The following is a 220,222-nucleotide window of genomic DNA, read 5'->3' as shown; positions in this document are numbered from 1 at the left end:
TCTTCTGGGTCTACGGCCCGCTGATCGGCGCCGGCGACGTCTACCCCTTCGAAGCCTTCCTCCCCCGCCTCGCCTTGGCGGCGCTCCCCGTCATCGTCTTCTTCGTCACCGTCGCCTTGATCGGCCTGCGCCGGGCGAAGCGCGACAAGGCTCTCGTCGCCGAGGCCGCCGCCCCCGACCCCTCGGCCCAGGCCAGCGCCGAGGAGGAGGCCGCGCTCCGCGAGAAGCTGACCGCCGCGCTGGCCGCGCTGAAGCAGGCGACCGGCGGCAAGGGCGGCTATCTCTACGACCTGCCCTGGTACGTCTTCATCGGCCCGCCCGGCAGCGGCAAGACCACGGCGATCGCCCAGTCCGGCCTCGAATTCCCCCTCGCCGAGGGTCGCGTCGCCGGCGTCGGCGGCACCCGCAACTGCGACTGGTGGCTGACCGACCGCGCCGTCCTCATCGACACCGCCGGCCGCTACACCACGCAGGACAGCGACGCCGCCGCCGACAGGGCCGGCTGGGACCGCTTCCTCGCCATGCTCCGCCGCAACCGCCCGCGCCAGCCGCTGAACGGCGTGCTGGTCTGCTTCGGCGTCGACATGCTGAGCAAGCTCGACGTGCAGGGCCGGCAGGACCATGCCCGCGCCGTCCGCAAGCGCATCAAGGAGCTGGAGGAGAAGCTCGGCCAGCGCCTGCCGGTTTACCTGCTGGTCAGCAAGGCGGACCTGCTTTCCGGCTTCACCGAATTCTTCGACGACCTCGACAAGGAGACGCGCGCCCAGGTCTGGGGCGTGACCTTCCCGCTCGAGTCCGGCCCCGAAGGCACCGCCGGCAAATTCGCGGCCGAGTTCGGCGCGCTGATGACCCGCCTCCAGGCCCGCCTGCTGGAGCGCCTGCAGGCCGAACGCGGCCCCTCGCAGCGCGCCGCCATCATGGCCTTCCCCGGCCAGGTCGCCTCGCTGGCCGAGCCGGTCGGCGGCTTCGTCCAGGCGGCCTTCGGCGGCACGCGGCTCGACCCGGCGCCGATGCTGCGCGGCGTCTACTTCGCCTCAGGCACCCAGGAAGGCACGCCGATCGACCGTCTGACCGGCGCCCTCAGCCGCGCCTTCGGCCTCGACCCGCGCCGCCCGGTCGGCGTGCTCGGCCAGCGCGGCCGCAGCTTCTTCCTCGGCCGGCTGCTGAGGGAGGTGGTCTTCAGCGAGGCCCGCCTCGCCGCCCGCGACCGCGGGGCCGAGCGCCGCCGCCGCATGGTCGCCATCGCCGCCTGGTCCCTCGCCGCGGTGGTCACGCTCGGCGGCCTCACCTGGTCCTACGGCGCCTATACCGCTGAGCAACTCCGCGCCGCCGCCCTCGAGGAGGCGCTCGCCAAGGCCGAGGGCGCCGGCCGCACCGTCCGCTTCGACCCGGTGCTCGACGCCAACCTCGCCGCCGTCCTCCCCTATCTGGACTCCGCGAAACCCCTGTCCGCCGCCGCCCGCACCCCCGGCGGCGGCCTGGGCCTCTCGCAGGAAGCCGAGCTGGCGACGGGCGCCGAAGCCGCCTACCGCCGCACGCTGGACCGGGTGATGCTCCCCCGCCTGCTCGCCGGGCTGGAGGCGCAGATCCGCGCCAACCTCCAGCGCCCCGACTTCCTCTACGAGGCGACGCGCGTCTACCTGATGCTCGGCCGCCAGGGCCCACTCGACCGGCCGCTGGTCCGCGAATGGCTACTCGCCGACTGGCTCCGCAGCTTCCCAGGCGCCACCGGCGCGCCGCAGCGCGATGCGCTGCTCGGCCATCTCGACGCCCTGCTGGCGATGGACTTCTCCGCCTATCCGCTGGACGGCGCGCTGGTCGATGGCGCCCGCCGCGTGTTCTCCCGCCTGCCGATGGCCGAGCGGGTCTATTCCCGCCTCCGTCCCCTGGGCCAGCAACTGCGTCCCTGGACGCCCGCCGAGGCGGTCGGTCCTGCCGGCCAGCGCTTCTTCACCCGCGCCTCCGGCCGCCCGCTGACCGAGGGCGTCCCCGGCCTCTACACCGTGGACGGGCTCTACAAGGGGCTCATGCCCGCCCTCGGCGACGCCGTGCGCGCCGCCGCCGGCGAGGCCTGGGTGCTCGGCTCCGAGGCCCAGGCCTCCGGCGCCGAGGACCCGGCGCGTCTCGAAGCGGCCGTGCTCGGCCTCCATGCCGAGGAGTATGCCCGCACCTGGCAGGCGATGCTGGACGACCTCGTCCTGCCCCCCTTCCGCAACCTGACCGACGCGGCCGAGGGGCTGAACGTGCTCGGCGCGCCCACTTCGCCCATCCGCGACCTGCTGCGGTCAGCGGCCCGCCAGCTCTCCCCCGGCACGCCACCCGAGGGCTGGACGGCCCCCGGCCGCGGCGCCGAGGCCCAGCGCGTCCAGGCCGCGCAGGGCCAGGCTGCGGCCCCCACCGGCGCGGAGCCCGTCGCCCAGGTGGTGGAGACCCGGTTCCAGGCGCTGCGCACCGCCGCCGGCCAGCCGCTTGATGGCGTGTTGGTCATCGTCAACGAGCTCTATGTCCAGGTCGCCCGCCTCGCCTCCTCCCCGCCGGGGACAGTGGTACCGGCGCCGACGGCCGGGCTCGACCCCGGCCAGCGCCTGCTCGCCGAGGCCGCCCGCCAGCCGCAGCCGCTGGCCCGCTGGCTGACCGCCCTCGGCCAGTCGACCGCCGCCCAGCGCAGCGGCGGCGCCAAGGCGGCCATCGCCGCGGCCGGCGGCCAGGCGCTCGGCCCGGTCTGCCGCGCGTTGGCCGACCCGCGCGGCATCCCCTTCCCCTTCCGCCGCGACTCGGCGCAGGACATGCCGGTCGATGACTTCGCCCGGCTCTTCGGTCCTGGCGGCGCGCTCGACCAGTTCTTCGCCCAGTGGATCCGCCCCTATGTCGACACCACCCAGCGCCCCTGGCGGCTGGTGGCGACCGCGGGCCTCGCCCCGCCGGTCACCCAGGCCGATGTGCTGCAGTTCGAGCGCGCCCAGGCCATCCGCGACGCCTTCTTCCCCGGCGGCGCGATGATGGGCGGCCTCCGCTTCGAGCTGGTCCCCCAGGGCCTCGACCCGAACGCCCAGGGAGCCATCCTCGAAGTCGACGGCACCCGCTATGAAATGCCGCGCGGGGGCATCGGCCGGGCCATCCCTCTCGGCTGGCCGAGCCGCGGCAACCTCACCCTGAATTTCGAGCCGGCCTCCTCCGCCGGTCCGCTCGCCTTCGACAGCGGCTGGTCCGCCTTCAAGCTGGTCGCCGGCCGGCAATCGACCCTGCAAGCCACCGGGCAGGCTGCCAGGCTGCGGGCAACGGTGACCCAGGGCGACCGCTCGGCGGTATTCGAGCTGCGGACCGGCAGCACGATCCACCCCTTCGGCCTGCGCGAGCTGCAGGAATTCCGATGCCCACAGCTCGCACCGTGACCGGCCTCCATGGCAAGCTGCCCGCGCATGGGGATTTCGTGCGCCGCGCGCTGCCGCCCAGTTTCTGCGAGCCCTGGGATGCCTGGCTGCAAGCCGGCATGACCGCCGCGCGCGACAGCCTCGGCGATGGCTTCGACGCCGCCTGGGTGAATGCCCCTGCCTGGCGCTTTGCCCTCCCCGCCGGCGCCTGCGGGCCGGAGGCGGTCGCCGGCGTCATGGCCTGCTCGATCGACGGCGTCGGCCGCCGCTTCCCCCTTACCCTCGCCGCCACCGCCCCCGGCGTGCCCCACGGGCAGGTGCTCTGGCCCGCCCCCTGGTTCGCCACGCTGGAAGGCCTGCTCCGCCACGCCCAGGCCGAGGCGCTGACGGCCGATGCGCTCGCCGCCCTTCTCCCCGCACCGGGCGAGGCCGACCCCGCCGAGGCACCGGAGCCCGGCTGGTGGACGGCCGGCGAGCCCGGCCTGGTCTGGCCGCTCCCCGCCCTGCCAGAGCCTGCGGAATTCGTCCTGCTGCTGGATGCCCGGCCATGAGCCCCTCGATCGAGCCCGGACTCGTCTCCGATTCGGCGACCCACCCGGGCGCCGTGCGCAAGCGGAACGAGGACAGCCTGGTCCATCGCCCCGATCTCGGCCTCTGGGCCGTGGCGGACGGCGCCGGCGGCCACGGTGCCGGGGACGTCGCCAGCCAGGCCGTCGCCGCCGCGCTCGATGCCATCCCCCCTGGCCTCTCCGCCGCCGAGATGCTCGCTCAGGCACGCCTCCGCCTTGCCGGCGTCCACGCCGAATTGCAGGCCCAGGCCGCAGCCCTCGGCGAGACCCGCATCATCGCCACGACGGTCGTGCTGCTGATCGCCCGCCACGGCCATTTCGCCTGCCTCTGGGCTGGCGACAGCCGCGCCTACCTGCTGCGCGACGGCCTTCTGCAACGCGTCACCCGCGACCATTCGCTGGTGCAGGAGATGGTCGACCAGGGCACGCTGACCGAGGCGGAAGCGGAGGCGCATCCGCAGGCCAATGTCATCCTCCGCGCCGTCGGCGCCACGGGCGAGCTGGTGCTCGACAAGGTGAGCGGCCGCATCGCCCCCGGCGACCTGCTGCTGCTGTGCAGCGACGGTTTGTTCAAGGCGATACCGGAAGGGGAACTCGCAGGGCTTCTCGTGCAGGGCGCCAACGCCACTGCCATCATCGACTTCGCCGTCGCTCGCGGCGCCCGCGACAACGTCAGCGTCGTGCTCCTGCGCGCGCCCTGACCCAAGGGTTCCAAGGGCCCTTCGACCCTTGCCGTGAGAGTTCGAGAGGGGCGTAGCCCCTTTCGTCAGGCCGGCTCCTCGGCCGCCATCGCCAACCGCGCCGCATGCGCCGCCGCGATATGCGACCTCGCCGCCGCCTCCGCCGCTTCGGCATCCCCCGCCGCGATGGCGGCCACGATCCGCGCATGCTCCTCCCGCGCCGCCGCCGCCCGCCCGGGATGCGCGAGCGTCGTCGGCCCGAGCAGCAGCAACGCATCGCCGATCGGCGCCAGCGCCCGCAGCAGGTAGCGGTTATGCGCCGCCTGGTGCAGCGCCCGGTGGAAGCGCCGGTTGTGCTCGGCGATGGCCTCCGCCGGCAGCGCTGCTTCCGCCGTCACAAGCGCCTGCAGCAGCAGGATGTCCGGCCGCCCCGCCTGCCGCGCCGCGAGCCGCGCGGCCGTACCCTCCAGCGCCTCGCGCATGCCGTAGAGCTCGGCCACCTCGGCATGGTCGTATTGCGCGACGCAGAGCCCGCCGCCCGGCCCATGCGCGATCAGCCCCTCGGCCTGCATCCGGCGGATGGCCTCGCGCACCGGCGTCCGGCTCATCCCCAGCCGCTCGGCCAGCTCCAACTCCAGCACGCGCTGCCCGGGGCGGAGGCCGCCATTCCGCAGCCCCTCGCGGAAACGGTCATAAGCCTGGTCGGCGAGGCTTCCGGCGGCGCGCGGCATGGCCCTTCCATACCGGCATTGACCGGCCGGCGCGAGGGGCGGAGCATCGCTCCATGCGCACCCTCCCCGCCTGGCGGTCTCTGCTCTACGTTCCCACGACGCGCGAGAGCTTCGTGGCGAAGGCCCATACCCGTGGCGCGGACGCCATCATCCTCGACCTCGAGGATGCCGTGGCTCCCGCCGAGAAGCCCGCCGCACGCGCCGCGCTCGCCGCCGCCATCCCGCAGGTAACGCAGGGCGGCGCCGCCGCCTGCGTCCGCATCAACCGCCCCCTCCGCATGGCGACCCTCGACATCGACGCCGCCATCGCCGCCGGCGCCGATGCACTGGTGCTGACCAAGCTGATGGGCCCCGACCACCTCCGCCTGCTTTCCGAGCTGATCGCCGAGAGCGAGGCCGCGCATGGCGTGCCGGTCGGCCGCACCCGCTGCATCGGCCTGGTCGAGACCGCCGACGCCCTCTCCTCGCTCGAGGCCATCGCCCGCGCCGACCCGCGCCTGGTCGCGCTGGGCGCCGGCGGCGAGGACCTGGCGACCGACCTCGGCGCCGAGCCCTCGCCCGACGCGCTCTATCTGCCGAAGATGATGACGCTGCTCGCCGCCCGCGCCGCCGGCATCCTGCCGCTCGGCTTCATCGGCACCGTCGCCGGCCTCTCCGACCCGGAGGGCTACCGTGCGATGCTCCGCCGCTCCCGCAAGCTCGGCTTCGCCTGCGCCAGCTGCGTCCATCCCTCGCAGGTGCCGATGATCAACGAGGAATACGGCGACAGCGCCGAGGCGATTGACCGCGCCCGCCGCATGGTCAAGGCCTTCGAGACCAGCGTCGCCCGCGGCATCGGCGCCGTCACCTTCGAGGGCGCGATGATCGACGAGCCAGTGGTGGAGCGGGCGCGGCGCCTGCTGGCCCGCGCCCGGCCCGCCTAGGCCACCGCCACCGCTTTTCGCTGACCGGAGGCCACCACCACCAGCAGCAGCCCCGCCAGCGCCAGCGCCGCCCCGGCGATCGCCACCGTCCCATAGCCGAAGCCGAGCGAGATCACCCCACCCCCGACGGCGGCCCCCAGCGCGTTGCCGAGGTTGAAGGCGCCGATATTGACGGAGGAGGCGAGGCCCGGCGCATCGGCCGCCGCCTGCATCACCCGCATCTGCACCGGCGGCACGATGGCGAAGGTGGCGACGCCCCAAAGCAGCAGCCCAACCGCCGCGCCGACATGGCTGGTGAGCAGCAGCGGCAGCAGCGCCATCACCGCCGCCAGCGCGCCGAGGAAGATCTTCGTCGCCCCATCCAGCGACCAATCCGCCAGCCGGCCGCCGAGCCCGTTGCCGATGGTGAAGCCGATGCCGATCAGCACCAGCGCGAGCGTCACGAAGCCCGCCGACGCCCCGGTCAGCGTAGTCAGGGCCGGCGCGACATAGGTGTAGAGGGTGAACATCGCCGCCGACCCCATCACCGTCGTCGCCATCGCCAGCAGCACCGCCGGCCGCAGCAGCACGGCGAGCTCCCGCCGGACATCCGGCATCCGCCCCGCATCGCCGCGCGGCAGGGCGAGGAACAGCGCGCCCATCGCCAGGATGCCAAGCCCCGCCGTCGCCGCGAAGGACATGCGCCAGCCGATCGCCTGGCCGAGCCAGGCCGCCGCCGGCACGCCGCCGACATTGGCGATGGTCAGCCCCATGAACATCGTGGCGACGGCGCTCGCCTGCCGCTCCTTCGGTACCACGCTCGCCGCGACGGTCGCGCCGAGGCCGAAGAAGGCGCCATGGTTCATGCTGGTGACGACGCGCGCTGCCAGCAGCGTCCAGTAATCCGGCGCGATGGCTGAAAGCAGGTTGCCGATGGTGAAGATGCCCATCAGCAGCATCAGCGCATTGCGCCGCCGCAGCCGGCCGAGTGCCAGCGTCATCGCCGGCGCGCCGAGCATCACGCCCACTGCATAGGCGCTGACCAGCAGTCCCGCCGTCGGGATGGAGACGCCGACGCCGGTGGCGATGGTGGGCAGCAGCCCCATCGGGGCGAACTCCGTGGTGCCGATGCCGAAGGCACCGACGGCGAGCGCCAGCAGCGGCCAGGTCGAGGCGCGCGGAATCCTGTCCGGCGGCGCGGCGCCGGCATCGAGTACGGGCATGGGGGAGGCTCCTTCAGCGTTGCTTGAAGGATGGTGCAGTGCAGCAGCCAGGATAACCCACCCCGCAATCCCATCAGCCGTGAATGCGTTTCACAAATGCCGCATCATCGGCACCTCAACGCATAGGCATGGCCATATGGACAACCGGATTGGCGAGCTGCAGGTCTTCCTGCGCGTGGTGGAGACCGGCAGCTTCTCCGAAGCCGCCCGCCAGCTGCTGATGACGCCCTCCACCGTCAGCAAGCTGATCGCCCGGATGGAGGCTCGGCTCGGCGTGAAGGTGGTCGAGCGCTCCACCCGCCACCTCCTGCTCACCGAGGAAGGGCGCCTGCTGCACGAGCGGGGCGGAGCGTTGCTTGCCGACCTCGACGCCTTCGAGCGGGAACTGGCGCAGGGTGCCGGGCAGCCTGAAGGCACGATTCGGGTGAATGCCTCCGTCACCTTCGGCACCCTCGCCCTCGAGCCGCTGCTGCCCGCCTTCTGGCAAGCCTATCCGCGGATCGTCGTCGACCTCTCGCTGTCGGACGAAATCGTCGACCTCTACCTCGACCGCACCGATGTCGCCATCCGCATCGGGCCGCTGCCCGATTCAAGCCTGGTCGCCCGCCGCATCGGCGTGGCGCGGCGGAAGATCGTCGCCTCGCCCGCTTATCTCGCCCGCCACGGCACACCGCGGAGCCTCGCCGAGTTGGGCGCGCACAACTGTCTCGCCTTCAACTTCCGCCGCAGCGCCCCGGTCTGGCCGATTCGCGAGGGCGGCCGCATCCAGGACAGGCTGGTGACCGGCACCGTGCTCGCCAACAATGGCGAGACGGTTCGTCGCCTCGCGGTCGCCGGCGTCGGCCTCGCCCGCCTCGCCGATTTCCATGTCCGCGAGGATCTGGCGGCGGGCCGGCTGGTCGAGCTCTTCCCCGATGCCGGCGACGAGGAGGAGCTTCACGCCCTCCACCTCGGCGGCCCGCTGCTGCCTCAGCGGGTCCGCGTCTTTCTGGACTTCATGCTGCCCCGGATGCAGGCCTTCCTTCGGGACGAACGTTAGTCCGCGTACTGCCCCGCCGCCTGGATGATCGGCCGCCACTTGGCGATATCCGCCTGCCAGAAGGCCCGGTGCGCCTCCGGCGTCGCCCGCTCCTGCGCGACCGGCGTGGTGCCGAGCTCGGCGAAGCGCGCCACCAGCTTCTCGTCGCGCAGCGCCACCTGCAGCGCCTGCGACAGCCGCTGCACCACGGGCGCCGGCGTGCCCTTCGGCGCATAGAGCCCGTGCCACACGCTCACCTGGAAGGCCGGCAGCCCCGCCTCGGCCGAGGTCGGCACATTCGGCAGCGCCGGGATGCGGCTCTCGGTGGTGACCGAGAAGACGCGCAGCGCACCGGCATTGATCTGCTCGGTGGTGTTGGTCGTCTGGTCGCACATGAGGTCGATGCGGCCTGCCAGGATCTCCTGCATCGCCGGCCCGGTGCCGCGGAAGGGCACCGTCGTCATCGGCGCATCGACCGCCTTCATCAGCAGCAGCCCGCAGAGATGGCTCGCCGCCCCGATCCCGGCATTGGCGTAGTTCAGGTTCTCCCGATCCCGCCGGATCACCGTGATCGCTTCCTGCAGCGTCGTCGCCGGGAAATCCTTCTTGGCGACCAGCGTCATCGGCACCTCGGTAACGAGGCCGACCGGCTCAAAGGCGCCCACCGGGTCATAGCCGAGCCGCCGGTAGAGCGAAGGCGTCGTCGCCATGCCGATGTGATGAAGCAGCAGCGTATAGCCATCCGGTCGCGCCTGGGCCACGCGCTGCGAACCGATGGTGCCGCCCGCCCCGCCGGCATTCTCCACCACCACCGTCTGGCCAAGTTCGCGCCCCATCGTCTCGGCGACAAGGCGGGAGACGGTGTCCGTCGGCCCGCCGGCGGCGAAGGGGACGATGATGGTGAGGGTGCGGCTGGGGAATTGCTGCGCCACGGCGGGACCAGCGGCAAGCATCGAGAGCGCCAGCAGGGCGCGACGGGCGAGGCGGTTCATCAAGATCTCCCAGTACGATGTCGTTTCATTTTGCCGCTTAGATGAACAGGGCTTCATCATGCAAGCCACGATCATGAAACCGGCTTCAGGTCCATCAACTCAGGGAACCGTCTCGCGTTCCGTCCGACCGGCGAACCGCCGTTCAGGCATCCATTTTCAGCGCGGCGATGAAGGCGCTCTGCGGAATCTCGACCTTGCCGAATTGCCGCATGCGCTTCTTGCCCTCCTTCTGCTTGTCGAGGAGCTTCCGCTTGCGGCTGATGTCGCCGCCGTAGCACTTGGCCGTCACGTCCTTCGACATCGCCGAGATGGTCTCGCGCGCGATCACCCGACCGCCGATCGCCGCCTGGATCGGGATCTTGAAGAGCTGGCGCGGGATCAGCTCCTTCAGCCGCTCGCAGATCTGCCGGCCGCGCCGGTCGGCCTGGCTGCGATGCGCCATGAAGGACAGCGCATCAACCGGCTCGGCATTCACCAAGATGGAGATCTTCACCAGGTCGCCCGCCTCGTAGCCGTCGACCTGGTAGTCGAAGCTGGCATAGCCGCGGCTGAGCGACTTGAGCCGGTCATAGAAGTCGAAGACCACCTCGTTCAGCGGCAGCCGGTAGACCGCCATGGCGCGGGTGCCGACATAGGTCAGCTCCACCTGCCGGCCGCGGCGCTCGTTGCAGAGCGTCAGCACGGGGCCGAGATACTCGTCCGGCACCATGATGGTCGCCTTGATCCACGGCTCCTCGATCTCCTCGATGAGCGAGGGGTCCGGCATGTCGGCCGGATTGTGCAGGTCCTCCGTCACACCGTTCGTCCGGCGAAGCTTGTAGACGACGGAGGGTGCGGTCGCGATCAGGTCGAGGTCGAACTCGCGCGACAGCCGCTCCTGCACGATCTCCAGATGCAGCAGGCCGAGGAAGCCGCAGCGATAGCCCAAGCCCAGCGCGGCGCTGGTCTCCATCTCGTAGTGGAAGCTGCTGTCGTTCAGCCGCAGCTTGCCGACGCTCTCGCGCAGCTTCTCGAAGTCGTCGGCATCCACCGGGTAGAGCCCGCACCACACCACCGGGATGCTCGGCTTGAAGCCGGGCAGCGCTTCCTCGGCCGGATTGCGGTCATCGGTGATGGTATCGCCGACATTGGTGTCGGCCACCGTCTTGATGGCCGCCGTCACGTAGCCCATCTCGCCGGGCCCGAGGCTGTCGGCCGCCACCATCTTCGGCGTGAAGACGCCGACCTGCTCCACCGTGTGAACCGCGCCGTTCGACATCATGCGGATGCGCTGGCCCTTCCGCAGGTGCCCGTCCCTCACCCGCACCAGCACGACCACGCCGAGATAGGCGTCGTACCAGCTGTCGACCAGCAGCGCGGTCAGCGTCTTCGAGGCATCGCCGGTGGGCGGCGGCAGGCGGGTGACGATCGCCTCCAGCACGCCCTCGATGTTGAGGCCCGTCTTGGCGCTGATCTCGACCGCGTCCGAGGCGTCGATGCCGATCACGTCCTCGATCTGCTGCTTCACCCGCTCCGGCTCGGCCGCCGGCAGGTCGATCTTGTTCAGCACCGGCACGATCTCGTGGTTGGCGTCGATCGCCTGGTAGACATTGGCGAGCGTCTGCGCCTCCACCCCCTGCGAGGCATCGACCACCAGCAGCGAGCCCTCGCAGGCGGCGAGGCTCCGGCTCACCTCATAGGCGAAGTCGACATGACCGGGTGTGTCCATCAGGTTGAGGATGTAGGTTTCCCCATCCTTCGCCTGATAGGCCAGCCGCACCGTCTGCGCCTTGATGGTGATGCCCCGCTCCCGTTCCAGCTCCATGTTGTCGAGAAGCTGTTCCTTCATCTCCCGCGCGGTCACGGTGCCGGTCGACTGGATCAGCCGGTCGGCGAGCGTCGATTTCCCGTGGTCGATATGGGCGATGATGGAGAAGTTGCGGATGCGGGCGAGCGGAGTGTCGGGCATGGGATTCCGGCGGCTGGGTCACGGATGCCCGGCCTCTTGGAGTTGCAGATAAGGCAGGAGCCGGCCAAGTCAAAGCACTGGATTGGCCGGCCCCGGGTTCAGCCGCGGAGCACCGCCCCCGTCGCCTTGCCCACCGCCGCCACGATCTTTGCCGCCGCCGCCTCGATCCCGGCATCGGTCAGCGTCGCCTCGCGCGGCTGCAGCACGGCCTGGATGGCGAGGCTCACCTTCCCCTCCGGCAGCTTCTCCCCGGCATAGCGGTCGAAAAGCACCACCTCGGCGATGAGCGCCTTGTCCGCCCCCCGCGCCGCCCGCAGCACCGCCTCGGCCGAAACCCCGGCATCGACGAGGAAGGCGAAGTCCCGCCGCACCGGCTGGAAGGCCGGCAGGTCGGGCGCGCCCTTCTTCCGCCGCTTGGGCTCGGGCACCGCATCAAGGAACACCTCGAAGGCGACGGCCGGCCCCGTCAGGTCGAGCGCCGCGGCCACGCGCGGATGCACCTCCCCGAAGGTGGCGAGCACCGTCTTCGGCCCCTGCCGCAGCACCCCGCTCCGCCCCGGATGATAGAAGCCCGGCGCATCGGTGGTCACGCTGACGGCCGCCATCGGCACCCCAAGCGCCGCCAGCACCGCCAGCGCATCGCCCTTGGCATCCATGGCATCGACGGCGCGCGTGGCCTCCGCCCAGTGCCGCGGTGTATGCCCCGTCCGCACACCGGCTGCCACCTGCAACTGCCCCTCGGGCGAGGGGTCGCGATAGGCCGCACCCAGCTCCGCCAGCGCCGCATCCGGGTAGCCCCGCGCCGCGTTTCGTGCCGCCGCCTGCAGCAAGCTGGCGACCGGCGTCGGGCGCATCTGGTCCAGATCGGCCGCGATCGGGTTCTCCAGCCGCAGCGCCGCCGGCGTTTCCCCGAACAGCGCCGCGACCTTCGCCTCGAGGAAGCCGAAGCCGACGCAATCCAGCATCCCCCGCGCCGCCAGCACCCGCCGTGCCAGCACCGCCCGCGCCTGCTTCGGGCTCAGCGCCGGCGGCGGCACGATCCCCGCGACCGGCAGCGAGACCGGGGGGATCCGGTCGAGCCCGCGGATGCGCAGCACCTCCTCGACGAGATCGGCCTCCGGCTCGACCGCCGCGCAGCCCTCGGCCGCAGCGCGGGCGCGCTCCGGTGCCAGCCCCGGCGCCTGATCCAGCCCACCGGCCCCGGCGATATCGTTGCGCCAGGACGGCACCGCGACCGTCAACCGCTCCGCATCCCGCGCCTCGATGGTGAAGCCCAAACGCTCAAGGATGCCGACCGCCTCATCCGGCGCGACCTCCGCCCCGCCGAGCCCCGCCAGCCGCTCGAAGCGCAGCGAGGCGCTCCGCCGCCAGCCCGGCTCCGCCCCGGCCGGGGCGACCTCGCTCGCCTCCCCGCCGCAGAGCTCAATCATCAGCGCCGTCGCCAGGTCTAGCGCCGCCGGCGGCAACGCTTGGTCGATGCCCCGCTCGAACCGCGCCCGCGCATCCGTGCGGATGTCGTGCCGCCGCCCGGAGAGCGCGATCCGCACCGGGTCGAAGACCGCGCATTCGATGAAGCACTCGGTCGTCCCCTCGTCGCAGCCCGAATGCGCCCCGCCGATGATCCCGCCGAGCGATTCCGGCCCCGCCTCATCGGCGATGACGCCATCCTCCGCCGTCAGCGCATAGCTCTTGCCGTTGAGCGCCGCGAGCTCCTCGCCCTCCCGCGCCATCCGCAAGGTGAGCGTCCCGCCGCGGACCTTCGCCACGTCGAAGACATGCAGCGGCCGCCCGAGCCCGTAGGTGAAGAGGTTCGTCACATCGACCAGCGCATTGATCGGCCGCTGCCCGATCGCCACCAGCCAATCCTGCAGCCACTTGGGCGAGGGCCCGTTCCGCAGGCCCCGGATTCCTCGCCCCAGCACCCACTGGCAGGCGCGCGGATCGGCGATCTCCCAGCGCAGCGGCGCCGGGTAGGCCGCCGCGACGCGCGCCGGCACCAGCGGCTTCAGCCGCCCAAGCCCCGCCGCCGCCAGGTCCCGCGCCACGCCATGGACCGAAAGCGCATCCCCCCGGTTCGGCGTGACGCTGATCTCGATGATCGGGTCGTCCATGCCGGCCCAGCGCACATAGCTCCCACCGAGCGGCGCATCCTCCGGCAGGTCGACGATCCCCGAATGGTCGTCCCCGAGCCCCATCTCCCGCGCCGAGAGCATCATCGCTTCCGAGGCGACGCCCCGGATCTCGCCCTTCTTCAAGGTGATCCCCGTGCCCGGGATGAAGGCCCCCGGCAGCGCGACCACACCCTTCATCCCCGCCCGCGCATTCGGCGCGCCGCAGACGACGGAGAGCAGCTTGCCGTCCCCCGCATCCACCTTCAGCGCCCGCAGCCGGTCGGCATTCGGATGCTGCTCCGCCTCGACGACATGCGCGATGCGGAAGGAGGCGAGCGCCGCCCCGCGATCCTCCACCCCCTCGACCTCGAGCCCGATGGTGTTGAGCGTCGCCAGGATATCGGCCAGCGGCGCCTCGGTCTCGAGATGCGCGCGCAGCCAGGACAGGGTGAACTTCATCTCACACGCCCTCTGTGAGGGATGGGGGCGAGAGCGGGTCAGCCGCGTAGTGCCGCAGCCAGCGCAGGTCGCTCTCGTAGAAGGGGCGGAGGTCCGGCATGCCATGCTTCAGCATGGTGATCCGTTCGATCCCCATCCCGAAGGCGAAGCCCTGCCACTCCCGCGCATCGATGCCACAATTGGCCAGCACCCGCGGATGCACCATCCCGCTCCCCAGGATCTCCAGCCAGTCGCCGCCCTTGCCGAGTTCACCGGTCTTCCGGTTCCACCCGATATCCACCTCCATCGAGGGCTCGGTAAAGGGGAAGTAGGAGGCCCGGAACCGCACCGGCAGATCGCCGATGCCGAAGAAGGCGCGCAGGAAATCGATCAGGCAGCCCTTCAGGTGCCCGAGCGTGATCCCCCGGTCGATCACCAGCCCCTCCACCTGATGGAACATCGGGCTGTGCGTCGCATCATGATCCGCCCGCCAGGTCCGCCCCGGCACGATGACGCGGATCGGCGGCTCCTGGCCCAGCATGGTCCGCGCCTGCACCGGCGAGGTATGCGTCCGCAGCACCGGCCGCCGCCCATCCGCCCCCGCCGGCAGGTAGAAGGTGTCGTGGTCCTGCCGCGCCGGATGATGGTCCGGGATGTTGAGCGCCGAGAAATTCAGCCAGTCGCTCTCGATATCCGGCCCCTCGGCAACCCGGAACCCCATGGCGCCGAAGATCGCCGTCAGCTCCTCGATGGTCCGGCTGATCGGATGGATGCCGCCCAGCTCGGCCCCGCCCGGCGCATGCGCCCGCGGCGGCAGGCTCACATCCATCCGCTCGGAGGCCAGCCTTGCCTCCAGCGCCGCCGCCTCCAGCGCGGTGCGCCGCGCCTCGATCGCCGCCTCCAGCTCCGCCTTCAGCCGGTTGAGCGCTGCCCCGCGCTCGCGCCGGTCCTCGGCCGGCACCCCGCCGAGCCCCTTCAGCAGCCCGGTCAGCCTCCCGCTCTTGCCGAGCGTGCCGACCCGCACGGCATCCCAGGCGCGGAGGTCGGCGGCGGCGGCGAGGGCCGAGGCGGTCTCGCCCCGGAGGGCGTCGAGGTCATCGCTCATGCATCAGGTCCCGGACAGGCAAAAGGCCGCACCCTGCCGGGAGCGGCCCCTTGCGCAACTCTATCCCCGCGAGGGGAAGGAAATCAGACCGCCGGCGTCGCCGCCGGGGCCGGACGCGCAGCGCGGGCCTTCTCGACCAGCGCCGCGAAGCTCGTCGGATCGTCGAAGGCGATCGCCGCCATGACCTTGCGGTCCAGGTCGATCCCCGCCGCCTTGATGCCGGCGATGAACTGGGAATAGGTCAGCCCATGCTCCCGGACGGCGGCGTTGATCCGCTGGATCCACAGGCCGCGGAAGTCGCGCTTCTTGTTGCGGCGGTCGCGATAGGCGTATTGCAGCGCCTTCTCGACCCGCTCCAGCGCGGGACGGAAATTCGTGGACGACCGGCCGACATAGCCCTTGGCGAGCTTGAGGACCTTCTTGTGACGGGCGTGCGCAGTGACGCCCCGCTTGACGCGTGCCATGGCTCAGACCCCCTTACCGGACCAGCCCATAGGGCGCCCATTGCAACACCGTCAGACCGTCCTGGTGCCGCAGCACCTGGGTCCCGGTGTTCTGCCGCTTCACCTTGGAGGAGCGGTTGCGGAGCATGTGCCGCTTCTTGCCAGGGCCCGCGAGCACCTTGCCCGTGGCCGTCACCTTGAAGCGCTTCTTCACAGAAGACTTCGTCTTCATCTTGGGCATTTGGACCTCCTTGTCCGGTCGGGATGCGCGCCCGAGGGCGCACGAAGCCGCGGCCGGGCATGCCCACCAAGCCCGTCGCGCGGAGAGGGGCGGCGTATAGCGGCGCCACGCCCCGGATGCAAGCGCCGCCCGCCTGCCCTATAACCCCGCCATGTCGGATACCATCCTGATCGGCCGGGGCGAGCACCCCTGCACCCTCCTCCTCTCCCGCGCGAACCGCCACGGGCTGGTCGCGGGCGCGACGGGCACTGGCAAGACCGTCACCCTGCAGACGCTCGCCGAAGGCTTCTCCCGCGCCGGCGTCCCCGTCTTCTGCGCCGACATCAAGGGCGACCTCGCCGGCCTCTCCCAGCCCGGCCGACCCAACCCGAAGCTGGAGCAGCGCGCCCACGACCTCGGCGAGGCCGACTTCGCCTACGAGCCCTCGCCCGCCATCCTCTGGGACGTCTTCGGCCAGCAGGGCCATCCCCTCCGCGCCACCGTCGCCGAGATGGGCCCCCTGCTGCTGGCCCGCATGCTGGAGCTGAACGAGACGCAGGAGGGCGTGCTCACCATCGCCTTCAAGCTGGCCGATGACGAGGGCCTGCTGCTGCTCGACTTCAAGGACCTCCGTGCCATCCTGACACATGTGGCGGAGCGCGCCAGCGAGCTCGGCGCCACCTACGGCAATGTCAGCAAGGCGACGATCGGCACCATCCAGCGCCGCCTGCTGATGCTGGAGCAGGCCGGTGGCGAGCAGTTCTTCGGCGAGCCCGCCCTCTCGCTCGCCGACCTCATGCTCCTCACCCCCGACGGCCGCGGCGCCATCAACGTCCTCGCCGCCGACAAGCTGATCGCCTCCCCCCGCCTCTACGCAACCTTCCTGCTCTGGCTGCTCTCCGAACTCTTCGAGGAGCTGCCCGAGGCCGGCGACCTGCCGAAGCCCAAGCTCGTCTTCTTCTTCGACGAGGCCCACCTCCTCTTCCGCGACGCCCCGAAGGCCCTCATCGAGAAGGTGGAGACCGTCGTCCGCCTGATCCGCTCCAAGGGGGTGGGCATCTACTTCGTGACGCAGAACCCGCTCGACCTGCCGGCCACTGTCCTCGGCCAGCTCGGCAACCGCGTGCAGCACGCGCTCCGCGCCTTCACCCCCGCCGAGCAGAAGGCCGTCCGCGCCGCCGCCGAGACCTTCCGCCCCAACCCGAAGCTCCGCGTCGAGGACGCCATCACCCATCTCGGCGTCGGCGAGGCCCTGGTCTCCACCCTCCGGGAGGACGGCACGCCGAGCCCGGTGGAGCAGGCCCGCATCCTGCCCCCCCGCGGCCGCATCGGCGCCATCACCCCGGAGGAGCGTGCCGCGGTGCTGAGGGCGAGCCCGCTGGCCGGCCGCTACGACGAAGCGGTCGACCGGGACTCCGCCTATGAGCGGCTGCAAGGCCGCGCCACCGCCGCCGCCTCGGCCGGCCCCTGGCGCAGCGGTCCTGCCCCGACCCGTGACAGCAACCCCTGGGGCGGCGCCACCTCCCTGCCCCCCTTGCCGGCCCCCACCCGCGCCCGCAACAGCCGCATCCCGCAAATTCCGCCCCGGCAGCAGGGCGGCGGCATGGGCGAGATCCTCGGCGACATCCTCACCGGCCGCGGCGGCAAGCGCGAGGGCGTCGCCGAATCCATGGCGAAATCCGCCGCCCGCAGCATCGGCAGCTCGGTCGGCCGCCAGATCAGCCAGGCCGTGTTGCGCGGCGTGCTGGGCTCCATCCTGAAACGGTAGGGTTGGAACCGACGGCTTCACGGGGCATATCTCCCCCGTGATGGTTCCCTTCCGCAAGATGCACGGCCTCGGCAACGACTTCGTCGTACTCGATGCCCGCGCCCACCCGTTGCCGGTGACGCCCGCACGCGCCGCCGCCATCGCCGACCGCCGGTGGGGCATCGGCTGCGACCAGGTCATCGTCCTGGAGCCCGGCACCGACGGCGCCGATGTCTTCATGCGCATCCGCAACCCGGACGGCTCCGAGGCCGGCGCCTGCGGCAATGCCACCCGCTGCATTGCCTCGCTGATCGCCGGGGAAACCGCCGCCGACCACATCACCATCCGGACCATCAGCGGCGACCTTCTGGCCGAACGCCTCGGCGATCTCTGGCGCGTCGATATGGGCCCCGCCCGCCTCGGCTGGCAGGACGTGCCCCTCGCCCGCGCGATGGACACCCTCCGTTTGCCGTTCGAGGACGCCGCCGCCTGCTCCATGGGCAACCCCCATGCGACGCTCTTCGTCCCCGACCTCGATGCCGTCCCGGTCGCAACCCTCGGCCCCCTGTTGGAGCACGACCCGCTCTTCCCCGACCGCGCCAATATCGGCTTCGTCCAGGTCATCAACCCGGAGCATATCCGCCTCACCGTCTGGGAACGCGGCGCCGGGCTGACGCTCGCCTGCGGCTCCGGCGCCTGCGCCGCCCTGGTGAACGCCGCCCGCCGCGGCCTCACCGGCCGGGCCGCCACCGTCACCCTCCCCGGCGGCGACCTCCACATCGAATGGCGCACCGACGGCCATGTGCTGATGACCGGCCCCGTCGCCACCGCCTTCACCGGCACCATCGACCTCGACGCGCTCCCGCTGTGACCCTCGAACTCCTCACCTTCGGCTGCCGCCTCAACACCTACGAGTCGGAAGCGATGCGCGACCTCGCCGGCAAGGCTGGCCAGCAAGGCATCATCGTCAACACCTGCGCCGTCACCGCCGAGGCCGAGCGCCAGGCCCGCCAGGCCATTCGTCGCGCCGCCCGCGAGAACCCCGGCACGCCCATCATCGTCACCGGCTGCGCCGCCCAGATCGCGCCCGACAAGTGGGCCACCCTCCCCGGCGTCACCCGCGTCATCGGCAATGCGGACAAGCTGAAGCCTGAAGCCTGGTCCCTCGATGCCCCGCCCGCGCCGGTGACGGACATCATGGCCGCGACCGAGACGGCGGCCCATCTGGTGACGGAATTCGCTGGCCGCGCCCGCGCCTTTGTCCAGGTGCAGCAGGGCTGCGACCACCGCTGCACCTTCTGCGTCATTCCCTACGGCCGAGGCCCCTCCCGCTCCGTCCCCATCGGTGCCATCGTCGAGCAGGTCCGTGCCCTCGTCGCCCATGGCTACAAGGAAGTCGTCCTCACCGGCGTCGACATCACCAGCTACGGCCCCGACCTCCCCGGCCAGCCCCGCCTCGGCCAGATGGTCCGCCGCCTGCTTGCCCTCGTCCCCGAGCTCCCCCGCCTCCGCCTGTCCTCCCTCGACCCGGCGGGAATGGATGACGACCTCTGGCGCCTCATCGCCGAGGAGCCGCGGCTGATGCCGCATCTCCACCTCTCGCTCCAGCACGGCGCCGACCTCATCCTGAAGCGCATGAAGCGCCGCCACCTGCGGGCCGATGCTCTGGCGCTTGCCCGCCGCGCCCGGGCGCTGCGCCCCGGCCTCGCTCTCGGCGCCGATCTCATCGCCGGCTTCCCCACCGAGACCGACGAGCATTTCGCTGAAATGCTCGACCTCGTCGCGCAGATGGAACTCGCCTTCCTGCACGTCTTTCCCTATTCCGAACGCCCCGGCACCCCGGCCGCCCGCATGCCCGCCCTGCCCATGCCGGTACGGAAGGCGCGGGCCGCCCACCTCCGCGCTGCGGGGGCGGCGGGCGCGGCCCGGTTCTACGCGGCGCGGCTTGGCGAGGAGGAAGCGGTGCTGTTCGAGCGTGAGGATCGCGGCCACACCGCGCATTTCGCCCCCATCCGCCTGGCAAGCGGCCAGGCCGAGCCCGGCACGCTGCGCCGCCTGCGCGTCACCGGCGCCGAAGCCGGCGGCCTTCTCGCCGAGGCCGCCTGACCATGGCGCTGAAGGACTGGCTCGGCCGCATCCGCGCCAAGCCGCAGCCGGGTGAGACGGAGGCCCCGCTTTCCACCGCGCCTGGCCAGCTGCCGGAGCCGGAGCCGCCGCTGGGCGCGCCGACCCTGCCCTCGGCCGCGACGCCAGGCCTCCCCGCCTCGCCCATCCCGGTCCCGCCCCCCTTCACCGCCCCCTCCCCCCTTGCCCGCCTCGGCGCCGCGCCCGAACCCGCCGTGCCGTTCGAGGTCGCCCTCACCCCCGAGGAGGAAGCCGCGCTGCGCGAGGCCGGCTTCGAAGCCGAGCCCGAGGCCGAGGTGCAGCCGCTCCCCGCCTCGCTTCCCACTCCTCCTCTTCCGGTTGACGAGCCGGAGGAAGCCGCCCGCACCGGCTGGTTCTCCCGCCTCCGCGCCGGCCTTTCCCGCTCCACCGCCCGCCTTACCGACAGCGTCACCACCCTCTTCCGCAAGCGCCGCCTCGACAACGAGGCCCTGGAGGAGCTGGAGGAGACGCTCATCACTGCCGATCTCGGCGTCGCCGCCAGCCGCCGCATCGTCGAGGGCTTCCGCCGCACCCGCTTCGGCAAGGAGGTCACCGACGAGGAGGTGAAGGCCGCGCTCGCCGAGGAGATCGCCACCATCCTCGGCCCTGTCGCTCAGCCCCTGGTGCTCGACCCCCTGCGCGCGCCGCATGTCGTGCTGGTGGTCGGCGTCAACGGCACCGGCAAGACGACGACCATCGCCAAGCTCGGCCAGCAATATCGCGAGCAGGGCCTCTCCTGCGCCTTCGTCGCCGGCGACACCTTCCGCGCCGCCGCCGTCGAGCAGTTGCAGATCTGGGGCGAGCGCACCGGCGCGCGTGTCTTCAAGCCCGCGAAGGAAGGGGCGGATGCCGCCGGCCTCGCCTTCGACGCACTGACCGCCGCCCGCGCCGAAGGCACCCAGGTCCTGCTGGTTGACACGGCCGGCCGCCTGCACAACAAGACGGCGCTGATGGAGGAGCTGCGCAAGGTCATCCGCGTGATGAAGCGCGTCGACCCTGAGGCGCCGCATTCCGTCCTCCTCGTCCTCGACGCCACCACCGGCCAGAACGCCGTGCAGCAGGTGAAGGTCTTCAAGGAGATGGTCGCCGTCACCGGCCTCGCCGTCACCAAGCTGGACGGCAGCGCCAAGGGCGGCGTCGTCGTGGCACTTGCCCAGGAATTCGGCCTGCCCGTGCATGTGGTGGGCGTCGGCGAGAAGGCGGCCGACCTCCGTCCCTTCACCGCTCGCGACTATGCGAGAGGGTTGGTCGGCCTGCCATGATCTCCCGGCGCCTCCTGCCGCTGCTCTTGCTGGGCTCCCCGGCCGCAGCCCAGGACGCGCCTCCCGCCAGCTTCGTCGAGCTGCTTCCCGCCGAGGGCCGCGCCCCGGTCCGGCTGAACGCCATGCAGGTCGTCCGCGTCGCCAGGCTCGACGGCGCGACCATCCTCGACACCACCGCCTTCGTCCAGCAGCGCAGCAGCGAGGGGCTGGATGCCGTCATCCGCCGTCTGCAGGCCGCCGGCCTCCGCCTCGTCCCGCTAACCGACCTCAATGGCGCCCGCACCTACCTGGCGCTCGACCGCATCGTCCTGGTCCGCCCCTCGGAGGAACGCCACGCAGCGGGCGCCCGCGCCGCCATCGTCGTCGCCGGGCTGCGCTTTGCCACCGATGTCGCGGTGCGGGAGACCGTGGCCGATGTCATGGCGGCGATCGGTGCGGCGCATTGATTGAGGGTGCATCGAAGGCAGTGCCTCCGATCCCCTCAAACTCCCCCGCCAAAGGCCGAAGGGCTTTTAAAATCCTTGCGCTAACCTATTGGATTCCAAAGGCCCTTCGGCCTTTGGTGGGGAGAGCGCGAGAGGGGCACCGCCCCTCTCGTCCCCAACGGAAGGAAATCATCCATGCCCACCGAAACCCGCTGGGACCGCATGACCGGCCCCGAATTGAAGGCGCTGGCCGCCCGCGATGCCCTCGTCATCCTCCCCATCGGCAGCCTCGAGCAGCATGGCCCCCACCTTCCGGTCTGGACCGACAGCGCCTGCGCTCATGAATTCGCCCTCCGCGCCGCCGCCGCCGTGGCCGAGGACCTCCCCGTCGCCGTCCTCCCCCCGGTCTGGCTCGGCCTTTCGGAGCACCACCTGCCCTTCGGCGGTACCATCACGCTCGACCACGCCACCTTCCAGGCCGTGCTCCGCTGCGTCGTCCGCTCGCTGGTCGCCGACGGCTTCCGCCGCCTGCTGATCGTCAACGGCCATGGCGGCAACATCGACCCGCTGGCCGTCGCCGGCCGCGAGCTGGCGGTGGAATTCGGCATCCCCATCGTCACCACCACCTGGCCCCAGGTGGCCGCGAAGGAGATCGCCGGTATACTGACGACGCAGCCCGGCGTGCAGCATGCCTGCGAGGGCGAGACCAGCCTTTGGCTCGCATTGGATGCCGCCCAGGTCCGCCAGGAGAAAATCGTCGAGAGCCTTTCCAACCCGCCGCCGAACCCGCCCACCGGCTTTGTCCGCTTCTACTCCTTCGAGGAACGCGCCCCGCGCACCGGCGTCCGCGGCGACCCACGCGCCGCGACCGCCGAGAAGGGCGAGGCCATCTTCGCCGCCGTCACCCGTGCGTTGGCCGCCGCCATGCGCGACCCGGTGCTCTGGACCACCCCCGACCCGGTCTGGGACGCCGGCCGCGGCCTCAAGCCTCAGTAGGCGAAGGGCACCCTGAGCCTCGCCCCCGGCGCCGGCCGGTAGAGCTTGTCCTCCAGCAGGCTCGGCGAGCCTTCCTCGGCCAGCCCACGCCCCGGCAGGTTGCGGTAGAGCAGGCTGGGGCCCAGCGTCGTCCGCGGGTCCGGCAGGGGCGCCTGCCGCTCCACCATGCGATTCGGCACCGGCGCTAGGTTGCCGGGCTGCGGCTGGCGCGGCGGCAACGGCAGCGCCGCATGTTTCGCGAGGTTGAGCGGGGGCGGCTTCCGCAGCGCCGGCCTCCTCGGCTGCGGCCGTGCCGGTGCCGCCCGCTCCGGCAACCGGACCTCCGGCCCGGGCGAAAGCACCGTCGCCTCCTCCGCCAAGGCCGGTCCGGTGAGCAGCAGCAGCGTGAGCAGTACCCGCCTCATAGCCCGTCTCCCGGCAGGGGCCGTGTCCCCCGCACATCCTCGGGTGGGTTCATCGCAGGCAGGCCGAGTGGACGGCCCGCCGCCTCCCGCCACTGCCTCAAAGCCCAGTGAACAGAGGGAAAGGCAATCTCCCCCCAGGGAATCTCCTCCCAGCCGAACAGCCGCACATCGAGGCTCTCCGGCCCCGGCGCGAAGCCCGGCTCTGCCAGCCCCGCGCGGAAGATCACCTGCACCTGCCCGATCCGGGCGATGGAATAGATGGCGAGCACGCCCTCGATGGCGATGCGCGCCTGAGCCTCTTCCCAGGCCTCGCGCCGGGCGCCTTCCTCGACCGTCTCGGCCATTTCCATGTAGCCGGCCGGCAGGGTCCAGAAGCCGCGCCGGGGCTCGATCGCCCTCCGGCAGAGCAGCACCCGCTCCCCGACCCCGACGACGCTGCCGACGACGATCTTGGGGTTCTCATAGGCAATGAAACCGCAATCGGCACAGGTCAGCCGCTCGCGGTCTTCACCTTCCGGGACGGTGCGGACAAAGCTCGCCATGAGGAGAGGATGGGCGGCCCCTCCGGTCAGTGCAAGCTCCGATGGGCACGCTCAGACGCGCAGGTCGAGCAGGGAACCGCGTGGCGGCGGGCGGCTCGGCGCCGTGGGCACCGCCTCCAGCGTCCGCTGGGACGGCTGGACATCGGCGGCCGGGCCATTTTGCCCCGGGCTGATGCCTCGGACCGGCTGGGCCGGCCTGGTCTGTGCCACCTGCGTCGTGAAGGCGGCCAGCGCATTGGTGCTGATCATGCGCCGGATCATGCCTTCGAGGTCTGAATCGCCGGTAAAGGCGGGAGCACGATGGCGGCGGTCGCGGGGCGGGATGCGCATGCCGCAGCATGGCGCCCGCCGCCGTTAACCGTCCAGTAAGCTTTGGTCACACTCGCTGGAAGCTTAGGCAGCAGTCTCCAAGGCCGCCACCCCCGGCAAGGTCTTTCCCTCAAGCCATTCGAGGAAGGCACCACCCGCGGCCGACACATAGGTCATCCGCTCCTCGACGCCCGCATGCTTGAGCGCCGCGACGGTATCCCCGCCGCCGGCGATCGACTTCAGCCCCATCGACTGCGTCAGCCCCGCCACCGACTGCGCGACCGCGACCGTCGCCGCGTCGAAGGGCGGCGTCTCGAAGGCGCCGAGCGGCCCGTTCCACACCAGGGTCGAGGCCTGGCGCAGCCGCGCCTCGATCGCCGCCACCGTATCCGGCCCCACATCCAGCGCCATCATCTCGGCCGGCACGGCATCGACGCCGACTTCCCGCGTCGGGACATTCGCCGCGAAGGCCGCCGCCACCATCAGGTCGCTCGGCAGGATGATCTCGCAATTCGCCGTCCGGGCGGTCTCCAGGATTGCCCGCGCCGTGTCGTACATCCCTGCCTCCTGCAAGGACTTGCCCATGGCATGCCCCTGCGCACCGAGGAAGGTGTTCGCCATCGCCCCACCGATGACCAGCACGTCCACCCGCTTCACCATGTTGCCGAGCAGGTCGAGCTTGGTGCTGACCTTCGCCCCGCCGACGATGGCGACGACCGGCCGCGCCGGGTTGCCGAGCGCCGCATCCAGCGCCTCCAGCTCCGCCTGCATCAGCCGCCCTGCATAGGAGGGCAGCAGCCGCGCCACGCCCTCGGTGCTGGCATGTGCCCGGTGCGCCGCCGAGAAGGCATCGTTGACATAGACATCCGCGAGCTTCGCCAGCGCCGCCGCCATCGCCGGGTCGTTGGCTTCCTCGCCCGCGTGGTAGCGGGTGTTCTCGAGCAGCAGCACCTCGCCATCCTGCAGCCGGGCGGCGGCGGCCTCGGCCTCCGGCCCGATGCAGTCGTCGACGAAGGCAACCGGCCGGCTCAGCGCCTGCGCCAGCGCCTCCTGCATCGGCTTCAGCGACATCTCCGGCACGCGCTTGCCCTTGGGCCGGTCGAAATGGCTGCACAGGATGACCCGCCCGCCCTTCTCCGCCAGCTCCTGGACGGTCGGCGCCAGCCGCTCGATCCGGGTGCGGTCGGTGATGACGCCATCCCTCATCGGCAGGTTCAGGTCGGCGCGCAGCAGGATGCGGCGGCCCTTGGGGTCGAGGTCGTCGAGAGTGCGGAAGCGGGCCATCCGGTGGGTCCTCATGCGGCGCCCGCCGACTGGGCGGGCGCCGTGTTGTCCAGGCTCAGAGGCTGCCGAGCAGCGCGGCAGTGTCCGACATGCGGTTGGAGAAGCCCCACTCGTTGTCGTACCAGCTCATCACCCGCACCAGCGCGCCGTCGACCACCTGGGTCTGCGTCGCGTCGAAGGTCGAGGAATGGCTGTCGTGGTTGAAGTCGATGGAGACCAGCGGCGCGGTGTTGTAGCCGAGGATACCCTTCAGCTCGCCCTCGGCGGCTTCCTTCATCACCTGGTTCACCATCTCCTTGGTGACGCCCTCGGTCTTGAGGTTCACGTCGAGCGAGATGAGCGAGACATTCGGCGTCGGGATGCGGATGGCGGTGCCGTCCAGCTTGCCCTTCAGCTCCGGCAGCACGAGGCCGACCGCCTTCGCCGCACCCGTCGAGGTCGGGATGGCGGAGACGGCCGCGGCGCGCGCCCGGTGCAGGTCCTTGTGCAATGTGTCGACCGTGTTCTGGTCGCCCGTATAGGCGTGGATCGTCACCATGTAGCCGCGCTGGATGCCGAACTTCTCGTGCAGCACCTTCGCCACCGGCGCGAGGCAGTTGGTGGTGCAGGACGCGTTCGAGACGATCTGGTGGCTCGGCTTCAGGATCTTGTGGTTCACGCCATAGACGATGGTCGCCTGCGCGCTGTCGTCGGCATGCGCTTCGGCCCAGGTGACGGGGGCGGAGACCAGCACCTTCCGCGCGCCGGACTGCAGCAGCAGCGCCGCCTTGTCGGAGTTGGTGAAGATGCCGGTGCACTCGGCCGCGACGTCGATGCCCTGCCAGGGCAGCTTGGTCGGGTCACGCTCGGCCGTCACCTTGATCGGCGCATAGGTCCGGCCATTGGCCGAGATGATCATCGAGTTGCCCTCGACCTGCACCTCGCCCGGGAAGCGCCCATGCACGCTGTCGTAGCGGAAGAGGTGCGCATTGGCCTCGACCGAGCCGAGGTCATTGATGGCGACGCATTCCACATCGTCGCGCCCGCTCTCGATCATCGCGCGCAGCACCAGGCGACCGATGCGCCCGAACCCGTTGATCCCGACCTTCACGGCCATCATCGTCTTCCTTCTCTTGGAGCCCGACCAAGGGGCTCGACAACACGCTCAACCGATACGCTTCTTCACCGCCGCCGTCACCGCCTCGGCCGTGATGCCGAAGTGGCGGTACAGATCCTCCACCGGGCCCGAGGCGCCGAAGCCCTCCATGCCGATGAAGAGTCCCTCCGGCCCCAGCCAACGCTCCCAGCCGAAGCCGATCGCCGCCTCGATCCCGACGCGGAGGGCGCTTCCCAGCACCCCCTCCCGGTATCCTGCATCCTGCGCGGCGAACAACTCCCAGCAGGGCAGCGAGACGACGGCCGTTGCGATACCATCGGCCTCCAGCGCCGCCCGGGCAACCAGGGCGATGGACACTTCCGAGCCAGTGGCGATCAAGGTTGCGCGCCGCGGCCCGGAACCCTCCTCGACGACATACCCGCCCCGCGCACAGCGGTTCTCCCCCGCCTCGGTCCGGTATGGCGTCAGCCCCTGCCGCGACAGCGCCAGCACGCTCGGCCCGTCCGACCGCTTCACTGCCAGCTCCCAGCACTCGGCGGTCTCCATTGCATCGCCGGGGCGGAAGACGAAGAGGTGCGGGATGGCGCGCAACCCCGCCAGCGTCTCCACCGGCTGGTGCGTCGGCCCGTCCTCGCCGAGGCCGATGCTGTCATGCGTCAGCACATGGATGACGCGCTGGCGCATCAGCGCCGCCAGCCGGATCGACGGCCGCATGTAGTCGGCGAAGACCAGGAAGGCACCGGAATAGGGGATGATGCCGCCATGCAGCGCCATGCCGTTCATCGCCGCGGCCATGCCGTGCTCGCGCACGCCGTAATGCACGTAGCGCCCGTTGAAATCCCCCGGCTTCACCGAAGGGATGCCCTTCACATTGGTGTTGTTCGACCCCGTCAGGTCCGCCGAGCCACCGACCATCTCCGGAATCGAGGGCACCAGCGCCTCGAGCGCCCGCTGCCCCGCGATCCGTGTCGCGAGCTTCGGCTTCTCCTCCGCGGTCTTCACCCGCAGCGCCGCCAGCGCCTCGTGCCAGGCTTCCGGCAGCTTGCCGGCGATGGCGCGCTCGAAATCGGCCTTCATCGGGTGCTTGGCCAGCCGCTTCAGCCAGGTCCGCCGTGTCCCCGCCGAGCGGCGTCCCACCGCCTCCCAGCGCTCCCGCAGCCCCTCCGGCACCTCGAAGGGCGGGTGGTTCCAGCCCAGCGCCGACTTCGCCGCCGCGGCTTCCTCGGGCCCGAGCGGGCTGCCATGGCTCGCCGCAGTCCCCGCCTTCTTCGGCGCGGAGAAGCCGATGATGGTCTTGCAGGCGATCAGCACCGGCTTCGGCGTCCTGACGGCCCAGGCCAGCGCCGCCGCCACCTCCGCCGTGTCGTGCCCGTCGACCCGCCGCACCGCCCATCCATAGGACTGGAAACGCTTCAGGGTGTCGTCGGTGAAGGAGAGGTCGGTCGGGCCGTCGATGGTGACCTTGTTGTCGTCCCAGAGCAGCGTCAGCTTGTCGAGGTTGAGATGCCCGGCGAGCGAGGCCGCCTCATGGCTGACCCCTTCCTGCAGGCAGCCATCGCCGCAGATCGCCCAGGTGCGGTGGTCGACCAGCGACTTGCCGAAGCGCGCCGCCAGGATCCGCTCCGCCAGCGCCATGCCGACGGCATTGCCGATGCCCTGGCCGAGCGGCCCGGTCGTCGTCTCGATCCCCGGCGCCTCGCCGAACTCCGGGTGCCCCGCCGCCGGCGAATGCAGCTGGCGGAAATGCTTGATGTCGTCGATCGTCATCCCCGGCTGCCCGGTGAGATGCAGGATCGAGTAGAGCAGCATCGAGCCATGCCCGGCGCTGAGCACGAAGCGGTCGCGGTCCGGCCAACGCGGGTCGGCGGCGTCGAACTTCACGAACTGGCTGAACAGCACCGTCGCCACATCCGCCATGCCGAGGGGCATGCCGGGATGGCCCGATTTCGACTTCTCGACGGCATCGATCGCCAGCGCCCGGATCGCATCCGCCATCCGCCGCTCCTCCGTCGCCGGCCGAGCGAGGATCTCGGCCTGCAAGGCGAGCGCCGGGTTCGGCTTGGCATCGGGCTGGGAATCGGGTTCGAGGCTGGCCAAGGCAGCGGTCCTCCTGGGTTGTCGGCCCTATAGGCCGCGGTGCGGTGGCCGGCAACCCAGCCCCTGGATGCGGTCACGGCGGCGCGATAGCCTGCCAGCATGGACACCGCCCCCCAGCGCGAGGAACTCCCCCCCGCCCCTCCCGGCCCGCCCGAGGGCGAGCAGCATTTCACTGCCTCCGAGACCGTCCGCGACCTGGTCATCGGCACGGCGGACGGGCTGACGGTGCCCTTCGCCCTCGCCGCCGGCCTCTCCGGCGCCATCGCCGCCAATCCGCTGATCGTGACGGCCGGCCTCGCCGAGATCGCCGCCGGCTGCGTCGCCATGGGCCTCGGCGGCTACCTCGCCGCCCGCACCGACGCCCAGCATTTCGAGGCCGAGCGCAGCCGCGAAGAGCAGGAGATCCGCGACTACCCCGACCGCGAGCGTTGGGAGGTTTCCGTCATCCTCCACCGCTACGGCCTGCGGGGCGAGACCCTGCGCCAGGCGACGGAGGCCATCGCCGCCGACCGCCGCCGCTGGGTCGACTTCATGATGCGCTTCGAGCTGGACCTCGCGGAGCCCACCCCCGGCCGCGCCGCCCGCTCGGCCGCGACCATCGGCGGCGCCTATGCGGTGGGCGGGATGATCCCGCTCTCGCCCTACATCCTCATGGCGGAAACCCGCCCGGCCCTGATGGTCTCCGCCACGATTACCGGCATCGCCTTGCTCGGCTTCGGCTGGCTGAAGGCCCGGGCCACCGGCCTCCCCCCGCTGCGCGGCGCGCTGCAGACCTTCGGCATCGGCGGCCTGGCGGCCACGGTCGCCTACCTCATCGCCCAGTGGGTCGGCGGCTGAGGATCCGCTGGACGGCAGCCCCAACCCTCAGCTATAGGATTATTTGCCGAAGACGAAACCGCACCCGAACTCCCGCCTCAATCCTTGAAATTCTCAAACCCCGCCGCAGGCCCCTGCGAAAACAAGAGCTTGCCGGCTCACCCCTTCAATAGTTGAGCCGTTCAGACCGGCCGGTTCGCCCGCGCCACCACCGCCTCGAACAGTACCTGGCATCCCGCCTCCGCCTCGCTCGGCTCGATGCTTTCCGCCTCGTTGTGGGAGAGCCCGTCCTTGCAGGGGGTGAAGATCATCGCCGTCGGCACGCTCCGCGCCACATAGACCGCGTCATGCCCGGCGCCCGAGACGATTTCCCGCGCCGGCAGGCCGAGCCGCGCCGCTGCCTGCCGCACCAGATCGACGCAGCCCGGATCGAAGGGTTGCGCCGGCAGCCGGAACAGCTCCTCCAGCTTCAGGGGCGTCCCGCAATCGCGCGCGATGAACCCAGCCTCGCGCGGGAATTGCGCCGCCAGCCGCTCGATCTCGCCGAAATCCGGGTGGCGGAACTCGACGCTGAACCGCACCTCGCCGGGCACCACGTTGCGGCTGTTCGGCAGCACATGCAGCTGCCCGACCGTGCCGCGCCCGTCCTCGCCGCGGGCCCGCATCATGCGGTCGACAAGGTCGATGATCCGGGCGGCGCAGACCAGCGCATCCCGCCGCGCGGAGGGCGGCGTCGTCCCGGCATGCGCGTCCTGCCCGGTGACCACCGCGTCGTACCAGACCTGCGCCTGTGCCCCGGTGACGATGCCGATCTGCTTGCCTTCCTTCTCGAGGATCGGCCCCTGCTCGATATGCAACTCGAAATAGGCATCCGCCGGGAACGGGGCTGCCGCCACCTCGCCCTTGTAGCCGATCGCCGTCAGCGCCTCCTCGACCGAGACGCCCTCGACGTCGCGCAGCCCATAGACCTTCTCCAGCGGATAGACGCCCGCCCAGGCGCCGCTGCCCATCAGCGAATAGCCGAAGCGGCTGCCCTCCTCATCGGTCCAGTTGACCAGCTCGACTGGCGCCTCGGTCTGGATGTTGAGGTCATTGAGCGAACGCATCACCTCCAGCCCCGCGATGACGCCGAGCGCGCCGTCGAATTTCCCGCCCGAGGGCTGGCTGTCGAGATGGCTGCCCATCAGCACCGGCAGCCGCGTCGAGTCGCGCCCCTCGCGCCTGGCGAACATGTTGCCGATCGCATCGACGCGCACAGTGAGGCCCAGCGCCTCGCACCAGCCGCGGAACCGCTCCCGCCCCTGCCGGTCCACCTCGGTGAGCGTCAGCCGCCTGACGCCGCCCTTCGGCGTCGCGCCGATCTCGGCCATCGCCATCAGGCTGTCCCACAGCCGCTTGCCGTCGACCCGCTGATTCGTCCCGCTCATCGTCACGATCCCCTGCTGCCCGCGCCATAGGCCGCGGGGGCGTCGCGGGCAAGCGCCCTACTCCAGCCGCAGCACCGCGCCCGATTCGTGCAGCAGGTAGGCGCGCGGCCCGTCGATGACCACCCGCGCCACGGTGTTCGGCGGCCCGGCCCGGTCGGCGCAGCGCACCGCGCCGGCAAGCGGCATGGCATCGCCCAGCGCCGGCAGGCGCCCGGCGCCGAGGAAGCCGCGCGCCTCAGTTGCCGGGCGCGGCCGCAGATCGGCGTAGTCCACCCCTTGCGGGCAATCCTCGTAGAAGGGGTTGGTGAAGGCATCCCGGCCGAAGACCACCCTCTCCGCCTGCCGCGCCGCCAGCCAGGCGCGATCCGCCGGGCTGCAGCGCGGGCAGTCGATGCCGGCGACCCGCCAGGTGCGCTGCCAGCCCGGGGGCGTCTCCGCATGGGCGCAGGCCGCCAGCAGCAGGCCCGCCGCGATGAGCCACCGCATCGCCGTCAGGCCGGCCGATTGATGACGGAGGCGAAGCTGCCGGCCCGCATCGGGATGATCGCACGCGCCGTCTGCAGCGGCTGGTAGCGGCCGTAGGAGAGAATGCGTGGCTGCCAGTAGCTGTTCGTGAACTTCACGGTGGCGACGCCAGTCGAGCTTTGCGAGCCGATCCATTCCGTCGCGCTGACCACGATGCCGACATGCGTCGCACGGCTGGTGCCCGCCGGGGCGAAGAAGACCAGGTCGCCCGGCGCCCCCGGCGGGTCGACGGCCGGGAAGCGCCCGCCCGTCCGCAGGTCGTCCGCCGTCACCCGCGCCAGGGTGTTGGTGCCATAGGCCTTGTTGAAGACGTGGATGACGAAGCCGGAGCAGTCGAAGCCCTCGGTCGTCGAGCCGCCCCAGGTATAGGGCTTGCCGGCGGCGGCGACACGCGCGGCCTCGGCTTCGCGGAGGATCAGGCTCTGCGCGTCCGACAGGGTCGGGGTCGGCGTGTCGGGCATCGGGGGCTTGCCTCGTCGCGGGTGTGGCTGATCGTTACCATACCGGCCAAAGCCCCGGCGTCGCCAGTTCCAACAGGTTGCCGTCCGGGTCCCGGAAATAGATGCTGGTGCTGCCGCGAGGCCACCGCGTCCGTCCCTCGATGGCGACGCCATGCGCCGCCAGCCGGGCCTCCCAGTCCGGCAGCGCCTCCGCCGTGACGGCCAGCGCCGCATGGACGCCGCCGATGCCGTCATGCGGCGGGATGGTGCCGCCGGGCAGGTGCACCGTCGCCGTCGTGCTGCCGCGCAGGAAGACCAGCAACGCGCTGCGCCCTCCGACCGGATAGGCGGTCAGCCGCTCATCCGCGAACATGGGCGAGAGGCCGAGCACACCCTCATAGAAGCCGCGCGCCTGCGCCATGTCGGCGGCATAGAGCGCGGTCTCGAGCAATCCGGCAAGCGGCGGGGCATCGGTCATGCCGCATCCTCCCGCCCGGCAACGCCCCTCGCAAGCCGGGATGCGGCACACGACATGCGGGTGATGATGCGGCGCCTGCTCCTTCTCGGTCTGCTCGGCGCGGCGTGGCCAGCCGCCGCGCAGCAGCTTCCACCCGCCCCGGCGACACTCGCCGAGCGGCAACGCCAGCTCGATGCATGGTGGGCCCGGCAGCGCGAGAAGGAAGCGACCGACCGCGCCGTCAACGGCCCACGCGAGGCCCGGCGCAACCTGACGCGCGACCAGTTCGAGTTCTGGAACCGGCAGAACGACCGGCGGCGCGGCATCCCCCTGCCGCCCTTCTGATCCGCCGCGTCAGAGCGCGAGGCGCAGCGCCCGCCGGTACCGGGCGAAGCAGGCAGCGCCGCATTCCAGCCGCATCAGCGCGCCTTCCGCCATGGCCGTCGCATAGCGCGGATCCTCGGCGACGAGCGGCCGGATCGCCTCGGCATTCCAGGCCAGGGAGTGCTTCACGTCGAGGATGGCGTGCAAGTCGAAGTAGTGCCGGTCGCCCGCCGGGACCTTCAGCCGCTTGAGCCCCTTGGCGACCATCGCCGAGCGGCCCGGCGCGGTCTGCTCGATCACCCCGAGCGCCCCGACCGAATGATAGGCATAGCGGCGGTTCGCCGCGAGCCCGGCCATGACGTTCGCCAGCGCCAGCGCCTCCCACACCGTCGACTCGATCCGGGGCTCGAGGCCGAGCCGATGGGCGAGCACGTCGAGCAGCGGGCCATGCATGCCCTTCGGATTGCCGCGGCCCATCTCGTCCCAGTAGTTGCGCGCGATCTCGAGCTTCGGCTGCTGCGGCATCCGTATCTGGGTCAGCGCGGCCAGGTCCTCGAAGCCCGCCTCCCCGGCGACCTCCTGGGTCAGGAACCAGCGCATCTCATTCATGGAGGCCCGCTCGGCGAGCCAGGGGAAGAGCGGGTCGCCCTGGCCGGGGCCGGTGCGGTCCAGCTCCTCGAACCAGGCGATGAAGCCGTCGGGATCGGTCGGGGCCTCGGCGGCGCGGGCGACGACGGCGGCGCGGCGCGCCTCAAGGAACCCCATCTCCTCGCGCTCCAGCGCGGCAAGCTCTTCCCGGTCCTGTTCCCAATCACCGCCGGGAAGCGACGGAGTGAAGCGGCGGCGGTTCAGGTCGGCGAGCCGGCGTTGCAGGCGGTCCTGCGCGGCATCCTCGGGCATGTTCGTCGGGTACAGGCTGCCTTCTGGCATCGTTCAACTCCCTGGCTTCGTAACGGTGAGGACGACTGCGGCAATGCGGTCAGCCCGGTCGTAGGCGCCGCCCTCCAATTCCTCGCCGAAGACATCTGGATCGGATTCGCGATAGCGCCAGGCGAGGCCGGCCCCGGCGAGGCGCTGCGTCGCCGCCTCCAGGAAGGCATCCTGCCCCTCGACGATGGCAACGCCGGTGTAGAGGACGAGCGTGCCGCCCGGCGCCAGGCGCCCGAGGGCTGCATCGAGGATGGCAACGGAAAGCCCCTCGCCCAGCGCACCGCCGCCATGCCGGTAGGCCCGCCGTGCGTGGTCGAGCAGATAGGGCGGGTTGGAGACGATGAGATCGAACGGCCCCCCGACGCCGGTCAACAGGTCGCTGTGCAGGGCCGTTGCCCCGGCGGCACCGGCCAGGGCGGCATTGACCCGCGCCAGGCGGAGTGCGGCATCGTTGATGTCGAGCATCACCACCTCCGCCGCCGGACAGGCCTTGGCGACGACGATCCCACCCGGGCCTGCGCCGCAGCCGATATCGGCCGCGCGCCTGACGGGGGCACTGCGGGCGGCGAGCTCCGCCTGGATGGCCGCGGCAAAGCGATAGGTATCAGGGCCGAAGAACACCGCATCGGCGGCGCTGGTGGGGAAGGCGGAATGCAGGAACAGCTCGCCGGCAAGGCTCGAGAGCCGCACCAAGCTGCGCCAGAGCGCCTCGCCGGCCTCGGGCACCGCCACTTCGGCGCGGCGCATCAGCTCGAACAGGCCAGGCGGCATCACCTCAGCCGGGAAGGACCGGCTCCAGCCGAAGACGCCACGGAGGTCCTCCGCGACAGCATTGCCTGGCCGGCGGTTGACCCGGGCATGGGTCGCCGGCGTCGGCGTGACGAAATTATAGCCCGTGTCTCGTACCGCCTCGGCAAGGGCGAGAAGCGACGCGTCGGACGGGCCGAGGGGGGAGAGAAATGCCATTCGGGCAAACCGAACGGCTGCAGTGGCAGCAGGTTCCGCCCGTGCCGCAGCGCGGGCGCTGCCCCGCGCCCGGTCGGGGCCCTCAGGCCTGCATCAGCACCCTGACATGGGCCGCCGTGCTGGCGGCCAGCGCATCGAGGTCATAGCCGCCCTCCAGCAGGCTGACGACGCGCCCGCCGCAGCGCCGCCCGGCGAGGCCGCAGAGCGCCTCCGTGACCCAGGCGAAATCCGTCTCCCGCAGGCGGAGTTGCGCCAGCGGGTCCCGCGCATGGGCATCGAAGCCGGCCGAGATCACCAGCAGGTCCGGCTGGAACCCTTCGATCGCCGGCAACAGCGCCTGCCAGGCCTCGCGGAACTCAGCCCCGTCGGCGCCCGGCCGCAGCGGCACGTTGAAGATGTTGCCCACCCCCCGCTCCCGCCGGTCGCCCGTGCCGGGGTAGAGCGGCCATTGATGCGAGGAGGCGTAGAGGATCGTCCCGTCCGCCTCGACGCAGGCCTGGCTGCCATTGCCGTGGTGGACGTCGAAATCGATGATGGCAACGCGCGCCGCCCCATGCGCCACCTGGGCATGGCGCGCGGCGATGACGGCGTTCGCGAAGAAGCAGAAGCCCATTGGCCGCGCCGGTTCGGCATGGTGGCCGGGCGGGCGCGTTGCGCAGAAGGCGCGGCGCACCTCGCCCCGCATCACCGCATCCACGGCGGCGACGGCGGCGCCCGCGGCACGCAGCGCCGCCTCGGCGCTGCCGGCGCTCATCACCGTATCCGCATCGAGGGCGACGCTCTCCCCCTCCGCCGGGCGGATGGACAGGATGGCGTCGACATAGTTGCGCGGATGGGCGCGCTCCAGCTGCTCGACCGTCGCCTCCGGCGCCTCGGCGCGGATGAGGTCGCAGAACTCCTCCGCCTCCAGCCCCGCGAGCACGGCGCGCAGCCTATCAGGACATTCCGGATGGTAGTCGCCCGGATCGTGGCGGAGGCAGGCGCGGTGGGTGAGCAGCAGAACGCTCATGCCGCCTCCCGCTTGCGCAACACGAAGCGCCAAACGCCACCCGCCTCCTTGGCCTCCTCCAGCCCGTGCCCGGTCTCGGCGCAGAAGGCGGGGAAGTCCTTCGCCGCCGCCGGGTCGGTGGCGAGCACCACCAACCGTCCCCCCGGCGGGAGGGAACGCAGCGCCTTGTTGGCCTTCAGCACCGGCAGGGGACAGGAGAGCCCCTGCACATCAAGCAGCGTTTCCGACATGCTGGGGAGGACAGCACCCAGGCCGTTCCATGACAAGCGCCATGCCCTTCCGCCTCGGCATCGACCTTGGCGGCACCAAGACGGAGATCGTGGCGCTCGACGCCGCGGGCGCCATCCGCCTCCGCCGGCGCGCGCCGACGCCGTCCGGCTATGCCGGCGTCATCAATCTGATCGGCAGGCTGGTGGAGGCGTCGGAGGCGGAGCTCGGCGGCCAGGGCTCGGTTGGCCTCGGCATCCCCGGCAGCCTCTCGCCGGCGACGGGGCTGGTGCGCGGGGCGAATTCCACCTGGCTGAACGGCGGGCGGCTGGATGCCGACATCGCGGCACGGCTCGGCCGCCTGGTGCGGCTCTCGAACGACGCCAACTGCCTCGCCATGAGCGAGGCGGCGGATGGGGCGGGGGCCGGGCATCGCCGGGTCTTCGCCGTCATCCTCGGCACCGGGGTCGGTGCGGGTATCACCACGGACGGGCGGATCGAGGAGGGGCGCAACCGCATCGCCGGGGAATGGGGGCACAACCCGCTGCCGTGGATGACGCCGGACGAGTATCCCGGCCCTGCCTGCTGGTGCGGGCGGCGGGGCTGCATCGAGACCTTCCTCTGCGGCCCGGCGCTCGCCGCCGATGCCGACGGGGCGGGCGCGCGCGACGCCGGCGGGCTGCCGGGCCGGGCCGAAGCGGGCGATGCGGCGGCGGCCGGGGCACTTGTCCGCCACGCCGACCGGCTGGCGCGGGCGCTCGCGCATGTCATCAACCTGCTGGATCCGGATTGCATCATCCTCGCCGGCGGCCTCTCCAACATGGCGCATCTCTATGACGAGGTCCCCCGGCGCTGGCGGAACTTCGTCTTCTCCGACGTGGTGGCGACGCCCCTGCTCAAGGCGCGGCATGGCGACAGTTCCGGCGTGCTCGGCGCGGCTAGGCTCTGGGATGCGGGCTGAGCTGCACGCCGGCGCGGTCTATGCCGCGGCGATGTTCGGCCTCGGCGCCCTGCTCGGCCCGCTGCGCGAGCTGGTCCTGACGCCCCGCCTCGGCGCCACCGCCGCCGCGGCGCTGGAGGCGGTGCCGATGCTGCTCGGCATGGCGATCCTGGCACCCCGTCTTGCCCGCCGCCTGGAGGTGCCGCCCGTGCTGCCGGCGCGGCTCGGCATGGGCGGCGCCGGCCTCGCCCTGCTGGTCCTGGCCGAGACCGCGCTCGACTGGCTGGTCCGGGGCCAGGGCCTCTGGCTCGAGCGGATGCGGAGCCCGGCGGGTTGGATCGGCTTCGGGCTGCTCGCTGCCTTCGCCCTGATGCCGGCATTGCGTCGCGGCTGATGCCCTGCCTCTGCCGCGACTGCTTCCGCGAGGTGCCCGAGGCGCGCGGCACCTGTGCCGCCTGCGGCTCCCGCCGCCTGGTGCGGCACCCGGAGCTGTTCACGCTGACCGTCGCCCATGTCGATTGCGACGCCTTCTATGCCAGCATCGAGAAGCGGGACCGGCCGGAGCTGCTGGCCCTGCCGGTGATCGTCGGCGGCGGCCGGCGGGGCGTCGTCTCGGCTGCCTGCTACATCGCCCGCACCCGCGGCGTGCGCAGCGCCATGCCGATGTTCAAGGCGCTGGCGCTCTGCCCGGACGCCGTGGTCATCAAGCCGGACATGGCGAAATACGCCGCCGCCGCGCGGCAGATCCGCGGGCTGATGGAGAGGCTGACGCCGCTCGTCCAGCCGCTCTCGATCGACGAGGCGGTGCTCGACCTGCGCGGCACGGCGGCGCTGCACCGCGCCCCGCCCGCCGCCGTGCTCGCCCGCTTCGCCCGTGCGGTGGAGATGCAGGTGGGCGTCACCGTCTCCATCGGCCTCGCCGCCAACCGGCTGATGGGCAAGCTGGCGGCGGAGCGGGACAAGCCGCGCGGCTTTGCGGTCATCGGTGGGGCGGAGGCGGCGGACTGGCTGGCGCCGCAGCCGGTGACGCTGCTGCCGGGCGTCGGGCCGGCGCTGGCGCGGAAGCTTGAGTCGGCAGGCTTCACCCGGCTCGGGCAGCTGGCCACGCTCAACCCGCTCGAGGCGGCACGGCGCTTCGGGGAGGACGGGCCTGGCCTCGCCGCCCGCGCCCGGGGCGAGGACAAGCGCCCGGTCAATCCGGAGCGCGAGACCAAGAGCATCAGCGCCGAGACCACCTTCGACCGCGACCTGGCCGCCGTCGCCGAGCTGGAGGCGCCGCTCTGGCGCATGTGCGAGAAGCTGGCGCGGCGGCTGCGCGAAAAGGAACTGGCAGCGGCCGGGGTCGTGCTCAAGCTGAAGACGGCCGGCTTCGCGCTGCGGACGCGCAATGCCCGGCTGCCCTCCCCGACCCGGCTGCCGGAGACGCTCTTCGCCGCCGCCCGGCCGCTGCTGCTGCGCGAGGCGGATGGCACCGCCTTCCGCCTCATCGGCATCGGCGCGCAGCCCCTGGCGCCGGCGGCCGGCGCCGACCGGGGCGACCTCGCCGACCCGGAGGCGCCGAAGCGGGCGGCTCGCTGGCAGGCGGTGGAGGCGCTGCGGGCCCGCTTCGGCGAAGCGGCGGTGATGCAGGGGCGCGGGCTGAAGCCGCGGGCGTGACGTGGGGCCCGGGCTGCGCTACAGCGCGCCCATGTTCCCCATTCCTTCCGCCATCCCCCGTGCGGCGCTCGTCACCGGTGGCGCCAAGCGCCTTGGCCGGGCGATCGCGCTTGGCCTCGCCGAGGCCGGCTTCGACATCGCCGTCCACTATGCCGGCAGCGCCGAGGCGGCGGCGGAGACGGCTGAAGCGATCCGCGGCCTCGGCCGGCGGGCGGTGACGCTCCGGGCCGATTTGGCGGTGGAGGCGGAGACGGCGGCGTTGCTGCCCGATGCGACGGCGGCGCTCGGCCCGGTCGGCGTGCTGGTCAACAATGCCAGCACCTTCGAGCGGGACGAATGGGAGGATGCGACGCGCGAGAGCTGGGACCGGCACCTGGAGCCCAATCTTCGCGCCCCCTTCCTGCTCGCCCAGGGCCTCGCCCGAGCGCTGCCCGCCGGGGCGGAGGGGCTGGTGCTCAACATGCTGGACCAGCGGGTCTGGTCGCTGACGCCGCATTTCACCAGCTATACCGTCTCCAAGGCCGCGCTCTGGACGCTGACCCAGACCCTGGCGCTGGCGCTCGCCCCGCGCATCAGGGTCAACGGCATCGGGCCCGGCCCCGCCCTGCCGAGCCCGCGCCAAAGCGAGGAGCAGTTCCGGCGCCAGTGCCAGTCGGTCCCGCTTCGCCATGGGACGAGTCCGGAGGAGATTGCGCGGGCGGCGCTTGCGATCCTCGCCCTGCCCTCGATGACCGGACAGATGATTGCTCTCGATGGCGGGCAGCACCTGCAATGGGCGCCGAGCTCCGAAGCAGGGGCCCTCGAGGAATGAACGCCCCCGATGCAGCTCGGCGGCTGCGCCTGGTCTTTGTGCGCGGCCTAACCCTGCAAGCGCGACTCGGCATCTATCCGCATGAGAAGGCGCGTCCGCAGCGCGTCATCGTCGGGGTGGAGTTGGCGGTCGAGGACGAATCGGCGCCGGCCTCGGTGGGGCCGGACGACCTGCGGCGGGTGGTGAACTACGAAAGCGTCGTCAAGGCCGCCCGCGCCGCGGCCGAGGATGGCCACACGCTGCTGGTCGAGACGCTGGCCGAGCGGATCGCCGCCGCGGCGCTGGCCGATCCGCGCGTCGCCTCGGCGCGCGTCACGATCGAGAAACCGGATGCCTTCCCGGATGCCGCAAGCGTTGGGGTCACGATCGAGCGGCTCCGTTACCAGCCGTAACAGATCTGCAACCTCCCAACGGTTCCCTCCGAAAGTCATCCACCGACGAATTTGACACCAGGGATGGTGAAGGGGCCTGTCAACCCCAACATAGGCCTTGACCCATCGGACCTGGCGACCAAAACATAAACCCGTTGAAAATCAACATGTTATGGATGTGCACAAAATTCGCGCAAACCCATATGACTGGCGGATGACAGCCATTTACGGCCCGATTCCCGGACCGCATCCACAGAGTTTTCCACAGGATCGGTGGAGAAACCCCGGTTGCCTCACGGCAGGCGGCGCCGCCCGGCCTTGCCCATGACCGAAGCCGCCACCACACCCGACGAGGCTCCGGCAGAGGCCGAAGCCGCCCCGGCGATGCAGGGCGTGCGGGTGATCGAGGCGGCACTCGCCACCCTGCCCCTCTCGCCCGGCGTCTACCGGATGCTCGATGGCAAGGGGGATGCCCTCTATGTGGGCAAGGCGCGGGCGTTGAAGAAGCGCGTCGTCGCCTATACCCAGGTTGCCCGGCTGCCCGAGCGGCTGCGGCGGATGGTGCACGAGACGCGCAGCCTGGAGGTGATCACCACCGCCTCCGAGGCGGAGGCGCTGCTGCTCGAGGCCAACCTCATCAAGAAGTTGCGGCCGCGGTACAACATCGTCCTGAGAGACGATAAATCCTATCCCTGGCTGGTGCTTACCGAAGACCATCCCTACCCGCAGATCACCAAGCATCGCGGCGAGCGGCGGAAGGGCGCGAGCTATTGGGGGCCCTTCGCCTCGGCCTGGGCGGTGAACCAGACGCTGACCGCGTTGCAGCGCGTCTTCCTGCTGCGTTCCTGCCGGGACACCGTCTTCGACAGCCGCGACCGGCCCTGCCTCCTTTTCCAGATCCGCCGCTGCTCGGCGCCCTGCGTCGACCGCATCTCGAAGGAGGACTATGCGGAGCTGGTGCGGGATGCGAAGCAGTTCCTCTCCGGCGAGACGCCTTCCATCCAGAAGACCCTGGCGCGCGAGATGGAGGAGGCAGCGGAGCGGCTGGAGTTTGAGCGGGCGGCTGCCATCCGCGACCGCATCCGCGGCCTGACGCATGTGCAGGGGCGGGACCGGATCAACATGGAGGGCATCGGCGATGCCGATGTCGTGGCGCTGCACCAGTTGGCCGGGCAGACCTGCGTGCAGGTCTTCTTCTTCCGGGGCGGCCGCAACAACGGCAACCGCCCCTATTTCCTCTCCAAGGGCGAGCAGGGGCCGGAGGAGGTCATCGGCGCCTTCCTCGGCCAACTCTATGACGACCTGCCGCCGCCGCCGCTCGTCCTGCTGAGCCACGAGCCGGCGGAGCGGGCGCTGATCGCCGAGGCGCTCTCCATCAAGGCCGGGCGGAAGGTGGAGCTGCACCGGCCGCAGCGGGGCGACAAGCGCGCCGCCGTCGAGCATGCGGAGACCAATGCCCGCGAGGCGCTGGAGCGCCGCATGGCGGAAGGCACCGCGCAGCAGACCCTGCTGCAGGGCGTGGCCCAACTCTTCGACCTGCCCGCCATGCCGGAGCGGATCGAGGTCTATGACAACTCCCACATCCAGGGCGCGCATGCCTATGGGGTGATGATCGCGGCAGGGCCGTCGGGCTTCCTCAAACAGGCCTACCGCAAATTCGCGATTCGCGGACCGGTGAAGCCGGGCGACGATTTCGGCATGATGCGCGAGGTCTTCGAGCGCCGCTTCGGCCGGGCGCTGAAGGAGGACCCGGAGCGCGAGAGCGGCACCTGGCCCGACCTGGTGCTGATCGACGGCGGCCTCGGCCAGCTCAGCGCGGCGCGGGAGATCATGGCGGAGCTCGGCGCGCATGACATCCCGCTGGTGGCCGTCGCCAAGGGACCGGACCGGGATGCCGGGCGGGAGTGGTTCCACCGCACGGGGCACGACCCCTTCCAGCTCCCGCCGCGGGACCCGGTGCTCTACTACCTGCAAAGGCTGCGGGACGAGGCGCACCGCTTCGCCATCACCACCCACCGGGCGGGGCGGTCGAAGGCGCTCACCACCTCGGAACTCGACGAGATTCCAGGCGTCGGCAGCGCGTTGAAGCGCAAGCTGCTCAACCATTTCGGCTCGGCCCGTGGGGTGCGGAACGCGGCGCTGGAGGACCTTGAGAATGCGCCCGGGATTGGCCCGACGGTGGCACGGAAGATCCATGGCCATTTCCATCCCGCCGGAGGGTAAGGAATGGATGAAGAGCGTGACTGGACGGAGGCCCGCGGCTCCGCCATGACTGCGCCGACATGCCGACCGACCTGCCCAACCTGCTGACGCTGTCGCGCATCGCGGCGATCCCGCTGCTGGTGCTGCTGGTGGCCCTGCGCACGCCCTGGGGTGATGTCGGTGCCTGCCTGGTCTTCTCGCTGGCCGCCATCACTGACTACTTCGACGGCAAGATCGCCCGGCAGCGGAAGAGCATCTCCGGCTTCGGCCGCATGCTGGACCCGATCGCCGACAAGCTGCTGGTCGGCGCGGCGCTGATGCTGCTGGCTGGGCTCGACCGGCTGCCGGGGCTGTCGCTCTACCCGGCCATCCTCATCATGCTGCGGGAGATCCTGGTCTCCGGCCTGCGCGAGTATCTCGCCGAGCTGCGGATCGGCCTGCCGGTGACGCGGCTCGCCAAGTGGAAGACCGGCTTCCAGATGGGCGCGCTCGGCACGCTGATCGCCGGCGAGACCGGGGCCGCCGTGCTGCACCTCTCCTTCCTGCCCGTCGCGCTGATCGGCGAGGCGATGCTGTGGACGGCTGCGGCGCTGACGCTGGTCACCGGCTGGGACTACCTGCTCGCCGGGCTGCGCAACGCCGGAACGACCGCGCCGCAGAAGCCGTCCGATCGCCATGCGGAACCCGCCATACGGCCCTGACGCTCTTTCGCTTGAGGCACGGCCGGCGGCAGCGCATGGTGCAGCCGAATCCCGGCCGGGCGCCTGGGCGGACCACAGGAGTTGACGATGATTCGGATTGGCGGATCGGTGGCGGCACTCGGCCTGGCCGCGCTGCTCGGGGGCTGCGGCTGGGCGGAGCGGGCCAGCTACAAGGCGGTGAATGGCGTGACCAATGCAGGCGCCGCCATCGGCATGCCCTGGGGCCGCATGGAGGAGCCCCCGCCGGAGCAGAGCGATACCATCGCCCGCATCGCCGGCGATCCGCCGCAGGTGGCCCTGCTCCAGCCGGAAGCGGGCAATGTCTGGCCGGCGCAGGAAGGCCCGCGCGCGACCCTGGCAAACCCGGATGCGGCGATGCGCAACATCCCCACCTACCGCCCCGGCGAGCTCGACCGCATGTCGGCCCCGGCCGGCCGCTCCTCCTGGCAGCCGACCGACCCGCCGCCGGTGCGCGACATGCCGCCCGGCCTCAGCGGCAGTTCCTCCCCGCCGCCGCCGCCGGTCCGGCAGATCGATCCGCCGCGCGCCACCGTCTATCCGCCGCCGCCCGGCGCTAACTCGCCGCCGCCGCGCCGGCTCGACGGGCGGGTGATCCAGACCCCGGCCGGCCCCGTCACCAGCACCGGCGGCACCGACCGGGTGCAAGGCTACGTCACCCCCGGCGGCGGCGTGGGCACGCTGCACAACGACGGCAACACCACCACCCTCATCGGCCCCAACGGTCAGATCCAGACCATGCCGACGCCGCGCTGAGGCCGGGCGGTGCGGATTCTCTACTTTGCCTGGGTGAAGCAGCGCGTCGGCGTGGCGGAGGAGGAGCTATCCCCGCCGCCCGAGGTGCGGGACGTAGCCGGGCTGATCGACTGGCTCGCGGTGCGCAGCCCCGGCCATGCCGAGGCCTTCGCCAACCGCAAGACCATCCGCGCCGCGGTCAACCAGGACTTCGCCGGGCCCGACCATCCGGTGGCGGTGGGCGACGAGGTCGCCTTCTTCCCACCGGTGACCGGCGGATGACGCCGCGCATCGCCGTCCAGGAGGCGCCCTTCGACCTTGCCGCCGAAACCGCGCGGCTGACGGCGGGGCGGCAGGATGTCGGCGGGCTGGCCAGCTTCGTCGGCCTGTGCCGGGCGGATGACGGGCTGGCGGCGATGGTGCTGGAGCATTATCCAGGCATGACCGAGCGGGCCATCGCCCGCATCGCCGAGGAGGCTGCCGACCGCTGGCCGCTGCTCGGGCTGACGGTGATCCACCGGGTCGGGCGCCTGGAACCGGGGGCGCCGATCGTGCTGGTGCTGACCGCCTCTGCCCATCGCACCGCGGCGCTTGAGAGCTGCGCCTTCCTTATCGACTGGCTGAAGACGGGCGCGCCTTTCTGGAAGCGCGAGGAATTCGAGGGCGGCGCGGAGCGCTGGGTCGAGGCCAAGGCAGCGGACGATGCCGCCGCCGCCCGCTGGAAGCCGGCTTGACCCTCGGCCCCCTCGCCCGCGTCGAGCTGGCCTGCCACGATCTGGTGCGGCAGCGGGACTTCTACGGCCGGGTGCTCGGACTGCCGGTGATCGGGTCGGGCTCCTGCTTCGGGCTGGGGCCGGTGGCGCTGGTGCTGCGGCCGCGGGGCGACGTGCTCTTCCCGGCCGCCGCCGCGCCGGGCGAGCCGGTGGTGGTGCTCGCCTTCCCGGTCGAGGATGCGGAGCTGGATCGCTGGCACCGGCGCATGCTCACCCTCCGCATCGCCGTGCTGGATGCGCCGGGGCCGTCCGGGGCGCCGCCGCGGGTGATGCGGGTCGCCGACCCGGAGGGAAACCTGATCGAGCTTTTCGTGGCGGCGTGAGGCTGCTGGCCGGCGCGCTGCTGCTGACCTGGCCGGCGTTGCTGAACGGGTACCCGCTGGTCTTCAGCGATACCGGAGCCTTCCTCGCCCTCACCATCGAGGGCTGGCCGGTCTGGGACAAGCCGCCGGCCTACGGGCTGGCGCTGCACGCCTTCCACTGGCGGCTGAGCCTCTGGGGTCCGTTGCTGGCGCAGGGGCTGCTGCTCTCCTGGCTGCTGGCGCGGGTGCAGCGGGCGTTGCTCGGGCGGGAGGAGCATTTGCTGCTCTGCGCCGGGCTGGCGGCGGGCAGCGCGGCGCCCTGGTTCGGCGCGCTCCTGATGTCGGACCTGCTGGCGCCGGTGCTGGTGCTGGCCATGGCGCTGCTCGGCTTCGTGGCGATGGGCCGTGGCGAGCGGATCGCGGTGCAGGCGCTCGCGGCCTTCGCCATGGTGGCGCATCCGTCGCATCTGCCGCTCGGTCTCGCGCTGCTGGGGGTGGTGCTGATGCTGCGGGGGAAGGCCGGGCGCTGCCTGCTGCCGGCCGGGCTGGCGGCGGGGCTGCTGGTCGCGGGCAACTGGGCGATGCATGGGCGCCCTGCCCTCTCGCCACACGGCGCCGTCTTCCCGCTCGCCAGGCTGGTGGCGGACGGCCCGGCGGCGCGGACCATCGCGGCGCGCTGCCCGGAGGCGGGATGGGTGCTCTGTCGCTGGGCGGGGCGGCTGCCCGGCGATTCCGACGAATTCCTGTGGTCGGGCGTGGGGCCGGTCTGGACCGCGCCAGGCGGACCGATCGGGCTGGCGCCGGAGGCCGCCGTCATCCTCGCCGAGACGCTGCGGCGGGAGCCGCTCGGCGTGCTGCGGGCGGCGCTGGCGAATGGATGGCGGCAGCTGCTGCGCAACCGCGTCGGGGATGTGCTAGGGCCGGAAAACCTCGCCGGGTCGGTCGGCAAGGAGCTGGCGCTCGGCTTCCCGGAGGCGGAGCGGGAGCGCTTCGCGGCGGGGATGCAGGCTCGCGGCCTGCTGCCGATGATGGCGGCGCCCTTCCTCGCCCTGCATCCGCTGGTGCTGCTGCTCGGCGCGGCGGGAACGCTGCTCGGCGGCTGGCGGGCTTGGCGGGCGGAGGACCGGGCTATGCTGGGGCTTGTTGCCTGCGTCCTCATCGGCATCGCGGCGAATGCACTGGTGACTGGGGCACTCTCCGGGCCGCATGACCGCTATGGGGCGCGCATGGCCTGGCTGCTGCCGCTCGCCGCGCTGCTGGCGCTTCGGCCAATGCCGAAGCATGAGCGCGGGGCCGGGGGCAGGCTTGGGGCATGACCACGCTGCTTGATGCCCTGCCAGTGATTGGCGCCTTCCTCCTCGCCGGCTTCGTCAAGGGCGTCGCCGGCTTCGGCTTGCCGACGGTGACGCTCGGCCTGCTCGCCCTCTCCCGGCCCCTGCCGGATGCCATGGCGCTGATGCTGGTGCCGGCGCTTGCCACCAATCTCTGGCAGGCCTTCGCCGGGCCGCATCTCGGGGCGGCGCTGCGGCGGCTCTGGCCCTTCCTTTTGACGGCCGGGATCGGAGCGCTGGCGGGGACGGGCATTCTCGCCCGGTCGGATGCGGCGGTGCTCTCGGGCCTGCTCGGCCTGCTGCTGATGGCCTCGGCGGCGCTGTCGCTCTCCGGATGGCCGGTGCCGCCGCCGGGGCCGCGGCGGGAGCGCTGGGTCTCGCCGGCGATGGGCCTCGCCTCGGGCGTGGTGACGGGGATGACCGGCAGCTTCCTGATGCCGGCGGCGCCCTACCTCGTCGCGCTGCGGCTGCCGCCGGGGGAGTTCATCCAGGGCTTCGGCCTCGGCGTGGCGGTGGCGACGGGGGCGCTGGCCATCGGCCTCGCGGGCGGAGGGCTGCTGCCGGCAGAGCTTGGCCTCGCCTCGCTGGCCGGGGTGGTGCCGGCCTTCCTCGGCATGGCGGCCGGGCAGAGGCTGCGGCGGGGGATGGCGGAGGCGCGGTTCCGCAAGATCGTGCAGGCGGCGCTTGGGGTGCTTGGACTTTATCTGGCAGTGAAGGCCTTCATCTGAGGCGCTTGCGCAGCTCGGCCTTCGCTATCTTCTCGAGCGTCGCCCGCGGCATGTCCTCGATCACCAGCACCTCGCGCGGCACCTTGAAGTCGGCGAGGGCGGCGCGGCAGGCGGCGGTCACCGCTTCCGGCACCGCCGCCGCGTCGGCACCCGCGGCGAGGGTGACGAAGGCGACCGGCACCTCGTCCAGCATCGGATGCGGGCGGCCGACCACCGCCGCCTCCTGCACGCCGGCGACGCCGAGCACCACCCGCTCGATCTCCGAGGCGGCGACGTTCTCGGCGCCGACCTTCAGCATGTCCTTGGCGCGGTCGGCGAATTGGATGGAGCCGTCCTCGAGCAGCGTCACCAGGTCGCCAGTGGCGAACCAGCCCCCGGCGTCGAAGGCCGCGGCGGTCGCCGCCGGGTCGTGCAGGTATTCGAGGAACATCGAGACGCCGCGCACGCCCCGGCAGAACAGCGCCCCCGTCTCGCCGGGGCCAACTGGGCCGCCATCCTCGCGCAGGATGCGGATGTCGTATTCCGGCGCGGCGCGGCCGATGGCGCCGGGGCGGTTCGGCACATGGAGGCTGCCGACGATGCCGTGGCTGATCGTCTCCGTCATGCCCCACCAGCCGATCCCCGGCACGCCGAGCCGCGCCGCAGCCGGCGGGTCCGAGGTGGCGAAGCCGAACATCCGCAGATGGTGGCCGGGCGGGATCTCCCCCTCCAGCACGGCGCGGAGCGAGAACCAGATGAAGGAGACCCAGGTCGTCCGGTGCCGCAGCGCCACCGGCCAGAAGCGGCTGGTGGACCACCTGGGCTGCAGCACCACCGTCCCGCCGGCCCAAAGCGTCGCCAGCATGGAGTAGCCGAGCGCGTTGGCATGGAAGAGCGGCAGGTAGACCTGGTGCACATCCTCCGGCACCAGCCCCTCATGCGCTGCGTTCACCCGCGCCGCCCAGAGCGCATTGGCATGGGTCCAGACCACCCCCTTGGGGCGGGAGGTGGTGCCGGAGGTGTAGAGGACGGAGAGCGGCCGCTCCGGCTCCGGCGCCCGGCTTGGGCGGCCGGCCTCCCCGGCGAAGAGCGAGGCCCAGTCCGCCGTGCCGGTCACGGCGATCCAGCGCAGGCCCGGCGCGGCCGCCTCGACCAGGGCCGCCATGTCCGGCTGGGTGATGGCGGCGACGCTGCGGGAATGGGCGGCGAAATAGGCCAACTCGTCCCCCGCCGCGCGGGTGTTCGTCAGCACGGCGATGGCGCCGAGCTCGGCGAGCGCGAAATAGGCCAGCAGCAGTGCCGGCGCGTTCTCGTGGTGGACGAGGACGGGGTCGCCGGGGCCGATGCCGCGCCGCGCCAGCCCGGCGGCGAGCTGCCCGACCTCGGCCTGGAAGCGGGCATAGCTCCAGACCTCGTCCGGCCCCTCGGCCGGGGCCCAGATCAGGAAGGGATGGCTGCCCCGCTGCCGGGCCTTGGCGGCGAGCAGCCAGGGCAGGTCCATCGCCGCGAAAGGCCCCGGCATGCCCTGCTGGAATCCCGCCATCCCATCCCCCCCGCCTCGTTGCCGGGGAGGATGTCAGCCCCGCAGCACCGGCACCAGGGAGAGCAGCAGGAGAATCGCCATCGCCCGGTTGAACCAGCGGAGCGCAGCCGGGCTGCGCAGCAGTCGCGCCGCGCCGAGCCCGACCAGCGCCCAGACGTAGAGGCTGGCGAGGGCGGCCAGGGCGAAGATCACCGCCAACAGCGGTGAGGCGCCATAGGCGAGGATGGCCGCACCGGCGATCACCCAGGCCTTCGGGTTGACCCACTGGAAGAGCGCGGCCTGCAGGAAGGTCATCGGCCGGCCCTGCGCGGCGGCTCCGGCCTCGGGCGGTGCGGCGGTGGCGATCTTCCAGGCCAGCCAGGCCATCCACGCGGCACCGAGCCAGCGCAGCCCGGCCTGGAGGCCGGGCGAGGCGGCGAGCACCTCCCCTGCCCCGAGCGCCACCAGGACCAGCATCGCCGGGAAGCCGAGCGAGACGCCCAGGATGTGCGGCAGGCTGCGCCTGAGGCCGAAATTCACCGCCGAGGCGGCGACCATGGCGTTGTTCGGCCCCGGCGTCGCCGACATCGCCAGGGCGAAGCCGGTGGCCGAGGCGAGCCAGGCGAAGTCCATGGCCCGCCCTCCCCGCTCAGGCGCCGCTTTTGGCGACCTCCTCCGGGCTGAGCCGGACCAGCGCCTCGTAGTCCGTCATCAGCATGCGGGTGAGGTCGCCTGGCGAATAGGCGATGCCGGCGATCTCGCGCACCGGCGTCACCTCGGCCGCGGTGCCGGCGAGGAAGACCTCGGAGGCGTCCTTAAGCTCCTCGACGCGGATGGTGCGCTCCACCACCTTCACCTGCCGCTTGCGGGCGAGGCCCATCACCGTGCGGCGGGTGATGCCGTCGAGGAAGCAGACCGGCTTCGGCGTGTGCAGCTCACCGCCCATGTTGAAGAAGATGTTGGCCCCGGTCGCCTCGGCCACGTCGCCCTTGTAGTCGAGCATCAGCGCATCATCGAACCCCTCATCGGTCGCGGCATGCTTCGACATGGTGCCGATCATGTAGAGGCCGGAAGCCTTGGAGGCGGTCGGCGCGGTATCCGGCGCCGGGCGCCGCCACTTGGCCATGGCAAGGCGGACACCGGCCATGCGCTGCTCCACGCCGAAATAGGCGCCCCATTCCCAGGTGGCGATGGCGAGATGGGTTTTGTTGAGCCGCGCCGCGACGCCCATCTCCTCCGAGCCGCGCCAGGCGATGGGGCGCACATAGGCATCGGTGAAGCCGTTCCGCGCCACCGCCTCGCGGCACGCGGCGTCGATCTGCTCGGCGCTCCAGGGGATCTCGAAGCCGAGGATGCGGGCGGATGCGATCAGCCGCTCGGTGTGTTCCCGCAGCTTGAAGATATTCCCTGAATAGGCCCTCTCGCCCTCGAACACCGCGCTGGCATAGTGCAGCCCATGCGAGAGGACATGCAGCCTGGCATCCCGCCAGGGGAGGAACTCCCCGTCCCACCAGATCCAGCCATCCCGGTCGTCGTAAGGAATGAGTGCCATAGCCGCGTACTCCCGCAATATCCTTGCTTCTAGCCACGACAGGTTAGAATGATCGGGAAAAAAGTGTCAATGTCACTGACCCAAAACGCTACGGGGAGAGCGCATAGCTGCCATGCCGGACACAGCTGACGGCCCGCCGACCACAGCGCCCGTCGGCGCCGGGCGCAACCTCCTCTTCCTGCGCGAGGAGGAGTTGCGGCTGGCGCAGGACCTGCTCTTCTTCGGCTACCGCGACTTCACCGCCGGCGCCGACCAGATCCTCGCCGAGCTCGATCTCGGCCGGGCGCATCACCGTGTGCTGCATTTCGTCGGCCGCCGGCCGGGCATCACGGTGGGTGACCTGCTCGGCATCCTCGGGATCACCAAGCAGTCGCTCGGGCGGGTGCTGACGCCGCTCGTCGAGCAGGGCTACGTGCTGCAATCGACCGGGCGGAACGACCGCCGGCAGCGCCTGCTCTCGCTCACCCCGAAGGGCGAGGCACTGGAGCGGCGGCTGTTCGAGCGGCAGCGGGAATGGGTGATGCGGGCCTATCGCGAGGCCGGGCCGGTCGCGGTGGAGGGATTCCGCCGGGTGATGCGCGGGCTGATGGGCGCCGAGGCGCGCGGCCAGCTCGAGCGGCTGGAGCAGCGGCCGCGCCCGGTCGCCGGCCGGCCGCAGGCCGCATCTTCCCCTGGCGGCCCCGCCGCCACAGATTGGCCGGGGACCGGGTGACAACCCCCGGCGCCGCCTGAAGAGGAATGCCACCGATGCCTGCCGAGGCCACCACCGCCGACCACGCCCATCTGCTCGTGGTGGACGACGATGCGCGGCTGCGGGCGCTGCTGCAGCGATTCCTGTCGGAGCAGGGGTTTCGGGTGAGCGTCGCCGCCGATGCCGCCGCCGCGCGGGCCCAGCTCGCGGCCGTCGCCTTCGACCTCATGGTGCTCGACGTGATGATGCCGGGCGAGACCGGGCTTGAGCTGGTCGAGTCGCTCCGCCGCCAGGGCAAGGACGTGCCGGTGCTGATGCTGACGGCGCGCGGCGGGCCGGAGGATCGCGTCGCCGGCTTCGAGATGGGCGCCGACGACTACCTGGCGAAGCCCTTCGAGCCGCGCGAGCTGGCGCTCCGCATCCGCACCATCCTCCGCCGCGTGGCGCCGCCGGCCCAGCCGCTGACCGTGGCCCCCGTCCAGCTCGGCATGCGCTGGTTCGATGCCGAGCGCTCCGAGCTGCGCGGGCCGGAGGGCACGGTACGGCTGACCGGCGGCGAGGCAGCACTGCTCGACGCCCTCGCCCGCCGCGCCGGCGACGTGCTGAGCCGCGAGGAGATCGCCACCGCGCTCGGCACGCCGGAAGCGGGCGAGCGGGCGATCGACGTGCAGGTGACGCGGCTGCGGCGGAAGATCGAGCCCGATCCGCGCGAGCCCCGCTACCTCCACACCGTGCGGCATCGCGGCTACGTGCTGCGGCCGGGGCCGTAGGATGCCGGGACCGGTGATGGCAGGCCTCAAGCGGCTGCTGCCGCGCTCCCTGATGGCGCGCTCGGTGCTGATCATCCTGGCGCCGATGCTGGTGCTCCAGGCGGTCGCGCTGCAGCTCTTCTACGGCGGGCATCTCGACGTCATCTCGCGGCGGTTGGCGGGTGGCGTCGCCGGCGACGTCGCCTTCCTCGCCGAGCTGATCCGGCGCGAGCCGGAGACGCAGCACCCCTGGATCTTCCGCGAGGCGTCCTGGCGGCTCGACCTGGCGCTGGCCTTCGAGCCGGGGGCGCGCATCCAGGGCGAGCGGCGGCCGAGCATGTCGATCCTGCCGCTGGAGGCGGACCTCAACACCGCCCTCGGCGAGCGGCTGCGCACGCGCTTCGATGCCGACTGGGGGAGCGACCCGCGCAGCGTCATCATCCGCGTGCAGCTGCCCGATGGCGTGCTGCATGTGGAGGCGCCGCGGAAGCGCCTCTTCACCGCGACGCTCTACCTCTTCGTCATCTGGCTCGTCGGCTCGGCGCTGCTGCTGTCGAGCGTCGCCATCCTCTTCATGAAGAACCAGGTGCGGGCGATCCGGCGGCTGGCGGCGGCGGCGGAGGCCTTCGGCCTCGGGCGGGATGTCGGGTCGATCAAGCCGGAGGGGGCGAGCGAGGTGCGCCAGGCGGCGGCCGCCTTCAACCGCATGCAGGAGCGCATCCGCCGCTTCGTCGGCCAGCGGACGGAGATGCTGGCCGGCATCAGCCACGACCTGCGCACGCCGCTGACCCGCATGCGCCTCGGCGTCTCCATGCTGCCGCGGGGGCCGGAGGCGGAGGAGGACATTGCCGCCCTCACCCAGGACATGGAGGAGATGGAGCGGATGATCGCCGCCTATCTCGCCTTCGCCCGCGGCGAGGGGACGGAGCAGACCCGTCCGGCCGACCTGGTGGAGCTGGTCCAGGACGTGGCGGCGAAGGCGCGGCGCTCCGGCGCGGCGGTGGAGGTGGCCGCGCCCGGCCGGCTCGCCCTGCCGCTGCGGCCGGATGCGGTGCGGCGCTGCCTCGGCAACCTGATCGACAACGCCCGGCGCCATGCGCGGCGCGTGGCGGTCGCGGTGGAGACGGTGCCCCGGCCCGACCCGATCGGCCCGGGAGGCGAAGGCCAGTCGCTCTGGGCGCAGGTGACGGTGGACGACGATGGGCCCGGCATTCCGGCCGGGGAGCGGGAGGGCGCCTTCCGGCCCTTCGCCACCGGGCGGCCGGACGGGACGGGCCTCGGCCTCGCCATCGCGCGGGACATCGTCCGGGCGCATGGCGGGGATATCCTGCTGGAGGAGAGCCCGCTTGGCGGCCTGCGGGCGCGGCTGCTGCTGCCGGTCTGAGGCTTAGAACAAGGCGGCGAAGGGTAGCAGCGTGACCGGATCGCCGGGCGCAACGGCGAGCATCGGCTCAGGTAATTCGGCGAAGGCGTCGCTCTCGGTCAGCGAGGTCAGCAACCCGGCACCCTCGCGCTCGAATTTGGTGGCGATGCCGTCGCGCAGCCGCACCCGCACATATTCCCGCCGCCCTGCCTTCTTGCGGTAGGCGAAGCCCGCCTCGGCGCGGATGCGCAGCAAGGGCTCGGGCGCGGCGCCGGCGAGGCGGAGCACCAGCGGGCGGGCCAGGTGCAAGAAGGTGACGACCGCCGCCACCGGATTGCCGGGCAGGCCGACCACGGGCGTGCCCCCGGAGGCGAAGGCCCCGCCTGCCTTCGGCAGGACCCCCATCGCCACCGGCCGCCCCGGCTTCACCGCCAGCCGCCAGAAGACAAGGCGCCCGCCCGCCTCGATGGCGGCGCGGACATGGTCCTCCTCCCCGGTGCTGACGCCGCCCGAGGTCAGCAACAGGTCGTGCGTGCCGGCCGCGGCACGCAGGGCTGCCGCGGTCGCCTCCGGGTCATCGGGGAGGATGCCGAGATCGCTCGCCGCGACCGGCAGGCGGGAGAGCAGGGCCAGGAGTGTGAAGCGGTTGCTGTCGAAGGTCATGGCCGGGCCGAGCGGCGTACCGGGCGGGGCCAGTTCATCCCCGGTCGAGAAGACGCCGACCCGGACACGCGGCCCGACCGGCAGCTGGGCAATGCCGAGGGCAGCGGCCAGGCCGATCTCCGGCGCCCGCAATCGCCGGCCGGCCGGCAGGGCAAGGGCGCCTTCGGCGACATCCTCGCCCGCCGGGCGGGCATTGGCGCCGGGCCTGAGGCCCGGCGGGACCCGGACGCCTGCGGCATCGGCCCCGGCATCCTCCTGCATCACGACGGTATCGGCGCCGGGCGGCATGGGAGCACCGGTGAAAATGCGGACGGCATGGCCGGGCGGCAGCGTCTCTCCCGCCGCATGGCCGGCAGCGATTCGCCCGGCGAGCGGCAGCGAGGCGCCTTCGCCCGGCGGTAGGTCGGCATGGCGGAAGGCATAGCCATCGACGGCCGCATTGAAGAAGGGCGGCAGCGGCAGCGGCGCGCGGAGGTCGCGGGCGAGGACGCGGCCGGCGGCCTTGGCAAGCGGCAACGCCTCCTCCCCGGTAAGGGGCGGGATGCGCTGGGCAATCAGCGCTTCCGCTGCCTCCACGGAAAGCAGCGGGCCGTCGAAGGCGAAGCAGTCATCCGAAAGCTGGGCCATGCCGGCGGCTTACCACGCCTCGGGCGCAACCGCATGCCGCAGCGCCAGCTCGGCGATCGCCCCGATATCGTCGAGCGAGGCCCAGGGCAGTGCGGCGGCGGGCCGGGTGTCGCTGGCGACGGCGCGGATGGCCGGGTCCTCCGGGTGCAGCCAGGGCTTGCCGTTGGCAGCGCGGTGGACCTCTATCTTCGGATGGCGGTCGCGCTTGAAGCCCTCGACCACCACCAGGTCGACCGGGGAAAGCTGGGCCAGCAGGGCGTAGAGGCCCGGCTCCGGCGCGCCGCGCAGCTCCGTCATCAACGCCCAACGGTTCTCCGAGCTGACCATCACCTGGCGGGCGCCCGCCTCGCGGTGGACCCAGGAATCCTTGCCCGGCGTATCGACATCGAAGCGGTGATGCGCGTGCTTGATGGTGGAGACGCTGACGCCCCGGGCGCCCAATGCGGGCAGCAGCCGGGCCATCAGCGTCGTCTTGCCGGCCCCGCTCCAGCCGGCGAGGCCGATCACCCGCATGGAAGGGCCCCTAGCCGGCACCGGCTGCCTTGGCGCCGGCCGGTGCCGTGCTCTCCCGGGCCTTGGCCAATTCCTGCTCCACCCACAGCGCGTGATGCTCCTTGGCCCGATGATAGTCGGCCTGCCCGGTGCCCATGTCCTCGAAGGCGCCCTCCATGCCGAGGCTGCCGGTATGGATATGCGCCAGCATGGCGGCCACCATCAGCGCCGCGACCAGGCTGTGGATCATGTGGGCCACCTGCTGCCCGGTGATGTCCGCGACGGTGAAGGGGAATATCAGCACATGGCCCGGGGCGGCGACCAGCCCGCCCCCGGCACCGTGATCCGGAAGACCATCTTCTGCCCGGCACCGAACCACACTGGTGCCGTCCTGCACCTCGGCTGTCGCCGTGCAGCCGACCGAGCAGCGGATTCAGATGCTCGACACCCGCGTGACCGGCCTCGCATGGCCGAGGACGCCGGTGGCCACGTGCTGCGCCGCGCTCTCCCATGCCGCATATCCGGCCGGCACGCAGTCGGCGCGTTGCTCCTTCGCCGTCCCTGCCGCCGTGCCGAACCTGAGCGCATGCAGAAAACAGCGCCGTTCGGCCTTGGTCCCATCTCTCGAAGCCACTCTTCTCCACCCTGTCACGGCAGCGCCGCTGCCGCCTGTTCGATCTCGATCACCCTACGCCCGAGCGCTCCGGCCGCCCTGTAGAACGCCGCCGCCTCGGCCCCTTCGAGATCCGCGAAGCAGCGTCCGGCCCAGGGCGCGAGGTGCCGGGCGAAGAAGTCGCCGGCCGCCAAGCCGTGGAAGCGGCTCTCCAGCAGCCCCGCCATCACCTCGCAGCAGAAGCCGAGATGATCCTCCGGCTCCGACACCCCCGCGGCCCGTGCCACGCCGATCGCGCCGAGCGCCGCCCGCAGCTCGGCCAGCGGCCGCTCATGCAGGAAGCCGGTGAGGTAGTAGGAGGCGTAGGGCAACAGCTCGCCGCGGCCGACCCCGATGAAGAGAGCGAAGTATTCCCGCTCCACCCGCGCCGCGTCGGTCCGGCCCGCGGCCTCGGCCAGCGCTGCCAGGGCACGGCCGAGTGGCGTACCGTCCCCCTGCAACCCCTGCAGCCGCGCCAGCAGCTCCGCATCTGGCGGTGCGGACAGGAGCCGTCCGAGCAACGCGAAAAGTCGGGCCCGCTCCAGATCGAGCGGGTCGACCGCGCTTGATGTGGCGCCAGGACGTTCCATCATCATCACCTAATCCAGTTTGCATTCAGGCCACGAGCGGCACTCGGGCGCGATGCCATGGAGCCGCCTTCGAAGCCGGAAGAGGTCAGGGAAGACGAACGGCCTTCCCGGCTGTCAAACAGGAAGGGCGCCCCCATGCCGCCGCCGCGGCAGCGGTGCGGGCGGGGCCTCTGGCGGCGGCGCGGCCCCCTCGGCCAGCACGGGGGGCTCCGGCACGGGCTCGGCGGCATCGGGCGGGACCAGGACGGGCGGGGTAAGTTCGGGCAGTGTATCGGGCAGCGTATCGGGCGGCGGTACCTCTTCGGGTTCCCCGGCCGCGACCTCCTCCAGCGCGCCGATCGCCTGGGCCAGAAGCCGCTTCACATCGCCGCCGAGGGCATGGGCGAATCCGGGCACGCCATCCGGCGCGTTGTAGTCCCAGGCGTAATCGGCCGGGCCGACGAAATCGCGGATGGACGGATCGAGCGTCCAGGCGCGGCGCAGCGCCGCCCGGCGCAGCGCGGCCGGAACCTCGGCGCGGAGGAAAGCGGTGATGTCGCTCGCCTCGGTCAGGCTCTCGACCGGCGGCAGGCTGTCCGGGTCGAAGGCCGGCGGCGGGGCCTCGGCCTGCGGCTCCGGCGGGCCGCGCAGCGCCTCGCGCTTCCGCCGCGACCAGCGGCTGAGGAACCCCTCCTCGCTCACGAGCCGCGCCGACCGCCCGGCCGCTTGCCGAGCGCCTCGGGATCAGCATCCTCGCGGCGCCGCTTGTGCCGGGCGCGCTCGACATGATGGCGAAGGATGAATGCGTCGACCGTCGGCCGGAGCCAGTCGGGCAGCGGCAGGCTCTCCAACAGGTCGGCGCCGCTGTCGGCATAGAGTTGCGCCTCGCCGGCATCGACCGTCACGGCATGGAGGGCCAGACCGGGCCCCGCCTCCACCGGGCGCAGCACCACCCAGATCAGCGGCGGGTCGGCGGTGAGGTTGTCGCGGTAATTCGGCGTGTCGGTAGGCGAGAGCACCACCTCCGCCGCGCCGGCGAGGAAGAGGGTGCGGCCGGCCTGCTCGCGCAGCACGGTCCAGGGCGGAAGCTCGGGCGCCTCGCGCAGCACCTCGATGGCGCGCCAGGACCAATCGGCCCAGCGGGTCGCGGCCGGACGGCGCTCGGCCAGCACAGCGACGGGGATGCGGATGGTGCCAGGGACCTCGAGCCGCATCAGACGGCCTCCGCCGCAGTCTTGAGGGGAAGGCCGACGGCCAGGTTCTGCGGTTTCATCCGCACCCGCTGCGCCGCATCCATGGCGAGAGCGAGGTAGACCGGCCGACCGGAGGCCCGCGGCAGCACCCGCGTCGCATCGGCGAATTCCAGCACGCCGAGCCAGAGGATGCGGGCAAGCCGCGCCTGCTTCACCTTGGTGCCCCTCCAGAGGTCGTTGGCGATGGCGGTCGCCTCGGCATCCAACCCGACATGCCAGGTCCAGTTGCGGTCGTCGATCACCGGCACCGGGCGGACCGCCACACGCTCGCCCGTGACATGGGCGATGAAGCGCTCCAGGGCGCGGGCCATGCCATGCTGGCCGAGCCGCCCCTCGGCGATGTCGAGCGCGAGGTCATGCGCATCGGAGCGCGCCGCATAACCAGGGGCGTTGGCCTCCGAGAGAACCTCGAGCTCCACCTCGCGCGGCGGCGACCCGGCCTCGGTCAGCAGCCGGCCGAGGCTGCCGAGATCGCCGTCGGCGGCACGGGCATCGAGGAGTTCCTCGTCCGCCAGCAGCAGCGCGCCGGGATGGATGGCGGCACGCTGCGGGCGGAAAAAGGCCTCGGCGGCACGCAGGGTGAAGGCATCCCCCTCCCCCTCCATGGCGGCGCGGGTAACGAGATGGGTCAGCATCTGCAGGAAGATGGGCGGCACGCCGCCGACACCCGTGCGGAACAGGGCGAGCCAGGCCGCCTCCAAGGTCGGCGCGGCCCGCACGCGGTCTCGGAAGGCAAGGAAAACCTGCCAGTTCTCCCGCGCATCGGGGTCGGCGAGCGCTGCCAGCTCGTCGGGCGGGACGGGGCGAAGGGGCGCGGCGAGCAGGCCGGTATGCAGCGCCAGCTCCGCTGCGCAGGCCTCCTCCGGCGGCAGCAGCTCCGGCCGGGCGAGGAAGGCACGCCAGAGATCCTCGGTCGGCAGCAGCCGGCCGGCCTCGTCGCGGTCGCAGAGATGGTGGCCGGAGGAGAGCCAGAAATCGCCCGGGCCGATCATCGCCCGTCACTCCCGAGGCTGGTGAGGTCAGGTCGCTCCGGCGCCTCGCCGGCCTCCTCCGCGATGGCGAAGACGGGCAGCGGGCCCTCGCGCCGGTGCAGGGTTCGGAAGCGCTCGCGCACCGCGCCACCCTCCACTACCCGGCTGAGGGCGAGCACCGTTCCCAGCGGATGGGCGCAGAGCGATTCGGCGAAGGCGATCTCCTCCGCCGCCGCGGCACGGGCGGCGGCGGCATCGGGCGCGCCATAGGCGGATTGGATATGCGCGGCGAGGGCGGCGAGCGCGGCCTCCCGCTCGGCGGCGCCGGCCTCGGCGACCTCGACCAGCGTGGACCAGCCGAAGCTCCCGAGGCCGAGGAAGCCGGCGCGGAATTCCTGCCGTCGCTTGCCGGCAAGGGCGGAAGGGTCCTCGTCCCAGAAGGCGAAGCCGCCGGGCACGGCCCATTCGCTGGGCTCGGCCGCCTGGGTGAAGACGACGAGGTCCGAAGGATCGAGGCGGAGGGTGCGGGGCAGCCGGCTCATGCGAGGGGCACCAGCTGGCGGGCGCCGTCGCGCTCCAGCACGAGGGCGCCGCTCGCCGGGTCGATCCCCCGCCGGAGCCCGGCCTCGGCGCGGCCATCCTCGAGCCGAGCGAGGCAATCCTCCACCAGCCGGCGCGGCCCGCTCGACTGCCAGCGGTCGAGCCCGGCCATCAGATGCCGAGCCCAGGCGGCCGTCAGCGCGGCGGCGGAGGGTTCCTCGAAGCCCTCTTCCTCCAGGCAGGTACGGTCGGGAGCATCGCCCGGCTCGATCCCGGGCGGGAGGGCGAGCGCGACCTCGAAGCCGACGACCAGCCAGTCCGGCACCTCTGCTTCGGCGGTGCCCGGCGGCGCTGCCAGCCGCAGGCCCCCGACCCTTCCGCCATTCACTAGGATCCCGGCGGGCCAGCGGAGGGCGATGATCGCCTCGGGTGGGCCCAGCACCCCCAGCGCATCGGCCAGCGCATTGGCCGCCGCCAGCAGGGCGAGCCGTGCCCCGGCGAGCGGCATCTCCGGCTCCAGCACTACCGCGGCCTCGGCCCGCGCGGCGGAACGCACCCAGGCGAGCAGCCCGGCGCCGCGCACCGAGGCCAGCGCCATCGCCCGCGCCATGGCATCCCCACCCTCGCGCAGCGCGAGGGGGGCGAAGACGCTCGGCAGGTCGGGCAGCTCCATCCTTCTCCCTCGCAAGCAGGCAGCGCGCGGCATATATGCGCCCGGCCCCGGCAGGACCAGCAGGGGAAGCAAAGGAAGCCTGACCGAATGCCGGACCGCATCGCCCTCGTCTGCAGTTGCGAGGACAGCATGCGCCTCGACGAGCGTGGCCTCGCCCGCGGCTGCGGCGCCGAGCTCCGCACCGCGGAGCAGCTCTGCCTGGCGCAGCGCGACCGCTTCCTCGCCGCGCTGGCGACGGGGCGGCCGGTGACGGTCGGCTGCACCCAGGAAGCTCCGCTCTTCGCCGAGCTGGCGGAGGAGGCGGGCGCCACCCAGCCCCTCGCCTTCGTCAATCTTCGTGAGCAGGCCGGCTGGTCCGGCGAGGGGACGGCGTCCGGGCCGAAGATGGCCGGGCTGATCGCCGCCGCCGGCATTCCGCTGCCGGAGACGCCGCTGGTGCCGCTCCGCAGCGAGGGCGTCACGCTGGTGCTCGGCCGGGACGCGACGGCGATCGAGGCGGCGCGTCGGCTGGCGGACCGGCTCGACCTCACCGTGCTACTGACGGGCGCGGAGCCCGTCGCCCCGGCGCAGCGCACCGAATTCCCCGTCCTCCGCGGCCGGGCGCGGGCGGCAACGGGCTGGCTGGGCGCCTTCGAGGTCATCATCGACGGCCATGCCGCGCCCTCGCCCTCCTCCCGTGCCGCCTATGCCTGGGGCCGCGCGCGCGACGGGGCGGTCAGCCGCTGCGACGTCATCCTCGACCTCACCGGCGCCCCGGCCCTCTTCCATGAGACGCGGCAGGGCTATCTGCGCGCCGAGCCGGCGGATGCGGCGGCGGTGGAACGTGCCATCGCCGCGGCGCGGGAGCTGGTGGGCGACTTCGACAAGCCGCGCTTCGTGCAGTTCGAGGCGGGGCTCTGCGCCCATTCCCGCAACCGCCGCACCGGCTGCACCCGTTGCCTCGACCTCTGCCCGACCGGGGCCATCACGCCGGCGAAGGACAGCGTGGCGATCAGCGCCGAGATCTGCGCCGGTTGCGGGTCCTGCGCCGCCGTTTGCCCGACCGGCGCCGTGACCTATGCGCTGCCGCCGCCGGCGACGACCCTCGCCCGGCTACGCGCCCTGTTGCTCGGCCATGCCGAGGCGGGCGGGCGCGACCCGGTCCTCCTGCTACATGACCGCAGCCATGGCGAGGCGCTGATCGACGCCCTCGCCCGGCATGGCGAGGGCCTGCCCGCCCGCGTGCTGCCCTTCCGCCTCAACGAGACGAGCGCGCTCGACCTGGCGACCCTCGCCGCCGGCTTCGCCTGGGGCGCAGCCGGCGTACGAGTGCTGCTGCCCGGGCGGCGCGGGCATGGGACGGAGGGGATGTTCCGCAACCTCGATTACGTGGCGGCGGCGCTCGCCGGTCTCGGCCTCGCCGCCACCCCGCCGCGCGCGGCGGCGATCGAGACCGACGACCCCTTCAGCCTCGGCGAGCAGCTGGCGCCGGCGCTGGCGCTGCACACCGGCTGGACTCCGGCGGGCTTCCTGCCGCTCGGCGCGCCGCGCGAGGTGCTGCGCCAGGCGCTGCGCGCGTTGCGGCCCGCCGAGGCGCCGGAGGTGGTGCCGATGCCGGAAGCCGCGCCCTTCGGCGCCGCCCTGGTCGCGGCCGAGGGATGCAGCCTCTGCCTCGCCTGCACCATGGTCTGCCCGACCGGCGCCTTCAGCGCGAATCCGGAGCGGCCGCAGCTGCGCTTCCTGGAAGAGGCCTGCGTGCAATGCGGCCTCTGTGCCGCGACCTGCCCGGAGCGGGTGATCAGCCTCGCGCCTCGGCTGAACTTCGCCGAAGCCGCGGCGCAGCCGCAGGTGGTGAAGGAGGAGGAGCCGTTCCATTGCACCCGCTGCGCCAAGCCTTTCGGCACGGCGAGCAGCATCGCGCGGGTGAAGTCCCGCCTGGCCGCCAGCGGGCACTGGATGTTCGCGGATCCGTCCCGCCTTGCCCTGCTCGAGCTGTGCGAGGATTGCCGGGCGGTGGAGGCGACGCTGGGCGGCGTCGATCCTTATGCCGGCCCGTCGCGTCCCGTGGTCCGTACCACCGAGGACTGGCTGCGGGAGGCGGAGGAGGAGTAGCCCCCCTCCGCCGGAACCAGGCTCAGCCGCCCTTGTTGGAACGGTTCCGCATTGGCCGGTAATCCTCAGGCACGCCGCCGACGCCCGGGCCGGCGGTGGTGCCGTCGCGGGTGACCTGCGGGCGGCCCTGGGTGTCGCCACCCGAGATGGTCGCAGTGCCGGCGCCGGCATTGGTGCTGTGCGGCTGCCGGTAGATCTCCTGCTGCAGCGGAGGCGAGCCGGGGCCGCTGGTGGCCGTGGTCGGGGCCGGACCGCTCTGGCCGCCGCAGGCCGCGAGGGCCGTCAGCGCGGCCAGGGATAGGATCGTGTTACGCATGTGTCAGGTCCCGATCATGGAGGCCCACAGGATCGTGGTTCCAGCCAACGGGCCGGAGCCTAACGACGGCGCCTAAGGGTTGCAATGTGTCATGTTACGCGACCCGAGCTTACCATCCTGTCGTTCCCGGCTCACCTTTGAAGGGTCCGACGACCTCTCCTGTTATCCAGCCGCCGTAGAATCCGCCCGGCTGCGGCGTGACCTGCTCGTCATCGACGAAGCAGGCTTCCATCCGCCCGGCATAGACGGCGATGTGGTCGCGGATGGGGGCGAAGGCCGGTGTCGGGGAGGGATAGCTCCACCCCGCCGCCTCCGCCACCGCCCCGCCGGCGGCGAGCGTCCAATAGCGGGCCACACCTTTCCACTCACAGAAGCTCTGCCCGGCCGCCGGGCGCAGTATGCCGGGGGCGAAGGCCCCGGGCGGCAGGTACCAGCTGGGCGGATGGAAGGTCTCCAGCACCCGCCAGGCTGCCCGAGTCTCGGCGATGGTCTCGCCGCCAAGCCGGATGCGGATCCGCCGCTGGCTTGGCTCGAGCCGTGGCGGGCGGGGATAATCGGCGACGCGTTCGGTCATGCCGCTGATCTGGCCCCAGCCCCTTCCCTTGCAACCGGGCCGGGGGCAACACTGACGGCCAAGACATGAGGGAGCCGATCCATGGCCGAGATGAACCTGCAGGTCCTGCTCCGCCGCCGCCCCAAGGGCGAGCCGGTGCCGGAGGATTTCGAGATCGTCGAGACGCCGGTGCCGCAGCCCGGCCCCGGTGAGGTGCTGGTCCGCGCCCAGTACCTTTCGCTCGATCCTTATATGCGCGGCCGCATGTCGGACGCGAAGAGCTACTCCGCCCCGGTCGAGCTCGGCGCGGTGATGGAGGGGCAGACGGCGGGCGAGGTCGTCGCCTCCGACGCGGCGGGCTTCGCCCCGGGTGACACCGTGCTCGGCGGCTTCGGCTGGCAGCGCTTCTCCGTCGTGCAGCCGGGGCGGCTGTTCAAGATCGATCCGAAGGAGGCGCCGCTCTCGGCCAGCCTCGGCGTGCTCGGCATGCCGGGCCTCACCGCCTGGGTCGGGCTCGAGGATATCGGCCAGCCCAAGGCGGGCGAGACTGTCGTCGTCTCCGCCGCCTCCGGCGCGGTCGGCCAGGTGGTCGGGCAGATCGCCAAGATCCGCGGCTGCAAGGTGGTCGGCATCGCCGGCGGGACGAAGAAGTGCGAGTTCGTCACCGAGGTGCTGGGCTTCGACGCCTGCATCGACCATCGCGGCGATCTCAACGCGCAGCTCGACCGACATTGCCCGCAAGGGATCGACGTCTATTGGGAGAATGTCGGCGGCGCGGTGCAGCGCGCGGTTTTCCCACGCATGAACGACCATGGCCGCATGGTGATGTGCGGCATGATCGCCGAGTACAACGACACCGAGGTGCGGCCGGGGCCGAACCTGATGGCGACGGTCCGCAAGCGGCTGCGCATCCAGGGCTTCATCGTCAGCGACACGGGCTGGCCGCGCTACCCGCAATTCCGCCAGGAGATGCTGGGCCACATGGCCGCCGGCCAGATGGCTTGGCGCGAGGATGTAGTGGAGGGGCTGCGCAATGCCCCGACCGCCTTCATCGGCCTGCTGAAGGGGAGCAATTTCGGCAAGCTCGTCATCAAGATCGACTGAGATGGTGCCGGAGGATGCGCGCCTCGCCGAGCGCGTGGCGGGGCATCGCATCCTCCTCTGCTATGGCCTCTTCGGCGAGGTCGTGGCGGGCCTCCGGCTCGATTACATGCGCAGCCAGGCGGACTGGTTGCGCGGCCTCGGCCTGGCCGTCGAGGTCGTGGCGCTGCCGACCGCGGCGCCCGTCCTCGCCAATGCCGCGCGCATCGCCGAGCGTATTGCGGCCGACCCGCGGCCGGTGGTGCTGATCGGCCATAGCAAGGGCGGGCTGGAGGCGCTGGCGGCGCTGCTCCGCCCCGGGACCGCGGCGCGGTGCCGCGGCCTGGTCGCGCTGCAATCGCCCTTCCTCGGCTCGCCCGTCGCCGATGCGCTCTGCGGCATCCGTCCGCTGCACCGCGCGGCGCATCGCGCCTTGCGGGCGCTGCGGCTCGGCAGCGGCCGGGGCCTGCGCGACCTCACGACGCCGGTGCGCGAGGCCTGGATGGCGGAGCATGCCGCCGCCATCGCCGACCTTGCGCGGTGTGTGCCGATCGCCGTCGTTGCGACTACATTAAAGGGTGCGCCGTGGCGGATCGAGGAGGGGGCGTATCGCCTGCTCGACCGCTGGATGCGCGGCCAGGGCACCGGGCCGGGCGATGGACTGGTGCCCCTCGCAGCGGCCCAGCTGCCCGGAGTGCCCTTGCTGGTGCTGCCGGGCGGGCACCGCGCGCTGGTGGCGCGCGGGCCGGGGCGGGACCCGGTCGGGATGCTGCGCGAGCAGTTGCTCGGGCTTACTCCGCCGCCACCTCCACCAGCACCAGCTCCGCATCCTCCGATGCGGTGATCTCCATCACCGCCTCGTCGACGATGCCGGCGCCGTCGCGGGCATCGAGCGCCTTGCCGTTCACCGTGACGGCGCCCTTGGCCGGGACGAGATAGGCGGCGCGGCCTGGCTCCAGCCCCTGGCGCAGCGTCTGCCCGGCCTTCAGCGTCGCCGCCAGCACCGCACCGTCGACGTTGAGCGGCAGGGCGCCGCTGCCGGCATCCTGCGGCCGGCCGCTGGCCAGCACCTCGAAGCCGGCCTCACGCCGCTCCTTGGGGAACTGCTTCGCACCCCAATTCGGCTTCACGCCACGGCGGTCGGGGATGATCCAGATCTGGAAGATCTTCGTCGTCTCCGGCTCCAGGTTGTACTCGCTGTGCACCACGCCGGTGCCGGCCGACATGATCTGCACGTCGCCCGCCTCGGTGCGGCCTTCGTTGCCCATGTTGTCGCGGTGGGTGATGGCCCCCTCGCGCACATAGGTGACAATTTCCATATCGCGGTGCGGGTGCGGGTCGAAGCCGGTGCCGGCGGCGATCTCGTCGTCGTTCCAGACCCGCAGCTTGCCCCAGTTCATCCGCGCCGCATCGTGGTAGCCGGCGAAGGAGAAGTGGTGGCGCGCCTTCAACCAGCCGTGGTTGGCACCGCCGAGGGTGCCGAAGGGACGGATATCGATCATCGGTGTCGCTCCTTGCGGGAGGCGCCGACCCGTTCGGGCCGGCCGGGATGCGAAGGAGATAGGCGCTTTCCGGGCAGGATGCCCATCACGGGCAGCCATCGGCGTCATTCATCATGACGATGGGCGCATTGCCGGGGTTTAAGCCTCGCCCCACCTCCCGTAGAGGCCGGATCGGCGATGCTGTCGCCCGTCGTCCCGATGGCCTGCCGCTTCGGCGCAGATGAACGGACGGACGACATCCGGCAACGGCTATTTCCCGGCAAGCCGTTGCCAGACTGGCCGCCCGTGAAAGGCAGCCACCGGGCCGGCCGGACCTCCGGCCGGCCCGTTCTTTTACCCACCGCCCTGGGCTTCCAGTAGCGCGAGCATTCCCTCCAGCAACTGTGCCGGCGTCGGCGGGCAGCCGGGAATGAGCAGGTCGACCGGCAGCGCCGCCTCGATGCCGCCCTCCACCGCATAGCTGCCCTTGAAGATGCCGCCATCCACGGCGCAATCCCCGGCCGCCACCACCCATTTCGGCTCGGGCGTGCACTCCGCCGTGCGCAGCAGCGCCTCGCGCATGTTGCGGGTCAGCGGGCCGGTGACCAGCAGCACATCGGCATGGCGCGGGCTGGCGACGAAGCGGAGGCCGAAGCGCTCCAAGTCATAGACCACGTTCTGCATGGCGCTGATCTCGAGTTCGCAGCCGTTGCAGGAGCCGGCATCCACCTGACGGATGGCAAGGCTGCGCCCGAGCCGCGCCTGCGCCGCCGCCTCCAGCCGCGCCATCAGGGCCTGCACCAGCTCCTCCGGCGGCACCGGCGGCGCGTCGGTCAGCGGTGGCGAGACCAGCGCGCGCGCCAGCCGCGGCCAGAGCAGGCGACGCCAGCCCTCCCTCACAGGTCGACCCCGCTGTAGGAGGCGTTGATGCTTTTGTTGATGAGCGGGAAGTCGGCCAGGATGTTCCCCTCGATCGCCGCCTCCAGCAGCGGCCAGAGCAGCCAGGATGGATCGCGCGGGAAGACGGCCCGCACCAGCCCGCCCTCGTCCAGCGCCACCCAATGGAGGCACTCGCCGCGGAAGCCCTCGACCAGGCCAAGCCCCTCGCCGCCCCGCTGCGGCAGCGGCAGGGTGAGCTCACCGGGCGGCAGCGCCTCGATCAGCCCACGCGCGAGGCGGACCGACCCCTCCATCTCCGTCATGCGGAGCCGGGCCCGCGCATCGACATCGCCCGCCTCCAGCACCGCGGGCTCGGTCGGCACATAGGGCGGATAGCCCGGCCGGTGCCGTGCGTCGAAGCCCCGGCCGGAGGCGCGGCCCGTCACCCCGCCGGCGGCGAAGGCGTGGACCAGCGACGGCGCGATCACCCCCGTGCCGACCATGCGGTCGGCGAGGCTTGCGTGGCTGTCACAGACGGCCCCGAGCCGCGGCAGCTCCGCCGCCACGGCGTCGAGCGCGGCGCCGATGGCGGCTGCGCCTGCCGGCATCAGGTCGTCGGTGACGCCGCCCGGCATCACGCGGTCCATCATCAGCCGGTGGCCGAAGGCGATGGCGGCGGCGCGCAGCACCGCCTCGCGCAGCGCCCCGGCCCGGGCATGCAGCCAGGCGAAGCCGGCATCGTTGCAGATCGCTCCCCAATCGTTCAGATGGTTATGCAACCGCTCCAGCTCCGCCATCAGCGCCCGCAAGGCCAGCGCGCGCGGCGGGGGTTCGAGGCCAAGCGCCGCCTCCACCGCCTGGGCGAAGGCCCAGCCATGCGCCACCGTCGAATCGCCCGAGAGCCGGGCGGCGAAGCGCGCCGCGACCTGTGCCGACTTGCCGAGCATCAGCCCGATATGCCCCTTGTGCAGGTAGCCGAGCCGCGCCTCCAGCCGCACCACCGCCTCGCCCTGGACATGAAAGCGAAAATGCCCCGGCTCGATCACCCCGGCATGCACCGGCCCGACCGGGATCTGGTGGATGCCCTCGCCCTCGACGGGGAGGAAGACGGGCTGCGGCGGCGGCATCGCATGCGGCGCCGGCCGGGCCGCCAGCGGGCCGGTCAGTGGCCAGCGCCCATGGTCGAGCCAGGGCCGCTGGTCGAGCCCGCCCTCGGCGACATGGCCCCAGAGGTCGCGGATCATCCGCTCGAAGCGCACCGCGCCCGGCCGTGCCGGCGAGAGCGCCGCATAGCGCCCCTCCGGCACCGCGCAGGAGGCGATGAGGATCGCCTCCCCCGCCATCAGCGCCGCATGCACCTGCGCCGGATCGGCCCAGAGACCCAGCAGCGCCACGCCCTCGTCCTCGCCGATGGCAGCGATGAGCGCCGCCCATTGCCCGCGGTCGAGCAGGTGGCGCTGATGCGGCCGGCAGCCTTGTTCCTGCCCGTGGCGGACCAGCCGCAGCAGCACCTCGCTCATCCCGCCACCCCCGCCGCCTCAGCGAGCATCCTCCGCAGCGGTCCCGGCAGCGCCATGCCGAGCAGCAGCGCCAGCAGCAGATGCGCCCAGACCGGGCCAAGGCTCGTCCAATCCACCTTCCCGGCCGCACGGTCCGGCGGCAAATCGCCGAAGCAGAGCGCCTGCAGCGTCTGCACCTTCGCCGCCACCGCCACCAGCAGGCCGAGGCCGAGCGGCAGGATCGCCCAGGGGTGACCCGCCGCCGCCTCCGACACCAGCAGGTATTCACTGGCGAAGAGGGCGAAGGGCGGCAGCCCCGCCACCGCGGCGATGCCGATGGCCAATGCCCAGCCGAGCCCCGGCGCAGCGAGGCAGAGCCCGCCGAGATCGGCGATCCGCTGAGAGCCGCGCAGCCGCACCGCCGCGCCGATGCCGAAGAAGACCGCCGATTTCGTCAGCGAATGCCCGATCATGTGCAACAGCCCGGCGAGGTTGCCCGCCGCGCCGCCGAAGCCGAAGCCGGTGGTGGCGAGGCCCATATGCAGGATGCTGCTCCAGGCGAAGAAGCGCCGCGCATCGCGTCGCCGCCAGAGCGCGAAGGCGGCGACGAGGACGGAGGCGAGGCCGAAGCCGAGCAGCAGCGCGCCCGGCGGCACCGCCTCGGGATGCACGCCGACGATCGCCTTCGCCCGCAGCACCGCCAGCAGCGCGGCATTCAGCAGCAGTCCGGAGAGCACGGCGGAGATGGCGATGGATCCCTCCGCCTCGGCATCCGGCAACCAGGCATGCAACGGGACCAGGCCCGCCTTGGTGCCGTAGCCGACCAGCAGGAAGACGAAGGCGAGGTTCAGCACGCCCGGGTCGCAGCGCGCCGCGACCGCCCGCAGCGCCGCCCAGGATAGCCCCTCCCCCTCGCCCAGCACCGGCTGCGCCGCGAGGTAGAGGATGATGGTACCGAGCAGGGCGAGCGCGATGCCGACACCGCAGAGGATGAAGAATTTCCACGCCGCCTCGATCGCCGCCGGCGTGCCGTGCAGGCCGACCATCAACACGCTGGCAAGCGTGGCAATCTCGATCGCCACCCACATCACGCCGAGATCGTCGGCCAGCAGCGCCAGCGCCTGCGCCCCCATGAAGATCTGGAAGGCGACATGGAAGGCGCGCAGCCGACGCGGGTCGAGCCCCTCATCGGCGATGGCGCCGAGCGAGTAGATCGCCGTCGTCAGGCCGATGAAGGAGGCGAGCAGCAGCAGCGGCAGGTTCAGCGCATCGAGCCGCGTCCAGCCGGTGACCTCCTGCGGCTGCGCGAGCAGCACCAGGGCGAGGAGGAAGGTGACGCCCGAGACGCCGCAATTGGCGAGCGCCGCCATCCGCTCACGCGGCAGCAGGCCGAGCAGCACCGCCCCCACCCAGGGCAGCAGGACGAGGAGCCAGGCGAACGGCATCACTCGTGCTCCCCGCGATGCGGGTGCAGCAAGGCGATGTCGAGGCTGTCCAGCCGCTCCCGCATCTGGAAGACGAAGATCCCGGCCACCACCAGCAGCAGCATCACCAGCGCCGCGGTCGAAAGCTCCACCACCAGCGGCATGCCGGCGACGCCGACGGCCGCCAGCACCAGCCCGTTCTCGAGACTCATCAGCCCGACGACCTGAAGGATGGCATTGCGCCGGGTGATCATCATCAGCATCCCGAGCAGCACGATGGAGAGGGCCATCGCCAGATCCTCCCGCGCCAGGGCCTGCGCGGCGGAGGTGACCGGCAGCGCCACCATGATGGCGAGCGCCACCAGCGCCACCCCGGCCATGAGGCTCGGCCCGATGCCGAGCGCCGTATCCACCCCGCGTGCGAGGGCGAGCCGGCGGATCGTCCAGCGCAGTGCAAGCGGGATGCACACCGCCTTCGCCACCGCCGCGATCAGCGCCGTCAGGTAGAGCTGCGGCGCGCCCTGGACGAAGCCCTGCCAGGCGGCCGCCAGCGCCAGCAACCCGCCCTGCGCGGCGAGCACGCTCACCACCGCCCCGACCCGCCGCTGGTAGAGCAGCATGAAGGAGAGCAGCAGCATCCCGCCCCCCAGCAGATGCGCGACGTCGTACGGCAGTTGGCCGAAGCCCATCAGGCAAACCCTGTCGAGACGAAGAGCAGCGCCGCCGCCAGCAGTGCCAGCAACAGTGCCGCGCCGAGGAATTCCGGCACGCGGAAGACCCGCATCTTGGCGATCGCCCCTTCGAAGACGGCGAGGGCCAGGCAGAGTCCACCCATCTTCGCACCCCAGGCCACCAGCCCGACCAACCAGGCAAGCGGCCCGCTGCCCGCCGGCGCCGCGCCGAAGGGGAGGAAGACCGCTGCGATCAGCGCAAGCCAGAGGGTCAGCTTCAGCGCCGCCTGGTACTCCCAGAGTGCCAAGTGGCGCCCGGACGCCTCCAGCAGCATCGCCTCATGCACCATGGTGAGTTCGAGATGGGTCGCCGGGTTGTCGACCGGGACGCGCGCATTCTCCGCCAGCGCCACCGCCCCCATCGCCACCGCGGCAAAGCCAAGCGAGACCCGGAGGCCGAGCGCCCCGTCACGGAGGACCGCACCGATCTGGTCGAGATTGGTGCTGCCGGCGAGGATGGCGAAGCTCAGCGCCGAGACCAGCAGCGCCGGCTCGGCGAAGACGGCGAAGCTCATCTCCCGCGCCGCGCCCATGCCGCCGAAGGCCGTGCCCGCATCCATGCCGTTGAGGGCGAGCGCCATCCGCGCCATCGCCAGCAGCCCGGCCACCAGCACGAGATCGGCGGCTGGGGCGAAGGCCATCCCCCGCGCGAAGCCCGGCACCAGCGATGCGGCGACCACCGTGGCGGCCAGCGCCAGGTAAGGGGCCACCTCACTGACGACGGAGGCGTTCTCCGCCAGCAGCGGGCGCTTGGCGCAAAGCTTGGCGAGGTCGCGGAAGGGCTGCAGCGGCGATGCACCGCGCCGCCCCGTCATCCGCGCCTTCAGCCAGCGGATCAGGCCAACCGCCAGCGGGGCCGCCGCCAGCATCAGCGCGACATGCAGCATCTGGGTGAGGACCGCGCCCAGCACGACCATTCAGCGCGCCTCCAGCCAGGCCAGCAGCGCCAGCAGCCCAACCAGCGTGGCGAAGCCGAGCGAGAGCGAGCCGCGGAGGGTGAGGCCGCGCAGCCGCTCCACCTGATCGGCAATGGCGTCGCGCAGCCGCGCGGCCGGCGTCGGCAGGGCGAGGGCAGCGCGGTCCTCGAAGCCGGCCTCCAGCCGGGCCGGGCGCGTATCGCCGGGCGGCGGCATCGTCACCGCCTCGCGCCCCGCGAGCAGGCTGCCGCCCAGCATCCGCCGCAGCGGCTGCGCCATGCCGGCGGCCGAGGGCTGGCTCAGCGGATCGCCGAAGACGAATTCCGGCGGCGGGTCGATGAAGCCGCCATTCCAGGCCGGCCCGCGCTCGGCAAGGGCGGGCGAACGCCGGCGCACCACCAGCCAGAGCGTGACCAGCACGAGGCCGAGCAGCAGCAGCACGACCAGCGGCGCATAGGCCGAATGCCCCTCCCCTGCGCCGATCGCCAGCCCGACCACGGGCGGCATCGCCGCCGGGCCCACCAGAACCCGGATGCCGGGTGCGGCGAGCGCCAGCGCCAGCCCGGGGAACAGCCCGATCAGCAGGGTGAGCACGGCCGGCACCGCCATCCCCGCCAGCTCGAAGCGGTTGGCCTCCCGCGCCCCTGCCCCGCGCGGGCTGCGCGGCCGGCCGAGGAAGGCGAGGCCGAAGAGCCGCAGCATCGCCGCCGCCGCCAGCGCCACCGCCATGGCGGCCAGCGCCAGCGCCGCGGCGGCCACCACCTGCAGGCCGATCTCGCCCAGACGCCAGCCGCCGAGCAGCGCCTGCAGCAGCAGCCATTCGCTGGCGAAGCCGGAGAGCGGCGGCAGCGCGGCCGCGGCGCCGATGCCCACCAGCGCCGCCAACGCCGTCCGCGGCATGGCGTGGATCAACCCACCCAGCCGGTCCAGCCGCCGGCTGCCCGCCGCATGCTGCACGGCGCCGGCGACGAGGAAGAGCAAGGCCTTGAACAGCCCATGCGCCATGGCATGCAGCAGCGCCGCCCCGGCCGCCAGCGCCGCCATCGGCCCGAGATCGGCCCCGCGGAACAGCAGGGCGAGGCCGAGCGCCATGGTCACCAGCCCGACATTCTCGATGGTCGAGCAGGCCAACGCCACCTTGGCATCCTCCTCGAGATTGGCCCTGAGCGCGCCGAGCAGGGCCGAGGCGGCACCCGCCGCCAGGAGCGGCACGCCCCACCAGCCCGGCTGCACCGGCCCGCAAAGGTCGAGCAGCAGCCGCGCCAGCACATAGAGCGCCACCTTGGTCATCACCCCCGACATCAGCGCCGAGGCCGGCGACGGCGCCGCCGGATGGGCGAGCGGCAGCCAAAGATGCAGCGGCACCAGCCCCGCCTTGGCCCCCGCACCAATCAGCCCGAGCGCCAGCACGGCGACTGCCCGCCAGCCCTCCGGCGGCGCCGCGCGGATCGCGGCGAAGTCGAGCGCGCCGAGCAGGCCGAAGGCCGGCACCAGGCAGGTCCCCGCCAATGCCGCGAAGACGAGATAGAGCCGCGCCGCCTCGCGGTTGCCGGCCTCCCGGTGGTCGAGCGCCACCAGCGCCCAGGAGGCGAGCGACATCAGTTCGAAGCCGAGCAGCAGCGTGAAGCCATCCGCCGCCAGCAGGGCGAGCCCCATCCCGCCGAGGAACAGCGGCCAGGCCACCAGCCCCCGCCCCGGACCGCCGAGCGCGAAGAGCGATGCCGAGAGGCCCACCAACCCCAGCAGCAGCAGGAACCAGGCCGAAAGCCCGTCGAGCGCCAGGCTCATGGCGCCCCAAGCCGGGCCGAAGGGCAGCACCAGCACGCCCTCCGGCAGGCCGAAGGCCAGCGCCCCGGCCGCCAGCAGCGCGAAGCCGGCCGAGAGGAGGGCGCTGCCCGCCAGCACCACCAGCCCCGCCCGGCGGCCGGCCGGCACCAGGGCAACCACGGCCAGCAGGCCGAGCAGGGCTAGGCCGAGGGCGAGCGCCGTCAGCACAGGGGGCAGGGCGAGGCTTGCACGGGCGGCAGTCTAACCCGGCCTCGCGACCGGCGCGAAGGGGCCATTCCGCCGGCCGGAGCGGCGGGCCGCAAATCGTGCCTTAACTTTCGTGCAACGACAGGATAGAGACGCGCCCGAGCGCCTTGGGCGCGACATCAGGACTCGTCCCGGGGAACAGGAAAGATCATGGATCGTCGAGGGTTGTTCGCCGGTGCCGCCGCCGGCACGCTGGCCTTGGCCACGCCCGCCATCGCCCAGGCCATGCCGGAAGTTCGCTGGCGCTGCGCCTCCTCCTTCCCCAAATCGCTCGATACCATCTACGGCGCCGGCGAGCATGTGGCGAAGCGCGTCGCGGCGCTGACCGACAACAAGTTCCAGATCCGCGTCTTCGCCGCCGGCGAGCTGGTCCCCGGCCTTGCCGTCGCCGATGCGGTGCAGAACGGCACGGTGGAAGCGGCGCATACCGCCAGCTACTACTTCGTCGGCAAGGACCCGACCTTCGCCTTCGACGGCGCCGTGCCCTTCGGCCTCAACATGCGTCAGATCAATGCCTGGCTGCAGGCCGGCGGCGGGCGCGAGGTCCTCAAGGAGTTCTTCGAGGGCTACAACATCGTCTCCATCCCGGCGGGCAATACCGGCGCCCAGATGGGCGGCTGGTTCCGCAAGGAGATCAAGACCGTCCAGGATCTCTCGGGCCTGAAGTTCCGGGTCGGCGGCTTCGCCGGCAACGTGCTGCAGAAGCTCGGCGTGGTGCCGCAGCAGATCGCCGGCGGCGACATCTATCCGGCGCTCGAGAAGGGCACGATCGACGCCGCCGAGTGGATCGGCCCCTATGACGACGAGAAGCTCGGCTTCAACCGCGTCGCGCCCTACTACTACTATCCGGGCTGGTGGGAGGGTTCGCTCAACCTCTCCTTCTACATCGCGAAGGCGAAGTACGAGGAGCTGCCGCAGCTCTACAAGGAAGCGCTGGAGAGCGCCTGCCGCGACAGCACCATCGAGACCATGGCCAAGTACGACGTGCAGAACCCGCAGGCGCTGCGCCGGTTGATCGGCGCCGGCACCCAGCTCCGCGCCTTCCCGCGCGAGGTGATGCAGGCCTGCTACAAGGCCGCCTTCGAGCTTTATGACGAAACCGCGGCCAGGAACGCGAATTTCAAGAAGGTCTACGAGCACTGGCGCGCCTTCCGCGACTCGCAGTACCAGTGGTTCCGCGTCGCCGAGAGCACCTTTGACAATTTCGGCTACTTCATGCAGGCGCAGGAACAGCAGCAGCGCCGCTGACGGCGCTCGCGGAGTCCGGTATCCATGGGTCCACTGATCGCCTTCAGCCGGGGCGTCGACAAGCTGAACACCGCCGTCGGCAAGCTGGCCGACTGGGCGGTGCTGCTTGCCTGCCTCATCAGCGCCGGCAATGCCTTCGTGCGCTACGGCGTCTCCTACAGCTCCAATGCCTGGCTGGAGGTGCAGTGGTACCTCTTCGGCGCCATCGTGCTGCTCGGCGCCTCCTACACCCTGTTCCGCAACGAGCATGTCCGCGTCGACCTGCTCTACGGCAATGTCTCGGAGCGGACGCGGCTCTGGATCGACGTCTTCGGCTTCATCTTCTTCATGCTGCCGGCGGTCATGCTGCTGGCCTGGATGACCTGGCCCTTCTTCCTGGACAGCTGGGTGCGCGACGAGGGCAGCCCCAATGCCGGCGGCCTGCTCCGCTGGCCGGTGAAGCTGCTGCTGCCCGTCGGCTTCGTGCTGCTGACCTTGCAGGGCTTCTCGGAACTCATCAAGCGCATCGCCCTGTTGCGCGGCATCCGCCCGGCAGCCGAGGTGGTGGTCGAGTACCACCGCCCCGAGCAGTGAACCAGGACCGACAGATCCCATGACCCTCGACATGGACGTGATGGCCCCGCTGATGTTCGGCGGGCTGGTCGTCTTCCTGCTGATCGGCTTCCCCGTCGCCTTCAGCCTGGCCGCGACCGGGCTGTTCTTCGGCTTCCTCTCGATCGAGCTCGGCTTCTTCACCCCGGCCTATCTCGGCAACCTGCCGCTGCGGGTCTTCGGGATCGTGCAGAACGACCTGCTGCTCTCGATCCCCTTCTTCACCCTGATGGGCGCCATCCTCGAACGATGCGGCCTTGCCGAGGACCTGCTGGAAGGTACCGGCCAGCTCTTCGGCAAGATCCCGGGCGGCCTCGCCTATGCCGTCATCCTGGTCGGCGCGGTGCTCGGCGCCATCACCGGCACGGTCGCCGCCTCGGTCATCGCCATGGGCATGATCTCGCTGCCCATCATGATGCGCTACGGCTACGACATGCGGATCGCCACGGGCGTGATCGCGGCCTCCGGCACCATCACCCAGGTCATCCCGCCCTCGCTCGTGCTGATCGTCCTCGGCGACCAGCTCGGCAAGTCGGTCGGCGACATGTATGCCGGCGCCATCGGGCCATCAATCCTCCAGATCCTGCTCTTCATCCTCTTCATCGTGGGCGTCAGCATCTTCGCCCCCCACAAGGTGCCGGCGCTGCCGGACGAGGCGCTGACGCAACGCGGCTGGCCGCTGATCTGGCGCGTGGCGAAGGGCATGGTGCCCTCCATCGTGCTGATCTTCCTCGTCCTCGGCACCATCTTCCTCGGCCTCGCAACGCCGACCGAGGCGGGTGCGATGGGCGCGGTCGGTGCCATCGGCCTCGCCTGGGTCAATGGTCGCTTCACCTGGCCGCTGCTGCGCCAGGCGATGGAGAACACCATGCGGATCACCGCCATGGTGATCTTCATCCTGATCGGCGCGACGGTGTTCAGCCTGGTCTTCCAGGGCGTCGATGGCTCGCTCTGGATCGAGCACATGCTGATGAAGCTGCCCGGCGGAGCGACCGGCTTCCTCATCGCGGTCAACATCTTCATCTTCTTCCTGGCCTTCTTCCTCGACTTCTTCGAGATCGCCTTCATCGTCGTCCCGCTGCTGGCCCCGGTCGCGGCCAAGCTCGGCATCGATCTCGTCTGGTTCGGCGTGCTGATCTGCGTGAACATGCAGACCAGCTTCATGCATCCGCCCTTCGGCTTCGCGCTCTTCTACCTGCGCGGCATCGCGCCGAAGGAGGTCCGCAGCAGCGACATCTACTGGGGCGCCATTCCCTGGGTCGGGCTGCAGCTGGTGCTTGTCGCCATCGTCATCTTCTGGCCCCAGAGCGTGACCTACTGGCTGGACAAGGGCACCGGCGTCGACCCGAGCACGGTGCGGATCGAGGTGCCGCTGCCCGATCTGCCTGAGGATGACGCACCGCCGGTGTTCCGGTAGCCGGGGGTTCGGCCTCCGCACCTTCGCCGGGGGAAGCTTCCCCAGGACCGCGCCAAGGGTTAGCCCATTACTGGCGTTGGCATGGGGCAGGCTGCCTCGACCACTTCCGCCGCGTCCAACGCCAGATCCTCCCGCCAGCGCGGCGCGATGATCTGCACGCCCATCGGCAGCCCATCCGCCGTCAGCCCGGTCGGGACAGAGACGCTCGGCAGGCCGAGCAGCGGCGTCGCCAGTAGCGGCTGCTGCGCCCGGTAGACCGAATCGAAGCCCTGCTGGCCCGCCACGTCCAGCCCCTGCGGGAAGGGCGGCTCGCCGGAGACCGGGCAGAGCACCAGCGGCACCTCCGCCATGAAGCGCGCCCAGTCCCGCTGCCGCGTCGTCCGCCGGGCGGCGAGGCGCATATACCCTTCGAGGTCGGTCGGCGCGCAATGTGCCAGCATGTAGCGGTAGGTGTCCTGCGCGCCCTGGTCGGCATTCCGCGCAAAGGCCTCACCCATGAAGAGCCGCGCCTCGCCATGGGCGAAGGCGTCCCAGTCCCGCGCGGCGCCTGCGAAATCGGGCGGGTCGCGCTCCTCCACCGCATAGCCGGCGGCAGCGAGGAACCCGGCCGCTCGGCGTACCGCTGCGGCAACCTCCGGGTGCACTCCCGTTCCCGCCGGATCGACCGAGAGCGCGACGCGGATCGGCCGTGGCGCCGGCGGCCCCTCCAGCGGGGCCGGCATCCACCACGGGTCCCGCGCATCCCCCCGCGCCATCACAGCGAGCGCCACCCGCAGGTCGGCGACGCGCCGGGCCAGCGGCCCCTGGGTGGACATGAGCTGGCCCGAGAGCGGCCGCTCCGACGTCATGGTCGGGTTGAAGGCGGGGATGCGCCCGAAGCTCGGCCGGATGCCGGCGATCCCGCAGGCATAGGCTGGGTAGCGCACGCTGCCGCCGAGGTCGTTGCCATGGGCGATCGGCCCGATGCCCGCCGCGCAGGCGGCAGACGCCCCGCCGGAGGAGCCGCCGGGCGTGTGATCCCTGTTCCACGGGTTGAGCGTCCGCCCGTGCAGCGCATTCTCGGTGAACCACCGCATGGACAGCGCCGGCGTATTGGTCCGCCCGACGATGATCGCCCCCGCCGCGCGGAGATTGGCGATGACCGCGCTGTCCTCCGGCGCGATCAGGTCACGCCAGGGCAAGCAGCCATTGCTGGTCGGCAGCCCCTTCTGGTCGGCATTGATCTTGGTGGTGACCGGCACGCCATGCAGCGGCCCCACCGCCTCGCCCCGGGCGATGGCGGCATCAGCCGCCGCGGCCGCCGCCAGCGCCTCCTCCTCCAGCACGAGGACGACGGCATTGATCGCAGGGTTCACCGCCGCGCAACGGTCGAGCACCGCCCGCACCGCCTCCCGTGCCGAGACCGCGCGGAGCCGGATGGCGCGCGCCAGGTCCACGGCGTCCCAGCGCCAGAGTTCGGAGGGAAGATGCTGCATGGAAGCGGTCCCCTTGGCTGAAGGCCGCCATCATGGCCCGCCCTCGGGGTATCGGACACCTGGCTTTGTAGCCCCTTCGGCCGCCGGATGGGGCAAGGTGGCACGGACAGGGAGGATCAGCGCCATGGCCGACAGCTACATGCAGGACCGCGCGGAGGAGCTGGCCCAGCACCTCCGCCTCAATGACGGTAAGTCAGGCTATGTCGAGGCCACGGCGGATGGCTTTCGCGTCTATGTCCGCCGCAAATGGCCGGGCAAGCAGCTCGCCAGCTGGGACGGGCTGCCGATCGAGTGGCACGAGAATGTCGGCACCAACAAGGCCGCCAACCGCTGAGGGAGCTCAGCCCTCCGCGCGCTTCCATGTGATGACCAGCACATCCCGGCAGGAGGGCAGCGCCGGGTCCACCGGCCGCACCGGCGTCACCCCATGCATCACGCGCCGGTCGTCGATGAAGGCGGTGTCCAGCCGGTCGAGCAGGGTGAAGCGCGCCAGCTCCGCTCCGGCATCGTCGGTGACGAGCGTTTCGCCGCCCGCGAGATTGGTCCGCGCCATCATGCCGATCAGCACGTAACCGACGCCGTCATGATGGACGCCCTCGGGCGTCGGAAAGCCCGGGGCGCCTGCCGCCGCCTCGATGCGGAACTGATGCATCTCGACGAACCAATGGGCGCCCGGCGCCCTCGCATCGGCGACCGACCGGCCGAGATCGAGCAGCGCATGCAACACCGGCCCCTCGCCAATCGCATCCTCCACCGGGGCGAACCAGCGCTCCACGCCGCCATTCAGGCTGTTGTGGACGACCGCCTGGAAATGCGGGCGGTGCGGCCCCCGCACATGCCCCGCCACGCCGGCGCGCGCGGTGAAATTGGCATGCCGCCGCCGCCGGTAGCGGCCGCCATCGGCCATGAAGCGGTCAGTCTCAAGCCGCTCCCAGCTGCCGGCGAATTCCGCCAGTGCCGTCGGCGAAAGGCCAAGCGACGCCTCCAGCGCCGCCCCCGGCAGCCGCGCGAAGCCCTGCGCCGCCACCTCCGCCTGCAACGGGTCCGCCACGTCGATCCTCAGCGCCGCGCTCATGACACCTCACCGATCGCCGGGGCATCCTCCGTCCGCCCGGCCAGGACTTCCGCCACATGGCGCACCTTTACCGGCACGCCCTCCCGCTTCAGCCGACCCGCCATGTTGAGCAGGCAGCCGAGATCGCCGGCGAGCAGCGTGTCCGCCCCCGTGGCGGCGATGGACTTCGCCTTGTCGGTCACCATCCGCGTGGAGATTTCCGGGTACTTCACGCAGAAGGTGCCGCCGAAGCCGCAGCAGATCTCGGCATCGGCCATCTCCTTGACGACCACGCCCGGCATCGAGCCGAGGAGCTTGCGCGGCTGCGCCTTCACCCCGAGCTCCCGGAGCCCCGAGCAGCTGTCGTGATAGGTGACGACGCCCTCAAAGCGCGCGGCGACGCCCTGCATCCCCCGCACATCGGTGAGGAAGGAGACCAGCTCATGTGTCTTTGCGCCCAGCGCCTCCGCCTTGCCGCGGTACTCCGGGTCGTCGTCGAACAGCGCCGGGTAGTGATGCGAGACCATCCCGCCGCAGCTTCCACTCGGCACGACGACGTGGTCGTAATGCAGGAACTCGTCGATGACAGCCCGCGCCAGGTCCTTCGCCGTCTGCCGGTCGCCGCTGTTGTAGGCCGGCTGGCCGCAGCAGGTCTGCGCCCGCGGCACCTCCACTTGGCAGCCCGCTTCCTCCAGCAGGGCGATGGCGGAGAAGCCGACATTCGGCCGGTAGAGATCGACCAGGCAGGTGACGAAGAGCGCGACGCGGGGGCGGGTCTGGAGCATGCCTGCAATCTAGGCGTCCGCCGCCCCCGGCGGAAGGACGCCGTTGCCGAAACTGTACCCCTCCGTCAGCGGGGCAGTAGCAGGAACAGCCGGGCCGGCTCCCGCATCAGCCCGGCCCGTGCGGCGGCCTCCGCCCCCCAGCCCCAGAACAGGTCGCCGCGCGCCATGCCGCGGATCGCACCCCCGGTATCCTGCGCCAGGACGATGCGGCGGATCGGGTGCCCGTCCAGCGGGTTCCGCGTCTCCAGGAACAGGGGCGCGCCGAGCGGCACGATGCCGGCATCGACGGCGAGCGAGCGGCCCGGCGTCAGCGGCACCCCGAGCGTGCCGATCGGCCCGGTTGCTGGATCGAGCCCCTCAATGGGACGGAAGAAGACATAGGCCGGGTTCTCGCGGAGCAGCGCCGCCGCCTCCCCGGGCGGGGCGGTGCCGAGCCAGGCGCGGATGGCCTGCATCGACATCGCCTCGCGGGCGATGGCGCCGCGCTCGATCAGGCTGCGCCCGATCGGTCGGTAGGGATGCGCATTCCGCCCGGCATAGCCGAGCCGCAGCACCCGCCCATCCGGCAGGCCGATCCGCCCGGAGCCCTGGATCTGCAGGAAGAAGGCATCGACCGGGTCATCGACCCAGGCCAGTTCGAGCCCCTGCCCTTCCAGCCCGCCCGCCTCGATGGCGCCCCGGTCCAGCAGCCGCAGCGGCCCCTCGGGAGGGAGGGCGAAGAGCGGCACGGCATAGCCGCCGCCCGGCACCTCGGCCCCGCGCAATTCCGGCTCGTAATAGCCGGTGACGAGCCCCTCCCCTAAAGCATGCGGCATGAACCAACGCTCGAAGAAGGCGGCCGCGCCTCCCGGCGGCACCGCCTCCGCCGCGGCGCAGGCCTTGGCCCAGGGGGCGGCGAAGTCTGGTGGGCCATCATGCAACGCCTCGCAGGAGCGGAGAAAGGGCGCAAGCGCCGCCTCCGGCGCCTCGCCCGGCCAATCCGCCGGCCAGCCTGCCCCGCCCAGCATCAGGGCGAGGCCGAGGAGGAGCAGGGCTCGCGTCAGGCCGAGCGCGTGGCGACCAGCTTCCAGGTCGGGTCGGCCTGGCTCAGGTCGCGCTGGAAGATCCAGACATCGGTCAGCTCCGTCACCGCGTCGCTGCCCGTCACCACCTCGCCGTTGCGGCCGGTGGTCAGGTTGATCTGGTCAGTGACGAAGCGCAGGGTCACATCGGCGACGCTGCCCCGCAGGTCGGCCGCCTCGATCCCCAGCTCATGCACTGCCCGCAACTCGGTCCGCTGCGCCTCGCCGGCATTCTCCCGCGCGGTGATGGCCTGCTCGAAACCGGCATAGGTGTCGTCCGAAAGCAGCGAGCGCAGGGTCTGCCGGTCGCCGGCGGCGAATGCGGCGACGATCATGCGGAAGGCCGACTCCGCCCCGTCGAGGAAACGGTTCGGCTCGAAGCCGCGGTCCAGCTCGGCGATGCGCGCCAGCGCCTGGCCAGGAGGCGTGCGCGGATCGGGGATCACCCGCCGGCTGCGCGCCGCTGCGGCCGAGGCCGGCACTTCCTCCGCCACGCCCTCGATCGTGCCGCCGCGCGGGTCGTAGCCGGCCGCACGCGCTTCCGGCTGCACCGGTCGCTCGAAGCCGGTGCGCTTGCCAAGCACACTCCGCAGCCGCAACACGAGAAAAGCCGCGATCATCGCGAACAGGATCAGATCGACCGGAAAGCCGCCCGTCATCATGAACTCCTTTTCACCTATCTAGGCGAGAGACCCCTCCCCCGCAACGGCCGGGAGGATGACGGGGCCATAAACAATGAACCATGAAGGCCGCTTGCCGCGCCGCCGCGCGCCAGCTACGCCGAGGCGGAAACGCCGGAGGAAGCCGTCAGTGATCCTGCTGCGCCATGGGCAGAGCGAGTTCAACCTCCACTTCACCGCGACCAAGCGCGACCCCGGCATCCCGGACCCGAAACTGACCGAGCTCGGCCAGCAGCAGGCGGAAGCGGCGGTGCTGGCGCTGGCCGGCGAGCGCATCACCCGCATCATCGCCTCGCCATACACCCGCGCCCTGCAGACCGCCGCCCCCATTGCCCGGCAGCGCGGCCTGCCGGTCCTGGTGAACCCGGTGGTGCGGGAGCGCTATGCCTTCTCCTGCGACATCGGCTCGCCCTGCACCGAGCTGGCCATCGCCTTCCCCGGCCTCGACTTCGCCCATGTCGACGACGTCTGGTGGCCCGCGGTGGAGGAGCCCGACCAGGGCATCGAGGCCCGCGCCGCGCTGTTCCGCGCCGAGATGTCGGCGCTGCCGGACTGGCGGGAGACGCTGGTGGTCTCGCATTGGGGCTTCATCCTGGCGATGACCGGCGAGCGGGTGATGAACGGCGAATGGCGCCGCTGCGACCCGACCGGCCCGGCGCCGGAGGCGATCCTCTGGCGCCAGCCGCATCCGAGCGCGGTCAAGCCCTGACAGCCCGGCGGGCGGCATGCTACCCCGCCCCCTCTTCGTGAAAGGCGTCCCCATGTCCGATCAGCCCCAAGGCCAGCCGAACGGCGACCCCAACCTGGCCCCGCAAGGCCCGTTGGTGCTGAACATCCAGTATACCAAGGATCTCTCCTTCGAGGTGCCGGGCGCGCCGGAGATCTTCGCTACCCTGCGCGAGCAGCCGCGCGTCGACCTCCAGCTCGATGTCCAGGCCCGGCCGGTGCAGGAAGGCGGCAATGTCTTCGAGGTCTCGCTGCAGATCCGCGCCGATGCCCAGGCCGAGGGGAAGGCCTGCTTCATCGCCGAGCTGGTCTATTGCGGCATCTTCACCGTGAATGTGCCGCCCGAGCAGCTGGAGCCGGTGCTGCTGGTCGAATGCCCGCGCCTGCTCTTTCCCTTCGCCCGCAACATCCTGGCCGATGTGACGCGCGAGGGCGGCTTCCCGCCGGTGATGCTGGCACCGATCGACTTCGTTGCCCTCTGGCAGTCCCGCCGGGCGGAGGGGCCGGTCGTCGGCAACGCCTGACCCTCGGCGGGGGGCCTTCAGCCCCCCGTCCTCGCCGTCACCCGCCAGACGGTGTCGCCCACATCATCGGCAATCAGCAGCCCGCCGCTGCGGTCGAGCGTCACGCCGACCGGGCGGCCGCGCGACTCGCCCCGGTCGTTCAGGAAGCCGGTGACGACATCCTGCGCCCGGCCGCTCGGCCGCCCGTTCTCGAAGGGCACGAACACGACCTTGTAGCCGGAAAGATCCGGACGGTTCCAGCTGCCATGCTCGCCGATGATCGCGCCGCCGGCATAGCGCGCCGGCAGGCTGCCTCCGCCACTCCCGCTGAACACCAGCCCGAGCGGCGCGACATGCGACCCGAGTGCGTAGTCGGGCGGGATGGCCCGCGCCACCAGGTCCGGACGCTGCGGCCGGACGCGGGGATCGAGGTGCTGGCCGTAATAGCTGTAGGGCCAGCCGTAGAAGCCGCCATCCTGCAGGGAGGTCAGGTAGTCCGGCACCAGATGCGGCCCGATCTCGTCGCGCTCGTTGGCGATCGCCCAGAGCCTGGAGGATTGCGGCTCGAAGGCGAGGCCGGTCGGGTTGCGCACGCCCTCGGCGAAGGGGCGATGCGCGCCGGTCGCGCGGTCGATCTCCCATACCGCGGCGCGGCCGCGTTCCGCTTCGATGCCGTGCTCGGTGATGTTGCTGTTCGAGCCGATGCCAACATAGAGCCGAGCGCCGTCCGGGCTGGCGGCGAGGGATTTCGTCCAGTGGTGGTTGATCGGCCCGCCCGGCAGCTCGGTCAGCACCCTCCCCGGCGCCGTCATGCGCGTCTCGCCCGGCGTATAGGCGTAGCGGACCAGCGCGTCGGTATTGGCGACGTAGAGATCCGTGCCGACCAGCACCACGCCGAAGGGCGAGTTCAGGTGGTCGAGGAAGATGCTCCGCACCTCCGGGGTGCCGTCGCCATTGGCGTCGCGCAGCAGGGTGATGCGGTTGCCGGGCGCGCCGCCGCTCTGCGCCGGCGTCGCGCCCTGGCTCGTGCTGGCGAAGGACTTGATGTAGTTCTGGATGATGTCCTTCGGCCGCAGCGTCGGCTCGGTGCCCGGCGCCTTGGACTCCACGACAAGCACGTCGCCGTTCGGCAGGGTGTAGACCATGCGCGGATGGGCAAGGCCGCTGGCGAAGGCCTGGATGCGCATGTCCTCCGGCACGATGGGCGCCTCGCCCGGCCTCCAACCGACGGCGCGGGCGATGTTCATCGGCGGCAGCAGGTAGTTCTGCGGCTCGGGCAGGACCGGGTTCGGCCCGATCTGCGCCTCCCGGTCGAAGCCGGGCGCGTCCTCGCCGAAGGCCGTGGCGGCGCCGGCCAGCGCCAGCGCGGCCAGGCCAGTGAGGGCCAGCGGACCGCGGCGCATCACGCCGCCACCCCGACGCGGTGCCGGTAGACGAGCGAGGCGCCGAGCCAGCCCGTGACGAACATCAGCGTGACGGTCGCCGCCGAGAGGATCAGCCCGGCCGGTACGACCGAGGTCCAGGCATCGCGGCTATGGACGAAGTTGTTGAACAGCGCGAGCACGAGCACGACCATATTGCCGAGCATGTGCGGCCAGGCCGGCCTCTGCGCCCGCACCTGCCGGTTGCCGACGAAGTCCACTAGCCCGGCCAGCGCCGCCAGCACGCCCATCGCCAGGCCGACTGCGAGCAGCCAGGCGGAGAAATTCGCCCACATCATCTCCGCCGTGCCGGCATAGGCGACGTCGGTGAGCAGCGCCCCGGTGAAGCAGACGATGGGGAAGGGCACGAGCATCGGATGGATCGGGTGGCCAGCAATCCTGGCCCGGGAGACGGGGGGAGTGTCGTCGGTCATGCGGGAACCTCGCCGGGCGGCAAGGGGCCGTCCTCGGTCCCTCTACGGGCGCGCGTCGCCAGGGTTCCTCGGGCTTCCGTGACGAAGCGGCAAACCGATGCAGGGCCGGCCCGCTGCCCGATTCGCCGGGGTTGCGCCATGTCGTTCCGTTATGCATATAGTTTGTTAACGCAACGAAAGTCCTGCCCATGCCGATCGCCGAGGCGGTGCAGCTCTCCCCGCCGGTTCACCGCCTCAGGCCCCGCGCCGAGCCGGCTGCACCAATCCTGCTCTCGCCCCCGCATCTGACGGGCGGGGAATTGCCTGCTCTCGCCGCCACCCTGCAATCCGGCTGGGTGGCGCCTGCCGGGCCCGCGCCGGCCGCCTTCGAGGCGGCGCTCGCCGAGGCCACCGGCCTGCCGCATGTGCTGGCGCTGGCCTCGGGCACGGCGGCGCTGCATCTTGGCTACCGCTGCCTGGGCCTCGGGCGGGGCGACGAGGTCTGGACCGCGACCCTCACCTATGTCGCCACCATCGCGCCCGCGGTGCAGATGGGCGCCCGCCCCCGCTTCCTTGATGTCTCGTCCGAGAGCTGGACCCTCGACCCCGACCTGCTGGAACGCGAGCTGGCGCGGGCCGCCCGCGCCGGCCGCCTGCCTCGCGCCGTCGTCCCGGTGGACCTCTTCGGCCAGAGCTGCGATCTCGATGCCATCGGCGCCCTGTGCGGCCGTTGGGGCGTGCCCGTGCTCTGCGACAGCGCGGAGTCCCTCGGCGCCACCTGCCGCGGCCGCCCGGCCGGCCAGGGCGCGCGGATGGCGGCCTTCAGCTTCAACGGCAACAAGATCGTCACGGCCGGCGGCGGTGGGGCGCTGGCCTCGGCCGATGCGGCGCTCATCGCCGAGGCGCGCGGCCTCGCCAACCAGGCGAAGCGCCCGGCGCCGCATTACGAGCATGAAACCACCGGCTATTCCTACGGCCTCTCCTCCGTGCTCGCCGCGCTCGGCCTGACCCAGCTCGGCGCGTTGGCGGATCGCGTCGCCGCCCGCCGCGCCATCTTCGAGCGCTACAGGACCTGTCTCGGCGACCTCCCCGGCATCGCCTTCATGCCCGAGCCGGCCTGGGGCCGCAGCACGCGCTGGCTGACCGCCGTGCTGCTCGACCCCGCCCTCGGCGCCCCGGGACGCGAGGCGGCGCGCGAGGCGCTGGCTGCCGCCGGCATCGAGAGTCGCCCGGTCTGGAAGCCGATGCACCTGCAGCCCGCCTTCCGTGGCGCCCCGCGCGCCGGCGGCAGCGTCGCCGCAGGCTTTTTCGAGCGCGGCCTTTGCCTGCCGTCGGGTAGCGCGATGACCGTCATCCAGCAGGACCGGGTGATCGGCGTCCTGCGCAGCCTGTAGCGGCGCTGAGTGCGCATCCTCTACCTCCACCAGCATTTCTCGACGCCCGGCGGCGCCACGGCGACGCGCAGCTTCGCCATGGCCCGGGCGCTCGCCGCGCGCGGCCATGAGGTGACGCTCGCCTGCGGCGGCTATGAGGGCGCCGAGACCGGCCTCGCCGGCCCCTTCCATCGCGGCCGCCGCGAGGGTTCGGTCGATGCCTTCCGCGTCGTCGAATTCGCCGTCCCCTGCGGCAACCGCCAGGGCCTCGGCGAGCGGGCCGGCGCCTTCCTGCGCTATGCCGGACGCGCCGCCGGGTTGGCGCTCTCCGGCCGCTTCGACCTGGCGCTGGCCAGCTCGACGCCGCTGAGCGTCGCCCTCCCCGCTTTGCTCGCGCGGCGGCTGCGCGCCCTGCCCTTCATCTTCGAGATCCGCGACCCCTGGCCCGAGCTGCCGCGGGCGATGGGCCTCGGCAGCCCCGGCCTCTGGTGGGCGATGGACCGGCTGGCCGATGCCGCCTGCCGCCAGGCGCGCGCCGTCATCGCCCTCTCCGAGGGCATGGCCGAGACCGCCCGCGCCCACGGCGCCCGGCTGGTCGAGGTGCTGCCCAATGGCTGCGACCTCCATCTCTTCGGCCCGCATGTGCCTCCCTGGCGGCCCGGATGCATCCCGCCCGATGCAGTGCTCGCCACCTATGCCGGCGCGCATGGCCCGGCCAATGGCCTGCACCAGCTGGTCGAGGCCGCCGCCCGGGTGCGGGACCCGCGCCTGCATTTACTGCTGGTCGGCGAGGGCGCGGAGAAGCGCCGCCTCCAGGCCGAAGCCGCCGGTCTGCGCAACCTCCACTTCCTCGACCCGCTGCCGAAGCTGCGCCTCGCCGGGCTGCTCGCCGGCAGCCAGATCGGCCTGCAATGCCTGGCGCCGGTCCCCGCCTTTGCCGAATGGACCGCGCCGAACAAGCTGATGGACTACCTGGCGGCGGGCCTTCCTGTCGTCGCCAACAGCCCCGGCCGCGCCGCCCGCCTGCTGGAGGACGGGCCTTGCGGCCTCGTCACCCCGCCCGGCGATGCCCCTGGCCTGGCCGCCGCGCTCGATGCGTTGGCCGCCGACCCGGCCCGCCGCGCCGCGCTCGGCCGCGCCGCCCGGCATCAGGCCGAGCAGCGCTGGGACCGCCGCCTGCTCGCCGACCGCTTCTGCACCCTGGTCGAGGCCGCCGCATGAGGGAGTTGCACCTGGTCGCCGCTGCCCGGCCCAACCTGCCGAAGCTCGCCGCCCTCTGGCACGCCCTCGCCGAGGCCCGTCTGCCCCTCCGCCCCGTCCTGCTCCACACCGGCCAGCACCATGACCCGGTCCTGTTCGGCGACCATCTGCATGGCCTCGGCCTGCCGGAGCCGGCGATCAGCCTCGGCATCGCGGGCGGCGGCCATGCCGCGCTCACCGGCCGGACCATGATGGCGGCAGAGGAGTGCTGGCAGGCCCGCCGCCCCGCCGCCGTGGTCGTCGCCGGCGATGTCGACGGCGCCCTCGCCGCGGCCCTGGCTGCCCGCAAGCTGGCCCTGCCGTTGCTCCACCTGGAGGCCGGCCTCCGCTGCGCCGATGCCGACATGCCAGAGGAGATCAACCGCCGCGCCATCGACGCCATCGCCACCCACCACTGGGCGCCCGACGAAGCCAGCGCTGCCCGCCTCGCCGCGGAGGGGCACCGCGAGGTCCGCGCCATCGGCAATGCGATGATCGACACGCTGCTACGCCAGCTTCCCGCCGCCCGCGCCCGGCCGCTGCCGCCTGACCTCGCCCCGCATGGCTATGGCGTCGTCACCCTGCACCGCGCTGCCAATGTCGACGACCGGCATGCCTTCGCGGCCCTGCTCGACGGCCTCGCCGACTCCGCCCGGCAACTGCCCCTCGCCTGGCCGATGCATCCCCGCGCCGGCGCCCGTCTCGCTGCGCATGGCCTATCCCTGCCGCCGGGCATCACGGTGCTCCCGCCACTGGCCTATCCGGATTTCCTCGCCCTGCTCGCCGGGGCCCGGCTGGTCGCCACCGATAGCGGCGGGGTGCAGGAAGAAAGCGCCGTACTCGACCTGCCCTGCCTCACCCTCCGCCCAAGCACCGAGCGGCCAGTGACGCTCGAGGCCGGCTCCAGCCGCTTGGTCCCCGCCACGGACCTTGCCGGTGCGGTCGCCACCGTCCTCGCCGGCGACTGGCCACGCGCCCGGCCGATCCCGCTCTGGGACGGCAAGGCCGGCGCCCGCATGGCCGTCCATCTCGCCGAACAGGACTGGTGCGCCGCATGATCCTGATGCTCTCCGCCGCCCATCCGCCGGACGATATCCGCGTGGTCCGCAAGGAGGCCGCGGCGCTGGCCGCGGCGGGCTGGCGGGTCCGCCACCTCGCCCCCGGCCCCGCCGATGCCCCTGATCGCATTGCCGGCGTCGCCATCGAGACCTATCGCCGCCCCCCCGGCTGGCGCGGGCGCCTGCTCAACCTGCCCCGGCTCGCCCGCCGCGCGGCGTCGAGCGGCGCCCGCATCCTGCATGCCAGCGAGCCGGATGCCTGGCTCGCCGCCCTCTGGGCCGCGCGCCGGAGCGGCGCCCGCGTCGTGCTCGACGTGCATGAGCACTACCCCTCCCGCCTCGACTCCCGCCTCCCTCGCCCCCTCCGTCCGCCGGCCCGATCCCTGCTCCGCCTCGCCTGCCGCCTTGCCGCCCGCGCCGCCGATGCGGTGGTGGTGGCGAAGGACGGGCTGGCGGAGGATTTCGCCGCCCCCCGCCGCACCGTCGCGGTGCGGAACTATGCCCTTCCCGTCACCCTCGCCCCCCGCGAGCACCGCCCCGGCCCCCTCACCCTGGCCCATGCCGGGGCAATGACCCGCAGTCGTGGCTGGCCGCAGCTGCTGGCCGCCCTCACCCTGCTGCCGCCCGACACGCGCCTCCGCCTCATCGGCCGCTTCACCGATGGGTCGGAGGGCGACTTCACCACCGAGGCCGCCCGGCTCGGCCTCACCCCCCGCATCGAATGCCTGGGCTGGCGCCCGCATGCCGAGGCGCTGGCGCTCATGGCCGAGGCCGATATCGCCCTTGTCTTGTTCCAGCCGGGCGAGCGCAACCACCAGCTCGCCCTGCCGCACAAGCTGTTCGATGCGATGCTGGCCGGCCTGCCGGTCATCGCCCCGGCCTTCGCCACCGAGGTCGCGGCGATCATCCGCGAAGCCGAATGCGGCCGGTTGGTGGAGACCGGCGACCCCGGCGCCATCGCCGCCGCCATCCGGGCACTGGCGGAGCCCGGCCTCCGCGCCCGCCTCGGCAGCGCCGGCCGCCTTGCCGCCAGCACCCGCTATGGCTGGCCGGCCGAGGCGGAGCGCCTCGTCGCCCTCTACCGGCGGCTCGCTCTCCCAACCGTCGATAGCCAAGCGGCGGCGCCCGTCCTATAGCGGCGCCATGGCTCGCCGCGCGCCGCACCGAATCCTGCTGAACCTGCTGCTCGACAGCCTGATCGCCGCCCTCGCCCTGCCGGCGGCGATGCTGCTGGCCGCGCCCAGCGCCTGGCCGCCGGAGCCAGCCGCCCTGGCATGGTGGCTGCTCGCCCTGCCCGGCGCGGCCCTGGCCCTGCTCGCCGCGGGGCTGCCGGTACGGCTGCCGCAGCAATACTGGCGCTATGCCGGCCTGCCCGACCTCATCGGCATCGCCGTTGCTGCGGCGCTCGGGGCGATGCTCTTCTCGGGCGGCCTGCACATGTTCGGCGCCTGGGTGCCGCCCAACCCGGCCTTCCCGGCGATCCATGCCCTCACCCTTGGCCTGTTGCTCGGCGCGCCCCGCGTCGCCGGGCGGCTGCATCACGGCCGGCGCGGGCCGGAGGGCGTCGGCACCGCCCAGCCGGTGCTGCTGGTCGGCGCCGGGGATGGCGCCAACCTCTTCATCCGCGGCCTCGCCCAGGAGCGGAGCCCGGGCTACCGCGTCGTCGGCATCCTCTCCATGCGCTCGCGCCAGGCGGGGCGGCGCATCCAGGGCCACCCCATCCTCGGCACGGCGGATGAGATCCCGGCCGTGCTCGACCGGATGCGCGACGAGAACCGGCTGCCCGCCCTGATCGTGCTCACCACCGCCCACGTCCAGGGCCTTGCCCTCGAGCGGCTGCTCGATGTCGCCGACCGCCATGGCGTCCCGGTCCGCCGCGCCCCCTCCATCACCAGCCTCGACCCCGCCGCGCGGCGTGCCGAGGATCCGTTGCAGGCGAAGGAGGCGGCGCCCATCCAGCTCCGCCCCGTGCTGATCGAGGACCTGCTCGACCGGCCGCAGGTGCCACTCGACCGCGAGGGCATGGCCCGCCTCATCCAGGCCCGCCGCGTTCTCGTCACCGGCGCCGGCGGCACCATCGGCGGCGAGCTGGCCCGGCAGGTGGCCGCGCTTGGCCCCTCCCAGCTCACCCTGCTCGACCATGGAGAATTCGCCCTCTACGAGATCGACTTGGAGCTCCGCGAGCGCCACCCGGACGTTCCCCGCCGCGCCGTGCTGGCCGATATCCGCGACGAGCCGCGCATGCGCCGGCTGATGGAGGAGCTTCGGCCGGAGCTGGTCTTCCACGCCGCCGCGCTCAAGCATGTCCCGATGGTCGAGAACGACCCGCTGGAGGGGCTGCAGACCAATGCCCTCGGCACCCGCATCGTCGCCGATGCCGCACGCGCCGTCGGGTGCAAGGCGATGGTCTTCATCTCCACCGACAAGGCGGTGAACCCGACCAGCGTGATGGGCGCCAGCAAGCGCCTAGCCGAGATGTACTGCCAGGCGCTCGAGCGTGAGGCCCGCGCCCAGGGCGGCATGCGCTGCGTCACCGTCCGCTTCGGCAATGTCCTCGGCTCGACCGGCTCCGTCGTGCCGCTGTTCCGCCGCCAGCTGGAGCGTGGCGGGCCGCTGACCGTGACGCATCCCGACATGCGCCGCTACTTCATGACAGTGCGCGAGGCGGTGGGCCTCGTACTCCAGGCCTCGGTCATCGGCGCCGAGGACCGCGAGGACCAGCCAAAGGAGCTGGCCGAGGGCGGCATCTTCGTCCTCGACATGGGCAAGCCGGTGAAGATCGTCGACCTCGCCCGCCGCATGATCCGCCTCGCCGGGCTGCGGCCGGAGGAGGATGTCGATATCCGCTTCACCGGCCTCCGCCCCGGCGAGAAGCTCTACGAGGAGCTGTTCCATGGCCAGGAGCCGCCCCGCCCGACCGACTTCCGCGGCCTGCTGATGGCGACGCCCCGCACCGCCGACCCGGCGCTCGTCGGCCGCGCCATCGACGAGATCGCGGCCAGCAGCCGCTCCGGCAACACGCGGGCGGCGCTGGCGCAGCTTGGGCGGCTGGTGCCCGAGTTCACCCACAATGCCGAAGGGGAGGACGCGCGAAAGGTGCAGTAGGCCTGTGCGGCGCCGGCCTTCCGAGCAGGCTCAGGCCTCCTCGAACCAGTCCACATCCCCATCGTCGAGGTCATAGCGGGCGGCGACGATCTTCAGCCGGCCCTCGCGCAGCAGCTGCTGCACCACCGGGCTTTGCGCCTTCAGACGCATTGCCACGCGCTTGGCATTCGCCACCACGGCATCGTTCAGGTCCACTTCGCCGGATGGGCGGCGGGCCGCGAGCACGGCGGGGATGATCGGCTGGATCATCTCGCCGATCACGCCGGGGAAGGTTGCGTTCCGCTGGACCACGTCCACCGCCGCGGCCACGGCGCCGCAGGCCTCGTGCCCCAGCACCACGATCAGCGGGCAGCCGAGCACGCCGACGCCGTATTCGACGCTGCCGAGCGCCGCGGTGTCGATCGTGTTGCCGGCGTTGCGGACGATGAATAACTCGCCCAAGCCGCGGCCGAACAGCAATTCGGGCGGCACCCGACTGTCGGAGCAGCCGACCAGCACGCAGAAGGGCGCCTGGCCACGCGCCAGCTCCACCCGCCGCTCGCGGCCCTGAACGCTGCGGAAGGGTGCCTCCGTACGGAACTGGTCGTTGCCGAGCTTCAGCAGGTTGAGGGCCGCGTCCGGGGTAAGGTCGGTCTTCGGCACCGGGTCGGCTGCCCGCGCAAGGCTGGGCGGCAGGACCAGGCTGGCCAGCAAAGCGCCGCCAGCCAGAACGGCGCGGCGCCCTGAGGCGGCGGGACGATGGAGCAGGCCGCCGCAGCAGCCGCAGGCATCATTGGGCATGGGCATTCCTCCAGGCCGGACGGTGTGCCCCCGGGGAACGCGCGAGCTTCGTGTTCGGCCAAGGCCGGTGCCAGGCCCTCAGGCGCGCGGACCGGCCGCCAGAATCGCCTCCACCACCTCCTGCACCTCCAGCGCCTCGCGCAGCGTTGCCAGGCTGTGCGGCTCACCCCTCGTCATCGCCGCGACCCCGGTCAACTGATCGCGCAGCACCAGCGGCCGCATCCGCTCGTTCGGCAACGCGTCCGGCGCCTGCGCCCAGGCCCCGTCCGCCCCACGCCGTTCGGCGAAGGACCAGTCGCGCAGCCGGATCGCCCCGTTCAACGTCCAGGCATTGTGGTCGTCCTTCGGCGTGGTCCCGACACCGCCGGTCAGCCGCACCGGCACCCCGCTGGCCCGTAGCCGGGCGCGGATCGCGGTCTCGGCCCCGTCGCCCGGCGGGTAGTCGGCCGCGGCTTCCTCGAGCGCGAGCGGCCCGAGCTGCCGCCTGGTGAGGAATAGGAAGTGAGAGATCACCTCGCGTGTGAAGCCGCCCTCCGCCCGCCGCGCCAGCCAGCTCGCCGCATCGCTCTGCCAGCCGCGCGGCCAGCGGGCGAAGCCGACCTCAATCTCCAGCGCCTCCGGCCGCAGCCCCTCGCGCCAGGCCGAGAGTTGCCGCACCGCCGGCGAGGAGGCCATCGGGAAGTTCACCGCTGCCCGGGCGCCCCGCGCCTCCGCCCGCGCGACGAAGCGCCGCGCCTCGGCCAGGTCCGTCGCCAGCGGCTTCTCGAGGAAAACGGCCCGCCCCGCCGCCAGCGCCGCCTCGGCCAGCGGGATATGCGCGGCCGGCGGCGCGGCGATGTAGAGGCAGTCGCAGGCCGCGATCACCGCCTCGGCCGAGGCGAGCATCGGCACCCCGCCGGGTACCGCGGCCAGGCGCCCCTGTGCCGCCTCCGCCGGGTCCCAGACCCCGGCCGGCCGCACGCTCTCCGCCGCATGGTCGAGCGCGGCGCGCAGCAGCCGCTCCCCCATGATGCCGAAGCCGATGATGCCGAGAGCGATGGGGGCGGGCATGGCGATGATCCTGGCTGTCTCGGAGGGCGCCGCCCTCATTCCGCATCGCCGAGGCTGCTGCGCAGCGTCAGTTCCGGCAGGCCGAGGACGAGCAGGAAGGCGGCCGTCATGACCACGCCGCTGAGCAGGAAGCAACCCGTCAGCGCCGAGCGGTAGGCAGCGCCGACCGCCGCCTGCTGCACGGGGCTCATCCCTGCCATCGCCTCGATGCCGTGCTGGGTCAGCCGCCCGAGATCGAGGCCGCCGCCGACCCCGGCCAGCGCCGCCGAGAGCCGCGAGGCCATGATCGTCCCCGAGGCTGCCACCCCGACCGCCCCGCCGAGCGAGCGGACGAAGGCCATCGCCCCCGTCGCCGCGCCGAGCTCGCGGTGCGCGACGGCATTCTGCACCGCCGTCGTCAGGTTGGGCATGCCCATCCCCATGCCTAACCCGAGTGCCCCCATGGAGACGAGGAAGGCCGCCGGCCCTGCCGCGATCCAGGCGAAGAGCGCGAGGCTCGCCAGCGCCGCCGCCTCCAGCGCGAGCGCGGCCAGCAGGAAGGGCTTGTTCCGGCCGAGCCGCGAGACGATCCGCCCGCCGATCACCGAGCTGAGCAGCATGCCCACGACCTGCGGCAGCACCATCATGCCCGCGACGGCCGGGCTCATCCCGAGCACGAGCTGGAAGTAGAGCGGCAGGAAGACGGTGGAGCCGAGCATGGCGAAGGTCATCATCCCGCCCACCGCGACGCCGCGGGCGAAGATCGCGTTGCGGAACAGGGCGAGGCGAATCAGCGGCTCCGGCGCCCGGAGCTCCCACCAGAGGAAGGTGCCGATCAGCGCCACCGTCCCGAGCGCCAGCGCCAGGCTGTCGAAGGATTCCCAGGGGAATTCTGTGCCGCCCCAGGCCAGCAGCAGGAGCAGGGCGGTCGTCGCCCCGGCCAGCAGCACCGTGCCGGGGTAGTCGACCTTGCGCGCCTGGCCCGCGGGCGGCGCCCGCAGGCCGACCGCGATCATCACCATGGCGAGGATGCCGATCGGCAGGTTCACGTAGAAGACCCAGCGCCAGGACAGCGCCGAGGTGATGACGCCGCCGAGCAGCGGCCCAGCGACGCTCGACAGCGCGAAGGCCCCGGTGAAGAGCCCCTGGTAGCGCGGCCGCTGCCGCGGCGAGACCACATCACCGATCACCGCCTGGGCCAGCACCAGCAGCCCGCCCGCCCCAAGCCCCTGGAGGGCACGGAAGCCGATCAGCTGCCCCATCGTCTGCGCCGCCCCGCAGAGCAGCGAGCCGACGAGGAAAAGCGAGATGGCGACGAAGAACAGCCGCCGCCTGCCATAGAGGTCGGAGAGCTTGCCGTAGAGCGGCGTCGTCGTGGTCGAGGTCAGCATGAAGGCCGTGACCACCCAGGAGAGATGCGCCATTCCCCCGAGCTCACCCACCATCCGAGGCAGGGCGGTGTTGACGATGTTCTGGTCGAGCGCCGCCAGCATCATCGCCAGCAGCGCCCCGGCAAGGACGATCCGCAGCCGCGCCGGCGGGGGCGCTACCGCGGCCGTGGGCACGGCCTCCTGCACGGTGTCCGGCAAGGCGGCTTCGGTGCGGATACGGGTGCTCACGCGTTCTCCTCGGCCCCGGCAGGCAGTCCCCGTGACGGGGGCAGGAACTAGGGGTAAGGCAGCCCGGCCCGGCCGGTTCCGCCCCTTGCTGCTGCGGGGCCGGCGTCAGCCCGTGCCGAGGTGATGTTGCGCTTCGATACGCGCCTTGATTTGTCCCGCCCGCCCGGGCGGTCTAATCCCCCGGCATGAGCACAGCCGCACCCCGCCCCATCGCCTTCTTCGACATGAAGGCCCAGCAGGCGCTGATCCGGTCCGAGATCGATGCCGGCATCGCCCGCATCCTGGACCACGGCCGCTTCATCCAGGGGCCCGAGGTCGATGCGATCGAGGCCGGGCTCGCCGAATTCTCCGGGGCGAAGCATGCCGTGGGCGTCTCCTCCGGCACGGACGCCCTGCAGATCGCCATGATGGCCGAGGGCATCGGGCCGGGCGACGCCGTCTTCCTCCCCGCCTTCACCTACACGGCGACGGCCGAGGTGCCGCTGGTGCTCGGCGCCACGCCCATCTTCGTCGATGTGGAGGAGAGCAGCTTCAACATCGACCTCGCCGACCTCGAGCGCCGGCTGGCGCTGGTGCGGAAGGAGGGGCGTCTTCGCCCCCGCGCCGTCATCGGCGTCGACCTCTACGGCCTGCCGGCCGACTGGCCAGCCATCGAGGCTCTCTGCGCGAAGCACGGCATGTTCGCCCTCGACGATGCCGCCCAGGCCTTCGGCGGCGTGCTTGGCAACCGCCGGCTCGGCACCCATGCCCATGCCACGGCGCTCAGCTTCTATCCGACCAAGACGCTCGGCTGCTACGGCGATGGCGGCGCCATTCTCACCAACGATGCCGGCCGGGCGGAGCTCTACCGCTCGCTCCGTACCCATGGCGAGGGCAAGAGCCGCTACGAGGTGCAGCGCACCGGCATGAACGGGCGGCTCGATTCCATCCAGGCCGCCATCCTGCTGGCCAAGCTCCCGCTGCTGGAGGGCGAGCTGAAGGCGCGTGCCCGGGCCGCCACCTGGTACGAGGCGCATCTCGCCGGGCGGGTCCGCACCCCGCAGGTGCCGGCAGGCACCAGCAGTGCCTGGGGCATCTACACCGTGAGCCTGCCTGACGCCGCGGCCCGCGCCCGGGTCCAGGACAGCATGAAGGCCGCCGGCATTCCCTCGGCGATCTACTACCCGAAGCCGCTGCACCACCAGCCGGCCTATGCGGGGGCCCATGCGGAAGGGATCGCGGGCGGCCCGCCGCCGCTGCCGGTCAGCGAGCGTCTTTGCGACCAGGTGCTCTCCCTGCCCATGCATCCCTACCTTACCGAGGAGGATGTGGCCCGCGTCGCCGCTGCGGTGATCGCCGGGCTGTAATCATTTTCTTGGCGGTTCGTGCTTGAACCGCCGCCCGCGGGCGCGCTTCCATGACGGTCCAGCGTCAAGGAGGCGACGGTCGTGCCGTGCTCCACTTCCTACCGGCTCGGTCGGCGTGCCCTGCTGGCCGCGACTGTCCTGGCGCCCGCCCTGGCCCGCGCCGAGGGCGAGCCGGTGGACGTGCTCCTGGTCCTCGCCGTCGATGTCTCCCGCTCGGTTGATGAGGACGAGGCCCGGCTCCAGCGCGAGGGATACCGCAACGCCGTCGCCGACCCGGCGGTGGTGGAGGCGATTCGCGGCGGCATGATGGGCGCCATCGGCCTCGCTTATGTCGAATGGGCCGGCGCCGAGTACCAGCGCCTGGTGCTGCCCTGGGCCCGGATCGCCGGCGCCGGCGATGCCCAGGGCTGGTCCGAGCGCCTGGCCGAGGCGCCCCGCGCCTCGCTTTCCTGGACCTCGATCTCCGGCGCGCTCGACTTCTCGCTCAAGGTGCTAAACGACGCCCCCTTCGAGGCGACGCGCCGGGTAATCGACGTCTCCGGCGACGGGGTGAACAACAGCGGCGGCCCGGTGGAGCTGGCGCGCGACCGGGTGGTAGCCGAGGGCATCACCATCAACGGCCTGCCCATCGTGAACGACCGCCCGACCTTCGGCCGGATGCCTCCGGTGCCGCTTGACGAGTATTACCGCGAGAATGTCATCGGCGGCCCCGGCGCCTTCGTCGTTGTCGCCGAGGATTTCCAGAGCTTCGGCAACGCCGTGAAGCGGAAGCTGATCCGCGAGATCGCCGCCCTGCCCCGCACGCCGGTCTGACCGGCATGTTCGCCTCCCGAGAGGGAGTCGTCGCAGCCGCAAGGTAGCCCGCCGGGGACAGGCTTGGGACGCTTACCGATTGCGGCGCTGGTCCCGCGCCGCCGCCGTCATTGCCAGGCGAGGCCGGGCCCGGCCCCTAGCGCTCCACATCCTCGATGGAGAGGCCGAAGGCCGCGACGCCTTCGGCCAGCAGATCGCCCAGCATGTCCATCTGCAGAAGATAAGCGCCCGCAGCCATCTGCTCGTTCCGTTCATTGGCGAGGCGCACCGCCTCCTCCCAGTCCTCCGGCCCGTAATCGCCGCGCCCGACCCAGGTCAGGGCGATCAGCGCCGCCTGCTCGTCCTGGTTCAGCCCGTCGATGAAGGCGGTGAGCGTCTCCTCGGTCATGTCGTCCGGGTCTTCCTGGAGCAACGCCGCCTCGCTGTCGTCATCCTCCGACAGCTGCTCCGGGTCGGCCTCCTCGGTGCCCTGCAAGGCCCGCGCGTGGTCTACCACCGTGGCCACGGTTTCCAGGCTGATGCCCAGATCGACCTCGTCATCGTCAGTCGGAGGTGCCATCGCCCATCGGTCCCCTTGCCGCCTGTCGCGGACAACATGGCCGCGACGGACCCGATAAGAGCCGGGACCGGCATCGGTTCCCTGGTCAATTATGACCGGACTACACCGATACGGGATGGAACAGGGAAGAGATATCGACGTTCCGGAGATATGGCCGCCGTCGTTGAGACGGGTCAGCAATGGGAGCCCCCAACCCATGGATCTTAAACGCCTTGCTATGCTGCGAAAGGCCCTCCCCCTGGCCGTTCTCGCCGCCGGCTTCGCCTTTCCCAGCCCCGGCCGCGCCGCGCCGCCGGAGATAGCTGCCCCCTCCCTGGTCTCGCCAGGCCTCGGCTGCGGTGCCTCGCCAAGCTCGACGGCCCTGCTCGGCCGTGTGGCAGTGCAGCGGCAACGCCAGCATCCTCCGCGGCGGCACCGGCGCCATCAGGCCGAGGCGGCCCCGGCGGCAGAGCCTGCGGCTGGCCTCGCCCATGCATTCTACACCTGCGCCGCCATGCCACTGACCGCCATGCCTGTCGGCACCGGCTGGCTTGCCGTGGGGCCAGTGCGTCGTAGCTGATGGGGATGCGGGTTATGCTTCCCGCATGACCCGCATCCTGATCGTCAACAGCAACACAACCGAGAGCGTCACGGAACGAATAGCAACCGCGGCTCGGGCGGTGGCGCCGCTCGGTACCGGAATCGAAGCCGTCTCCGCCCCCTTCGGCCTGCCGCTTATCGTCACGCGGGCGGATTGGCTCTTGGCCGGCCCGGCAACCGTCGCTGCCCTGGCCGCCCGGCGGGGACAGTACGACGCGGCGATCATTGCCTGCTTCGGCGATCCCGGCCTCGACGCGGCGAAGGAGTTGCTCGATGTCCCAGTCATCGGCATTTCCGAAGCTGCCTTCCACGCCGCCGCCATGCTCGGCCGCCGCTTCGGCGTGGTGAGCTTCACCGCCGCCCTACGCCCGATGTTCGAGGATTGCCTGGACCATCACGGCCTTCGCAGCCGTTGCTGCGGCTTCCGCATGGGCCCGCCCTTTGCCGGCGATCCCGGCCGCGTGGCGGAGGAGCGCCGCGACCTCCTCCTCGACCTCTGCCGCCAGGCGGTGGAGCAAGACGGCGCCGAGGTGCTGATCCTCGCCGGCGGGCCGCTGGCCGGGCTCGCCCCCGCGCTGCAACCGCATGTGACGGTGCCGCTGGTCGACGGGACCCAGGCCGCGACGCGCCTCGCCGTGGCGCTGGCCGGACTGGCGCCCCTCGGCGGCAGGCGCCGCCCGCGCGCGCTCGCCGGCTATGACGCTGCGCTCACCCGGCTCTATGAAAGCGGGGCGTGATGGTGCTCCACCTCCTGCTCGACTGGGGCAGCGTCGGCGCCTTCCAACTTTTCGGCGGCACCTGGCTCGGCAGCCTGGCCAATCCCTGACTTGCGGCGCTGCTCTTCGCCTGGCTGCTCGGCGTCATCATCTGGCTCGCCTTCGGCGTGGTGCATGAAGCGGAGGAGCTGGCGCATCGCCTCAGCGAGCCCTACGGCACGCTGATCCTGACGCTTGCCATCGTCATCATCGAGGTGGCGCTGATCGCCGCGGTGATGCTCGGCGCGCAGGAGGCGCCGACGCTCGGCCGCGACACCATGTTCGCCGTGCCGATGATTGTGCTGAACGGCGTGGTCGGGCTCGGCCTGCTGCTTGGCGGCCAGCGGCACCTGGAGCAGAGCCACAACCTACGCGGCGCCGCGGCCTATCTCTTGGTCATCATCCCGCTCACCATCATCGCTCTGGTGCTGCCGAACTTCACCACCTCGACAAGCGACGGTTCGCTGAGCCCGTTCCAGGCCGGCTTCTTCTCGCTCTTCACCCTGATGCTCCACGGTATCTTCATCGCGCTGCAGACCGGCGGCACCGCGGCCATTTCATGGATCCAGAGGAGACGGTGGAGGAGGCATCGCCGGTTCCGGAGCCGCAAGGCGGCGTCTGGTCGCATGTCGTGCTGATGCTGGCGAACATCCTGCTAATCGTCATCCTGTCGAAGAGCATCGCCAAGCTGCTCGACCATGGCATCGCCTTGCTCGGTGCTCCGCCGGCGCTGGGCGGCGTGCTCATCGCCACGGTGGTCTTCACGCCGGAGGGCATCTCGCGCTGCGCGCCATCGCCGCCAACCTGCTGACCCGCGCGGTCAACCTCTGCCTCGGCGCCGCTACCTCGACCCTTGGGATGATCGTGCCGGCGGTGCTGGTGATCGGCCTCGCCACCGGCCAGCGCGTGGTGCTCGGCCTGGCGCCGACGGGCATGGTGCTGCTGATGACGACGCTGATCCTCTCGGCCCTCACCTTCTCCCGCCCGCGGACGACGACGCACACGGGCGCGGTGCACCTGACGCTCTTCGCCATCTTTCTCGTCCTCATCTTCAATCCATGAGGCGCGCGGGCTCGAGGCTGGCATAGACGTCGCCGCTGTTGGCCTCGGCCGGCAGGCTGCGGAGCCAGTCGCCAATCGCCTCCGCCGCGATGGGCACCGCATGGGCGAAGCGCATGCCCTCACCGAGGCAGGCATTGAACCGCCGGTAGCCGAGCGCCGCCAGCCGCGCGAGGCAGTCCAGCGCCACGCCACGTTGGATGGTGGTGAATTCGAAGGAGAGGCTGCGCGGCGCGACGGAGAGCCCGGACAGCGCCGCCGCCTCATAGCCCTCCACGTCGATCTTGACGAAATCCGGCCGGCCATGTGCAGCGACGAGCGCATCGAGCGTCGTCACCGGCAGGCGGAGCGCCGCATCCCAGCGCTGGCCTTCCCAACCCGGCGCGCCATCGGCGGCGGCGATGAACGCCTCGCTCGCCGTGGCGACGGTCGGGTTGGCGCGGTTGAGCCGCAGCACCGCCTCGCCCTCCTCCGCCCCGACCAGCGCCGCGACGCGGGTGACGCCCGCATCCCGCCCGAAGAGCAGCCGGAGCAGCCGGGCAAGACGCGGTTGCGGCTCCACCGCGACGGCGCGCGCGCCGATCCGCCGGAAGCTCGCCACCCGGTCGCCGACATGGGCGCCGATATCGAAGCCCAGGTCACCCGGCCCGAGGAATCGCCGATGGAAGCCGTCGAGCGCCGCCGCTCGTCCCGGCGCGTAGTAGATGCGGAGGCTCCGCCTGATCGGCGTGGTCATGCACCCGGCGCGTGCGCCGGGTTCTCGTACTTGTCGAGCCGCCAGGCCTCCGGCTCGGCCGCCGCCTCCGCATACCAGCGCTCCATCAGCGGATGCGCCCTGACCGCCTCGACATAGTCCCAGGCCTCCGCCCGGATCTCCGGCCGCCAGGTGATGAAGCGCGTCACCACCGGCGCATACATCGCATCCACCAAGCCGAAGGCCGCCCCACCGAGGAAGGGGCCACCGCAGAGCGCCCGCGCCTCGCGCCAGACCGCCTCGATCCGCGCGATATCGGCCAGCGCCTCAGCTGTCCGCCCGCCGCCCGCGAAGTCGCGGCCGAGGTTCATCGGCATCGCCTGCCGCACCCCGCGGAAGCCGGCATGCATCTCGGCGGCGATGGCGCGCATATGCGCCCTGAGCACCCGGTCCTCCGGCCAGAGCCCCGGCGCCTGCTCGGCGCAGTACTCCGCGATGGCGATGCTCTCCCAGACCTTCGCCTCGCGATGCTCCAGATAGGGCACGAGGCCGGTCGGCGTCGCCGCCTGGATCGCGGCCGAGGGTGCCGCCTCGAGGGCGATCAGCACCTCTTCCACATCCAGTCCGGCGAGCTGCACGGCGAGCCAGCCGCGCAGGCTCCAGGAGGAATAGCGCTTGCTGCCGATGACGAGGCGGCCTTCGGGCATGGGTCAGTCCTTCGGGGTCAGGCGGGCGAGAAGCGCGTCGAGCGGCATGGCCTCGTCCAGCAATTCGTCGAGGGTGAAGGGGCAGGCCTCCGGCGAGGCGGGCAACGGATGGCCGAGCTTCTCTGCGGCCGCGGCGCGGGCCACCTGCCATTCGCCCTCCAGCTCCGGCGCCACCAGCCGCCGCATCGAATGCTGGTAGGGACGGATGGCGCCGCGCCGGAAGGTGACGATCTCGCCTCGCCAATGCCGCACCGCCAGGTCGTCCGGCATCGCCGCCACCAACAGAAGATGCTTCAGCATCTGGTGCAGGTGGCTCCGCACCTCGTCGACCTGCTCGCTGCCCAAATCCTCCACCTCCTCGATCAGGTTGGGCAGGTCGAGCCCTTCCAACAGGTTCGGCCGCGCCGCCGCCAGCCGGCGCAGCGCCGCCGCCTGTTCCCGGGTCCAGGTGAAGAAATCCCGGTCGTGCAGGCTTCCATCCATGGCTTCCGCTCCTCTCGCCCCGAGCCTAGCATAGGAGAGCCGTGCCCGGAGCCCGCCTGATGAACGAGATCAACGTGCCGCGTCCCAACAATCTGGACGCCTATTGGATGCCCTTCTCGGACAACCGCTACTTCAAGTCGAACCCGCGCCTGCTCGCCCGGGCCGAGGGCATGTTCTACACGACGGCCGACGGGCAGGAGATCCTCGACGGCACCGCCGGGCTCTGGTGCTGCAATGCCGGCCATGGCCGCCGCGAGATCAAGGAGGCGATCCAGCAGCAGGCCGCCATCCTCGACTACGCGCCGACTTTCCAGCTCGGCCACCCCATCGCCTTCGAGGCCGCCGCCCGCATTGCGGAACTCACCCCGGACGGCATGGACCGCGTCTTCTTCACCAACAGCGGCTCGGAGAGCGCCGACACCGCCCTCAAAATCGCCCTCGCCTACCACAAGGCCCGCGGCGAGAGCAGCCGCGTGCGGCTGATCGGGCGGGAGCGCGGCTACCATGGCGTCGGCTTCGGCGGCATGTCGGTCGGCGGCATCGGCGGCAACCGCAAGCAGTTCGGCGCCCTGCTGCCTTACGTGGACCACCTGCCGCATACCCACGGCATCGAGTCCAACCTCTTCGCCCGCGGCCTGCCCGAGCATGGTGTGGAGCGGGCCGATGCACTGGAGGCCCTGGTTGCCCTGCACGGCGCCGAGACCATTGCGGCGGTGATGGTCGAGCCCGTCGCCGGTTCCACCGGCGTGCTGGTCCCGCCCAAGGGCTACCTGGAACGCCTCCGCGCCATCTGCGACAAGCATGGCATCCTGCTGATCTTCGACGAGGTCATCACCGGCTTCGGCCGTATCGGCACCAATTTCGGCAGCGAGCGGCTGGGCGTCACGCCGGACATCATCACCATGGCGAAGGGCCTCACCAACGCCGCCGTGCCGATGGGTGCCGTCGCGGTGAAGAACGGCATCTACGACACGGTGGTCGATGGCGCTGCCGCCGGGATCGAGCTCTTCCACGGCTACACCTATTCGGGCCACCCGCTGGCCGCCGCCGCCGCCATCGCCACGATGGAGCTGCACCGCGCCGAGGACCTGCCCGGCCGGGCGCGCGCCATCGAGCCGCTCTGGCAGGAGGCGACGCACAGCCTCAAGGGCCTGCCGAACGTCACCGACATCCGCGATTTCGGCCTGATCGCCGGCATCGAGCTGGCGCCGCGCCCGGGCAAGCCGGGGGCGCGCGGCACGGACGTCTTCCGCCGGTGCTTCGATGCCGGCGTGCTGGTGCGCGTCACCGGCGACATCATCGCCCTCTCGCCCCCGCTCATCATCGAGCAGCCGCATATCGACCGCCTCTACGGCACGCTGGCGGATGCGATCCGCGCCGAGGCCGCCTGACGCCATGGCGGCCGGTCCGGGCTTCCCCGTCCTCTCGGCCGCGGTCCTGGTCGATTTCGGCCGGGCACGGGCAGGCGACCCACGCATCCGGCCGCTCACCATCCTGCTTGCCGGTACCGCCGCGGCCGACACCGCCCAGCTCCGCGAGGGGTTGAGGGCAGCCGGGCATCGCTGCCTGCTGGCCGCCGACTGGGAGGAGGCGATCGGGATCGTCAGCCGCATCCCGATCGACATCATGGTGCAGGACCTGGCCTGCCCCGGCGCCCGCCGCCTGGAGGCGGTGAAGCGCCTGCGCGGCTGGCCGCCGCCCATTTCCCGCCTGCTGGTCGTCGCCCTGGCCGGCGAGCGGGAGCCGCGTCTGGAAGCTGCCTGCCTAGAGGCGGGCTTCGACGCCATGATCTCCCGTCCCGTCCATGCCGAGGTGCTGGAGGCCGCGCTCCGCCGCCTGGTGGTCGCCCACAGCCCGGCCGAGCCGCTGGATGCCGCCCGCCGCGCCGCCCTGCTGGAGGAGTTCGGCCTGGAGGCCTGCCGCGCCCGGGACGAAGCCGCACTGGACGCAGCCGCCGCCAGCATCGCCGATATCCGCAGCCTGCCCGCCCTGCCCGATGTCCAGGCCGCCGCGGCCCGGGCGGCGGAGGCCTTCGCCTCGGTCGGCGCCATCGCCGCCGCCGCCGCCGCCCGCGCCATCGAGGCGGAGCCGGATCGCCGCCCGGTGCTGTTGCAACCTCTCGTCTCCGCCGCCGTCGCGGCCAAGATGGCCCTCCGGCGCGGCTGAGTCCGCAGGGTGGGCCGCGCCCTGCCTCACATGGCCCGGGCCAGCGGCCCGCCGAGACCGTCCAGCTTGCCGTCATCGCCCTGCGCCGGACAGCGCTCGAGCAGCGTCCTCGCCGCCTGCACATCCGCCGTCCCGAGGCCTTCGGTGAAGCCGGCATGGACCGGCGTGAGCAGCAGGCGCGCCTCGCGCGGCCGGCCCTGCCGAAGCCGAAGGCGGGCGAGGCTCAGCGCGGCCCGGAGCCGCCAGAAGGGCGCACCTTGCTGCGCCGCCAGCGTCATCGCCGCCTCGAAGCAGGCCTCGCCGGGGACGGTCGGATTGTCGGGGGAGCGCAGCAGCAACTCGCCCTTGAGGCGCAGCAGCTCGGGGATGTGCCACCGCACACCGCTGCGCTCCGCCCGCTTTAGCGCTTCCTCGATGATCGCGGCGGCACCCGCGGCATCGCCGGTGGCCGCCAGGCCCTCCGCCAAGTCCGGGACGAAGCCCGAATAGTGCAGCGACTGCTGCGCCGCGCCGAAGGAGCCGATGGCCGCGCTCAGCAGGGCGGTGCCTCGCGCCGCCTCGCCGCGCCGGATCAGCAGCTTGGCCTCGAGGCACCGCGCCATGCCGAGCCAGAAGGAGAAGCTATGCCGCCCGGCGATCTCGGCCAGCATCGCCAGGTATCGTTGGGCTGCATCGAAATCGCCGACCATCATCGCTATCGGGCAGGCCGCCTCGCCGATCGCCAGGCATTCCGACATGGGATGATCCTGCGCACGCGCCTCGCAGATGTTCCGTTCCGCCAGGGTCCGCGACCGGTCGAGATGGCCCTGAAGCCACAATACCCGTGCCAGCCGCGCCTTGACGAGAACCGGCCCGTCATAGTGCAGCCAGGTCAGGTGCCGCTGCCCGCAGGGGCCGGCATAGTGCCGGAGGTAGCGGTGGTAGCGGCGCCGCGCCTCCGGCTGGCCGCCGGCATAATGCAGGGTCGTTCCCATCATGCGGTCGGCCATCAGGACATCCGCCGGGTCCCCCTTACGCTGCGCCAGTTCCGCGAAGCGTTCGGCGAAGGCCTGCGCATCCCGGTGCTCGCTGTTGTTGAATTTGTAGATGAAGGTCGCCCAGAGCGCCTGCAACAGCGTGTCGGCACCGCCATCCCCCGTGGCGAGCCCCGAGGCAAGCTCCACCGCCCTGGCCAGGATCGCACCCGTCCGCTTGACCTGGTCCGTCGTGTAGACGAGGGCGAGTCCCAATGTGATCCGCAATTGCGCCTCGAGCCGCGCGTCCAGCCCGGCCCCGGCGAGATGCGCCAGCGCCCGCTCGGCGCGGTCGCGGCACTCGGCCATGGAGGAAGCCCGGAACAGGTAGGGCATGTAGGCCGCCGACAGTGCAACGCCCATCGCAGCATCGCCCGTGCCGGAGAAGGCCCAGTCGAGCGCGGCGCGGACATTGTCGAGCTCGCGGCCATAGGTCGCCGCGCTCTCCACCGTCGAGGGCAACTGCCGCGCGGCATCGCCCGGCACGAAGAGGTCGCGGAGGAATTCCGCATGGCGCCGCGCCGCCGCCGCCTCCTCCCCGCTTTCGGCGAGCCGCTCCAGCGCGTAGGCCCGCACCGTCTCCAGCAGGCGCCAGCGCGTGGCGGGCCCAGCCTCCTCCAGCACGACGAGCGCCTTGCCGACGAGGTTGCCAAGGTCTCCGAGGACGGCGGCAGCGTCCGGATCGCCTTCCCGCTCGCCGGCGACGGCCCGCGCCGCAGCAAGGCCGAACCCGCCCGCCATCACGCCGAGGCGGCGGAGTAGTTGGCGCTCGGCCTCCGGCAGAAGCCGGTAGCTCCAGTCGAGCGTCGCACGCAGCGTCTGCTGCCGCGGCAAGGCGGTCCGCAGCCCGCCGGTCAGCAGCTCGAAGCGGTTATCGAGCCCGAGCAGGACCTGCTCGAGGCCAAGCGTTCCGGCCCGGGCCGCAGCGAATTCGATGGCCAGCGGCACGCCGTCGAGCCGGCGGCAGATGGCGGCGACGGCCGGCAGGTCGCCGTCCTGCGGCAGGAAGCTGGCGCCGGAGGAGCGCATGCGCTCGACGAACAGGCCGACCGCCCCGTGCCCGGCGATGCGCCCCGGCTCCTGCAGCCCTGGCGGCGGCACGTCGAGCGGCGGAACCCGGTACACCCTCTCCCCGCCAAGGCGAAGCGCCTCCCGGCTCGTCGCCAGGACGCGCAGGTTCGGGCAGATGCGGAGGATGGCCTCCACCATCTCCGCCGCCGCATGGATGACGTGCTCGCAATTGTCGAGCACCAGCAGGAGCCTGCGGTCGCCGATCGCCCGGGCGATGGTCGCCGCCACCGGGGCGGCCGCGCCGAGCCGCAGCCCGGCCGCCGTGGCGACGGCCGAAGGCACAAGCCCCGGGTCCGACAGCGGGGCAAGCTCGGCCAGCCGGACCTCGTCCTGCGATTCCGACTGCATCCGCCGCGCGACCTCGACCGCCAACCGCGTCTTGCCGATTCCGCCCAGGCCGGCGAGGGTGACCAAGCGGTGCTCGCGCAGCATCCCGCCGACCTGCGCGATGGCGATGTCGCGGCCGATCATGCCGCAGAGCGGCAGCGGCAGGCTGCCGGCCGCGGCCGGCGCCGGGGCGGCGTCGTGGCGCAGGCCGGGGCCGCGCATCGTCCAGGTGCCGAGCAACCGGTAGCCCCGCCCATAGGCCGTCTTCAGCAGCGCCCGGTCCGGCCCGAGCGCCCTGCGGAGGGCCGAGACATGCACCTCCAACGTGTTTTCCTCGACCACCGCGCCCGGCCAGATGCGGCGCATGAGCTCGTCCTTGGTAGCGAGCGCCCCAGGCGCGTCGAGCAGGGCCGCGAGGATGGCGAAGGCGCGGTCGCCGAGCGCGACCGGGGCGCCGAGCACGCGAAGCTCCCGCCGTCCCAGGTCGGCCTCGACCCGGCCACATGCCAACACAACCGGCTTCTCCGACACGTCCTCGATCCGCATCAGCTTCCGTCAGGATTGTCAGACACCCGGCGCCCGGGCAACGCAGCCCGCCGACGGCGCCGCATCTTCAGTTTTGTTCAGCTTTGCAGCAAGGATTTCGGCCGACGCCGCCCCTAGCCTCCCCCGTATCCAGCGAATGGAGGACAGGATGAGCAGGCAGGACGCGGATGCGGGGCCGCACAGGTCAGATTCATGGGGCGCCGGACAGGGGCGCCGGGCGATGCTTCTCGCCGGCGCCACCGTCGCGGCCGGCCTCGCCATGCCGGACGAGGCGGCGGCCCAGGCCCGGCCGGCGGCGGGCGGCGGCATGCCGGTCACGCACTACCGCACCGCATCGATCGATGGCGTCGAGGTCTTCTACCGCGAGGCTGGGCCCGCCGATGCGCCGGTCGTGCTGCTGCTGCACGGCTTCCCCACCTCCTCGCACATGTTCCGCAACCTCATCCCCGCCCTCGCGGACCGCTGGCGCGTCATCGCGCCGGACTATCCGGGCTACGGGCAGAGCGGCATGCCGGACCGCGGGCGCTTCGTCTACACCTTCGACCGCTTTGGCGAGATCGTCGGCGGCCTGCTCGACCGCCTCGGCGTGCGGCGCTGCGTGATGTACGTAATGGATTACGGCGCGCCCGTCGGCTGGCGCCTCGCCCTCGCCCGGCCCGACCGCGTCGCCGGGCTGATCGTGCAGAACGGCAATGCCTATGACGAGGGGCTGCGCGAGTTCTGGGACCCGATCAAGGCCTACTGGGCCGACGGGTCGGTTGAGCGCCGCAACGCGCTGCGCGGCCTGGTCACGCTCGAGACGACGAAGTTCCAGTACACCGACGGCGTGCGCGACCTGTCCCGCATCTCGCCCGACAACTGGGTGCACGACCAGGCGCTGCTGGACCGGCCCGGCAATGCCGACATCCAGCTCGACCTCCTCTACGACTACCGCACCAACCTGCCGCTCTACCCGAAGGTCCAGGCCTGGTTCCGCGAGCGCCGGCCGCCGACGCTCATCATGTGGGGCGGAAACGACAAAATCTTCCCGGCCGAAGGGGCGCATCCCTACCGCCGCGATCTGCCGGATGCCGAGGTGCACCTGCTCGACACCGGCCATTTCGCCCTGGAGGACAAGCTCGATGTCATGGTTCCGCTCATCCGCAACTTCCTCGCGCACAAGGCCGCACCGCGCTGAGGCCGGAGCCTGACGGAGCGCGGGCCATGCGGCAGCGGCAGCCGATCCTGCGGCGTATAGCCTGCGGCCTCGTGCTCGCCGCAGGCCTGGCGACGACAGCGGCGACCAGGGAGCAAGACATGACCGAAGCCGGGCAGCTCGACAGCGCCCATTCCTTCGCCGAGATCATGCAGCGGCTGCGCGCCGCCCTCTAGGGCCGCGGCTTCACGATCTTCGCCGCGATCGACCAACGGGAGGCGGCGCGCTCGGCGGGCCTCGACATGCCGCCCACCACGCTCCTCGTCTACGGCAACCCGCGCGGCGGCACCCCACTGATGCTCGCAGCGCCGGATTTCGCGCTGGAGCCGCCGTTGAAGGTGCTGGTGCGCGAGGAAGCCGGCGGCAAGGCCCTCGTCGTCTACACCCCGGCCGAGGCGCTCGGAGGACGGCACGGGCTGCCCGCCGGCATGGCCGGCAAGCTCGTGGGCGCCGAGGCCCTGCTCGCCACCGCCGTGCAGCGCTAGGCCAACCCGGCCATCCGCCCTCTGCTCATGGGGCCAGCTCCCGAACTCGGCTCCCGGGAGAGCGGCGGAACCGAGGCCGGGCGCCGCTTCCGTTGGCGGCTCGGCCGCTGGCCGGACCACCATCCCAGCCTCGGCGATCTGGCTTCCGATCATGGCTCGGCCGGAACGGCTCCCTCTCCGGCCGCCCGGTCCGCGCCCCGGGCCATCGCCCCCGCGGCCTGGCCGCCCCCCTTTGCCCTCCGCGCCCGGCCGCCCCATATTCCCCGGCCACGACTCATCCCTATCCGCGGAGCCCCCCATGAGCGACGCCTTGCCCGTCCCCGTAACCGTGCTGACCGGCTATCTCGGCGCCGGCAAGACCACCCTGCTGAACCGCATCCTCAGCGAGAACCACGGCCGGAAATTCGCCGTGGTGATCAACGAGTTCGGCGAGCTCGGCGTGGACAACGACCTTGTCGTCGATACCGATGAGGAAGTGTTCGAGATGAACAACGGCTGCATCTGCTGCACCGTGCGCGGCGACCTGATCCGCATCATCAACGGGCTGATGAAGCGCCGCGGCAAATTCGACGGCATCATCGTCGAGACCACCGGCCTCGCCAACCCGGCCCCCGTCGCCCAGACCTTCTTCGCCGATGAGGACGTCAAGCGCGCGACCCGGCTCGACGCCATCGTCACCGTGGTGGACGCCAAGCACCTGCCCGCCCGGCTCGACGACAGCCACGAGGCGGCCGAGCAGATCGCCTTCGCCGATATCGTCGTGCTCAACAAGATGGACCTGGTGACGCCGGAGGAGGCCGCCGAGGTCGAGCGCCGCATCCGCGCCATCAACCCCTATGCCGAGATCCGCCGCAGCACGAAGTCCGACGTGCCGATCGACAGCGTGATCGGGCGCGACGCCTTCAACCTCGCCCGCATCCTGGAGCGCGAGCCGGATTTCCTCTCCGGCGAGGACGAGCACGAGCATGACTCGGCGGTGAACTCGGTTTCCTTCGAGGTCTCGTGCCCGATCGACCCGGAGCGCTTCAACGCCTGGATCTCCCAGCTCCTCGCCCAGAAAGGCCAGGACCTGCTGCGCACCAAGGGCATCCTCTACTACGCCGGCGAGGACCGCCGCTTCGCCTTCCAGGCCGTCCACATGATCGCCGATGGCGACTATATCGGCCAGGTGAAGGAAGGCGACCCGCGCCGCTCCAAGATCGTCTTCATCGGCCGCGACCTGAACCGCCCCATGCTTCGCCGCGGCTTCGAGGCCTGCCAGGTCGAGGACGGCGCCAAGGCAGAGGCCGAGGTCGCCCGCTGGAGCCCGGTATGAGCGAGACCAATGACGCCGACTTCCTGCTCTCGGCCCGCGGCCGGTCGCAGGAGCTTGGGGCCTGGGTCGTCGGCCTCGCCTTCGACCGCAGCGGCGCTTGTGGCTTCGGCCTTGGCGACGGCACGCTGCGCATCGCCCCGCCCGGCGAAGGCGAATGGTTGACGCCCGAGGCGCATGACGGCGCCGTGCTCTCGCTCGTCGCCGATGCCAAGGACGGCTTCCTCACCGGCGGCGACGACGGCCGGCTGGTCCGCACCGGTGCCGATGGCACAATCGCGGAGATCGCCGCGCTGGGTGCGATGAAGTGGGTGGAGCATGTCGCCGCGCATGAGGGCGGCCTCCGCGCCGCCTCGGTCGGCAAGCAGCTGCACCTGTTCGACGCCAAGGGCGAGAAGCTGAAGGTGCTGACGCATCCCACCTCCGTCGGCGGCATCGCCTTCGATGCGAAGGGCAAGCGCGTGGCCGCCAGCCACTACAACGGGGCCAGCCTCTGGTTCGTCGCCGCGAAGGAGGACAAGCCCCGCGTGCTGGATTGGAAGGGCAGCCACGCCGCCATCGCCTTCAGCCCGGACGGCTCGCATGTGGTGACGGCGATGCAGGAGAATGCGCTGCATGGCTGGCGCCTCACCGACAGCCAGCACATGCGCATGTCCGGCTATCCGTCGAAGACGCGCTTCCTCAGCTTCACCGCCCGCGGCCGCTGGCTGGCGACGAGCGGCGCCGACAGCGTCGTCATCTGGCCCTTCTTCGGCGGCGGCCCGATGGGCAAGGCTCCGACCGAGCTGGCCGGCGGCGACGGCGTGCTGTGCAGCGCCGTCGCCTGCCATCCGCAGCATGAGGTCGTGGCCGCCGGCTTCGCCGACGGGCTCGTCCTCATCGCCGAGATCGCCTCGGGCAAGGTGGTGCCGGTGGCGCCCCCCGGCCGTGGCGGCATCTCCGCCCTCGGCTGGAATGCCAGCGGCTCGGTGCTCGCCTTCGGCTCCGAAGAAGGCTTCGCCGGCCTCGTCGACCTCAGCCGGCGCTGACCCGGGATGCGGGGGCTCAGAGCTCCCGCATCACCGCCCAGAGATTGGCCTTCGCCTCGAAGCCGATGCCGGGCACATCCGGCATGCGGATGCGGCTGTCCTGGACGGGCGTGCTGTCCGCAAACCCACCGAAGGGCGCGAAGACTTCCGGATAGCTCTCATTGCCGCCGAGCCCGAGGCCGATGGCGATATTCAGCGCGAATTGGTGCCCCCCATGCGGCACGCAGCGCCGCGCGGACCAGCCGTGCTCCTGCAGCATCGCCAGCGTCCGCAGGTATTCGACCAGCCCGTAAGAGAGCACCGGGTCGAATTGCAGCACGTCGCGGTCCGGCCTGAGCCCGCCATGGCGGATGAGGTTGCGCGCATCCTGCATGGAGAACAGGTTCTCGCCGGTCGCGATCGGCCCGCGGTAATGCTCGGCCAGTGTCGCATGCGTCGCGTAATCGAGCGGGTCGAGCGGCTCCTCGTACCAGCGCAGCCGGTAGGGCTCGAGCGCCGCACCATAGGCCAACGCCGCATGCAGGCCGAAGCGCCCGTTGACATCGACGCAGAGGCGCGAGCCGTCGCCGCCCAGCAGCTTCAGCACCGCGTCGATGCGGCCGACATCCTCCTTCAGCGCGTCGCGCAGCGGCGTCCCTGGCGCGCCGCCGATCTTCATCTTGACGACGCTATAGCCGAGGTCGAGGTAGCGCTGCATCTCCTCGACCAGCGCCGCCTCGCCCTTGCCGGGGTAGTAGTAACCGCCGGCCGCGTAGATCCAGGCGCTCTCATCCGCCTCGCCGCCGCGGTAGCGGTCCGCCAACAGCCGCCAGAGCGGGACGCCTTTCAGCTTGGCCGCCGCATCCCACAGCGCCATGTCGAGCGTGCCGACCGCAACGCTCCGGTCGCCATGCCCGCCCGGCTTCTCGTTCCGCATCATCGCCGCCCAGGCACCCGCCGGCTCCAACCCGCCATCGGCATGGACGAGCGCCGCCTCCGGCGCCTCCAGCAGGCGCGGGATGAAGCGCTCGCGCAGCAGCCCCGGCTGGGCGTAGCGCCCATTGCTGTTGAAGCCATAGCCGGTGGCGCTGCGTCCCGCGCCATCCTCGACGGTCACGGCGACGATGGAGGCCGTCATCTTCGAAAAGTCGATATAGGCGTTGGCGATGGCGCTGCTGATCGGCGCAACGGTCTCGCGGACGGAGGCGATGCGCATCAGACCGCGCCCTTCGCGCGCAGGGCCGCCAGCTCCGCCTCGCCGATGCCGAACTCCGCCAGCACCTCGGCCGTGTGCTCGCCGCGCTCCGGCGTCGGCCGGCGCGGCGGTTCCACGCCCGCGAGGTTCATCGGCGCCCTGACGAGCTTCAGCTCGCCGAGCGCCGGGTGCTGCACCGCCCATTCGATGCCGAGATGCCGCACCTGCGGATCGGCGAAGACCTGGTCCATCGAATAGACCGGCCCGCTCGGCACGCCCGCCTTGTTCAACCGCTCGATCCAGTTGGCGGAGGTGTCCTCCAGCAGCGGCTTCTGCAGCAGCGCATTGGTCTTGCCGCGGTTGGCCGCACGCGATTTGTCGGTGGCGAAATCCGGGTCATTCGCCTCCTCCTCGATGCCGAGCGTCTCGACGATGCGCCGCCACATCTCCTGCCCGCCGCCGGCGAGGTTGATCATGCCGTCCTTGGTGTGGAACAGCCCCGTCGGCACCGTGGTCGGATGGTCGTTGCCCGCCTGTTGCGGCACCTCCTGCCTCATCGTCCAGCGCGTCGCCTGGAAGTCCATCATGGCGATCATCGCCTCGAGCAGGCTGGTATGCACCCAGCGCCCGCGGCCGGTCCGCTCCCGCTCCAGCAGCGCCACCAGGATGCCGATCGCCGTGTAGAGCCCCGCCGTCAGGTCGGCCACGGGGATGCCGACGCGCACCGGCCCCTGTCCCGGCAGGCCGGTCACGCTCATCAGCCCGCCCATGCCCTGGGCGATCTGGTCGAAGCCCGGCCGCCGGGCATAGGGGCCCGTCTGCCCGAAGCCGCTGATGGAGCCCAGCACGATGCGCGGGTTGACCGCCGCTAAGGCCTCGTAGCCGATGCCGAGCCGGTCCTTCACGTCCGGCCGGTAATTCTCGACCACCACATCGGCCCGCTCGACCATGCGCTTGAACAGCGCCAGCCCGTCCGGATTCTTCAGGTTGATCGTGACGCCGCGCTTGTTGCGGTGGACATGCTGGAAGTCCGGCCCATGCCGCTCCCCGCCCATGCCCTTGCCGGTGTCGATCTCGTCCGGCGCCTCGATCTTGATGACATTCGCCCCCCAGTCGGCCAGCTGGCGCACGCAGGTCGGGCCGGAGCGGACGCGGGTAAGGTCGAGCACGGTGAAGCGCGCTAGCGGCAGCATGGTTGGAGGCTCCTCTCGATGCGGCTAACCTTGCCCCGAACCCCCGGGGAGGCAAGTCCATGGATGAACTGCTCTACGAGCGCCGCGACGGCATCGGCTTCGTCACGCTGAACCGCCCGCAGGCCCGCAACGCCCTGACCTTCCCGATGTACGAGCGGCTGCGCGAGATCGCCCTCGGCGCCGCCGACGACGCCTCCCTCAAGGCCATCGTCATCACCGGCGCGGGCGAGAAGGCCTTCGCCGCCGGCACCGACATCTCCCAGTTCAAGGAATTCCGCACGCCCGAGGACGCGCTCGCCTATGAGGAACGCATCGACCGCGTCCTGGTCGCCCTCGAGGAATGCCCGAAGCCCACCATCGCGGCCATCGCCGGCGCCGCGACCGGCGGCGGCGCCGCCATCGCCGCGGTCTGCGACCTCCGCATCGCGGCCAGCAATGCCCGCATCGGCTTTCCCATCGCCAAGACGCTCGGCAATTGCCTGTCGATGGCGAATTACGGCCGGCTTGCCGCGCTGATCGGCCCGGCGCGCGTGCTCGACCTCATCTACACCGCCCGCCTCGTCGAGGCGGAGGAGGCGCGCGCGATCGGCCTCGTCTCCGAGATCCTGCCCGACCACGCCGCCTTGCAGGCCCGCGCCGAGGCTCTTGCCCGCACCATCGCCGGCCATGCCCCGCTGACGCTTCGCGCCACCAAGGAGGCGATGCGCCGCCTCCGCCTCGCCGCCCGCCAGGTCGATGGCGACGATCTGGTGACCATGTGCTTCACCAGCCGCGACTTCCACGAGGGCGTCGAGAGCTTCCTCGCCCGCCGCCCCGCCGTCTGGAGCGGAACCTAAGCTTCGTATATCGTCACCGTGAAATGAACCGGGACGCCGCAGTTGCGCTCTCTCCGTGACACACACGTCACAAGAAGGGAAAGCCCCATGCGACGCATCGCCATCATCACCGCTGCCCTGGCCGGCCTGGCCACGGTCGGCATGGTCGACGCCCATGCCCAGACCAGCACCACCAGCCCGAATGCCGTGCCGAACGCGCCAGGCACGCTGCCGCAGCCCGGCGGCGGCGTCACCGCCGGCACCGGCACGCCCGGCAATGCCGATCGAGGCGTGATGCCAAGTGGTCGCGGTGCGCCGCCTCCGGGCATGGCCAACCCGCCCGGCCTCGGCTCCGGCACCGGCGGCAGCCCGCTGACCCCGGGTGGCGCCATCCGTCCCGGCTCGGGCCCTGGCGGCGGCGGTACCAGCAACAACCCGCAGAGCGGCGGCGGCGGCTGATCGACCGCCTCGGCTGAACCGCTCAGGGGCCGGCCTCCGCGAGGGGGCCGGCCCTTGGCATATCCAGGCCCCCACCGGCTGCGGTATCCATGCTGCAAAAGCCTGGAGGACTCGTCATGCCCAGCCGCCGCAGCCTGCTGGCTGCCCCGCTCGTCCTGCCTTCGCTCGTCCATGCCCAGTCGGCCTGGGAGCCGAGCCGCTCCGTCACGCTCCTGGTCGGCTTCGCCCCGGGCGGCGGCACGGACATCATCGCCCGCCTTGTCGCCCCCCTCCTGCAACAGGCGCTTGGCGTCCCGATCGCCGTAGAGAACCGGCCAGGCGCCAGCGGCACCATTGCCGCGCAGGTCAACAGCCGGGCCGCGCCGGATGGCCATACCGTGCTGATGAGCACCGTCAGCGCGTCCGCCGTCGTCCCGCCGCAGATGACGCCGCCTCCCTTCGACATCCATCGCGACCAGACGGCCATCGCCCTCGCCGCTACCGTCCCGCTGGTTGCCGTGGTGCCGCTGTCCTCCCCGTCCCGCGACCTGGCAGGGCTGATCGCCCGCGCCCGCGATAATCCCGGCAAGCTGAACTACTCCTCTTCCGGCGTCGCCACCCAGCAGCACCTGGCGGCCGAACTGCTTTCCATGGCCGCCGGCATCCAGATGACCCATGTGCCCTTCCGTGGCACCGGTCAGGCGGTGAACGAGATTCTCGCCGGGCGCATCGACCTCGCCATCGACACCTTCCCGACCTACCTGCCGCATATCCGCGGCGAGCGGGTCCGTGCGCTGGCCACGACCATGCCCGAGCGCATCGACTGGCTGCCTAACCTGCCGACCGTCGCCGAGAGCGGCTTCCCCGGCTTCGACGCCAATGTCTGGTACATGCTGATGGGCCCCGCCGGGCTGCCGGCGCCGATCCGGGACCGCTGGGCGGCCGCCCTCGGCACCGCCCTCGCCGACCCTGTGCTGCGGCCCCGCATCCGCGAGGCCGGCTTCATTCCCGGCGGCGGCACCAGCGCCGAGGCCGCCGCCCTGCTGAACCGCGATGCCGAGCGCTACGGCGCCCTCATCCGCCAGGCCGGCATCCGCATCGAATAGCCGGGCAGCCCCTGCGCATCATGAACGGCTCCGGCCCGGCCGGACCTGCCTGGCGGGCACCGCATCAGGCGCCTCCTCCGGTCCGGCCATCCGGCGCACTACCAGCAGCACCGCTGCCTTGGCGCTGAACTCCAGCTTCCGATAGGCGCGCAGCAACCCCTCCTCGTCGCCGGCCAGCAGGCCGAGCGAGCCCTGCTCCTCCTCCAGCCACTCGGCCGGCGGCGGCACATCCGGGTCGAGCCCGACGAGATAGGAGACGGAAGTGAAGAGGGCCTCGGCCAGCCGCCGCAGCCGCTCGCCCCGCGGCACCGCCACCCGCCCCTCGCGCAGCCGGTCGAGGAAATCCGGTGCAAGGCCGGCGGCCCGGCTTGCCTCCTCCGGGGTCAGGCCCACCCGTTCGAGGCGCCCCTCGATCAACTCCACCATGGGCGGCGCGGCATCATCCTCCATGCACAGGCGACGCACGGGCGAGCGGCTGGTTTCCCGCTGTCCTTGCTTTTCCGCACCGGCAAGTATAGGATCAAAGTCCTTGCTCTTTGACGCTTTCTCCGCTGAGGACGGTTCCCGCCGGCCGACTGGTAGGGTTTGTCCGAAAGCTGCCGGATCGTCGCTCACCCGGGCAGCGTCGCCAGCGCCACCAGCCCGCCTCCCTTGCGGTTTCGCAGCACCACATCCCCGCCATGCGCCCGGAAGATGTTGCGCGCGATCGGAAGGCCGAGCCCCGTCCCGCCCGTCTCCCGGTTTCGGCTCGCCTCCAGACGGCGGAAGGGTTGGAATACCGCCTCCAACTGGTCGTCCGGGATGCCCGGCCCCTCATCCTCCACCGCCAGCCGCACGATCCCTCCCCCTGGTCCTCTCGGCGCCTCGGGTCCGGTCAGTGCCAGCCGCGCCGCCCCGCCATAGGCCAGCGCATTGCCGACCAGGTTGGCGAGCGCCCGCTTCAGCGCCACCGGCCGTGCCTGGACCGCGAGCCGCTCCGGTCCGCTATAGCCGATCGCCTCCGCAAGGTCCGGCCGCGCATCCGCCGCCTCGTCCAGCACCGTGCGGCAGAGGGCTGCGAGGTCGAGCGCAACGGTCGGCTCGCCCGCCGAATCGTCCCGGGCGAAGGCGAGGGTCGCCGCCACCATCGCCTCCATCTCGTCGAGATCGGCCAACATCTTCCGCCGCTGCTCGTCGTCGTCCATGAACTCCGCGCGGAGGCGCAGCCGGGTGATCGGCGTCCGCAGGTCGTGACCTATGGCCGCCAGCATCTGCGTCCGGTCGCCGACGAAGCGGCGGATGCGCTCCGCCATGGTGTTGAAGGCATGCGCCGCCTTGGCTACCTCGGTCGGGCCGCGCTCCGGCATGGGAGGCGCGTTGACGTCGCGTCCCAGGCGCTCCGCCGCCTCGGCCAGCAGCCGCACCGGCCGGGTCAGCCGCCGCACGGCCCAATTGATCAGCAACCCCGCCGCCAGCGTCATGGCGAAGAAGGCGATGAGGAAGGTCTCCGAATGCCAGGGCCGCGGCGGCGGCAGGGTGATGCGGAGGTTCAGCCACTCCCCGCTCGGCAGGCGGAGGCTGACGAAAAAGAGCGGCCCGCGCTCGCCCCAGGAGGTCAGCACCTCGCGCGGCCGGAAGCGCGGCGACCCGCTTATGAGCTGCTCTAGCCGGAGCATCCGCGCGATGGGCGGCGGGACCGGCGGCTGGTCCAGCCGGGCGAGCGGCTTCTCGTCGAGCGTCGCCTCCAGCCCCTGCGGCAGCTCCAGCTCAGCCAACATCTGGCCGCGCCGGTCCGCCGGCGCGAGGATGACCGTGCGCCAGGCGCTGATCGACCGCGCCGAGATCTCCCGCGCCTGGGCGAAGCGCTGGAGGTCGACGCGGTCCAGCGCATGGATGGTCAGCCCCGCCGCCTGGACGGCGGTGAGCGCCAGCAGCAAGACCAGCGCCGTCCGCCCGGCGAGGCTCCGGGGCCAGAAGCGCCAGGGCGCGGTCGGGCTGGTGGCGCTCAATTGCGCTCCACCGTCGCGGCCAGCACATAGCCGCCGCCGCGCACCGTCTTGATGAGGCTCGGGTTGCGCCCGTCATCCTCGAGCTTCCGCCGCAGCCGGGAGACGGCGACGTCGATCGCCCGGTCGAAGGGGCCCGCCTGGCGGCCCCGCAGCAGGTCCATCAGCATGTCGCGGGTGAGCACACGGTTCGGCCGCTCCACCAGCACCTGCAGCAGTTCGTACTCCCCGCCCGTAAGCGGCACCTCGGCCCCGTCCGGATTGAGTAGGCGGCGCCGCGAAGGCTCCAGCGTCCAGCCGCCGAAGCGGATGGACTTGGCCGGGGCCGCCGATGGCGCCCCCGCCTCGCTCGAAGCGCGGCGCAGCACGGCCCGCACCCGTGCCAGCAGCTCCCGCGGATTGAAGGGCTTGCTGAGATAGTCGTCGGCGCCGAGCTCCAGCCCGACGATGCGGTCCGTTTCGTCCGCCATGGCGGTCAGCATGACGATCGGCACGTCGCCCTGCGCGCGCAGCCATTTGGCGAAGTCGAGGCCGCTCTCGCCGGGCAGCATGAGGTCGAGCACCACCAGGTGGTAGCGCCCAAGCGGCCAGAGGCGGCGGGCCTCCTTCGCGTCCCGGGCGGCGGCGACGCGCATGCCCTGGCGCTCGAGGAATTTCGAGAGGAGGTCGCGGATCTCGCGGTCGTCATCGACGACCAGGATATGAGGCTGGGGTTCCATGGCCTTTGTAACATAGCGCGCCCGGCGCCATTCCGCGCAGGATGTTGTTGCGCCAAGTTGCCGAAGCCGCCCTGGTTGCAAGCCGTTGCAATTCGGCACGACACGGGCATTCCCGCAGCAACATCCGGGGGGCAGTTTCAGAGGAGCCCAGGCGGCCGGCTTCCCCATCCCGGTCGCCGATGGGTATAGGCGGCGGGGATGGCCTCACCCTCCTCCCCATCCCCGCTACCCTTCCCCGCCCTACCCCCCTGGGCGAGGGAAGGGCTCGCGGCCCTGGCCGCCGCCGATCCGCGCCTCGGTGCGATCGAGGCGGCGGCCGGGCCGCTCCCCTGGCGCATCCGCCAGCCCGGCTTCCCTGGCCTGCTCCGTGCCATCTGCGGTCAGCAGATCAGCAATCAGGCGGCGGCGGCCATCTGGCGCCGGCTGGCGGCCCTGCCCGATGCGCTTGATCCCGCCGGGTTGCTGGCGATGGACGATGCGACGCTCTGCGGCATCGCCGGCCTCTCCCGGCCCAAGGCGGCGCATGCCCGCTCGCTCGCCGCGGCTTGCCTCGAAGGCCGGCTCGACTTCATCGCCTTGCCCGCGATGAGCGATGCGGAGGCGGTCGCCCATATCGCGGCGGTGAAGGGCCTCGGCCCCTGGACGGCGGCGGTCCACCTGCTCTTCGCCGAGCAGCGGCCGGATGTCTTTCCTGCCGGCGACTTGGCGCTGGCGGCGAGCGCGGCGCATCTGCTCGGCCTCCCGGCACGGCCGGGGCCGAAGGCGCTCGCCGTGCTGGCCGAGGGCTGGGCACCATGGCGCTCGCTCGCCGCGCGGCTGCTCTGGCACCATTGGCGCTTCGTCACCGGACGGCCTGCGGTGGAGGATGGCTGAGACTCAGGGCGCCAGCAGGATCGAGTCCAGCGGCCAGGGCAGGGTCTCGCCCTCGACGAGGAAGGCGATGGCCTGCTCGTCCTCGCCGTCCCAGGCGCGGGCCAGTGCCAGGGCGATGACCGGAAGCCAGCCGGAGCCGCCGAGGGCGGCGGTGCAATGCGCCTCCAGCAGGCCACGTTCGTCATGCAAGCGGATGACATGGGCGGCCCAGATGCGCTCGCCCTCGCTGCCCTCGCCGACCGGCGACTCCGCCGTCATGATCCGCAGCAACTCGCGGACGCGGCCATCGGTGCGGATGAGGCGGGCGATGCGCCAGGGCTCGTCGGCCGCGTTATAGGCGGTGTAGTCCGGCTCCGAGGGGATCACGACGGCGCGGGGGCGGCGTCGAAGCCGTCCGCCAGCACGCCGCGCGGGGCGATGAAGTCATAGGGCGCGCGGGGCAGGAACTGCCCGCTGCCCGGTTCGGCCTGCACCACGCCGTCGCGCATCACCACCTCGCCTCGCCGGATCGTCGCCACCGGCCAACCGGTGACCTCCAGCCCCTCGTAAGGGGTGTAGTCGATAGCATGTTGCATCAACGGATTCTTAATGACCGCCTTCTTCTTCGGATCCCAGAGGGCGAGGTCAGCGTCGGCCCCGATGGCGATGACGCCCTTGCGCGGGGCGAGGCCCATCAGCCGCGCCGGGTTGGTCGCCGTCAGCCGGACGAAGTGGTCGAGGGAGATGCGACCCTTCGAGACCCCCTCGCTGAACAGGATCGGCAGCCGGGCGGCGAGGCCCGGGATGCCGTTCGGGATGTCACGGAAGGGGGCATCGCGGCCATTCGCCGCCTTGCCCGCCTCGCCGCCCATCGAGAAGCCGCAATGGTCGGAGGAGACGACATCGAGCGTGCCGCGGCGGATCATCTCCCAGATGCGGGCTTGCTCCTCCACCGTGCGCGGACTCGGCGAGCACATATAGGCGGCGCCCTTGAAGCCGGGGCGGTCCATGTCGGCCGCCGTCAGCGTCAGGTATTGCGGGCAGGTCTCGCCCCAGACCTTGAGTCCGCGATGCTGGGCGCGGGCGATTTCCTCCGCCGCCTCGGCGCAGCTGACATGGAAGACTTGGATGGGCTGGTCCACGAGCTCGGCCAGGGCGATGGCGCGGTGCGTCGCCTCGCGCTCTACGACGACGGGGCGCGACCAGGCATGGTATTTCGGCCCGGTCATCCCGGCCTTCATCAGCATCTCGGTGCGCCACTTGATAGCGGCGTAGTTTTCGCAATGGACGGTGACGAGGCAGCCATGGCGGCGGGCCGTCACCAGCACCTTGAGGAATTGCTCGTCGCTTAGGTGCAGCGGCTCGTAGGTGAGGAAGACCTTGAGGCTGCGGATCCCCCTGGCGACGATCTGAGGCACCTCGCGCTCCAGCACCTCGTCGGTCGGGTCGCTGATGATCTGGTGGAAGCTGTAGTCTAGCATTCCCCTCGCCGCGCGCTGCTCGTAGTCGGCGAGGCGGGGGAGGATGCCCTCGCCCTTCCACTGTGGGACGAAGCAAACGACGCTGGTGGTGCCGCCGGCGAAGGCGGAGGTGCTGGCGGTGCGGAAGCTCTCCTCGTTCACCGTGACTGCGAGGTCGCCGCCGGTGCCGACATAGCCGCCACGGGCCGGCTCCTCGATGTGGCAGTGGCTGTCGACGCCGCCGGGCAGGACCAGCAGGCCGCCGGCGTCGAGCGTCGCCGTGCCATCCGTGATGCTTTCGGCCAGCGCCACGATGCGGCCGCCGCGAATGCCGATGTCGCAGCGCATGGTGCCGAAGCCGCCGGCAACCTGCCCGCCGCGTACTACGAGATCGTATTCGGCCATCCGCCCTCTCCTCCGGGTTGCCTACCAGAGGGCCAGTCTAGGAGCCGTAGACGAGGTTCGGAAGCACCAGGGTGATCTGCGGGAAGATCGTCAGCAGGACGAGGGCGCCGATCAGCGGGATGAAGAAGGGCAGCGTGGCCCAGGCCAGCTTGCCGTAGGGGATGTTGCCGACCTTTGCCACGACGAAGAGGCCGATGCCCATCGGCGGATGCAGCAGGCCGAGCATCAGGTTGAGGGTGATCACCATGCCGAAATGCACCGGGTCGATGCCGAGCTGCGTCACCACCGGCATCAGCACGGGGACGGTCAGCACCATGATGGCCAGCGCCTCCATGAACATGCCGAGGAAGAAGAGCAGCAGGTTGATGAGCAAGAGCATCAGCATCGGGTCGTCCGTGACGCCGAGCAGGAGTTCGGCCACCTGCTGCGGCACGCGCTCACGGGCCAGGACCCAGTTGAACAGCGTTGCAGCGCAGACGATGAAGGCGACCGTCGCCGTGGTGTTCATGCTTTCGCGGAAAACCTGGACGAGCTGACGCCAGCCAAGCTCCTGGTAGACCACGGTGCCGAGCAGCAGCGCGTAAAGGGCGGCGACGGCCGCGGCCTCGGTCGCGGTGAAGATGCCGCCGAACATGCCGCCGAGGATGATGGCCGGCGTCAGCAGAGGGAGGAAGGCACAGGCGGCGGCCTGGCCGCGCTCGGCCCATGTGTGGCGGCGGCCACGAGGGAAGCCCTCCTTCCCCGCTACGTACCAGACATAGGCCATCAGCGCGGCGCCGATGACGAGGCCGGGGATGATGCCGCCGAGGAAGAGCCGGCCGATCGAGGTGTTGGAGATCACCGCATAGAGAACGAGCGGGATGGAAGGCGGGATGATCGGCCCGACGACGCAGGAGGCCGCCGTCAGGGCGCCTGCGAATTCGGGCCGGTAGCCCTCCTTCACCATGGCCTTGATCTCGAGCGCGCCGAGCCCGCCCGCATCGGCGACGGCGCTGCCCGACATGCCGGAGAAGATGACGGAGCCAAGGATGTTCACATGCCCCAGCCCGCCGCGAAAATGCCCGACCATGGCGGAGGCGAAGCCGTAGATGCGGTCCGTGACGCCCGAAGTGTTCATCAGGTTGCCGGCGAGGACGAAGAAGGGCACGGCGAGCAGCGCAAAATTGTCGGCACCGGCCATCAGGCGCTGCGGCGCGGTGATCATCGGCGCGCCTTCCAGCATCAGCCAGCCGACGGCGACGACGCCGAGCGCGAAGGCAACGGGTTGGGCGAGGACGACGAGGCCGAGCCAGGCGCCGAAAAAGCCAAGCATCCCTCAAAAATCCCTGGCGGCGGAGGCGGTCAACACCTCGCCGCGGCGGAAGGCACGGACATCCTCGGCCATGCAGGCCAGAGTCCGCACGGCCATGATGGCGGCGGCCGTGGGGATGATGGCCAGCACCAGGCCGGTCGGGATTTCCATGGCCATGCTTGGAAGATCCCATTCGCGGGCGGCGGCGCGCCAGCCCCAGAAAATGATGGCGACGCAGAAGGCGAGCGTCAGCGCCTGGGTGAGCAGCGAGACGGCGAGGCGCGGGCCGGGCGACAGGCGCTCCACCAGGAAGGGCATGCCGATATGGCTGCGGTCGCCGACCGCCGCCGCGGCGCCGAAGAAGACGACGCCGACATAGAGGTAGCGCGCGGCTTCCTCGGTATAGGCGCTCGGGTCGCCGAGCAGGTAGCGCGTCAACACCTGCCAGATCAGCACGGCGAAAAGCGCGACGCCGAGCAGGACGGAGAGCGCCTCATCGGCCCGGCGCAGCAGCTTCACAGGGCTTGCAGTGCGGCATGGACGCCGCGCCCCCAGACCTCCTCGTAGCGGGCGTACATGGGGCCGAGGGCGCGCTGGAAGGCAGCGCGGTCGCTGTCGACGAAGACAGCGCCGCGCGCCTCGAACTCGCCGCGGAGGCGCTGCTCGCTGTCGCGCGTCAGCTGGCCGCCGAGGGCGCCGCCTTCATTCAGCGCGGCGACCAGAAGGTCGCGGTCGGCGGGCGGCAGGGCAGTCCAGCTCTGCTCGCTCAGCACCGGGACCAGCGGGACGAGGATATGCCCCGTCAGGTTCACGTATTTCTGGACTTCCATGAACTTGTTCGCCGCGATGGTCGGCAGAGGGTTCTCCTGCCCGTCGATCACGCCCGTCTGCAGCGAGAGATAGACCTCGCCGAGCGACATGGGCGTCGGCGCGGCGCCGAGCGTCCGCATCATGTCGAGGAAAAGCGGCGCCTCGGGCACGCGGATCTTGAGGCCCATCAGCTCCTCGGGCAGGCCGACGGGCCGGTCGCGCGTCGTCAGCTGGCGGGTGCCGTAATACCAGGGGGCGAGCACCCGCATGCTGCGCTGCTCGGCGAGCTGGCGGCGCATCGCCTGCACCGCCGGATGCTCGAACATCCGCTGCAGCTGGGCGAAGTCGCGGGTGAGGAAGGGGCTCTCCAGGATGGAGAGCGGACGCACCCAGGAGCCGAGCACGCCCGGGCCGGTGATGCAGAGGTCAAGCGTGCCGGAGGAAACCTGGCTCAGCATGTCCCGCTCACCGCCAAGCTGGGAGGAGGGGAAGTTATCAATCCGCAGCCGGCCGCCGGAGCGCTCCTTCAGCAGTTCCGCGGCCCGGAGGATGCCACGGTTGATCTCCCCCTCGGGCGGCTGGACATGGCCGAAGCGAAGCGCCCGCGTTCCCTGCCCGTAAGCGATGGCGGGCCCCGCGAGCAACGCGCCGCCGAGGAGCGCACCCCGGCGGATGATCCCTGAAGCCATGGCCTTCCCTCCCCCATCCGACCGGCCTCTTGGTGCCGGGTTCAGGGGTCAGGTTGGCATGGCAACGGCTCAGGCGCTACCCGCGGCGGGCAATCCGGCGAGGTCGCCCGGTGCGAGGGCGCGAAGGAAGTCCTCGCCCCATCCCTCGGGCGAGGCGCCGGCAATCGCTTCCCAGGCAGCGAGCCAACGTTCGAGGCGCTCGGCGCGCGGCATGTCGAGCGCGCAGGCCAGCGCTTCCGCCATGCCCTCGGCGTCATGCGGATTGACCAGGAGGGCGGAGGAGAGCTGGGCCGCGGCGCCGGCGAAGCGGGAGAGGACGAGCACGCCGGGGTCGCTTGGGTCCTGGGCGGCGATGAATTCCTTGGCGACGAGGTTCATCCCGTCACGGATCGGCGTCACCAGGCAGACCCGGGCAAGGCGCATGAAGCCGGCCACCGTGTCGCGCGTCTGCGGCCGGGCGAGCAGGCGGAGGGGCAGCCAGTCCGGCTCGCCGAACTCGCTGTTGATGGAACCGGCGGCGCTGTCGACCTCCTGGCGAAGGCGACGATAGGCCAGCACGTCCTCGCGCGACGGCGCGGCGATCTGCAGCATGGTCGCGCTGCGCGCCGGTCGGCGGGCGATGACGCGGCGGAAGGCCTCGAGCCGCTCGGGTAGGCCCTTGGTCGGATCCAACCTGTCGACGCCGAGGATGAGCGACTGGCCTTGCAGCGAGCGGGCAAGCAGGCGGGCCGGCTCCAGGGCCGATTGCGCGGCGGCGGTGGCGGCAAACTCGCGGGCGGCGATCTCGGCGGGAAAGACGCCCAGGCGGATCGGCCGGCCGCCAAGCTCGAGCTGCTGGTCGCCGGTGCGGACGGCACCGGCAAACTCGGTGGCGGTCGCAGCAAAGTTGTCGCGGTCGCTGGCCGTCTGGAAACCGAGAAGGTCGGAGGCGAGCACATCCTGCACCAGGCTGCGGATGCCGGGTGCCACGGCCGCCGCATCGGGCGCCGGAAAGGGAACGTGGAGGAAGAAGCCGGTCGGGTTCCGCACCCCCTGGCTGCGCAACGCGCCAGGCAGGGAGAAGAGATGGTAGTCATGCACCCAGATCCGGTCGTCCTGCTCCAGCAACGGTGCCAGGTTGTCCGCGAAGCGGCGGTTGACGCGGCGGTAGGTGTCGAGGTCCTGGCGCCGGAAGGACATCAGATGCGGCAGGGAATGCAGCATCGGCCAGAGCACGCCATTGGAATAGCCCGTGTAGTAGCCGCGATGCTCCGCCTCGGTCAAATCGAGCGTCGCATAACCCACGGCGCCACGCCGGGAGAAGGCCGGTGGGCCAGTCTCCTCAGTGACGGCGCCGCTCCAGCCGAACCAGAGGCCGCCACGGCGCTGCATCAGCCCAAGCAGGGCGACGGCAAGGCCGCCGGCATGCCCGGAATTCCCGGCGGGCACCGGCACCCGGTTGGAGACGACGACGATGCGGCTCATCCCACCTCCAGCAACGCGACCGGCAAGCGGGCGAGGATTTCGGCCAAGGGCAGACGGTCCCCTGCTTCCCCCCCGGGCGCGCCGAGGACCGCCCCGGTCAACGCATCCCGCCAGCGGTGTTCCCCACCTGGACGCGGCAAGACGAGTTCGGTTCCGCGCCATTCCTCTGGCGAGACAAGCGGCAGCGTACCGGCACCGAGCAGCGCGGCAGGCAGGCGGGTGACTACGGCGATTATGGACCGCCCGCGGTGGCTGCGAGCGAAGGCGAGGACATGGCCAGCCAGGGGCCCCTCGACGGTCAGGGGTTGGTAGTCGCCCCCGGCGAACAGCTCGGGCCGGGCGGCACGGAGAGCCAGAGCGCGCGCCAGGATCGCCTGCTTCACCCGCCCGTCCTGCCAGTGGTGCAGCAGCTCCTGGGGCGGGGTGGCCTGTTCCAGCGCCTGATTCCGGGCGGGCCAGTCCACCGGGCGGCGGTTATCCGGGTCCACCAAGCTGAGGTCCCAGAATTCGGTGCCTTGGTAAAGGTCGGGCACCCCGGGGGCGGTGCAGCGCAGAAGGAGCTGGGCGAGGCCATTCACCGCTCCGGCCGGGGCGATGCGGGCAGCGAAGCCGGCGACCTCGTCGCGGAGATGGCTGGCACGGTCGGGCGCCATGCAGGCGAAGATGAAGTCGCGGCAGGCGGCCTCGTAATCGGCATTGGGCACCGCCCATTCCGTGCGGCGCTTGGCCTCGCGCAGCGCCTTCTCCTGCCAGGCGGCGACGCGGTCGAGGAAGGCCGTGACACCCGCCTCGTCATCCGCAGCCAGCCCGAGGGGCCAGGCGGAGACGAGCGTCTGGTAGAGCATGAGCTGTGCGCTCATCCCCGGCGCCGCGCCGTCGTCCAGCGTCTTGCGGAGCGAGGCGTTGAGGCGCGTCCAGCGCTGCACCGCCCCGGACCATTCAGTGGGGATCTCGGAGAGGACGGCGAGGCGGGCGCGGACATCCTCGCCGCGCTTGTGGTCATGCGTCGCCGTCGCCAGCAGGGCGCGCGGGAAATTCTTCACCCGCGCCCTCGCCGTTGCATGGAAGCCGGCAGGGGTGACGGCGAAGCGGCCCGGATCCGACCCGACCTCGTTGCGCGAGAGCAGCCGGCCGTACCGGTAGAAGGCGGTGTCCTCGACGCTCTTGGCCGTCGCCGGGGCGGAGAGCTGCTGAAAGCGCACCGCAGCTGAAAGGCGCTCCCGTCGCTGGTTGGGCGGCAGGCTGCGGGGCGGCTCGCCGCCGAGCCAGCCATCGAGCAGCTCCAACAACGGGCGCTCGGTGGCGCGGACGGTGCGGCGGGCTCCGGCGATGGCCCAATCGAGGATGCGCTTGTCCTCGGCGCTGCGGCCGCCGGAAGTGATGTAGAGCCGATAGATCGGGAAATGCACCAGCACCTCGGCCAGCGCGCGGCGCAGCGCCGTCAGGGTGAAGTCGCGGGTGATGAGGTCCCGCATGGCAACGCGCTTGAGGGCGGCGGCGGTGGCATTCAGCTCCGAGGCGAGGTTGTCGCGGAGGATCTGGCGCTTGGCCTCGCGCACCTCGACCTCGAACTCGCCAGCGCGGCGGGTCTGCTCGGTCCAGAGCGCGGTGAGCGGCCCCTCCCCCGCGGGGTCGTGCAGCACGCCGCTCGCCTCGTCCATGAAGTCGTATCCGGTGGTGCCGTCCACCATCCAATCGGTGCGCAGCGTCTCGAATGGGGCGAGGATCTTCTCGACCCAGATCAGCGGCGGCTGGTCGGGGCGGGCCGTCTCCATGCGGCGGTGCAGCTTGCGGCAGTAGCCGCGCGGATCGGCTAGGCCGTCCACATGGTCGATGCGGACGCCGTCGATGGTGCCCTCGGCATAAAGATTCAGCACCAGCTCATGGGTGGCGTCGAAGACCTCCGGCAGCTCGACGCGGAGGCCGGCAAGCGAGGTGATGTCGAAGAAGCGGCGCCAGTTGATCTCGTCCGCCGCAGCGCGCCACCAGGCGAGGCGGTAGTGCTGGCGCTCCAGCAGCCGATGAAGGGCCTGGCGACCGGCCTCCTCCTTCGCGTCGAAGGCGGCGAGCGCGCGGGTGATGCCGGCACGGCCGGCTTCGGTCGCCGCCGCCTCGGCCAGGCGGGCACGGCAGGCAGAGGCCTCGCCCCGCGAGAGGGCGCGGTCGCGCTGATGCAGGCCGATTCGGCCGAAGGCGAGGGCAAGCTCCTGCAGCCCTGGCTCCTCCGAAGCCTGGAGGATGTGGTGATAGTGCTGCGGCGCTATGGGGAAACGGTGCTCGTAGTACTCGACGTAGAAGCGGCCGGTCTCAGCCTCGAATTTGAGGACGAGGTTGCCGGAGGCCAGCACCTCGCCATAGGGGTCGCCGAGGAAGGGGGCAAGCAGCCGGTTGGAGAGCGAGCGGTCCGGCGGCTCCCAGTCGATGTCGAAATAGGGGGCGAAGGGGCTCTGGCGGCCCCATTCCAGCACGTCGAGCCACCACTCGTTGTCGGCGCCGCCGACGCCCATGTGGTTCGGCACGATGTCCAGGATGAGGCCGAGCCCGGCCTCCTTCAGCGCGGCCGAGAGGCGGCGCAGCGCCGGCTCGCCACCTAGCTCCGAATTGATCTGGCGATGGTCGACGATGTCGTAGCCATGGGTGGAGCCGGGCCGTGCCTTCAGGATGGGCGAGGCGTAGAGATGGCTGATGCCGAGCCGGGCCAGATAGGGCACCAGGGGCACGGCATCATCGAGGGTGAAACCGGCGTGGAATTGGAGCCGGGCCGTCGCCCGTAGTGGAATCGGCACGAGCGTCAATCTCCTTTAGGTCGGGCGCGGGCGAGGATCTCGATGCGGCGGGCCACCGCGGGGTCGTCCAGCAGATGGGCGGCCTCGCCGGGCATGCGGCGCTGCCAGTTCGGATGGCCCTCGGTGGTGCCGGGCAGGTTGGGCTGCTCCGGCAGGGCCAGCGCATCCTCGATGGGGAGGATGGCCAGCGTGCAGGCCGCGCTTGCCGTATGGGCGATGGCCGCCTCGACCACCGATTCGGCATCCTCGGGCGCGGGTTCGTCGCCGGTCGCGGCGCCGCTGTCGAGGAAGGCACCCCAGAGGGCGCTGCGGTCCTCGGCGCGGCGGGCCTGTTCCTGCTTCGCAGTGTCGACTTCGGGGAAAAGGCCGAGGCGGTCGCGCCAGCCGATATCGAGGCCGCGCCACCAGCCGGTGATGGTCGGCAGGTCGTGCGTCGTCGTCATCGCCGCGGCGTCGGGCGACCAGCCATGCGGCGGGCGGAAGCTCCGGTCCTGCTCCTGCTCGAACCAGAGCACACGCATGCCGAGGATGCCGGCGCGCGCCATCTCGCCCTGGAAGCCCTCCGGCAGCGTGCCGAGATCCTCGCCGATGACGATGGCCTGATGGCGGTGGGACTCGAGGGCCAACAGGCGCAGCATGTCCTGCATCGGGTAGCGGAGATAGGCGCCGGCCGACGGGCCGAGGCCCTGCGGCACCACCCAAAGCCGCGCCAGGCCCATCGCATGGTCGACGCGCAGGCCGCCGGCATGGCGGAAGGTCGCCTGCAACAACTCGGTGAAGGCACCGAAGCCGCCCATCCGCATCTCGAGCGGGGAGAAGGCGGTGAGGCCCCAGTCCTGGCCGAGCGGCGAGAAGATGTCGGGGGGCGCACCCACCGAGAGGCCGGGCAGGATTTCCCGCTGGCGTGACCAGGCATGGCTGCCGCCGCCATCCGTGCCGACGGCAAGGTCGGCGATCAGGCCGACCGGCATCCCCGCCTCGCGCGCCGCCTGCTGTGCCGCGCCGCGCGAGGCATCGGCAAGCCATTGGCAGAAGGCGTGGAAAGCAACCTCGCGCGCATTCTCCCGGGCGAAGCGCTGCACCCCGGGGCTTTGCGGGGTGCGGAACTCCTCAGGCCAGTTGCGCCAGTGCCAGAGATCGGGCGACTGGCCGTAGAAATGCGCGTGCAGCGCCTCGAAGCGCGCATGGTCCTCAAGGGCAGGGCCGGTCTCGCGGCGGTACTCGACGAAGCCGGGATGGTCGGCGGCGGCGTCGAAGAGCAGGCGGAACTGGGCGAGCTTGGCGACGGTCGCCCCTGGCCAGTCGATCAGCGGCGCATCCTCGGCCGGCAGCACGGAGGCCATGCCGAGCGCGGCCGCCGGATCGGCATGGAGCACGTTCAGCATGATGCGGCTGGAGGGGGCGTAGGGCCCATACTTGCTGGGGTCGGCGCTGAACAGCGCATGGGCGGGGCTGATCGCCAGCGCCGCCGCGCCCCGGCGGCCGGCGGCATGGGCAAAGGCCGCGACGCCACCGAAATCGCCGACGCCGCCATCGCCCTGACGGCGAAGCGAGTAGATTTGCGCGGCCAGGGCCCAAGGCGCGGCGCCGTTGAGAATCTCGGCCCCGAGGTCGTTCAGCGTAACGCAGCGGGGCGGGGCGGCGGCGACGGTGGCATGGCCACCATCAAGGGTGAGGCGGTGGTAGCCGGGCGTAGAGATGGAGGGCAGCCGCGCCTCGCCCCCCCAGCCGGTCTCCAGCCGGCCCTCGATCCGGTCGCCGCCCTCGATCTGCAATTGGAAGCGATGGCCAGGCTGGGCGCCGGGGATAGCAACGCCGTCCGGCCCGACCGTCACGGTCACCAGCGGCGGCAGGCGGCCTTCCAGCTCGCGCAGGAGGTGGCGCGCCTCCCGCGCATCCTCGGGCAGGCCGAGGGCGGTGAGGACAGCACGCATCGTCTCCGGCGCGATGGCCTGCAACCGGCCATGCACGTCGCGCCATGTGGTGGCGACGCCGGCGGCCTCCGCCAGCTCCCGCAACTCGTCATCGGCACTCATGGCATCATCCTTGACTGAGCAGCGCGACCGTGCACCGCGCCGGCAACTCGCCGGTGGCAAGCGTGCCGGCGGCGCCGGCCATGCTCTCGAACAAAACCTCGCCCTCGCCAGTGGCGCGGGCGGGTTCGGCGCCGAGGTTGCAGGCGATGGTCAGCGTGCTGCCATCTCCCAGCCGCCAACGGGCGACCACCGCCGCCGCCCCGACCGCCTGGGCGCCAAGCGCCTTCGCACCTGGGAGATGCGGCATGATCCGTTCCCGCCGCAGAGCCAGCAGCCGGCGGTGCAGAGCGAGCACCGCATCATGCGGCGCATGAGCTGCCTCCTCCACATTCGGGGTCGAATTGCGGAAGGTGCTCTCGGCGTTCGGGTCGGGAATGGTCTCGCGCTTCGCAGGATCTTGAAAGGCGGCGAATTTGGCGAACTCCTTCCGCCGTCCCTGGGTGACGAGCGGCGCAAGCTCCGCGTTGTGGTCGGTGAAGAACAGGAAGGGCGCCGTCGCGCCCCATTCCTCACCCATGAAGAGCATCGGGATCTGCGGGCAGAGCAGCAGCAGCGCAGTCGCGGCCTGGAGGGCACGTGGATCGGCCAGGACTGCGAGGCGCTCGCCGAAGGCACGATTGCCGACCTGGTCGTGGTTCTGCAGGAACAGGACGAAGGCGGTGGGCGGCAGGCCCGCGGTCGGCTCGCCGCGCGGCGCCCCGAGATGGCCGGAGAGCTGGCCCTGGAACAGGAAGCCCTCGGCCAGGACCTTTGCGAGCTTCTCCGCGCCATCGTCGCAGAAGTCTTCGTAGTAACCCTCGCGCTCGCCGGTCAGCAGCGGGTGGAGGATGTTGTGTCCGTCATCGTTCCACTGCGCGTCGAAGCCGCCCTTGGGCCGGAGGTGGCGGGCGGCGTTGCGCTCGTTCTCCAAAACCAGGTGAATGTGGCGGTCGGGAAATTCGCTGCGGATGCGGGTCGCCAGCAGGTCGAGCCAATCCGCCTCGGAGATGGCGTGGACGGCGTCGAAGCGAAGGCCGTCGATGCGGTAGTCGCGCAGCCAGGCAAGCGCATTCTCCTCGAAGAAGGCGCGCACCGGCTCCTGCCGGAAGTCGATGGCGGCACCCCAGGGGGTGTGGATGCCCTCGTCGAAGAAACGCTTGGCATAGGCATGGAGATAGGCGCCGTCCGGGCCGAAATGGTTGTAGACGACGTCGAGGAAGATCATCAGCCCGTGCCCGTGTGCGGCATCGACCAGCGAGCGCAGCTCGTCCGGTGTGCCAAAGGCGGTGTCGGGGGCGTAGGGCAGCACGCCGTCATAGCCCCAGTTCCGGCGCCCCGGGAAATCATTGACCGGCATCAGCTCGATGGCGGTGACGCCAAGCTCCTTGAGGCGTGGCAGCGCGGCCTCGACGCCGGCGAAGCCGCCCATGGCGCCGGCATGGACCTCGTAGAGGACGGTCTCGTGCCAGGGGCGGCCGCGCCACTCGGCATTGCGCCAGCGATAGGCCGCCGGGTCGACCACGACCGAGGCGTCATGCACGTCGCCGGCCTGAAGGCGCGAGGCGGGGTCGGGCACCGCGAGGTCCGGGCTGACCCGGAAGCGATAGCGGGTGCCGGGGCCGACCGGCGCCTCGGCCTCGAACCACCCCTCCCCTGCCGCCTGCATGGGCTGAGAGGAACGGCCTTCAATCTCGAGGCCGACCTCGCTGGCATCAGGCGCCCAGAGGCAGAAGCGGGTGCGGTCGGGGGCGAGTAGGGTGGTGCCCCAGGTATTGGTTGCGCTCATAAGGATGGAAGCCTCGTTGCCAGCAGCACGACGGAATGGGCGGCGACCGGCACGCTCCCGCCCTCGGCGCGGAACTCCTCGGCCTCGGGGTTGGCGGTGTCGAGCACGATGATCCAGTCCATGGTGGGCGCCGGCAGGGTGAAGTCATGTGCGGCGCCATCGGCGTTGAGCAGCAGCAGCGTGGCATCCACGCTGCCATCCTCGGCCCCGGTGGCGCGGCGGAGTGTCAGCGTCCGGGCCTCCGGCTCGTTCCATGCCTTCGGCATCATCGCCTGGCCGTTCTGGTCGAACCAATCGGTGTCGCTGAGGCCAGGCCGAACCTCGGCGCCTCCATGGAGGAAGATCGCCGGGCGGAGCGGCGGCAGGCGGTGGCGCAGCGCGATGCAACGGGCGGTGAAGCGTTGCAGCGCTTCGGCCTCCGGCGTGGCGGCGCGGGTCCAGTCGAACCAGCTGACCTCGTTGTCCTGGCAGTACGCGTTGTTGTTGCCGAGCTGGGTACGCATCATCTCGTCGCCGCCGAGCAGCATCGGCGTGCCGGCGGAGACGAAGAGCGTCGCCAGCATGGCGCGCATCACGGATTGCCGGGTGGCGTTGATCGCGGGGTCGTCCGTCTCACCCTCGACACCCCAATTGTTGCTATGATTGTTCGAATGGCCGTCGTGGTTGTCCTCGCCATTCGTCTCGTTGTGCCGCTGCTCGTAGGTGTTGAGGTCGTGCAGCGTGTAGCCGTCATGGCTCGCCAGGAAATTCACGCTCGCCCATGGGCGGCGGCGGCGGCGGTCGAACAGCTCGGCGGAACCGGTGAGGCGGGCGGCGAGGTCGCTGCGCATGGCGCTGTCGCCGCGCCAAAAGCGGCGCACGCCGTCGCGGTAGCGGTCGTTCCACTCGCTCCAGCCGGGCGGGTGGTTGCCCACCTGGTAGCCGCCGGGACCAATATCCCAAGGTTCCGAGATCAGCTTCACCCGCGACAGCACAGGGTCCTGTCGGATGGCATCGAAGAAGCCGCTGCCCTGGTCGAAGCCGCCCGGCTCGCGGCCCAGGATGGTGCCGAGGTCGAAGCGGAAGCCGTCGACATGATACTGTTCGACCCAGTAGCGCAGGCTGTCCATCACCATCTGCAGGACTCGCGGGTGGCTGATGTTGATCGTATTGCCGGTACCGGTGTCGTTGATCAGGTAGCGCGGCTCGTCCGGCATCGCACGGTAGTAGGAGGCGTTGTCGAAGCCGCGCCAGGAGAGGGTCGGGCCCATCTCGCTGCCCTCGCAGGTGTGGTTGTAGACCACATCCATGATGACCTCGATGCCGGCGGCATGCAGGCGGCGTACGGCCACCTTCAGCTCGTTGCGCATCCATGGCTCGATCAGATAGCGCGGCTCGGGGGCGAAGAAGCCGAGGGTCGAGTAGCCCCAGTAATTCCTCAGCCCCTTGGAGACGAGGAAGCGGTCCTGAAGGAAGGACTGGATCGGCAGCAACTCCAGCGCGGTGATGCCGAGGCGCTGGAGATGGTCGATGAAGCGCGGATCGGCCAGCGCGGCGAAGGTGCCGCGCTCGCGCGGAGCGATCTCCTTGCGCAGCATGGTGAGGCCGCGGACATGCGCCTCGTAGATCACCGTGCGGTCCCAGGGGATGCAGGGCGGCCGGTCGTCGCCCCAATGGAAGCTGTCATCCACGACAACGGATTTCGGCATGGCCGGCGCGCTGTCCCGCCGATCGAAGGTCAGGTCGGCACGGCCGGCGCCGACGCGGTAGCCGAAGAGCGCGTCGGACCAGCGGACCTCACCCGAGATCTGCCGCGCATAGGGGTCGAGCAACAGCTTGTGCGGGTTGAAGCGATGGCCCTGGCGCGGCTCATAAGGGCCGTAGGCGCGGTAGCCGTAGAGCTGGCCTGGCCGTGCCTCCGGCAGGTAGCCGTGCCATACCTCGTCGGTGCATTCCGGCATGGGCAGGCGGGCCAGTTCGCGGCGGCCTGCGGCATCGAAGAGGCAAAGCTCGATCCGCTCCGCATGGGCGGAGAACACCGCGAAATTGACGCCCAGCCCATCCCAGTGCGCCCCCAGCGGACTTTGCCGCCCGGGAAGCAGGCGGGTCGGTACGGGAGGCATGTTTACCCCTGATGCCGAAGGACGAGCACAGCCAGCGGCGGCAGGAAGAGCGGGACCGACTGGTCGAACCCATGGCTCTCCACTGCCTCGACCTGGACCGAGCCGCCATTGCCCGTGTTCGTCCCGCCATAGGCGGCGCCGTCAGTGTTCACCACCTCATGCCAGGTGCCGCCCATCGGCACGCCGATGCGGTAGCCGTAGCGGGGCACCGGCGTCATGTTGCAGACGACGAGGGCGGGCGGGTCGCCCGCCGCACCGAAGCGGAGCCAGGCAAAGATGCTTTGCTCATGGTCGCCGCCGACCACCCAGCGGAAGCCCTCCGGCGATGCATCCTGGCGGTGCAGCGCGGGGATACCACGATAGGCCAGGTTGAGGTCACGGACGAGGCGCTGGATACCGCGGTGGCGCGCCTCGTCGAGCAGGCCCCAGGACAAGGCGGCGTCGTGGTTCCACTCGCTTGGCTGGGCGATCTCGCCGCCCATGAACAGCAGCTTCTTGCCCGGATGCGTCCACATGAATGCGAGATAGGCGCGCAGATTGGCGAATTTCTGCCACTGGTCCCCCGGCATCTTCCCGATCAGCGAACCTTTGCCATAGACCACTTCGTCATGGCTGAGCGGCAGGATGAACTTCTCGCTCCACGCATAGACCAGTCCGAAGGTCATGCTGTCATGGTGATAGCGTCGGTTGACAGGGTCCTCCTCAATGTAGTGGAGGGTGTCGTGCATCCACCCCATGTTCCACTTGTAGTGGAAGCCGAGGCCGCCCTCGCCGGTCGGGCGGGTGACGCCGGGCCAGGCGGTGCTCTCCTCGGCGATCATCACGGCGCCGCTGCACCGCTCCTCGACGACGGCGTTCAGTTCCTGCAGGAAGGCGACGGCCTCCAGGTTCTCGCGGCCGCCATACCGGTTCGGGATCCACTCGTCTGCGGGGCGCGAGTAGTCTCGGTAGAGCATGGAGGCCACGGCATCCACGCGCAGGCCATCGATATGGTAGTGCTCCAGCCAGTGCATGGCGCTGGCGAGGAGGAAGCCGCGCACCTCGTTGCGGCCGAAATTGTAGATCGCCGTGTTCCAGTCGCGATGGAAGCCCTCGCGCGGGTCGGCATGCTCGTAGAGCGCGGTGCCGTCGAAGCGATACAGGCCATGCGCATCGGTCGGGAAATGCGCCGGCACCCAGTCGAGGATGATGCCGACCTTCGCCGCATGGGCGCGATCGACGAAGCGGGCGAAGCCCATCGGCGAGCCGAAGCGGGCGCTGGGCGCAAACATGCCGAGCGGCTGGTAGCCCCACGAGCCGCCAAAGGGATGCTCCATCACCGGCAGGAATTCGATATGGGTAAAGCCCATGCCCTGCACATACGGGATGAGTCGGTCGGCAAGCCGGTCCCAGTCCGGCGATTCGCCAGCGGCATCGCGCCACCAAGAACCGGGATGGACCTCGTAGACGGAAATCGGCGCATCCTCGGCCTGGCGCGCCCCGCGCTCCGCCATCCAGTCCTGGTCGCTCCAGAGGAAGGGCGTGGGGTCGGGGATGCGGGAGGCGGTGGCGGGCGGCATCTCGGTCGCCGTTGCGAGCGGATCCGCCTTCAGCGGCAGCACGCTGCCATCGGCGCCGATCAGCTCGTACTTGTAGGGCGCGCCGGGGCGAAGGCGGGGAATGAACAACTCCCACACGCCGGCCTCGCGCCGCAGCCGCATCGGGTGGCGCCGGCCATCCCAGCCATTGAACTCGCCAACCACGGACGCACGCTGCGCATTGGGCGCCCAAAGGGCGAAGCGCACGCCGGGCACGCCATCGACCACCATCGCCTGCGCGCCGAATACCTTGGCGAGTTCGAAATGCCGCCCCTCGGCGAAGAGATGCAGGTCGAGCGGGCCGAGCAGCAGGCCGAAGCTATAGGGGTCCTCCGTCTCCTGCACCGAACCGGGCCAGTCGATGCGTAGCCGGTAGGGCAACGGACGGGAGACGTGGCCGGCGAAGAGGCCGGCGGGATGCACCTGTTCCAGCCGGCCGATCTCCTCGCCACCCTCGCGGGCGAGCACGGTGATGCCGCGCGCGCCGGGCTGGAAGCTGCGGATCTCCTCTCCGTGCGGGCCGAGGATGGCGAAGGGGTCGCCGTGGCGGCCCGTGACAAGGGAGTCGGTGCCGGAAATCATGCAGTGATCCTTTCCGCCAGGGCGGCAAGGCCACGGAGCGGCACGCCGATCCAGGCGGGGCGGTTGGCCGCCTCGTAGCGCACCTCGTAAGCCGCCTTCTCGAGCAGGAACAGGTCGAGCAAGGCCGCCTCGGCACCGGCGGGAACCCAGGGGCTCTCGGCGGCATGCTCGACGGTGCGGTAGGCCTCGAGGAAGGCGGCGGAGGCCTCGCGCTGCCAGCGCTGGAAGAGCGCGGCACGGCGCTCGGCCGGAGCCGCCGTGGCTGCGCCCGACGCCTCGCTCGCCACCGCCACGGAGGCGGCGTAGTCGAGGCTGCGCAGCAGGCCGGCAACGTCGCGCAAGGGGCTGCCCTTGGCGCGGCGCTCCTCGAGCGTACGCGCCGGCTCGCCCTCGAAATCGACGATCACCGCGTCGCCCTGCGCCACCAGCACCTGGCCAAGATGGAAGTCGCCATGCACGCGCGTCTTCAACGCGCCGTCGGCGGATTGCGCGAGACGCTGCGCGGCCTGATGCAGCGCCTCGCGCTTCGCCACCAGCGCGGCGGCGAGCGGAGCGACATCCTCGGCGAGGCCGCCGCGGGCGAGCAGGTCGAACGCTGGGTCGAGCTGCTCCAGTGCGCCATGCGCCCAGTTGGCGCGGTCCGCCTCGGTTGCCGGCTCCGGCCTGAAGTCCGGGTTGTCGGTCGGCCGGGCGAGCGTCGCATGCAGCTCGCCGAGCCGGCGGCCGAGCGCCTCCGCGAAGGCGAGGTAGCCGGCGAAGGCATCCTCCGGCGCCTCCTCGCTGAGTGCCGCCTCATCGACGGCGCGGTGCAGCCAATCCTGCGTCCAGCCCCAGCCATCGCCCTGGTTCCGGACGAAGCCCTGGGCCAGCATCAGGGTGTGCGGCGTGCCGTCTGGCGCGATGCGCACGACCTCGCCGAGCAGCGGGGCAGTGTTGCCGAAGCCGGCCTCCGTCAGGTAGCGCGTCACCTCCGCTTCCGGATGGATGCCGGGGTTGATGCGGCGGATGATCTTCAGGACGATCTGCTCGCCATAGATCAGGGAGGAGTTCGACTGCTCGGCCGAGAGGCGCCTGATCTCGGGCGTCTCGGGCAAGGGCACCTCGGCTAGGCGGGAGGTGGCGGTGAAGCGGATCTCGCCTTCCTCGGTCGCTAGGCTGACGCCCTGCCGCAACGCATTCAGCACGGCGGGCGGCATGCGGTCATCGGCAAAGGCATCGGTGAGGAAGCCGACGCGGCGAACCTGGCGCAAACGCGACAGGGCGAGCTGCGAGGCGAGCGGGCCGGCCCCCTCGACATCCTCGACGCCGGCGAGCGGCAGGGCGTAGCGCTCGGTGCGGCCGGGCAGGCCGATCTCGACCTCGGCCATCACCACGGCGCCGTTCGCCTCAGGCAGGCTGGCGATGGCGCCGAGCCGGATCGATTCGATCCGATCGCCTTTGCTGGCGAACCAGCGGCGCTTGGGCAGGTATTCGGGCAGGACAAGCTGTTCCAGCTCACGCCTGACGGCGGCTCCGAGAAGTTCTTTCACATCGGCCTTCAGGACTAGGGTGCGAAGATCGGGCAGCGGCTCCGGCGAGGGCTCGTGCCAGGGCGGCAGGGCCTTCTCAGTCGCCAGGACGAACCAGTAGAAGCCATAGGGCGGCAGCGTCAGCAGGTAGGGAAGCTGGCCGATCGGCGGAAAGCTCGTACCGCCCAGCATCTCGACCGGCACGCGGCCTGCGCAGCCGGACAGGTCGAGTTCCACCGCCTGCGCGGCGCGGGAAAGATTGAAGACGCAAAGGATGGTGTCGTCCTCGAACTCCCGCACATAGGCCAGCACCTTACGGTTCGCCGGGTAAAGCAGCCGCATCTCACCTCGGCCGAAGGCGCGGCTGCGCTTGCGGACGGCCAGCATCCGGCGCATCCAATTGAGCAGCGAATGTGGGTCGCGCGCCTGAGCTTCGACATTGACCGCCTGGAAGCCGTAGATCGGGTCCTGCAGGGGCGGCAGGACAAGCGCCGCCGGGTCGGCCTTGGAGAACCCCCCGTTACGGTCCGGCGACCACTGCATCGGCGTACGCACGCCATCGCGGTCGCGCAGGAAGATGTTGTCGCCCATGCCGATCTCATCGCCGTAGTAGATGACAGGCGTGCCGGGCATGGAGAGCAGCAGGCCGTTCATCAGCTCGATCCGGCGGCGGTCGCGCTGGAGCAGCGGGGCAAGACGGCGGCGGATGCCGAGGTTGATGCGCGCGCGCTTGTCGGCGGCATAGGTGGACCAGAGATAGTCGCGCTCCCGGTCCGTCACCATCTCGAGCGTCAGCTCGTCATGGTTGCGGAGGAAGATGGCCCACTGGCAGCCTTCCGGTATGTCCGGCGTCTGACGCAGGATGTCGGTGATCGGGAAGCGGTCCTCCTGCGCGATGCCCATGTACATCCGTGGCATCAGCGGGAAGTGGAAGGCCATGTGGCACTCGTCGCCCTGGCCGAAATACTGCTGCGTGTCCTCCGGCCATTGGTTGGCCTCGGCCAGCAGCATGCGCCCTTCGAAGGACTGGTCGAGCTTGGTGCGGATGGTCTTCAGTACCGCATGGGTCTCGGAGAGGTTCTCGTTGTTGGTCCCCTCGCGCTCGACGAGATAGGGCACGGCATCGAGCCGCAGCCCGTCCACGCCGATGTCGAGCCAGAACTTCATCACGTTCAGCACTTCGGCCAGGACGCGCGGGTTGTCGAAGTTCAGGTCCGGCTGGTGGCTGTAGAAGCGGTGCCAGAAATAGGCCTTGGCTTCCGGGTCCCAAGTCCAGTTCGACTTCTCGGTGTCGAGAAAGATGATGCGCGTGCCGTCATACTTCTCGTCGGTGTCGGACCAGACATAGTAGTCCCGGGCGGCGGAGCCGGGCTTTGCCGTGCGGGCGCGCTGGAACCAGGGGTGCTGGTCGCTGGTGTGATTGATGACCAGCTCGGTTATGACGCGCAGGCCCCGCGCATGCGCCTCGCGCACGAAGCGGCGGGCGTCGTGCATGTTGCCGTAGCTCGGGTTGACCGAGCGGTAGTCGGCGATGTCGTAGCCGTCGTCGCGCAGCGGGCTCGGATAGAAGGGCAGCAGCCAGAGCGTGTCGACGCCAAGCTCGGCAATGTAGTCGAGCTTTTGCAGAAGCCCGGTGAAGTCGCCGATGCCGTCGTCGTTGGCGTCGAAGAAGCTTTTCACATGCAACTGGTAGACGACCGCGTCGCGGTACCAGTGTGGATCCTCGGGGAGGCTCATCTAGATGCCCCCTGCCGGGCGGACCCGCCAGATGCCGAAGGGAAGTTCGCCGGGATCGAGCCGTATCGTCTGCATCTTGCCTTGCCAGGTGAAGCGGTGTCCGCGCATCAGGTCTTCTGCTTCCAGCGCCGCATGGTCGGGTAAGCCCCATTCCCAGAGCGGGAGCTCGACGCTTGCCTGCTGCACATTGTGCGGGTCGAGGCTGACCGCGACCAGGATGCAATTATCCCGCTCCGGTGTCGCCTTGCGGTACCACAGTATGTTGTCGTTGAAGGCGTTGTGGAAGGCCACGCCGAGTTGCGTCTGCAAAGCCGGGTTGCCGCGGCGGATGGCGTTCAGCCGGGTGATCTCGTCCACGATGTCGCCCGGCGCGCGCTCGGGCCAGGCGCGGAGCTGGTACTTCTCGGAGTCGAGGTATTCCTCCTTGCCGGGCATGGCTCGGGCTTCGCAGAACTCATAGCCCTGTACCATGCCCCAGAGGCCCGAAAGCGTCGTCGCCAGCGCTGCGCGGATCAGGAAGCCGGCCCGGCCGGAGCTTTGCAGGAAGAGCGGGTTGATGTCCGGCGTGTTGACGAAGAAATGCGGCCGGAAGAAGTCCCGCGGCGCCGTCGTCGTCAGCTCCGTCAGGTATTCCTCGATCTCTTGCTTCTCGTTGCGCCAGGTGAAGTAGGTGTAGGACTGGCCGAACCCAAGCTTCGCCAGCCGGTACATCACCTTCGGCCGGGTGAAGGCCTCGGCGAGGAAGACGGCATCCGGGTGGCGGGCACGGATGTCGGCGATCAGCCACTCCCAGAAGGGGAATGGCTTGGTGTGCGGGTTGTCGACGCGGAACAGGCGCACACCCTGGTCGCACCAGAATCGGACGACGTCGCGCAGCGCAATCCACAGCGAGGGGATTGCGCCCTCGTTGTAGAAATCGACATTGACGATGTCCTCGTACTTCTTCGGTGGGTTTTCGGCGTAGCGGAGCGAGCCGTCCGGCCGCCAGTCGAACCACTCCTTGTGCTCGCGCAGCCAGGGATGGTCCGGGCTGCACTGGATGGCGAAGTCGAGCGCCAGCTCCAGCCCGTGGTCGGCGGCTGCCTTCACCAGCCGCCGGAAATCCTCGAGCGTGCCGAGTTCCGGATGCAGCGCGTCGTGCCCGCCATCCTCGGAGCCGATGGCATAGGGGCTTCCGGGATCGTCCGGTGCCGGGGTCAGCGTGTTGTTGCGGCCCTTGCGGTTCTTATTCCCGATCGGGTGGATGGGCGGGAAGTAGAGCACGTCGAAGCCCATCCGCCGGATGCGCGGCAGCTGGCGGATGACGTCGTCGAAGGTGCCGTGCCGGGCAGGATCGCCCGACTGGCTGCGCGGGAACAGCTCGTACCAGCTGGCGAAGCGGGCGCCGGTGCGTTCGGCCTCGACCGGGATTTCGGCGCTGCGGAGACGGAAGGGGCGGTCATCCGCCTCGGCCATCAGCACCGTGGTTTCCGGGGCGAGCAACAGGGCGAGGCGCTCCCCCTCCCCTGCCCCGGCCAGGCGGGTGGCGAGTTCGGCGACGGCGCCGCCGGCACGCCCGCCGGCGGCCTCGACCAGCAGGCGGCCTTCCTCCAGCTCCAGCGATACGGGGACGCCGGCATTGTGCTTCTTCTGCAGTTCGTCGGTGAAGGTGGCGAAGGCGTCGCGCCAGGCCTCGACGGCGAAGACGTAGCGGCCCATGCGTTCGAGCGGGAAGCTCGCCGCCCAGCGGTCGTTGCCGAGCGGGCGGAGCCGCGTCTCGTGCCAGGTATCCTCGTCAGCAGCGCGCCAGAGAAGGGCGGCGGCAAGCTTGTCATGGCCGTCGCAGACCACGTCGCAGCGCACCTCGATCACCTCGCCGACCGTACGCTTCACTGGGAAGCGGCCCTCATCCACCACCGGCTCGATCTTCTCGATGCCGAGGCGCGGGGCGCGGGCGCCGGCCTCGGCGCTGGGCTCGCCGGCAGGGCGGATCGGGCGGGGAGGGATAGCATCCAGGATGCGCACCTCCCCCGGCTGCAGCAGCAGCGTGCCGCCGGGCTCGAGGCCCGGGCCGTCCTCGGGCAGGCTCGCGGTGAAGCGGGTGAAGACGCCGCCCGTCCCAGGCAGCAGCGCCGTCGCGGTGACGCTCGCCGGACGGTGCAGGTCGGGGTTGGCGAGCACCAGCGCAGCGCGCTGGGCCTGGCGGACATCCGGGCCTGCGGCGCGCAGCAGGGCGGCGGCCGGCGCCCCGGGCCCGGCGAGCGGGCGAAGGTCGGCCGGGGCCAGCGGGCGGCTGGCGATCATGGCATTGGTGGCGCGGATCGCCTCCGAGAGGTCGAAGGGCGCGTGGCGCATGATCCAGTCCCAGTCACCTGGCCGGTCGTGCGCGGCGTCGAGCGGCCGGCGGGCACCGTATTCGAAGCCCATCGGCACCAGCAGCCCGGCGCCGATGCCGGCAGCGAGGCGCAGATGGCGCAGCGCCGCGCGCTCGGCCATGGCCGGGTCGGGGTCGCGCGCGGCGAGGCGCGGGCCGAAAGGCGCTTCCACCGTGGCGATGGCCGGGGCGATGGCGGCGAGGCGCGTCGCCTCCTCGGCCAGCCAGCCCTCGCGCAGGTCCCACCAGGCGAGGCTGTCGAAGGTCGCGGCGAAGCCGGCCTCGGCGAGTTCGGACACCGCCTCGGCGGGCAGGCCGACTGTCCAAGCGAGGAAGCGCGCCTCGGGAATGGCGGCGATCAGCCGGCGCCAGACGCGGCCAGGCACACGTGCCGGCGCCTCGCAACGGAAGCCGGCGACCCCCGCGGCGGTGAAGCGACGCAGCCGCTCTTCCCACCAGGCGCCGAGCCCGGCGACGGTATCGGGGTCGTCCCAGCGGGCCCGCAAGGTATCCCGGTCCGGCGGCTCGAGCCGCGGATCTGGCATGCCGATGGGGGCATCGCCGGCGAACCAGCCGGGCTGCTCCCGGGCCAGGCGTCCGTCGGCGGCAACGCGGTCGAGCACCAAGTCGACATAGAGGTCGAGGCTATGCGCCCGCGCCTTGGCGGCAAGCGCCTCCAGCGCCGTGGTGCTGTCGCCCTGGGCCTCGAGCGCCGGATGTGGGCTGTCCGGGTCGCCGATCTGCTGAACATGGCCGCTGGCGCCGGTGGCGAAGGGCGGCGGGATCAGCACTCCGTTGAAGCCGAGGCCTGCGGCCCGCTCGAAGGCGGCATCCCAGGCCGGCAACGGGCCGATCAGCAACGGGTGCATCAGGTAGAGGCGTGGCGCCAGAGGGCCGGTCAAGGCCGGCGCCGGCTCGGGCTCGGGTGGGGTTATCACGGCGGGAAGGGCGGGAACGATCGCCGGCGGTGCCTCGGTTGCCTTGCGCTTCGCGGCCGGGGCCGCTCGTTTCGCCGGCTTCGGCTTGTCGGTGCGTCGCTCCGCCATCCAATCCCCCAAATCCATCTCTGCGGCGCAACGCCGAACGGGCGAAATGGTCCGCCGCTCCTTCGATCACCGATGCGCGAGCGGTGAAGGCTGGCCGGCACGGAACCCGCATGGAACGATGCACCTCTTCCTGCAGGAGCCAAAGCAGATGCTCGACCCCGACCGTTTCGACCCTGCTGCCCATGTCGCTGCCGTCGCCCCGGCGGTCGGGCTCGCCCTCGATGCCGAACGCCAAGCCCGGGTCGCAGCGGCCTTTGCGCTGGTCGTCCGCATCGCCGCGCCGGCGCTGGCGGTGTCGCTGACCGAGGCGGATGAGCCGGCGCCGGTGTATCACCCATGAACGGCCCGGCGCTCGCCATCGCCGCACGGGTTCGCCGGGGCGAGATTTCTGCCCGCGCCGTGGCGGAGGCGGCGCTGGCCCGCATCGCGGCTCGCGGGCCGGAGGTCAATGCATTCACCGCCGTGCTTGCCGAACGGGCACTCGCGGCGGCCGATGCCGTGGATGCGCGCATCGCCGCCGGGCAGGACCCTGGACCTTTGGCCGGCGTGCCCTATGCGGCGAAGAACCTCTTCGACCTCGCCGGCACCCCGACATTGGCCGGCAGCCGCATCCGCCGCGATGCGGCGCCCGCGGCGCGCGACGCCTTCCTCGTGCGGCGGATGGATGCCGCTGGTGCCATCTGCCTCGGCGCGCTCAACATGGACGAGTTCGCCTATGGCTTCACCACGGAGAACAGCCATGACGGACCCTGCCGCAACCCACATGACCTGACGCGCATCGCCGGCGGCTCCTCCGGCGGCTCGGGCGTGGCGGTGGCGGCGGGGCTGGTGCCGCTCAGCCTCGGGACCGACACCAACGGCTCGATCCGGGTGCCGGCCTCGCTGAACGGCATCTTCGGTGTGAAGCCGACCTATGGGCGGCTGTCGCGCCACGGCTCCTTCCCGTTCGTCCATTCGCTCGACCATGTCGGGCCATTCGCCCGCAGCGTCGCCGACCTGGCCGCCGCCTATGATGCGTTGCAGGGGATCGACCCGGAAGACAGCCATCAGGCGCCGCAACCGCCCGAGCCGGTGACGCCGATGCTCGCCGCCGGGCTTGCTGGGCTACGGGTGTCGCGGCTTGGCGGCTGGTTCGGGCGGATGCAGTCCGAGGCGGCGCGGCGCGCAGTGGCGGCGGTGGCCGAGGGGCTGGGGGCGACAGCTGAGGTCGAGTGGGCGATGGCGGAGGCAAGCCGCTCCGCCGCCTTCATCATCACCGCCTCCGAGGGCGGGGCGCTGCACCTGCCGACGCTTCGCACCCGACTCGAGGAGTATGAGCCGCTGATCCAGGACCGGCTGCTGGCCGGCGCGCTGATCCCGGCGGCTTGGGTCTTCCAGGCCCAACGCGTGCGCGCCAGGGCACAGGATGCGATGCGGGCCCTGATGGCCGGGTGGGACATCCTGCTCGCCCCGGCGACGCCGGTGCCGGCGACGCCGATCGGGCAGGAAACCCTCACGCTGGACGGGGTGGAGTTGCCGCTGCGGCCCTCGATGGGCCTCTTCACCCAGCCGGTCAGCGGGATCGGCCTGCCGGTGCTGACCGTGCCGGTGCAGCGGGCGGAGGGCACGCTGCCGGTCGGCGTGCAACTCATCGGCAAGCCCTGGACGGAGGGACTGCTCTTCCGTGCCGCGGCGGCGCTGGAGGCAGCCGGCATCTGCGCCGCGCCAGTGCCGCCGGCCTTCGCCGAGGGGGCGGCCTGAGCGCCGCCCCGCGCTTTGGCCGCATCGGCGAGGGGCTTGCCGCCCCGGCCGAAGGAGGCGAGCGCTTCGAGACGCTGCTCGCCGCGGGCGGCGGGCGCGCCGAGCGCATCGTCTCGCGCGGCCAGAGCGACCCGCCGGGCTTTTGGTATGAACAGGCGAGCGATGAATTCGTGCTGCTGCTGTCGGGGGCTGCGCGGCTTGGTTTTGCCGATGGCAGCGAGCGGGCACTGGCGCCAGGCGACTGGGCAGTGCTGCCCGCCGGCTGCCGCCACCGCGTCGCCTGGACCGACCCGGTGCGGGAGACGCTGTGGCTCGCCCTGCACCTGCCGCCGGGCTGACCTGCCTCCCGACCACGTCGTTCCGACTTAAGAGAAAGCCCCGAAGATGCAATCATCTGCCGATGGTTCAGACTCGATTCCTGGTGCCGATCCTGTTGGCCGCCGGCCGCCTTGGCTGCATGTCGCTGGGCGCGCTGCTGCCGGCCCCGGCGGCGGGGCTGGCTGCGGTGGCGCTGACCGGCGGTGGCTGGCTGCTTGGCCGCAGGCTGGTGCCCGAGGCAGCCCTGGAGAATGTCCATCAGGCACAGCAGGCCGGCGGGGTCGGGACCTATGAGTGGGCGATCCGCCGCGGCATCCGCCACTGCTCGGCCGGTTCTGCCGCCCTTTACGGCTTGGTAACGGCGCCAGGCGGCAGGGCCGGGCCTGTCCCCTTTGCCGCCTGGATGGATCGAATCCTGCCCGAGGACCGGCCGGCGGTCTCGGCAGCGCTCGACCGTGCCATCGCGGAATGCGGCCCCTACAGCCTGGAGTTCCGGGTCCGTCTGTCGGATGGCGGCATCCGCTGGCTGGGCGATCGCGGCAGGGTGCTGGCCGGGGCGGATGGACGGGCGGCGCGTGGCGTCGGCACCATCCGCGACATTACCGAGGAGCGCGGTGCCACGGCGGAGCTTGCGACACGCGAGGCGACGCTGTGGGCGATGCTGGAGGCCAATCCGATCGGCGTGCTGCGGGGCGACATCCATGGCCGCATCCATGACGCCAATGATGCGCTGCTGCGCATCATTGGCCGGAACCAGGCGGAGCTGGCGGCCGGGCTGCTGCGCTGGGACAGCCTGACGCCGCCGGAATGGCTTCCGGCCGATGCCGCCACCATCGCCGAGGTCCAGGCCACCGGGCGCTGCAGCCCCTATGAGAAGGAGTACTGGCGCACGGATGGCAGCCGCGTGCCGATCCTGGTCGGCTTCACCATCGTCGGCGAAAGGAAGGATGAGACGATCGCCTTCGTCCTCGACCTCACCGAGCGCAAGCAGGCCGAGGCCGCGCTACTGCGTGCCAAGACGGACCTCGAGCAGCGCGTGGCCGAGCGTACGGCAGAGCTTCGCCGCATCTATGACCGGACCCCGGCGGCCTTTCATTCCTGCGATGCTGCGGGGCGGATCGTGGAGGTCAGCGCCGAATGGCTCGCCTTTCTGGGCTATGCGCGCGACGAGGCGCTGGGGCGCCGCATTCCCGATTTCCTGACGCCGGAGAGCGGGATTCGGTGGGAGGCCGCGGCAGTCACCCTCCGCCAGGGCGGCGACGAGATGCGGGAGGTGGAGTACCGCATGCGTCGGCGGGACGGCGAAGTTGTGGACGTGTTGCTACGCGCCCGTGCGGAGCGCGATGCCGCCGGGGTCTTCCTCCGCAGCTATGCCGTCATCCTCGACATCACCGCCCGCAACCAGGCGGAGGCGCGGCTGCGCGAGGCGCAGAAGCTCGAAGCGCTTGGCCGTATCGCCGGCGGCATCGCGCATGACTTCAACAACATCCTCCAGGTGGTGGCGGGCGCGCTGCGGCTGATGCAGAACCAGCCGAAGGATGCCGACCGGGTGCGCCGCTATACCCGCGCGGCGCTGGAGGCGGCGGAGCGCGGCGCCGGCGTCACCCGGCGGATGCTGTCCTTCGCCCGGCGGGACCAACTGCAATCCGGCCCGGTGGCCCCGGCCGCGGTGCTGGAAGGGCTGGCTACGCTGCTGCATGGCGCGCTCGGCCCGGATATCCGCCTGGAGGTCGAGGCGCCGGCTGGCCTGCCGCCCCTGCAGGCCGACCGGATGCAGCTCGACCTCGTGCTGTTCAACCTGGCGCTCAACGCGCGCGATGCGATGCCGCGAGGCGGGCTTCTGCGGCTGGAAGCGGCGACGGAGCAGGCAGAAGCGGACGGGGCGCAGGGCCTGACGCCGGGGCGCTACCTTCGGCTCAGCCTGCGCGACACCGGCATCGGCATGGATGCCGCGACGCTGGCCCGCGCCACGGAGCCCTTCTTCACCACCAAGGAGGTCGGCAAGGGCACCGGGCTCGGCCTCGCCATGGCGCATGGCTTCGCCGCGCAATCGGGTGGGGCTTTGGCGATCGAGAGCGCGCAGGGCCAGGGCACCAGGGTGACGCTCTGGCTGCCGGAAGCGTCGGCGGAGGCGGCAGCGCCCGCCCCTCCTGCCGCACCGGCCCGGCACGGCTTGCGGCTGCTGATGGTGGAGGACGAGGCGCCGCTGCGCGGGGTGATGGCGACGGCCTTGCGAGAGGAAGGGCTGGCCGTGACCGAGGCGGCGAGCGGGGCAGCGGCGCTTGCCCTGCTCGAATCGGGTAGCCGCTTCGATCTGGTGCTGACCGACCATGCCATGCCGTCGATGACCGGCGGCATGCTGGCGGCGGAGCTGGGGCGGCGCTGGCCGGGCTTGCCGGTGGTGATCCTTACCGGCAATGCGGAAACGGCGGCTCTCGACATGGCGCCCGGCACCCCGGTGCTGCGCAAGCCGCTTGGCCCGGCAGAGCTGGCCGCGCAGCTGTGGCATTTCGCCGCGGCGCCGGCCACCGCCTGATCACTTGCAGAGGCGGCCGAGGGCGCTCGTAAGGTCGTCCGGGTCGTAGGGCTTCGCCAGGACCGGCACCTGGGCATGGCCGGGAGGCAGCCCATCTGCGCCATAGCCGGTAGCGACGACGAAAGGCACGCCCCGCGCCGCCAAAGCATCGGCGACCGGGGTGGAGGTCTCGCCCGCCAAGTTGAGGTCGAGCACGGCAACGTCCGGCAGCTCCCGCTGCAGCAGGGCGAGCGCCTCGGCAACGGTCGCCACCGGGCCGATGACCGAGGCGCCGGCGTCGAGCAGCGCGTCCTCCACCAGCATTGCGACCAGCGCCTCATCCTCGACAACTAGAACGCGCCGCCCGTTGAGCCTGGTCATTCCCTCAGTCCCCTCGCAAGAAGCGATGTAGCCGGCTCAGGCACAACCAAATCGGCGGCCAAGCTTCTGCCTTGTCCGTAACACAACATACCACAAACCCGTGAGTGGCGGGATGGGGCCGCGAAAGGCCCGGCACGCCCATGCCGGACCTTGTGCCAGCCGATCTGGCCGGAGCCGCCTCACATTCCCGTGTCGATGGTCAGGCGGCCATGCCGTGGATGGCACGCCAGACCCGCTCCGGCGTCGCCGGCATGTCGATATGGGTGATGCCGTAGTCCGAGAGGGCATCCACCAAGGCATTCATCACCGCGGGCAGCGAGCCGGCGCAACCCGCTTCGCCGCAACCCTTGGCGCCGACCGGATTGGTCGTGCAGGGGCTGGGAAGGCTTTCAAAGCCGAAGTTCGGCAGGTCGCCGGCACGCGGCAGGCAGTAGTCCTGGTAGCTGCCGGAGAGAAGCTGGCCCTCCTCGGAATAGGCGACATGCTCGTAGAGAGCCTGGCCGATGCCCTGGACGATGCCGCCATGCGCCTGGCCCTCGACCATCAGCGGATTCACGATGACACCGAAATCGTTCACCGAGAGGTAGCGCACCACCTCGACGATGCCGGTCTCCGGCTCGATCTCCACCTCGCATACATGGCAGCCATTGGGGTAGGCCTGCGGCGCCTCGCCGAAGACATGGCGGACATCAAGGCTCTCCGGCAGGTCGGGCGGCGGGTTGTTGGCGGTGCGGATGCGCTGGGCCAGCTCCATGATGCCGATCGAACGGTCCGTGCCGGCGATGGCGAAGCGTCCGAGCCCCTCGGCGTCGCGCTCGAACTCGATATCGGCGACGGAGGCCTCCAGCATATGCGCGGCCGCGGTGCGGCCCTTCTCGATGACGAGCTGCGCCGCCTCCATGATCGCGGCGCCGGAGGCCATGAGCGACTTCGAGCCGCCGGTGCCGCCGCCGGCGATCAGCAGGTCGGAATCGCCCTGCACGAGGCGGATGCTCTCAAAGGGTACGCCGAGCGACTGGTGCAGCACCTGCGCGAAAGGCGTCCAATGGCCCTGGCCGTAATCGAGGGTGCCGGTGATGATCGTCACAGTGCCGTCCTCGTTGAAGCGGATTTCTCCCTGTTCCTTCATCGGCGGCGCGGTGCATTCGAGGAAATTGCCGATGCCCCGGCCGCGCAGCTTCCCGCGCGCCTTGCTCTCGGCCTTGCGGGTTGCGAAACCCTCCCAGTCCGCGGCCTCGAGCGCCCGCTCCAGCACGGCGGTGAAGTCGCCGCTGTCATAGACGGAACCGGTGGAGGCCTTGAAGGGAAAGGCATCCGGCTTGATGTGGTTGATGCGGCGCAGCTCGATGGCGCTGCGGCCGGTCTCCTTCGCCGCCTGCTCCAGCAGCCGCTCGAAGAAGTAGTTGCCCTCCGGCCGCCCGGCGCCGCGATAGGCCGAGACCGGCGTGGTGTTGGTGACGAGGCAGCGGGTGTTCACCTCGATCAGCGGCGTCGCGTAGTTGGACTGCACGTTCTTGACGAAATTGCCGGTGCCCATCAGCGGGGCGACCGTCGCCAGGTAACCGCCCATGTTGGCGAAGGCGGTCAGGCGGACGGCGAGAGCCTGGCCACCAACATCCAGGGCGAGCTCCGCCTCCACTTCATGGTCGCGGCCATGCTGATCGGAAAGGAAGGAGCCGGTGCGCTCGTCGGTCCACTTCACCGGCCGGCCGAGCAGCTTCGCGGCGTGGAGGATGCAGGGATATTCTGGGTAGCAGCTCGCCTTCATGCCGAAGCTGCCGCCGACATTGCCGGTGAGGATGCGGACCTTGTCGGTCGGCATCTTCAGGATGTCCGCCATCTGCGCGCGCAGGCCGAAGACGCCCTGGCTGCCGACATGCAGCGTGTAGCGTCCCGCCTCCGCATCATACTCGCCGATGGCGCTGCGCGGCTCCATTGCGCAGACGACGACGCGGTTGTTGCGGATGGAGAGCTTCGTCACATGGGCGGCGGCAGCGAAGGCCTCGGCGACCTTCGCGCTGTCGCCGTGGTGGAAGTCGAGGATCTGGTTTCCGGGAATGTGGTCGTAGAGCTGCGGCGCATCCGCCGCCGCGGCGGCCGAGGCCTCGGTCACGGCGGGCAGGATGTCGATGTCGAGGAAGACCGCTTCCGCCCCATCCCGCGCCGCCATCCGCGTTTCGGCGACGACGAAGGCGACCGGGTCGCCGACGAAGCGGACCTTATCCATGGCGAGCGGCGGCCGGTCGATATTGGTGAGCGGGCTGCCGTCGCGGTTCTTCAGCGGCAGGGCGCAGCGCATGGCGCCATAGCCGGCCGCGGCCAGGTCGGCGCCGGTATAGACGCCCAGCACGCCCGGCACCGCCTTCGCCGCTTCCGTATCGATCCCATTGATGACACCATGGGCATAGGGGCTGCGGATCATCACGGCATAGAGCTGGCCGGGCAGGTCGATATCGTCCGTATAGCGGCCGCGCCCCTGCAACAGGACCGGGTCCTCGTTGCGGGGCACGGGCTGGCCGACGCCGAATTTCAGCCGCGTGGAGTCTGGCAGGATCGAATCGGGCATAGGTCTCGCTCTCGGGAAATGTCGTGCTTGAGATCGAGCCTAAGCCAGGATTAGCAAGGGCGCGACCCCTCAGCCGACAGGCGGCAGATGGAGCGCCACGACATCGCCCCCCTGCCCCTCGACCGCCGGGAAGCGGGTACGCACCTCCGGGTCATGGCCCGGGATCACCCGCGTCTCGTCCCCCCCGGCAAGGCGACGCGCGATGCGCCAGCCCTGGGTCATGGCACCGAGGTCGAAGATGATGGGGAAGGGATTGCCCTGCCGGTCATTGGCGTAGAAATGCATCGCGTCGGAGGCGATGACGACCGGGCCCCGCGCGGTCTGCACCCGCACCACCTGCAACCCGTCCGAATGGCCGCCGACGCGATGGACGGTGACGCCCGGCGCCACCTCCCCCTCGCCATCGTGGAAGACGACCTTGTCGGCGAAGAGGGCGCGGACCATTGATACCACGTGATCCGCTTCGAAGGGCAGGCGGATGCAGGCGGTGCACATATGCTTCCCCGTGGCGAAGGCCATCTCCCGCTCTTGGATATGGACCCTCGCCCCGGCGAACAGCTCCACGCTGCCGGCATGATCGTAATGCAGATGGGTGACCACGACGTCCTGCACCCGGGCCGGGTCGCTGCCCATGGCCTTGAGACTGTCGGCCACGGAACGGCTCAGCGTGCGGCCGCGGCGTTCCGCGCAGGCGGCGTCGAAGCCGGTATCGACGACGATCTCACGGCCCTCGGCGTTGCGCAGCAGCCAGACATAGTAGTCGAGCGGCATCGCCTCATGGGGATCCTGCACCGGCAGCAGGAAATTGGACTGGGCCGGCCGATCGTGCCGACCGTACCGGATCGCATAGGCCTCCCAGATCATCCTACTTGTTCCCTCCGAGGATTTCGCCCGCGAGCTTCTCCGGAAGCTGGGCACCGGCCGTATGGTTGTTCCCCGGCCCGAGCGAGGAGAGCGCCGCCGCCCACAACTCCTTGGCCAGCGCGGCGAGCGGCGTCGGCGTCGCCGTCTGCCGCCCGACCTCGAGCGCGATGCCGAGATCCTTCACCATCAGCTCCAGCGCGAAGCCATCATCGAAGCGGCGGCTGAGGACGAACTGCTTGAACTTCCGTTGGCTGCTGTCCGACATGCCGGAGGAGGCGTTCAGCACGTCGACCATCTTCGCAGGATCGAGGCCGAAGCGCTGGCCGATCAGCATCACCTCGACACCGAGCATGAAATTGCCGGCGGAGGCGAGATTGTTCAGCGCCTTCATCGCCTGACCAGCGCCGATGCCGCCGCAGCGGTGCAGGCTGGTGCCCATCGCCTTCAGCACTGGCTCGGCCCGGTCGAGCAGGGCATCCTCGCCGCCCAGCATGATGGCGAGGCTGCCGTTCTTGGCCCGGGGCACGCCGCCGGAGACGGGCGCGTCGATCATGCCGATGCCGCGTCCGGCAAGCTCGGCGGCGATCTCCCGCGTCTTGCCGGGCTGGCCGCTCGTCATGTCGATGACGAGGCTGCCGGGAGCAAGCGCTGGGCCGATCGCAGCCGCGACCTCGGCCACCTGGGCGCTGGTCGGGAGGATGGTGACGACGGCCTCGGCACCCTGCGCCGCCTCCGACGCGCTGCCGGCCGCCCGACCGCCGACCTCGGCGGCGAATTGCGAAGCGCGGCCCGGCACGGCGTCGCTGACCGTGACCTCGAAGCCGCCCTTCACCAGATTGGCCGCCATCGGCCAGCCCATGTTGCCGATGCCGACGAAGCCGATCTTCCGGATGGGCTCCGCATCGTGCGCCACGGCGTCCGGCCCGCTCACTTGAGCGCGCCTTCCTTCACCAGCACCTCATGCGCCGCCTTGAAGGCGTCGAGACCGGCCGGAATCCCGCAATAGGCCGTCGCATGCAGCAGCGTCGCCTTGATCTCCTCGACGGTGACACCGTTGTTCAGCGCGCCCTTCACATGCAGCTTGATCTCCGGTGCCCGGTTCAGCGCCGTCAGCATGGCGAGGTTGATGAGGCTGCGCGTCTTGCGGTCCAGCGTCGGGTCGCCCCAGGCCCAGCCCCAGGCGATCGCGGTGGTGGCGCGCTGGAAGGACATCATGAAGTCGTCGGCCTTGGCCATGGAGGCATCGACATACTCGGCGCCGAGTACCTCGCGGCGGATCGGCAGGCCCTTGTCGAACAGGGCGCTATCCTCGGACATGGCTTCCTCCATCCTTTTCGGCGGTGAGGCTCGCCCGGCGCGGCGCGGCGGTCAACCGGCCGGCATGACGTTTCGAGGATGGTCCGGTGCGGGCGTGAACCCGGCGCTGCCGCCGCCGTTCTGCGGCGATGCGAAAAGTCGCCGTTGTGATCAATGCCCGCTCGGGCGGGCTGCTGGGCCGGGAGCGTGCGGTTGAGGAGGTGGCGGAGCGACTCGCCGCCGCCGGCCTCGTGCCGAGCATCCTGCACGAGGCGGAGGAGCCCGATCTCGGCCGCCGGCTGGACCGGGCGGTGGCGCTCGGGATGGAGGCCGTGGTGGTCGGCGGTGGGGACGGCACCATCGCCGCCGCCGCGCAGCGCCTGGCCGGGACGGGCATCGCCCTCGGCATCCTGCCGCTCGGCACCATGAACATGCTGGCGAAGGACCTCGGGATCCCGCTTGGGCTGGAGGAAGCGGCGGAGGCACTGGCGCATGGCGAGACGCGGGCGATCGATGTGGCCGCGGTGAATGGTCATGTCTTCCTCTGCCTTTCCGTCCTCGGCCTGCCGACCGCGATCGGGCGGCACCGGGAGCGGCATCGCGGCACCGGCGGACAGCTTCGGCTGATGCTCGCCGCATTGCGGACCATGCTGCGCTACCGGCCGATGCGGCTCCGCCTCGCGCTCGACGGCACGGTGGAGCAGCCGGTCTTCCTCCGCGCGCTCGCCGTCGCCAACAACGCCTATGCGGAGGGTCTCGGTGCCTTCTTCAGCCGGTCGCGGCTCGACCAGGGCGAGCTGGTCCTTTACGAAGCGCGGGAATTCGGCCCCTGGTGGATCGCCAGGATGATGGCGGCGATGGCGCTCGGCCGCTGGCGACGGCGGCCGGAGCTCGACGAACGGCCTGCGCGCGAGATCACCATCCACAGCCGCCGGCGGAGCCTGCGCGTGATGAACGATGGTGAGGCGCTGCTGCTCGCCCCGCCCCTGCGCTACGCGATCCGGCCCGGGGCGCTCCGCGTCATCGTCCCGGCCGCGATCGCCACGGCGTCTCACCGCGTCGCCACGGCAGAGGCCTGAACCCCATGCATCGCATCGCCCATATCTCCGACCTGCATTTCGGCGCCGAGCTGCCCGATGTCGTCGCCGCGCTGGCGGAGGAGCTGAACCGCGACCCACCCCACCTCATCGCCATCAGCGGCGACCTCACCATGCGGGCACGGCGGAGCGAATTCCGCGCCGCGCGGGCCTTCATCGACGGGTTGCAAGCACCCGTGCTGGTGGTGCCGGGCAACCATGACATTACGCCGTTCAAGTTGGTGGAGCGCTTCCTCGACCCTTATGCGCGCTGGCGCCGCTTCATCGCGCCGGAGACGGAACCGATCTTTCAGGACGGGCGGATCGGGGTGGTCGGGCTGAACACCGCGCGGCGGGCGGGCTTCTACCTCGACTGGTCGCGTGGGCGGGTCGGCAGCGGGCGGCTGGCGCGCTGCGAGGCACGGCTGGCGGCCCTGCCGCCGGGTCTCACGCGCATCGTCGTGGCGCATCACCCCTTCCTGCCGCCGCGGGCGGCGCCGGAGGCGCGGCTGGTGGGTGGAGCGGCGATGGCGCTGGAGTCCTTCGCCCGGCAGGGGGTTCGGCTGGTCCTCTCCGGCCATCTGCATGTCGGCGACGTGGCGGAGCCGGCGGCCGTGGTTCCGGACGATGCCGCCAAGGAGCGCCTGACCGTGGTGCTGTCGGCCACCAGCACCTCGCACCGCCTGCGCGGCGAGCCGAATGCCTTCAACGATATCCGCATCGACGCCAACGGCAGGGTGGACGTCGTGGCGCGTATCTGGACCGGACAGGGCTGGCGCCAGGTGGCGCCGCGGTCGACCGAGGCCTCGCCCGCGCAGATCCTGGCGCCCGGCGTCTGATGGCCGCAGACTGGCGGCGGTTCCAGGCCCTGGGTGCTTCCGTCCAGGGCGATCGCAGGCCGGGAGGTCGCCCATGTTCTTCGAAGGGTTCACGCTGGAATTCCGCGAGGCCAATGGCCAGCGCATCCGCCTCCGCCGCGGCGGCAGCGGGCCACCCCTGCTGCTGCTGCACGGCAACCCGCAAACCCATGCGATGTGGCACAAGATCGCGCCGACGCTCGCCCGGCGCTTCACGGTCATCGTCCCCGATATCCGCGGCTACGGCTTCTCGCAGAAGCCCCCTGCCCTTCCGGATAGCAGCGGCATGGCGAAGCGCGCCATGGCGGCGGACCTGGCCGCACTGATGACGGGTCTCGGCCATGAGCGCTTTGCCGTCGTCAGTCATGACCGCGGCGCCCGCGTCGCGCACCGGCTGGCGCTCGACCATCCGGAGCGGGTCGAGCGGCTCTGCACCATGGACATCATCCCGACGCTGACGCATTTCGAGCGCACCGACATGGCCTTCGCGCTCGGCTATTATCATTGGTTCTTCCTCGCCCAGCCGCACGACAAGCCGGAGCGTATGATCCTGCGCGACGTGGAGGACTGGTTCGACCTGCACACCTCGCGCGAGCCGAAGGACCGTGGCTTCTTCCACCCCGAAGCACGCGCCGACTACCTGGCGGCGCTGCGGGAGGAGGGCACGGTGCGTGCGATCTGCGAGGATTACCGCGCGGCGACGGCGATCGACCTCGAGCACGACCGCGCCAGCCGCGCCGCCGGACATAAGCTGCAATGCCCGCTGCTGGTCCTCTGGGGCGCCAAGGGCTCCATCCCCAAATGGTACGATCCGCTCGCCATCTGGCACGACTATGCCACCGGCGAGGTGAGCGGTGGCGGCGTCGACAGCGGCCACTACCTCGCCGAGGAGGCGCCGGAGGAAGTGCTGATCTGGCTCGGCCGCTTCCTCCGGGCGTGATCCACGTCACCGAGGCATGGATCATGTTCCGGCACCGGCGGGACGCCTGGATGCGGAAGCTGAGGGAAATTCCTGTTGTCTCCCGGCGCGCCCGTGCGGGAGCCCACAGGCTACGCCTCCACGAATATCAGCAGAGTGGAAGATCGACCTCGACGCGGTTCCGCCCCATGCCGGTGCGGGTGTAGCGCAGCGCTGCCGCATTCCGCCGGACCAGGGCAAGGCCCAGACCGCCGATCCGCGCCGCCCCCAGCGAGGCGGCGGGCAGCGGCAGGACGCCAACGGTCGGGTCAAAGGGGCGGCCAGCATCCTCCAGCACCAGGGTGCAGAGGCCAACGGCAATGCTGGCTTCCACCAGCACCTCCAACGCGCCGCCATGGCGCTGGGCATTCAGCGCCAGCTCCTCCAGCACGACCTCGGCACGGGTGACGCTGTGCAGGCTGGCGCCGGCCGCCTCCATCCAGGCAGCCAAGGCCGATTGCGCCGCCGAAACCTCGGCCGCCCCGCCGGCGATCCGGTAGCGGAAGGTCACGTGGTGAGGCGGGCCCGTGCCTCCGCCTCGGTGGCGACGATCGGGATCATCTGGTCGAGGGCGATGGTCTCGAAGACCTCCATCACCTGCCGCTGCGCGCCGAACAGGATCATCTGCGCGCCGCGCCGTTGCAGCACGCGGGCGACGGAGATGAACATGCGCAGGCCGAGAGACGCGACGAAACTCACCTCGGTCAGGTCGACAAGCGCATTCTTCGCCACGCTGCCGACGGCGGCCGTGAAGCGCTGATCGATCGCCTCGGCACCCGCTGCATCGAGCCGGCCGCTCATGGCCACCCGATTGGTGCCATTATCGAGTTCGGTCAGCGCGAAATCCATCGGGTCATCCTCGTCATCGTTGCGCCGGAGGCTTCACCGTACCGTCACGCGAAGTCCAGCGACAGTATGGAGACATCATCCGCGAAAGGACCTGGCCGTGACAGCGACCGGGCGGCCTGGAGCAACCGCTCCGGCGCCCCCGTTGCCGGCGGGCCGCCAAGCGGGAGATGCGGCAGGAAATCCTCGAGCCCGAGTTGGCGGCCATCGGGCGCACGGGTCTCGAAGGCGCCGTCGCTGAAGAGCAGAAGCCGCGCCCCGGCCGGCAAGGCCGCACTGCCGGTGCGGAAGCGGCTGCCCGGCATCATGCCGACCGGCGGATTGCGGGTGGCGAGCGCCTCGGGTGCCGCCGCGCCCGGCTGGAGCAGAAAGCCGGGATGATGACCGGCGGCGGCATAGTCGAGCCGCCGCGCCGCAAGGTCGGCGACGCCGTACCAGATGGTGAAAAAAAGGCCGCCCTGGTCCTCCATCTGGAAGCTGTCATTGAGCCCGGCCAGGACCGCGGCCGGGTCGCTGCCGATGCCAGCGCGCAACATATTCATCGCCGAGGCGGCGAGCAGGGCGGAACCGGCGCCATGTCCCGCCACGTCGAGAATAAAGACGGCGAAACGCTCCGCATCCACCCAGCGATAGCCGAAGGCATCGCCGCCGATGCTGGCCGAGGGCAGGAAGCTCCATTCCGCCCGCACCCGCCCTTCGGTGATAGGGTGCGGCAGCAATGCCTGCACGTAGCGGATGGCCCGCTCCATCTCGCGCTCCAGCTCGGCGGCGCGTTCCATCTCGCGCTGGCGGCCGCGCTGGTATTGCAGGGCGAAGGGGCCGATGGCGAGGCGCGCGCCCGGCGCCAGCGGCGCGGTGCCGCTGAGCCGCTCGCCATCCAGCCAGGTGCCGTTAGTGGATTCGAGATCGGTGAGGCTTGCTCCCTCCCCCGCCACGGTCAGCAAGGCATGGTGGCGCGAGACCTCCAGTGCCGGCAGTACCAGGTCGTTGCCGGCGACCCGCCCGATGCGGAATGGCTCCGAACCGAGCGGGATGCGACGGGTTTCTCCGCCCTCCTGCGACAGGACCAGGACATGCAGCACCGCCTCCGGCGCCTCGGCAAGGCGCGGGCCGCGGCGGATCATGGTCTCTTCGCTATCGGCCGGAGGTGCGGTCATCGGGCTGTCCTCAACCGGATGCCGGACCGTCACCCATTCCGTGCATTGGTACAATCATGTTGTCGGAAGTGGTGACAATACGATGGCCGGACCGGATCATCGGCTCAGACCTCCTTCCAAAGGATGACGGCGGCATGGGCGGCGCCAGTCTCGTCCAGCGCGAAGCCGGGGATGCGACCGGCCTCCCGCCAGCCGAGGCTGCGGTAAAGCGCCTCTCCCGCCTCATCGGCCTTGATGTCGAGCACCAGCAGGCGACGGCGCAGGCGTTGCGCCGTCTGCTCCGCCCGGCGCATCAGGGCGCGGGCGACGCCGCGGCGGCGGGCGACCGGGTCGACCAGCAGCTTCGCAAGGTCGGCCCGGTGCGGCTGGTTCTGTGGCGTGTCCAGATTGAGTTGCACCGTGCCGACGAGTTCGCCGTCCAACCAGGCGGCGAGCAGCACCCGGCGGTTGGCCGCGACATCGGCCGCCACCTTCTTCCAGAAGCTCCGCGCCATATCCAGCGCGAGCGGCTTGAGGAAGGAGACGCTGGCGCCAGCATCGACGCAGGCGACCAGGATTTCGGACAGGCGCCGCTCCGCGCTGGCCGCAGCGGCGGCATCCAGGGCTTCCACCACCAGCCCGGCTGCCGGCTTAGCATAGCGGAATTCGAGGGACCTCGAGATGTCGTCGAGGATGCGGATGGCGCCCTGGCGCAGATAGCCGCGCTTCTCGTAGAAACGGTGGGCCGCATCGAAGCGGGTATCGGTCCAGAGCACGAGGCGCTGTGCACCTGCGGCGCGCGCATGCGCCTCGGCCTTATCAAGCAGCCGCTGGGCGAGGCCGGTGCCGCGCTCCGGCGCCGCGACATACATCCGGCAGATCTCGTAGGCCTGGTCGCTGTTGAGCGGCCTTGTGCCGACCATGCCGGCCACGCTGCCCTCACGCTCCGCCGCCCAGAGCGCGCCGCCCGCCTTGGCGAAGTAGCTGGCCAGCGCGCGGAGCTCCGGCGCCTCGCCGTCCACATCGAGGATGCAATTCGGGAATTCCGCCCAGCAATCGCCGATCAGGCGGATGTACCCCTCGGCATCCTCGTCCCGACCGGGGCGGATCATCGAAGCTCCCGGCAGAACTCCTGGATGCGCGTGCAGGCCTCGGTGAGGCTGGCAGTGTCGGTGGCGTAAGAGATGCGCATATAGGGGCTCATTCCATAAGCGGTGCCCTGGACCGCGGCGACACGCTTCTCCTCGAGCAACGCGGTGACGAAATCCGTGTCGGTCTCGATCTTCCGCCCGCCCTTGGTGGTCTTGCCGAGGCAGCCCGCGAGGTTCGGGAAGACGTAGAAGGCACCCTCCGGCTTGTGGCAGGTGATGCCCGGGCATGCGTTCAGCATCTCGACCACCATGTCACGGCGCCCGCGATAGACCTCGGCATTGCGCTTGACGAAATCCTGCGGCCCGTCGAGCGCTGCGACCGCCGCGGCCTGGCTGATAGTGGAGACGCCGGCCGTCGCCTGGCCCTGCATGTTGAACATGCCCTTGATAAGCGCGGCGGGCCCGGCGCCGAAGCCGACGCGCCAGCCGGTCATCGCATAGGTCTTGGAGCAGCCGTTGACCGTCAACGTGCGGTCCTTCAACCCCGGCTCCACCGCGGCGATGGTGTGGTACTCGAAGCCGTCATAGAGCAGGTGCTCGTACATGTCGTCGGTCATGACCCAGACATGCGGATGGCGCAGCAGCACATCGGCGATGGCGCGCATCTCGTCGCGCGAGGGCACCGCGCCGGTCGGATTGCCGGGGAAGTTCAACAGCACCCACTTCGTCTTCGGCGTGATCGCGGCCTCGATATCCTCGGGCCGCGGCTTGAAGCCATTGTTCTGCGGGCAGGCGACGGTGACGGGCACGCCGCCCGCGACCTTCGCCATGTCGGCGTAGCTGATCCAAAAGGGTGAGGGAATCACCACCTCGTCGCCCGGGTCGAGCGTCGCCATGAAGGCGTTGAAGATCACCTGTTTGCCGCCATTGCCGACGATGATCTCGTCGGCGGCGTAGTCGAGGCCGTTGTCGCGCTTGAACTTGCGCGCGATGGCCGCCTTCAGCGCCGGCGTGCCGCCCTGCGGTGGATACTTGGTGTCGCCGCGGAGCGCCGCCTGGTGCGCCGCCTCGATCGCATGCGGCGGCGAGGCAAAGTCGGGCTCGCCATTGGATAGGCTGATGACCTCGATACCCTGCCCGCGCAGCTCCCGCGCGCGCTGGGTCATGGCGGCGGAGGCGGAGACCTTCACCTCCCGGAGGCGCTGCGCGAGCGAGGGCATGGCGGCTTACCTCATGCCTTCGCAGAAGCGGCGGATGCGGGTGCAGGCTTCCTTCAGCACGGCATCGCTGGTCGCGTAGCTGATGCGGAAATGGCCGGGATACATGAAGGCCGTGCCATGGACGCAGGCGACGCCCTCCTCCTCCAGAAGCGCCGTGCAGAAATCCTCGTCGCTGCCGATGGCCTTGCCGCCCTTGGTCGTCTTGCCGATGCAGCCCTGCATGCTCGGGAAGACGTAGAAGGCGCCCTCCGGCTTGTGGCAGTAGAGGCCGGGCGCGGCGTTCAGCTCCTCCACCATCATGTCGCGGCGCCGCTTGTAGGCGACGCGCATGGTGTCGATGCTGTCCTGCGGCCCGGTCAGCGCCTCGACGGCCGCCGCCTGGCTGACGCTGCTGGTGTTGGAAGTGGACTGGCTTTGCAGCTTGTCCATCTGCTTGATGAGGTGCACCGGCGCCGCGGCATAGCCGATGCGCCAGCCAGTCATCGCATAGGCTTTGGAGCAGCCGTTCATCGTCACGGTGCGGTCGCGCAGCCGCGGCTCCACCTCGAGGACGGTCGCCGGGCGGAAGCCGTCATAGGCGAGCTTCTCGTAGATGTCGTCGGTGAAGACCCAGACATCCGGATGGCGCATCAGCACGTCGGTCAGCGCCTTCAGCTCCTCGGCCGAATAGGCGGCACCGGTCGGGTTGCAGGGGTTGTTGAGCAGGAACCACTTGGTCTTCGGCGTGATCGCCGCCTCCAGCTGCTCCGGCCGCAGCTTGAAGCCGCTGTTCTGGTCGCAGGCGACGATGACCGGCTTGCCCTCGGCGAGTTCCACGATGTCCGGGTAGCTCACCCAGCAAGGCGCCGGGATGATGGCCTCGTCGCCCGGGTTGATGGTGGCGAGTAGCGCGTCGAAGATCACCTGCTTGCCGCCGGTGGCGATCAGGATCTCCTCCGGCGTGAAGTCGAGGCCATGGTCGGCCTTGAAGCGGGCGCAAACCGCCTGGCGCAGCGCCGGCGTGCCGGCGACATCGGTGTACTTCGTCTCACCGCGCTCGATGGCGGCGATTGCCGCGTCCTTCACGTTGCGCGGGGTGTCGAAATCGGGCTCGCCCGAGGACAGGCCGACGATATCCTTCCCCGCCGCCTTCAGCGCCCGGGCCTTGCTGGTCATCGCAATGGTCAGCGAGGGGGAGATGCGGTCGAGGCGATCGGCGATGAGCTTCATGGGGTCGGGGCCCTGGTTCTGGCGAAGGCGGGGAAACTACCCCCCACCCCCCGCCGCTTCAACCCGCGCCGTTCGCCCGCCGGCCCAAAATCAGCCCCGCTCCCCCCACCGCCAGCGCCGCCACGGCCAGCACGATCGCCGCCAGCGCATTCACCTCCGGCGTCAGCCCGACCTTGAGGGCGGAGAAAACCAGCATCGGCAGCGTCGTCCCGGCCGGTCCGGAAACGAAGCTCGCCACCACCACATCGTCGAGCGAGAGGGTGAAGGCGAGCAGCCAGCCGGCTGCGAGGCTGGGCGCGATCAGCGGCAGGGTGACGGTGCGGAAGGTGGTGAAGGGCCCGGCGCCGAGGTCGGCCGCCGCCTCCTCCAGGCTGGGGTCGACCGTCGCCAGCCGCGCCTGCACGACGACCGTGACATAGGCAAGACCGATGGTCGCGTGGGCCAGTAGGATGGTCACCGCCCCGCGGCCGGGCGCCCAGCCGAGCCAGGCTTCCACCGCCCCCTGCGCCAAGACGAAGAGCAGCAGCAGGGAAAGGCCCGTCACCACCTCCGGCAGCACCAGCGGCGCCCCGGCCAGCGCCCCGAGCAGCACCCTGCCCCGGAACGGCCCGAACCGCGCCAGCGCCCAGCCGGCAAGGCCGCCGAGCAGCATCGACAGCGTCGCCGCCCCGGCGGCGATGCGGAGCGAGAGCAAAGCCGCCTCCCGCATCCGCTCATTGGCGGCGAGCGCGGCGAACCAGCGGAGCGACCAGCCGCCCCATTGAAAGGGAATGCGGTCGGCGCTGAAGGCGTAAAACACCATCAGCGAGATCGGCGCCCAGAGGAACAGAAGGCCGAAGGCCAGGCCGATGCGCCTCATGCCCGTCGTCCCAATCTTTGGAACAGCAGGATGGGCGGCAGCAGCAGCAGCAGCAGTGCAAGCGCGAGCGCCGCGGCGAGCGGCCAGTCGCGGTTCTGGAAGAATTCGCCCCACAGCACCCGGCCGACCAGCTGCGCCTCCGGCGGGCCGAGCAGTTCGGGGATGACGAACTCCCCCGCCGCCGGGATGAAGACCAGCAGGAAGGCCGAAGCCGCCGCCGGCAGCGAGAGCGGCAGGGTGACGCTGCCGAAGACGGTCAAGGGCTTCGCCCCCAGATCGGCCGCCGCTTCCTCCAAAGACGTGTCCCGCCGCAGCAGCGCCGTCGCCAGGGGCAGCACGGCGAAGGGCAGATAGGCATGGACCATGCCGAGATAGAGCGCCAGGTCGCTATAGAGCAGCCGCAACGGCCCGATCCCGGCAAGGCAGAGCACGCCGTTCACCCAGCCGCCATCCCGCAGCAGCCCGATCCAGGCGCCGAGCCGCGGCAGGAAGCCGGTCCAGAAGGGCAGCAGCACCAGCAACAGCAGCGGCAGCCGCCAGGAGGGCCGAGCGCCGGCGATGCCGAGCGCCATCGGATAGGCCAGCAGCAGGCAGAGCGCGGCGGTGACGAAGGCGGTGAGAAGGGAGCGGAGAAAGGCCTCCAGGTAGTAGGGATCGGCGATGAGCGTACCGAGGCTCTCCAGGCTGCCCTGCCAGGCCGGCCCGCCCGCCCAGGCGACCGGCGGGATGAAGGGCGGCACCCCCGGCCCTGCCTCGGCGAAGGCGATGAGGCCGAGGATCAGCAGCGGCGCCGCCACCAGTAGCAGCAGCCAGGCGAGCGGTGGCAGGAGGATGAGCAGCCGGCGCATCAGGCGTGGAGCGCCACCAGCGCCTCGGCCGGCCAGCCGAGGGCGAGGTGTGATCCCGGATCGGGCGGCGCGGCGCCGACGGGCAGGGCGACGCGCAGCTCCGCACCATCCGGCAGGGCGACCAGCGCCATCCAGCCATCGCCGCGATAGGCGATGTCCCGCAGCACCCCACCGACACCATTGGCCACGGGTGGCGCGCCGGGAAGCAGGCGGATGCGCTCCGGCCGCAGCGCCACGGCCAGGGTCTCGCCCGGTGCGGCGCCATGCGGCAGGGCGAGGCGGCAGGCGCCCGCCTCCACGGCGCCATCCGCGCGGACCTTTCCTTCCAGCACATTGGCCGCACCGAGGAAGCGGGCGACGAAGCGCGTCGCCGGGCGCTCGTAGAGCTCGGCCGGCGGGCCGCACTGGGCGAGCCGCCCCGCCTCCAGCACGGCGATTCGGTCGGCCAGCGCCAGCGCCTCCGCCTGGTCATGCGTCACCATGACGAAGCCGGCACCGGTGCGGCGTTGCAGCGCCCGCAGCTCTAGCCCGGTCCGCTCCCGCAGGCCCGCATCGAGGGCGGCGAGCGGCTCGTCCAGCAGCAGCAGCCGCGGCCGCTTCACCAGCGAGCGGACCAGCGCCACCCGCTGCCGCTGCCCGCCTGAGAGCTGCTGCGGCTTCCGCCCGGCCATCGCCTCCAGCCCGACCATGGCCAGCGCCTCGCCGACGCGGCGCCCGATCTCGGCGCGCGCCGTTCCCTCGCGCCGCAGCCCATAGGCGACATTGTCGAAGACGGTGAGATGCGGGAAAAGCGCATAGCTCTGGAACATCATGCCGACCGGCCGGGCATGCGGCGGCAGGCCGGCGAGGTCCCTCCCCTCCAGCAGCATGCGCCCGGCGTCAGGCACCTCGAATCCCGCCACCAACCGCAGCAGCGTCGACTTGCCGGAGCCGGAGCCGCCGAGCAGCGCCAGGAATTCGCCCGGCCGCACCTCGAGATCCAGCCCGTCGAGCGCCAGAGCCGCGCCGAAGCGCTTTGTCAGCCCCCGGACGGCGAGCAGCGCCAAGTTCAACGGCCCGCCCGGAAGCGGCTCCAGAGACGGCTGCGCAGCCGCTCCGCCTGCGGGCCCGGCGTGCCGGCGACGAAGGCCCCTGCCAGCGCCGCCTCCGGCGGATAGACATTCAGGTCATCCCGCACCGCTTCCGTGATCAGCGGCCGGCTCGCCGGCACCGCATTGGGGTAGCGCACATGGCTGCTGACGGCGGCGATGTTATCGGGCCGCAGCAGGAAGTCGATGAAGGCATGCGCCGCCTCCGGGTGCGGCGCATCGGCCGGAATCGCCAGCATGTCGAAGAAGATCTGCGGCCCTGCGGCCGGTGCCGCGTAGCCGATCTCGACGCCGCGCCTTGCCTCGCGCGCCCGCGCCGCGGCCTGGATGACATCGCCGCTGTAGGTCAACGCGACGCAGATCTCGCCCGTCGCCAGCATGTCGAGCAGCGCGCCGGAGCCGGGGATGGCGCGGAGCTGCGGGCGGATGGCGAGCAGCGCCGCCTCGGCCGCGCGCAGGTCGGCGGGATCGGCGCTGTCCGGGTTTCGCCCCAGCCAGCGCAGCACGGAGGGCAGCACATCCGTCGCGCTGTCCATCACCGCGAGGCCGCAGCCGGCGAGGCGCCGCGCATTCTCCGGCTTCAGCAGCACATCGAGCCCGTCGAGGGCGAGATCGGGCGCGATGGCCCGGATGCGGTCGAGCCGGAGGCCGAGTCCCACGGTGCCCCAGAGATAGATCGCCCCATGCGCATTGCCGGGATCTGCCCCCGACGCGCGCGCCATCAGCCCCGTGTCCAGGTTGCGCCAGTTGGGAATCCTCGCCCGGTCCAGCGGCAGCAAGGCCCCGGCACGGACCAGCCGGGCGAAGGTCGGCTCGCTGGTCGGGACGACGAGGTCGTACCCGCTGCGCCCGGCGGAGAGTTTTCCTTCCAGCGTCTCCAGGCTGTCATAGACGTCATAGCGGATGCGGATGCCCGTCTCCTGCTGGAAGCGCTGCACCACATAGGGGTCGATGTAGTCGGTCCAATTGTAGACGTTCAGCACCGGCTGGGCCCTGGCAGGGCATGGGGCGGCGAGCGGGGCCAGCAGCAGGGCGACGATCAGGGCAAGGCGGCGCATCCGGCCTCCGGCAGGGTTCGGGCGGGAGCGGAGACTAGGACGAAGTCGCTTTTCCCGAACTAGGACGTTTTTCCTTGACGATGCCGTAACGTTCCACTATTCCAGCCTTCGCCGACGGCCGAATTGCGCCCGGCGCTCCCCCTGCCCTTCCCCGCGCCCCTCCCCCTTCCGGAAGCTCCTCCCGGAAGGCGCGGCGCCGTTGAGACGGAGACCCCCGTGCCCTTCAGCTCGGCCAATCTTGCAGCCCTGATCCAGGGCAACAGCTTCACCCTCTGGCAGTACCGCACCGCCGACAGCCGCGCCACGGTCACCGCCGCCGGTTATTTCGCCGCGGTCGCCGGCAGCCTCAAGCCGGGCGACCTGATGGTGCTGCAGACCGCGGATGCGATGGCGCTGCTGCCGGTCCGCAGCGGCCCCGCCCTGGGCACCGGCCTCACGCTGGATGGCGCGGTCGGGCCGATCAACACCGTGCGCAGCGTCGCCCAGCGCTTCAGCTTCGGCCAGGCGGCGGCGGCGGTGGTGCGCACCATCATCCTCGCCCCCTTCGCCGCCGGCATCGTCGCCGGCACCACCATCCCGGTTTCGGCGACGGTGCTCGGCCCTGTCAGCCAGGTCGTCTTCAGCCTGCGCGACGGCAGCGGCGCCGTCATCCCGCCGGTGCAGGTGGTGCCGGTGGTCGGCGGCGGCGCCTCGGCCACCTTCCCGACGCCCGCCATCGGCACCGGCTACCGCATCCGCGTCGAGGATGCGGCGGACCCTTCGCTCGGCCTGCTCTCCCGCAGCTTCAATGTCGGGCCCGACCTGAAGCTGATCCTGGCCGAAAGCGATGGGCGCCTGCTGAGCGAATCGGGCGTCGTGCTGAAGCAGTAGCCGCCCTCCCCGTCCCCCCGCCCTCCCCACCCCCACCCGCAGGCGGCCTCCGCCGCCTGCCCATCCGGACCGGAGCCCGATGCCCGACGCAAGGATCAGCGAGCTGCCCGCGGCCAGCACCCTCGGCGATACCGACATCGCCCCGCTGGTGCAGGCCAGCGGCAGCACCACCGAGACCCGGCGCGCCACCCTCGCGCAACTGCGCGGCGCGGTGCTCGTCGACCGGGGCGCCCATGTGCGCGACTACGGCGCCAAGGGCGATGGTAGCGCCGATGACGGCCCCGCCTTCCAGGCCGCCATCGACGACCTCAAGACGAAGGGCGGCGGCACGCTTTTCCTCGGCCCGAAGGTCTACCGCATCGCCTCGCCGGTGGTGCTGAATGGCGCCACCATCCGCCTCCAGGGCGCGGGCTTCACAGAGGGGCCCGGCGCCGGCCAGGGAACCTGGCTGCGCATCAATTCCACGGGCTTCACCCCCTTCACCTTCACTGGCGTCAACACCCGCGGCTCCGGGCTGCGCGACATCGCCGTGCAGCAGACGCACGGCGCGGCGCAGGTCAGCGGATGGGCGCCGACCGCCTACGACTATGTCTTCCGCATCGAGGACTGCTTCGGCGGAGTCGATTTCGACAATGTCTTCCTCTGCAACGTCAACAAGGGAATCTACTGTAGGAATTCGGGCCGGCTCGACATCCGCCGCCTGCGCGCCCAGGTCTTCACCACGGGCGTCGAGGTCGACCAGTGCTACGACATCCCGCGAATCCACAGCGTCCATTTCTGGACGTTCTGGACCTCCAACGCCTTCGTCCTTGCCTGGCAGCAGGCCAATGCGGATGCGATGGTCTTCCGCCGCAGCGACGGCGTCTTTATCGACCAGGCCTTCGCCCTCGGCTACCGCAGCATGTTCCGCTTCGGCAGCTCGGAAAGCGGGGTGACGACGAAATTCTACATCGGCCAAGCCTATGCGGATTTCGTGAAATACGGGCTTTGGGTGGAAGGCTCCGGCACGGACGGCCAGATCGCCAACTTCACCTCGCACAACGAGATCTTCAACTCCGCCGGCGCCCCGCTGCCGGACTCGGCGGCGATCCAGGTGGACGGCTCGAACACCCGGGTGCAGATCGGCAACCTCCGCACCGATGCGGTGGAGGATAGCCCGGTCCGGGTGAACGGCACGGGCAACCGGCTCGACATCTTCTCGCTCCGCTGCACCCGCTTCAACACGCGGAACAACGGCGCCGCGGCGATCCAGATCGCCGATAGCGGCGCGGCGACGCCGAATGCCATCTACCTCGGCACCCCGCCGCTGCTCGAGAACGGCGGGCTCGTCGTCAATGCCGGAACCAATGCGGTGCTCGCCAGCGGCACGCCGGCCGGCCAGGCGGCCCGGCCCGGCCTTGCGGTCGGCGGCGTCGATACCGGGCTCTTCCTGCCGGCCGGCGGCAGCCTCGCCGCCTCCGCCGGCGGCGCCGAGGTGCTGCGGGCGACCGCGGCGGGCGGCATCACCCTTGGCGGCGCGCCGGGCGGCCACGCGCTGGAAGTGGCGACGCCGGCCGGCACGGTGAACCGCCTGCTGGTCAGTGGCGCCACCACCGGCAGCCCCGTCACGGCGCAGGCGCAGGGCGCGGATGCCAATATCGGCCTCCAGCTGGCCGCCAAGGGCATGGGCACGGTGGCGTTGCAGGCGAACGGCGCCACGGCATTCGCTATCGGCAATGCGGCGGCCCCGGCGGTGAACTGGCTGCGCGCCGATGGCGGCGTCGCAGGCGGCGCGGTGACGCTGTCGGCCCAGGGCAGCGACGCGGCGATCGGCATCACCCTGGCGCCGAAGGGAACCGGGCTCGCGCGGACGACGACGCCGGCGAGCACCGACAACTCGACGGCCGTCGCCACCACTGCCTTTGTCAGGGCACAGAATTACACGGTGGCCGGGGCGGTGGCGAGCGTCGCCGACGGCACGGCCGCAGCGCCCGGCCTCGGCTTCGCCGGCGCTGCGGCGACCGGCCTCTCCCGCGCCTCGACCGGGGCGCTGTCGCTCTCGGTCAACGGGTCGGAGACGGTGCGGATCGCACCTGTGGCGAGCGCGGTGAACCGGCTCGGCTTTTACGGCAGCGCGGCCGGTATGGCGGCCGCGCTGCTGGCGGAGGGGAGCGATACCAATATCGGGCTGGTAGTGGCGCCGAAAGGCAGCGGTGCCCTCACTGCCACACTGTCCGACAACACCGCGAACGGCGGCAATGCGCGCGGCGCCAATGCCGTGGACTGGCAGACCATCAGAACCACCGCAACCCAGGTTGCGAGCGGAGCGAACACCGTCATCGGCGGCGGCAGGTCCAACACCGCATCCTCCACAAGCTGCACTGTCGGAGGCGGCGACAGCAACCTGGCCCAGGGTATCGGAGCCACCGTGGCCGGCGGCCGCGGAAACGCGGCTACCGGGCAGGATAGTTGGGTGCCGGGCGGCCTGCAGGCGTCCGCCCGCGGCATCATGGCCCGAGGCGCCTGGGGAGGAGGGCAGTTTGCAGCCGCGGGCGACGCGCAGGCGGGTGAGTTCATCCTCCGTCGCCAGACAAGCGATGCGACCATCACCCGCCTCACCGCGGATGCCAACACGCCCGGCAGCACGAACACGGTCAACCTGCCGACCGGCGGCAGCTACCGCATCAAGCTGCTGGTGATCGCCCGCCAGGTCGGTGGCACCGCAGGCATGGCGGGCGACACGGCGAGCTGGGAGGCGAGCCTGCTCATCCGGCGCGGCGCCACGGCGGCGGTGACGGTGCTGGTCGGCGGCGTTGCCCTCGGCAGCGGGCCGGCGCTCGCCGCCATCACCGCCGGCACCGGCCTCGCCCCGGGGATCGGCGACAGCGGCGCCACCGCCTGGCGGCTGACCCTCGATGCCGACACCACCAACGGCGGCCTCGCCATCAGCGGCACCGGCGAGGCGAGCAAGACCATCAACTGGGTCGCTCGCCTGCTCTCGGTCGAAGCCGTCGGCTGAGGCCGGCGCGCATCGCCTGTCCCTCTCCCCAATCCAAGGAGCATCCCATGGCTGACCTGACGGATTATGCGAAGAACCTGCTCGGCCGCGCGCTCTGCGCACGCAGCCCGGCCCTGCCGAGCCAGGTCTTTGTTGGCCTCGGCACCGGCGGCAGCGACCCAGCCGGGCTGACCGGCGAGCCGGTGGGCAGTGGCTATGCCCGGCAGAAGGTGACCTTCAGCGGCACCGGCGCGCAGCAGAACACAGACGCCATCCGCTTCACCTTCACCGCCGCGGTCGGCACGCTGACCCATGTCGGGCTGTTCGACGCGGCGAGCGGCGGCAACCCGCTCACCTGGTCGGCGCTGGCCAGCGCGGCTGCCGTGACCGGCGCGGGGACGGTGACGATCAATGCCGCCGGGCTGGTGCTGACGCCGAACTGAGCCGGGCCTCGGGGATCCCGCCACTGCGGGGTCCCCCCTTCCATGGTGGGTCTATTGCAGGCTGCCCCAGCGTGGCACCGCCGGCTCCGCCGCTGCCCATTTCCAGCCTTCACCCTGGCGACAGGCGGTGGTGAGGAACCACTGCCGCTCTCCGTCCTCCTCCACCGAGAACAAGGCCTCGCGGCAGGGGGCGAGGGCATTGTCGATCTCCCGCACCAGTCGCACCTCGCCCTCCTCGTTGCCGAGCGGAATGGTATGGCGGATGCGCCAGCGCCGCACCTCGCCCAGGGCGAGGCTGCCGATCACCGCCGCCACCTCGTCCTGTTCAGCCCCGTGCCGGCTCCGTACCACATAGCGGATGCCGGCCGCGGTGGCCGCCCGTACGCCGATGCCGACGCCGATCGCCAGGGCCGGATTGCCGCTGGCCAACGCCGCGCCGCCGCCGACGACCGCGCCCGCCACATCCGCCGCCTGGTTGCAGCCGGCGAGCGCGAGCGGCAGCAGCACCAACGCCAGCCGCCTCATTGCAGCGAGCCCCAGCGCGCCGTCGCCGGCTCCGCACTGGCCCAGCGCCAGGCCTCGCCGTCGCGGCAGATGGTCGCGGTGTAGAAACCGCGCTCCCGCTTCCGATCGACCGAGAAGACGATTTCCTTGCACTCAAGCCCGCCGGCACCGATCAGCCGCGAAACCGTCACCTCGCCCTGCTCGTCGGGCTCGATCGGCAGGCTGTGGCTGATGGACCAGCGTGCGACTCCGCCGACCAGAAGCGGCCCCGCGGCCCGGGCAATGCCGTCCTGTGCAGACCCATGCGCCCGGCGCTGCGCAAACTGCAGCCCGGCCCGCCCGACCGCCTGGACGCCGAGGCCGATTGCCGTGGTCGCCGCCGCATTGGCGCCGATCGCATCCGACACCCCGGCGCCAGTGACGCCTGCCGCCGTGCTCGCACTTTCGGCGACCAGCACGGCGCAACCGGGCAGGCCGCCCATCAGCGAGAGGACAAGGAGGAGTCCGGCAGCACGGCGAAGCGTATCAGGCATGCCGATGGCATGGCCTGCCCTGCCAAAGCCGGCAAGCCGCAAAGGTATACGTTTTCGTGGGCGGCAGCGGCGCAGGCTTCGTCGCCGGACGCAGACGTCCTGCCGAGCACGGCCGCTATGAAGCCGAAGCCTACCGCCTCACCTTCATCGGCAAAGACGAGCGACGCAAAACGCCCGGCCTCATTCAGCTCCACCTAGGCATGGACAGCTGCTTGTGGTCGGCCACGACGATTGCCTGTGGCGGAACGGGCGGCAGAAGTGGTCCGCCTGTCGCGGTTTGGGCCACTGCAAATGAAATGGGCAAGATGGTGCTGCCAGAGAGGATTGAACTCTCGACCTCTCCCTTACCAAGGGAGTGCTCTACCACTGAGCTACGGCAGCAGGTCGGCGCTTCCTAACGGGTCAGGCAGCGGGCTGCAACCCCTTCGACGGGCTTTGCCGCTACCGTAACCTTCATCTTCCGTTCAGCAGTCCGAGGACAGCCTTCCGTCTCCGCAAACGACATCCAGCCAAGCTTGCGCCCGCTCCATTCCTTGCGATACCTCGTGTCTTTGCACAACCTAGGGTGGATAATGCTGCACTGCACCTTAATATTTTGAATGCGGAACAACATGCTTCATGCCATGATGGGCCCCTGATGCCAACAACCCGGGCGGGAACCTGAACCGGCCAGTAGCGCAACCTCGTCGCAGGCGGAAAAGATTTGTATACTATCCTTGATGTATCCCGCCTGATCTCCTGCGTCCGGCGCTCCTCTCCCTCCGGTATCGATCGCGTCGAAATGGCCTATGCCAAGCGGTGGCTTTTTGAGTCGCCCGCCTCCTGCGATTTCGCAGCCCAAAGCGGCTGGGGCTGGTTCGGCCTGGTTCCGCGTCGGCTGGTTGCCGCGCTGGTCGAGGCGCTGGAGCTGACCTGGCTGCGCGGCCCGGAGGCGGAGGGCGCGCTCACCCGCGCCAGGCGGATCGCCGCCGGGCTGCATGCCCGCCTCGCCGTCGGCGGCGGCCGGGCCGCGTTGCAGGCCCGGCTCGAGGCACACAGCCATACCGTCTTCCTCCTCGTGTCGCACCGCTCGCTGGAGAGCGAGGCACCCATTGCCGCCCTCCGCCGCGCCGGCGCCCGCTTCGTGCCCCTGATCCATGATCTGATTCCACTGACCCATCCCGAATATTCCCGCAGTCGGCAGGTGGCGCGCCATGCAGCGCGGGTGGCGACGACGGCAGCGCTGGCGGACGGGATCATCGTCAACTCCTCATTCACCGCCTCCACCCTGCTGCCGCAGCTGGCTCGGTACGGCCGCGCCGTACCGCCGCTCGCGGTCGCCCCGCTCGGCGTCGACCTGCCGCCGACGCCGCCCGCCCTGCTGCCGCCCGAGCCCTATTTCGTCTGCCTTGGGACGATCGAGCCGCGGAAGAACCATCTGCTGCTGCTGCATGTCTGGCGCGAGATGGCGGATCGCGCCCGGGCGCTGCCCGGCACCCCGCCGCCGCCGAAGCTGCTGGTCCTTGGCCGCCGCGGCTGGGAGAACGAGAATGTCGTCGACCTGCTGGAGCGCTGCGACATGCTGCGCGGCATCGTCCAGGAGGTCGGCACGCCGCCCGATGCCGAGGTGTCCCGCCTGGTCGCCAACGCTACCGCCCTGCTCTTCCCGAGCTTCGTCGAAGGCTATGGCCTGCCGGTCGCCGAGGCGCTCTCCCTCGGCACGCCGGTGATCTGCTCGGACACCGCGCCGCTCCGTGAGGTCGGCGGCACCGTGCCTGAATTCCTCGACCCGCTCGACGGCCCCGCCTGGATCGAGCGGATCGAGGCCTTTGCCACGCCGGACTCGGCCGCCCGCGCTGCCCAGTGCGCCCGGCTGCGCCACTGGTCGCGCCCGCAATGGGCCGAGCATTTTGAGCAGGTGGACGCGCTGCTCGATCAGGTCATCGGCCTGCCGCGCCCCGCTGCCGCGCCCCTGCCCCTGCCGAGCCGGGAGCCGAGCTTGGCATGAGCCGGCCCGCGGAGCCGAAGGCGAGACGCCGGCCGGACGGCCCCATCGCCATCCTGGGCGCCGCCTGCCGCCTGCCCGGCGCGCCCGATCCCGATGCCTTCTGGAGCCTGCTGGCCGAGGGCCGGGATGCCGTCACCAGCATCCCGCCGGAACGCTTCACCCGTGATGCCTTTGCCCATCCGCGCCGCGGCGAGCCGGGCAAGTCCTACAGCTTCGCCGCCGGCGTGCTCGATGACGTCGCCGGCTTCGACGCTGCCGCCTTCGGCATCTCGCCCCGCGAGGCGGCGGAGATGGACCCGCAGCAGCGCCTGCTGCTCGAACTCGCCGCCGAGGCGCTGGAGGATGCCGGCCTACCCGCCTCGCGCCTCGCCGGCAGCGGCACCGGCGTCTTCATCGGCGGTTCGCTGACCGACTACGGCGATCTCCGCCTCTCCGATCCGGCAGGCGGCGACCGCTACTTCATGACCGGCAGCGCGCTGTCGATCCTCGCCAACCGCCTCGGCAACGTCTTCGACCTGCGCGGCCCGGCACAGACCATCGACACCGCCTGCTCCTCCGCCCTGGTCGCGCTGCACTGGGCCTGCGAGGCGCTGCGCGGCGGCCGCATCCCGGCGGCGCTCGTCGGCGGCGTGAACATGCTGCTCACACCCTTCCCCTTCCTCGGCTTCGCCCGGGCGGGGATGCTCTCGCCGACCGGCCGCTGCCATGCCTTCGACGCCCGGGCCGATGGCTATGTCCGCGCTGAGGGCGGCGGCATGGTGCTGCTGAAGCGCCTCGACGATGCGCTGGCGGATGGCGATGCGATTCGCGCCGTCATCCTCGGCTCCGGCGTGAACGCTGCCGGCCGCACCCTCGGACTGTCGCTGCCGAGCGGCCCGGCCCAGGCCCGGCTGATCGAGCAGGTCTTGTCCGAATCCGGCGTCGCGCCCGACCGGATCAGCTATTTCGAGGCGCATGGCACCGGCACCGCCGCCGGCGACCCGCTGGAGGCGGGCGCGATCGGCGCCGCCATCGGCCGTCACCGGACGGAGGCGCTGCCGATCGGCTCGGTCAAGACCAATATCGGCCATACCGAGCCCGCCGCCGGCATCGTCGGCCTGCTGAAGGCGATGCTGATGTTGGAGCGCGGCCAGATCCCGCCTTCGCTCCATCATGAGACGCCGAATCCGGGGATCGACTTTGCCGGCCTCGGCCTCCGCGTACCGGTCGCGGCGGAGCCGCTGCGCCGCCACCGCGCGGTGATCGGGGTGAACAGCTTCGGCTTCGGCGGCACCAATGCCTGCGCCCTACTCGCCGCCGCGCCACCCACCCAACCCCGGCCGGAGCCCGGGCGGCCGGACGCCCCCCTTCCGCCGCTGCTGCTATCCGCCCGCAACGCCGCAGGGCTGAAGGCGCTGGCGAGCCGTTGGCAGGCTCGACTCGCCGCCGCCCCGCCCACTGCCCTGCCCGCCCTGCTGCGCGGCGCCGCCCGCCACCGCGACCTGCTGCCGCACCGCCTCGCTCTTCGCGGCGCCGACCCGGCATGCCTGGCCGAAGGCCTCGCCGCCTGGCGGGCCGGCGAATCCGGAGCGGCCGCCGGCATGGTTAGGCCGCAGCGCGGCATCGCGTTCGTCTTCAGCGGCAACGGCACCCCCTGGCCCGGCATGGCCCAGGCCGCCTCTGCGGCCAACCCCGCCTTCCGCGCCGCCCTCGCCGATGCCGATGCAGCCCTCGCCCCGCTGCTCGGCTGGTCCCCCGCCGAACAGGTCGAGGCCGGCGTCAGCGCCGAGGCCATCGCCGCCACCGACCGCGCCCAGCCTCTGCTCTTCGCCGTCCAGCACGGCATCGTCGCGGCGCTGGCGGCCGAGGGCATCCGCCCCGCCCTCTGCCTCGGCCATTCGGTCGGCGAGATCGCCGCCGCCGCCGCCGCCGGCCTGCTGCCCCTGCCGGAGGCCGCCCGGCTGGTCGTCACCCGCAGCCGTCACCAGCAGGCAACACGCGGCCAGGGCCGCATGGCCGCCCTCGGCTGCTCGGCCGAGGCGGCACAGCCGGTGCTTGCCGAATGCGGGCCAGGGCTCGAGATCGCGGCGGTCAACGCTCCCTCGGCGATCACCGTGGCCGGGCCGGTGGATGCGTTGCACCGCCTCTCCCAGGCCGCTGCGGCACGGCGGTGGAGTTGCATCGCCCTCGACATCGACTACGCCTTCCACAGCGCGGCCATGGACCCGCTGCGCAGGGGGCTGCTCGCCGACCTCGCCGGGCTCGCCCCGGTCCCGCCCGCGGTGCCGATGATCTCGACCGTCACCACCGAGCCGCTCGCCGCGGCCGACTGCACGCCGACCCACTGGTGGCGCAACCTGCGGGAGCCGGTGCGCTTCCTCCCCGCGGTCGAGACGGCGATCCGGCACGGCGCCGGCCTCTTCCTCGAGATCGGCCCCAACCCCATCCTGCAGAGCTACCTGCGCGAGGCGCTGCGCCAAGCCGGCAGCGAGGCCGGCATCCTGGCCAGCCTCACCCGGCGCGACCCGCCGGGCGACCCGTTTCCCGCCATCGCCGACCGCGCCTTCGTCCTCGGTGCCGATCCGCGCGAGGGCCCCGCCTATGCCGGCCCGGCCACCCGGAAGGGCCTGCCGCTGACGCCCTTCGTCCGCCAGCCATATTGGCTCGCCCAGACGGCGGAAGCCATCCCGATCGCCCAGCCACTGGCCGAGCACCGCCTGCTCGGCTTCCGCCGCGGGAATGAGCCCGGTCTCTGGACCCGGCATGTCGACACCGAGTTGGAGCCCTGGCTGGCCGACCACCGCCTTGCCGGCCAGCCTGTGCTGCCCGCCGCGGCCATGGCGGAGATGGCGCTGGCCGCCGCCCTGGCCTGGCACCCGGAGGCGCCGGCGCTGGAACTGCGCGACCTCGCCATCCACCAGGCGATGCCGCTGGAAGCGGATGCCTCGCGCGAGATCCGGGTGACGCTCGACGCCTCCGGCGCCTTCGTCCTCGCCAGCCGCCGCCGCCTAGCGGACGGGGCCTGGACCTTGCACGCCGAGGCACGCGTCGCAGCCCTGCCCCGTCTGCCGGATGCCGCCGCCGAACCCGCCGCCCTGCCGCGCCGCCTCGACCGCGAGGCACTGCTGGCCCTCGCCTCCCGCCTCGGCCTCAATTACGGCCCTGCCTTCCAGGTGCTGGAGGAGGTGTACGTCGATGCCGAGGCCGGCCTCGCCCGCGCCCGGCTGGTCCGCCCTGCGGCGGCGCCGCCGGATGCCGGCTTCCTGCTCCACCCCGTCCGGCTCGACGGCGCCTTGCAGGCCCTGCTCGGCCTGCTCGCCGAGGCCCCGGCGGAGCCCGGCACCGGCCTCGTCCCCGTCCGCATCGGGCGGCTTGTGCTGCGCCGGGGCGCCGAGGCGCCGGCCACCGCCGCCATTCGCCTGACCGAGCGCGGCAGCCGCAGCGCCGCCGCCGACCTCGTCCTGCGCGACGCGACTGGTGGCGTGGTCGCGGTGCTGGAGGGATGCAGCTTCCTCCGCATCCGCCTGCCCGGCCAGGCAGATCCGCTGGAGGGCGCCTTCCGCATGGCGCTGCTGCCCGCCGTCGGCAACGAGGCGGCCGAACCGGTGGACCTCGCCGCCCCGCTCGCCGCGGCGCTGCGGCAGGATGCGGCGCTCGACCTGACCGAGGCCTCGCTGCTGCTGGAGGGCTTTTGTGCTGCCGCCGCTCATGCTGCGCTTGGGGCAGCGCCGACGACCGGCCCTTACGCCCGCATGCTGCTGGAGGCCCTGGCCGTGGACGGTCTGGCGCAGCAGGGCCCGCATGGCCTGCATCCCGTCCCGGCCCCCGACCTGCCCCCGGCGGCCGAGATTTGGCGCCAGGTGCTGCTGGAACAACCCGACCTCGCCCAGGATCTCGCCTGGGCGGCGCTGGCGGCGGAGCAGCTGCCGCAGGTGCTAGCCCATCGCCTAGCCGGCGAGGCCGGCGCCCTGCCGCCGCCGCAAGCGGCTGGCTATGACCGCCTAGCCCGCGTGCTGGCCGAGGCCGGCGCCGCCTTCGCCGCCGCCTGGCCCGCGGCCCGGCCGCTCCGGGTGCTGGAGGTCGCGGCCGCCGGGCCGCTCACCGCGCATCTGCTGCGCGCCCTGGCCGGCTGCGGCCGGCGCGTGGTGCTGACCGCGGCGCCGCTGCCGGACCAGCCGCCGATGCCGCTGCCGCCGGTGCCGGAGGGCATAGAATTCGCCGTCCGGCCCTGGGACCCGGAGGGCGCGGACGCACCGCCCTTCGCCGCCGACCTGGTGGTCGGCCTCGCCGCCGGGGCACGGCTGCGGCGCGGCACCGCCCTGCTCGGTCCGCTGCGCCAGGCCGCCGCGCCGGGCGCGACCCTCATGCTGGCCGAGCCGCTGCCCGGCTGGCTATGGAATTTCTGCTGCGGCCAGGAGCCGGGCTGGTGCGGCGCCGCGCCGCTCGCACCTGCCGCATCCTGGGCGGCCGCACTCCCCGCCGAGGGCTGGACCGCCCCGGTCGCCGAGGCGCTGCGCGCCGCCCCCTTCCCGGCGCTGCTGATCTGCGGCCGGGCCGCCGCCGGCGCCACGCTGCTGGCCGCGCCGAAGCTCCGCCGCGTCGCCCTCTTTGCCGATGCGGCCATGGCGGGGCTGCGCCCGGCCGTCGCCGCCGTGCTGCAATCCCGCGGCGCCACCGTCTCCGGCGGCAGCCTGGCCGAGGCCGCCGGCCTGCCGCCGCGCGCCCTCGCCGACAGCCTGGTGGTGGCGCTGGCCGGCGGTGGCCGCAGGCCGGAGGAGATCGCCACCTCCCTCGCCGCCCTGTCGCGGCTCGCCGCCGCCGCCGAGGGCAGCGCGGCCGGCTTCTGCATCGTCACCCAGGGCGGCCAGCAGCCGGATGCGCCCGGCACGCGGCACGAGCCCGCCGCCGCCGCGCTCTTCGCCCTTGGCCGGGTGCTGGCCAACGAGCATCCCGGGCTGAAGCCCCGGCGGATCGACCTCGCGCCCCAGCTCGGTGCGGAGCAGGCCGCCCGCCGCCTCGCCGGCGAACTGCTGACCGAGCAGGACGACGAGGCCGAGGTCACCATCACCGACGGTGCCCGGCTGGTCCCCCGCTTGCGCCCCGGCCTGCCCGCTGCCCCACCCGCCGCCGGCCCGCAGCGGCTAGAGATCCGCCAGCCCGGCCAGCTCGGCAGCCTGCATTGGACGGGCTCCTCCCCCGGTGCGCCCGGCCCGGGCGAGGTGGTGCTCCGCATCGAGGCGGCCGGGCTGAATTTCCGCGACGTGATGTGGGCCCAGGGCCTGCTGCCGGAGGAGGCGCTGCTGCCCGGCTTCGCCGGCCCCAATCTTGGCATGGAATGCGCCGGGGTGGTGGAGGCGGTGGGCGAGGGCGTGGCGCTCCGCCCCGGCCAGCGGGTCTTCGGCGTGGCGCCGGCGGCGCTCGCCAGCTATGCCCGCACCCGGGCCGAGGCTCTGGTGCCGATGCCGGACGGGCTCGACCCGGTCGCCGCCGCCACTCTGCCCGTCGCCTTCATGACAGCGGTGCATGCGCTGGAGGAGCTGGCCCAGCTGGAGCCTGGCGAGCGCGTGCTGATCCATGGCGGCAGCGGCGCCGTCGGCCTCGCCGCCCTGCAGGTGGCGCTGGCCCGCGGCGCCCTGGTGGCGGCCAGCGCCGGCAGCCTCTCACGCCGCGCCTTCCTTCGCGCCGCCGGGGCCACGCTGGTGCTCGACAGCCGCGATGCCGGCTTCGTCGACACCCTCCGCGCCACTTGGCCGGAGGGGGTGGATGTGGTGCTGAACTCCCTCGCCGGCGCGGCGATGGAGCGCTCGCTCGGCCTGCTGCGCCCCTTCGGCCGTTTCATCGAACTTGGCAAGCGCGACTTCGCCGAGGGCAGCCGCGTCGCCCTCCGCCCGCTCCGGCGCAACGCCACCTATTTCGCCGTCGATGTCGACGAGCTGGCCCGCGCACGCCCGGCCCGGTCAGCCCGGCTGCTGGCCGGCATCGCCGCCAGGCTGCGCGAGGGCGAGATCCGCCCGCTGCCCGTCACCAGCTATCCCGCGACGGAGGTGGAGACCGCCTTCCGCGCGCTCCAGGCCGGCGGCCATATCGGCAAGCTGGTGATCCGCCCGCCGGTGCCCGATGGCCATGCCGAAGCCGCCTCGCCGCTCACCCGCGCGGCCCAGGGCACCATCCTCGTCATCGGCGGCACCGGGGGCTTCGGCCTGGCGACGGCGCGCTGGCTGGCGGCACGAGGTGCGCGGCACCTCGCCCTGCTCTCCCGCCGCGGCGCAGCGGCGCCGGGGGCGGATGCGGCGGTGCGCGACCTCGCCGCCCGCGGCGCCACCGCCTCGCTGCATGCCTGCGACGCCACCGACGCCGCGGCGCTGGAGCGGGCTTTGTCCGAAATCCGCGCTTCCTGCCCGCCGATCCACGGCATAATCCATGCTGCGGCAGTGACCAGCGACGGCGCGGCGGCGCTGCTCGACCCGGCGCGGGCCGCGCCGGTGCTGGCGGCGAAGCTCGCTACCGCCGACACTCTCGACCGGCTGACCGCCCGCGATCCGGTGGACCTGTTCCTCATGTACTCCTCTGCGACCGTCGCCGTCGGCAATCCCGGCCAGGCCGCCTATGTCGCTGCCAATGCCGGGCTTGAGGCGGTGGCCCGGCGCCGCCGCGCCGCAGGCCGCCCGGCCATGGCCATCGGCTGGGGCCCGATCGCCGATGCCGGCATGCTGGCCGGGGATGCCGCCAAGGTGGAGATCCTGGAGCGCCGCCTCGGCGTCGCCGCCATGCGGGCTGAGGAGGCGCTGGCCGCCCTGCCCGCCCTGCTCGCCGCGGATGCCGCGGCGCCCGGCCTCGCCCGCATCACTTGGTCGGCTGCGGGCGCCGCGCTCGCCATCCTCGCCGAGCCCGGCTTCGAGGCGGTCCGCAGCCTCGCCGCGCCCGCCGGGGATGCCGCCGGCCTCCGCGCCCGGCTGCGCGGCCTAGCGGAGGCGGAGGCGCTCGCCCTACTGCGCGAAACCATGGTGGCTGAGCTCGCCCGCATTCTCCGCCTGCCGGCGCCATCCATCGCGGCCGAGGCGCCGCTCGCCGGGCTCGGCCTCGACAGCCTCGGCGGGATGGAGCTGCGAACGGCACTGGAAGGGCGGCTCGGCGTGGCCGTGGCGCTCGACGGGGTGGGCGACGGGCTGACGCTGGATGGCCTTGCCCGGCGCATCCTCGTCCAGCTCCAGGCCGGGCCGCGGGAGGACAGCGCCGAGGTGCTGCTCGCCGCGCACGAGCCCGAGGCTGCCGGGCTGGAGGATGCGGCATGAGCACCGGCTTCGGCCTCAGCGCCAGCGCCCGCAGCGCCCTGCTCAACCGCCTGGCGCGGCGCGGCACCGCCCCGACGGCGGAGGCGCCGGCCGAATCGCCGGGCCGTGACCTCGGCACCCTGCCGGGGATGCGGGATTTCGAGACGATGCGCGATGCCGGCGCCGCGCTTGGCATCGAAAGCCCCTATTTCCGCCCGCATGACGGGGTGGCGGGCGGGCGCAGCAGCATCGGTGGACGACCTTACGTCAACTTCGCCTCCTACAACTATGCTGGGCTGAACGGCGACTCGCGCGTCGCCGCTGCGGCCAAGGCGGCGATCGACCGCCATGGTGTCTCGGCTTCCGCCTCGCGCCTCGCCTCCGGCGAGCGGCCGGTCCATGCCGAGCTGGAGGCGGCGCTCGCCGCGCATCACCGGACGGAGGCCTGCCTCGCCTTCGTCAGCGGGCATGCGACCAACGTCACCGTCATCGGCCAGATGCTCGGGCCGCGCGACCTCATCCTGCATGACCGGCTGATCCACAACTCGGTCGCCGAGGGAGCGCGGCTGAGCGGTGCCCGGCGCATCGCCTTCGCCCATAACGATTGGGAAGCGGCGGAGCGCGAGCTCGCCGCGCACCGCAGCCGGCACGGCCGGGCGCTGCTGGTGATCGAGGGCCATTACAGCATGGATGGCGACCTGCCCGATCTCGGCCGCTTCGCCGCGCTCGCCCGGCGGCATGACGCGCTGCTGATGGTCGACGAGGCGCATTCCGTCGGCGTGCTCGGCGCGACCGGCCAGGGGATTGCCGAGCAGTGTGGCGTGGAGCCGGGCCTGGTCGACATCTGGATGGGGACGCTGTCGAAGACGCTCTCCTCCTGCGGCGGCTACATCGCTGGCCGGCAGCGGCTGGTGGACTGGCTGCGGCATACGGCGCCCGGCTTCGTCTATTCGGTCGGGCTGGCGCCGCCGCTTGCCGCCTCGGCGCTGGAATCGCTCCGGCTGCTGCAAGCCGAACCCTGGCGCGTCGCACGACTGCAGGCCAATGCGGCGCTCTTCCTGCGGCTCGCGCGGCAGGCGGGGTTCGATACCGGCAGCTCGGCCGGGCTCGGCATCGTGCCGATCATCCTCGGCAGCTCGCTGCGGGCGGCGCAGCTCGCCGCCGCCGCCTTCGAGGCCGGGGTGAACGTCCAGCCGATCCTGTTCCCCGTGGTGCCCGAGGGGGCGGCGCGGCTTCGCTTCTTCCTCTCCGCCGAGCATACCGAAGCGGATATCGCGCACAGCATCGCCGTACTGGCCGCGGCGCGGGACGGGCTGGCGGCGTTGAAGGCCTCCTGAGCGGCTTGCGCATCGCTCTCTTCACCCTGGAGAGCGCGCTGAGCGCCGAGGCGGTGGAGGCCTTCCTCCAGGACCATGACCAGAGCGTCGTGCTGATCGGCCGTTCCGATCCCTTCCGCCCGGGATCGGGTGGGCCGGTGCGCCAAGCCTGGAAGCATCTCCGTCGCTCCGGGCCGCGGCTGCTGCCCTATCTCGCCGTGAATTATGGCCTCCGCCCGGCACCGGGCCGGCTGGCCGGACATGGCATCCCCGTCGTCGAGGTGGCGGATGTGAACGGGCCCGCCATGGCGGCGGCGATCGACGCCGCGCGGCCGGACCTGCTGGTCTCCCTCCACTTTGACCAGATCTTCCGCGCTGAAACCCTGGCGCTGGCACGATGGGGCGGGATCAATCTGCATCCAGCGTTGCTGCCCCGGCATCGCGGGCCGGTTCCCACCATCTGGGCGCTGGCCGAGCCGGAACCCTGCTTCGGCGTCACTGTTCACCGGCTCGTGCCGCGGATCGATGCCGGCGCCATCCTCGCGCAGCGGGAGGTGCCGTTGCCGTCCGGCACCACTGCAAGCGCTGCCGCGCGCTTGCTGCACCTGGCCGGAGTGCCCTTGCTGGCGGAGGCCATCGCCCATCCGATGGCAGGACGGGAGGCGGCGCCGCTGACCTATTGCCCTTTCCCGCCACCCGATCTGCTGCGGCACCTGGCGCGGCAGGGGCGGCGGCTTGCGGATGCGGCGGATCTCCGCCATGCACTTCGCCTCGCCCGGCGGGCTTAAGTTACTTTATCGTATCAAATTGCTTGACCTTTCATGCCTTCGCTGCGAAAGGGCGGGCATGGTTGCAGCTCCAGTCCAGCCTGCGCCGGAGAGGCGCCGATTCCTCTTCCTGCAGGGGCCGATCAGCCCCTTCTTCGCGGAGGTCGCGGCCGGGCTGCGGGCCTTGGGGCACGAGGCCTGGCGGATCAATCTCTGTCTCGGCGACCGCCTATTCTGGCGGGGTCCGGGGGCGATCGATTTCTGCGGGCGGCCTTCAAAGTGGCCGGACTTCCTCGACGGCGTCTATGCGCGGCACGGCATCACCGACCTCGTCCTGCTCGGCGAGCAGCGGCCCTACCACAAGCCGGCCATCGCCCTCGCCCGGGCCCGCGGCCTCGCCGTGACGGTGACGGATTTCGGCTATCTCCGCCCGGATTGGGTGACGCTGGAGCGCGACGGCATGGGGGCCGAAAGCCGCTTCCCGCGCGATCCGCCGGCGATCCGGGCGCTTGCCGCACGCTGCCCACCGCCTGACCTGCGCGAACACCACCGCGACAGCTTCGCTACCCAGGCGCGCTGGGACGTGCTCTTCCACCTTACCTCGCTGCTGCCCTGGCCCTACCGGCATTACGAGAGCTTCCTGCTGCATCCGCCGATCCCGGCCTATCTGGCGACCGGCCTCCGCCTGCTGCTGCGCCGGCGCGAGACGCGGGCGGCGGCGGAAACCCTTGAGCGGCTGGCCGCGCCGGGCGTGCCGCTCTACCTCTTCGCCATGCAGATGGAGACCGACTACTCCATCCGCGCCTATTCCGGTTTTCCCGATATGGACAGCGCCATTGCCGAGACGGTGGCAAGCTTCGCCCGCCATGCTCCGGCCGAGGCACGGCTGCTGGTGAAGGTCCACCCGCTCGATCCCGGGCTGAAGTCCTGGGCGCGGCGGGTCCGGCGGATCGCCGCGGCGCAGGGGGTCGCAAGGCGCGTCGCCTATCTCGGCGGGGCGCTGCCGATGGAGCGGGTGATCGCCCGGTGCCGGGGCACCGTCACCGTGAACAGCACCGTCGGGGTGAAGGCAATCGCCATGGGCTGCGCCACCCTGCCGCTCGGCCAGGCCATCTACGACGTGCCCGGCCTCGCCTGGCAGGGCGGCATCGACCGATTCTGGCGCGAGGCGCCGCCGCCGGAGCCGCAGCTCGCAGAGGCCTTCATGCGGGCGCTGGCCGCCAGCCTGCATGTGCGCGGCTGCTACTACACGCGGCCGGGGCTCGACGTGGCCGTCGCCGGCGCCGTCCAGCGACTGCATCTCGGGGTGCTGAATGCGCCTATAGCATCGCCAGGGACCGTTTCCGCCTAGGCGGCGGGAAGGCGGCATCGAGCGCAGCGAGGTCCTCGGGCGCCAGGCGCAGTTCGCCGGCTGCGGCGTTCAGTCGCACATGCGCCTCGTCGGCCGCCTTCGGGATGCCGATGACGCCGCCCTGCCGCAGCGTCCAGGCGATCGCCACCTGGGCCGGCGTCGCGCCGAGCCGCCGCGCCACGCCCTGCAGGGCCGGGTGCCGCAGCAGCGCCCCGCCCTGGCCGACCGGGCTGTAGGCCATCACAGGCATCCGCCGCCCCCGGCAGAAGGACAGCAGGTCGAACTCCACCCCGCGATGCTCCAGGTTGTAGAGCACCTGATCCGTCGCGCAGTCCGCCAGCGCCGGGCCAAGCTCCTCCAGGTCGTCGACGTCGAGGTTGGAGACGCCCCAGCGGCGAATCTTGCCCAGCCCCCGCATCCGCTCCATCGCCTCCACCGTATCCTCGAGGGGCACCGAGCCCCGCCAGTGCAGCAGGTAGAGGTCGAGGGCGTCCGTCCGCAGGCGCTCGAGGCTGCGCTCCAGCGCCGCCTCAAGCTTTCGGCCGCCCGCATTGTGAGGATAGACCTTGGAGACGAGGAACACATCGCTGCGCCGCCCGGCGATGGCCTCGGCCACCACCTCCTCGGCGCCGCCTTCGGCATACATCTCGGCGGTGTCGATCAGGGTCATGCCGAGGTCGAGGCCGAGGCGGAGCGCCGCCGCCTCCCGGCGCCGGTCGCTGCCTCGCTCGCCCATATGCCAGGTGCCCTGGCCGAGCGCCGGCATCTCCGTCCCGTCCGCCAGCGTGATCGGTGCCATTCCGTCCCTCCGCATCCCGGCCTATGCTCGGCCCCATGCCGCGTCCTGCCGTCCTAGCATGCCTTCTCCTTCCGCTCCTCGCCGGCGGCGCCCGGGCGCAGCCGGTGGAGGAGATCGGCAGCTGGCGCCTCGCCTGCGCCGCCGACCGCATGACGGACCGGGCGGCCTGCCTGCTGCGCCACCGCGACTGGCTGGAACGGCCCTCCGGCACCGGCAGCGGCCTTGCCTTCGAGATTATCGACCGGCGCGGCCGGCTGGTTCCCGCGGTGACGGCGCGCGAGCTTATGCTGGATGGCGCGGCCCGCGGCCTGCTGGCGCTCTCGGGGACGGCGCAGCTCCGTTTCCCGCCCAACCGCATGGTGGAGATGCCCTGCGCGCTCGAGGGCCGCAGCATCCTCTGCACCCCGAGAGCCGAGGATGCCGCCCGCATGGAGGCCGAGGTGTTGCAGGCCGACCGAGCGTTGATACGCTTGGTCGGCACCGGGGGCGGCAGCAGCACGGCCGAGCCGACCGAGCTGCGCCTCTCTGGAACGCGCGAGGCGGTGGCCCGCTTCGCCCGTCAGGTGCCACGCGAGCCCCAGGCCGCGGTGGAGCCTCCGCCCGGCCTCGATGGCCGCGAGCTGTTGCAGCGCCTCTTCCGGTTCTTCGCCCAGTGAGGGCCGAATCCCCGGCGGCGGCACTGCTCGTCGAGGTGGCACGCGGTGATCGCGGGGCGCTGCGGGCGCTCTACCAGCAGCAGGCGACACGGCTTTTCGGCATCGCCCAATCCATCCTGCGCGACCGCGAGGCGGCGGCGGATGCGGTGCAGGACGCCTTCCTCCGCATCAGCCAGCGGGCGGCGCAATTCGACCCGGCACGGGGCGAGGCCGGGGCCTGGCTCGGCGCCGTCGCCCGGCATGCGGCGCTCGACCTGGCGCGGAAGCGCGGGCGGGAGCTGCCGACCGACGACCCGGCGCTCGGCGACATCGCTGTGGCACCCGAAGCGCTGGAACACGTGGCGGCGAGCGCCGAGGGGCGGCGGCTGCGCGACTGCCTTTCGGCCCTCGACGAGAAGAACCGCAAGGGCATCCTCCTTGCCTTCGTCCACGGCCTCTCCCACGCCCAGGTGGCGGCGCGGCTCGACCTGCCGCTCGGCACGGTGAAGGCCTGGATCAGGCGCGGCCTCCTGCAGCTGCGGGAGTGCCTGACGTGATCCCCACCGATCCGCAGGACCGCGACATCTTCGCGGCCGAATACGTCCTCGGCACGCTCGACGCCCGTGCGGTGGCGGAGGTGGAGGCGGCGCTGCCGGGCGATGCCGGGCTGCGCGCGGCCATCCGCGAGTGGGAGGTGCGCCTTGCGCCACTGCTGGCACTCGCCGCGCCGGAATCGCCGCCGCCCGATCTGTGGGACCGTATCGAGGCAGCGCTGCCCGGAGCCCCCCGCCTTGCCCCCGTGCCGCGGCGGCGCCGCTGGCTCGACCCGTGGCGCGGCTGGGCGATCGGCGCCAGCGCGGTGGCGGCCGGCCTTGCAGCCTTGCTGGTGACGCGCCCCGTGCCCGAGCCGCCGCGGCTGATGACCGTCCTGCTCACCCAGCGCGACCAGCCGGCCTGGGTGGTGGAGGCCAATGCCGCCGGGCAGTTGCGCCTCGCCTCGCTCAACCCGCGCCGGCTGGAGGAAGGCCGGGCGATGCAGCTCTGGGGCCTGCCGCCAGGGGCGACGGCGCCGACCTCGCTTGGCCTCATCCCGCCCGAGGGGCAGCTGACGGTGAGCACCGGCGGCCTTCGGCCGGAGCCGGGAATGCTGATCGAGATCAGCCTGGAGCCGCCGGGCGGCTCGCCGACCGGGCGGCCGACCGGGCCGATCCTCTTCATCGGGCGACTGACGGAGGCGGGGGCAAGCTGAACCCCCGAGCTCAATCGCTTACAGAATTCTATTTTTTGGACACATATCACCAAGCCGTGATGATAAGGTGATCAGGCCGGTCGCTCCGCCGGCGCTCGCGCCATCGGGTGCGGGTACCCGTCCAGGACAAGAGCATGCCCGGTCCTCTGCTGTACCATCCTTGCCGCCACCCGTGCCGCCATTTCCATAGCGAGGGCTGACCCAATGTCCGACGCCGACATGGCTCGCTCCCGCCGCGCCGCGGGGGCCCGAGAGGCCGAGCAGGGCCTGGTTTCCCAACTCATCACCGGCGCGATCCTTCTCGCGGTTATGCTGCTGCTCTTCGTGATGTCCGGTTTCCGAGGCTGAGGGAGCGCCTTCTCAACTCTGTGATAGCGGGCGTCGCATCCAGGCTCGCAAGCGGCCCGTAAGGCCAGCAGCGGCACCGGAATGGTTGCCGCCCCCCTTCGGAGAGATGCCATGACCCGCACCGCTCGCACGATGCTCGCCGCCGGCGCCGCCCTCGCCCTCTCGGCCGCCGGCGCCGAAGCCGCCACGCTCGTCGGCCTCACCGCCGACAACCATCTCGTCCGCATCGACAGCCAGACCCGCCGCGCCATGGCACCGGTGCGCGTCACCGGCATCGAGGGCCGCCTGCTCGGCATTGATGTGCGCCCGGCCGACATGAAGCTCTACGGGCTGACCGATGCCGGGCAGATCGTCACGATCGATGCGGCGACCGGCCGCGCCACCCAGGTCAGCCGCCTCTCCGAGCGCTTCGAGAGCGGCGGTCGCGCGACCATCGACTTCAACCCGGTTGCCGACCGGCTGCGTGTGATGGGGATGAACGGCGCCAATCTCCGCATCAATGTCGACAACGGCCAGGTGGCGAAGGACGGGCAGCTCCGTTACCAGGCCGGCACGCCCTGGGCCGAGACCACGCCGCGCGTCGTCGCCGGCGCCTATACCAACAGCATTAAGGGCGCGACGGCGACCATGCTCTTCACCGTCGACACGCTGACCCGTTCGCTGAACCTCCAGGCTCCGCCGAACGAGGGCGTACAGCAGCCGAAGGGCGAGGTCGCGCCGAGCCTGCCGGGCGGCGTCGCCTTCGACATCATGCCTGAGGCGGGCGGTGGCAACATGGCGGTGCTCATCGCCGGCAGCACGCTGCACCATGTCGACCTGTCGAACGGCAAGGCGACCACGGTCGGCCAGGTGACCGGCCTGCCGCAGGCCGAAGTGATCGACATCGCCGTAGTGCAGTAACGGGCCGGGGCGGCGGGCAGCCGCCGCCCCTCTCCCGCTCAGAAGCCGACTTGGTCGCCGCCCTTCAGCGCCAGGATCTGCCGTGCCTCGGCGGGGGTTGCGATCTCGAGGCTCAGCTCCTCCAGGATGCGGCGGATCTTCGCCACCTGCTCGGCATTGCTCTTCGCCTGGACGCCCTTACCCAGCCAGAGGCTGTCCTCGAGGCCAACGCGGACGTTGCCGCCGAGAATCCCGGCCATGGTGGTGAAGGGCATCTGGTTCCGCCCCGCCGCCAGCACCGACCAGACGTAATCCTTGCCGAAGAGCCGATCCGCCGTCTCCTTCATGAACATCAGGTTGCGTGTCTCGGCGCCGACACCGCCCAGGATGCCGAAGATGGTCTGGGTGAAGAGCGGCGGCTCCACCACCTTGCGGTCCAGCATGTGGGCCAGATTGTAGAGGTGGCCGACATCGTAGCATTCGAACTCGAAGCGGGTGCCGTGGCCCTTGCCGAGCCGCTCGACGATCTGCTCGATGTCTTTGAAGGTGTTGCGGAAGATGAAGCCCGTTGTACCTTCCAGGTAGGGCCGCTCCCACTCGTACTTGAAATTCTTGATCCGGGCGGCGCTGCCCGAGATGTTGAAATTCATCGAGCCCATGTTGAGCGAGCACATCTCGGGCTTCGCCTGCAGCGGCGCCGCCAGCCGCTCATCGACCGACATGCCTAAGCCGCCGCCGGTGGTGATGTTGATCACCGCATCGGTCGACTGCTTGATGACCGGCAGGAACTGCATGAAGACCTTGGGGTCCGGCGTCGGCCGCCCGTCCTGCGGGTCGCGTGCATGCAGGTGGATGATGGCCGCCCCGGCCTCGGCCGCCGCGATCGACTGCTCGGCGATCTCCTGCGGGGTGATCGGCAGGTAGTCCGACATGCTGGGCGTGTGGATCGCCCCGGTGACGGCGACGCTGATGATGACCTTCGACATGCCCCTCTCCTCCCGATGGTGCGTGCCGGCACTATCGGCGCGACGGGGCGCGGCGTGAAGGTGTCCCGCGCACAGGCGGCCGCAGGGGGTTTTGGGAAGGCTCCCTATTCGCCTTTGGGCTGCTCGGCATAGGCGGCGAAGGCCCCGGCATGATCCTTGTGCCAGCGAGACAGCGGCGGGCGGTTCTCGACGATGTCTCCCGCCGACCAGAGGATGCGCCGCTCGTCCAGCCAGCGCGGCACGTCGTTGTCGGGGCAGAGGATGTAGAAATCGCCGGCCTCCAGGCGTTCCAGCATGAAATCCACCGTCTGGTCCGGCGTCCAGGCGGCAGCCGGCTTCTCCGTGCGTCCGTTGGCGGTGAGGCCGGTGAAGACGAAGCCGGGAATTAGCAGATGCGCACTGACCCGGCAGCCCTCGGTGTTGCGCAGCTCATGCTGCAGCGCCTCGGTGAAGGTGCGGACACCGGATTTCGCCATGTTGTAGGCCGGGTCGCCGGGCGGCGTGGTGATGCCCTGCTTGGAGCCGGTGTTGATAACGAGGCCGGGGCGGCCGCGCTCGATCATCCGCGGCACGAAGATCTGGCTGCCATGGATGATGCCCCAGAGATTGGTCTGGAGGATGCGCGACCAGGTGCCGGGAGGGCCGAAGATGGTGCTGCCCGGCTGGATGCCGGCATTGTTCATCAGTACGTCCGTGCCGCCGAAGCGGGCGCGTACCTCGGCCTCCAGCGCCGCGACCTGGGCCGGGTCGCCAACATCGCAGGGCAGGGTCGCGACCTCGGCGTCGGGGACGGCCTCCACGATTCCGGCGGCGGCCCGGACCAGGCGGTCCTCGCCGAGATCGGCGAGGACGATGCGAAGGCCGGCCCGGGCGAAGCGGGTCGCAGCGGCGAGGCCGATGCCCGCGGCGCCGCCCGTCACGACGGCGACGGCGCCCGGGACGAGAGCCGGGTGCGGCATCAGAAGAAGCCGCCGACGCGACGCTGGGCCTCGCGGGCGAGGCGGCGCATCGGGCGCTGGCCGGGGACGAGGACGCGCCCACCGCCCATCCGCCGCGCCGCGCCGACCCCGATGAGGAGGGCGCCGAGCCCTGCCAGCGCCGCCGCCGTCATCGCCGGATGGAGCTGAGCCTCGAGGAAGAGGCTGGTCTTGCGCACCGGGGCAACAGGGCGGGTCAGGCTCTTCTCGGTGCCATCCTCGCGCGGCTGGTAGAGGTTGTCGGCGCGGCTGGCCTTCGGGCGCTTGTCGCTGACCTGCGCGGGATAACCGACGGCTTCCATCACCAGGTCTGTGGTGCGTGGGAAGAAGGCACCCAGCAGCGCGATGGCATGGCCGCCGAACCCGACCACCAGCTCCCGCCGCTTGTGGGCGCAGGCATGGAGGATGGCGCGGGCGACGAGCTTCGGGTCATAGGCCGGCGGCGGCACGCGGACGCCTTCGCTCGGCAGGTAGTTGCGCGCGTGATCCTGGAAGCCGGTCTCGATGCCGGAGGGCTTGATGAGCGTGACGCTGATCGGCGCGCCGTCGCGTTCCAGCTCCATCCGGAGCGCGTCGGTGAAGGCGCGGACGGCATGCTTGGTGGCGGAATAGGGGCCCTGCAGCATCATCGCCCGGTCCGACAGCACGCTGCCGATATTGATGATGGCGCCGCCGCTGCGTTGCCGGAGTGCCTTGGCGGCGATGGTGCTGCCATGCACGACGCCCCAGTAGTTGGTCTCGAACAGGCGGTGGTGGTCGGCCAGCGGAACCTTCTCGATCTCGCCATAGATCGACGTGCCGGCATCGTTCACCCAGGAGTCGAAGCCGCCGAAGGCCTCCTGCACCTTGCGGGCGGCGGCTTCCAGCTCCTCCAACTTGCCGACATCGGCAACGGCATGGTCGGCGCGGGCGCCCTGGTTGCGCAACTCCTGCACGATCTTCTCCAATGCCTCGCCGTTGCGCGAGATGAGGAAGACGCGCGCGCCTGATTGCGCGGCGAGCCGCGCGGTGGCGAGGCCGATGCCGGAACTGGCGCCGGTGATGACGATGGTCTGCTGGTTGAGCGGCTTCAGCCGGAGCTGCGGCATGGGGGACCTCGGAATTGGTGGGGGGAGTGCGGGGTGAACCGCCCTCCCCTGCCCCGGTTCCCGTTACACCGTGAGTGAACCGGCCTTGGCTGCGGCATAACGGGCGGCGACCTTCTCCCAGTCGAGCACGTTCCACCAGGCTTCGAGATAGGCCGGGCGGCGGTTCTGGTACTTCAGGTAGTAGGCGTGCTCCCAGACATCGTTGCCGAGAAGGACCCGGCCGCCATCCATCAGCGGGGTGTCCTGATTGGGGCGGCTGGCGAGCGCCAGCTTGCCGGCGCGGTCCACGGTGACGAAAACCCAGCCGGAGCCGAAGACGCGGGCGCCGGCGCCGTTGAAGTCCGCTTTCAGCCTGTCGAAGCCGCCGAGGTCGCGGGTGATGGCCTCGGCCAGCTCGCCCGTCGGCGAGCCGCCCTTGCCGCCCATGATGCCCCAGAACATCGCGTGGTTGGCGTGTCCTCCGCCATTATTGCGGAGCGCGGTGCGGATGCCCTCCGGCATCTCGCCGAGCTTCGCCAGGATCTGCTCGATCGGCATGGCGGCGGCCTGGGAATGGTCCTTCACCGCCGCGTTCAGGTTGGCGACATAGGCGGCATGATGCCGGCCGTGGTGAATCTCCATCGTCTGCGCGTCGATATGCGGCTCGTTCGCATTGGCCGCGTAGGGCAGCGGCGGCAGGGTGAAGGGGCCGGAGGGCGCCTGCGCCCTGGCCCGCGGGGCGGCGAGGAGGCTCGCCAGGGCAGCGCCGCCGAGCAGGGCGGAGCGGCGGTTGAGCAGCGTGGACAAGGGCGTTCTCCCCGGATTGTTGCGCCGAGCAGATGGGGCGGCGGAGCCCGGAACCAAGGGCGTTTCAGCGCAGCGCGCGATAGGCGAAGGCGGCATAGGGGTCCCAGGCGACGGAAGCCGGGCCGCCCGGGACCGGCAGGCGGGCACCGGGCGGGCGGCGGGCGACGAGCATCCCGCCTTCCCCCAGCTCCATCAGCAGGCGGACATGGTCGCCGAGGAACACGCTGTCGCGCAACGCCGCGGGGAGCGCACCCTCGCCCATCTCCTCCGCCGGCAAGGCGGCGACGGCGACGCGGTCCGGGCGGATGGCGACGATGCAGCGGCTCCCCGGCCCCCCGGCATCGGCGATGCGGGCCTCGACCAGCGGGCCGCAATCGAGGCGGATGCCGCACTCCGCCTCCTCCCGCCACGCGACGGTGCCGGGGAGGCGGTTGTTCTCGCCGAGCAGGCCGGCGATGAGGGCGGTGGCGGGTTCCTCGTAAAGGGCGCGTGGCCGGTCGCACTGGGCAATGCGCCCCCCGTCGAGGACGGCGATGCGGTCGGCCAGCGCCATCGCCTCCTCCCCCTCACGGGTTGCCAGCAGCAGGGTGAGGCCGAGGCGCCGGGCCAGTCGGCGCAATTCGAAGGCGAAGGCGCGGCGGGCTGCCGGGTCGAGGCCGGCGAGCGGGTCGTCGAGCAGCAGCAATGGCTGCTCCGGGGCGAGAGCCCGGGCAAAGGCGGCACGGAGGCGCGGCAGCGGCCCGAGGCCGGCGATTCGGCGACCCTCGAAGCCGTCGAGGCCAAGCGCGGTCAGCGCGCGGGCAATGCGGGCGGGCCTGTCGCGGGCGGGGATGCCGTAGCCGGGAAGGAGCTGAGCGATCGCCTCCTGCACCGTGCGATTCGCCGGCATCACCGGGTCGAAAAGGGTGAGCGGGCGCTGCGAGGGTGCGAGCGGGACAAGGTCGCGGCCGTCGAGCAGCAGCTGCCCTGCATCGGGCCGGTCGATGCCGGCGACGAGGCGAAGCAGCGCGGTCTTGCCGCTGCCGGGCGGGGCGAGCAGGGCCAGGGTTTCGCCGCGGGCGAGGTTGAGGCTGATCTCCTCGAGACCCGCCGCCCTCCTCATTATCCCGTTCAGGCGCAGCAGCGGCGCGTCCATGATTCCCACCTTTCCAAGCCGCAGGCATCGCCGCCCGATGCGGGGGTGTCAACGCGCACCGGGGTTGGAACCATCGGGCGCCAGGCCGCGTTGCAGCGGCAAGTTTCCACCTCGCAAGGAGCAATGACATGTCGGCTGCCAACGACCTTTCCAACGACGCCCGCCGCCTCAAGGACCAGGCTGCGGCTTCGACCGACCGCGTTGCGACCGATGCCCAGGAAGAGCTGGCGAAGCTGCGCGCCCAGGTCGAGCGGCTGATGCAGGAGCGCGTCACCCCTGCCCTGGCCGGCGCGGCCGACCAGGTTTCCGACTACGCCAACCGCGCCCGCGAAGCGGTCGAGGAGCGGGCCGATGCGCTCTCCGAAACCGTGCGCGAGAAGCCCCTGATGGCGATCGGCATCGCGGCCCTTGGCGGCTACCTGGTCGGCCGACTGATGGGCGGCAATACCTACGTCTATCCGCGCGACCGGCACTAAGCGGCCATGCGCCTGATCAGCCTTCTGCGCGTCGCGGCGCAGGCCGAGACGCTGCGATGGAAACGCACCGGCCGGGGTGTCGCCATCCAGGCGGCACTCGGGGCGGCGGCGGCGGTCTTCGGGCTGATGCTGCTGGTCATGCTGCATGTAGCGGCGCTGATCTGGCTGGCCGAGGGGCGCAGCGGGACGGCGGCGGCGCTGATCATCGCCGGGGTGGACCTGGTCGTGGCCGCGTTGTTCGGCTGGTTGGCCGCGAGGCATGCTGAGGACCCGATCCAGGTCGAGGCGCAGCGAGTGCGCGATGACGCGCTGCGTCAGGTGGGCGATACCGCTTCCCGCGCAATGGTTCTGGCGCCGCTGCTGCGCAGCCGGAATGCGAAGAAGGGCCTGATCGGCGCGGCGTTGACCGCGGCGGTGGTCGGCTTCATCGCTCGGCGATGACATGTCGGGCGGCAGGATCCTGGGTGATCCGGCCGCCCGCATATCGATCCCCGGCGGCCCTCGCGCGTTTGGCCGGGGCAGGCAGCAAGGGGATGGCGGCATGGACCGCTTACTTCACCATCATCTGACGACGATGCTCGATGGGTTGCGGCCCGTGCTGGCCCCGGCCGAGCGCGACGGCGTACCAGGGCGGGTTGCCGCCCGCCTGCGCGTCGTGGCCGTCGAGCTGGAAGAAGCATTGGCGCCTAGGACGCTCCGGCGCCAGGCTGATGGTGAGCGTGCAGTCGATGCGGCGAATGCCGAGGTCATCGGCCGTAGTGAACGCGCACGACGTCTGGAGATTGACGAGGCATGAGCCAGGTCAGCGACAACGCTGCATCGCAGCACTTCGAGCTGGCGGCAGGAGGTGAGGTCGCCTTCATCGCCTACCGCCGTGACGGCAATCGGGTTGAACTGATTCATACCGAGGTGCCGCAGGCGTTGGAAGGCAAGGGCGTGGGCTCGGCGCTGGTGCGCGGCACGCTGGAGCAGTTGCGGGCGGAAGGTGCGACAGTTCTGCCGACCTGCAGCTTCGTCGCCCGCTACATAGAGCGGCACTCCGAATACGGGGACATGGTCGCCGGCGGCTGATCGGAATGCGGGCGCTGGTGCTGGCGCTCCTCCTCGCCGCGCCCATGGCGTTGGCGCAGGAGGTCCATTGCACGGTGCCGGTGATGGCGCCGGTGATGGACTGGCGTGGCCTTGGCCTTGGGATGCGCTATCCATCCAGCTTCGCGCCCGTCGAAACGACAAGCGATACGGTCCGCTTCGCCAGCCGCGACGGACAGGGCAGCGCTGCGGTGACGGCGATCCCGAACGGGCTGCGGCAGGGCCTCGCCGCGGTGATGGCCGAGGCGAGACAGGACATCACCGGAAACAGTGGCGGCGAGATCACCTACAGCCGGACAAAGGGGAGCTGGTTCGTGCTCTCCGGCTTCATGGCCGGCCGGATCTTCTACCGGCGCAGCCTGGTCTCGACGGATGGAGGATTCATCGGCACGCTCTGGGTCGAGTTCCCGCGCGCGATGAAGCCCTGCTTCGAGGCGGCGGTGACGACGATGTCGCTCTCTTTCCGTGAAACGGGCCGCTAGACCATGATCTGCGACCATGGCCCGGCTTGTTGCCCGATCTGCGCCTTCGAAATTCCACCTCAACCCATCGGGCCTAATCCGGCAGGATCGCGGCGTGAGCAAGGCTGCTGAGCACGTCCATACGCTGGTTGTGGAAGGCCTCGGTCTGGCGGCAATTCGAGAAGAAGGCGAAGGAGACGCCGCTCGTCGGGTCTGCCCAGCAATAGGAACTGCCGACGCCGCCATGGCCGAAGGTGCGGGGATGGCCGATGGTGCCGAGGCCGCGCGCCACCGGCGTCTCACCGCGCGAATGCGGGCCGAGGCCGCGATGCATCGGGATACCCATGTAGTCGTCGATGCGGTCGCCGGTGAAGTTGCGCGTCACGAACTCGATCATGCGCGGCGAGAAGAGCCGGGTGCCGCCCAGCATGCCGCCATGGGCAAGCGTCTGGTAGAAGGCGGCCATGCCGTGCGCCGTGCCGTAGCCGCCACCGCCCGGGATGCCGGCCGCGTGGTGGGCGGCGGTGTTCTCTGCCGCACGGGGGACGAAGGCGCCGTCCTGCTTCGGGTCGTAGATCTCGGCGGCGCGGGGCAGGTCGGCCTCACCCATGCCGATGACGACCTCGCGCTCGAGCCCGAGCGGCATGAGGATGCGCTCGCGGATGACGCTGCGGAAATCCTGCCCGGTGATCGCCTCGACCAGCACCGCGGCCACCCAATGGGCGGCGGTCGGATGATACTGGACGCGGCTGCCGGGGGTCCATTCCAGGGTGAAGTCGCTGACCGCCTGGCGCAGCCGGGCATGGTCGGACCAGCACTCCGACGGCACCATGGCGGAGGGAAATCCGCCCTGATGCGTCAGCAATTGCAGTATGGTGATGCCGTCCTTGCCATGCGCCGCGAATTCCGGAACGTGCTGCGCCACGGGGTCTGAGAAGCGAAGCAGCCCCTCTTCCGCCAGCAGCCAGAGCGCCGAGGCGGTGACGACCTTGGTGTTCGAATACATCAGGAAGAGGGTATCGGCCGTCGCTGCCGTGCCGAGCCGTGCCTCGCCGAAATGGCGGAACAGGGCGAGCTTGCCATGACGCGCCACCGCCACCTGCGCACCGGGGTGGTGCCCCTCGGCGATATGACGCTCGATGATGGCGCAAAGGCGGGCCAGCGGGCGCGGATCGAGGTTCAGCGCCTCCGGATTTGATTCGGGCAGCGGGAAGGCCATGGACATGCTCCCTCGGTTCTTTCCGAGGGAGCCTAGCACCGCCGCCCGGCGATGCTAGTCCGGTTGGATGCGGGCGCGGCGGATGGTCCCGGCCCAGCGCTCGGCATCGGCGCGGATGAGGGCGCCGAGGGCCTCGGGGCTCTCCTTCACCGGCTCCAGGCCAAGGGCGGCGAGGCGCTCGGCGACCTCGGGCTTCGCCAGGACCTGGCCGATGGCGCCGTTGAGGCGGGAAACGATCGCAGGGTCCGTGCCGCGCGGCGCGACAATGCCATGCCAGCCGACCGCCTCGGCACCGGTCATGCCGGCCTCAGCCAGCGTCGGGACCTCGGGCAGGCCCTTGGTGCGCTCGCCGCTCGAGACGAAGAGGCCGCGCATGCGGCCGACGCGGACATGGTCGGTGACCGCGCCGATATTGATGATGACGCCCTGCAGGCTGCCGCCGAGCAGGTCGTTCACCGCGAGCGCCCCGCCGCGATAGGGCACATGCGTCCAGCGCACCTCGGCGGCCGCCTGAATCTGCTCGCCGAGCAGATGGGCGAGGCTGCCATTGCCCGGCGTGCCGACGGCGAGCGGCCCACGGCGGGTGGCGGCCAGGAAATCCTCCAGCGTCTGCGCGCTGCTGTCGGCGCGAACGACGAGGATCTGCGGCACGCGGACGGCGCGGGCGACGGGTGCGAAGCCCTCCACCGGGTCGAAGCTGAGGCCGGGGAAAAGCGTGCGGTTGATGGAGAGGCTGTCGGAGCCGGCGAGCAGCATGTAGCCGTCCGGCTTTGCGCGGGAAGCTGCCTCGTACCCGATATTGCTGCCGGCGCCAGGCAGGTTCTCCACCACGACGTTCTGGCCGAGCACATCGGTCAGGTGCCGGGCGAGCAGGCGGGCGACAATGTCCTGGCTGCCGCCGGCAGCGACCGGGACGATGATGCGGATGCTGCGCTCGGCGGGCCAGGCCTGGGCGAAGGCAGGCGTGGCAAGGCTCGCGGCGGCGAGGGCGAGGAGACTACGGCGGCGCATCATGCGAGTTCCAGTTTACGGCGGAGCAGCGAGAGCGGACGGTCGGCGCCTTGCGCGGCCTGGTAGCCGACGCGGATGGCATCACGCGAACGAGTCCAGGTGGCGGGGTCGGTGCCCTCGGGGACCTCGACAGTGGTCACACCGCAACGAAGCAGCATGGCGTAGTGGTCGGGGATGATGTGGCCGGTCGCGCGGATCTCACCAGTGAAGCCGTGGTGCTCACGCAGGCTCCGGGCCTGGGTGAAGGCGCGGCCGTCCTTCGGCTTCGGCATGCGCACCGCGACGAGGGCCAGGCGGTCGAGGAAGGGGGCGATCTCCTCCGGCTGCGTCTCGGGCGCGACGGCGACGCCGAGCGGCGCGTTGCGGCCGGCAAGCGCCGCGGCCTCGGCCCGCAGGCGGTCGAGGCTGATGATCGCCGGGCCGTCGGGGAGCGGGGCGTCGTCCTCGATGCTGGTCCAGTCGTCGGGCCGCAGGCGGCCATCCTCAAGCAGGGGCATAGAGGGCGTCCTTGAAAGGCGTCACGCCGACCCGGCGGTAGGTATCGATGAAGCGCTCGCCCGGCACGCGATGGGCGATGTAGGTGGTGATGAGGGTCTCCACCGCATCGACGATGGTGTCGTAGGAGAAGGCGGGCCCGATCAGCTCGCCGATCGCGGCGTCGTTGGTCGCCGAGCCGCCGAGGGTGACCTGGTAGACCTCCTCGCCGCGCTTATCGACGCCGAGGATGCCGATATGGGCGACATGGTGGTGGCCGCACGCATTGATGCAGCCGGAGATGTTGATGAAGCACTCGCCGATGTCGTGCTGGCGGTCGAGCGAGGCGAAGCGCTCGCTGATGCGCTGGGCGATGGGGATGCTGCGGGCAGTGGCCAGTGCGCAGTAGTCCATGCCCGGGCAGGCGATGATGTCGCTGATCAGGCCGATATTCGGCGTCGCCAGGCCTGCGGCGCGGAGGCCCCCCCAAAGTGCGTACAGGTCTTCCTGGCGCACATGCGGCAGAACGAGGTTCTGCACATGGGTGACGCGGATCTCGCCGAAGGAGTGGCGCTCGGCGAGGTCGGCGACGGCCTCCATCTGGTCGGCGCTGGCGTCGCCAGGGATGCCGCCAATCGGCTTCAGCGAGATGGTGACGGAGGCATAGCCGGGCTGCCGGTGCGCGCGGACGCTGGCCGAGGCCCATTGGCGGAATTCGGGATCAGCGTGGAGCGCCTGGTCCTCAAGCGAGGCAAAGGGGGGTGGTGCGAAATGCGCCCCGATGGCAGCGACGATCTCCGGGTCGAGCCGGTACCTGTCGCGCGGCATGCGCTCGTATTCGCGCTCGACCATCTGCGTGAACTCGTCGCCGAGGTCGCGGACAAGGATCTTGATGCGCGCCTTGTAAATGTTCTCGCGCTGGCCTAAGGCGTTATAGACGCGCAGCACGGCTTCCATATAGGCGAGGAATTCGGCCTCCGGCACCCAGTCGCGCAGCTTGCGGGCGATGATCGGGGTGCGGCCGAGGCCGCCGCCAGCATGGATCTCGAAGCCGACCTCGCCGCGCTCGTTGCGCTTGGCCAGCACGCCGACATCGTGCACCTGGGCGGCAACGCGGTCGTTGGGGCTGCCGGTGATGGCGATCTTGAACTTGCGCGGCAGCCAGGTGAATTCCGGGTGCAGCGTGGACCACTGGCGGAGGATCTCGGCGTAGACGCGCGGGTCCACCACCTCATCCGGCGTGGCGCCGGCATATTCGTCCGTCGTGGTGTTGCGGATGCAGTTGCCGCTGGTCTGGATGGCGTGCATGTCCACCTCGGCGAGCGCTTCCAGCATCGCCGGCACGTCCTCCAGCTTCGTCCAGTTGAACTGGATGTTCTGGCGGGTGGTGAAATGGCCGAAGCCGCGGTCCCAGCGTCGGGCGATGCGGCCGAGCTGGCGGAGCTGGGCGCTGTTCAGCAGGCCGTAGGGGATCGCCACGCGGAGCATGTAGGCATGGAGCTGGAGGTAGAGGCCGTTCATCAGCCTGAGCGGCTTGAACTCGTCCTCGGTCAGCTCGCCCGCGAGGCGGCGCTCGATCTGGCCTCGGAACTCCGCGATCCGCTCTTGCAGGAATTCGCGGTCGATCTCGTCATAGCGGTAGGTGCGGGCGTGGGGCGGGTAGGTCAGGGCATTCATGCTCAGGCGGCCTCGGCTGCGACGCTCGGGCCCTGCACGCGCAGGCGCTCGCGGAATTTCAGGGGGGTGGGGCCGGCAAGATCGACCTCGACGGCATAGACCCCGACGACATGCTGGTCGCGCTCGCCTTGCCGGGCGAGGGCGAGGCCCGTCTCGGCGGCCTCGGGGGCGAAGGGAACGGTCTCGGTGATAGCGTCGCGCCAGAGGCCCGCAGTGCCGAGCCAGACCACGCGGCCGTCGCGCAGGCGGTTGGCGGTGAAGACCACGGGGGCCGTGGCGGGGCGGGCCTTCGCCTTGGTGCTCATCGAGGGGATGTCCTGCGCGGCGGGGGTGTTGCCTGGTATTTAACGACCAGAAGCGTGGGCAACAAGTCACAGGCTGTAGATTTGCGCGATGAAATCTCGTGTTTTCACGCATTGCGATTGTGATTCCTGCTGCATCGTCCGGTGCAGGAAGGCCGTTTAGGCTCGGGGCGTGAGCCCTTTTCTTCGATTCGCGCTGGCCGGTGCGGCCGCCACCGCCGCCGGCAACGGCTTGGCGCGCTTCGCCTATGTGCCGCTCTTCCCGGCCATGGTGACGGCGGGATGGGTGGATGGCGGCCAGGCCGGGATGCTCGGAGCGGCGGCGCTGCTCGGCTACCTCGTCGGAATACTGGGCGGGCGTGGGGTGGCGCGGCGGTTGGGCGTGCCGGGGCTCCTTGATTGCGGCATGGGGCTGGTGGTGCTGGCGCTCGCGGCCTGTGCCTGGAATGGCGGCTTCGCTTGGTTCGTCGTCTGGCGGACCTTGGCCGGGATCGGCGGCGGGTTGCTGATGGCCCTGGCGGGACCGGCAACCCAGGCCTCGGTGGCGCCGGAGTGGCGGGGGGCAGCCGGGGGTGTCGTCATCTCTGGAGTCGGGCTTGGCATTGCGACCGGGGCCGTGGCGGTGCCGGCGCTGCTCTCGGGCGGATTGCCGGCGGCCTGGCTGGGTCTGGCGGGGCTGGTGCTCGGCCTCTGGGGCTTCGCCCATTCTCGCTGGCCGCACATGGTGCTGACCGGCGAGGCGGCCGAGGCGCCGCCGCGGGCCCAGTTGCTCACCGCGACCTATGGGCTGCACGCGGCCGGGATGGTGCCGCCGATGGTGTATCTGGCGGATCTCGCGGCACGCGGGCGTGGATTGGGCCTCGGGATCGGCGCGGCGGTCTGGCTGGTCTTCGGCCTGGCCGGGGTGGCGGGCGGCATCCTCTCCGGCCGGGTGACGGACCGGATTGGCGGGCGCCGCGCCTTGGCGATCTGGCTCGCGGTGCAGTCCCTGGCCCTGGCCCTGGCTCTGCCGCCCTGGCCGGTGCTGGTGCTGCCGGCGGCCGCGGCGGCGGGCTTTGCCGCGGTCGGGGTGACGGCGGTGACGCTCACCGTCTGCCGGGACGTGGCAGGGGCGCGGGCGACCGGGCTCTGGGTACGCTGCACGGCGGCCTTCGCGGTGATGCAGACCCTGGTGGGATTTGGCCTGGCGGCACTTTTCGCCGCGACGGGGGAGAGCCACCTGGCGGTCTTTGCCGCAGGGTTCGGCTTCTCGCTCGCAGGCCTCGCGGGGGCAATGGGGTTGCTGCGGAAAGCGGATAGAATGGTGGCCGGCTGATCCCTGAGGGAGGTTCCATGCGTCGCCTGCTGCTGCTTGCCGTCTGCTTCGGCTCCCCGGCACTGGCCGAGGAGCTGCCGGTCCGGGCAGTGACCCTCTCCAATGCCGGCCTCGCCGAGATCGAGCGCGGCGGGCGGCTGGAAGCCGGGGCGGCGATCACCTTCCGCGTCCCGGTCGAGGATGTGGACGATGTGCTGAAGAGCCTGGTGCTGCGCGACCCGGCCGGGGTCGTCGAGGGGCTCCGGCTGCCGGCGCAGGAGATCGAAGCGGAGGCCTTCCGCGGCCTGCCGCTGAAGCCGGCGGATTTCGAGAACCGGGCAAGCCTGTTGCGGGCGCTGCGGGGGCAGGTGGTGGAAGCAGGGGGCAGCACGGGGCGGCTGACCGATGCCGAGGAGGCCGAGGGCGGGCTGCGCGTCTCCCTACTCAGCGAGAAGGGGCTCAGGCTGCTGCTGCTGCGCGAGGGGGAGGAGGTAAGCCTCACCGATGCCGGCCTCGCAGCGCGTATTGCCCGGGCGGCGGAGGCGCTGGCGGCGGCCCGCGCGGCGGATGAGCGGCAGGTGGAGATCCGGCTCCGGGCGGATGCGGCACGGGAGGTTTCCTTCGCCACGGTGACCGGGGCGCCGCTCTGGAAGTCCTCCTATCGGCTGTTCCTGCCGGAGGCGTCGGGCGAGGCCGGGCTGCAAGGCTGGGCGGTGGTGGAGAACCGCTCCGGGGTCGATTGGACGGGGGTGCGGCTCTCGCTCGTCTCCGGCAATCCGGCCGCCTACCGGCAGGCGCTTTACACGCCGATTCGGGTGGAGCGGCCGGAACTGCCGGTGCGGGCGGCGGAGCAGGTGCGGGCAGCGGCGGATACCGGGCCACTGCCGCGGCCGCCTTTGCCAGCACCGGCCATGGCCCAGGCGCCTGCCATGCGCGCCATGCGGATGCAGCCCGAGGCGGCCCCCGCGCCGATTGCCGCGGTGTCGCAGGCGTTGGCGGAGAGCGCGGCCGGGCGGGTGGCCTTCACCCTTCCCTCCCCCGTCTCGATCCGCGGCGGGGAGACGGCGAACCTGCCCTTCCTTGAGGCGCGGCTGCCGGCGGAGCCGGTCTGGTGGGTACAGGAAACCGGCGCGCGCAACCCGCTCAGCGCGGTGAATCTCCGCAATGCCGGTGCGGCGGTGCTACCGGATGGGCTGGCGGCGGTCTTCGACGCAGCCGGGGCCTATCTCGGCGATGCGGAGCTGCGGACGGTGCAGCCGGGCGAGCAGCGGCTGCTGGCCTTCGCCCGCGACCGGGACGTGGCCATCACCTCCAGCGCCTCCAGCGCGGAGCGGCCGATCGGAGTGGCGTTGCGGCGCGGCGTCGTCGTGCTCAGTGCTCTCCAGCGGGAGGAGGTGGCGCTGGCCGTCGACCCGCGCGGGGCGAGCGGGCGGATGGTGATCGACCTGCCGCGGAGAGCCGGGGCGCGGCCGCTTTTCCCCGTCGCCGCCGAGGGGGATTTCGGCCTGCGGACGGAGGCAGCGCTGGAGGGCCAGCCTGCTGTGCTGCGCTTCGCCTGGGAGCGGGAGGGACGGACCGAGGTGCCGATCCTCGACCAGGGGCTCGGCGACCCGGTGCTGCTGCGCTGGCGGGAAGTCGATGTGGAGGCAAGTCTCCGGCGCCTGCCCGGCGGCACGGCGAGCCTCGAGACGCTGCGCGCGGTGCTGGAGCGGCTGCCGGCGGAAGCGCCTGGGCGGCCGGCGCTGGAGGCGGTCGTTGCCGGACTGGGCGAGGCGCGGCGGCTGCTGGACGTGGCACGGGGCGTGATCCGGCAATACCAGGTGGCGGAGGCGGCACTCGGACGGGCGCGGGCCGCCGCCGAGGACCGCACCGGCGCGGAGCGGGAGGAGGCACGGCGGCGGCTCAACCAGGCGAGCCTCGCCGCCGAGCGCGCCGGAGCGGTGGCCGATGCGGCCTGGGAGGCTTGGCAGCGGCAGGTGGCGGAGGTGCTGGGGCGGACAGGCTAGGGATCACATCCCGCCGGCGCCGGCCTCCTGGGCCCGGCGCGGCCGGGCACGGCCCAGCCAGGCCGCCACCGCGACCATCGCCATGCCGAGGCCGGCGGTAATGGCGACCGCCGGCAGCGTCACATTTGCGACGGCGACGGCGAACAGCGCCCAGAGCAGCGCGCCGGCATACCAGAGGTCGCCCCGGCTCCGTCGCAGCACGGCGCTGCCGATCCAGGCGGCGAGCAGGACCAGCCCCATCGCCACCAAGGCCGGATCGGTGCCGCCCCAGGTCACGCCCTCGGTCGCCGCCGCACCGGAGAGGTTGACGATGCTGGCGGCTGAGACCCAGCCGGCCAGCAGCCCGAAGAGCGGCCGGGCAATCCAGCGCCAGCCGGCACCCTCCGCCGGCAGCGCGATGGACCGGAAGAAGGCCATCAGCGCCGCGGCCAGCAGGGCGAGGATGATCGCCAGCAGGTGCCAGCCATTCGGCGTCAGCTGCGCCACGACCATCCAGAGCAGCATCAGCGCGAAGGCTCCCGCCGCCGGGCCGCGCAGCCGGGCAAGGCGGGGGTCGGCGCGCTGCGCCGGGAGCATCTGCCAGAAGCCCCAGGCCAGGGCGAGGGCGAAGATCGGCCCCCAGATTGAGAAGGCATAGGGCGCCGGTACCACCGGCGTGCGGATGCTCTGCATCGCCCAGAGCGGATGGCCGGTGCCGATGAGGCGCGCCAGGCCGCCGGCGAAGGGCAGCAGGGCCGGAAGGAGCAGGTTCAGCAGGGCGAGGATTCGGGGCATGCTCGGCACTCTGGCAGGGGACCGGGACGGATGCAGCAGCGGGCCGAGGCCGATCCTTTCCTCGCCGAAAGGCCGCGGCTGCTGGCCCTCGCCTACCGTATGCTCGGCGCTACCGGCGAGGCCGAGGAGGTGGTGCAGGAGGCCTGGATTCGCTGGCAGGGCGCCGGGGACATCGCCGATCCGGTCGCCTGGCTGGTGACGGTGGTAACGCGGCTCTGCCTCGACCGGCTGCGGCGTGGCGCGGCAGCGCGGCGGCGCGGCGCAGCTATCCCGGCCCCTGGCTGCCGGAACCCTGGCTGGAGGAGGTGTCGGCCCCGGCCGAGAGCACGGCCCCCGACCGCCGGCTCGACCGGCTGGCCGACCTCTCCATCGCCTTCCTGCTGCTGCTGGAGCGGCTCTCGGCGCCGGAGCGCGCGGCCCTGTTGCTGCGTGACGCCCTCGGGGCGGACTACGTGGTGATCGCCGCGGCGCTCGGGCGGACGGAGGCGGCCTGCCGGCAACTGCTCCACCGGGCGCGGGAGCGGCTGCGGGAGGCCGGGCCGGCACGCCAGCCGGCAAGCCCGGCGGCGCACCGGCGGCTGCTCGGGGCCTTTCTGGCGGCGGCGCGCTCGGGCGATGCGGCGCGGCTCACCCGGCTGCTGGCCGAGGATGCGCGGCTACTGACCGATGGCGGCGGCAAGGCGCGGGCCGCGCTCAATCCGATCCTCGGCGCCGGCAAGGTGATGCGCTTCGCCCTCGGTGTGCGGCGGCGGTTGCCGGCAGGGATCGAGGCGCGGCCGGTGGCCTTCAACGGCCAGCCGGGCTTTGCCCTCTTCCTCGACGGGGCGCCCTGGGGCGCGCTGGGTGCCGAGGTGGCCGGCCGACGCATCCGGGCGCTCTACCTGATCCGCAATCCCGACAAGCTGCGAGGATTTTGGCCGGCCGCCGTCACAAGCGACGGGGCCAGTGCGTCCTTGAGACAGCGGGCGGTGCTGCCGCCCGCCGAACCGAAGGGACGCATCGATGAGCCAGAGACTGAACCCGCCTGAAGCCAATCCGGCCCTCTACAAGGCCCTGATCACGCTGGAGATGCAGATCCGGCAAAGCGGCCTGCCGCATGGCTTGATGGAACTGGTGAAGACCCGCGCCTCGCAGATCAATGGCTGCGCCTTCTGCATCCACATGCACAGCGCGGATGCGTTGAAAGCAGGCGAGACACCGCAGCGGCTGCTGCTGCTCTCGGCCTGGCGCGAGAGCTCGCTCTATACCGCACAGGAGCGGGCGGCGCTCGCCTGGACAGAGGCGTTGACCCTCCTGCCGCAGACCGGTGCGCCCGACCCCGACTATGCCGCCGCGGCGGAGCAGTTCTCGCCGGCGGAGCTGGTCGCGCTGACGACGCTGATCGGGATGATCAACCTGTGGAACCGGCTGGGCGTCGGCTTCCGCCTGGAACACCCCAGGAGCTGATGCGGAATGGGCCAGGACCCGCGACCCGGCCACCGGGGTGGCCGGTGCGGTGGCAGGACGGGCGGGGATGGCCGATGGCAGCACGGCCGCTACCGACATCGAGGCATTGCGAAGCGGAGCTGAGGCGCCGCCTCGATCCCGCCGCCAGCATCCTCGGCAGGGTCAACCTGCACCTTCACCGCGTGTTCGACGTGCGAGAGCCAGCAGCGCGAACAGGGACAGCGCCGTGAGCGAGCCGGACAGCAGGAGCGCGGCGTGCGGCCCGAGCGAGTCCAGCACCAGCGCGAAGACGAATGGCGCCGCCGCCTGCAGCAGGCGTGCCGGGGCGGCCAGCAGCCCCGTCCGCAGCCCGTAACCAGCGGGCCCGAACAGCGCGAGCGGCAGTGTTCCCCGCGCAATGGTCAGCAGGCCGTTGCCAGCGCCATGCAGCAGTACGAAGGGGATGGCGGCAGTCGGGCCCAGGAAGGCCAGCAGCGCCGCTCCGACGGGATGCAGGCCTGCGGCGAGCTGGGCCGTGACGAGGGACGACGCCCGCCGCAGCAGCGCGAACTCCGCCATGCGGGCGGCGACCTGCGCCGGGCCGACCAGCGACGCCGCGAAGATCGCCGCGGCCGGCGCCGCGCCCAAGGCCTCGATGATGCGCGGCAGGTGGGTGGCCATGGCCGTCGAGACGAAAGCGGTCGCCGCGAAGACGGCCGCCAGGATGATCATGGTCCAGGGCACGCCGCCGGGCGCGGCCTCGGTGGGCGCGACGGCGGGCGCAGGCGGCGGCGCCTTGGCGACGAGGAAGCGGTTCATCGGCAGAGCCACGGCCAGGTGCAGGACGGCCCAGGCCAGGCAGGCACCGCGCCAACCCAGGACGTCGATCATGAGGGCGCTGGCCGGCCAACCCACCGTGCTGGCGAATCCGGCGAGGAGGGTGATCCCGGTAATCGCGTTGCGCGCCTCGCGTCCGTAAAGACCGGTGACCGTGGCGAAGGCGGCCTCGTAGAGGCCGAACCCCATGCCGACGCCGATCACTGCCCAGGCGAAGGCCAGCGTGATGGGCCCGGACGCCAAGGCCAGCAGTGCCAGCCCGGCCGCGAAGACGATGTTGGATGCCGCCAGCACGTCACGGCCGCCATAGGCGTCGATGAGTCGCCCGGCGGTCGGGCCAACCAGACCGGAGAGCAGCAAGGCGCCGGAGAAGATGCCGAAGAACCAGGCCCGCGACAGGCCCAGCGCCTCGCAGACCGGGTCGGCGAAGACCGCCGGGAGGTAGTAGGTAGAGCCCCAGGCGAGGGTCTGCGTGACGCCGAGGGTAGTCGTGACCACACCCCGGCGCCGCGAGAGATCCGCGGCCATCATCTGCGCTCGTACCAGCCCCGGGTCCGCATCACGATGTGCACGACGGAGAGCATGACGGGCACCTCGACCAGCACGCCGACCACGGTTGCCAGTGCGGCGCCGCTCTCGAAGCCGTAGAGCCCGATCGCGACCGCGACGGCAAGCTCGAAAAAGTTCGAGGCGCCTATGAGCGCGGAGGGCCCGGCAACGCTGTGGGCCGATCCGCACTGGCGGTTCAGGACGTAGGCGAGGCCCGCGTTCAGGTAGACCTGGACGAGGATGGGCACCGCCAGCAGCAGGATGACCAGCGGCTGCGCGAGGATCTGCCCGCCCTGGAAGCCGAATAGCAGCACCAGCGTGGCCAGCAGCGCGACCAGCGACACCGGATGCAGCGCCTTCAGCGTGCGCTCAAGCGCCTTGCCGCCTGAAGCGACCAGCGACCGGCGCCAGACCTGCGCCGCAGCAAGGGGCAGGACGATGTAGAGCCCAACCGAGAGGATCAGCGTGTCCCAGGGCACGGTGATGGCGGAAAGGCCGAGCAGCAGGCCGACCACGGGCGCGAAGGCCACGAGCATGATCGCGTCGTTCAGCGCGACCTGCGACAGGGTGAAGTTGGCGTCGCCGTCGGTCAGGCGCGACCATACGAAGACCATGGCCGTGCAGGGCGCGGCCGCCAGCAGGATGAGCCCCGCGATGTAGCTGTCGACCTGGCCCGCGGGCAGCCACGGCCGGAACAGCCACCCGATGAACAGCCAGCCCAGCAGCGCCATGGAGAAGGGCTTCACCAGCCAATTGATGCCGACTGTGACGGCGATGCCGCGCCAGTGGCGCGCGACCTGCCCCATGGCCGCGAAGTCCACGCGGAGCAGCATCGGCACGATCATCGCCCAGATGAGCAGGGCGACCGGGATGTTGACCTGGGCCACCTCCATGCGGCCGAGCGCCTGGAAGGGGCTGGGCAGCAAGGCGCCCAGGGCAATGCCGACGACGATGCAGAGGGCAACCCAGAGGGTGAGATAGCGCTCGAAGGTGCCCATGGCAGCCTTTCGGCGCCCGATGGCGGCCTCGCCTTCGGCAGCCGCGCTCATGCCGCCGGATCCTTGGCGACGCGGTGCCCATCGGCGTCCACCACCGCCTCGCCGTCCTCCTTGGCGAAGGCGCCGCGCTGCGGATTCGGCAGGATCTCGAGGACGGCCTCGGACGGCCTGCAGAGCTTCACGCCAAGGGGCGTCACCACAATCGGGCGGTTTATGAGGATGGGATGCGCCATCATGGCGTCGAGCAGTTGGCTGTCGGTCAGGGACGGGTCGCTGAGGCCGAGTTCCGTGTAGGGGGTGCCCTTCTCGCGGAGCACGTCGCGCACCGGGATGCCCATGCGCCGGATAAGGTTGGCCAGCACCTCCCGGGCCAGCGGGGTCCTCAGGTACTCGATGACCTTCGGCTCCTCCCCGCTGTTCCGGATGAGGGCCAGGGTGTTGCGGGACGTCCCGCAATCCGGGTTGTGGTAGATCGTGACGGTCATTCCGCGGGCTCCACAGGAGAGCAGGCACAGGCCGAGAGCGCCGGAGTGCAGACCTTCGGGTGGCCCTGGCAGCAGTCGCGCATCAGAAAGGCGATGAGGCCGGAGAGGGCTTCGTAGACGGCCGAGTAGCGGATCGATCGACCCTCTCGCCGCGACTGGACCAGGCCAGCCGCCTCGAGGTGGGTGAGGTGGAAGGACAGGCGCGAGGAGGTGGCGCCCATGGCGTCCCCGATCGCACCGGCGGCCATGCCTCCTGGCCCGGCCGTCACCAGCAGGCGCACGATCCTCAGGCGGGTCTCCTGCGACAGGGCGCCGAGCGCATCGAGTGCTTGCATTTCATCCATGACGGCTCAATAACTCAAGAGAGGTTGAGATAAAAGAGGTCACGATGAACGCGCCTGTCCTCCCGGTGAACATCGGCTTTCAGGGCGACGCCTCGTTGGGCGTTGTACTCGACGCTTTGCTGCCCTATGGGGCGCGCCGGCTGATCATCAGCTATGACGGGCGCCAGACCGGGGGCGGCTACCACGTCACCGAGGTGAAGGCGGGCTCCTTCGTCACCCTCGACTGCGGCGGCAACCCGGATGCCTGGCGGGAGACGATCTTGCAGGTGGAGGACCTGCCCGCTTCGACCGAGAAGCCGGACCCCTTGGAGGTCGGCAAGTTCCTCTCCATCCTGGAGAAGGTGGCAGCTCGGGTGAACCTTGAGCCGGACAGCCGGCTGACCTTCGAGATCGGGCCGCCCGGCCGCCCCATGCAGATCTTCGACGTCGATGCCATCCGCGTCGAGGCCGCCAGCGTCGTCATCGAGCTGGGTCCCAGGCCCGCCGTCTGCAAGCCGCGGCACCGTGCCGAACAAGACGCCAAGTCCGGCTCAGCCTGCTGCAAGCCGCAGGGCGGATGCTGCTGACGCCCGCGCCGTTTCTACAATTCTTTGAAAGAATCACCTTTGCCGGCAGTTCGTCAAAGGCATGCCGCCACCCGTGAGGGCGTGCTGGAGCAGGAGCGCACTCCTTCCGATGCGGATCATGCCTTGCTGATGCCGCAGCGGCATTCGTGGTCGCGCATCAGCTCGGACGTTTCAAGGATGGGGCCCGACAGGTGTGGCGGCCGCATCTTGCCTATGCGAGGCGAACCGCTCGACCATGGTTGCGCTCGCCTCGTTCAAGCCGGCGATCCGCACTTTATGTCCGTGACGCCGCCCCTTGAGCACGATCCGGTCCAGCGCGCTGACGGCCGAGGTATCATAGAAATGGGCGTCGCTGACGTCGATGACGATCTGCTCCACCGGCTCCAGCAGGTCGACCGCGTCGAAGAAGGTGCCTGCGGAGGCGAAGAAGATCTGGCCTTCCACCTTGTAGGTGCGAACCCTCCTGTCAGGCGAAAGTTTTGAGGTGACGCGGCTCAGGCGGGACACCTTGCCGGCAAAAAACGCCCGAAAGCAGCACTCCGACCAGAACGCCCTTGGCGAGGTCGGCCGTCGCCACGACGGTCGCCAGCATCACCACAGAGGATGGCAGGGGTTGCTCCGTAGCCGCACGATGGAAGCCCAGCAGACGGTGTTGATCGAGACCATGATCATCGCCGCCGTCAGTGCCGCGACCGGCACGATGGCGAGCAAATCCTGGAAGATGGACAGCAACGCCAGGAGAAACACGCCGGCGGTGAGGGCCGACAGGCGACCGCGGTTTCTGGAGGACACGTTGATGACCGACTGACCGATCATCGCGCAGCCTCCCATGCCGCCGAAAACGGCCGAGGCCATGTTCGCGGCGCCCTGGCCCATGCATTCCCGGTTCTTGTTGCTGGGCGTGTCGGTCATGTCGTCGATGATCTGCGCCGTGAGCAGCGATTCCAGCAGGCCGATCGCGGCCAGCGTCAGCGACACCGGAAGGAGGATCTGCAAGGTGTCGAGCGTCATCGGCACGTTGGGGAAGCCAAAGCAAGGCAAGCTCGATGGCAGCTGACCGAGGTTGGCGACCGTCCGCACGTCGAGGTGGAGTGAGGTGGTTAAAGCCGTCAGGACCGCAATAGCGACCAGTGGCGAGGGGACGGCACGGGTGAGACGCAGAAAGCCGTAGATGATCGCTAGGCCGAGTGCATGAGTCCGTAGGTTGCCGCCGAAACGTCGACCAGTTGGGGGAACTGAACCAGGAATATCAAGATAGCCAGCGCGTTGACGAAGCCCATCATGGCAGATTGGGACACGAACCGCATCAGCCGTCCCAATTTAAGAATGCCGGTCGGAATTTGAAATATGCGCATCAGGATGGTGGCGGCAAACAGGTACTGCACCCCGTGATCACGCACGAGGCCAGTCACCAGGACCGCGGTCGCGGCCGTCGCCGCGGAGATCATTGCCGGGCGGCTTCCTGTGAAGGCGATGACGCAGGCGATGGCCACGGAGGCTTAGAGGCCGACCTTGGGGTCGACGCCAGCGATAACGGAGAAGCCGAGCGCCTCCGGCGTCAGGGCAAGGGCGACGACGAGGCCAACAGGATATCGCTGCGGGTATTCGAAAACCACCCACGCAGTGGAGAACGCATGTGTCCCATAACGAGAGGGGTCTGCATTGGACATGGAGAGCTCGCCGGGTGGCGCTGGGCTATCCTCGAATGTCGCATGCGTTGTCCGGCGGATCAGCGGCCGGAAGAGCCACCCGGATTTGCACCGGGTCCGTACGAATGAGGCAAAAGTAGCCGTAACCATGCTGCATTGCAACCTAGCGGCTGCTAGCGATTGGATCGCGCAAATGCTGCCAACCGACCAAAGCTTGCAGACCGTGCAGCTGACAGACCGCCAACGCTGCCGTGAGCCAAATCGTACCGTAAGCAGACTTGTGATTATGAATGGGAAAGCCGTTCGCTTAACGTCATCCGATCATGACATCCGCGCCGCCATAGTCCCTGATCTCCTGTCGCCCTGACGCGCCGCTTGCGGCTCAGGGATACATGCGTCCCGCGCTTCGCGGGATGGATGGCCGCACCTTCTTAAGCCGTTGCTCGCCTGAACCTCATGCCCGCATGAGGTGAGCCGCACGGAGTTTGGCTTGATGTCCATGATTCCGCTTCCACCGCAGCCCGTACGCGGCTCGGCCCTGCCTTCTGCATTCATTGTCGTCCCCGTCTCTCCAACTTTCCATCTGGCGCTGCCGACCCCAGGCATAGACGCCGATGCTGGCGGGGCCCGGCACTGCACAAAAGTGGACGTGCCCACCACCAGCCTCCAATCCGAACCGCTTCCCATGATTACCTTTGCGGAGGCGTTGGCTGATGCATGATCCATCTAAGTCGCCAGGCATTCCCGCGGCGGACAAAGGCGCACCGGCCACGACGGCCATTGCGCCAACGTGGCGCAGCTACCTGGCCGCTTTCCTGGGCTCGCTCGCTGCAATGTTTGCGCTCTTCTACGGTGCGCTACTTGGCCTGTCGGCGACCGGTAACCTGCCTCCCCCGGCCCTCACGAACTCGCTTTGCATCGATGAGAAGTTCGCGTCGATGCGGCAGCATCGCCCCGAGGCCCCGAACATGCTGGTGGTTGGATCCTCGGTCGCCTGGCGCCACTTCGATGGCGATACCATGAGACGTGCGGCACCCGAAGCAGTGCCCTTCAATGGCGGCATGTGTGGCCGCAGCATCAACCAGACCGGCTACGCCACGGAATGGTTACTCGGCCACTTCAAGACGGTGCGGGACGTGCTGCTCATCGCGTCGCCGCAGGATTTCAACAGTTGCCCAACGTCCTCGACCGCCTTCTTTGACCGCACTGACGTGGATGACTACGTCTTTGGACGGTCAACTCCGTGGCTTTTCTATACCCGCTACTTCTCCATGGTCTCCCTGGTGCGCAATGCCCTGTCCATCGCCGGTAAGCGCTCGGGGGCGGACAGGAACGACCCATTGGTCTTCGACAGGTATGGAAGCGGCCCGCTTGGAGGCGACGGCGTCAGGGGCACCCTGCTCTACGGCAAGGTCGCCGAGGCAGATCCTGCGTGCCTCGAAGCGCTGTCGCAGTTGGCAGCGAAGCTGCGGCAGGACGGTCGCCGCTTCATGGTCGTCTCCACGCCCATTCATCCGGAATGGAAAAGGCTGCACGATCCCGCGGGCGAGTACCTGGCCCGCTTCAACGCCGCCCTGCAAACCGCCCTGGCTGGAAGCGGTGCGGAATACTGGGACAGCAACTCCTCATCATCGGTTGAGGCGAGCGACTTCTTCGATGCAATCCACCTGCGTTGGGCCGCAGTGCCGGAATTCACCGGCGACCTGGTAAAGGCTTTCCATCTCGACCGTGGTGTCGCCGGGGTGGCGACGGCGACTGTTCAGGGGGGCGCGTGATGGCCAAGGACTCCGCTCCGGCCTGGAGGCTCCGCCGCTACGGCATCGTCGCTCATGCCAGCGACGGCGCGATGGAGGTGAATCCGCCCCGGCTGCTCGCCTGGGCAAAGGAGGAAGACACCAACCAAAGGCACCTCATGGGGCTGAGGAGCTTCTTGTGCATCTCTGGAATGTGGTCTCCGGCGCGGGATCAGCGCTGGTGATCCGGCATGCCTCGCCGCGGGTTGCGTGAGCCGTGATGAGGCGCGACCCTGAACATGCCAAGGCAGCACCTGCCGAGCCGAAGGCGAGGAAGAATAAGCTTGGCAGCCCACGGCTTCGGCCTTGTAGCGCCGAGACGGGCAAGACAGCTCGTGCGGCCCGGTCAGCGGCCGCCACGCAGCGCGCGATGGAGGTGCTGCCATACCTCGAAGTCGCGCAGCGTGGCGGTGCCAACACATTGCAGCAACTCGCCGACGCGCTCACTGCCCGTGGCGTGCCTACGCCACGTGGAGGAGAGCGATGGTTCCCTGCACAAGTCCGACGATTACTGCAGCGTACAATCCACCCGTCAGCCTGACTGGAACTGGAAGGACCGCAGCGGAAGGTCGTTCGGGCGCCTTCCGTTGCCAGCCCTTTGTCAGCCGTGCGGCCCGGCCTGGCGCGACGCCTTGCGGACCGATGCATCAGACGGCCCAGCCTCGGGCACCGAGCCGTCACCGCCGATCAGCGCCTGCCAAAGTCGATCGGTGTCCGCCGGCACCCAGACCGTCGCACTCTCGCTGTTGCCGAGGGTGACCGGCATCATCCCGGCACGCGGCGGCTGGCCGGGCTGAGGATCGAGACGGGTGAAGGTGGTGTTCTCGCCGCCTCCGCTGATGATCACGTGGCCGCCGCCGATGATGTTGCCGTGCGGACCCGGGCCGTAATCAATCGCCCGATCCTCATTGGAACCAATGATGCATGGATAGTATGGTTGCGCCGCGGATGGAGCGGGCAGCAGGCCGAGGCAGAGCGCAGCCAATGCGCAGTGCGAGGCGCGAAGCCTTGGCGCCATTCGGATGAGGGGCGTGCGAACCGTGACGGGGCGGGCGATGTCGTCCATGACGACCTCCTTCTGGTTGACGGAGGGAGACTGGACGGGCCGCGCAACCCGCCGATGTCGGACGGGCGCCTTTCGGCTACCTCGGTAACTCCAGGCCCGATGCAGGCGGTGCAACAGCCGAGCAGGATTGCCGAGTCGACTGCACGGGCCGCGCGAAGCTGCGACGCAACGCCGAGGCCAGCTCTTCGGCCCGTAGCGGCCAGCCTATGCAGTCGACGCCGGCCATCCGCGATGCGCCCGCGAGGATGATCGGCAGCATGGGTGCCACACGGTGGATCGCCCTGGCCAGTTCCGACGTGCCCTCCGGCAGCAGTGCGGCTTCGAAGCGATCGGGTACGTCGCGCAGGGCCTCCAAGGCGGCCGCCGCGGCGCGAAACCCCCGTGGCTCGTATCCGAGTACGGCGAGGAGTTCCTCCTCGCGCGATAAACGGTCATCGTCATGCAGCAGCAACACCAATCCGCCTTCGCCACGAGGCATTTCGCGCCGTGCCGCCTCCGCGGCGATGGCGCGCGGCAGCCACACCTCGAAGCAGCTTCCCTGCGCCGGAGCGCTCCGCACCGCGATGCCGCCATCATGGGCCAGCACGATCTCCCGCACCGTCGCGAGGCCAAGCCCGTTCCCTGCCTGGCGCGTGGTGAAGAAGGGTTCGAAGATGCGGACGAGCGTCGGCTCGTCCATGCCTAGCCCCGTGTCCAGCACGCGGATGAGGATGTAGTGATCGGGCCTAAGTTCGCCTAGCCGAAGCGCCAATCTTGCATGGAGCGTGCGCGCCTCGACCTCGATCGTCACCTCCCCTGCGCCGCCCATCGCCTGCGCGGCGTTGCGGCAGAGATTTACGATGACCTGCTGCAGTTGTGTCGCATCGCCGCAGACCATGGCGGCCTCGCACGGCGGCTCGACAATCAGCTGCATATCCGTGGGAAGCATGGCTCGCACCAGCGCCGCCGTCTCCGTAAGGAAGCTGTGGACATCCACCTCGCCCTGCGGCTTCGGCTGCTGTCCTCCGAATGCGAGAATGTCGGAGGTCAGGTCGCGCGCGCGCTCCGCGGCACGGCGAATGTCGGCGATTCGCGCGGTGGAAGGCTCGGCCTGCGCCATCTCGGTGAAGCCGAGTATGGCGCCGATGATGTTGTTGAAATTATGCGCGATGCCGCTGGCGAAGGTACCGAGCATCTGCATCTGCCGTGACTGCGCCTCGCGCTCGGCCAGGCGCGTCCGCTCCGCTTCCAAGCAACTCCGGGTTGCGAGGTTGAGGACCACGTCGAGCGCGAGTCCGAGCGATGCAAGCTCCTCTTCCGACGGCACACGCCCGGGACGCGTCACGTCGCAGCCGAGCACGGCCGCAATGCCGTCCTCCAACCGACGCACTGCCGCGAAACAGGCGTATGGCCCGTCCGGCATGTCGCGCAGCCCGGGATGACCAGGAAGAAGGTGAAGCGTGCCCGTCGCCGAAGGCGAATAGAGGCCAGCCACCACGAGCGCGGCCTCCTTCCAGCCCGACGGCAGTGCCTTGCCATCCTCCGTCCAAAGATGCGCATGGGACGGTTCACCCGCGATCACCAGATAGGCACGCTGCGCGCCAAGGCGCCGGGCGATCTCTTCCAGCGCCTTGCCAAGGCTCGCATCCGACTCACCCTGGCTGGTGCCGACCAGCCGAGCCGAGAGGCGAGCCAGCATGTGTTCGAAGGCGACGTGACGCTGCATGGCGAGCGACCTGGCGCGCAGACGCACACCCAGCAGCAGCAAGCCGCCCAGCAGCAGAACCGCGCTGACATAGAGCAGCAGCCGGTAACGCCGCGCTACAGTCTCCTGCGCCTCGCGTCGGGCCTGCACCTCTGCGGCGATCGCGTCCAGCACCGGCCCGCTCGGGTTGGCGAAGAGATCGCGCAGCAGCCCGTCCGCGCGGGGCAGCATGTCGAGCAGCAGCCAGCCATGCGCGAGCAGGGCTGCTGTCGGCTCGATTTCACTGACCGGCATGGCCTGCCGGCGCATATCGACAAGGCCACGCCGCACCTCATCGAGCACGGGCGCCGAGGTGTCGAGTGTCAGGTGCAGGATCGCAGAGCCGAGCCTGCCGGCCCCAGCCAAGGGCGCGCCGCCATCGGACGGGGCAGAGAGGCGGGCTGTCAGGCGTCCGAACTGCGCCAGCGAGTTCTGCAGCAGCGCATTGGCACTCTTGCTTGCCTCGACCAGTGCTTCCTGCCGGAGGCGCCAAGCTTCCAGCCGCTCGACATGCGCGGGCGCGGTGAGCTCGCGCAGGCGCACGATTGCGGCCTGGACTTGCCCCTCGGTGCGAACGAGGGAATCGTAGTCGCGCAGAAGTCCGACGCGGGCGGAGAGCAGGTCACGCCGCATGGCCACTTCGGCCAGTTCAATCTCGTCCAGTAGCTGCATGGCCGTGTCGAAGGGCCGCGCGTCTACAGCGAAGCCCCCCATGAGCAGCCAGGTGAGCAGAAGCAGCATCGCCGCCACGCCGGAGAGGAGGCCGGCTTTCACGGTGGAGAGGCAAGCGGCGTGCCGCGATAGCTGCCGGTCAGCGTGCGCAGGAAGGCGATGATGGAGGCGATCTGCCCGTCGTCCAGAACGAGGTTGAGCTGAGCGAGCCCCATGCCGCGCACCGCCTCTTCGAGCGTGGCCGCGCTGCCATCGTGGAAATAGGGCGCGGTCACGGCGACGTTGCGCAGGCTCGGCACGCGCAGGATTTGCGGCTCAGGCGTCGCCAGCGCGTGGAAGATGCCATGTCGCTGGAAAAGGTTGCCGCCGACATTCGCGCCCTGGTGGCATGCGGTGCAGCCCACACTGCGAAACAGCGCATAGCCTGCTTGTTCCTCCGGCGTGATCGCCTCGGCCTCGCCGGCGAGCCATCTGTCGAAAGGGCTTCCCGGCGTGACAAGGCTGCGCTGATAGGCCCCGAGCGCGTCAAGCAGCGCTTCCTTGTCCGGGGGACGGCGGTAGGCTTCGTAGAAGGCCGCGACGGCGAACGGGTCTGCGGATAGGCGCTTCACCACCATGTCGGGGCTCGCGCCCATGATGGCGGGGCTGCGGAGCAGGGTTTCGGCATGCGCTTCCAGGCTGCGCGTGCTTCCTTCCCAGCCGAAGCGGAAGCTGAAAGCAGCGTTGAACACCGTGGCGGTATTCAACGGCAGCTCCTGCCCGTCCAATCCCAAGTCGCGCCGGTTCGCCGTGGCGCCGTTGGTCCGCAGGTCGTGGCAGGAGGCGCAGGCGCGCGAGCCGTCGCCGGACAGGCGTGGGTCGGCGAAAATACGCTCCCCAAGCGCGCGCCGGCGCTCTTCGACAGCCATTGGCCGCAGGACGCCGATGGGATGCAGACGGCCTGTTGCTTCGGCCGCCGCAGGGCGGGGCGGAACCTCCCTTTCCAGGCCGCGGCTCATCAGGATAGCGGCGAGCAGTAGCGCAGCGAGCGGCACGCTGGCCAGACGCAACGCCACGCGCATCACACCCGGATGACCGGCACATCGAAGATGTAGCCAATGCCGCGCTCGGTGCGGATCATGCCAGCCGCTCGGCCAGCATCGAGCTTGCGCCGTAGCCGCAGCACCTGCACGTCGATGCTGCGGTCGAAGACATCCTCGTGCAGATGCGTTGCCTGCAAGAGGCTCTCGCGGGAGAGCGGCCGGCCAGGCGCGTCGACGAAGGCGCAGAGCAGCGCGTACTCACCCTTGGTAAGGCGTACCTCGGTGCCGTCGGGCGCGGTAAGGCGGCGGAGGCGGCGGTCCAGCATCCAGCCTTCGAAGCGGTGCCGCACCGCTGCGCGCCGGGGGCCGGGGTGTGTGGATTGGCGGCGCAACACCGCGCGGATGCGTGCCAGCAGCTCTCGCAGGCTGAATGGTTTGGTGACATAGTCGTCGGCGCCGAGCTCCAGGCCAATCACACGATCCACCTCGTCCCGGCGCTCGCCAGTGACGATGATGACGGGAATGTCGGAGCGCGCTCGAATCTCGCGCAGCAGGTCGAGCCCGCTCTGCGCGCCCAGCCGCAGGTCGAGCACCACAAGCGCCAGATCGTCACGCGCGAGCTGACGCTCCACATCTGGTCGCTCGACCGCCTCCATCGCGTTCAGGCCGCTATCGCTCAGGAAGCTCACGATCATCCCGCGCATGTCGGGGTCGTCGTCTACGACAAGGATTCTTGGCGACCAGGAGGCGGGCCCGGTGCTGGTGGGGTCGCTTTCGAGCTTTTGCAACATCATCGCGGTATCGAGCATCATTCTGCCGTTTTCATAATTGCCATGGGCGCCAGCCTGGGCCGGCCCTGCTGCGCGTGCCGCCCGCCGGCCACGTGACCGGCCGACGGATCCGGCTGTGGCATATGCGGGGCGCCTGTTGCGGGCGCATGTCGCGCCGCCGGCTCGATGGTTACAACCGTCATGGATGCCGGGCGCCGGCTGGCCGCGACATCGGTCAGGCGTCGCTTTCTCACGAAGAGCCAGGGTGAGGCCTACGCGCGACGGAGGCCGCTGCCCACCGGGCCCGGCCTCAGACCAGGGCGCCCAGCCCCGCCTGCTGGAGGAAGCCGAGAAGGTGCTCCGTCACCACCTCCGGCGCTTCCAGCGAGGCGATGTGGCCAACACCGGGCAGCACGGTCAGCTGGCAGGCGAGCGCGCGCGCCATCTGCTCAGCCTCGTCCACGCTGCGCGGGATGTCGGCCGCCCCATGCAGCACGATGCGGGGCATGCGAAGCCGTGATGCGTCACCCAAGGCATCCCGGCGGCCGAAGATCATGCGGCCGAGCGGCACGACGCTGTCCAGCAAACGATCTTGCGGCCAGTCCTGTAAGGCGGCTCGGAAGCGCGCCGGGAGATCCGGCCGGCGCGAGACGATATCGGGCGCGAAGAACATCGGTACGGTCGCATCCAGCACGGGCGCCGGAACCGCGCCTGATCTGGCTACCGCGTCCAACATGCTGAAGAAGCGGAGCTTCGCCGGCTCCGGCTCGGCGCCAATGAAGCTGTCAAGCAGAGCCACGGCCCGCACGCGGTGCGGCGCGAGGCAGGCCATTTCGAATGCCCACATGCCACCGACCGACAGACCGCACATGGCGAAGCTCTCTATGCCCAGTGCATCCATAACCGCCAGATGCTGACGCGCGAGGCCGCTGATGTCGTGCGTGGTCTTCGGAAGGCGGCCAGAACCGCCATGTCCCCAAAGGTCCGGAACGACGACGCGGTAGTGACGCGCCAGCGCCTCGATCTGTGGGCGCCACATCTCGGCGCTCCAGAGGTAGCTGGGGCCAAGCAACACTGCATCGCCACGGCCTGCGTCCAGGACACGCAGGGGCGAGCCGTCCACCTCGACCAGATACTCGCGCGCGACGAAGCCCGGTGTGGCGCCCGGCCCGGAAGTCGTCGGATGCATGGCGGTCATTCGCCCCGACCGCGGCGCGCGAACCGGGCCACTTCGCACCGTGACACGCCGATATCGGCAAGCATGCTGTCACTCATCGAGGCGAGTTCTGCCTCTGCGGTGTGTGCGCGGTACCATTGCTGTGCCCGCAGCCGAAGCCGCCGTGCGAGGCACAATAGCAACGCGGCGTGCCGGCCAAGGGGGATGGGCGAGGCCAGGTCGGGCACGACGCTCCATGAAACGCGGTTTGGAATGTGCATGAGGCGATCTCCGTGTGCTGCGCCCTCGGGGAGCGCGCTGCATGCATCGCTCTGCAACGTCGCAGGCGAATGTCGGAAGGCGCCGCTTCGGCTACAACGGAAACACGATGATGACTCAGTTGCGGGCGCCGGGAACCACACCTGCCGCCTGATATGCGCCTCACCTCCCCGTGTGGTCCTGCCGTTTCTGCTGGTCCACGGCATCGCGCCGCAGGCCAGCCGGCACCTGGCGCCGCAAAGCAGCGGCGCCCTACGTCATGGCTGCGATGCGATGATGAAGGCCTCAGCCACCATTTCCTCTTCGTCAAGGCAGGTCCCACGCGCCGTCATTTGCTCCAGCTCGTCCGGGGTCAGGTGCTGGCGCAGCACCGACAGCAACCGGTCATGGACAGCCTGCGAGCCGAAGCTGCGCAGGATTCCGCGCTGCGCGTGGCAGAACTGGACATAGCCGAAGAGTCGCCCCGCCGTGGCGAGGCTGCCCTCCATTGCGGCGATCAGCGCCAACCTCTCGAGATTGGCGACCACCTCGTGCGGCAGGCCCATGAGCCGGGCTGCTGTCAGCCTTTCCGCAATGATCGGGCGCGCACGGGCGATGTCGCCTTCCGCAAGGCGGTAGGAGGCCTCGGCCCCGGCGATATGCTGCACCCAGGCGGAACGCGCCTGCGCCGGCTCTAAAGAGGCCAGCGCTTCCTGCGCGACGGCCATGGCGTCTCCCATCCGGCCCTCTGCGCAGTGGAACTCGGCCATGCTTCCCAGTGTCAGGGCAATGTCACGCGGGCTGCGGAGGCGCCGGGCGATGGAGAGTGCCTCCTCCAGGTCTGCGCGTGCCGCAGCAGGCTGGTTGCGGCGCAAGCGGAAGACGGCCCGGGCCCTCAAACAGGAGACGAGGGCCTTACTCGCCTTTTCGCCGCGGAGCAGGCTTTCGGCTTCCTCGACCAGGGGGCCGGCGGCAACGAGATTGCCCGAAAGGGTGTGCTGCCAGGCTTGGCGCCATAGCGCGCGCCCAAGGTCAACCCGGCTACCGGCGGCACGGAACAGCGCGACTGCCCGGCGCGCGGCGTCAAGCGCCTTGGCGCCCCTGGGGGCAACCCACCCGCAGCGACCAAGCCACAACCGGCCTGCGACCTCGGGCGGAGTCGCTTCGTCGATCCTTGAGATCGCCAGGTCGAACCAATCGTGCAGCTCGCACGTCAGGGAGAGTTCGGCCCAGACATGCTCGGTGTGGCTCGCCAGCTCGACGCCAAGGCGCTCGTCGCCGTCCGGTCCGAAAGCCCAGGCCAAGCCCGCCCGCAAGTTCTCAATCTCCGGCGCGTAGAGCGCGAACCAGTCCTCGTCCGACATGAACGGCCAATCCGCCTCGGCCCGCTCGTAGGCCTTGACCAGCCATTGCACCAGGCTGCGGCGCGCCTCAGCAAGGTCAGACGCGGAGAGGCGCTCGGCGGCGTAGTAGCGCGTCGAAGCCAGTAGGCGGTAGCGCGCCTGCACCCCTGTCAGGTCTGCCTGGACCAGCGACTTGTCCACCAGCGCGGCGATCAGGCCGCAGACCGCGTCCTCCCCGGATGCGCAACCTGCCAGAAAGGCGGCGGAGCCCGCGGTCCAGGTGCCGCCGAAGACGGACAGCCGCAGCAGAAGCGCGCGCTCCAACGGCTCCAACAGGTCTAGGCTCCAGCCGATCGTGGCCCTGAGCGTTTGCTGCCGCGCCAGCGCTGTCCGCCGACCGGCGGTGAGCAGCTCGAAGTGACGCTCCAGCCTTTCGCGAAGCTCCGTCAGGGTCATGGCCTGCAGCGCCGGGGCCGCGAGTTCGATGGCGAGCGGAATGCCGTCCAGCCGCTGGCAGATCCTCATGATTTCGCCCGCCTCGGCATCGCCCGGCACGAACTCGCCGAGCGCCGCGCAGGCGCGCTCGACGAAGAGCTCGCTGGCGGGGTAGTCCGCCAGCCGCTCGGCGGTGACCGCGACATCGGGTGCCGCCGCGTCCAGAGGCTGCAGCCGGTGGAGCCGCTCGCCCTCGGCACGGAGCGGCTCGCGGCTGGTCGCCAGAATCACGATGCCGGGGCAGCTTCGCAGGATCGCCTCTGTGGCGTCGGCGGCGGCACGCAGCAGATGCTCGCAGCCGTCGAGCACCAACAGCCCGCGCCGACCGGCCAGCGCGGCGATCACGACGTGGAGCGCGTCGCCGTCGCCCACATCGACACCAAGGCCGGCGGCGATGGTGGCTGCGACAAGGCGAGGCTCTTCCACCGGGCCGAGATCGGCGAACCAGGCGCCATCCGGGTAGCTGCGCCGGATGCGGTCGGCGGCGGCAAGGGCGAGCCTGGTCTTGCCCACACCACCGGCCCCGACGACCGTGACAAGGTGCGACTCGCGCAGGCGCGCTTCAACCCGGTCGAGGTCGCCGTCGCGGCCGACGAGCTTCGTCAGCGGCCGGGGCAAGTCCCCCGGCCAGGGGGGGGAGCCTGCCGGACCGGGCGTCTCCGCTTGGGCCGATGACGGGAGGGCGGAGGCAGGCGGGGGCTGCGATTCATCCTCGGCCGGAATTTCGGTGGTGGCGGCAACGAACCGGTACCCCCGCCCGGACAGGGTGGCGATGATGCCACTGCCGAGAAGCTTGCGCAGGCCTGCGATATGGACAGTGAGGTTGCCCTCCTCCACGACGCGGCCCGGCCAGACCAGTTCCATGAGATCGCCCTTCGAGACAACGCGGTCGCGCCGCTCCACCAGGGCAAGGAGCAGGTCGAAGGCGCGTCCGCGGATCGGGACTTCCCTGCCCTCGGCGGCAAGGGTGCGACGGTCCGGAACCAGGCGAAAGGGCCCAAAGGCGAAGGCTTTCGCGGTCTCGGTCATGGCGACGCCCCTCCCTTTGGAAAAATTTGCATTTCTTCGCTCGGCGCCGCCATGCACCGACCGCCATCATCCCACCGGAACGCAGACTACACGCGACGGGCGTGACCGACCTACCCCCAGCCAGGGGCAGAGAGGTGAGATGTGCCCTGGAGGCCCCTTGCAGGCCGTCGGGATGCGGACAATCCCTGCTGCGAGCGACCCGACACCTCGTGCGGATGCATCCGCCTCGCTTGGAAAATTTGGATCTATTTGGCGGCGCGACGAGGACTTCGAGGCACTGCGGCGTGATCCTCCCCCGGCTGCTGCCCAGTGGCGGCGCGCCAGGCATGGGAGATTCGACCTTGGACACCTATCCCGCACGGCGGGGCCTTCTTCGCCCGCGTGGCCCGGCTTCGGCCGCCGCGGTCGCCGGTGAGTTGCGGGGAGCCGCGGCGGAAGCTGCGAAGGACTTCCAAGCTCGGCGCGATGCTTCCGCGCGGCATCTGCACGACGCGCGCGGATGTCATGCACCCGGACTTTTCCGCCTCCACGCGGGCTGAACGCGCCGTCGCCGCCCGCCCGCTTCCCGCTCCGTCACAAAGGAACCCCCGTCATGTCTCCCACCCGTCGTAATATCGTCACATCTGCCGCTGCCGCCACCATCACCGCCGCTGCCGCCCAGGCGCAGCCCGCCGGCCAGGGCCCTAGCCCGCAGCCTCCCAGGAACGTCGTGCTCGTTCATGGCGCCTTCGCTGACGGCTCCGGATGGCGTGGTGTCTATGGCGAGCTCAGCGCCCGCGGATACCGCGTCAGCATCGTCCAGAACCCGCTCACCTCGCTCGCCGACGACGTCGCCGCCACCCGGCGCATCCTCGACCGCCAGGACGGGCCCACCATCCTCGTCGGCCATAGCTGGGGCGGCACCGTCATCACCGAGGCGGGCGTCCATCCGAAGGTCGCAGGTCTCGTCTATGTTTCCGCCCTCTCCCCCGACGCCGGCGAAACCACCGCCCAGCAATACACCGGTTTCGTCGCGCCGCCTGAATTCGTCATCGACACGCATGGCGATGGGTTCGGCTTCGTGAAGGCGGAGAATTTCAAGGCCGGCTTCGCCGCCGACACCAGCGACGCCGACGCAGCCTTCATGCGCGATTCCCAGGTGTCGATCGCCATGTCCGCGTTCGGCACGAAGCTGTCCCAGGCCGCCTGGCGCAGTCGGCCGAGCTGGGCGGTGATCGCGACCGACGACAAGGCTTTCGACCTCCGCATGTTACGCCACATGGCAAGCCGCATCGGCGCCAAGGTTACGGAGGTCGCGGCCAGCCACGCCGTCTTCATGACGCAACCCAAGGTCGTCGCCGGCGTCATCAACGAAGCAGCGCAGCAGGCCGTCCGCGCCGCCCGCTGACCCTTACGCTATCAATCCGTTGATGGCCGGTGCCGGGACAATTCCGCCGCTGGCTGTTGCCCTGGCTGGCGCCGGCAGGCCGCCCGGGCGCGGCGCGTCCGGATGATGCCGCCCGGAACAAGAAGGAATTTCAGACCATGACCGATGTTGCCTCCTCCGAGGAGCGCGATTTCTCCATGCGGGCTCGCGACAACCAGGCGCGGCTGACGGCCGGGCTGCAGTCCCGCTACGACGTCGTCGTCTGCGGTGCCGGCGCCTCCGGCTCGGTAGTCGCGCGGCGACTGGCGGAGAACCCGCAGGTTCAGGTGCTGCTGCTCGAAGCCGGCGGCAGCGACGAGGCCGAATCCGTGCTGGACCCGGCGCTGTGGCCCACCAATCTCGGCGGCGAGCGCGATTGGGGCTTCCAGGCGGAGCCGAATCCACACCTGAA

211 protein-coding genes, 1 tRNA gene, 2 pseudogenes and 1 other annotated feature (2 of these 215 cut by a window edge) are annotated in these 220,222 nt (G+C 71.2%); of the genes and pseudogenes, 96 read left to right on the top strand and 118 right to left on the bottom strand.

Annotated elements, in window-relative coordinates; all coding sequences use genetic code 11:
* The 3 genes in view from tssM to JMJ56_RS03550 are tightly spaced (each overlapping or abutting the next) and all read left to right on the top strand, a layout consistent with a single transcriptional unit that may run on beyond the window.
* Positions 1-3,392: the 3' portion of a type VI secretion system membrane subunit TssM gene (tssM, locus tag JMJ56_RS03560; protein ID WP_202830205.1), read on the top strand. The gene continues 76 nt to the left of window position 1, outside the view; 3,392 of the gene's 3,468 nt are visible here — the last part of the coding sequence; the start codon falls outside the window, past its left edge; the stop codon is at positions 3,390-3,392.
* Positions 3,371-3,922: a type VI secretion system-associated protein TagF gene (gene tagF / locus JMJ56_RS03555; RefSeq protein WP_202830204.1), complete on the top strand. Its 552-nt coding sequence runs from the start codon at positions 3,371-3,373 to the stop codon at positions 3,920-3,922. The genes tssM and tagF overlap by 22 nt, the downstream gene beginning before the upstream one ends.
* On the top strand, positions 3,919-4,641 hold the full coding sequence (locus tag JMJ56_RS03550) for a PP2C family protein-serine/threonine phosphatase (protein ID WP_236037401.1): 723 nt from the start codon (positions 3,919-3,921) through the stop codon (positions 4,639-4,641). Before tagF ends, JMJ56_RS03550 begins: the two co-directional genes overlap by 4 nt.
* 65 nt (positions 4,642-4,706) lie before the next feature.
* On the opposite strand, the gene JMJ56_RS03545 is transcribed toward JMJ56_RS03550, so the two are convergent.
* Positions 4,707-5,351 carry a GntR family transcriptional regulator gene (locus JMJ56_RS03545; RefSeq protein WP_202830203.1) on the bottom strand — a complete coding sequence of 215 codons (645 nt, stop codon included), beginning with the start codon at positions 5,349-5,351 and terminating at the stop codon, positions 4,707-4,709.
* Positions 5,352-5,404: 53 nt separating this feature from the next.
* On the opposite strand from JMJ56_RS03545, the gene JMJ56_RS03540 reads away from it, so the two are divergent.
* A complete protein-coding gene (locus JMJ56_RS03540) occupies positions 5,405-6,274 on the top strand; it encodes an HpcH/HpaI aldolase/citrate lyase family protein (protein ID WP_202830202.1) in 870 nt (289 codons plus the stop codon).
* On the opposite strand, the gene JMJ56_RS03535 is transcribed toward JMJ56_RS03540, so the two are convergent.
* Positions 6,271-7,476, bottom strand: coding sequence for an MFS transporter (locus tag JMJ56_RS03535; RefSeq protein WP_202830201.1), 1,206 nt, complete (start codon positions 7,474-7,476; stop codon positions 6,271-6,273). The two genes, JMJ56_RS03540 and JMJ56_RS03535, sit on opposite strands and share 4 nt — an antisense overlap.
* 136 nt (positions 7,477-7,612) lie before the next feature.
* Here JMJ56_RS03535 and JMJ56_RS03530 point away from each other — a divergent pair, with 136 nt between their 5' ends.
* Complete coding sequence (locus JMJ56_RS03530; protein WP_202830200.1) at positions 7,613-8,515, top strand: LysR family transcriptional regulator; 903 nt, start codon at positions 7,613-7,615, stop codon at positions 8,513-8,515.
* Here JMJ56_RS03530 and JMJ56_RS03525 read toward each other — a convergent pair.
* From JMJ56_RS03525 to rpmI, 6 genes are all read right to left on the bottom strand, one after another.
* Entirely contained in the window at positions 8,512-9,486 is a 975-nt protein-coding gene (locus tag JMJ56_RS03525) for a tripartite tricarboxylate transporter substrate-binding protein (protein WP_202830199.1), read from the bottom strand. The genes JMJ56_RS03530 and JMJ56_RS03525 overlap by 4 nt on opposite strands.
* 142 nt (positions 9,487-9,628) lie before the next feature.
* Positions 9,629-11,434: a translation elongation factor 4 gene (gene lepA, locus JMJ56_RS03520; protein WP_202830198.1), complete on the bottom strand. Its 1,806-nt coding sequence runs from the start codon at positions 11,432-11,434 to the stop codon at positions 9,629-9,631.
* A gap of 98 nt (positions 11,435-11,532) precedes the next feature.
* Complete coding sequence (pheT, locus tag JMJ56_RS03515; protein WP_202830197.1) at positions 11,533-14,004, bottom strand: phenylalanine--tRNA ligase subunit beta; 2,472 nt, start codon at positions 14,002-14,004, stop codon at positions 11,533-11,535.
* Position 14,005: 1 nt separating this feature from the next.
* Positions 14,006-15,088, bottom strand: a complete 1,083-nt coding sequence (pheS, locus tag JMJ56_RS03510) for a phenylalanine--tRNA ligase subunit alpha (RefSeq protein ID WP_202830196.1) — start codon at positions 15,086-15,088, stop codon at positions 14,006-14,008.
* 83 nt (positions 15,089-15,171) lie between these two features.
* Entirely contained in the window at positions 15,172-15,552 is a 381-nt protein-coding gene (rplT, locus tag JMJ56_RS03505) for a 50S ribosomal protein L20 (RefSeq protein WP_202830195.1), read from the bottom strand.
* Between the two features lie 13 nt (positions 15,553-15,565).
* Entirely contained in the window at positions 15,566-15,772 is a 207-nt protein-coding gene (gene rpmI / locus JMJ56_RS03500) for a 50S ribosomal protein L35 (RefSeq protein ID WP_043363447.1), read from the bottom strand.
* Positions 15,773-15,923: 151 nt separating this feature from the next.
* On the opposite strand from rpmI, the gene JMJ56_RS03495 reads away from it, so the two are divergent.
* From JMJ56_RS03495 to JMJ56_RS03470, 6 genes are all read left to right on the top strand, one after another.
* Positions 15,924-17,519: a helicase HerA-like domain-containing protein gene (locus JMJ56_RS03495; protein ID WP_202830194.1), complete on the top strand. Its 1,596-nt coding sequence runs from the start codon at positions 15,924-15,926 to the stop codon at positions 17,517-17,519.
* A 37-nt stretch (positions 17,520-17,556) separates the two neighbouring features.
* On the top strand, positions 17,557-18,369 hold the full coding sequence (dapF, locus tag JMJ56_RS03490; protein ID WP_456318776.1) for a diaminopimelate epimerase: 813 nt from the start codon (positions 17,557-17,559) through the stop codon (positions 18,367-18,369).
* A complete protein-coding gene (mtaB, locus tag JMJ56_RS03485; protein ID WP_328702257.1) occupies positions 18,366-19,604 on the top strand; it encodes a tRNA (N(6)-L-threonylcarbamoyladenosine(37)-C(2))-methylthiotransferase MtaB in 1,239 nt (412 codons plus the stop codon). Before dapF ends, mtaB begins: the two co-directional genes overlap by 4 nt.
* A 314-nt stretch (positions 19,605-19,918) precedes the next feature.
* The gene (gene ftsY, locus JMJ56_RS03480) at positions 19,919-20,905 is read left to right on the top strand and encodes a signal recognition particle-docking protein FtsY (protein WP_456318779.1); all 987 of its coding nucleotides are present in this window, start codon (positions 19,919-19,921) and stop codon (positions 20,903-20,905) included.
* Positions 20,902-21,351: a hypothetical protein gene (locus JMJ56_RS03475; protein WP_202830191.1), complete on the top strand. Its 450-nt coding sequence runs from the start codon at positions 20,902-20,904 to the stop codon at positions 21,349-21,351. Before ftsY ends, JMJ56_RS03475 begins: the two co-directional genes overlap by 4 nt.
* Positions 21,352-21,525: 174 nt before the next feature.
* Positions 21,526-22,326 (top strand): creatininase family protein, encoded by an 801-nt coding sequence (locus JMJ56_RS03470; protein WP_202830190.1) that lies wholly within the window; start codon positions 21,526-21,528, stop codon positions 22,324-22,326.
* Here the strand turns inward: JMJ56_RS03470 and JMJ56_RS03465 are convergent.
* From JMJ56_RS03465 to tkt, 6 genes are all read right to left on the bottom strand, one after another.
* Complete coding sequence (locus JMJ56_RS03465; RefSeq protein WP_202830189.1) at positions 22,320-22,730, bottom strand: hypothetical protein; 411 nt, start codon at positions 22,728-22,730, stop codon at positions 22,320-22,322. The genes JMJ56_RS03470 and JMJ56_RS03465 overlap by 7 nt on opposite strands.
* Positions 22,727-23,272, bottom strand: coding sequence for an NUDIX hydrolase (locus JMJ56_RS03460; RefSeq protein ID WP_202830188.1), 546 nt, complete (start codon positions 23,270-23,272; stop codon positions 22,727-22,729). The genes JMJ56_RS03465 and JMJ56_RS03460 overlap by 4 nt, the downstream gene beginning before the upstream one ends.
* Before the next feature lie 51 nt (positions 23,273-23,323).
* Entirely contained in the window at positions 23,324-23,521 is a 198-nt protein-coding gene (locus JMJ56_RS03455; protein WP_202830187.1) for a hypothetical protein, read from the bottom strand.
* 144 nt (positions 23,522-23,665) lie between these two features.
* Entirely contained in the window at positions 23,666-24,865 is a 1,200-nt protein-coding gene (locus tag JMJ56_RS03450; protein ID WP_202830186.1) for a phosphoglycerate kinase, read from the bottom strand.
* 55 nt (positions 24,866-24,920) lie between these two features.
* Complete coding sequence (gap, locus tag JMJ56_RS03445) at positions 24,921-25,961, bottom strand: type I glyceraldehyde-3-phosphate dehydrogenase (protein ID WP_202830185.1); 1,041 nt, start codon at positions 25,959-25,961, stop codon at positions 24,921-24,923.
* Between the two features lie 48 nt (positions 25,962-26,009).
* A complete protein-coding gene (tkt, locus tag JMJ56_RS03440) occupies positions 26,010-28,058 on the bottom strand; it encodes a transketolase (protein ID WP_202830184.1) in 2,049 nt (682 codons plus the stop codon).
* Between the two features lie 99 nt (positions 28,059-28,157).
* Here tkt and JMJ56_RS03435 point away from each other — a divergent pair, with 99 nt between their 5' ends.
* Complete coding sequence (locus JMJ56_RS03435; RefSeq protein WP_202830183.1) at positions 28,158-28,895, top strand: VIT1/CCC1 transporter family protein; 738 nt, start codon at positions 28,158-28,160, stop codon at positions 28,893-28,895.
* 161 nt (positions 28,896-29,056) lie between these two features.
* Here the strand turns inward: JMJ56_RS03435 and JMJ56_RS03430 are convergent, their stop codons facing one another.
* From JMJ56_RS03430 to JMJ56_RS03415, 4 genes are read right to left on the bottom strand one after another with little or no spacing between them, the layout of a single operon-like run.
* Complete coding sequence (locus JMJ56_RS03430; RefSeq protein ID WP_202830182.1) at positions 29,057-30,301, bottom strand: Zn-dependent hydrolase; 1,245 nt, start codon at positions 30,299-30,301, stop codon at positions 29,057-29,059.
* A gap of 57 nt (positions 30,302-30,358) precedes the next feature.
* On the bottom strand, positions 30,359-30,787 hold the full coding sequence (locus JMJ56_RS03425; protein ID WP_202830181.1) for a hypothetical protein: 429 nt from the start codon (positions 30,785-30,787) through the stop codon (positions 30,359-30,361).
* Positions 30,788-30,792: 5 nt separating this feature from the next.
* On the bottom strand, positions 30,793-31,287 hold the full coding sequence (locus JMJ56_RS03420) for a C40 family peptidase (protein WP_202830180.1): 495 nt from the start codon (positions 31,285-31,287) through the stop codon (positions 30,793-30,795).
* Between the two features lie 34 nt (positions 31,288-31,321).
* Positions 31,322-31,744, bottom strand: a complete 423-nt coding sequence (locus JMJ56_RS03415) for a VOC family protein (RefSeq protein WP_202830179.1) — start codon at positions 31,742-31,744, stop codon at positions 31,322-31,324.
* A gap of 54 nt (positions 31,745-31,798) precedes the next feature.
* On the opposite strand from JMJ56_RS03415, the gene JMJ56_RS03410 reads away from it, so the two are divergent.
* Entirely contained in the window at positions 31,799-32,068 is a 270-nt protein-coding gene (locus JMJ56_RS03410; RefSeq protein WP_202830178.1) for a hypothetical protein, read from the top strand.
* A 9-nt stretch (positions 32,069-32,077) separates the two neighbouring features.
* Here the strand turns inward: JMJ56_RS03410 and JMJ56_RS03405 are convergent, their stop codons facing one another.
* The 4 genes from JMJ56_RS03405 to JMJ56_RS03390 all read right to left on the bottom strand — a co-directional run bounded on the left by JMJ56_RS03405 (position 32,078) and on the right by JMJ56_RS03390 (position 35,182).
* Positions 32,078-32,977: an iron-containing redox enzyme family protein gene (locus JMJ56_RS03405; RefSeq protein WP_236037400.1), complete on the bottom strand. Its 900-nt coding sequence runs from the start codon at positions 32,975-32,977 to the stop codon at positions 32,078-32,080.
* 3 nt (positions 32,978-32,980) lie between these two features.
* Entirely contained in the window at positions 32,981-33,943 is a 963-nt protein-coding gene (locus JMJ56_RS03400) for a methyltransferase (RefSeq protein ID WP_202830177.1), read from the bottom strand.
* Positions 33,944-34,025: 82 nt separating this feature from the next.
* Positions 34,026-34,952: a histone deacetylase family protein gene (locus JMJ56_RS03395; protein WP_202830176.1), complete on the bottom strand. Its 927-nt coding sequence runs from the start codon at positions 34,950-34,952 to the stop codon at positions 34,026-34,028.
* Entirely contained in the window at positions 34,949-35,182 is a 234-nt protein-coding gene (locus JMJ56_RS03390; protein WP_202830175.1) for a sulfurtransferase TusA family protein, read from the bottom strand. Before JMJ56_RS03390 ends, JMJ56_RS03395 begins: the two co-directional genes overlap by 4 nt.
* A gap of 41 nt (positions 35,183-35,223) precedes the next feature.
* Here JMJ56_RS03390 and JMJ56_RS03385 point away from each other — a divergent pair, with 41 nt between their 5' ends.
* From JMJ56_RS03385 to JMJ56_RS03325, 13 genes are all read left to right on the top strand, one after another.
* Entirely contained in the window at positions 35,224-36,120 is an 897-nt protein-coding gene (locus JMJ56_RS03385; RefSeq protein ID WP_202830863.1) for an ROK family protein, read from the top strand.
* The gene (locus JMJ56_RS03380) at positions 36,110-36,493 is read left to right on the top strand and encodes a hypothetical protein (RefSeq protein WP_202830174.1); all 384 of its coding nucleotides are present in this window, start codon (positions 36,110-36,112) and stop codon (positions 36,491-36,493) included. Before JMJ56_RS03385 ends, JMJ56_RS03380 begins: the two co-directional genes overlap by 11 nt.
* A complete protein-coding gene (locus JMJ56_RS03375; protein WP_202830173.1) occupies positions 36,493-37,755 on the top strand; it encodes a DNA polymerase IV in 1,263 nt (420 codons plus the stop codon). Before JMJ56_RS03380 ends, JMJ56_RS03375 begins: the two co-directional genes overlap by 1 nt.
* Positions 37,756-37,786: 31 nt before the next feature.
* A complete protein-coding gene (locus tag JMJ56_RS03370) occupies positions 37,787-38,566 on the top strand; it encodes an SDR family oxidoreductase (protein ID WP_202830172.1) in 780 nt (259 codons plus the stop codon).
* Complete coding sequence (gene folB, locus JMJ56_RS03365; RefSeq protein ID WP_202830171.1) at positions 38,563-38,958, top strand: dihydroneopterin aldolase; 396 nt, start codon at positions 38,563-38,565, stop codon at positions 38,956-38,958. The genes JMJ56_RS03370 and folB overlap by 4 nt, the downstream gene beginning before the upstream one ends.
* A gap of 303 nt (positions 38,959-39,261) precedes the next feature.
* Positions 39,262-41,160 (top strand): excinuclease ABC subunit UvrC, encoded by a 1,899-nt coding sequence (gene uvrC, locus JMJ56_RS03360; protein ID WP_202830170.1) that lies wholly within the window; start codon positions 39,262-39,264, stop codon positions 41,158-41,160.
* A 59-nt stretch (positions 41,161-41,219) separates the two neighbouring features.
* Entirely contained in the window at positions 41,220-41,840 is a 621-nt protein-coding gene (gene pgsA, locus JMJ56_RS03355; protein ID WP_202830169.1) for a CDP-diacylglycerol--glycerol-3-phosphate 3-phosphatidyltransferase, read from the top strand.
* 87 nt (positions 41,841-41,927) lie between these two features.
* A complete protein-coding gene (locus tag JMJ56_RS03350; RefSeq protein ID WP_202830168.1) occupies positions 41,928-42,614 on the top strand; it encodes a hypothetical protein in 687 nt (228 codons plus the stop codon).
* Positions 42,615-42,623: 9 nt separating this feature from the next.
* On the top strand, positions 42,624-42,875 hold the full coding sequence (gene moaD / locus JMJ56_RS03345) for a molybdopterin converting factor subunit 1 (protein WP_202830167.1): 252 nt from the start codon (positions 42,624-42,626) through the stop codon (positions 42,873-42,875).
* On the top strand, positions 42,872-43,327 hold the full coding sequence (locus JMJ56_RS03340; protein WP_202830166.1) for a molybdenum cofactor biosynthesis protein MoaE: 456 nt from the start codon (positions 42,872-42,874) through the stop codon (positions 43,325-43,327). The genes moaD and JMJ56_RS03340 overlap by 4 nt, the downstream gene beginning before the upstream one ends.
* Positions 43,324-43,689, top strand: a complete 366-nt coding sequence (locus JMJ56_RS03335; protein ID WP_202830165.1) for a VOC family protein — start codon at positions 43,324-43,326, stop codon at positions 43,687-43,689. Before JMJ56_RS03340 ends, JMJ56_RS03335 begins: the two co-directional genes overlap by 4 nt.
* Positions 43,686-44,984: a hypothetical protein gene (locus tag JMJ56_RS03330; protein ID WP_328702254.1), complete on the top strand. Its 1,299-nt coding sequence runs from the start codon at positions 43,686-43,688 to the stop codon at positions 44,982-44,984. The genes JMJ56_RS03335 and JMJ56_RS03330 overlap by 4 nt, the downstream gene beginning before the upstream one ends.
* Positions 44,981-45,727 carry a sulfite exporter TauE/SafE family protein gene (locus tag JMJ56_RS03325; RefSeq protein WP_202830164.1) on the top strand — a complete coding sequence of 249 codons (747 nt, stop codon included), beginning with the start codon at positions 44,981-44,983 and terminating at the stop codon, positions 45,725-45,727. The genes JMJ56_RS03330 and JMJ56_RS03325 overlap by 4 nt, the downstream gene beginning before the upstream one ends.
* Here JMJ56_RS03325 and JMJ56_RS03320 read toward each other — a convergent pair.
* Genes JMJ56_RS03320 through JMJ56_RS03310 form a run of 3 tightly spaced genes read right to left on the bottom strand, consistent with a single transcriptional unit; the run spans position 45,720 to position 48,780 of the window.
* Entirely contained in the window at positions 45,720-47,228 is a 1,509-nt protein-coding gene (locus JMJ56_RS03320; protein ID WP_202830163.1) for an AMP-binding protein, read from the bottom strand. The two genes, JMJ56_RS03325 and JMJ56_RS03320, sit on opposite strands and share 8 nt — an antisense overlap.
* A gap of 54 nt (positions 47,229-47,282) precedes the next feature.
* Positions 47,283-47,861, bottom strand: coding sequence for a LysE family translocator (locus JMJ56_RS03315; protein ID WP_202830162.1), 579 nt, complete (start codon positions 47,859-47,861; stop codon positions 47,283-47,285).
* A gap of 16 nt (positions 47,862-47,877) precedes the next feature.
* Positions 47,878-48,780 carry a branched-chain amino acid aminotransferase gene (locus JMJ56_RS03310; protein WP_202830161.1) on the bottom strand — a complete coding sequence of 301 codons (903 nt, stop codon included), beginning with the start codon at positions 48,778-48,780 and terminating at the stop codon, positions 47,878-47,880.
* 112 nt (positions 48,781-48,892) lie between these two features.
* On the opposite strand from JMJ56_RS03310, the gene JMJ56_RS03305 reads away from it, so the two are divergent.
* From JMJ56_RS03305 to JMJ56_RS03295, 3 genes are read left to right on the top strand one after another with little or no spacing between them, the layout of a single operon-like run.
* The gene (locus tag JMJ56_RS03305; RefSeq protein ID WP_202830160.1) at positions 48,893-49,492 is read left to right on the top strand and encodes a MarR family winged helix-turn-helix transcriptional regulator; all 600 of its coding nucleotides are present in this window, start codon (positions 48,893-48,895) and stop codon (positions 49,490-49,492) included.
* Positions 49,493-49,518: 26 nt separating this feature from the next.
* A complete protein-coding gene (locus tag JMJ56_RS03300; protein ID WP_407927876.1) occupies positions 49,519-50,241 on the top strand; it encodes a response regulator in 723 nt (240 codons plus the stop codon).
* A gap of 16 nt (positions 50,242-50,257) precedes the next feature.
* Positions 50,258-51,604: an ATP-binding protein gene (locus tag JMJ56_RS03295; protein ID WP_236037399.1), complete on the top strand. Its 1,347-nt coding sequence runs from the start codon at positions 50,258-50,260 to the stop codon at positions 51,602-51,604.
* A 3-nt stretch (positions 51,605-51,607) separates the two neighbouring features.
* Here JMJ56_RS03295 and JMJ56_RS03290 read toward each other — a convergent pair whose 3' ends face one another.
* The 9 genes from JMJ56_RS03290 to JMJ56_RS03250 form a co-directional block, all read right to left on the bottom strand.
* Positions 51,608-52,873 carry a molybdopterin molybdotransferase MoeA gene (locus JMJ56_RS03290; RefSeq protein ID WP_202830157.1) on the bottom strand — a complete coding sequence of 422 codons (1,266 nt, stop codon included), beginning with the start codon at positions 52,871-52,873 and terminating at the stop codon, positions 51,608-51,610.
* Positions 52,874-52,882: 9 nt separating this feature from the next.
* Entirely contained in the window at positions 52,883-53,386 is a 504-nt protein-coding gene (gene mobB / locus JMJ56_RS03285) for a molybdopterin-guanine dinucleotide biosynthesis protein B (RefSeq protein ID WP_202830156.1), read from the bottom strand.
* 10 nt (positions 53,387-53,396) lie between these two features.
* A complete protein-coding gene (locus JMJ56_RS03280) occupies positions 53,397-53,762 on the bottom strand; it encodes a cytochrome b family protein (protein WP_202830155.1) in 366 nt (121 codons plus the stop codon).
* A gap of 251 nt (positions 53,763-54,013) precedes the next feature.
* On the bottom strand, positions 54,014-54,613 hold the full coding sequence (locus JMJ56_RS03275) for a TorD/DmsD family molecular chaperone (protein ID WP_236037398.1): 600 nt from the start codon (positions 54,611-54,613) through the stop codon (positions 54,014-54,016).
* A gap of 108 nt (positions 54,614-54,721) precedes the next feature.
* The gene (locus JMJ56_RS03270) at positions 54,722-55,288 is read right to left on the bottom strand and encodes a DUF3306 domain-containing protein (RefSeq protein WP_202830154.1); all 567 of its coding nucleotides are present in this window, start codon (positions 55,286-55,288) and stop codon (positions 54,722-54,724) included.
* Positions 55,285-55,800 carry a DUF3305 domain-containing protein gene (locus tag JMJ56_RS03265; RefSeq protein ID WP_202830153.1) on the bottom strand — a complete coding sequence of 172 codons (516 nt, stop codon included), beginning with the start codon at positions 55,798-55,800 and terminating at the stop codon, positions 55,285-55,287. The genes JMJ56_RS03270 and JMJ56_RS03265 overlap by 4 nt, the downstream gene beginning before the upstream one ends.
* Positions 55,800-56,831: a DUF6352 family protein gene (locus tag JMJ56_RS03260; protein ID WP_202830152.1), complete on the bottom strand. Its 1,032-nt coding sequence runs from the start codon at positions 56,829-56,831 to the stop codon at positions 55,800-55,802. Before JMJ56_RS03260 ends, JMJ56_RS03265 begins: the two co-directional genes overlap by 1 nt.
* Positions 56,828-57,352, bottom strand: coding sequence for a DUF6505 family protein (locus JMJ56_RS03255; RefSeq protein WP_202830151.1), 525 nt, complete (start codon positions 57,350-57,352; stop codon positions 56,828-56,830). Before JMJ56_RS03255 ends, JMJ56_RS03260 begins: the two co-directional genes overlap by 4 nt.
* Positions 57,349-58,023, bottom strand: coding sequence for a biotin/lipoate--protein ligase family protein (locus JMJ56_RS03250; protein ID WP_202830150.1), 675 nt, complete (start codon positions 58,021-58,023; stop codon positions 57,349-57,351). Before JMJ56_RS03250 ends, JMJ56_RS03255 begins: the two co-directional genes overlap by 4 nt.
* Positions 58,024-58,110: 87 nt before the next feature.
* On the opposite strand from JMJ56_RS03250, the gene JMJ56_RS03245 reads away from it, so the two are divergent.
* Positions 58,111-60,114 (top strand): 4Fe-4S dicluster domain-containing protein, encoded by a 2,004-nt coding sequence (locus JMJ56_RS03245; RefSeq protein WP_202830149.1) that lies wholly within the window; start codon positions 58,111-58,113, stop codon positions 60,112-60,114.
* Positions 60,115-60,136: 22 nt separating this feature from the next.
* Here JMJ56_RS03245 and JMJ56_RS03240 read toward each other — a convergent pair whose 3' ends face one another.
* Together JMJ56_RS03240 and JMJ56_RS03235 are read right to left on the bottom strand one after the other, a co-directional pair.
* The gene (locus JMJ56_RS03240) at positions 60,137-60,430 is read right to left on the bottom strand and encodes a hypothetical protein (protein WP_202830148.1); all 294 of its coding nucleotides are present in this window, start codon (positions 60,428-60,430) and stop codon (positions 60,137-60,139) included.
* Between the two features lie 109 nt (positions 60,431-60,539).
* Positions 60,540-61,004, bottom strand: coding sequence for a DUF427 domain-containing protein (locus JMJ56_RS03235; protein WP_202830147.1), 465 nt, complete (start codon positions 61,002-61,004; stop codon positions 60,540-60,542).
* An 81-nt stretch (positions 61,005-61,085) separates the two neighbouring features.
* Between JMJ56_RS03235 and JMJ56_RS03230 the strand changes: the two genes are divergently transcribed.
* Positions 61,086-62,087: an NADP-dependent oxidoreductase gene (locus JMJ56_RS03230; protein ID WP_202830146.1), complete on the top strand. Its 1,002-nt coding sequence runs from the start codon at positions 61,086-61,088 to the stop codon at positions 62,085-62,087.
* Position 62,088: 1 nt separating this feature from the next.
* Positions 62,089-62,907 (top strand): lipase family protein, encoded by an 819-nt coding sequence (locus tag JMJ56_RS03225; RefSeq protein WP_202830145.1) that lies wholly within the window; start codon positions 62,089-62,091, stop codon positions 62,905-62,907.
* Here the strand turns inward: JMJ56_RS03225 and JMJ56_RS03220 are convergent.
* The 7 genes from JMJ56_RS03220 to JMJ56_RS03190 all read right to left on the bottom strand — a co-directional run bounded on the left by JMJ56_RS03220 (position 62,855) and on the right by JMJ56_RS03190 (position 70,989).
* Positions 62,855-63,565 carry a pirin family protein gene (locus JMJ56_RS03220; protein ID WP_202830144.1) on the bottom strand — a complete coding sequence of 237 codons (711 nt, stop codon included), beginning with the start codon at positions 63,563-63,565 and terminating at the stop codon, positions 62,855-62,857. The two genes, JMJ56_RS03225 and JMJ56_RS03220, sit on opposite strands and share 53 nt — an antisense overlap.
* Before the next feature lie 333 nt (positions 63,566-63,898).
* Positions 63,899-64,444 carry an NADH-quinone oxidoreductase subunit B family protein gene (locus JMJ56_RS03215; RefSeq protein ID WP_407927875.1) on the bottom strand — a complete coding sequence of 182 codons (546 nt, stop codon included), beginning with the start codon at positions 64,442-64,444 and terminating at the stop codon, positions 63,899-63,901.
* Positions 64,441-65,943 (bottom strand): hydrogenase large subunit, encoded by a 1,503-nt coding sequence (locus tag JMJ56_RS03210; RefSeq protein WP_202830143.1) that lies wholly within the window; start codon positions 65,941-65,943, stop codon positions 64,441-64,443. The genes JMJ56_RS03215 and JMJ56_RS03210 overlap by 4 nt, the downstream gene beginning before the upstream one ends.
* Complete coding sequence (locus tag JMJ56_RS03205) at positions 65,940-67,367, bottom strand: proton-conducting transporter transmembrane domain-containing protein (protein ID WP_202830142.1); 1,428 nt, start codon at positions 67,365-67,367, stop codon at positions 65,940-65,942. The genes JMJ56_RS03210 and JMJ56_RS03205 overlap by 4 nt, the downstream gene beginning before the upstream one ends.
* Positions 67,367-68,035 (bottom strand): hydrogenase-4 component E, encoded by a 669-nt coding sequence (locus JMJ56_RS03200; protein ID WP_202830141.1) that lies wholly within the window; start codon positions 68,033-68,035, stop codon positions 67,367-67,369. The genes JMJ56_RS03205 and JMJ56_RS03200 overlap by 1 nt, the downstream gene beginning before the upstream one ends.
* Positions 68,035-68,994, bottom strand: coding sequence for a respiratory chain complex I subunit 1 family protein (locus JMJ56_RS03195; protein WP_202830140.1), 960 nt, complete (start codon positions 68,992-68,994; stop codon positions 68,035-68,037). Before JMJ56_RS03195 ends, JMJ56_RS03200 begins: the two co-directional genes overlap by 1 nt.
* Entirely contained in the window at positions 68,995-70,989 is a 1,995-nt protein-coding gene (locus JMJ56_RS03190) for a proton-conducting transporter transmembrane domain-containing protein (RefSeq protein ID WP_202830139.1), read from the bottom strand.
* A gap of 189 nt (positions 70,990-71,178) precedes the next feature.
* Between JMJ56_RS03190 and JMJ56_RS03185 the strand changes: the two genes are divergently transcribed.
* From JMJ56_RS03185 to JMJ56_RS03175, 3 genes are read left to right on the top strand one after another with little or no spacing between them, the layout of a single operon-like run.
* Complete coding sequence (locus tag JMJ56_RS03185; RefSeq protein ID WP_202830138.1) at positions 71,179-72,276, top strand: TRAP transporter substrate-binding protein; 1,098 nt, start codon at positions 71,179-71,181, stop codon at positions 72,274-72,276.
* 24 nt (positions 72,277-72,300) lie between these two features.
* Complete coding sequence (locus JMJ56_RS03180) at positions 72,301-72,849, top strand: TRAP transporter small permease subunit (RefSeq protein ID WP_202830137.1); 549 nt, start codon at positions 72,301-72,303, stop codon at positions 72,847-72,849.
* A gap of 19 nt (positions 72,850-72,868) precedes the next feature.
* A complete protein-coding gene (locus JMJ56_RS03175) occupies positions 72,869-74,284 on the top strand; it encodes a TRAP transporter large permease (protein WP_202830136.1) in 1,416 nt (471 codons plus the stop codon).
* A gap of 59 nt (positions 74,285-74,343) precedes the next feature.
* Here JMJ56_RS03175 and JMJ56_RS03170 read toward each other — a convergent pair whose 3' ends face one another.
* Entirely contained in the window at positions 74,344-75,759 is a 1,416-nt protein-coding gene (locus JMJ56_RS03170; RefSeq protein ID WP_202830135.1) for an amidase family protein, read from the bottom strand.
* A gap of 124 nt (positions 75,760-75,883) precedes the next feature.
* Here JMJ56_RS03170 and JMJ56_RS03165 point away from each other — a divergent pair, with 124 nt between their 5' ends.
* Positions 75,884-76,093 (top strand): hypothetical protein, encoded by a 210-nt coding sequence (locus JMJ56_RS03165; protein WP_090664183.1) that lies wholly within the window; start codon positions 75,884-75,886, stop codon positions 76,091-76,093.
* A 6-nt stretch (positions 76,094-76,099) separates the two neighbouring features.
* Here the strand turns inward: JMJ56_RS03165 and JMJ56_RS03160 are convergent, their stop codons facing one another.
* The 4 genes from JMJ56_RS03160 to JMJ56_RS03145 all read right to left on the bottom strand — a co-directional run bounded on the left by JMJ56_RS03160 (position 76,100) and on the right by JMJ56_RS03145 (position 79,318).
* The gene (locus tag JMJ56_RS03160) at positions 76,100-76,834 is read right to left on the bottom strand and encodes a 2OG-Fe dioxygenase family protein (protein ID WP_202830134.1); all 735 of its coding nucleotides are present in this window, start codon (positions 76,832-76,834) and stop codon (positions 76,100-76,102) included.
* Positions 76,831-77,598, bottom strand: a complete 768-nt coding sequence (locus tag JMJ56_RS03155) for a (Fe-S)-binding protein (protein WP_202830133.1) — start codon at positions 77,596-77,598, stop codon at positions 76,831-76,833. Before JMJ56_RS03155 ends, JMJ56_RS03160 begins: the two co-directional genes overlap by 4 nt.
* Positions 77,599-77,663: 65 nt before the next feature.
* A complete protein-coding gene (gene mltA / locus JMJ56_RS03150) occupies positions 77,664-78,605 on the bottom strand; it encodes a murein transglycosylase A (protein ID WP_202830132.1) in 942 nt (313 codons plus the stop codon).
* Between the two features lie 32 nt (positions 78,606-78,637).
* A complete protein-coding gene (locus JMJ56_RS03145; protein ID WP_202830131.1) occupies positions 78,638-79,318 on the bottom strand; it encodes a Tim44/TimA family putative adaptor protein in 681 nt (226 codons plus the stop codon).
* 151 nt (positions 79,319-79,469) lie between these two features.
* On the opposite strand from JMJ56_RS03145, the gene JMJ56_RS03140 reads away from it, so the two are divergent.
* Positions 79,470-80,048 (top strand): histidine phosphatase family protein, encoded by a 579-nt coding sequence (locus tag JMJ56_RS03140; protein ID WP_202830130.1) that lies wholly within the window; start codon positions 79,470-79,472, stop codon positions 80,046-80,048.
* A 52-nt stretch (positions 80,049-80,100) separates the two neighbouring features.
* Positions 80,101-80,589, top strand: coding sequence for a protein-export chaperone SecB (secB, locus tag JMJ56_RS03135; protein ID WP_052214631.1), 489 nt, complete (start codon positions 80,101-80,103; stop codon positions 80,587-80,589).
* Between the two features lie 17 nt (positions 80,590-80,606).
* Here secB and JMJ56_RS03130 read toward each other — a convergent pair whose 3' ends face one another.
* Positions 80,607-81,971, bottom strand: coding sequence for a PQQ-dependent sugar dehydrogenase (locus JMJ56_RS03130; RefSeq protein ID WP_202830129.1), 1,365 nt, complete (start codon positions 81,969-81,971; stop codon positions 80,607-80,609).
* Positions 81,971-82,423 carry a DUF2231 domain-containing protein gene (locus JMJ56_RS03125; RefSeq protein ID WP_202830128.1) on the bottom strand — a complete coding sequence of 151 codons (453 nt, stop codon included), beginning with the start codon at positions 82,421-82,423 and terminating at the stop codon, positions 81,971-81,973. Before JMJ56_RS03125 ends, JMJ56_RS03130 begins: the two co-directional genes overlap by 1 nt.
* 188 nt (positions 82,424-82,611) lie before the next feature.
* Here JMJ56_RS03125 and JMJ56_RS03120 point away from each other — a divergent pair, with 188 nt between their 5' ends.
* Genes JMJ56_RS03120 through JMJ56_RS03100 form a run of 5 tightly spaced genes read left to right on the top strand, consistent with a single transcriptional unit; the run spans position 82,612 to position 89,177 of the window.
* Entirely contained in the window at positions 82,612-83,796 is a 1,185-nt protein-coding gene (locus JMJ56_RS03120; protein ID WP_202830127.1) for a DegT/DnrJ/EryC1/StrS family aminotransferase, read from the top strand.
* Between the two features lie 9 nt (positions 83,797-83,805).
* Entirely contained in the window at positions 83,806-84,996 is a 1,191-nt protein-coding gene (locus tag JMJ56_RS35200) for a glycosyltransferase family 4 protein (protein WP_202830126.1), read from the top strand.
* Positions 84,993-86,072 (top strand): UDP-N-acetyl glucosamine 2-epimerase, encoded by a 1,080-nt coding sequence (locus tag JMJ56_RS03110; RefSeq protein ID WP_236037397.1) that lies wholly within the window; start codon positions 84,993-84,995, stop codon positions 86,070-86,072. The genes JMJ56_RS35200 and JMJ56_RS03110 overlap by 4 nt, the downstream gene beginning before the upstream one ends.
* Entirely contained in the window at positions 86,069-87,208 is a 1,140-nt protein-coding gene (locus JMJ56_RS03105; protein WP_236037483.1) for a glycosyltransferase, read from the top strand. Before JMJ56_RS03110 ends, JMJ56_RS03105 begins: the two co-directional genes overlap by 4 nt.
* 7 nt (positions 87,209-87,215) lie before the next feature.
* Positions 87,216-89,177, top strand: a complete 1,962-nt coding sequence (locus JMJ56_RS03100) for a polysaccharide biosynthesis protein (RefSeq protein ID WP_202830124.1) — start codon at positions 87,216-87,218, stop codon at positions 89,175-89,177.
* A 30-nt stretch (positions 89,178-89,207) separates the two neighbouring features.
* On the opposite strand, the gene JMJ56_RS03095 is transcribed toward JMJ56_RS03100, so the two are convergent.
* The 3 genes from JMJ56_RS03095 to JMJ56_RS03085 form a co-directional block, all read right to left on the bottom strand.
* Positions 89,208-89,957 carry a carbonic anhydrase gene (locus tag JMJ56_RS03095; RefSeq protein WP_202830123.1) on the bottom strand — a complete coding sequence of 250 codons (750 nt, stop codon included), beginning with the start codon at positions 89,955-89,957 and terminating at the stop codon, positions 89,208-89,210.
* Positions 89,958-90,035: 78 nt separating this feature from the next.
* Positions 90,036-91,007, bottom strand: a complete 972-nt coding sequence (locus tag JMJ56_RS03090; protein ID WP_202830122.1) for a Gfo/Idh/MocA family protein — start codon at positions 91,005-91,007, stop codon at positions 90,036-90,038.
* A 35-nt stretch (positions 91,008-91,042) separates the two neighbouring features.
* Positions 91,043-92,605 (bottom strand): DHA2 family efflux MFS transporter permease subunit, encoded by a 1,563-nt coding sequence (locus tag JMJ56_RS03085; RefSeq protein ID WP_328702249.1) that lies wholly within the window; start codon positions 92,603-92,605, stop codon positions 91,043-91,045.
* A gap of 185 nt (positions 92,606-92,790) precedes the next feature.
* On the opposite strand from JMJ56_RS03085, the gene JMJ56_RS03080 reads away from it, so the two are divergent.
* Both JMJ56_RS03080 and JMJ56_RS03075 read left to right on the top strand, forming a co-directional pair.
* Positions 92,791-93,951 (top strand): DegT/DnrJ/EryC1/StrS family aminotransferase, encoded by a 1,161-nt coding sequence (locus tag JMJ56_RS03080; protein ID WP_202830121.1) that lies wholly within the window; start codon positions 92,791-92,793, stop codon positions 93,949-93,951.
* Between the two features lie 81 nt (positions 93,952-94,032).
* Positions 94,033-94,764: a DUF1194 domain-containing protein gene (locus JMJ56_RS03075; protein ID WP_202830120.1), complete on the top strand. Its 732-nt coding sequence runs from the start codon at positions 94,033-94,035 to the stop codon at positions 94,762-94,764.
* A gap of 136 nt (positions 94,765-94,900) precedes the next feature.
* Here JMJ56_RS03075 and JMJ56_RS03070 read toward each other — a convergent pair whose 3' ends face one another.
* The gene (locus JMJ56_RS03070; protein ID WP_202830119.1) at positions 94,901-95,323 is read right to left on the bottom strand and encodes a DUF3775 domain-containing protein; all 423 of its coding nucleotides are present in this window, start codon (positions 95,321-95,323) and stop codon (positions 94,901-94,903) included.
* A gap of 196 nt (positions 95,324-95,519) precedes the next feature.
* Between JMJ56_RS03070 and JMJ56_RS03065 the strand changes: the two genes are divergently transcribed.
* The 5 genes from JMJ56_RS03065 (at position 95,520) to JMJ56_RS03045 (ending at position 97,719) form a co-directional block, all read left to right on the top strand.
* Complete coding sequence (locus JMJ56_RS03065) at positions 95,520-95,882, top strand: hypothetical protein (protein WP_202830118.1); 363 nt, start codon at positions 95,520-95,522, stop codon at positions 95,880-95,882.
* A gap of 25 nt (positions 95,883-95,907) precedes the next feature.
* On the top strand, positions 95,908-96,639 hold the full coding sequence (locus tag JMJ56_RS03060; protein ID WP_202830117.1) for an aspartate/glutamate racemase family protein: 732 nt from the start codon (positions 95,908-95,910) through the stop codon (positions 96,637-96,639).
* Positions 96,640-96,737: 98 nt separating this feature from the next.
* A complete protein-coding gene (locus JMJ56_RS03055; RefSeq protein WP_202830857.1) occupies positions 96,738-97,295 on the top strand; it encodes a hypothetical protein in 558 nt (185 codons plus the stop codon).
* Positions 97,295-97,468 (top strand): hypothetical protein, encoded by a 174-nt coding sequence (locus JMJ56_RS03050; protein WP_202830116.1) that lies wholly within the window; start codon positions 97,295-97,297, stop codon positions 97,466-97,468. The genes JMJ56_RS03055 and JMJ56_RS03050 overlap by 1 nt, the downstream gene beginning before the upstream one ends.
* Before the next feature lie 47 nt (positions 97,469-97,515).
* A complete protein-coding gene (locus tag JMJ56_RS03045; RefSeq protein WP_202830115.1) occupies positions 97,516-97,719 on the top strand; it encodes a hypothetical protein in 204 nt (67 codons plus the stop codon).
* Here JMJ56_RS03045 and JMJ56_RS03040 read toward each other — a convergent pair.
* From JMJ56_RS03040 to JMJ56_RS03030, 3 genes are read right to left on the bottom strand one after another with little or no spacing between them, the layout of a single operon-like run.
* Positions 97,709-98,452: an FkbM family methyltransferase gene (locus JMJ56_RS03040; protein ID WP_202830114.1), complete on the bottom strand. Its 744-nt coding sequence runs from the start codon at positions 98,450-98,452 to the stop codon at positions 97,709-97,711. The genes JMJ56_RS03045 and JMJ56_RS03040 overlap by 11 nt on opposite strands.
* Positions 98,449-99,117 carry a glutathione S-transferase gene (locus JMJ56_RS03035; protein WP_202830113.1) on the bottom strand — a complete coding sequence of 223 codons (669 nt, stop codon included), beginning with the start codon at positions 99,115-99,117 and terminating at the stop codon, positions 98,449-98,451. Before JMJ56_RS03035 ends, JMJ56_RS03040 begins: the two co-directional genes overlap by 4 nt.
* 3 nt (positions 99,118-99,120) lie before the next feature.
* Positions 99,121-99,600, bottom strand: a complete 480-nt coding sequence (locus JMJ56_RS03030) for a DUF29 domain-containing protein (RefSeq protein WP_202830112.1) — start codon at positions 99,598-99,600, stop codon at positions 99,121-99,123.
* Positions 99,601-99,659: 59 nt separating this feature from the next.
* Between JMJ56_RS03030 and JMJ56_RS03025 the strand changes: the two genes are divergently transcribed.
* Both JMJ56_RS03025 and JMJ56_RS03020 read left to right on the top strand, forming a co-directional pair.
* Positions 99,660-100,991: an aspartate aminotransferase family protein gene (locus JMJ56_RS03025; RefSeq protein ID WP_202830111.1), complete on the top strand. Its 1,332-nt coding sequence runs from the start codon at positions 99,660-99,662 to the stop codon at positions 100,989-100,991.
* A gap of 4 nt (positions 100,992-100,995) precedes the next feature.
* On the top strand, positions 100,996-101,766 hold the full coding sequence (locus JMJ56_RS03020) for a response regulator (protein ID WP_202830110.1): 771 nt from the start codon (positions 100,996-100,998) through the stop codon (positions 101,764-101,766).
* A gap of 26 nt (positions 101,767-101,792) precedes the next feature.
* Here JMJ56_RS03020 and JMJ56_RS03015 read toward each other — a convergent pair whose 3' ends face one another.
* Positions 101,793-104,723, bottom strand: a complete 2,931-nt coding sequence (locus tag JMJ56_RS03015) for an ATP-binding protein (RefSeq protein WP_202830109.1) — start codon at positions 104,721-104,723, stop codon at positions 101,793-101,795.
* A gap of 148 nt (positions 104,724-104,871) precedes the next feature.
* On the opposite strand from JMJ56_RS03015, the gene JMJ56_RS03010 reads away from it, so the two are divergent.
* The 5 genes from JMJ56_RS03010 to JMJ56_RS02990 all read left to right on the top strand — a co-directional run bounded on the left by JMJ56_RS03010 (position 104,872) and on the right by JMJ56_RS02990 (position 108,743).
* Entirely contained in the window at positions 104,872-105,900 is a 1,029-nt protein-coding gene (locus JMJ56_RS03010) for an alpha/beta fold hydrolase (protein ID WP_236037396.1), read from the top strand.
* 26 nt (positions 105,901-105,926) lie between these two features.
* Entirely contained in the window at positions 105,927-106,094 is a 168-nt protein-coding gene (locus JMJ56_RS03005; RefSeq protein ID WP_202830108.1) for a hypothetical protein, read from the top strand.
* Positions 106,095-106,109: 15 nt separating this feature from the next.
* Positions 106,110-106,403 carry a DUF302 domain-containing protein gene (locus JMJ56_RS03000; RefSeq protein WP_328702292.1) on the top strand — a complete coding sequence of 98 codons (294 nt, stop codon included), beginning with the start codon at positions 106,110-106,112 and terminating at the stop codon, positions 106,401-106,403.
* A gap of 298 nt (positions 106,404-106,701) precedes the next feature.
* Positions 106,702-107,718 carry a CobW family GTP-binding protein gene (locus tag JMJ56_RS02995; RefSeq protein ID WP_202830106.1) on the top strand — a complete coding sequence of 339 codons (1,017 nt, stop codon included), beginning with the start codon at positions 106,702-106,704 and terminating at the stop codon, positions 107,716-107,718.
* Positions 107,715-108,743, top strand: coding sequence for a WD40 repeat domain-containing protein (locus JMJ56_RS02990; RefSeq protein WP_202830105.1), 1,029 nt, complete (start codon positions 107,715-107,717; stop codon positions 108,741-108,743). The genes JMJ56_RS02995 and JMJ56_RS02990 overlap by 4 nt, the downstream gene beginning before the upstream one ends.
* 16 nt (positions 108,744-108,759) lie before the next feature.
* On the opposite strand, the gene JMJ56_RS02985 is transcribed toward JMJ56_RS02990, so the two are convergent.
* Positions 108,760-109,938: a mandelate racemase/muconate lactonizing enzyme family protein gene (locus tag JMJ56_RS02985; RefSeq protein WP_202830104.1), complete on the bottom strand. Its 1,179-nt coding sequence runs from the start codon at positions 109,936-109,938 to the stop codon at positions 108,760-108,762.
* The gene (locus JMJ56_RS02980) at positions 109,938-111,110 is read right to left on the bottom strand and encodes a CaiB/BaiF CoA transferase family protein (protein ID WP_202830103.1); all 1,173 of its coding nucleotides are present in this window, start codon (positions 111,108-111,110) and stop codon (positions 109,938-109,940) included. Before JMJ56_RS02980 ends, JMJ56_RS02985 begins: the two co-directional genes overlap by 1 nt.
* A gap of 59 nt (positions 111,111-111,169) precedes the next feature.
* Here JMJ56_RS02980 and JMJ56_RS02975 point away from each other — a divergent pair, with 59 nt between their 5' ends.
* The 3 genes from JMJ56_RS02975 to JMJ56_RS02965 all read left to right on the top strand — a co-directional run bounded on the left by JMJ56_RS02975 (position 111,170) and on the right by JMJ56_RS02965 (position 113,469).
* Entirely contained in the window at positions 111,170-111,946 is a 777-nt protein-coding gene (locus JMJ56_RS02975; RefSeq protein WP_202830102.1) for an enoyl-CoA hydratase, read from the top strand.
* Between the two features lie 87 nt (positions 111,947-112,033).
* On the top strand, positions 112,034-112,384 hold the full coding sequence (locus tag JMJ56_RS02970; RefSeq protein WP_202830101.1) for a hypothetical protein: 351 nt from the start codon (positions 112,034-112,036) through the stop codon (positions 112,382-112,384).
* 116 nt (positions 112,385-112,500) lie between these two features.
* On the top strand, positions 112,501-113,469 hold the full coding sequence (locus tag JMJ56_RS02965; protein ID WP_202830100.1) for a Bug family tripartite tricarboxylate transporter substrate binding protein: 969 nt from the start codon (positions 112,501-112,503) through the stop codon (positions 113,467-113,469).
* Positions 113,470-113,487: 18 nt separating this feature from the next.
* Here the strand turns inward: JMJ56_RS02965 and JMJ56_RS02960 are convergent, their stop codons facing one another.
* From JMJ56_RS02960 to JMJ56_RS02950, 3 genes are all read right to left on the bottom strand, one after another.
* Positions 113,488-113,934 (bottom strand): helix-turn-helix domain-containing protein, encoded by a 447-nt coding sequence (locus JMJ56_RS02960; protein ID WP_328702247.1) that lies wholly within the window; start codon positions 113,932-113,934, stop codon positions 113,488-113,490.
* Between the two features lie 146 nt (positions 113,935-114,080).
* Positions 114,081-115,457 (bottom strand): ATP-binding protein, encoded by a 1,377-nt coding sequence (locus JMJ56_RS02955; protein WP_236037395.1) that lies wholly within the window; start codon positions 115,455-115,457, stop codon positions 114,081-114,083.
* Positions 115,454-116,173, bottom strand: a complete 720-nt coding sequence (locus JMJ56_RS02950; protein WP_202830098.1) for a response regulator — start codon at positions 116,171-116,173, stop codon at positions 115,454-115,456. The genes JMJ56_RS02955 and JMJ56_RS02950 overlap by 4 nt, the downstream gene beginning before the upstream one ends.
* A 198-nt stretch (positions 116,174-116,371) precedes the next feature.
* On the opposite strand from JMJ56_RS02950, the gene JMJ56_RS02945 reads away from it, so the two are divergent.
* Positions 116,372-117,046 carry a DNA-3-methyladenine glycosylase family protein gene (locus JMJ56_RS02945; RefSeq protein WP_202830097.1) on the top strand — a complete coding sequence of 225 codons (675 nt, stop codon included), beginning with the start codon at positions 116,372-116,374 and terminating at the stop codon, positions 117,044-117,046.
* Positions 117,047-117,049: 3 nt separating this feature from the next.
* Here JMJ56_RS02945 and JMJ56_RS02940 read toward each other — a convergent pair whose 3' ends face one another.
* From JMJ56_RS02940 to JMJ56_RS02880, 13 genes are all read right to left on the bottom strand, one after another.
* Positions 117,050-117,412 (bottom strand): hypothetical protein, encoded by a 363-nt coding sequence (locus tag JMJ56_RS02940; RefSeq protein WP_043363335.1) that lies wholly within the window; start codon positions 117,410-117,412, stop codon positions 117,050-117,052.
* Positions 117,409-118,890 carry a dihydropyrimidinase gene (gene hydA, locus JMJ56_RS02935; RefSeq protein WP_202830096.1) on the bottom strand — a complete coding sequence of 494 codons (1,482 nt, stop codon included), beginning with the start codon at positions 118,888-118,890 and terminating at the stop codon, positions 117,409-117,411. Before hydA ends, JMJ56_RS02940 begins: the two co-directional genes overlap by 4 nt.
* Before the next feature lie 37 nt (positions 118,891-118,927).
* Positions 118,928-120,202, bottom strand: coding sequence for a TRAP transporter large permease (locus JMJ56_RS02930; RefSeq protein WP_202830095.1), 1,275 nt, complete (start codon positions 120,200-120,202; stop codon positions 118,928-118,930).
* Between the two features lie 3 nt (positions 120,203-120,205).
* Positions 120,206-120,700 (bottom strand): TRAP transporter small permease, encoded by a 495-nt coding sequence (locus tag JMJ56_RS02925; protein ID WP_202830094.1) that lies wholly within the window; start codon positions 120,698-120,700, stop codon positions 120,206-120,208.
* Positions 120,697-121,680: a DctP family TRAP transporter solute-binding subunit gene (locus JMJ56_RS02920; protein WP_202830093.1), complete on the bottom strand. Its 984-nt coding sequence runs from the start codon at positions 121,678-121,680 to the stop codon at positions 120,697-120,699. Before JMJ56_RS02920 ends, JMJ56_RS02925 begins: the two co-directional genes overlap by 4 nt.
* Before the next feature lie 69 nt (positions 121,681-121,749).
* Positions 121,750-123,144, bottom strand: a complete 1,395-nt coding sequence (locus JMJ56_RS02915) for an alpha,alpha-trehalose-phosphate synthase (UDP-forming) (protein ID WP_202830092.1) — start codon at positions 123,142-123,144, stop codon at positions 121,750-121,752.
* The gene (treY, locus tag JMJ56_RS02910; RefSeq protein ID WP_328702246.1) at positions 123,141-125,930 is read right to left on the bottom strand and encodes a malto-oligosyltrehalose synthase; all 2,790 of its coding nucleotides are present in this window, start codon (positions 125,928-125,930) and stop codon (positions 123,141-123,143) included. Before treY ends, JMJ56_RS02915 begins: the two co-directional genes overlap by 4 nt.
* Before the next feature lie 5 nt (positions 125,931-125,935).
* Complete coding sequence (malQ, locus tag JMJ56_RS02905) at positions 125,936-127,966, bottom strand: 4-alpha-glucanotransferase (RefSeq protein ID WP_202830091.1); 2,031 nt, start codon at positions 127,964-127,966, stop codon at positions 125,936-125,938.
* A 4-nt stretch (positions 127,967-127,970) separates the two neighbouring features.
* Positions 127,971-129,731 carry a malto-oligosyltrehalose trehalohydrolase gene (treZ, locus tag JMJ56_RS02900; protein ID WP_202830090.1) on the bottom strand — a complete coding sequence of 587 codons (1,761 nt, stop codon included), beginning with the start codon at positions 129,729-129,731 and terminating at the stop codon, positions 127,971-127,973.
* The gene (gene glgX, locus JMJ56_RS02895; RefSeq protein ID WP_202830089.1) at positions 129,728-131,833 is read right to left on the bottom strand and encodes a glycogen debranching protein GlgX; all 2,106 of its coding nucleotides are present in this window, start codon (positions 131,831-131,833) and stop codon (positions 129,728-129,730) included. Before glgX ends, treZ begins: the two co-directional genes overlap by 4 nt.
* A 2-nt stretch (positions 131,834-131,835) precedes the next feature.
* The gene (gene glgB / locus JMJ56_RS02890; RefSeq protein ID WP_202830088.1) at positions 131,836-133,992 is read right to left on the bottom strand and encodes a 1,4-alpha-glucan branching protein GlgB; all 2,157 of its coding nucleotides are present in this window, start codon (positions 133,990-133,992) and stop codon (positions 131,836-131,838) included.
* Entirely contained in the window at positions 133,989-137,237 is a 3,249-nt protein-coding gene (gene treS / locus JMJ56_RS02885) for a maltose alpha-D-glucosyltransferase (RefSeq protein WP_202830087.1), read from the bottom strand. The genes glgB and treS overlap by 4 nt, the downstream gene beginning before the upstream one ends.
* Positions 137,238-140,636, bottom strand: coding sequence for an alpha-1,4-glucan--maltose-1-phosphate maltosyltransferase (locus JMJ56_RS02880; protein ID WP_236037393.1), 3,399 nt, complete (start codon positions 140,634-140,636; stop codon positions 137,238-137,240).
* Between the two features lie 118 nt (positions 140,637-140,754).
* On the opposite strand from JMJ56_RS02880, the gene JMJ56_RS02875 reads away from it, so the two are divergent.
* The 4 genes from JMJ56_RS02875 to JMJ56_RS02860 all read left to right on the top strand — a co-directional run bounded on the left by JMJ56_RS02875 (position 140,755) and on the right by JMJ56_RS02860 (position 145,230).
* A complete protein-coding gene (locus JMJ56_RS02875; protein ID WP_202830086.1) occupies positions 140,755-140,976 on the top strand; it encodes an AtzG-like protein in 222 nt (73 codons plus the stop codon).
* On the top strand, positions 140,973-142,376 hold the full coding sequence (locus tag JMJ56_RS02870) for an AtzE family amidohydrolase (RefSeq protein ID WP_202830085.1): 1,404 nt from the start codon (positions 140,973-140,975) through the stop codon (positions 142,374-142,376). The genes JMJ56_RS02875 and JMJ56_RS02870 overlap by 4 nt, the downstream gene beginning before the upstream one ends.
* Entirely contained in the window at positions 142,277-142,714 is a 438-nt protein-coding gene (locus tag JMJ56_RS34750; protein WP_268884949.1) for a cupin domain-containing protein, read from the top strand. Before JMJ56_RS02870 ends, JMJ56_RS34750 begins: the two co-directional genes overlap by 100 nt.
* 62 nt (positions 142,715-142,776) lie before the next feature.
* A complete protein-coding gene (locus tag JMJ56_RS02860) occupies positions 142,777-145,230 on the top strand; it encodes a PAS domain S-box protein (protein WP_202830084.1) in 2,454 nt (817 codons plus the stop codon).
* Here JMJ56_RS02860 and JMJ56_RS02855 read toward each other — a convergent pair whose 3' ends face one another.
* From JMJ56_RS02855 to JMJ56_RS02835, 5 genes are all read right to left on the bottom strand, one after another.
* Positions 145,231-145,590: a response regulator gene (locus tag JMJ56_RS02855; protein ID WP_202830083.1), complete on the bottom strand. Its 360-nt coding sequence runs from the start codon at positions 145,588-145,590 to the stop codon at positions 145,231-145,233.
* Positions 145,591-145,789: 199 nt separating this feature from the next.
* Positions 145,790-148,156, bottom strand: coding sequence for a xanthine dehydrogenase family protein molybdopterin-binding subunit (locus tag JMJ56_RS02850; RefSeq protein WP_202830082.1), 2,367 nt, complete (start codon positions 148,154-148,156; stop codon positions 145,790-145,792).
* 69 nt (positions 148,157-148,225) lie between these two features.
* Positions 148,226-149,020 carry an N-acyl homoserine lactonase family protein gene (locus JMJ56_RS02845; protein WP_202830081.1) on the bottom strand — a complete coding sequence of 265 codons (795 nt, stop codon included), beginning with the start codon at positions 149,018-149,020 and terminating at the stop codon, positions 148,226-148,228.
* A gap of 1 nt (position 149,021) precedes the next feature.
* Positions 149,022-149,951, bottom strand: coding sequence for an NAD(P)-dependent oxidoreductase (locus JMJ56_RS35195; RefSeq protein ID WP_328702244.1), 930 nt, complete (start codon positions 149,949-149,951; stop codon positions 149,022-149,024).
* Entirely contained in the window at positions 149,948-150,337 is a 390-nt protein-coding gene (locus tag JMJ56_RS02835; protein WP_043363315.1) for a carboxymuconolactone decarboxylase family protein, read from the bottom strand. The genes JMJ56_RS35195 and JMJ56_RS02835 overlap by 4 nt, the downstream gene beginning before the upstream one ends.
* A gap of 146 nt (positions 150,338-150,483) precedes the next feature.
* Between JMJ56_RS02835 and JMJ56_RS02830 the strand changes: the two genes are divergently transcribed.
* The 3 genes from JMJ56_RS02830 (at position 150,484) to JMJ56_RS02820 (ending at position 153,189) form a co-directional block, all read left to right on the top strand.
* Positions 150,484-151,395: a diacylglycerol/lipid kinase family protein gene (locus JMJ56_RS02830; protein WP_328702243.1), complete on the top strand. Its 912-nt coding sequence runs from the start codon at positions 150,484-150,486 to the stop codon at positions 151,393-151,395.
* Between the two features lie 5 nt (positions 151,396-151,400).
* On the top strand, positions 151,401-152,231 hold the full coding sequence (locus JMJ56_RS02825; protein ID WP_202830079.1) for a metallophosphoesterase family protein: 831 nt from the start codon (positions 151,401-151,403) through the stop codon (positions 152,229-152,231).
* 73 nt (positions 152,232-152,304) lie between these two features.
* Entirely contained in the window at positions 152,305-153,189 is an 885-nt protein-coding gene (locus JMJ56_RS02820; RefSeq protein WP_202830078.1) for an alpha/beta fold hydrolase, read from the top strand.
* 127 nt (positions 153,190-153,316) lie between these two features.
* Here JMJ56_RS02820 and JMJ56_RS02815 read toward each other — a convergent pair whose 3' ends face one another.
* The 10 genes from JMJ56_RS02815 to JMJ56_RS02770 all read right to left on the bottom strand — a co-directional run bounded on the left by JMJ56_RS02815 (position 153,317) and on the right by JMJ56_RS02770 (position 162,562).
* Positions 153,317-153,718: an ATP-binding protein gene (locus JMJ56_RS02815; protein ID WP_202830077.1), complete on the bottom strand. Its 402-nt coding sequence runs from the start codon at positions 153,716-153,718 to the stop codon at positions 153,317-153,319.
* A complete protein-coding gene (locus JMJ56_RS02810; protein ID WP_202830076.1) occupies positions 153,715-154,056 on the bottom strand; it encodes an STAS domain-containing protein in 342 nt (113 codons plus the stop codon). Before JMJ56_RS02810 ends, JMJ56_RS02815 begins: the two co-directional genes overlap by 4 nt.
* A gap of 44 nt (positions 154,057-154,100) precedes the next feature.
* Positions 154,101-155,210: a PP2C family protein-serine/threonine phosphatase gene (locus tag JMJ56_RS02805; RefSeq protein ID WP_202830075.1), complete on the bottom strand. Its 1,110-nt coding sequence runs from the start codon at positions 155,208-155,210 to the stop codon at positions 154,101-154,103.
* A gap of 104 nt (positions 155,211-155,314) precedes the next feature.
* Positions 155,315-156,301, bottom strand: coding sequence for a GNAT family N-acetyltransferase (locus JMJ56_RS02800; protein ID WP_202830074.1), 987 nt, complete (start codon positions 156,299-156,301; stop codon positions 155,315-155,317).
* Positions 156,298-157,500 carry a pyridoxal phosphate-dependent aminotransferase gene (locus JMJ56_RS02795; protein ID WP_202830073.1) on the bottom strand — a complete coding sequence of 401 codons (1,203 nt, stop codon included), beginning with the start codon at positions 157,498-157,500 and terminating at the stop codon, positions 156,298-156,300. The genes JMJ56_RS02800 and JMJ56_RS02795 overlap by 4 nt, the downstream gene beginning before the upstream one ends.
* Positions 157,501-157,506: 6 nt before the next feature.
* Positions 157,507-158,709: a pyridoxal phosphate-dependent aminotransferase gene (locus tag JMJ56_RS02790; protein ID WP_202830072.1), complete on the bottom strand. Its 1,203-nt coding sequence runs from the start codon at positions 158,707-158,709 to the stop codon at positions 157,507-157,509.
* A 58-nt stretch (positions 158,710-158,767) separates the two neighbouring features.
* On the bottom strand, positions 158,768-159,568 hold the full coding sequence (locus tag JMJ56_RS02785) for an ABC transporter permease (RefSeq protein ID WP_202830071.1): 801 nt from the start codon (positions 159,566-159,568) through the stop codon (positions 158,768-158,770).
* On the bottom strand, positions 159,565-160,416 hold the full coding sequence (locus JMJ56_RS02780; protein WP_202830070.1) for an ABC transporter permease: 852 nt from the start codon (positions 160,414-160,416) through the stop codon (positions 159,565-159,567). The genes JMJ56_RS02785 and JMJ56_RS02780 overlap by 4 nt, the downstream gene beginning before the upstream one ends.
* Positions 160,416-161,468: an ABC transporter ATP-binding protein gene (locus tag JMJ56_RS02775; protein ID WP_202830069.1), complete on the bottom strand. Its 1,053-nt coding sequence runs from the start codon at positions 161,466-161,468 to the stop codon at positions 160,416-160,418. The genes JMJ56_RS02780 and JMJ56_RS02775 overlap by 1 nt, the downstream gene beginning before the upstream one ends.
* Complete coding sequence (locus JMJ56_RS02770; RefSeq protein WP_202830068.1) at positions 161,465-162,562, bottom strand: extracellular solute-binding protein; 1,098 nt, start codon at positions 162,560-162,562, stop codon at positions 161,465-161,467. The genes JMJ56_RS02775 and JMJ56_RS02770 overlap by 4 nt, the downstream gene beginning before the upstream one ends.
* 216 nt (positions 162,563-162,778) lie before the next feature.
* On the opposite strand from JMJ56_RS02770, the gene JMJ56_RS02765 reads away from it, so the two are divergent.
* The 3 genes from JMJ56_RS02765 (at position 162,779) to JMJ56_RS02755 (ending at position 166,852) form a co-directional block, all read left to right on the top strand.
* Positions 162,779-163,432, top strand: coding sequence for a hypothetical protein (locus JMJ56_RS02765; RefSeq protein ID WP_202830067.1), 654 nt, complete (start codon positions 162,779-162,781; stop codon positions 163,430-163,432).
* A gap of 79 nt (positions 163,433-163,511) precedes the next feature.
* Positions 163,512-166,430, top strand: coding sequence for a glycosyl hydrolase family 28-related protein (locus JMJ56_RS02760; protein WP_202830066.1), 2,919 nt, complete (start codon positions 163,512-163,514; stop codon positions 166,428-166,430).
* Between the two features lie 47 nt (positions 166,431-166,477).
* Entirely contained in the window at positions 166,478-166,852 is a 375-nt protein-coding gene (locus JMJ56_RS02755; protein ID WP_202830065.1) for a phage tail fiber protein, read from the top strand.
* A gap of 51 nt (positions 166,853-166,903) precedes the next feature.
* Here the strand turns inward: JMJ56_RS02755 and JMJ56_RS02750 are convergent, their stop codons facing one another.
* From JMJ56_RS02750 to JMJ56_RS02740, 3 genes are all read right to left on the bottom strand, one after another.
* Positions 166,904-167,377, bottom strand: coding sequence for a hypothetical protein (locus tag JMJ56_RS02750; RefSeq protein ID WP_202830064.1), 474 nt, complete (start codon positions 167,375-167,377; stop codon positions 166,904-166,906).
* Entirely contained in the window at positions 167,374-167,889 is a 516-nt protein-coding gene (locus JMJ56_RS02745; RefSeq protein WP_202830063.1) for a hypothetical protein, read from the bottom strand. The genes JMJ56_RS02750 and JMJ56_RS02745 overlap by 4 nt, the downstream gene beginning before the upstream one ends.
* Positions 167,890-168,195: 306 nt before the next feature.
* Positions 168,196-168,270 (bottom strand) — tRNA-Thr (locus tag JMJ56_RS02740).
* Positions 168,271-168,670: 400 nt separating this feature from the next.
* Here JMJ56_RS02740 and JMJ56_RS02735 point away from each other — a divergent pair.
* From JMJ56_RS02735 to JMJ56_RS02715, 5 genes are read left to right on the top strand one after another with little or no spacing between them, the layout of a single operon-like run.
* Complete coding sequence (locus JMJ56_RS02735) at positions 168,671-169,876, top strand: glycosyltransferase family 4 protein (RefSeq protein WP_202830062.1); 1,206 nt, start codon at positions 168,671-168,673, stop codon at positions 169,874-169,876.
* Positions 169,873-177,147, top strand: coding sequence for a type I polyketide synthase (locus tag JMJ56_RS34735; RefSeq protein ID WP_202830061.1), 7,275 nt, complete (start codon positions 169,873-169,875; stop codon positions 177,145-177,147). The genes JMJ56_RS02735 and JMJ56_RS34735 overlap by 4 nt, the downstream gene beginning before the upstream one ends.
* On the top strand, positions 177,144-178,463 hold the full coding sequence (locus tag JMJ56_RS02725; RefSeq protein ID WP_202830060.1) for an aminotransferase class I/II-fold pyridoxal phosphate-dependent enzyme: 1,320 nt from the start codon (positions 177,144-177,146) through the stop codon (positions 178,461-178,463). Before JMJ56_RS34735 ends, JMJ56_RS02725 begins: the two co-directional genes overlap by 4 nt.
* Positions 178,464-178,468: 5 nt before the next feature.
* Positions 178,469-179,230 carry a formyltransferase family protein gene (locus JMJ56_RS02720; RefSeq protein ID WP_202830059.1) on the top strand — a complete coding sequence of 254 codons (762 nt, stop codon included), beginning with the start codon at positions 178,469-178,471 and terminating at the stop codon, positions 179,228-179,230.
* A 58-nt stretch (positions 179,231-179,288) separates the two neighbouring features.
* Positions 179,289-180,560, top strand: a complete 1,272-nt coding sequence (locus JMJ56_RS02715) for a capsule biosynthesis protein (protein ID WP_202830058.1) — start codon at positions 179,289-179,291, stop codon at positions 180,558-180,560.
* Here JMJ56_RS02715 and JMJ56_RS02710 read toward each other — a convergent pair.
* Positions 180,529-181,359 (bottom strand): aldo/keto reductase, encoded by an 831-nt coding sequence (locus JMJ56_RS02710; protein WP_202830057.1) that lies wholly within the window; start codon positions 181,357-181,359, stop codon positions 180,529-180,531. The two genes, JMJ56_RS02715 and JMJ56_RS02710, sit on opposite strands and share 32 nt — an antisense overlap.
* 35 nt (positions 181,360-181,394) lie before the next feature.
* Between JMJ56_RS02710 and JMJ56_RS33635 the strand changes: the two genes are divergently transcribed.
* From JMJ56_RS33635 to JMJ56_RS02690, 5 genes are all read left to right on the top strand, one after another.
* On the top strand, positions 181,395-182,015 hold the full coding sequence (locus JMJ56_RS33635) for a hypothetical protein (protein ID WP_236037392.1): 621 nt from the start codon (positions 181,395-181,397) through the stop codon (positions 182,013-182,015).
* Positions 182,012-182,551 carry a sigma-70 family RNA polymerase sigma factor gene (locus JMJ56_RS33630; protein ID WP_328702242.1) on the top strand — a complete coding sequence of 180 codons (540 nt, stop codon included), beginning with the start codon at positions 182,012-182,014 and terminating at the stop codon, positions 182,549-182,551. The genes JMJ56_RS33635 and JMJ56_RS33630 overlap by 4 nt, the downstream gene beginning before the upstream one ends.
* The gene (locus JMJ56_RS02700) at positions 182,548-183,243 is read left to right on the top strand and encodes an anti-sigma factor (RefSeq protein ID WP_202830055.1); all 696 of its coding nucleotides are present in this window, start codon (positions 182,548-182,550) and stop codon (positions 183,241-183,243) included. The genes JMJ56_RS33630 and JMJ56_RS02700 overlap by 4 nt, the downstream gene beginning before the upstream one ends.
* A 204-nt stretch (positions 183,244-183,447) precedes the next feature.
* Positions 183,448-183,591 carry a hypothetical protein gene (locus tag JMJ56_RS02695; RefSeq protein ID WP_202830054.1) on the top strand — a complete coding sequence of 48 codons (144 nt, stop codon included), beginning with the start codon at positions 183,448-183,450 and terminating at the stop codon, positions 183,589-183,591.
* A 111-nt stretch (positions 183,592-183,702) separates the two neighbouring features.
* Positions 183,703-184,491, top strand: a complete 789-nt coding sequence (locus JMJ56_RS02690) for a DUF4394 domain-containing protein (protein WP_202830053.1) — start codon at positions 183,703-183,705, stop codon at positions 184,489-184,491.
* A gap of 38 nt (positions 184,492-184,529) precedes the next feature.
* Here the strand turns inward: JMJ56_RS02690 and JMJ56_RS02685 are convergent, their stop codons facing one another.
* From JMJ56_RS02685 to JMJ56_RS02665, 5 genes are all read right to left on the bottom strand, one after another.
* Positions 184,530-185,456, bottom strand: coding sequence for a BKACE family enzyme (locus JMJ56_RS02685; protein ID WP_202830052.1), 927 nt, complete (start codon positions 185,454-185,456; stop codon positions 184,530-184,532).
* A gap of 104 nt (positions 185,457-185,560) precedes the next feature.
* On the bottom strand, positions 185,561-186,415 hold the full coding sequence (locus tag JMJ56_RS02680; RefSeq protein ID WP_202830051.1) for an SDR family NAD(P)-dependent oxidoreductase: 855 nt from the start codon (positions 186,413-186,415) through the stop codon (positions 185,561-185,563).
* Positions 186,415-187,521: an SDR family oxidoreductase gene (locus tag JMJ56_RS02675; RefSeq protein ID WP_202830050.1), complete on the bottom strand. Its 1,107-nt coding sequence runs from the start codon at positions 187,519-187,521 to the stop codon at positions 186,415-186,417. The genes JMJ56_RS02680 and JMJ56_RS02675 overlap by 1 nt, the downstream gene beginning before the upstream one ends.
* A 63-nt stretch (positions 187,522-187,584) precedes the next feature.
* The gene (locus JMJ56_RS02670) at positions 187,585-188,307 is read right to left on the bottom strand and encodes a superoxide dismutase (RefSeq protein ID WP_408918300.1); all 723 of its coding nucleotides are present in this window, start codon (positions 188,305-188,307) and stop codon (positions 187,585-187,587) included.
* Positions 188,308-188,371: 64 nt separating this feature from the next.
* Entirely contained in the window at positions 188,372-189,442 is a 1,071-nt protein-coding gene (locus tag JMJ56_RS02665; RefSeq protein WP_202830048.1) for an ABC transporter ATP-binding protein, read from the bottom strand.
* 128 nt (positions 189,443-189,570) lie between these two features.
* Here JMJ56_RS02665 and JMJ56_RS02660 point away from each other — a divergent pair, with 128 nt between their 5' ends.
* The 5 genes from JMJ56_RS02660 (at position 189,571) to JMJ56_RS02640 (ending at position 191,489) form a co-directional block, all read left to right on the top strand.
* Entirely contained in the window at positions 189,571-189,918 is a 348-nt protein-coding gene (locus JMJ56_RS02660) for a DUF883 family protein (RefSeq protein WP_202830047.1), read from the top strand.
* A 6-nt stretch (positions 189,919-189,924) separates the two neighbouring features.
* Positions 189,925-190,359 carry a hypothetical protein gene (locus JMJ56_RS02655; protein ID WP_202830046.1) on the top strand — a complete coding sequence of 145 codons (435 nt, stop codon included), beginning with the start codon at positions 189,925-189,927 and terminating at the stop codon, positions 190,357-190,359.
* 100 nt (positions 190,360-190,459) lie between these two features.
* Entirely contained in the window at positions 190,460-190,714 is a 255-nt protein-coding gene (locus tag JMJ56_RS02650; protein ID WP_202830045.1) for a hypothetical protein, read from the top strand.
* Positions 190,711-190,989 carry a GNAT family N-acetyltransferase gene (locus JMJ56_RS02645; protein ID WP_202830044.1) on the top strand — a complete coding sequence of 93 codons (279 nt, stop codon included), beginning with the start codon at positions 190,711-190,713 and terminating at the stop codon, positions 190,987-190,989. The genes JMJ56_RS02650 and JMJ56_RS02645 overlap by 4 nt, the downstream gene beginning before the upstream one ends.
* A gap of 17 nt (positions 190,990-191,006) precedes the next feature.
* Positions 191,007-191,489 (top strand): hypothetical protein, encoded by a 483-nt coding sequence (locus JMJ56_RS02640; protein ID WP_202830043.1) that lies wholly within the window; start codon positions 191,007-191,009, stop codon positions 191,487-191,489.
* A gap of 73 nt (positions 191,490-191,562) precedes the next feature.
* Here JMJ56_RS02640 and JMJ56_RS02635 read toward each other — a convergent pair whose 3' ends face one another.
* The 5 genes from JMJ56_RS02635 to JMJ56_RS02615 are packed head-to-tail and all read right to left on the bottom strand — an operon-like array spanning position 191,563 to position 196,154.
* On the bottom strand, positions 191,563-192,687 hold the full coding sequence (locus tag JMJ56_RS02635; protein WP_202830042.1) for a serine hydrolase domain-containing protein: 1,125 nt from the start codon (positions 192,685-192,687) through the stop codon (positions 191,563-191,565).
* 54 nt (positions 192,688-192,741) lie between these two features.
* Positions 192,742-193,701 carry a Bug family tripartite tricarboxylate transporter substrate binding protein gene (locus JMJ56_RS02630; RefSeq protein WP_202830041.1) on the bottom strand — a complete coding sequence of 320 codons (960 nt, stop codon included), beginning with the start codon at positions 193,699-193,701 and terminating at the stop codon, positions 192,742-192,744.
* Positions 193,698-194,195: a DUF934 domain-containing protein gene (locus JMJ56_RS02625; protein WP_202830040.1), complete on the bottom strand. Its 498-nt coding sequence runs from the start codon at positions 194,193-194,195 to the stop codon at positions 193,698-193,700. The genes JMJ56_RS02630 and JMJ56_RS02625 overlap by 4 nt, the downstream gene beginning before the upstream one ends.
* On the bottom strand, positions 194,182-195,849 hold the full coding sequence (locus JMJ56_RS02620) for a nitrite/sulfite reductase (protein WP_202830039.1): 1,668 nt from the start codon (positions 195,847-195,849) through the stop codon (positions 194,182-194,184). The genes JMJ56_RS02625 and JMJ56_RS02620 overlap by 14 nt, the downstream gene beginning before the upstream one ends.
* A gap of 2 nt (positions 195,850-195,851) precedes the next feature.
* Positions 195,852-196,154 carry a DUF2849 domain-containing protein gene (locus tag JMJ56_RS02615; RefSeq protein WP_202830038.1) on the bottom strand — a complete coding sequence of 101 codons (303 nt, stop codon included), beginning with the start codon at positions 196,152-196,154 and terminating at the stop codon, positions 195,852-195,854.
* 169 nt (positions 196,155-196,323) lie between these two features.
* Here JMJ56_RS02615 and JMJ56_RS02610 point away from each other — a divergent pair, with 169 nt between their 5' ends.
* Positions 196,324-197,466 (top strand): YbfB/YjiJ family MFS transporter, encoded by a 1,143-nt coding sequence (locus JMJ56_RS02610; protein ID WP_202830037.1) that lies wholly within the window; start codon positions 196,324-196,326, stop codon positions 197,464-197,466.
* A gap of 17 nt (positions 197,467-197,483) precedes the next feature.
* Complete coding sequence (locus JMJ56_RS02605; RefSeq protein WP_202830036.1) at positions 197,484-199,451, top strand: DUF4139 domain-containing protein; 1,968 nt, start codon at positions 197,484-197,486, stop codon at positions 199,449-199,451.
* A gap of 3 nt (positions 199,452-199,454) precedes the next feature.
* Here JMJ56_RS02605 and JMJ56_RS02600 read toward each other — a convergent pair whose 3' ends face one another.
* Positions 199,455-200,225 (bottom strand): hypothetical protein, encoded by a 771-nt coding sequence (locus JMJ56_RS02600; protein ID WP_202830035.1) that lies wholly within the window; start codon positions 200,223-200,225, stop codon positions 199,455-199,457.
* Between JMJ56_RS02600 and JMJ56_RS35450 the strand changes: the two are divergent.
* The 3 genes and pseudogenes from JMJ56_RS35450 to JMJ56_RS02590 form a co-directional block, all read left to right on the top strand.
* Positions 200,136-200,453: pseudogene (locus JMJ56_RS35450) on the top strand (sigma factor); the annotation flags it as partial. The gene JMJ56_RS02600 and the pseudogene JMJ56_RS35450 overlap by 90 nt on opposite strands.
* Before the next feature lie 77 nt (positions 200,454-200,530).
* Complete coding sequence (locus tag JMJ56_RS02595) at positions 200,531-201,253, top strand: sigma factor-like helix-turn-helix DNA-binding protein (RefSeq protein ID WP_202830034.1); 723 nt, start codon at positions 200,531-200,533, stop codon at positions 201,251-201,253.
* A complete protein-coding gene (locus JMJ56_RS02590) occupies positions 201,228-201,671 on the top strand; it encodes a carboxymuconolactone decarboxylase family protein (RefSeq protein ID WP_202830033.1) in 444 nt (147 codons plus the stop codon). The genes JMJ56_RS02595 and JMJ56_RS02590 overlap by 26 nt, the downstream gene beginning before the upstream one ends.
* A 162-nt stretch (positions 201,672-201,833) precedes the next feature.
* Here the strand turns inward: JMJ56_RS02590 and JMJ56_RS02585 are convergent, their stop codons facing one another.
* From JMJ56_RS02585 to JMJ56_RS02570, 4 genes are read right to left on the bottom strand one after another with little or no spacing between them, the layout of a single operon-like run.
* Positions 201,834-203,018, bottom strand: coding sequence for an MFS transporter (locus JMJ56_RS02585; RefSeq protein WP_202830032.1), 1,185 nt, complete (start codon positions 203,016-203,018; stop codon positions 201,834-201,836).
* Complete coding sequence (gene arsB / locus JMJ56_RS02580; RefSeq protein WP_236037391.1) at positions 203,015-204,085, bottom strand: ACR3 family arsenite efflux transporter; 1,071 nt, start codon at positions 204,083-204,085, stop codon at positions 203,015-203,017. The genes JMJ56_RS02585 and arsB overlap by 4 nt, the downstream gene beginning before the upstream one ends.
* The gene (gene arsC, locus JMJ56_RS02575) at positions 204,082-204,519 is read right to left on the bottom strand and encodes an arsenate reductase (glutaredoxin) (protein WP_202830031.1); all 438 of its coding nucleotides are present in this window, start codon (positions 204,517-204,519) and stop codon (positions 204,082-204,084) included. The genes arsB and arsC overlap by 4 nt, the downstream gene beginning before the upstream one ends.
* Positions 204,516-204,863 carry an ArsR/SmtB family transcription factor gene (locus JMJ56_RS02570; RefSeq protein WP_202830030.1) on the bottom strand — a complete coding sequence of 116 codons (348 nt, stop codon included), beginning with the start codon at positions 204,861-204,863 and terminating at the stop codon, positions 204,516-204,518. The genes arsC and JMJ56_RS02570 overlap by 4 nt, the downstream gene beginning before the upstream one ends.
* A 44-nt stretch (positions 204,864-204,907) precedes the next feature.
* Here JMJ56_RS02570 and JMJ56_RS02565 point away from each other — a divergent pair, with 44 nt between their 5' ends.
* A complete protein-coding gene (locus JMJ56_RS02565) occupies positions 204,908-205,429 on the top strand; it encodes a DUF6428 family protein (protein ID WP_236037390.1) in 522 nt (173 codons plus the stop codon).
* A gap of 171 nt (positions 205,430-205,600) precedes the next feature.
* Here JMJ56_RS02565 and JMJ56_RS02560 read toward each other — a convergent pair.
* A pseudogene (locus tag JMJ56_RS02560) lies at positions 205,601-207,065 on the bottom strand (SulP family inorganic anion transporter).
* Positions 207,066-207,144: 79 nt separating this feature from the next.
* Positions 207,145-207,200 (bottom strand) — a sequence feature (sul1 is cis-regulatory element that is thought to sense ions involved in sulfur or methionine metabolism; They are found in Alphaproteobacteria).
* 591 nt (positions 207,201-207,791) lie between these two features.
* Here JMJ56_RS02560 and JMJ56_RS02555 point away from each other — a divergent pair.
* Positions 207,792-208,853 (top strand): hypothetical protein, encoded by a 1,062-nt coding sequence (locus JMJ56_RS02555; RefSeq protein WP_202830029.1) that lies wholly within the window; start codon positions 207,792-207,794, stop codon positions 208,851-208,853.
* Positions 208,853-209,056, top strand: coding sequence for a hypothetical protein (locus JMJ56_RS02550; protein ID WP_202830028.1), 204 nt, complete (start codon positions 208,853-208,855; stop codon positions 209,054-209,056). Before JMJ56_RS02555 ends, JMJ56_RS02550 begins: the two co-directional genes overlap by 1 nt.
* Before the next feature lie 416 nt (positions 209,057-209,472).
* Here the strand turns inward: JMJ56_RS02550 and JMJ56_RS02540 are convergent, their stop codons facing one another.
* The 7 genes from JMJ56_RS02540 to JMJ56_RS02510 form a co-directional block, all read right to left on the bottom strand.
* A complete protein-coding gene (locus JMJ56_RS02540; protein ID WP_202830026.1) occupies positions 209,473-209,937 on the bottom strand; it encodes a hypothetical protein in 465 nt (154 codons plus the stop codon).
* A 76-nt stretch (positions 209,938-210,013) separates the two neighbouring features.
* Entirely contained in the window at positions 210,014-212,434 is a 2,421-nt protein-coding gene (locus JMJ56_RS02535) for a DAHL domain-containing protein (RefSeq protein ID WP_202830025.1), read from the bottom strand.
* Positions 212,431-213,393: a cytochrome-c peroxidase gene (locus tag JMJ56_RS02530; RefSeq protein WP_202830024.1), complete on the bottom strand. Its 963-nt coding sequence runs from the start codon at positions 213,391-213,393 to the stop codon at positions 212,431-212,433. Before JMJ56_RS02530 ends, JMJ56_RS02535 begins: the two co-directional genes overlap by 4 nt.
* Positions 213,393-214,166: a response regulator gene (locus JMJ56_RS02525; protein WP_236037389.1), complete on the bottom strand. Its 774-nt coding sequence runs from the start codon at positions 214,164-214,166 to the stop codon at positions 213,393-213,395. The genes JMJ56_RS02530 and JMJ56_RS02525 overlap by 1 nt, the downstream gene beginning before the upstream one ends.
* Positions 214,167-214,434: 268 nt before the next feature.
* Entirely contained in the window at positions 214,435-215,313 is an 879-nt protein-coding gene (locus JMJ56_RS02520) for an alpha/beta fold hydrolase (RefSeq protein WP_202830023.1), read from the bottom strand.
* A gap of 5 nt (positions 215,314-215,318) precedes the next feature.
* Positions 215,319-215,561 carry a DUF1127 domain-containing protein gene (locus tag JMJ56_RS35445; protein WP_202830022.1) on the bottom strand — a complete coding sequence of 81 codons (243 nt, stop codon included), beginning with the start codon at positions 215,559-215,561 and terminating at the stop codon, positions 215,319-215,321.
* Between the two features lie 255 nt (positions 215,562-215,816).
* On the bottom strand, positions 215,817-218,405 hold the full coding sequence (locus tag JMJ56_RS02510; RefSeq protein ID WP_202830021.1) for an ATP-binding protein: 2,589 nt from the start codon (positions 218,403-218,405) through the stop codon (positions 215,817-215,819).
* A gap of 592 nt (positions 218,406-218,997) precedes the next feature.
* On the opposite strand from JMJ56_RS02510, the gene JMJ56_RS02505 reads away from it, so the two are divergent.
* Together JMJ56_RS02505 and JMJ56_RS02500 are read left to right on the top strand one after the other, a co-directional pair.
* Positions 218,998-219,792: an alpha/beta fold hydrolase gene (locus tag JMJ56_RS02505; RefSeq protein ID WP_202830020.1), complete on the top strand. Its 795-nt coding sequence runs from the start codon at positions 218,998-219,000 to the stop codon at positions 219,790-219,792.
* 137 nt (positions 219,793-219,929) lie between these two features.
* Positions 219,930-220,222 carry the 5' portion of a GMC family oxidoreductase gene (locus JMJ56_RS02500; protein ID WP_202830019.1) on the top strand. 1,324 nt of this gene lie beyond the right edge of the window, so only the first 293 of its 1,617 coding nucleotides appear in the window; it begins with the start codon at positions 219,930-219,932; its stop codon lies beyond the right edge, outside the window.

Source organism: Belnapia arida, from assembly GCF_016773205.1.
Classification (GTDB): Bacteria; Pseudomonadota; Alphaproteobacteria; order Acetobacterales; family Acetobacteraceae; genus Belnapia; species Belnapia arida.
Note: the sequence above shows the minus strand (reverse complement) of the source record. Positions and strands in the feature narration are given on the sequence as shown.

What these genes read in the sequence shown, in the direction of transcription:
- tagF (WP_202830204.1), top strand. Translation starts at nt 3,371, where the DNA reads ATGCCCACAGCTCGCACCGTGACCGGCCTCCATGGCAAGCTGCCCGCG.
- JMJ56_RS03550 (WP_236037401.1), top strand. Translation starts at nt 3,919, where the DNA reads ATGAGCCCCTCGATCGAGCCCGGACTCGTCTCCGATTCGGCGACCCAC.
- JMJ56_RS03545 (WP_202830203.1), bottom strand. Translation starts at nt 5,351, where the DNA reads ATGCCGCGCGCCGCCGGAAGCCTCGCCGACCAGGCTTATGACCGTTTC.
- JMJ56_RS03540 (WP_202830202.1), top strand. Translation starts at nt 5,405, where the DNA reads ATGCGCACCCTCCCCGCCTGGCGGTCTCTGCTCTACGTTCCCACGACG.
- JMJ56_RS03535 (WP_202830201.1), bottom strand. Translation starts at nt 7,476, where the DNA reads ATGCCCGTACTCGATGCCGGCGCCGCGCCGCCGGACAGGATTCCGCGC.
- JMJ56_RS03530 (WP_202830200.1), top strand. Translation starts at nt 7,613, where the DNA reads ATGGACAACCGGATTGGCGAGCTGCAGGTCTTCCTGCGCGTGGTGGAG.
- JMJ56_RS03525 (WP_202830199.1), bottom strand. Translation starts at nt 9,486, where the DNA reads ATGAACCGCCTCGCCCGTCGCGCCCTGCTGGCGCTCTCGATGCTTGCC.
- lepA (WP_202830198.1), bottom strand. Translation starts at nt 11,434, where the DNA reads ATGCCCGACACTCCGCTCGCCCGCATCCGCAACTTCTCCATCATCGCC.
- pheT (WP_202830197.1), bottom strand. Translation starts at nt 14,004, where the DNA reads ATGAAGTTCACCCTGTCCTGGCTGCGCGCGCATCTCGAGACCGAGGCG.
- pheS (WP_202830196.1), bottom strand. Translation starts at nt 15,088, where the DNA reads ATGAGCGATGACCTCGACGCCCTCCGGGGCGAGACCGCCTCGGCCCTC.
- rplT (WP_202830195.1), bottom strand. Translation starts at nt 15,552, where the DNA reads ATGGCACGCGTCAAGCGGGGCGTCACTGCGCACGCCCGTCACAAGAAG.
- rpmI (WP_043363447.1), bottom strand. Translation starts at nt 15,772, where the DNA reads ATGCCCAAGATGAAGACGAAGTCTTCTGTGAAGAAGCGCTTCAAGGTG.
- JMJ56_RS03495 (WP_202830194.1), top strand. Translation starts at nt 15,924, where the DNA reads ATGTCGGATACCATCCTGATCGGCCGGGGCGAGCACCCCTGCACCCTC.
- JMJ56_RS03475 (WP_202830191.1), top strand. Translation starts at nt 20,902, where the DNA reads ATGATCTCCCGGCGCCTCCTGCCGCTGCTCTTGCTGGGCTCCCCGGCC.
- JMJ56_RS03470 (WP_202830190.1), top strand. Translation starts at nt 21,526, where the DNA reads ATGCCCACCGAAACCCGCTGGGACCGCATGACCGGCCCCGAATTGAAG.
- JMJ56_RS03465 (WP_202830189.1), bottom strand. Translation starts at nt 22,730, where the DNA reads ATGAGGCGGGTACTGCTCACGCTGCTGCTGCTCACCGGACCGGCCTTG.
- JMJ56_RS03460 (WP_202830188.1), bottom strand. Translation starts at nt 23,272, where the DNA reads ATGGCGAGCTTTGTCCGCACCGTCCCGGAAGGTGAAGACCGCGAGCGG.
- JMJ56_RS03455 (WP_202830187.1), bottom strand. Translation starts at nt 23,521, where the DNA reads ATGATCAGCACCAATGCGCTGGCCGCCTTCACGACGCAGGTGGCACAG.
- JMJ56_RS03450 (WP_202830186.1), bottom strand. Translation starts at nt 24,865, where the DNA reads ATGGCCCGCTTCCGCACTCTCGACGACCTCGACCCCAAGGGCCGCCGC.
- gap (WP_202830185.1), bottom strand. Translation starts at nt 25,961, where the DNA reads ATGGCCGTGAAGGTCGGGATCAACGGGTTCGGGCGCATCGGTCGCCTG.
- JMJ56_RS03435 (WP_202830183.1), top strand. Translation starts at nt 28,158, where the DNA reads ATGGACACCGCCCCCCAGCGCGAGGAACTCCCCCCCGCCCCTCCCGGC.
- JMJ56_RS03430 (WP_202830182.1), bottom strand. Translation starts at nt 30,301, where the DNA reads ATGAGCGGGACGAATCAGCGGGTCGACGGCAAGCGGCTGTGGGACAGC.
- JMJ56_RS03425 (WP_202830181.1), bottom strand. Translation starts at nt 30,787, where the DNA reads ATGCGGTGGCTCATCGCGGCGGGCCTGCTGCTGGCGGCCTGCGCCCAT.
- JMJ56_RS03420 (WP_202830180.1), bottom strand. Translation starts at nt 31,287, where the DNA reads ATGCCCGACACGCCGACCCCGACCCTGTCGGACGCGCAGAGCCTGATC.
- JMJ56_RS03415 (WP_202830179.1), bottom strand. Translation starts at nt 31,744, where the DNA reads ATGACCGATGCCCCGCCGCTTGCCGGATTGCTCGAGACCGCGCTCTAT.
- JMJ56_RS03410 (WP_202830178.1), top strand. Translation starts at nt 31,799, where the DNA reads ATGCGGGTGATGATGCGGCGCCTGCTCCTTCTCGGTCTGCTCGGCGCG.
- JMJ56_RS03405 (WP_236037400.1), bottom strand. Translation starts at nt 32,977, where the DNA reads ATGCCAGAAGGCAGCCTGTACCCGACGAACATGCCCGAGGATGCCGCG.
- JMJ56_RS03400 (WP_202830177.1), bottom strand. Translation starts at nt 33,943, where the DNA reads ATGGCATTTCTCTCCCCCCTCGGCCCGTCCGACGCGTCGCTTCTCGCC.
- JMJ56_RS03395 (WP_202830176.1), bottom strand. Translation starts at nt 34,952, where the DNA reads ATGAGCGTTCTGCTGCTCACCCACCGCGCCTGCCTCCGCCACGATCCG.
- JMJ56_RS03390 (WP_202830175.1), bottom strand. Translation starts at nt 35,182, where the DNA reads ATGTCGGAAACGCTGCTTGATGTGCAGGGGCTCTCCTGTCCCCTGCCG.
- JMJ56_RS03385 (WP_202830863.1), top strand. Translation starts at nt 35,224, where the DNA reads ATGCCCTTCCGCCTCGGCATCGACCTTGGCGGCACCAAGACGGAGATC.
- JMJ56_RS03380 (WP_202830174.1), top strand. Translation starts at nt 36,110, where the DNA reads ATGCGGGCTGAGCTGCACGCCGGCGCGGTCTATGCCGCGGCGATGTTC.
- JMJ56_RS03375 (WP_202830173.1), top strand. Translation starts at nt 36,493, where the DNA reads ATGCCCTGCCTCTGCCGCGACTGCTTCCGCGAGGTGCCCGAGGCGCGC.
- JMJ56_RS03370 (WP_202830172.1), top strand. Translation starts at nt 37,787, where the DNA reads ATGTTCCCCATTCCTTCCGCCATCCCCCGTGCGGCGCTCGTCACCGGT.
- folB (WP_202830171.1), top strand. Translation starts at nt 38,563, where the DNA reads ATGAACGCCCCCGATGCAGCTCGGCGGCTGCGCCTGGTCTTTGTGCGC.
- uvrC (WP_202830170.1), top strand. Translation starts at nt 39,262, where the DNA reads ATGACCGAAGCCGCCACCACACCCGACGAGGCTCCGGCAGAGGCCGAA.
- pgsA (WP_202830169.1), top strand. Translation starts at nt 41,220, where the DNA reads ATGCCGACCGACCTGCCCAACCTGCTGACGCTGTCGCGCATCGCGGCG.
- JMJ56_RS03350 (WP_202830168.1), top strand. Translation starts at nt 41,928, where the DNA reads ATGATTCGGATTGGCGGATCGGTGGCGGCACTCGGCCTGGCCGCGCTG.
- JMJ56_RS03340 (WP_202830166.1), top strand. Translation starts at nt 42,872, where the DNA reads ATGACGCCGCGCATCGCCGTCCAGGAGGCGCCCTTCGACCTTGCCGCC.
- JMJ56_RS03325 (WP_202830164.1), top strand. Translation starts at nt 44,981, where the DNA reads ATGACCACGCTGCTTGATGCCCTGCCAGTGATTGGCGCCTTCCTCCTC.
- JMJ56_RS03320 (WP_202830163.1), bottom strand. Translation starts at nt 47,228, where the DNA reads ATGCCGGGGCCTTTCGCGGCGATGGACCTGCCCTGGCTGCTCGCCGCC.
- JMJ56_RS03315 (WP_202830162.1), bottom strand. Translation starts at nt 47,861, where the DNA reads ATGGACTTCGCCTGGCTCGCCTCGGCCACCGGCTTCGCCCTGGCGATG.
- JMJ56_RS03310 (WP_202830161.1), bottom strand. Translation starts at nt 48,780, where the DNA reads ATGGCACTCATTCCTTACGACGACCGGGATGGCTGGATCTGGTGGGAC.
- JMJ56_RS03305 (WP_202830160.1), top strand. Translation starts at nt 48,893, where the DNA reads ATGCCGGACACAGCTGACGGCCCGCCGACCACAGCGCCCGTCGGCGCC.
- JMJ56_RS03300 (WP_407927876.1), top strand. Translation starts at nt 49,519, where the DNA reads ATGCCACCGATGCCTGCCGAGGCCACCACCGCCGACCACGCCCATCTG.
- JMJ56_RS03295 (WP_236037399.1), top strand. Translation starts at nt 50,258, where the DNA reads ATGGCAGGCCTCAAGCGGCTGCTGCCGCGCTCCCTGATGGCGCGCTCG.
- JMJ56_RS03290 (WP_202830157.1), bottom strand. Translation starts at nt 52,873, where the DNA reads ATGGCCCAGCTTTCGGATGACTGCTTCGCCTTCGACGGCCCGCTGCTT.
- mobB (WP_202830156.1), bottom strand. Translation starts at nt 53,386, where the DNA reads ATGCGGGTGATCGGCCTCGCCGGCTGGAGCGGGGCCGGCAAGACGACG.
- JMJ56_RS03275 (WP_236037398.1), bottom strand. Translation starts at nt 54,613, where the DNA reads ATGATGATGGAACGTCCTGGCGCCACATCAAGCGCGGTCGACCCGCTC.
- JMJ56_RS03265 (WP_202830153.1), bottom strand. Translation starts at nt 55,800, where the DNA reads ATGCGGCTCGAGGTCCCTGGCACCATCCGCATCCCCGTCGCTGTGCTG.
- JMJ56_RS03260 (WP_202830152.1), bottom strand. Translation starts at nt 56,831, where the DNA reads ATGATCGGCCCGGGCGATTTCTGGCTCTCCTCCGGCCACCATCTCTGC.
- JMJ56_RS03255 (WP_202830151.1), bottom strand. Translation starts at nt 57,352, where the DNA reads ATGAGCCGGCTGCCCCGCACCCTCCGCCTCGATCCTTCGGACCTCGTC.
- JMJ56_RS03250 (WP_202830150.1), bottom strand. Translation starts at nt 58,023, where the DNA reads ATGGAGCTGCCCGACCTGCCGAGCGTCTTCGCCCCCCTCGCGCTGCGC.
- JMJ56_RS03245 (WP_202830149.1), top strand. Translation starts at nt 58,111, where the DNA reads ATGCCGGACCGCATCGCCCTCGTCTGCAGTTGCGAGGACAGCATGCGC.
- JMJ56_RS03240 (WP_202830148.1), bottom strand. Translation starts at nt 60,430, where the DNA reads ATGCGTAACACGATCCTATCCCTGGCCGCGCTGACGGCCCTCGCGGCC.
- JMJ56_RS03235 (WP_202830147.1), bottom strand. Translation starts at nt 61,004, where the DNA reads ATGACCGAACGCGTCGCCGATTATCCCCGCCCGCCACGGCTCGAGCCA.
- JMJ56_RS03230 (WP_202830146.1), top strand. Translation starts at nt 61,086, where the DNA reads ATGGCCGAGATGAACCTGCAGGTCCTGCTCCGCCGCCGCCCCAAGGGC.
- JMJ56_RS03225 (WP_202830145.1), top strand. Translation starts at nt 62,089, where the DNA reads ATGGTGCCGGAGGATGCGCGCCTCGCCGAGCGCGTGGCGGGGCATCGC.
- JMJ56_RS03220 (WP_202830144.1), bottom strand. Translation starts at nt 63,565, where the DNA reads ATGATCGATATCCGTCCCTTCGGCACCCTCGGCGGTGCCAACCACGGC.
- JMJ56_RS03210 (WP_202830143.1), bottom strand. Translation starts at nt 65,943, where the DNA reads ATGAGCGAGGTGCTGCTGCGGCTGGTCCGCCACGGGCAGGAACAAGGC.
- JMJ56_RS03205 (WP_202830142.1), bottom strand. Translation starts at nt 67,367, where the DNA reads ATGCCGTTCGCCTGGCTCCTCGTCCTGCTGCCCTGGGTGGGGGCGGTG.
- JMJ56_RS03200 (WP_202830141.1), bottom strand. Translation starts at nt 68,035, where the DNA reads ATGGGCTTCGGCCAACTGCCGTACGACGTCGCGCATCTGCTGGGGGGC.
- JMJ56_RS03195 (WP_202830140.1), bottom strand. Translation starts at nt 68,994, where the DNA reads ATGGTCGTGCTGGGCGCGGTCCTCACCCAGATGCTGCATGTCGCGCTG.
- JMJ56_RS03185 (WP_202830138.1), top strand. Translation starts at nt 71,179, where the DNA reads ATGGATCGTCGAGGGTTGTTCGCCGGTGCCGCCGCCGGCACGCTGGCC.
- JMJ56_RS03180 (WP_202830137.1), top strand. Translation starts at nt 72,301, where the DNA reads ATGGGTCCACTGATCGCCTTCAGCCGGGGCGTCGACAAGCTGAACACC.
- JMJ56_RS03175 (WP_202830136.1), top strand. Translation starts at nt 72,869, where the DNA reads ATGACCCTCGACATGGACGTGATGGCCCCGCTGATGTTCGGCGGGCTG.
- JMJ56_RS03170 (WP_202830135.1), bottom strand. Translation starts at nt 75,759, where the DNA reads ATGCAGCATCTTCCCTCCGAACTCTGGCGCTGGGACGCCGTGGACCTG.
- JMJ56_RS03165 (WP_090664183.1), top strand. Translation starts at nt 75,884, where the DNA reads ATGGCCGACAGCTACATGCAGGACCGCGCGGAGGAGCTGGCCCAGCAC.
- JMJ56_RS03160 (WP_202830134.1), bottom strand. Translation starts at nt 76,834, where the DNA reads ATGAGCGCGGCGCTGAGGATCGACGTGGCGGACCCGTTGCAGGCGGAG.
- JMJ56_RS03155 (WP_202830133.1), bottom strand. Translation starts at nt 77,598, where the DNA reads ATGCTCCAGACCCGCCCCCGCGTCGCGCTCTTCGTCACCTGCCTGGTC.
- mltA (WP_202830132.1), bottom strand. Translation starts at nt 78,605, where the DNA reads ATGCTGGGCGGGGCAGGCTGGCCGGCGGATTGGCCGGGCGAGGCGCCG.
- JMJ56_RS03145 (WP_202830131.1), bottom strand. Translation starts at nt 79,318, where the DNA reads ATGACGGGCGGCTTTCCGGTCGATCTGATCCTGTTCGCGATGATCGCG.
- secB (WP_052214631.1), top strand. Translation starts at nt 80,101, where the DNA reads ATGTCCGATCAGCCCCAAGGCCAGCCGAACGGCGACCCCAACCTGGCC.
- JMJ56_RS03130 (WP_202830129.1), bottom strand. Translation starts at nt 81,971, where the DNA reads ATGCGCCGCGGTCCGCTGGCCCTCACTGGCCTGGCCGCGCTGGCGCTG.
- JMJ56_RS03125 (WP_202830128.1), bottom strand. Translation starts at nt 82,423, where the DNA reads ATGACCGACGACACTCCCCCCGTCTCCCGGGCCAGGATTGCTGGCCAC.
- JMJ56_RS03120 (WP_202830127.1), top strand. Translation starts at nt 82,612, where the DNA reads ATGCCGATCGCCGAGGCGGTGCAGCTCTCCCCGCCGGTTCACCGCCTC.
- JMJ56_RS03110 (WP_236037397.1), top strand. Translation starts at nt 84,993, where the DNA reads ATGAGGGAGTTGCACCTGGTCGCCGCTGCCCGGCCCAACCTGCCGAAG.
- JMJ56_RS03105 (WP_236037483.1), top strand. Translation starts at nt 86,069, where the DNA reads ATGATCCTGATGCTCTCCGCCGCCCATCCGCCGGACGATATCCGCGTG.
- JMJ56_RS03100 (WP_202830124.1), top strand. Translation starts at nt 87,216, where the DNA reads ATGGCTCGCCGCGCGCCGCACCGAATCCTGCTGAACCTGCTGCTCGAC.
- JMJ56_RS03095 (WP_202830123.1), bottom strand. Translation starts at nt 89,957, where the DNA reads ATGCCCAATGATGCCTGCGGCTGCTGCGGCGGCCTGCTCCATCGTCCC.
- JMJ56_RS03090 (WP_202830122.1), bottom strand. Translation starts at nt 91,007, where the DNA reads ATGCCCGCCCCCATCGCTCTCGGCATCATCGGCTTCGGCATCATGGGG.
- JMJ56_RS03080 (WP_202830121.1), top strand. Translation starts at nt 92,791, where the DNA reads ATGAGCACAGCCGCACCCCGCCCCATCGCCTTCTTCGACATGAAGGCC.
- JMJ56_RS03070 (WP_202830119.1), bottom strand. Translation starts at nt 95,323, where the DNA reads ATGGCACCTCCGACTGACGATGACGAGGTCGATCTGGGCATCAGCCTG.
- JMJ56_RS03065 (WP_202830118.1), top strand. Translation starts at nt 95,520, where the DNA reads ATGGATCTTAAACGCCTTGCTATGCTGCGAAAGGCCCTCCCCCTGGCC.
- JMJ56_RS03060 (WP_202830117.1), top strand. Translation starts at nt 95,908, where the DNA reads ATGACCCGCATCCTGATCGTCAACAGCAACACAACCGAGAGCGTCACG.
- JMJ56_RS03050 (WP_202830116.1), top strand. Translation starts at nt 97,295, where the DNA reads ATGCTGGCGAACATCCTGCTAATCGTCATCCTGTCGAAGAGCATCGCC.
- JMJ56_RS03045 (WP_202830115.1), top strand. Translation starts at nt 97,516, where the DNA reads ATGATCGTGCCGGCGGTGCTGGTGATCGGCCTCGCCACCGGCCAGCGC.
- JMJ56_RS03040 (WP_202830114.1), bottom strand. Translation starts at nt 98,452, where the DNA reads ATGACCACGCCGATCAGGCGGAGCCTCCGCATCTACTACGCGCCGGGA.
- JMJ56_RS03035 (WP_202830113.1), bottom strand. Translation starts at nt 99,117, where the DNA reads ATGCCCGAAGGCCGCCTCGTCATCGGCAGCAAGCGCTATTCCTCCTGG.
- JMJ56_RS03030 (WP_202830112.1), bottom strand. Translation starts at nt 99,600, where the DNA reads ATGGATGGAAGCCTGCACGACCGGGATTTCTTCACCTGGACCCGGGAA.
- JMJ56_RS03025 (WP_202830111.1), top strand. Translation starts at nt 99,660, where the DNA reads ATGAACGAGATCAACGTGCCGCGTCCCAACAATCTGGACGCCTATTGG.
- JMJ56_RS03020 (WP_202830110.1), top strand. Translation starts at nt 100,996, where the DNA reads ATGGCGGCCGGTCCGGGCTTCCCCGTCCTCTCGGCCGCGGTCCTGGTC.
- JMJ56_RS03015 (WP_202830109.1), bottom strand. Translation starts at nt 104,723, where the DNA reads ATGCGGATCGAGGACGTGTCGGAGAAGCCGGTTGTGTTGGCATGTGGC.
- JMJ56_RS03010 (WP_236037396.1), top strand. Translation starts at nt 104,872, where the DNA reads ATGAGCAGGCAGGACGCGGATGCGGGGCCGCACAGGTCAGATTCATGG.
- JMJ56_RS03005 (WP_202830108.1), top strand. Translation starts at nt 105,927, where the DNA reads ATGCGGCAGCGGCAGCCGATCCTGCGGCGTATAGCCTGCGGCCTCGTG.
- JMJ56_RS02995 (WP_202830106.1), top strand. Translation starts at nt 106,702, where the DNA reads ATGAGCGACGCCTTGCCCGTCCCCGTAACCGTGCTGACCGGCTATCTC.
- JMJ56_RS02990 (WP_202830105.1), top strand. Translation starts at nt 107,715, where the DNA reads ATGAGCGAGACCAATGACGCCGACTTCCTGCTCTCGGCCCGCGGCCGG.
- JMJ56_RS02985 (WP_202830104.1), bottom strand. Translation starts at nt 109,938, where the DNA reads ATGCGCATCGCCTCCGTCCGCGAGACCGTTGCGCCGATCAGCAGCGCC.
- JMJ56_RS02980 (WP_202830103.1), bottom strand. Translation starts at nt 111,110, where the DNA reads ATGCTGCCGCTAGCGCGCTTCACCGTGCTCGACCTTACCCGCGTCCGC.
- JMJ56_RS02975 (WP_202830102.1), top strand. Translation starts at nt 111,170, where the DNA reads ATGGATGAACTGCTCTACGAGCGCCGCGACGGCATCGGCTTCGTCACG.
- JMJ56_RS02970 (WP_202830101.1), top strand. Translation starts at nt 112,034, where the DNA reads ATGCGACGCATCGCCATCATCACCGCTGCCCTGGCCGGCCTGGCCACG.
- JMJ56_RS02965 (WP_202830100.1), top strand. Translation starts at nt 112,501, where the DNA reads ATGCCCAGCCGCCGCAGCCTGCTGGCTGCCCCGCTCGTCCTGCCTTCG.
- JMJ56_RS02950 (WP_202830098.1), bottom strand. Translation starts at nt 116,173, where the DNA reads ATGGAACCCCAGCCTCATATCCTGGTCGTCGATGACGACCGCGAGATC.
- JMJ56_RS02945 (WP_202830097.1), top strand. Translation starts at nt 116,372, where the DNA reads ATGGCCTCACCCTCCTCCCCATCCCCGCTACCCTTCCCCGCCCTACCC.
- hydA (WP_202830096.1), bottom strand. Translation starts at nt 118,890, where the DNA reads ATGGCCGAATACGATCTCGTAGTACGCGGCGGGCAGGTTGCCGGCGGC.
- JMJ56_RS02930 (WP_202830095.1), bottom strand. Translation starts at nt 120,202, where the DNA reads ATGCTTGGCTTTTTCGGCGCCTGGCTCGGCCTCGTCGTCCTCGCCCAA.
- JMJ56_RS02920 (WP_202830093.1), bottom strand. Translation starts at nt 121,680, where the DNA reads ATGGCTTCAGGGATCATCCGCCGGGGTGCGCTCCTCGGCGGCGCGTTG.
- JMJ56_RS02915 (WP_202830092.1), bottom strand. Translation starts at nt 123,144, where the DNA reads ATGAGCCGCATCGTCGTCGTCTCCAACCGGGTGCCGGTGCCCGCCGGG.
- malQ (WP_202830091.1), bottom strand. Translation starts at nt 127,966, where the DNA reads ATGAGTGCCGATGACGAGTTGCGGGAGCTGGCGGAGGCCGCCGGCGTC.
- treZ (WP_202830090.1), bottom strand. Translation starts at nt 129,731, where the DNA reads ATGAGCGCAACCAATACCTGGGGCACCACCCTACTCGCCCCCGACCGC.
- glgX (WP_202830089.1), bottom strand. Translation starts at nt 131,833, where the DNA reads ATGCCTCCCGTACCGACCCGCCTGCTTCCCGGGCGGCAAAGTCCGCTG.
- glgB (WP_202830088.1), bottom strand. Translation starts at nt 133,992, where the DNA reads ATGATTTCCGGCACCGACTCCCTTGTCACGGGCCGCCACGGCGACCCC.
- treS (WP_202830087.1), bottom strand. Translation starts at nt 137,237, where the DNA reads ATGAGCCTCCCCGAGGATCCACACTGGTACCGCGACGCGGTCGTCTAC.
- JMJ56_RS02880 (WP_236037393.1), bottom strand. Translation starts at nt 140,636, where the DNA reads ATGGCGGAGCGACGCACCGACAAGCCGAAGCCGGCGAAACGAGCGGCC.
- JMJ56_RS02875 (WP_202830086.1), top strand. Translation starts at nt 140,755, where the DNA reads ATGCACCTCTTCCTGCAGGAGCCAAAGCAGATGCTCGACCCCGACCGT.
- JMJ56_RS02870 (WP_202830085.1), top strand. Translation starts at nt 140,973, where the DNA reads ATGAACGGCCCGGCGCTCGCCATCGCCGCACGGGTTCGCCGGGGCGAG.
- JMJ56_RS02860 (WP_202830084.1), top strand. Translation starts at nt 142,777, where the DNA reads ATGGTTCAGACTCGATTCCTGGTGCCGATCCTGTTGGCCGCCGGCCGC.
- JMJ56_RS02855 (WP_202830083.1), bottom strand. Translation starts at nt 145,590, where the DNA reads ATGACCAGGCTCAACGGGCGGCGCGTTCTAGTTGTCGAGGATGAGGCG.
- JMJ56_RS02850 (WP_202830082.1), bottom strand. Translation starts at nt 148,156, where the DNA reads ATGCCCGATTCGATCCTGCCAGACTCCACGCGGCTGAAATTCGGCGTC.
- JMJ56_RS02845 (WP_202830081.1), bottom strand. Translation starts at nt 149,020, where the DNA reads ATGATCTGGGAGGCCTATGCGATCCGGTACGGTCGGCACGATCGGCCG.
- JMJ56_RS02835 (WP_043363315.1), bottom strand. Translation starts at nt 150,337, where the DNA reads ATGTCCGAGGATAGCGCCCTGTTCGACAAGGGCCTGCCGATCCGCCGC.
- JMJ56_RS02825 (WP_202830079.1), top strand. Translation starts at nt 151,401, where the DNA reads ATGCATCGCATCGCCCATATCTCCGACCTGCATTTCGGCGCCGAGCTG.
- JMJ56_RS02820 (WP_202830078.1), top strand. Translation starts at nt 152,305, where the DNA reads ATGTTCTTCGAAGGGTTCACGCTGGAATTCCGCGAGGCCAATGGCCAG.
- JMJ56_RS02810 (WP_202830076.1), bottom strand. Translation starts at nt 154,056, where the DNA reads ATGGATTTCGCGCTGACCGAACTCGATAATGGCACCAATCGGGTGGCC.
- JMJ56_RS02805 (WP_202830075.1), bottom strand. Translation starts at nt 155,210, where the DNA reads ATGACCGCACCTCCGGCCGATAGCGAAGAGACCATGATCCGCCGCGGC.
- JMJ56_RS02800 (WP_202830074.1), bottom strand. Translation starts at nt 156,301, where the DNA reads ATGATCCGCCCCGGTCGGGACGAGGATGCCGAGGGGTACATCCGCCTG.
- JMJ56_RS02795 (WP_202830073.1), bottom strand. Translation starts at nt 157,500, where the DNA reads ATGCCCTCGCTCGCGCAGCGCCTCCGGGAGGTGAAGGTCTCCGCCTCC.
- JMJ56_RS02790 (WP_202830072.1), bottom strand. Translation starts at nt 158,709, where the DNA reads ATGAAGCTCATCGCCGATCGCCTCGACCGCATCTCCCCCTCGCTGACC.
- JMJ56_RS02785 (WP_202830071.1), bottom strand. Translation starts at nt 159,568, where the DNA reads ATGAGGCGCATCGGCCTGGCCTTCGGCCTTCTGTTCCTCTGGGCGCCG.
- JMJ56_RS02780 (WP_202830070.1), bottom strand. Translation starts at nt 160,416, where the DNA reads ATGCGCCGGCTGCTCATCCTCCTGCCACCGCTCGCCTGGCTGCTGCTA.
- JMJ56_RS02770 (WP_202830068.1), bottom strand. Translation starts at nt 162,562, where the DNA reads ATGCGCCGCCTTGCCCTGATCGTCGCCCTGCTGCTGGCCCCGCTCGCC.
- JMJ56_RS02760 (WP_202830066.1), top strand. Translation starts at nt 163,512, where the DNA reads ATGCCCGACGCAAGGATCAGCGAGCTGCCCGCGGCCAGCACCCTCGGC.
- JMJ56_RS02755 (WP_202830065.1), top strand. Translation starts at nt 166,478, where the DNA reads ATGGCTGACCTGACGGATTATGCGAAGAACCTGCTCGGCCGCGCGCTC.
- JMJ56_RS02750 (WP_202830064.1), bottom strand. Translation starts at nt 167,377, where the DNA reads ATGAGGCGGCTGGCGTTGGTGCTGCTGCCGCTCGCGCTCGCCGGCTGC.
- JMJ56_RS02745 (WP_202830063.1), bottom strand. Translation starts at nt 167,889, where the DNA reads ATGCCTGATACGCTTCGCCGTGCTGCCGGACTCCTCCTTGTCCTCTCG.
- JMJ56_RS02735 (WP_202830062.1), top strand. Translation starts at nt 168,671, where the DNA reads ATGGCCTATGCCAAGCGGTGGCTTTTTGAGTCGCCCGCCTCCTGCGAT.
- JMJ56_RS34735 (WP_202830061.1), top strand. Translation starts at nt 169,873, where the DNA reads ATGAGCCGGCCCGCGGAGCCGAAGGCGAGACGCCGGCCGGACGGCCCC.
- JMJ56_RS02725 (WP_202830060.1), top strand. Translation starts at nt 177,144, where the DNA reads ATGAGCACCGGCTTCGGCCTCAGCGCCAGCGCCCGCAGCGCCCTGCTC.
- JMJ56_RS02715 (WP_202830058.1), top strand. Translation starts at nt 179,289, where the DNA reads ATGGTTGCAGCTCCAGTCCAGCCTGCGCCGGAGAGGCGCCGATTCCTC.
- JMJ56_RS02710 (WP_202830057.1), bottom strand. Translation starts at nt 181,359, where the DNA reads ATGGCACCGATCACGCTGGCGGACGGGACGGAGATGCCGGCGCTCGGC.
- JMJ56_RS33635 (WP_236037392.1), top strand. Translation starts at nt 181,395, where the DNA reads ATGCCGCGTCCTGCCGTCCTAGCATGCCTTCTCCTTCCGCTCCTCGCC.
- JMJ56_RS02695 (WP_202830054.1), top strand. Translation starts at nt 183,448, where the DNA reads ATGTCCGACGCCGACATGGCTCGCTCCCGCCGCGCCGCGGGGGCCCGA.
- JMJ56_RS02690 (WP_202830053.1), top strand. Translation starts at nt 183,703, where the DNA reads ATGACCCGCACCGCTCGCACGATGCTCGCCGCCGGCGCCGCCCTCGCC.
- JMJ56_RS02685 (WP_202830052.1), bottom strand. Translation starts at nt 185,456, where the DNA reads ATGTCGAAGGTCATCATCAGCGTCGCCGTCACCGGGGCGATCCACACG.
- JMJ56_RS02680 (WP_202830051.1), bottom strand. Translation starts at nt 186,415, where the DNA reads ATGCCGCACCCGGCTCTCGTCCCGGGCGCCGTCGCCGTCGTGACGGGC.
- JMJ56_RS02675 (WP_202830050.1), bottom strand. Translation starts at nt 187,521, where the DNA reads ATGCCGCAGCTCCGGCTGAAGCCGCTCAACCAGCAGACCATCGTCATC.
- JMJ56_RS02665 (WP_202830048.1), bottom strand. Translation starts at nt 189,442, where the DNA reads ATGGACGCGCCGCTGCTGCGCCTGAACGGGATAATGAGGAGGGCGGCG.
- JMJ56_RS02660 (WP_202830047.1), top strand. Translation starts at nt 189,571, where the DNA reads ATGTCGGCTGCCAACGACCTTTCCAACGACGCCCGCCGCCTCAAGGAC.
- JMJ56_RS02655 (WP_202830046.1), top strand. Translation starts at nt 189,925, where the DNA reads ATGCGCCTGATCAGCCTTCTGCGCGTCGCGGCGCAGGCCGAGACGCTG.
- JMJ56_RS02650 (WP_202830045.1), top strand. Translation starts at nt 190,460, where the DNA reads ATGGACCGCTTACTTCACCATCATCTGACGACGATGCTCGATGGGTTG.
- JMJ56_RS02645 (WP_202830044.1), top strand. Translation starts at nt 190,711, where the DNA reads ATGAGCCAGGTCAGCGACAACGCTGCATCGCAGCACTTCGAGCTGGCG.
- JMJ56_RS02635 (WP_202830042.1), bottom strand. Translation starts at nt 192,687, where the DNA reads ATGGCCTTCCCGCTGCCCGAATCAAATCCGGAGGCGCTGAACCTCGAT.
- JMJ56_RS02630 (WP_202830041.1), bottom strand. Translation starts at nt 193,701, where the DNA reads ATGATGCGCCGCCGTAGTCTCCTCGCCCTCGCCGCCGCGAGCCTTGCC.
- JMJ56_RS02625 (WP_202830040.1), bottom strand. Translation starts at nt 194,195, where the DNA reads ATGCCCCTGCTTGAGGATGGCCGCCTGCGGCCCGACGACTGGACCAGC.
- JMJ56_RS02620 (WP_202830039.1), bottom strand. Translation starts at nt 195,849, where the DNA reads ATGAATGCCCTGACCTACCCGCCCCACGCCCGCACCTACCGCTATGAC.
- JMJ56_RS02615 (WP_202830038.1), bottom strand. Translation starts at nt 196,154, where the DNA reads ATGAGCACCAAGGCGAAGGCCCGCCCCGCCACGGCCCCCGTGGTCTTC.
- JMJ56_RS02605 (WP_202830036.1), top strand. Translation starts at nt 197,484, where the DNA reads ATGCGTCGCCTGCTGCTGCTTGCCGTCTGCTTCGGCTCCCCGGCACTG.
- JMJ56_RS02600 (WP_202830035.1), bottom strand. Translation starts at nt 200,225, where the DNA reads ATGCCCCGAATCCTCGCCCTGCTGAACCTGCTCCTTCCGGCCCTGCTG.
- JMJ56_RS02590 (WP_202830033.1), top strand. Translation starts at nt 201,228, where the DNA reads ATGAGCCAGAGACTGAACCCGCCTGAAGCCAATCCGGCCCTCTACAAG.
- JMJ56_RS02585 (WP_202830032.1), bottom strand. Translation starts at nt 203,018, where the DNA reads ATGATGGCCGCGGATCTCTCGCGGCGCCGGGGTGTGGTCACGACTACC.
- arsB (WP_236037391.1), bottom strand. Translation starts at nt 204,085, where the DNA reads ATGAGCGCGGCTGCCGAAGGCGAGGCCGCCATCGGGCGCCGAAAGGCT.
- arsC (WP_202830031.1), bottom strand. Translation starts at nt 204,519, where the DNA reads ATGACCGTCACGATCTACCACAACCCGGATTGCGGGACGTCCCGCAAC.
- JMJ56_RS02570 (WP_202830030.1), bottom strand. Translation starts at nt 204,863, where the DNA reads ATGGATGAAATGCAAGCACTCGATGCGCTCGGCGCCCTGTCGCAGGAG.
- JMJ56_RS02565 (WP_236037390.1), top strand. Translation starts at nt 204,908, where the DNA reads ATGAACGCGCCTGTCCTCCCGGTGAACATCGGCTTTCAGGGCGACGCC.
- JMJ56_RS02555 (WP_202830029.1), top strand. Translation starts at nt 207,792, where the DNA reads ATGCATGATCCATCTAAGTCGCCAGGCATTCCCGCGGCGGACAAAGGC.
- JMJ56_RS02550 (WP_202830028.1), top strand. Translation starts at nt 208,853, where the DNA reads ATGGCCAAGGACTCCGCTCCGGCCTGGAGGCTCCGCCGCTACGGCATC.
- JMJ56_RS02540 (WP_202830026.1), bottom strand. Translation starts at nt 209,937, where the DNA reads ATGGACGACATCGCCCGCCCCGTCACGGTTCGCACGCCCCTCATCCGA.
- JMJ56_RS02530 (WP_202830024.1), bottom strand. Translation starts at nt 213,393, where the DNA reads ATGCGCGTGGCGTTGCGTCTGGCCAGCGTGCCGCTCGCTGCGCTACTG.
- JMJ56_RS02525 (WP_236037389.1), bottom strand. Translation starts at nt 214,166, where the DNA reads ATGATGCTCGATACCGCGATGATGTTGCAAAAGCTCGAAAGCGACCCC.
- JMJ56_RS02520 (WP_202830023.1), bottom strand. Translation starts at nt 215,313, where the DNA reads ATGCATCCGACGACTTCCGGGCCGGGCGCCACACCGGGCTTCGTCGCG.
- JMJ56_RS35445 (WP_202830022.1), bottom strand. Translation starts at nt 215,561, where the DNA reads ATGCACATTCCAAACCGCGTTTCATGGAGCGTCGTGCCCGACCTGGCC.
- JMJ56_RS02510 (WP_202830021.1), bottom strand. Translation starts at nt 218,405, where the DNA reads ATGACCGAGACCGCGAAAGCCTTCGCCTTTGGGCCCTTTCGCCTGGTT.
- JMJ56_RS02505 (WP_202830020.1), top strand. Translation starts at nt 218,998, where the DNA reads ATGTCTCCCACCCGTCGTAATATCGTCACATCTGCCGCTGCCGCCACC.